The following is a 224,035-nucleotide window of genomic DNA, read 5'->3' as shown; positions in this document are numbered from 1 at the left end:
CAGGCCCAGCAGGTCCATGGCCCGCACCGCCACCAACAGGGCATGGGTGGAGTCCAGCCCGCCCGAGACGCCGATCACCAGCTTGTGGATGCCGCTGGATTCCAGCCGCTGCACCAGCGCCCGCACCTGGATGGAATACACCTCCTCGCAGCGGATGTCGCGCGTGGCCGGGTCGGCGGGCACGTAGGGAAAGCGCGGCACGGTGCGCCGCAGCGTGGCCAGCTCGGGCGTGAGCGCGGGCAGCGGCAGCTCGAAGCGCACCGCCTGCATGCGTGCCACCTGCTCGGCATGCAGGCCGGCCGACTGGCCGAAGCTGGTCTGGCGCATGCGCTCGCGCGACAGCCGCTCCAGGTCCACGTCGGCCAGCGTCAGGTGGCCATCGCCGGCAAAGCGCTGGGATTCGGCCAGCAGGTCGCCCGATTCATAGATGAGCGCCTGGCCGTCCCAGGCCAGGTCGGTGGTGGATTCGCCGACGCCGGCCGAGGTGTAGAGGTAGGCCGCGATGCAGCGCGCGGAATGCAGGCTGGCCAGCTGGTGGCGGTAGCCCGACTTGCCGATGGTGATGTTGGAGGCCGAGAGGTTCACCAGCACCGTGGCGCCGGCCAGCGCGGCATAGGAGCTGGGCGGGATGGGCACCCACACGTCCTCGCAGATCTCCACGTGGAAGCGCAGCAGCGGCTGGTTGGCCGCCTCGAACACCAGCTGCGTGCCGAACGGCACCGCCTGCCCGCCGATGCGCACCTCGTCCACCAGCGCGTGGGCTGCGGGATTGAACTGCCGGGCCTCGTAGAACTCGGCGTAGTTGGGCAGGTAGGTCTTGGGCACGATGCCGAGGATCTGGCCGTCGAACACCACCGCCGCGCAGTTGAACAGGCTGTGGCGCACCCGCAGCGGCAGGCCGACGATGGCCACCGCCGGCACGCCGCGGCTGCCTTCGGCCACGGCCAGCAAGGCGGCCTCGCAGGCGTCCAGCACCGCGCGCTGGTGGAACAGGTCGTCGCAGGTGTAGGCCGACAGGCCCAGCTCGGGAAAGGCCACCAGCGAGGCACCCTGCTCGGCGGCCTCGCGCAGCATGCGCAGGGTTTCGCCGGCATTCCAGGCCGGGTCGGCGATGCGCACGCGGGGCACGGCCACGGCCATGCGCATGAAGCCGTGGGCGGCGGGGTGGAAGAAGTCGGTGGGCTCGGTCATCGGGTTGGGGCCTCGGTCAGGCGGAGGGTTCAGGGGGCTGCGGCCGCAGCTGCAGGCCAGGCGAGGCGGCGGTGTCCACGCCCAGCACCTCGGAGAAGTGGCGGATCGCCGCGGCATTGCGCTCATCGCCCTGGGTGCCGATGCAGTCCTGCGGCACCAGCGCGTCGATGTTGCGCATGCGCGCGTCGGACACGGTGGACAGCACGCACTGGTCGCTGGAGACGCCGGTGACGATGATCTGGCGGATGCCGAGGTCGGCCAGCAGCAGCTCCAGCGGCGTGGCGAAGAAGGCGGAGTGTTTGGGCTTCAACAGGAAGTAGTCGTCGGTGTGGGGCGCCAGTTGCTCCACGATGTGGGCGCCCGGGCCGCCGGCCTGCCGCGCCTTGTCCACCAGCTCGCGGAAGTCGGAGCGCCAGCGGCCGCGATTGTCGTTGGCATAGATCACCGGCACGCCGGCCTCGTGGCAGCGCCGGCGCAGCGCGGCCAGCCGCGGCGCGATGGCCGCCGCCGCGGGCAGCAGCTTGTCGGCATCGGGGAAGTCCCAGAGGCTGATCATGTCGGTGATCAGCAGGGCAAGGCCGCCGGGGCAGCGGTCGGCGGCTTCGTGCGTGGATTCAGGCTGGGTCATGGTGTGTCCGTTGGCAACCACCGCAGCGGGCAACGCTTGTGCCGCCCCCGAGCCGCCCCCAGGTTTGTAAGCGTGTCGGGGAAACCCCTACAAGCGCTTTGTAATGCGGCCGACTGCACGCCGCCGAAGCGGCTTCCTACAGTGCCCGCTGCCTTGGCATGTTGCCTCGGCAGGTGCGCCGTGTTCCGGCTGTTCCAGGATTCCATGTCCACCACCTCCTCCCCCGCCGCCATCGTTCCCGCCTCCCTGGGCGAGTTGTACAGGCATATCTGGCTGCATGCCCGTGGTGCCCGCGGCAAGTTCGCGCTGGCGCTGAGCATGCTGGGCGGCTCCCAGCTGATGAAGCTGGGCATTCCCTGGATGGCCGCGCAGGCCATCAACGGCATCCAGTCCGGCGGCCGCGCGGCCCTCGGCCCGGCAGCGCTGTGGATCGGCGCCATCCTGGCGGCCTACGTGGGCTGCTGGGCGCTGCACGGCCCGGCCCGGGTGATGGAGCGCACCGTGGCACTGCGGGTGCGGCGCAGCGTCGCCGATGCGCTGTACGCCCGGCTGCTGCAGGCGCCGCTGGGCTGGCACGAGCAGCACCATTCCGGCGACCTGCAGCACCGCGTGGGCCAGGCCTCGGGTGCGCTGTTCGGCTTCACCCAAAGCCAGTTCATCTACCTGCAGAACGCCATCAACCTGTGCGGGCCGGTGGTGGCGCTGTGGCTGCTGTCGCCCGGCACCGGCCTGGTGGCGGTGGTGGGCCTGGTGGCCATCTCCAGCGTGATCGTGGCCTTCGACGGTGCGCTGATGAAGCTGGCGGTGTCGGAGAACCATGCTGAGCGGCGCTATGCAGCCCGGCTGCTGGACTTCGTGGGCAACGTGTCCTCGGTGCTCAGCCTGCGGCTGCAGGAAGGCACGCGCCGCCTGCTGGACAGCCGGCTGATGGCGGTGTTCGAGCCGCTGCGCCGCAGCATCGTGCTCAACGAGTGGAAGTGGTGCTCGGTCGACCTGTCGGGCGTGATGCTGTCGTGGGGCCTGGTGGCGGTGTACGTGCTGCTGGCCAGCACCGGGCAGACGACCGCGGCCACCGGCACCGTGATGCTGGGCAGCCTGTTCATGGTGTACCAGTACGCGCAGCAGGCCGCCGGCGTGCTGGGCACCATTGCCTCCCAGTACCAGGCCATCTCCCGCACCCGCACCGACTTCGCCAGCGCCGCCATCGTGATGCAGGCGCCCGAGCGCAAGCAGGCGGCCACGCTGGCCGAGCCCGGCTGGCACCGCATCGACATCCAGGGCCTGCGCTTTTCCCGCGCCGGCGCCGAGTCCGGCCAGCCTGCTGATGAGCGCGGCGGCCTGCACGACGTGGCATTGAGCCTGCACCGCGGCGAGCGCCTGGCGCTGGTGGGTCCCAGCGGCGCCGGCAAGAGCACGCTGCTGCGCGCGCTGGCCGGCCTGTACGAGGCCAGGGCCGCCCACATCGCGGTGGACGGGCAGTTCGTGCCCGACGCCCGCGACCTGGGGCCGGTGGCCACGCTGATTCCGCAGGAAGCCGAGATCTTCGAAGCCTCGGTGCGCGAGAACATCACCTTCGACGAGCCGGTGCCCGAGCACGAGCTGATGCGCGCCATCCATGCCGCCGCCTTCGATCCCGTGCTGGAGACGATGCCGGGCGGCCTCGAGGCCATGCTGGCCGAGCGCGGCACCAACCTCTCGGGCGGCCAGCGGCAGCGCCTGGCGCTGGCCCGCGGCCTGCTGGCGGCACGCCACAGCAGCGTGCTGCTGCTGGACGAGCCCACCAGCGCGCTGGATTCGCTGACCGAGATCCATGTGCACTCGCGCATCCTGGAAGCCTTCCCCGATGCCTGCATCGTGGCCTCGGTGCACCGCCTGGGGCTGCTGGCCCACTTCGACAAGGTGGTGTTCATGGTGGCCGGCCGGGTGGAGGACGTGGGCACGGTGGAGGAGCTGGTCAAGCGCCAGCCTGCCTTCGCGGTGATGATGGCCACGATGGGGCCGGGCGCGCATGGCGCTGCCGCGGCCACCACCGCCGCCGGCTCGCCGGCGCCGGCCGCGGCGCCTCACGCCGGCTGAGTGCCGGTGGCCTGGGCCGCCGGCAGCCGCGGCCCCGGCTTGGGGCTGGGCGGCGTGGGCGGCGATTCGGGCTCGTGCGGCTCGATGGCGGCCGGGGCCACCTGGTCGGCGCGGGCGCCGAACACCATCTCGTTGACCCAGCCCACCAGCACCGAGGTGTAGGCCCGCTGGTCGTGCTCCTTGGTCAGGCCGTGGTCGGCGCCGCGCAGGCAGCGGTAGGTCAGCGAGCGGGCGCTCTTGCCCGCCTCCCGGTAGCTGTGCAGCACCGCCCGCGGCACGATGGTGTCCAGCTCCGACTCCACCAGCAGCAGGTCGCCGTCGAAGTCGTGCGTGGCCTGCAGCGCGCGGTTGTCGGCGAACGGCACCAGGCTGCGGCGGTAGGCCTTCAGGTCCTGGTCCTTGTGCAGCTGCAGCTTGGGCACTTCCCAGCCCGAGTCCATGTACAGCGCCGGCGCGCGCAGCGCCAGCCAGCGCACCGGCCGCATCGTGGTCAGGATGGTGGCCAGGTAGCCGCCGTAGCTGCTGCCCACCACCGCGATGGACGAGCGGTCCACATGGCGGTGGTCGGCCAGCAGGTCGTAGGCGGCCAGCACGTCCTGCAGGTTGCTGGCCCGCGAGACGGTCTCGAACTGTGGCTTGGTCTGCGCATGGCCGCGCAGGTCGAAGGCCAGGCAGATGCAGCCCAGGGCCGCGATCTGCCGCGCCCGCGCCACGTACTGCGACTGGCTGCCGCCCCAGCCATGGATGAACAGCACCCCGGGCAGCTGCGTGCCGGGCGTGACGAAGGTGCCGGCAATGCTGCCGTCGTCGACGGGAATGGCTACGTTGTGCTCAAAGGTCGGCATGCGCCTCCACCTGCGCGTACTTGGTCACCCGGCCCACGTCGGCATCGTCGTCGTCGTAATGCACGCGCGCGCCGGCCGGGACGCTCACCTTGTCGGCATACACCTCGTGGGTGGATGCACGCACCACGCGGCATGCGGGATCGGCCTGGAAGGCCTGCAGCGCCGCCACCTCGGCGCCGCTGGCGCCCCCGATGCGCCAGCTCTGCTCCAGCACGCCGGAACGCCACTGGCCGCGGTCGTCCACGCCCTGGGCCACATCGTAGTTGGCGCGGGTGGCCATCCAGCCGGGATAGTGCTCGGCCGCGGCCCGGTGGTACACCAGCGCCTGCTCCACCGCGGTGGCCAGCTCCGGCGCCAGCGGCAGCTCGCGCAGCGCCTCGAAGTCGCCGCGCACCACGGTGAGGGTGCTGCCGCCGTAGACCTCGTGGCCGCGGTGGTTGCGGGTGAGCTGCTGCGTGCCCACGTAGCTGGCGGTCAGCGGGCCGGCCTGCACCTGGCCGACGCTCAGCGTCTCCACCTGGCGCAGGTTGCGCTCCAGCACCACGCCGTGCTGGCGCAGCTGCTCGGGATCGGTCTCGGCCAGCCAGGCTTCCAGCTCGGCGGCGCTGTGCATCACCTGCTGGCCCAGGCCGCCCACGCCGTCGGGGTTCTTCAGCCGCATGCTGCCGTGGGCCAGCAGCCGCTCGGCGGCCACGCGGGCATCGGCCGGCGTGAAGCAGGAGTAGCCGGGCAGCACCACCTCCTGGATGGCCTGGCCATGGGCGGCCGACCAGCCCGCCGGTGCGGGCGCATCAGGGTGCACCAGGCCGTGCGACACCAGCTTGGTGGCCACGAAGGGATGCGGCACCACGCCGCCGAAGAGCTGGTCGCCGGACTCGATGCCCAGGTGGCGCGCGGCGTCCACGCTGGTGAGGGTGTCGCTGGGCACGAAGAAGAGCGGCCCCTCGGGCCGGGCGTCGGCGCGGTAGATGCCGCCGAAGTTCAATCCCAGCAGGTCGGCCAGCGCATGCGCGACCGAAGCCTTGGTGCGGTGGTCATGGTTGTCGCCACGGGCCTGCGGCTGGGTGCAGTGGAACACCACCGTGGGCCGGCGGCCGGCCACTTCCAGGGTGCGGGCCAGGGCGGCGGTGCTCGGGTCTTGCGCAGTGATCATGGTGGGCTCCCGGAAGGGCGTGGCCGGTGGTCGATGGCCCACTGTGCATGTGGCGCTGCAGCGTGGCTGACGGGAGGCACGCGCATCGGTTGTAGGAGAGGGCCGCATGTCGGGCGGGCTGCGCGCACCGCCGCGGCGCCTTCAGTCCCGCGGGCCCATGTGCAGCCGGCGGTGGATGCGCCGGGTGGCCTGCCATACCGCCCACAGCACCAGCGGGATGGCGGCGCCGGCGGCCATCTCGGGGTGGATGGGCAGGCCGGCCGCCTTGGCCGCCTTGCCGCCGTACAGCAGCAGGCTCACCACGTAGTACGAGATGGCCGCGATGGACAGGCCTTCCACCGTGGACTGCAGCCGCAGCTGCAGTTCCTGCCCGCGCGTGAGCTTGGCCAGCAGCTGCTGGTTCTGCGTCTCGGTGGCGATGTCCACCCGGGTGCGCAGCAGGGCGCTGCTGCGTTCGATGCGCTGCGACAGCGAGCCCAGCCGCTGCGCCGCCGCCGCCACCGTGGCGATGGCCGGCGAGAGCCGCCGCTGCATGAATTCACCGATGGTCTGGGTGCCGGGAATCGGCATCTCGCGCAACTCCGCCAGCCGCTGGCGCACCAGTGCGTCGTAGGCCTCGGTGGCGGAGAAGCGGTACTGGTGCTCGGCGGTGGCGCGCTCCACTCGCGCGGCGACGTGGATCAGCGTGTCCAGCAGCTGCGCCTCGGAGCTTTCGCGGGCTTCCAGCCGCGCCGTCACCGCGGCCAGCGCGGCTTCGGACTCGGCCAGCACCGGCGCCAGCGCCTTGGCCACCGGCAGGCCGCGCAGCGCCATCAGCCGGTAGATCTCGATCTCCAGCAGCCGCTGCGAGATGCGGCCCGCGCGGGTTTCACTGGTGCCCGGCGGCGCCAGCACCAGCAGGCGCTCGAAGCCGTCGGGCCGCAGCCGGAAGTTGGTGACGGCCATCGAATGGCCCTTGCCCATCAGCGAAGCCACCACCGTGCGGCCGCCGAACCAGCGCTGCGCCGCTTCCAGGGCGGCGGCGGGGTCGTCCAGCGGATGTTCCAGCATCACCAGCTGCAGCGCGGCCACGGTGCGGCCGGGCACCGCGCGCAGCCAGGCCTTGTCCAGCACCAGCGCGTCGATCAGCGGCGGGTTGTCCGCCTGCAGGCCGGCGGATTCGGGCAGCGGCTGCACCACCGCATAGCGGGTGAACTCGGTGTGGCGCTCCCATTTCAGCGTGTGGTCGGCAAAGCGCAGCCGCAGGAAGTTGGCCTCCAGGTCCTGCGGCCGCAGCCCGGCCTGGCCGGGCAGGCGCTGCAGGTGGGCACATTCGTCCTCCCGGCTCACGCCGTGGTTGAGCACGGCCACCGTGAACACCAGCGCCGGCAGACGGATGCGGGCCGAGGGGCGGGCATGCACCTCGTTGTGCAGTTCGTCGCGAAGGCTGTCGTCCGGCGGCAAGGCGCCGGCCGGCTGCGCGATTTCGTCGGTAAGAGCTGAAAGAAGTGATGACATGGCGGCCGGCTGCAGCAGATGCGACGGCCGCAGTGTGCCCCGGCGGCGCCTGCGGTGGCCGCCGGCGCGGGAAAGGCGCCTGCGGCGGTGCTGTTCGGCGGATCGGGGCTTTTCGGGGCGCGATACGCTTGCGGCATGCAAGTCGTTGGCATCTCCCTGCGCAAGCCCGCCTTCAATGAAGTGACGGCCTCCACCATCATGGCAAGCGGCCTCTGGGTCGCCCTCGTCGGCCTCATGCAGGCCGGCGGCCATCCGCTCGAACGCCCCGAGGCGGCCACGCTGCTGCTGGTGATGCTCTGGGGTTGCCTGTCGGTGCGGCTGGGCATCGACATGGCCGCCGGCTGGCGACACCGCTTCGTGCACCTGGCCGTGTGCGGCGTGCTGCTGGGCATGCTGCAGGTCGGCCGCAACCTGCTGGCCTGAGTTTCCTGCGCCGGAAACGACAACGCGCCCCGGAGGGCGCGTTGCAGTTGGAGCCGTGCGCTGTTTAACGCACGCTGCCGCGACGCACCAGGTTCACGATCGCCAGCAGGATGATCGCGCCGCCCAGGGACAGCAGCAGGCCCATCACGCTGAAGTCGCCCTGGTTGACGGTGCCGGCGCCCAGCAGCGGCGACAGCAGCCAGCCGCCCAGCATGGCGCCGATGATGCCGACCACCACGTTGAGGATGACGCCTTGTTGCGCATCGGTGCGCATGATCATGCTCGCGACCCATCCGATGAGCCCGCCGACAACCAGCCAGATGATGAGGTTCATAGGTTCACTCCAAAGTTTGATTTGATGAAGGCCGGCTGCATGTGCGCCGGCTTGTTGCGCCTGTGGCTCTAGGGCGGGCCACCGGTGCAGTTAGGTTAGGGACACGGCGGGCCCGGGGGAGTCGGCTGCAACCGGCAACTGCCGTCAGCGTTGGCCTACGCGGGGCGGATAGGGCACCCGCGCACCTGTAACACCCTGGCTGCCCAGCACGCTGCGCAGGCCGTCGCGGCCGCTGGCGGCGCGCGCCAGCAGGGCCAGCCCGGCGGTGGTGGCCAGCAGGGAATGGCGTCGCGCACCCCACAGCAGCATCAGCGCACCGGCGCCCAGCGCCAGCCAGTGTTCCCCCGGGAGGCTGGGGCGCTGGTCGTCGTAGGCCTTGATCTGCCTGAGCACGTCGGGCACTTGCATGGTTCGCTCCTTCACGCGTTGGATGAGGGGGAGGCCGGCGCCATGACCTTGTCGGGCGTCATCGGCAGGCTGAGGATGCGGCGGCCGGTGGCATGGTGGATGGCGTTGCAGATGGCCGCGGCCACGCCCACCAGGCCGATCTCGCCCACGCCCTTGGCCCCCAGCCGGCTGGCGATGCGGTCGTTCTCGTCGACGAAGATGACGTCGATGTCGTGGATGTCCGCATTCACCGGCACGTGGTACTGGGCGAAGTCGTGGTTCATGAAGCGGCCCAGCTGCTGGTCGGCCTGGGTTTCCTCATGCAGGGCCTGGCTGATGCCCCACACCACGCCGCCGATGATCTGGCTGCGCGCGGTCTGCGCATTCATGATGCGGCCGGCCGCGATGGCGCTCACCACCCGGGTGACACGCACGGTGCCCAGTTCCTCGTCCACCTTGACTTCGCAGAACACCGCCGAATGCACGGCGCGGGTGTACTTCTTCTGCTTCAGCACCGCGGGCAGCATCAGGTACTTCTCTTCCAGCTCCTTCAGCCCGGCGGCGGCCAGGATGTCGGTCAGCCGCACCGTCACGTCGCGCTCGAAGCGCAGGTACATGGTGCCCTGGGCAAAGCCCACGTCGTGGAAGCGGCAGGTGGCGAATGGCGAGTTCGGCTGCTTGCGCGCCAGCTCCCACAGCTTGTGCTGCAGGCGCTCGCACACGCCCTGCACCGCCGAGCCGATGGTCGTCACATGCGAGGAGCCGCCTTCGATCGGCGCCACCGGCAGGTTGGAGTCGCCCAGCTCGAAGCGCACGTCCTCCATGGCCATGCCCATGGAAGCCGCGCCGATCTGCGTCATCACCGTCAGCGTGCCGGTGCCGATGTCGCTGGCCGCGCTGCGCAGCACCAGCTGGCCATCGGCCTGCAGCACCGCATGGACGCGGGCGAACATCTGCAGCGCATCCCAGGTGCCGGTGGCCATGCCCCAGCCCACCAGCTCGCGCCCTTCGCGCATCGATCGCGGGGCCTGCGGCCGCGCGTCCCAGCCGAAGCGCTGCGCGCCTTCGTGGTAGCAGGCCCGCAGTTCCTTGCTGGAAAACGGCAGGTCCTCGTTGTAGTCGTGGTCTGCGTAGTTCTTCAGCCGCAGCGCCAGCGGGTCCATGTGCAGGCGGTGGGCCAGCTCGTCCATCGCCACCTCGATAGCATGCACGCCATGGGCGGCGCCGGGGGCGCGCATGTCCATCGGGCTGTAGTGGTCCAGCGCGGCGAGCTTGTAGCCCTGGCGCACGTTGTCGCAGCGGTAGAGCTGGCTGGACCAGTTGACCACCACCTCGACGTAGTCCTCCTTGCGCGAGGTGGCGCCCACCGCGTCGTGCATCAGCGCGGTGAGCTGGCCGTCGGCCTGCGCGCCCAGCTTCACCCGCTGCCAGGTCTCGGGCCGGTGGCCGAAGAAGAACATCTGCTGCCGCGTGAGCACCACGCGCACCGAGCGTTCCAGCTTCAGCGCGGCCATGGTGGCCAGCAGCACCGGATGCTGCGGCCGCAACCCGGCGCCGAAGGCACCGCCGACGAACTGGTTCTTCACCGTCACCCGGCTCTTGGGCAGGCCGAACACCCGCGAGACCACCCAGCGCACGTTCTGCGAGCCCTGGGTCTTGTCGTGGATGGTGAGGTGGCGGTTGCGGCCGTACACCACGGTGGCCGCATGCATCTCCATCGGGTTGTGGTGCTCGGCGCCGTGGTGGAACTCCGCCTCCACCTGCACCGCGGCGGCCGCATAGGCCGCCTCGGCATCGCCGCGCGGCTCGGGCGGCGGCTTGAAGCCGGCGCGCAGTGCGCTGGGGTCGTGTGCCTCGGGCAAGGCGGCCATCAGGTCGGTGTGGTGCGGCTCGGTGGCCACCTCCACCTGCACCAGCGTGGCCGCATGGCGCGCCGCCTCGAAGCTGGTGGCCACCACCAGCGCCACCGGCTGGCCGCTGTAGTGCACCTCGGCATCGTGCAGCGGCTTGAAGGGCGAGCCGGTCACCGGCGCGGTCATGTCCTTGTAGAACATGTCCAGCGAGCGCATGCGCGGCCGGTTCTCGTGGGTGAGGATGTCCACCACGCCCGGCACCGCGGCGGCGCGGCCGGTGTCGATGCGCTGGATGCGGCCGCGCGCGGCGGCGGTGTCCACGATCACGCCGTACAGCAGGTCGCCCGCGGGATGCTCGGCGGCATAGCGGGCGCGGCCGGTCACCTTGTCGGGGCCGTCCAGCCGCGGCAGCGGCATGCCCAGCGCCACCGGGGGTCGCATGGCCAGCAGTTCGGCGAAAGGCCTGGCCAGCTCGGGTACGCGGTCGTTCATGAAGGCTCCCTGCGCACGCTGTCGACCGGCAGGCCGGCCAGCGGCCCGGTGTTGGTGAGTTCACCCGCCACGGCCAGCTCCAGCGCGCGGACCACCGCACGCTCAGCCAGCGGGATCTTGAAGGCGTTGTCGGTTCCCGGCGCGCCATGCGCCTGCGCACCCTGCAGCAGCCGGCGGGCGGCCTCGCCGAAGGCGGCGGGCGTGGCCTCGCGGCCCTGCAGCAGCGCCTCGGCCTCGGGCAGCCGCCAGGGCTTGTGGGCCACGCCGCCCAGCGCGATGCGCGCTTCGGTGATGCGGCCGCGCTCGTCGAGCTGTAGCGCCGCGGCCACCGACACCAGCGCGAAGGCGTACGAGGCCCGCTCGCGCAGCTTCAGGTAGGTGGTGTGGCGGGTGAAGGGCGCGGGCGGCAGGGTGATGTGGGTGATGAGCTCGTCCGGCGCCAGTTCGGTGTCCAGCTCCGGCCGGTCGCCGGGCAGGCGGTGGAACTGCAGCATCGGGATGCGCCGGCTGCCGCGCTGCGAGCGCACGTGCACCGTGGCGTCCAGCGCGGCCAGGCCGACGCAGAAGTCCGACGGATGGGTGGCGATGCACTGCTCGCTGCTGCCCAGGATGGCCAGCTGCTTGGCCAGGCCGTTGCGCGCCGGGCAGCCGCTGCCGGGCTCGCGCTTGTTGCACGGCACCTTGGCGTCGTAGAAATAGCTGCAGCGGGTGCGCTGCAGCAGGTTGCCGCCGTTGGTGGCCATGTTGCGGATCTGCGGCGAGGCGCCAGCCAGGATGGCGGCCGCCAGCAGCGGATGGCGGCTGCGCACCAGCGGATGGGCGGCGGTCTCGGCATTGGTGGCCATGGCCCCCAGCGACAGGCCGCCGTCGGCCGTGGGCTCGATGGCCTTCAGCGGCAGGCGGTGCACGTCCACCAGCCGCGTGGGCCGGGTCAGGTCGGCCTTCATCAGGTCGAGCAGGTTGGTGCCGCCGGCCAGGAAGCGGGCACTGTCGGGCGTGGGCAGCGGCGCGCGGCCGATGTCGGCCAGGGCGGACTCCACCGCATCGGGCATCACATGGTCGAACGGCGTCACGGCTGCACCTCGGGGGCGCCGGCGTCGGCCACCGGGCCGGGCGCGGGATGCAGCGCCAGCGTGGCCACCGCCTGCGCGATCTGCGGATAGGCGCCGCAGCGGCAGAGGTTGCCGCTCATCAGCTCGCGCAGCTGCGGCAGGCTGCTGGCGCCGCCCTCGTTGATCAGGCCCATGGCCGAGCACAGCTGGCCCGGCGTGCAGTAGCCGCACTGGAAGGCGTCGTGGTCGATGAAGGCTTGCTGCAAAGGATGCAGCGCACCGTCCTCGCCGGCCAGGCCCTCCACGGTGGTGACGCTGGCGCCGTCGTGGGAGACGGCCAGGGTCAGGCAGGCGTTGATGCGCTTGCCGTCCAGCAGCACGGTGCAGGCGCCGCACTGGCCGTGGTCGCAGCCCTTCTTGGTACCAGTGAGGCCGGCATGTTCTCGCAGCAGGTCCAGCAGCGTGACCCACGGCGCCGCCAGCAGCGGCGTGGTGGTGCCGTTGATGTGCAGGCGGATGGGGCGCTGCGCGATACCGGCGGGCGAGGGAGGCGGTGCGGTGGGTCGGGTGGCGGTGGCGGCGGGGGGCATGGGCGTCCCTTGATGTGTTTTCGCGTGTAAGCGCGGGTGCGTTTTGCATCGGAAGGGGCAACCGCCGTTCCCGCCGCCCGGGGTGAGTCGATCCGCGACGCGGCACGCGGCTTGCCCCCACGCGCCCATGACCGCGCCCAGACCTTCTGCTTCCCAGCCCTACCAGGCCGCCCAGCCCAGCCGGGCCGAGGTCGATGCGATGCCCGGCCCCACGCTGCTGGAGTTCGGCACCGACTGGTGCGGCTTCTGCATGGCCGCGCAACCCGCGGTTGCGCAGGCGCTGCAGGCCTACCCCGGGGTGCGGCACATCAAGGCCGAGGACGGCCCGGGCCGCCCGCTGGGCCGCAGCTTCCGGGTGAAGCTGTGGCCCACGCTGGTGCTGATGCACGACGGCCGTGAACTGGAACGGCTGGTGCGCCCCAGCCAGCCCGGCCCCATTGCCGAGGCCCTGGCCCGCCAGGCCGCCGCCGCCCACACCGCGCCCGGCAGCTCATGACGCATGCACCCGCCACCGACGAGCGGATGAGTCATCGTCCTACGAAGAGCCCCCGGAGCCCCCCGGACACTTTCTGCAACAGGCGCGTGTAAGGAATGCGAATGCAACAAAGAAAACCCTCGGTCCTCGCCTTCGTCATGGCGGGCGGGGAAGGTTCACGGCTGTTCCCGTTGACCCAGCACCGGTGCAAGCCCTCGGTGCCCTTCAACGGCAAGCACCGGGTCGTCGACTTCGTGCTGAGCAACCTCGTGAACTCCGAGATCTGCTCCGTCTACCTGCTGGTGCAGTACAAGTCGCAGGCGCTCATCGAGCATGTGCGGCAGTCGTGGACGATGGCCCGCTTCATCCCCGACCACTTCATCACCGTGGTGCCGCCGCAGATGCGCGACGGCCCCGAGTGGTTCCGCGGCACGGCCGACTCCGTCTGGCAGAACCTGCACCTGATCGAGACCCACCGGCCCGACTACGTGGCCGTCTTCGGCGCCGACCATGTGTACCGCATGGACGTGCGGCAGATGCTGGATGCGCACATCGCCGCCGATGCGGACGTGAGCGTGGCCACGCTGCCGGTGTCGCTGGAGAAGTGCTCGCAGTTCGGCATCGTAGAGACCGATGCCGAGCTGATGGTGCGCGAGTTCCGCGAGAAGCCCAAGATGGCCGTGCCCATGCCGGGCCGGCCGACGCATGCGCTGGCGTCGATGGGCAACTACATCTTCTCCACCGACGTGCTGCTGGACGAGCTGCGTCGCGCCCACCGCAACGGCGAGCGCGACTTCGGCGGCGACATCCTGCCGCGCATGGCCAAGAGCCATCGCGTGCTGGCCTACGACTTCACCACCAACCACATTCCCGGCCTGGCCGAGTTCGAGGACCCGCACTACTGGCGCGACGTGGGCACCATCGAGGCCTACTTCGAGGCCCACTTCGACACCCTGGGCGCCAAGCCGCGCTTCCGCATGACCAACCCGGCCTGGCCGGTGTACGCCAGCCAGGATCCGTCGGAGTCGGCGCAGATCGAAAGCGGCGTGCTCAACCGATCCGTCGTCGGCTCGGGCTGCGTGGTGAACAACGCGCGGCTGGACCACGCGATGCTGCGCAGCTCCGTCACCGTGTGCGAGGACGCGCAGCTCTCGCACTGCATCGTGATGGAGCGCACCACCATCGGCCGCGGCACGCGCATCACGCGGGCCATCATCGACCAGGACAACGACATCCCGGCCGGCGAGGTGATCGGTGGCGACCGCGAGCGCGACAGCCAGCGCTTCCACGTCAGCGACAGCGGCATCGTGGTGGTGCCCCGCGGCTACTTCCGCCGTGCTGCGGCCGGCCGCACGCCGGTGCTGGCCAGCTCCAACCTCAAGCTGGGCCTGCCCACCGCCGCCGAACCGGCACGCAGCCTGGCCACCACCCCCGCACGCATCGCGCAGGCCAAGGCCGCGGCATGATCCCGCTGCAGGCGGTGTGGCCGGGCCGGCCGTATCCGCGCGGCGCCACCTGGGACGGCCAGGGCGTGAACTTCGCGCTCTTCTCGCAATACGCGGAGCGGGTGCAGCTGGCGCTCTTCGACGAGCGCGGCCGCGAGCGCCAGCGCATCGAGCTGCGCGAGCGCACCGACCATGTCTGGCACTGCTACCTGCCCGAGGCGCGGCCCGGCCAGCTCTACGGCTACTACGTGCACGGGCCCTACAAGCCCGAGGAAGGTCACCGCTTCAATCCGCACAAGCTGGTGCTCGACCCCTATGCCAAGGACTATTCCGGCGAGCTGCGCTGGCATGACGCGCTCTACGGCTACACCATCGGCCACCGCAAGGCCGACCTCTCGTTCGACCGCCGCGAGAGCGCGCAGTACATGCCCAAGTGCCGGGTGCTGGAGCCCGCCTTCAGCTGGGGCGACGACCGCCGGCCCGACATCGCCTGGCACGAGATGGTGGTCTACGAGATGCACGTCAAGGGCTTCACCATGCAGCATCCCGAGGTGCCTGCGCCGCTGCGCGGCACCTACGAGGGCCTGGCCAGCAAGCCCGCCATCGAGCACCTGAAGCGCCTGGGGGTCACCACGGTGGAGCTGATGCCGGTGCACTCCTTCCTCAACGACCGCTACCTGGCCGAGAAGGGGCTGCAGAACTACTGGGGCTACAACACGCTGGGCTTCTTCGCGCCGGAGATGCGCTACTCCGCATCGCAGAAGGTCAAGGAATTCAAGACCATGGTGCGCACGCTGCATGCGGCGGGCATCGAGGTGATCCTGGACGTGGTCTACAACCACACCTGCGAAGGCAACCAGCTCGGCCCCACGCTGTCGATGCGCGGCATCGACAACGCCTCCTACTACGTGCTGGCCGAAGACCGCCGCTACTACAACGACTTCACCGGTTGCGGCAACACCGTCAACATCGAGCAGCCGCGGGTGCTGCAGCTGGTGATGGACAGCCTGCGCTACTGGGTGGAGGAGATGCATGTCGACGGCTTCCGCTTCGACCTGGCCTCCGCCCTGGCGCGCGAGGGAGGCCGGGTGGACCACCTGGGCGGCTTCTTCGACTCGGTGCGGCAGGACCCCACGCTCAACACCGTCAAGCTCATCGCCGAGCCCTGGGACCTGGGCGAGGGCGGCTACCAGACCGGCCGCTTCCCGCTGGGCTGGGCCGAGTGGAACGACCGCTACCGCGACGGCATGCGCGCCTACTGGAAGGGCGACGAAGGCCAGCTGGGCGAGCTGGCGCGCCGGCTCACCGGCTCGTCCGACCTGTACGGCCGCAGCGGCAAGCGGCCCAACGCCAGCATCAACTTCGTGACCGCGCACGACGGCTTCACGCTGCACGACCTGGTCAGCTACAACGACAAGCACAACGAGGCCAACGGCGAGGACAACCGCGACGGCCACAACCACAACCTGTCGTGGAACTGCGGCGCCGAAGGCGAGACCGACGATGCCGAGGTGCTGAAGCTGCGCGAGCGCCAGAAGCGCAACCTGCTGGCCACGCTGCTGCTGAGCCAGGGCGTGCCGATGCTGCTGGCCGGCGACGAGATGGGCCGCACCCAGCGCGGCAACAACAACGCCTATGCGCAGGACAACGCCATCAGCTGGCTCGACTGGCAGGCCACGCCGGCGCGTGAATCGCTCACCCGCTTCGTGGCGGAGCTGATCGCGCTGCGCCGCCAGCATCCCACCTTCCGCCGCCGCGACTTCTTCGCCGGCCCGGCCGGCGAGCGCGGCCACGATGTGCGCTGGCTGCGCCCCGATGGCGTGGAGATGGGCGAGGCCGAATGGAGCGAGGCCTTCGCCCGCTGCCTGGGCATGTACGTGGCCGGCGACGGCCTGGCCGACACCGACCGCTACGGCGTGCTGCTGGTCGACGACGACTTCCTGCTGTTGTTCAACGCGCACCACGAGGACGTGGACTTCGTGGTGCCCCCCTTCGAAGGCGAGGACTGGACGGTGCGCATCGACACCGCCCGGCCCGACGCCGAGCTTCCGACCACCGTGGTCGCCCCCGGCGACCGCTATGCGCTGTGCTGCCGCTCGCTGGCGGTGCTGTCCCGACCTCTTCCCGCGCCCCGCGAATCCGCCGCCCCATGAATCCCTCTCCCGACACCTTCCGCTTCGGCCCGCAGATCGACGGCGACGCCACCCGCTTCAGCCTCTGGGCGCCCAGCCTCCACGGCGTCACCCTGGAGATCGTCAACGGCGACGGCCAGGTGCTGCGCACCGAGCCGCTGCAGCGCGATGCCGACGGCTGGCACCAGGCCCGCGTCGGCGATGCCGGCCACGGCACGCTGTACCGCTTCCGCGTGCGCGAGGACCTGGCCGTGCCCGACCCCGCCTCGCGCAGCAATCCGCAGGGCGTGCACGGCCCCAGCCAGGTGATCGACCCGGACCACTACCCCTGGCGCCATGCCGCCTGGGCCGGACGGCCCTGGCACGAGGCGGTGCTCTACGAGCTGCACGTGGGCACCTTCACGCCCGAAGGCACGCTGGCCGCGGCCGCCGCGCGGCTGCCCACGCTGCAGGCCGCCGGCATCACCGCGGTGGAACTGCTGCCGCTGGCAGCCTTTCCCGGCGATCGCGGCTGGGGCTACGACGGCGTGCTGCCGTTCGCGGTGCATCCGGCCTACGGCACGCCCGACGACCTGCGCGCCTTCGCCGAGGCCGCGCACGAGCTGGGCCTGATGGTGCTGCTGGACGTGGTCTACAACCACTTCGGCCCCGACGGCAACTACATGGCCGCCTACTGCCCCGAGCTGGTCAACCCCGAGCACCACACGCCCTGGGGCTCGGCCATCAACTTCGATGGCGAGCACAACGAGGCGGTGCGCCGCTTCTTCATCGAGAACGCGCTGTACTGGGTGGACACCTGCCGCCTGGACGGCCTGCGGCTGGACGCGGTGCATGCGCTGGTGGACACCTCGGCGCTGCACATCGTGCAGGAGATCGACCAGGCGCTGCTGCAGGGCCCGGGCCGCCAGCGCCAGGTGCACCTGGTGCTGGAGAACGAGCGCAACTCCGCCCGGCTGCTCACCCGCAGCGGCGGCCCCGCCGGCTCCGGCCTGGCCCAGTGGGACGACGACTGGCACCATGCCGCCCATGTGGTGGCCACCGGCGAGACCGACGGCTACTACAGCGACTATGCCGACCAGCCCGTGCGGCAGCTGGCGCTGGCGCTGGCCGAAGGCTTCATCTACCAGGGCCAGCCCAGCGCCTTCGCGCATGGCGAAGTGCGTGGCGAGTCCAGTGCCGGCCTGTCGCCCACTGCCTTCATCACCTTCCTGCAGAACCACGACCAGATCGGCAACCGTGCGCTGGGCGAGCGCATGGATGCGCTGGCACCCACCGCGCGGCTGGAGGCGCTGCTCACGCTGCTGCTGCTGTCGCCGCAGGTGCCGATGCTGTTCATGGGCGAGGAATTCGCCGCCACCACGCCGTTCCTGTACTTCTGCGACCACGCGGGCGAGTTGGCCCAGGCGGTGACCGAGGGCCGGCGCAACGAGTTCGCGCGTTTTGCCGCCTTTTCCCATCCCGAGGCGCGCGAGCGCATCCCCGACCCCAACGCGGCCTCCACCTTCGAGGCCAGCACGCTGCGCTGGGCGGAGGCGCAGCGGGACGCCGGCCAGCAGCGGCTGCAGCTGGTGACGCAGCTGCTGTCGATGCGGCGCGAGCACCTGTGGCCGCTGGTGCCCGGCCTGCAGGGCACCGGCCGGTACGAGGTGCAGGGCGATGCCCTGCATGTGCACTGGCAGGCCGCGGACGGCACACGCTGGCACCTGCGCGCCCACCTGGGCGAAGGCAGCGCCCGCCTGCCCATCGGTGCCTCGGAGCAGCCGCTGCACCTGCAGGCCGCCGCGGTGATGGACGGGGAATGCCGCTTCGACGGCCCTGGTGCCATTGCCTCCCTCGAACCCGCCGTGCGTGCCGCCGGCCAATGAGCACGTACCCACCGATGCCTTCCAACGCCCCTCCCGCGCGCATCCCGCGCGCCACCTACCGCCTGCAGCTGCACAAGGACTTCGGCTTCGAGGCGGCCACCGCGGTGCTGCCCTACCTGCAGCGGCTGGGCGTCAGTCATGTGTACTGCTCGCCCATCTGGCGTGCGCGTCCTGGCAGCCTACATGGCTACGACGTGGTGGCCCACGACGAGATCAATCCCGAGCTGGGCGGCGACGAGGGCTTCGAGCGCTTCTCGCAAGCCGTGAAGGCGCACGGCCTGGGCCTGCTGCTGGACATGGTGCCCAACCACATGGGCGTGTTCGGCGCCGACAACCCCTGGTGGCTGGACCTGCTGGAGAACGGCCAGGCCTCGCGCTACGCCACCTACTTCGACGTGGACTGGTCGCCACCCAACCGCACGCTGCGCGGCAAGGTGCTGGTGCCGGTGCTGGGCGCCGCCTATGGCGACGTGCTGGAACGTGGCGAGCTGCAGCTGGCCTATGCCGACGGCCGGCTGGCCATCCGCTACCACCAGCACCTGTTCCCGCTCGATCCGCGCAGCTATGCCAAGGTGCTGCAGCGGGTGGTGGAGGAGCTGCCCTCCGGCGAGCCGGCACGGCTGGCCATGCAGCGGCTGAGCAAGGAGAGCGCGGCGCTGCCTGCGCATGACGACCCCGACGCCGCCCACCGCGCCGACCGCCAGGCCGCGGTGCCGCGGCTGCAGGCCGCGCTGGCCGAGGCCGCCGCGGAGGAAGAGGTGCGCGAGGCCATCGACACCGTGCTGAAGGCGCTGAACGAAGACCCGGGCCGCGATGCGCTGGATGCGCTGCACGACCGCCAGGCTTACCGGCTGGCCTGGTGGAGGGTGGCCGCCGACGAGATCAACTACCGCCGCTTCTTCGAGGTGAACGAGCTGGCCGCAATGCGGGTGGAGGACGAAGGCGTGTTCGAGGCCACCCATGCCCGCGCGCTGGACATGGCCGCCGCCGGCACGGTGGACGGCCTGCGCATCGACCACCCCGACGGCCTGCTCGACCCCAGGCAGTACTTCGACCGGCTGCAGCAGGGCTACCTGAAGCGCACCCGGCCCGAGGCGGTGGACACGCTGATGGCCGAGGCCGCCGAGTCGCGCCAGTGGCCGCTGTACGTGGCCGCGGAGAAGATCGCCGCCGCCCACGAGGACGTCCCGCACACCTGGGCGCTGCACGGCACCACCGGCTACCGCTTCGCCAACGTCATCAACGGCCTCTACGTGGAGCGCAAGCATGCGCAGCGGCTGGAGCGGCTGTGGCGCGAGTACGCCGACGTGGGCCAGGACTACGAGGAGATCGTGCGCGAGGCCAAGCTGGCGGTGGCGCGCGGCTCGCTGGCCAGCGACCTCACGCTGCTGGCGCAGGCCCTGCACCGCGTGGGCCAGGCCCACCGCAGCACCCGCGACCACGGCTTCAACACGCTGCGCGAGGCCCTGGCCGAGGTGGCCGCCAGCATGCCGGTGTACCGCACCTACGTGATCGACGAACCCAGCGCGCAGGACAAGCGCTTCATCGAATGGGCGGTGGCCGATGCCAAGCGCCACACCGACATCGCCGACGACAGCGTGTTCGAGTTCGTGCGCCGCTGCCTGCTGCTGGACCCGCCGCCCGGCCTGGGCGGCGCCACCACCGAGGCGCTGCTGCGGCGCTTCGTGCACCGCTTCCAGCAGTTCTGCGCGCCGGTGGCGGCCAAGGGCGTGGAGGACACCGCCTTCTACCGCTACCACCGGCTGATCTCGCTCAACGAGGTGGGCGGGGAGCCGGCGGTGTTCGGCCTGTCGGCCGCGGCCTTCCACGGCGCCAGCGTGGACCGTGCGCGCCACTGGCCGCACACCATGCTGGCCAGCTCCACCCACGACAACAAGCGCGCGGAAGATGTGCGCCAGCGCATCAACGTGCTGTCGGAGCAGCCGGCCGCCTGGCGGCTGGGCCTGCGCCGCTGGCGCCAGGGCACCCGCGGCCTGCGCACCGAGGTGCATGGCAAGCCGGCGCCTTCGGCCAGCGACGACTACCTGCTGTACCAGACGCTGCTGGGCAGCCTGCCGCCCGATCCGCTGGACGATGCGCAGCTGGCCGCCTACCGCGAGCGCATCGAGGCCTACATGGTCAAGGCCACCCGCGAAGGCAAGCAGCACACCAGCTGGACCCGGCCCAACGAGGCCTACGAGGCCGCGCTCAAGCGCTTCATCGGCGGCGTGCTGGGCCGGCTGCAGCCCAACCCGGTGCTGACCGAGCTGCGCCAGCGCGCGGCCGAGCTGGCCTGGTTCGGCGCGCTCAACAGCCTGAGCGCCACCGTGGTGAAGATGGTGTCGCCCGGCGTGCCCGACCTGTACCAGGGCTCGGAGTTGATGCCGCTGACGCTGGTGGACCCGGACAACCGCACGCCGGTGGACTATGGCCACCGCGACCGGCTGCTGGCCACCTTCGAAGCCGCGCAGCAGGCCGGCACGCCGGCGCAGGACACCATCGCCGAGCTGAGCGCCGAGCCCGCCGACGGCCGGCTGAAGCTGTGGTGCCTGTGGCGGCTGCTGCAGCTGCGCAGCGAGCTGCCGTCGCTGTTCTTCGAGGGCGACTACCTGCCCGTGCGGGTGCAGGGCGACAAGCGTGCGCATGCCATCGCCTTCGTGCGCAGCACCCGGGAGGCGACGCTGGTCGTCATCGCCGGGCGCAAGTTCGCGCAGGGCTTCGCCCAGGCGGAATGGCCGGTGGGCGAGGCGGCCTGGGCCGGCACGCGCCTGGCCTGGCCGGCAGCGCTGGTGCGCCGGCTGCAGGGCGCGCAGGCCACCGAGGTGCTCGGCGGCCAGGCCGTGCAGCTGCCCGACGGTCCGCTGCCGCTGGGCAGCGTGCTGCAGCAGCTGCCGGCTGCGGTGCTGCTGGTGCGGCATGCCCCGCGTGGCGCTTGATGCAGCGCAAGGCCGCGCGGGCCGTGGTTTCTAGACTTGCCTGCATGCGAACCGCTGCTGCGTTCGAGATGGAGGCGACATGAATGCCCTGACCCGCGTGGATACCTTCAACGACCTGCTGCCCGACATGCTGCGCCGCTTCTCGCGGCCCTTCGGCCTGGCCGAGCACCTGCCGCCCGAGATCAAGCTCGACGTGACCGAGCACGACGCCGACTATGCGGTGCGGGCGGAGATTCCGGGCGCGCGAAAGGAAGACATCAGCGTCACCATCGACGGCAGCTTCGTGTCCATCGTGGCCGAGCTGCGCAGCGAGAGCGAGCAGGCCCGACACGGCCGGGTGATGCTCAAGGAAAGCAGCCTGGGCCGCGTGTCGCGCGGCTTCTCGCTGGCCCACGAGATCGACGCCGGCGGCGTGGTGGCCAGGCTGGAGGATGGCGTGCTCAGGCTCACCCTGCCCAAGCGCGAAAGCAGCCGCAGCCGCACGATCCAGGTGCAGTGAGGCGGGCGGGCCCGGGCGCCCGGCGGGGCCTTGCGGCACCGCCGGCGCACGGCCTTACTTGGCGGCCAGGCCCAGCTTCTCGATCAGCTGCTTGTCTTTGGCAAAGGTCTCGGTGGCCCAGGCGCGGTATTCGTCGCCGGTGCGGTACCACACCTCCTGGTTCAGCTGGGCCATCACCTCGGCATGGCGCGGGTCGTCCATGGCCTTCTTGAAGGCGTCGTGGATGGTCTTGACCACCGCCGGGTCCATGCCCTTGGGGCCCACCAGGCCGTAGGGCGAGGTGGACACCACGCCGTAGCCCAGGTCCTTGGCGGTGGGAACGTCGGGCCAGCGCTTGGTGCGCTTGTCGCCGAAGGTCAGCAGCAGCCGCATCTGGCCGGCGTCGACGAACTTGTCCCAGCCGGTGGCATCGCTGGCGGCCATCACGTGGCCGCCGATCAGCGCCTGCATCTGGTCGGCGTTGCCCTTGAACGGCACGTGGTTCAGCTGGATCTTGGCAGCCTCGGCCACCTCCTCCATCAGCAGGTGCGGGCTGGTGCCGATGCCGGTGGAGCCGTAGTCGATCTTGCCCGGCTCCTTGCGGGCCGCGGCCACGTAGTCCTGGAAGGTCTTGTAGGGCGAATCGCTGCGCACCACGAAGCCGAAGGTGTAGCCCGACACGCCCATGATGAAGGTGAAGTCGTTCAGCGGATGCCACTGCGTCTTCTGCATGTGCGGGATGCGCAGCATGCCCATCGGGAACTGGGCGATGGTGTAGCCGTCGGGCTTGGCGGTGAGCGCCATGCCGCCGGGGCCCAGGGTGCCGCCGGCGCCGGGGCGGTTCTCCACGATCACGTTCTGGCCCAGGTGCTTGCTGGCCAGCTCGGCCAGCAGGCGGTGGTGGCGGTCGGTGGAGCCGCCGGCGGGCCAGGGCACGATCAGCGTGATCGGCCGGCTGGGATAGGCCTGCGCCTGCGCGGCGCCGAACGGCGCCAGGGTGGCGGCCGCGGCCGTGGCGGCCAGCAGGGTGCGGCGGCGGATCGAGCCCGGCGCGGTGCCGTTGGCGGATGTCGGGTGGCGGGTGGGCTTCAAGGTCGCGCTCCTTCAGGTCGGCAAAAACGGGAAAGCCGGCGGCTGCCGGCGGGCCCCCGCCACGCGGGCAGGGGCTTCAGGTGAAGCGGAGGCAGGCTGCGTGGGCTTACCTCTCGCGGGACACGGGCTCGGCCGGCAGCGGCTGGCCGCCGGGGCCGGCGGCAAAGCTCAGCCAGCCGACGGCGGCCTGCTGGCCCACGCCGGGCTTGCTCCAGTCGCACACGCCGGTGGTGAACACCGCCTGCAGGCGGGTCAGCTGCGCGGCGTCGAGCTTGCCCTGGTAGTCGGCGGCATTCACCGGCTTGAGCTGGCACTTCAGCACGTCCTCGGTCAGCGGGCCGCCGGCCACCTGGCGCGGCGACGCGGCCTTGCGCAGGTACGGGTCGGCATCGCAGGCGGCGGCGTCGGTGACCTTCACGCTTTGCGTGGCGTCGGTGCTCAGGAAGCAGTGGTCCGCGGCGCCGGCGGGCTTGGCGGCCACCACCTTCTGCTCGATCGGGTTGGTGCTGGTGTCGGCCTTCAGCTTGGTCAGCCACTCGTCCATGGTCAGGAAGGCGCTGGTGTTCATCGTGGCCGAGGGCGTGAAGCCGTTGCGGCCGAAGCGCCAGATGACCTGGTTGTCGTGATTGCCGTTGGCCTTGTCCAGCCGGTCGCGGATGGAGAAGCTGCGCCATTGGTGGTGGATGCCGACCAGCGCCTGCGGGAAGGCAGTCAAGCCCGGCGGCACGTCGATCAGCGAATCGTCGTAGCCGCGCATGTCGATCACCGGGGTCTTGGCCAGCTGCTTGCCGCTCATGACGATGCCGGTCTTGTAGGCGATGTCCAGCGCGGTGGTGTCGGCCTGCGAGCGGGCGGCCATCAGCTGCGAATCCTTGTCCACGCCGCCGATGGTCTCGTTCAGCGTCACGAATTCCTCGCCGGTGATGGCGCCGTCCAGCAGCGCCTTCAGGCCGTACTGCACACCGGTGTTGTCACGCGTCTCGCGGGCGCGGATGCCGTCGTCCGACTTGCCCCAGATGGAGGCCGCCCAGTCCCAGGCGCTGCAGCGGGCGCCGGTGGGATTGGTGGTCTTGTCGAACACTTGGCTGGTGGGCAGCTGGCAGTTGTTGGTCAGCGCGGTGGCCTGCGCGATGGCGCCGGTGGTGTTGTCCACGACCGTGCGCGCCAGGTAGTTGCCCACCTGCGCATTGGTGCCGAAGCGGTTGAACCAGGCATGGCAGCCGGTCTGGTCGCGGTGGCCGTTGATGGCGGCCTTCTTGGCATTGGCCTGCGCGGGCGTCAGGCCGGCGGTGGCATTCAGCCAGGCGGGCTTCTGGTAGGCCTCCACCAGCAGCACGCAGTCGTTCACCTCCAGCAGCGTCGATTCGGAGTCGGGGTAGGCGCAGGAGATGGTGATGCCGTCCAGCAGCCCGGGGGCGATGGAGGCGTTCATGTTGCTGTTGATCGAGCCGCCCGAGCAGCCGCTGCCCATCGTGTACTTGATGGCGCCGTAGCTGTCGCCGATGTGCTCCTTCATCATCATGACCGTCTCGGACATCATGACGCGGTTGGAGTTCTGCAGCGAGTCGGTCAGGCTGTTGGCCACCACCATGAAGCCGCGCGAGAGCGACTTGTCGTCCGTCCAGGCGGTGGCGGGGCGGAACTGCCGGCGCGGCTGGCCGGTGCTGGCGCCGAACTGGTAAAGGATCTTGCCGTTCCACTGCGCCTGCGGCGCCACCGGCGTCCACGGCTTGGTGGGGTCGAACAGCACCGCGATGTCGTAGATGCCGCGGTTCATCGTGCCGCGCTCCACGCGCACGATGTAGGGCACGGTGGCGCCGGCATCGGTGGTGGTGGTGGCCAGGTCGGCCGGCGTGCTGCCCACGGTGTAGGGCTTGAAGCAGGGATTGGCCGGCGGGTTGGCCGTGGTGGGCGGGGTGGTGCTGTCGAAGGGCACCGACGGGCTGGGGTCGGGCAGCGCAAAGCTGCAGCCCGCCGTGGTGGTCTTGTAGTACAGCTTGAATTCGGTGGCGATGTTGCACTGCGCATCGGTGGCGGCGGTGCCCAGGCCGCTGGCATGCGTGGCCGGCGTGGTGCCGGTGGCCGGCTGCGGCGTGGGCGTGGCGCACACGTAGGGCGTGGTCTGCGGGCCCGAAAGCACCGGGCCGCCGCGCGGCGCATTGGTGATCTTCAGTTCGGCCGCGCTGGTGGTGCCGGTGCGGGCCACCAGCGTGTTCTCGCCACTGGCCAGGCCGGTCACCAGGCCCGTGATGCGGCCGTTGCGCAGTGCGAAGGCGCTGGTCACGTCACGGCCGCCCACCTCCACCTTCAGGCCGTCGGCCTGGCCGCCGGCGGGCAGCACGATCTCCACCATCGCATCGCCACCGCTCACCAGGTCGGCGCGGGTGGACAGAGTCTTGATCTGCACTGCAGGGTCATCGTCGTTGCTGCCGCAGCCTGCCAGCAGCATGATCGCGAGCGCGATCGGCGTGGCGCGCAGCGCCGGCCCGGGGAGGTACTTCATGCCTGTCGTCTCCGTGTGTGCGCCGTGCGGCGCTGTTGTGTGGCACCGGGTGCCCGTCGTATTCCGCACTGCAGAATGGCGCGAAGGTGCCCGAAGACCATCGTAGTTCGGCAGGCTCGCCTGTGTAAACGCGGCACAAACCCGCAGCCTCTGTCACCCGCGGGACAGCAGGCCGAGAGCGTCCCGGCATGCCTTATTCCGCAATGCGGACTAATATGCCGGCATGAGCCGACGCCGCATCACCCCTGAGGACACACCCGCCGAGGAAGACCGCCGCTATGTCACTGCGCTGGCCCGCGGCCTGGAGGTGCTGCGCTGCTTCCGCCCGCAGGACCGCTGGCTGTCACACCAGGAGATCGCCCGCCGCACCGGCCTGCCGCAGGCCACCGTGTCGCGCCTGACCTTCACGCTCACGCACCTGGGCTACCTGCGCCACCAGGCCGATGCCGGCCAATACGCGCTGGCGGGCGGCGTGCTGGCGCTGGGCTTCAGCATGCTGTCCAACTTCGACATCGCCCGCATCGCACGGCCGGTGATGCAGGCCATCGCCGACCGGGTGGAGGCCGCCGTGTCGATGGGCCTGCGGCATGAGCTGCAGATGGTGTACGTGGCCCACTGCCGCGGCGCCGGCCGGCTGACGCTAGGGCTGGACGTGGGCGCCCGCCTGCCGCTGCCCGACACGGCCATGGGCCGGGCCCTGTTGTGCGCGCTGCCCGCCACCGAGCGCGACGCCGTGTGCGCACTGCTGCAGCAGGCCGATGCCGGGCAATGGCCGCGCCAGCGCGTGGCCATCGACACCGCGCTGGCGCAGCATGCGCGGTGGGGCTACGTGCTGTCCGAGCAGGACTGGCAGCGCGAGATCAGCGCGGTGGGCGTGCCGGTGCAGGTGGGCGACGGCCGCCCGCCGCTGGCGCTGACCATCGGCGGGCCCTCCAGCTACCTGACGCACGAGGTGCTGATGCGCATGGGTCCGATGCTGGTGGAGGCGGCCGCGCAGATCAGCATGCAGATTCATGCGGGAGGGGCGTAGCGGCGGCCGTCACCGGCGCTGCGTGGCCTGCCTGTTGCAACGCCTGCTGCAGCCGTGCGCGGTCAGGGAAGCGCCGCGCCCGCCACCGCGGCGGCACATGGCAGGTGGCCTCCAGCAGGTCACCGAAGTGCGCCCGCACCGTCGCCCACGGCAGCACGGCGGTGCACTGCTCGCCTGCCACCAGGTAGGCCATCACCACGTTGTCGCACTGGGGCAGCAGCGCGTCCGAATCTTCGGGCCAGACGGCGTAGTTGATCAGCGTGCCATCCTGCGCCTGGGCTGCAGTGAAGGCGGCGACGAACACCGACTCGCCATGCAGCGCCACCAGGGCATCACGCTGGCTGGCATAGGCCGCCATGCGGTGGCGCATTGACAGCAGCGCCTGCAGCGCCGCGGCGCGTCCCGACAGCGCGTGCGCTGCCCAGCCGTGCCCCTGCAGCGCCAGCGGCTGTTGCGACAATCAGCGACCCGTGCCGTCCAGACCGCCCACGGCCCATGCCAGCATCGCGTCGAGCCCCTGCTCGTCGGCCGCCGACGTCACCAGCAGCGCATCCCGGAACGGCACCATCGCCACCGGCTGGCCGGCCGGCGCGCGCTGGATGAGCTCGGGCAGCAGCAGGCGCGAGCTGTCGTAGCTGTCGCCATACTCGGCGCGCCACAGGCCTGGTGCCAGCGCCACCCAGCGCACCTGCGCCGGCAGGCCGCGCAGGTTGTCCATCGCGTCCTTCAGTGCGTCGTCCCAGCCTTCGCCCCAGCCGTCCAGCTGGCTTTGCTGCACCGGCAGCATCGATTCGGGCGTGTCCACCACCAGCGCGATCACCAGGTCGCCGACCCAGCTGCGGTAGGCCATCGCAAAGTCGGCGCCGTCCGCCAGCCTGGCCACCGACAGCCGTGCAGCCTCGACGTCTTCCAGCGTGCGCACCACCGGCAGCAGGTGTGGCCGCACCGCTGCATAGCCTCGAGGGGCCGTCAGCGCAGGCGACATGAGTTCGCCCAGGAAGCGTTCGAGCCGGCTGTCGCGCTCGCGCCGCGGTGCCACGCGCCATTCGCCCCACAGCCGCGTGAGGTTGGTGGAGATGCGCGTGCCATCGGGGCGTTGCCCTCGCACTTCCATGCGGGTTTCGTCGGCCTCTATCTGCGTCAGGCCATGTCGCTGCAGCCAGCGCGTGGCGTCGCTGACGAGGCGTTGTGGGGTGGCGCGGCGAAGGAGTTGGTCAATGAGTTTCATATTTGCAATTTCGGAATTGCGAGGTCTCAATTCGAATTGCAATTCGTTGACTATTGCTCGGCCTTTGCTGCCATCTCTATTCGCAACGCCACGATCCAGCCCATCACCGGCCGCCGCTGTTCCTCGCGCAGCACCCGCCGCACCAGGTTGACCACCGCAAAGCCGTGCGCCGCGGCCAGCCGGCGCAGGTAGGGCTCGCTGTGGGCATAACGCATGTGGCTGTCCAGCCGGTAGTCGGGCGGTTCGGCGCCGTCCTCCGGGGCCGCGGCGATCTCGGCCGAAAACGCCAGCACGCCGCCCGGCCGAAGCGCATGCCTAACGCCGGCAAACACCGGGCCGAGGTCGCCCAGGTAGATGAAGGTGTCGGCCGCCACCGCGATGTCGAAGTGCCGGGCGCCGGCCTGCAGGTGTTCGGTGATGTCGGCCTGCGCCAGGGTGTCGTACACGCCGCGGCGGCGCGCCGCCTCGACCATGGTGTGCGACAGGTCCACGCCTTCCAGGTGCTGTGCCGGCGGCTTGAGCCGGGCGCCGCACAGGCCGGTGCCGCAGCCCAGGTCGATCACCCAGCCCGGCGCCGCGCCCGCGGGCTGGCCGGCCTGCCAGGCCGCCAGCGCGTCGGCCGCCACGTCCTCGTGCGCGCGGTAGCGCAGCACCTGCACCAGGTGCGGCTCGAAGTCGTCGGCATAACCATCGAACAGCGCCTGCACATAGGCCCTGGGCGCCACCGACGGCGCGGCCTCGACGCCCAGCGCGGCCAGGAAGTAGCGGTTGGTGTCGGCGTCGTCGCCTTCGTCGATGGCGCGGCGCAGCGCGGCGGCGGCCTCGTCGCGCCGGCCCAGGTCCTTCAGCAGCTGGCCCAGGTGGCTCCAGGCCGCGCCCAGCGTGGGGTCGACGGCCACGGCCCGGCGGTAGGAGGGCAGGGCTTCCGCATGGCGCTGCAGCTGCTGCAGTGTCTGGCCGTGCAGCATCCAGGCCGGCGCGCGCTGCGGCTGGTGCTGCAGCAGGCGCTCCAGCGCGGCCAGTGCCTCGGCATGCCGCTGCAGGTGGCCCAGGCACAGCGCCCGGTAGAACTGCGCGACACCGCTGCCGGGGTCCAGGGCCAGGGCCCGCTCGAAGTTGCCCAGTGCCTCGGCATGCCGGCCCAGCTCGCCGGCCGCCAGTCCGCGGTGGGTCCAGCCATCGGCATGCTGCGGCTCGGCGGCCAGGGCCGTGTCCAGCGCCTGAAGGGCGGCTTCGCGCTGGCCCAGCTTCAGCCGTGCCGCGCCCAGGTTGATGAGCACCGACACCCGGCCCGGCGCCAGGGCCAGCGCCGCCTCGAAGCGTTCGGCGGCCTCCGCCGCATGGCCGGCCTCGAACCGGGCCACGCCCTCCAGGAACAGGCCGCGCGCGGCCTCCAGCGCGGCGGGCGTGCCTGCGGCCGGCGTGTTCAACGCAGCCGCAGGTTCAGCTGGTCCACCATCGGCGCCCAGTCGGCGTCCTCGCGCCACTCCTCCTTGAGGAACTGGGATTGCGCCGGCGACCAGAACGGCGCATCGCCCAGCAGCATGTCCGGCGGCAGCGGCCGGTGGGTGGCGATGAACTGCTCGATCTCCTGCGTGCTGCTGGGCAGGCCCAGCTGGCTGAAGAGTTCACCGAGGTCGTGGTTGGGTAGTTCCATGCGTACTCCTTTGGCCGGAACGCTAACAGCGGGCGGGCGTGCCGGCTGTAGGACAAGCGCGGCTGCGCGCCGATGCGGCCCTGCGTGTGCAGCAGGTGCAGGCCGTTGTGCGCCCGCGAGGCGGACAATAGCCTGCAAAGCACAAACATCGCGGGAGCGCCAATGCGGAAGTTCGAGCGTGGCTGAGTGGACGGGTGCTGGGGGCGACGCCGCCGCGACGGCGGGCCCGCGGGCCTGGTCGGTGCGGGCCATGCTGGCCGCCCTGGTGGCTGCCTGCGTGCTGCCCGCGGCCATCGCCGCGGGCGCCCTCCTGTTCGAGGACTACCGGCTGCAGCGCGAGAAGCTGTACCGGGAGGAACTGCTGCTGGCCCAGGGCGCGGCCGGCGAGATCGACCGTGAGCTGGCGCGCATCGGCGCCACGCTGGAGGCCCTGGCCACCTCCAGCGAACTGGCCAGCGGCCACCTGGCCGACTTCCACCAGCGGGCCAGCCAGGCGCTGGCGGTGGGCTTGGTGGACAACTTCGTGCTGGTCGGCCGCGACGGCCGCCAGTTGCTGAACACCCTGCATGCCTTCGGCACGCCACTGCCGGGGGCCGGCCCGCGGCCCGAACTGGCCCGGGTGTTCGACCGCGGCGAGATGACCGTCACCGGCCTGCTGGGCAACGGCCTGTTCAAGGAAAGCACCATCAGCGTGGCGGTGCCCGTCTGGCGCGACGGCAAGGTGGCCCAGGCGCTGGCGGTGGGCCTGTCGCCGGCGCGGGTGGCGGGGCTGCTGCGCCGCCATGCACTGCCGGAGAACTGGGTGGCCGCGGTGGTCGACGGCCAGGGCACCATCATTGCCCGCTCGCTGGACAACGCGCGCTTCGTCGGCACGCCGGCCCAGCCCGCGCTGGTGGAGGCCATCGGCAGCCGCCGCGAAGGTGTGTTCGACACCCGCACCCGCGAAGGCTTCGACGTGGTCACGGCCTTTACCCGCTCCAGCGTGTCCGACTGGAGCGTGGCCGTGGGCGCGCCGCAGTCGGAAGTGATGCGGCAGCTGCACCGCTCGCTGGCCATTGCCGCGCTGGGCGTGGCCGGCGCCATGGCGGTGGGCATGGGCGTGGCGCTGCGCTGGGCGCGGCGGCTGACGCAGTCGGTGCAGGGCCTGATCGGCCCGGCGATGGCGCTGGGCCGAGGCGAGCTGGTGGCCGCGCCGCGCACCGGCCTGAAGGAGGCGGACGCGGTCGGCCAGGTGCTGGAACAGGCGTCGCGCATGCTGGCCCATGCCCAGCATCTGGCCCACACCGATGCCCTGACCGGCCTGAGCAACCGGCTGCTGTTCGAGGCCCTGGCCCACCGCCAGCTGATCGACGACCAGCGCAACGGCCACCGCCGCGTGCTGATGGCACTGGACCTGGACGGCTTCAAGGCGGTGAACGACCACCACGGCCATGCGGTGGGCGACCAGGTGCTGAAGATGGCGGCCCAGCGCATCGTCGCCAGCCTGCGCTCGGCCGACGTGCCGGCCCGCCTGGGCGGCGACGAGTTCGTGGTGCTGCTGAGCGACAGCACGCCCGACGGCGCCGCCATCGTGGCCGAAAAGCTGGTGCGGGCGCTGTCCGACCCCTATCCCGGTGTGCGCCAGCCGGTATCGGCCAGCGTGGGCATCGCGGTGGCGCCGGCCGCGGGCGCCACCGTGGCCGACCTGATGCGGCGGGCCGACGAGGCGCTGTACGAGGCCAAGCGTGCAGGCAAGCGGCGCTGGGCCGCGCGGGCTTGAAATTTGGGCAGGCACGGCGGGTGCTCTTGCCGCGCGTCCTGCCAGTTGCATCGCACGACTCTTGCTTCGCTGCAGCGAGGTGTAACTTGATGCCAGTTACACACCGTTCGCAGCGGTAGACGACCCGCTGCGCAAAGAACCGCCCCCCGCTGTTACCACCCTCGAGATGTTTCCGTGTGCGTTTCGTCACACGAATGGTGATTATTTGCCTTAACGTAGGCACATATTGCCGCAAAACATTCTGACAAGAGGGATTTCCTTTGCTGAACTTCGAACAGCACCTGCCATCCGGCGCCGCCTGCACGGCTGCGCGCGATGGCCGCTTGATGTCGATGGATGGCCTCAGTTCCGCATTGATCGCGCGGAACACCTCCTGGGTGCGCCAGGAAGCCAGCCTGCTGGCCCGCAAGCTGCCTTCCAACGTGGAGCGCGCCGACCTGATCCAGGTGGGCCTGATCGCCGTGGCCCAGTCCGCCCTGGCATTCCGCTATGAAGGCGACCATGACAGCGAGGAGGCCCGCCAGGCCTTCGTGCGCTATGCCCGCGCCCGGGTGCGCGGCGCGATGCTGGACGAGTTGCGTGGCATGGACGTGCTGCCGCGCGCCGAGCGCCGCCGCATCAAGGTGCTGGAGATCGCGCGCGAGCGCTGGTGCACCCTGCACGGCCGCAGCCCCAGCCTGGCCGACCTGAGCCAGGCCTGCGGCATCAGCATCGACGAGGTGGCCGCGCTGGAGCATGCGGCCCACCGCGCGCGCCCCGAGCAGCTGCCCGCGCGCACCGACGACGACGAGGCCGGCCACCTGGCCGCGCGCGAGCCCGCCACGCCGCAGGACGAGGTGGAGGCGCGGGTGGACACCGGCCTGCTGCTGCGCCGGCTGGAGCGCTTCTTCGCCAAGCTGCCCGAGACCGACCGCCAGGTGATCGACGCCTACCTGGGCGTGGGCATGACGCCGGTGCAGCTGGCCGATTCGCTCAGCCTGAGCGTGTCGCGCATTGCGCAGCGCTATGCAGCCGTGTGCCGGCGCATCGCCATGCACATGGGCAACAGCCCGGTGCGGGCGGTGGACCGCGTGGGCGCCGACACCGGCGAGCGCTTCGACCACCTGGTGCAGCAGCGCGAGGCGGCGCTGCGGCGCCAGGCCTGCGGCCAGGCCCATTGGGGCCGGATGCTGGAGGACGTCCTCACCGCACCCGACCGCCGCTTCCACGGCCCGGGCGAGGACGAGCGCATCGTCGTGCGTACCGGCACCCGCTGGGGCTGAAGCCGACCGGGGCTTTGCGACGGCTGTCACGGGCGGTGTAGTCGGTGACCGCTAACATGGTGCGCAAAGGGGGTGGCCGCCCCCATGGGATGGAGCCGTACCCATGCACGACCTGCGCATTCTTCACCTGGAAGACGACCCCTTCGATGCGGACCTGGTGCACCGCGAGGTGACGCGCCTGGGCCGCCATCCCATGTGGTGCCAGGTGGGCAATGCCGAGGAATTCCATGCCGCCATCGACCAGCACCGGTTCGACGCAGTGGTGTCGGACAACTCGGTGCCCGGCATCACCGGCCTGCAGGCGATGGAACTGGCGCGCCAGCGCCAGCCCGGCATTCCGTTCATCTTCGTCAGCGGCCGCACCGATCCTTATTGGAGCGAGCACTGCCTGGCCGCCGGCGCCACCGACTACGTGCCCAAGAACGAGCTGTGGCGCCTGCCCAGCGCGCTGCAGCGGCTGAACGCCGCCCGCGAGACCCAGCGACTGGCCACGCTGACCGAGGCCCGCGCGCTGCTGGTGGACCTGGTCAAGCAGCTGTCGATGGCGCGCAGCGTGGAGGCGGTGGTGCAGGTGGTGCGCCGCGGCGCGCGGCAGCTCACCGGCGCCGACGGCGCCACCTTCGTGCTGCGCGAGGGCGAGCTGTGCCACTACGTGGACGAGGACGCCATCGGCCCGCTGTGGAAGGGCCGGCGCTTCGGCATGGACAGCTGCATCAGCGGCTGGGTCATGCGCCAGGGCCGGGCCGCGGTGGTGCCCGACGTGCGGCTGGACGAGCGCATCCCGCAGGACGCCTACGCACCCACCTTCGTGCGCAGCCTGGTGATGGTGCCCATCCGGGCCGAGGCGCCGATCGGTGCCATCGGCAACTACTGGTCGGTCGAGCATGCAGCCACCGACGACCAGGTGGCGCTGCTGCAGGCGCTGGCCGACAGCACCTCGCTGGCGCTGGAGAACGTGGCGCTGCTGCAGGGCCTGGAGCAGCGGGTGCAGCAGCGCACCGGCGAGCTGCGCGAGGCCAACCGCGAGCTGGAGGCCTTCAGCTATTCGCTCTCGCACGACCTGCGCGCGCCGCTGCGCGCGGTGCAGGGGTATGCCGACCTGCTGCTGATGGACCATGAGCCGCCGCTGCACGGCCAGACCGAGCAGTTCGTGCGCCACATCGCGCTGGCCGCGCGCCGCATGGACACGCTGATCGACGACATGCTGACGCTGGCCAAGGTACAGCGCAGCGACCTGCGGCTGCAGCCGGTGCGCATCGGCGCGCTGGTGCGCGAGATGCTGGCCACGCTGCAGCAGCGCGAGCCACAGCGCCAGGTGCGGCTGGAGATCGACGACACGCTGGTGGCGCAGGCCGATCTGCCGCTGCTGCGGCTGGCGCTGGACAACCTGGTGGCCAATGCCTGGAAGTTCAGCAGCCGCCAGCCCGACGCGGTGATCGGCTTCTCGGCCGCGCCGGCCGCAAACGGCGGCACCGAGTTCTGCCTGTGGGACAACGGTGCCGGCTTCGACATGGCGCAGGCCGGCCAGCTGTTCGAGCCCTTCCGGCGGCTGCACAAGGCCTCGGACTTCCCCGGCACCGGCATCGGCCTGGCCATCGTGCACCGGGTGGTGCAGCGGCACGGTGGCCGCATCCATGCGCAGGCGGCGCCCGGGCAGGGCGCGCGCTTTCACTTCACGCTGGCACCGCAGCTCGTCAGTCCAGCCTGAACACCGTGTCGCCCGGGGCCGCCTGGCAGCCCGGGCCCATCGGCTGCCAGCCGCGGCGCAGCACCGCCTGCGCGCCGTCGTGGCACAGCTCCAGCCGCTGCGCGCCCGGCACCTGCTGGCGCACGAAGGCCTCCAGCGTGGTGGGCAGGCTCACCTTCAGCTGCAGCGACAGCACGTCGTCCTGCGGATGGTCGTCGAAGTGCACCCACGGGATGAAGGGGCCGGCGAACATCAGCGCATGCGAGCCCACGTCCACCGGCTGCGGCGCATAGCCCTGCGCCTGCAGCCAGTGCTGGGCCCGTGCCCGCAGGCCCGCCGAGCGCTCGCCCGCCAGCGGCGCCCAGGCCAACGCCATCAGCTCGGCCACCCACTGGTTGCAGTTCTGGTAGCGCTGGCTGAAGGGATAGGCATTGGCGCTGTAGGTGGCGGCCAGCAGGCTCAGCGCTCGCGGGTTGTCCAGCGCGGCGGCCTGCAGTTGCGCCCCGGCGGCCGCGGGCAGCAGCACCATCGACACATGGCCGGTGTCGGGCCGGTCGTTGCCCATCACGAAGCCGGCGATGCCCTGGTCGTACAGCCGCGGCCGGCTCTCGTCGCAGGCGTAGTAGAGCTGGCGCACCGACCACGGGCCGTTGGCGCTGGCCTTCAGGCTGATGCCGGCATGCGAATAGCGCAGGCCGAAGCGGTCCAGGTCGAGTCCGCTGCGGGCGATCAGGGCCACCTCGTGGCCCGAGGCATCCAGCTGCTGCTTGATGAGGGCCGCGAACTGCAGCAGCTGGTCCTGCTGCGCGGCGCTGAGCTGCGGGCCGCGGCCGCAGAAGGCGGGCGATCCGGCCTGGGCCGCGCCGGCGGCAGCCAGCAGCAGCAGGAGCGCGGCGGCCCGCCGGGCCGCGCGGCGCAGGCTCAAAGCGGGACGGGGCGCGAGGCCAGCTCGCCGTGCCAGGTGTCGGCCAGCACCAGGAAGAAGGGCTGGCGGTTGTCCACCCGCGCGAACTGCACGCCGTAGGGCCGGTGGCGCGCGTGTACCAGGTCGCCTTGAACGAGGCCGGCCGGTTGCACGGCCTGCTGCGGCAGCTCCAGCTGGAAGCGGCCCTGCGGGCCGGGCGTGGCCTCGGCCTGCAGCGTCAGGCGCAGGCGGCCAGGGCGCTCGGCCGCAGCCACCGCCACGATGCGGTAGTCGCCCTCGGCCACGCGGTCGTCGCCGCCCGAGCTGCGGCTGGAACCCTGGATCGAATCGGACACGCTGCCCGAGGAGGCCGAGCCCGCGCTGGAGGCGGAGGAGACCACGCTGTCGGCGCGGGCGGTGGATGCCATCACGGCGATGCTGGCCACCAGGGCGGCGGCCAACGGCTTGCAGGAAACGCTCATCTCAACTCCGTCAGGGAGCCGGCAGGATAACCGTCAGGCCTCTTCTGCTGCGCCCAGCCAGTGGCCCATGCGCAAGGCCTTGGTGAGCAGGTAGCCGCTGTTGTGCGGGTTCTCGCCGGCGCGCAGCGGCAGCCGTTCCTCCACCGCCACGCCCAGCGCACGCAGCGCCTCCACCTTGGCGGGGTTGTTGGTCAGCAGCCGAACCGAGCACACGCCCAGCGTGTGCAGCATCTGCGATGCGACGCGGTAGTCGCGGGCATCGTCGGGCAGGCCGAGGCGGCGGTTGGCTTCCACGGTGTCGGCGCCGGCGTCCTGCAGCGCATAGGCGCGGATCTTGTCCACCAGGCCGATGCCGCGGCCTTCCTGGCGCAGGTACAGCAGCACGCCGCGGCCTTCGGTGGCGATGGCCTGCTGCGCGGCCTGCAGCTGCGGGCCGCAGTCGCACTTGAGGCTGAACAGGGTGTCGCCGGTGAGGCATTCGGAGTGCAGCCGGGTGAGCACCGGCAGGCCGTCGTTGACGGCGCCGATGGTCAGTGCCGCATGCTCGCGGCCGGCGGCATCGCGGAAGCCGTGCAGCGTGAACTCGCCCATCTCGGTCGGCAGCCGGCAACTGCCGCCATAGAACAGGGCCGGTACGTCGGTGGTGGTGTCGGCGGATAGGCCGACGGAAGGCCCGGCCACGTCGGCCGGCCGCAGGGGCGCGTTCATCGAATGGTTTGAGATCTTGGTCTGCCAGCTCAGCTGCGCTCATTGTGGCGCGGAACCCGAGCCCGTCGTTACAGCAGGGGTGGTGCGGCCGCCGGCATGTATGCATGTACAGTGGCCGGGCCGTTCCTGCAGTCCGCGCCCATGTCCGCCGTCGTCACCCGCCCTGATTCCTTTGCGCAGCTCAACCCGCAGCAGCGGGACGCCGTCGAGCATGGCGTGGCCGAGCCCGATGGACGGCCGCTGCTGGTGATCGCCGGGGCGGGCAGCGGCAAGACGATGACGCTGGCGCACCGCGTGGCCCGCCTGGTGATGGCCGGGGCCGATCCGCAGCGGGTGCTGCTGCTCACCTTCTCGCGCCGCGCGGCGCAGGAGATGGTGCGCCGCGTGGGCCGCACGCTGCACCAGGCCCTGGGCCTGCCCGGCGCCACCCGTGCCCCCACGCTGCCCTGGGCAGGCACCTTCCACGGCATCGGCGCGCGGCTGCTGCGCGAATACGCCGCCGCCATCGGCCTGCCCGAGCGCTTCACCATCCTCGACCGCGCCGATGCCGAGGACCTGATGAACCTGGCGCGCCAGGAAGGCGGCTGGGCCGCGGCCCGCAGCCGCTTCCCGCAGAAGGGCACCTGCCTGGCCATCTACTCCCGCGTGGTGAACAGCCAGCGCAGCCTGCCCGAGGTGCTGCGCGATGCCTTCCCCTGGTGCGAAGGCTGGGCTGCGGAGCTGAACACGCTGTTCGCGGCCTACACCGCGGCCAAGCAGCAGCAGCACAGCCTCGACTACGACGACCTGCTGCAGTACTGGGCCGCGATGATGGAGGAGCCTGCGTTGGCTGCGCACATCGCCGCGCGCTTCGACCATGTGCTGGTGGACGAGTACCAGGACACCAACCGGCTGCAGGCGGCGGTGCTTCATGCGCTCAAGCCCGATGGCCGCGGCCTCACGGTGGTGGGCGACGATGCGCAGTCCATCTACGGCTTCCGCGCGGCGGAGGTGCGCAACATCCTCGACTTCCCGCACCAGTTCGGCCAGCCTGCGCGGGTGGTGCCGCTGGAGCGCAACTACCGCAGCACGCAGCCGCTGCTGGATGCGTCGAACGCGGTGATCGCGCTGGCGCCGGAGCGCCATGCCAAGCAGCTGTGGACCGATCGCACCGCCGCCGCGCGGCCGCGGCTGGTGGCCGTGGCCGACGAGGGCGAGCAGGCCCGCTGCGTGGCCGACCGGGTGCTGGCGCTGCGCGAGGAAGGCTTCAAGCTGCGATCGCAGGCGGTGCTGTTCCGCACCTCGCACCACAGCGCCGCGCTGGAGCTGGAACTCACGCGGCGGCAGATCCCGTTCGTGAAGTTCGGTGGCCTCAAGTTCCTGGAATCGGCCCATGTGAAGGACGTGCTGTGCGTGCTGCGCTGGGCCGAGAACCCGCGCAGCCGCATCGCCGGCTTCCGCGTGGCGCAGCTGGTGGCCGGCGTGGGTCCGGCCCATGCCCGCAAGCTGCTGGATGCACTGGAACAGGCCGCCGACCCGGCCGCTGCGCTGCTGGCCTGGCCTATGCCGCCGGCCGCGCAGGAGGATTGGTCGGGCTTCGTCGCGCTGTATGCGCAGCTGCAGCAGGCCGGCAGCTGGCCGGGCGACCTGGACTGGGTGATGCGCTGGTACGAGCCGGTGCTGCAGCGCCTGCACGACGACGCCCCGGCCCGCCAGGCCGACCTGCAGCAACTGGCCCGCATCGCCGCCGGCCATGCCAGCCGCGAGCGCTTCATCACCGAGCTGACGCTGGACCCGCCCGACGCCAGCAGCGACGAGGCCGGCCCGCCGCACCTGGACGAGGACTACCTGGTGCTGTCCACGCTGCATTCGGCCAAGGGCCAGGAATGGGCCGCGGTGCAGATCCTGAACGTGGTGGACGGCTGCATCCCTTCGGAGATGAGCACGCGCGACAGCGCGCAGATCGACGAGGAACGGCGGCTGCTGTACGTGGGCATGACCCGCGCAAAGCAGCACCTGGACCTGCTGGTGCCGCAGCGCTTCTACGTCACCGACCAGGTGAAGCACGGCGACCGACATGTCTATGCAAGCTTGTCGCGCTTCATTCCCGAGGTCCTGGCGCAGAGGTACTTCGAGCGGGTGACGCCGCTGGCCGATGCGGCCGCGCCAGCGGCGCCGCTGGCGCTGGGTCAGCGCTTCGACATCGGCATGCGGCTGAAAGGGCGCTGGGCCTGACGGCGCCGCTACCATCCCCGCCCATGGACAAGCAGGAACCGTTCGCATGGGGTTGGCGGCAGGCCATCGAAGCGGGCGAGCTGTGCGTGTGGGATCTTCGTCCGAACCTGGAGATGGTGGCCCACTCGCCGCAATGGAAGCAGAAGCTGGGTTTTCCGAAGCCGCATGCCGCCGATCGCACGCACTTCTGGCGCTGCCGGGTGCACCCGGAGGACCTGGACGGCATGCTGGGCGCGATGCGCGCGCACATGCGCGGCGACGAGGCCACCTACGAATCCACCTTCCGGCTGCGCAGCAACGGCTCCGGCTACCGCGTGGTGCATTCGCGCGGGCGTGTCGTGGAGCGTTGCGTGCAGCGCGGTGTGCTGCGCATGGTCGGCACCATGATCGACGTGACCCCGCGCCCTTCCACGCCGGGCGGCGGCCTGCCCGGCGACGGCCCGCGCACTTCACCGGATGCGCCGGCCTTCGAGCGGCCGTTCCACCGGCTGCTGACCGCACGCCCGCCGGACGACGGCGGCCCGCCCGGGGCGGCGTGGACCGCACTGGTGGAGGAGCGCGACCGCTTGCTGGGCCAGGTGGAAGACCTGCTGCACAGGGCAGCGGCGGAACTGCAGGCGCGCGGCCTCAACCCGCCGGCTGGGGCTGGATGAGGGCGAGGATGTTGCCCTCGCTGTCCTTGAACCAGGCCGCCTTGGCACCGCCGGCGGTCACCGCCCCGGCCGCGCTGCGCTCGCCGGGCATGTCGGGGTAGTCCTCGAACACCACGCCGCGCGCCTGCAGCGCGACGATTTCGGCATCCACGTCCGCCACCTGCCAGAAGGCCTGGCTGGCCTGCGAGGTGCCGGCGTTGGGCGTGGGATAGAGGAAGCAGGCCGTGCCGCCCGCGAAGCGGTAGACCACACCGCCGCCGGTCTCCTCATCCGGCTTGAAGCCCAGCTGGCCTTCATAGAACGCACGCGCCCGCGGCAGGTCGGCGGCGGGGATGTAGGCGAAGAATGGATGGTCTTGCAGCATGGTGGGCTCCTGGGGGGTGTCTGCCTATGACGAACCGGGCCCTCCGGAATCGACAGGCGGAAGGCGACTGGGCGTGTCGGCATCGCTTGCGGCTGCCACGGTCAGCAGGATCGTCTCGCCCGTGGCCACCAGCTTCTCGTTCCCGCCGGATTCCGCGAACAGCTCGCAGGCGGTGAAGACCTGATGCCTGCCCGGCTTGACGACCCTGGCCCGGGCGATGAAGCGCTCGCCGACCGCCGGCCGAAGGCAGTTGACCGCGTAGTGCGAGGCCAGCACCTTGCCCACCACGGTGGCCGCCGCGAAGCCGCAGGCCGTGTCGATCAAGGCACCCACCAGGCCCGCATGGAGGAAGCCCGCGTACTGCCCCGCCTCCGGGCGCCAGGGCATGGCAATCGTGGCAGTGCCTGGGCCGGCGTCGATGACCTCGATGCCGCACCACCGGTTGAAGGCTGCTGTGGCATTGACGGCCCGCAGCAGGGCAAGCAGGTCGGTCGACTGCGACATGGCACCACCTCGGAGTGACGGATGCGCCCAATCTAGGCGCAAGCTGGCGATGCGCCTGTCCGCCAAGTGACAAGCGGTCACGCCTGCGTGGCGCGGCGCGCGCCTTGTCAACAAAGCTTCACGCCCGCTCCTTAGCCTGCGCAGGCCCTTCACCACCACCGTGGAAAGCCATCGCGCATGCAGTCCAACGACCACCCCGCTTCCACCCGTCGCCGCCTCCTTCAGGGCGGCCTGGCCCTGGCCGGTGCCACGCTGCTGCAGCGCCATGCGGTGGCCGCCGCGGCCATCGTGACCGCCGAGGGCGACCGGCCGCTGATGGCGCAGGGCATCCAGTTCGGCGACATGACGCTGGGCAACACCCTGCTGTGGAGCCGGGCCGACCGGCCAGCGCGGCTGCATGCCGAGTATTCGTTCGACGAGTCCTTCAGCCGCCCGGTGCGCCTGGTCGGCCCGCATGCGCTGGAGACCACCGACTTCACCGCGCGCATGGACCTGGCCGGCCTGCCCGCCGACCGCACGGTGTTCGTGCGCGCGTGGTTCGAGAGCCTGACCAACGCCGGCGCCTCCAGCGAGCCGGTGCTGGGCCGCTTCCGCACGCCCGCGCTGGCGCGCAACATCCGCTTCGTGTGGGGTGGCGACACCGCCGGCCAGGGCTGGGGCATCAACCCGGCCTTCGGCGGCATGCGCATCTATGAGCAGATGCGGCGCGTGCAGCCCGACTTCTTCCTGCACAGCGGCGACACCATCTATGCCGACGGCCCCATCGCCGAGACGGTGACCGCCGAGAACGGCCAGACCTGGAGCAACCTCGTCACGCCCGAGGTGGCCAAGGTGGCCGAGACGCTGGACGAATACCGCGGCCGCTACCGCTACAACCTGCTGGACGAGAACGTGCGCCGCTTCAATGCGGAGGTGCCGCAGATCTGGCAGTGGGACGACCACGAGGTGACCAACAACTGGAGCGCCAGCAAGAGCCTGGCCGCCGACCCGCGCTACACCGTGAAGGACGTGCCCCTGCTCATCGCCCGCGGCAGCCGTGCCTTCATGGAATATGCGCCGATGCGCCCCTACGGCGCGGCCGAGCTGGAGCGGGTGTACCGCCACATCCCCTACGGCCCGCTGCTGGACGTGTTCGTGATCGACATGCGCAGTTACCGCGGCCCCAACGGCACCAACCTGGAAAGCGCCGAAGGCGAGGCCAGCCGGCTGCTGGGCGGCGCGCAGCTGGCCTGGCTGAAGGACGGGCTGCGCCGCTCGCGCGCCACCTGGAAGGTGATCGCCTCCGACATGCCGATCGGCCTGAACGTGGGCGATGGCCGCGATGCCGGAAGCACCGCCCGCTGGGAGGCCGTTGCCAATGGCAACGATGGCCCGGCCCGCGGCCGCGAGCTGGAGATCGCGGGCCTGCTGCGGTCCATCCGCCAGATGGCACTGCGCAACGTGGTGTGGCTGACCGCCGACGTGCACTACTGCGCCGCCCACCACTACGACCCGTCGCGCGCCGCCTTCACCGACTTCGACCCCTTCTGGGAATTCGTCGCCGGCCCGCTGAATGCCGGCACCTTCGGCCCCAACACGCTGGACGCCACTTTCGGCCCGCGCGTGGACTTCCAGAAGACGCCGCCGGCCGGCCGCAGCAACTTCTCGCCCTTCGCCGGCCTGCAGTTCTTCGGCGAGGTGAACATCGATGCCGCCAGCCGCACCTTCAGCGTCGCCTTCAAGGACCTGGACGGCCGGCAGGTCTACAGCCGCACGCTGGTGCCGGCATGAGCGCCGCCGTCCGGCCGCCCGAAGGCGGCGCTCTTCCCGCCCGGCGGGATCCCGCGCAGCGGGAGGGTTCACCAGTGAGCGCGTCGGAGCTGACCATGAACAAGCGAGACCTCCCGGTACATGCCGCCCGCCTGCTGCTGGCCACCGGCCTGCTGGCCGCCGGGCCGGCGGCCCATGCCCTGACGCTGGTGTCCACGCAGCCGGGCGGCAACGACCTGGCGGTGGTGCTGGACGGCTCGCGCATCGGCATCGACCTGTCGCTGCGCACCGCTGGCAGCGCCAGCTTCCAGCTGTCGCTCGAGGCGGCCGACGTGGGCCAGTGGCTGCCCTTCAACGCGGTGATCGCCGTGGCGCCCGGGCAGGCGCTGCAGGCATTGCGCGTGTCGCTGCAGGGCGCCGCCTTCGCCCATGTCGGCACCGTCACGCCGGCCTTCGGCGCGCTGGCGGGCATCGATGGCGACGACACCCGGCAGACGCTTCGCTTCCAGCCGGCCGAAGCCTTCGGCGTGGACCTGGGTGCACCGTTCGCGCAGGCCGGCACGCAGGACTGGCTGCTGGCCCCGGCCAGCGGCCTGCAGGCCGGCGACCGCTTCACCGTCACCATCAGCGCGGTGCCCGAGCCCGCCACCGCGGCCCTGATGCTGGCCGGCCTGGGCGTGGCGGCCTGGGCGGCGCGGCGCCGCTGAACGCGGCGGGTCCCGTCAGGCCATCTCCATCTGCCGCACCTGCTGCGCCACCAGTGCCGCGATGCCGTCGGCCACGGCGCTGCGTATCTGCGGGCTCAGCAATGCGGCGCGGTCGTTGTCGTTGGCGATGAAGCCCAGCTCCAGCAGCACGGCGGGGCCGTCGAACTTGAGCACCGCCAGGTCGTTGCGCTGCTTGATGCCGCGGTCGCGCAGGCCGGTGGCCTGCACCAGCACCTGCTGCATGCGGCGGGCCAGGGCCTCGTCGTCGCGGTAGAGCACCTCGGTGCCATGCGCAGCGTCCGATTCGGCGTCGTTGAGGTGGATCGAGATGAAGGCATCGCAGCCGGCGGCCCGCGCCATGGCCGCCCGGCGCACCACCGGCGCATGGTCCTGCTCGTCGTCGCGCGTCATGAAGACGTCGATCTGGCGGGCCCGCAGCGCGTCCTTCACTGCCAGGGCGTAGCGCAGCGCCATCGCCGACTCATGGAAGCGGAAGCCGTTCTCCATGTGCGTGGCACCAGGGTCGAAGATGCCGGGCTGGCGGTTGCTCATGCCGTGGCCGGGGTCGATGCAGATCTTCATGACACTTTCTCCTGCGGCCTGGATCGGCCTGAACACAGCCTAGGCGCGACCCCGTGATTTGCCTTCCGCCTGATGGGGGAGGCAGCCCGTGTCACCCGCCGGGGCGTGTCGCACCTCGACGCGGCAGCCCGCACCGGCTGCATCTTCCGTGGCTTGCCGGCATCCGTGCCGCGCCCATGAAGCTGATGTGCATCGCCACCTCATGCAGTGGCGTGTTGCGTCCGGTGCTGCAGCCAGGCGGCCAGCCCCGCCGCGGCGGCGACGACTGCTCCGGCCCAGGCCAGGTCCTGCACCGGCGGCACCGCGAAATGCAGCAGCCGGCGCAGCCCCGGCACCGCCAGGGCCAGGCCGATGGCCACCGTGGCTGCGGCCGCCACGCCCCAGAAGGCACGGGCACTGCGGCCGGCCAGCATGCGCCAGCCGATGCCGGCCGACAGGTTCACCGCCACCAGCAGCAGGTTGCCCGCGGTGAGCCCCGCCACCGCCAGCGTGCGGGCCACGTCGGTGCCGCGGCCGGCGCCCAGCGCCATCAAATAGATGCCCAGCGTGGCCACCAGCAGGCACGCGCCCTGGGCCAGGCCCTGGCGCAGCATCGGCCAGCCCACGATGCCGTCGTCGCCGCGGCGCGGCGGACGCTGCATCAGGCGCGGGTCTTCCGGCGCGCCTTCGAAGGCCAGCGAGCACACCGGGTCGATCACCATCTCCGTCAGCACCACATGCGCAGGCAGCATCAGCGGGGGCAGGCCGAACAGCAGCGGCAGCAGCGCCAGGCCCGCGATGGGCACGTGGATGGCGGTGATGTAGACCATCACCTTGCGCAGGTTGTCGAAGATGCGGCGGCCCATGCGCACGCCGCCCACGATGCGGCCGAAGTCCTCGTCCAGCAGCACCAGCCCGGCGGCTTCGCGGGCCACGTCGGTGCCGCGCACGCCCATCGCGATGCCGATGTGCGCGGCCTTCAGCGCCGGTGCGTCGTTCACGCCGTCGCCGGTCATGGCCACCGTCTCGCCATTGCGCCTGAAGGCCTGCACCAGCCGCAGCTTCTGCTGCGGCATCACGCGCGCGAACACACGAACCCGGCGCACGACGTCGGCCAGCGCGTCGTCGTCCAGCTGCTCGATGCGGTCGCCGGCCACCGCACCGGCGGCGGTGTCGATGCCGGCCTGCCGCGCGATGGCCAGTGCCGTCGCTTCATGGTCGCCGGTGATCATCGCCACCGCGATGCCGGCGGTGCGTGCCTGGGCCACCGCGGCTGGCACGCTGGGGCGCAGCGGGTCCTCGAAGCCGACCAGGCCCAGCAGCGTGAAGTGGTGGTCGTGCTGCAGGGCGGGCGCGGGGCCCGGCTGCGCGCGGGCCTCGGCCACCGCCAGCACGCGCAGGCCTTCATCGGCCAGCCGCCGCACCTGCGCCAGCCAGGGTTCGGCGGCGGCGGGCGCCAGGCGGCATAAGCCGAACACCGCCTCGGGCGCGCCCTTGGCCGCGATGCAGCGATGGCCCTCGGTATCCGTCCATTCGTGCGACATCGCCAGCAGCTCGGCGCTCAACGGGTATTCGTGCGTCAGCTGCCAGTCGGGATGCAGATGTTCGCTGCGCGCCAGCGCGCCGTCGCCGTGCTGCAGCAGCGCGCGGTCCATCGGGTCGATGCCGCCGCGGCGCGAGGCCAGCATGGCGTACTCCAGCAGCCGGTGCACCGCCTCCGGCAGCGGCGCGCCGGGCTGCACGCGCACCTCGATGCCAGCAGCCACCAGCCGCCGCAGCTGCATGCGGTTCTCGGTCAGCGTGCCGGTCTTGTCCACGCACAGCACGGTGGCCGCGCCCAGTGCCTCGACCACCGCCGGCCGGCGCGCCAGCACCTGGACGCGGGCCAGCCGCCAGGCACCCAGCGCCAGGAACACGGCCAACGCCATCGGGAACTCCTCCGGCAGCATCGCCATGCCCAGCGCGATGGCCGACAGCAGCCCCTGCATCCAGTCGCCGCGCCACAGGCCATGCACCAGCGCCAGCGCGGCGCTGCACAGCAGGGCCGCGATGCCGAACATGCGGACCAGCCGCCGCAGGTGGCGCTGCAGCGGCGTGGGCGCGGTCTCGATGCCGGCCAGCGAAGCGCCGATGCGGCCCACCTGCGTCAGCCGGCCGGTGCCCGTCACCTGCACCAGGCCGTGGCCGGCCACCGCCAGCGTGCCGGCGAACACCCACGGCGTGTCGTCGCCGCCCGGCGCGCGGGCTTCGGGCGATGCGGCATCGGCCGTGGCACCAGCGGCCTGCTTGCGCACCGGCATCGATTCACCGGTGAGCAGCGATTCGTCCACCGACAGCCCGGCCGCCTCGCGCAGCACGCCATCGGCGGCCAGGCGTTCGCCTTCGCTCACCAGGAACAGGTCGCCCGGCACCAGCTCGCGGGCGGCCATGCGCCGCACCCGGCCGCCGCGCCGCACCCGCACCTGCGGCGCGGCCAGCTCGCGCAGCGCATCGAGCGCATGTTCGCTGCGCCGCTGCTGCAGCACGACCAGCCCCACGGTGAGCACCGCGAAGCCGGCCAGCAGCAGGCCTTCGCCCAGATCGCCCAGCACCAGGTAGATGGCGGCGGCGGCCAGCAGCAGCAGGAACATCGGCTCGGTGGCCACGCTGCGCAGGGTGGCCGGCAGGCCGTGCCGTTCGCGGTCCTGCAGCTCGTTGGCGCCGTGCACCGCCAGCCGGCGCGCCGCTTCGTCTTCGCTGAGGCCGGTGGCCGGCGCAGGCAGGTCCATGGACGGCGAGTGTGCAGCGCCGCTTCATGCAGCGCCGTCGTGCCCGGCGCCAGGATTGATGCACGTCAACCGGCGGCGGATGCGCGCCGTGGGCTGCCCTAGAACATCGCGCCCCGCGCCGACACCGGCCACACCTGCTCCACCACGCCGGCGCGCACGGCCACCATCCAGTCGTGCAGGTTCACCGTCGGGTCGCAGTGGCCGGGCACCAGGCGCAGCTTGTCGCCCACGGCCAGCGGCGCGGCGCCGGGGCTGCCGACGATCACCGTGTGCTCGTCGGAGATGCCGTCCACCCTCCAGCCCTCGTGCAGCACCTGGGGCAGGCCATGGTCGGTGGCGAAGGCCTTGAGGCCGCCGTCCAGCACCGCCTGGCCCGGCCGCAGGCTGATCACGCTGCACCAGCCGTACAGCGCATGGCTCAGCGCCGGCGTGCCTTCATCGGGCGTGTTGGCCGCATAGTCGGTGTCCATCAGCACATAGGAGCCGGGCTGCACCTCGGTGTACACGCCGGAGGTGGCCTCGATGGCATAGGTGCCGGTGCCGCCGCCGGTGAGGGTGGCGCAGGGCAGGCCGGCCGCGGCCAGCGCCTGCGCCGCCTCGCGGGCCCTGGCCACCGCGCCGCCGATGGCGGCCTGCCGCTCGGCCGGGCTGCGCAGGTGCTGGGCGCTGCCATGGTAGGCATGCAGGCCGGCAAAACGCAGGCCGGGCGCCTGTCCGGCGATGGCCTGGGCCAGCGCCACCGCACCGGCCGCGCTGGTCACGCCGCAGCGGCCCTGGCCCACGTCCAGTTCCACCAACACGTCTAGACAAGTGCCGGCCGCCGCGGTGGCCTCGGCCAGCTGCTGCACCTGCAGCGGATGGTCGGCGCACACCGCCAGCCGGATGCGGCCGGCCAGTGCCGCGGCCCGCCGCGCCTTGCCCGCGCCGATGAGCTGGTTGGTCACCAGGATGTCGTCGATGCCCGCGGCCGCGAAGGCCTCGGCCTCGCCCAGCTTCTGGCAGCACAGGCCCTGCGCGCCGGCCGCGATCTGGCGCAGCGCCAGCGCCGGGGTCTTGTGCGCCTTGCCATGCGGCCGCACCCGCACGCCGGCCTGGCGCGCGCGCTGGTGCACCAGGGCCATGTTGGCCTCCATCGCATCCAGGTCGATCAGCAAGGCCGGGGTGTCGATGTGTGCCAGCACATCGCCCACGGCGGCCGGCGGCGGCGTTACAGGTGTGAACGGGACTTCGCGTGTCATGCGGGCATTGTGGGCCTGGAAGTTGCACGCGGGCTGCACAGCGGCCACGCTATGCTGTGCCAGGCCGTTGCCGAGGCCGCCTGCCGTGAACACCCGATTCCTTGAAACGCTTGTCGTGCTGGCCCGCGTGCGCAGCTTCCGCGAAACCGCGCAGGTGCTCAACGCCACGCAGGCCGCGATCTCGCAGCGCATCGCCAGCCTGGAAGACGAACTGGGCACCGAGCTGGTGGACCGCAGCTCGCGCCGGCTGGTGCTCACCCAGGCGGGCGAGCAGGTGGCGCGGCAGGCCCAGCGCATCCTGCAGCTGGAGCGCGAGCTGGTGCTCAGCACCCGGCCCGAGGCACCGCCGGCCGGGCGCGTGCGCATCGGCACCATCGAGTCGGTGGTGCACACCTGGCTCTCGCCGCTGATCCGGCTGCTGGCCGAGCGCCATCCGCAGGTGAACCCCGACATCACCGTGGACACCGCCCGCCACCTGCAGGACCAGTTCCGCCAGCGCAAGCTGGACCTGATGATCCAGAACGACCCTTATGCCGAGGCCGTGGGCACGCTGGACTACACCGTGACGCCGCTGTGCGAGTTCCCGCTGCGCTGGGTGGGCCGGCCCGACCTGGTCCCGGCCTCGGGCATCGTCACCATCGAGGACCTGGAGCGCGTGCCGGTGCTCACCTTCAGCAAGACCTCCAGCCCGCAGGCGCATGTGCGCGCGCTGTTCATCGACCGCGACGTGGAGCCGCGGGTGTGCAGCTTTCCGTCGGTGGAATCCATCATCCAGCTCGCCGGCGATGGCTACGGCATCGCCGCCATCCCGCCGGTGTTCGTGCGCGAGCAGCTGCAGCGGCGCGAGCTGTTCCAGTGCGACGGGCCGCGCCTGCCGCCGATGGTCATCACCGCCATCAGCGAGCGCGGCGCCTGCTCCGCCGTGCGCGCGACGCAGGACGTCGCCTGCGAGGTGGTGACCCGGTTCTGCGCCCGGGTAGGGCCGGAGTGGGCGCGGCGGCTGGGGCCCGCCGACGCCAGCTGACGCCGGCGGCGCGCGCCGCGCATGCCCCATCCCGGATGTGAGCCGCAGCGGCTGGTGATGTTCGGCCGCTGCGCCAAGCTCTACCGACGAAGGCCGCGTGGGGCACCAGGCCCGCGGCGCAGCCCGGCGCCGGCTACTCCGGTTCCTTGATGGAGCAGTTGGCGTCCGAATAGGGCCCCGACACCTTGACCCAGTTGGCGTCGATGGCCTCGGGGTTGCACATCGTCTTGCCGGTGGCCTTGTGCTTCCACACGTAGTAGAGGCTGGGCTGGGCGGTGGCGGTGCCGGCGATGCCGGCCAGGGCCAGCGCGGTGGCCGCGAGGGCGAGCTTGAACGTCATGGGGACTCCTTGCGTTGGGCAACAGTGGTCACTTGTAGATCAGCGAGTTGCCGATCACCGTCAGCAGGGCCTTGCCCTGGGCCACGATGGCGGTGCGGTAGGCCTCGAAGCGGGCGTCGGTCATCGCGTTGTCGTCCCGCACGCCGCCGCCGGTGTCCGGCGTGCCGCGGAAGAAGTTGGTCATCACCGGCACGTGGATGTGGCCCGCCGGGATGTCCAGCCCGAAGGTGTCGCGCAGCAGGGTGTTGCGGTAGGCACTCTCGTTGGACAGGTAGTCGCCGCCGCCGCCCGATCGCGAGCAGGTGGCCAGGTTGGGCGCCACCACGGTGCTCAGGTCGGGCATCAGGTTCATCACGCCGTTGGAAGGCACGCTGACGGTGGCCACGTCGTTGCAGTCCGGGAAGTAGGCGTAGTTGGTGTGCCAGGTGACGTTGAAGCCCTCGGTGCCCTCGCTGGTGGCGCCGGGCGGGCGGGCCACGCCGGCCTGGGTGCGGCCCGTGACCATCGCCGGGATGGGCATGGAGGCGGTGGTGAACTGCGGCGGATAGTCCTTCATCCAGGCCGTGGTGGCGTCGTAGCCCAGCCAGCGCTGCGGCGGGTTGATGTTGCAGCCCGAGCCGGCCAGGGTGATGGGCGCCGCGCCCGCGGTGGTGATGGTGCCGATGGGCAGCACGTAGGCCGGCAGCCGGGTGGCGCCGGGCGGGCAGTAGACGATGCCGTCGTTGCCGGCCGAGCTGCCGTGGAAGCGGCCGTTCCACTGCTCCAGGTTGAACACGTTGGCACTGCCCTGGCTCATGGTGATCGATGCGTCCACGCGCTTGGGGCCGGGCTGGAAGTAGGGCGCCAGCGTGTCTTCCTGCATGCCCTTGTTGAAGGGGTCGTAGCTCACCGGCAGGATGTAGCTCTCCACATGCATCACGCTGCCATCGGCCAGCGTCACCTGCTTGCCGTCCATCTCCAGCGCGGTGGCGCCGGAAGGATTGCCGTTGCGCAGGCCGGTGTTGGGCGTGCCCGGCACGCCGAGGGTGAAGGTGTCGAAGCCGCTGATGATCATGCGGCGGTACTTCTTGCCCGAAGGGGCGTTGCCTTCGGGCAGGTTGATGTCGTACTGCCCGCGCGAGGCGCGCTCCAGCTGCCACTGCAGGTCGTCGATCTCGGCAGCCGTCATCGCGAAGGAGGGCTTCCACTGGCGCAGCGCCTTGGTCATCTGCACGCGCGCCCAGTACAGCATGCGGTCGTCGCTGTTGGGCAGCACGCTGCCGGCGGGCGAGGCGCGGCGGCCCTGCACGCGGTCCACCGCGGCCTTCCACAGGGCCAGGCCCTCGGCCTTGACCAGGTCCACCGCCTGCGCATAGGTGGTGACGGGGGTGGTGCCATCGGCCGCGCACAGCTTGGTGGCGAAGGCGGGCGCGAAGGTGTCGAAGCCGGTGTCCTTCAGGATGCGGTCGGCCAGCGGCGTGGCATCGGTGCCCACCACGTTGGCGCCACTGAAGGGCAGCGGGGTCTGCAGGCGCTGTTCCTCGTAGGCCAGGGCCACGGCGGTGTCCACGCTGCAGGCCACGGTGGGCGCGGGCGGCGTGGGCGCGGGGGCCGGGGCTTCATCGTCGTCGTCGCTGCCACCGCAGGCGGCCAGCAGCACGGCGGCGGCCAGGGCGGTGAGGTGCGCATGCAGGTGGACGCGCTTCGGTTCGGATCGGGATTGCAACATCGTGACTCCTACTGACACTTGCTTTTGGACTGCCGGGCAACGGTGCATGGGGTGGTCATTCGATACGCAGGCCCTCCGTGTTGGCCCGCGGGCCGGCGGGCCGCGGCGCGCGCAGCAGCACGCCATCGGCCTGCAGGGCGGTGCGCAGCGTCTGCGCGAATTCCAGGGCGCCGGGCTGGTCGCCGTGGATGCACAAGGTGTCGGCGCGCAGCGGCACCGTCTTGCCGCTGAGGGCGCGCACCGAGCCGCCCAGCATCTGCCGCACCTGGGCCAGCGCCTGGCCGGCGTCCTCGATCATGGCGCCGGGCGTGCCGCGCGGCGACAGGCTGCCGTCGTCCTGGTAGCTGCGGTCGGCAAACACCTCCGCGGCAGCCTGCAGGCCGGCGGCCTCGGCGGCGCGGATCATCTCGCTGCCGGCCAGGCCGAAGAACACCAGCGTAGGATCCACGTCGCGCACCGCCTGCGCCAGCGCATCGGCCAGCTTGCGGTCCTTCACCGCCATGTTGTAGAGCGCGCCGTGCGGCTTGACGTGGTTCAGGCGGCCGCCCGCGGCCTGCGCGAAGCCCATCAGCGCGCCCACCTGGTAGACCACCATCGCATAGGCATCGGCGGGAGAGACCTGCATCACCCGGCGGCCGAAGCCCTGCAGGTCCGGCAGGCCGGGATGCGCGCCCACCTTCACGCCCTTGGCCAGCGCGGTGGTGACCACGCGGCGCATGGTGGGCGGGTCGCCCGCATGGAAGCCGCAGGCGATGTTGGCCGAGGTCACGTGGTCGAGCAGGTCGACGTCGTTGCCCATGGTGTAGGCGCCGAAGCCTTCGCCCATGTCGCAGTTCAGGTCGAGGGTGGTGGTGCTCATGTCGGGGCTCCTGGTGGGCCGAGCAGCAGCGGCCGCAGGGCCTGCAGCTGCCGCTCGCGTTCAAGGTGCAGCGCCTGCGCCTGCGCCAGCGTGACGGGCACGAAGCGCAACGCCTGCCGCGGCGCCATCTGGGCCAGCAGCGGCAGGTCCACGCTGGCCACGTGGGCGATCTTGGGATAGCCGCCTGCGCTCTGTCGCTCGGCCATCAGCACGATGGGCTGGCCGTCGGGCGGCACCTGCACGGTGCCGAAGCTCACGCCTTCGGAGATCAGCTCGCCGCCGGGCAGCCGCGGCAGCGCCGGGCCTTCCAGCCGGTAGCCCATGCGGTCGGACTGCGGGCTGAGCTGGTAGGTGGCCTGCGCCATCAGTGCATGCACCTCGGGCGCGAACAGCGCCGCATGTTCGCCCGGCACCATGCGCACCGGCGTCACCGCCTGCGCGGCGGCCAGCGGCACCGGCACGCTGATGTCCTCGGGCAGCACCGCCGGAGGCAGCTCGGCGGGCTGGCCGGCGCCGATGGGCAGGACGTCGCCCTTGCGCAGCGCACGGCCCTGGAAGCCGCCGAAGCCGCCGCGCACGAAGGTGCTGCGGCTGCCCATCACCGGCGGCACCGCGAAGCCGCCGCGCACCGCCAGGTAGCAGCGCAGGCCGTTCACGCGCCTGCCGAAGTCCAGCTGCGCGCCGGCCGGCAGCTGGATGCGTTCGTACATGGGCAGCGGCTCGTCGCCCACCTGGGCGGACAGGTCGGCACCGCACAGCGCGATGCAGGCCGCCGCCTCGAAGCGCAGGCTGGGGCCGGTCAGCAGGATCTCCAGCGTTGCCTCGTCGGCCGCATTGCCGGCCAGCAGGTTGGCCACGCGGTGCGACCACAGGTCCATCGCGCCGCCCACCGGCACGCCGAAGCGCTGCCAGCCGTAGCGGCCCTCGTCCTGCAGCTGCGTCTGCGCGCCGGGCTTGAGCACGGTGATGCTGTTCATGCGGCGTGGGCAGGCGCGGCCGCCGCCAGGGCCTGGTAGGCCGCCTGGTCGATCGGCAGGAAGCGGATGGCATCGCCCGGGCCCAGCAGGCAGGGCGGCTCGGCGGTGGCGTCGAACAGCTTCAGCGGCGTGCGGCCGATGATGTTCCAGCCGCCCGGCGTGGCCAGCGGATAGATGCAGGTCTGGTCGCGGGCGATGGCCACCGAGCCCGGCGGCACCGAGGTGCGCGGCGTGGTGCGGCGCGGCATCTGCAGTGCCGGGTCCAGCCCGCCGATGAACGGGAAGCCCGGCGCGAAGCCCAGCATGTACACCACATGCGGCGATGCGCCGTGGCGGCGGATCACCTCGTCGCGCGGCAGGCCGCGCTGGCGGGCCACGTCGTCCAGGTCGGGGCCGGCCTCGCCGCCGTACCACACGGGCACCTCGAACAGCCGCGGCTCGGCGGCCTGCGCATCGAGGTCGATCTCCAGCCGCTGCTGCACCTGCAGCCGCAGCCGCTCGTAGGGCGTGCCGCCGCTGCCGGGCACCTGCTCGGGCCGGTAATGCAGCGTCACGGTGCTGAAGGCGGGCACCACGTCGCGCACCGAGCGCAGCGGATGCGCCAGCAGGTGCGCCACGAAGGCATGCACCCGGTGGCTGATGCGCAGGTCCACGCGGTCGCCGAAGCCGATCAGCAAGGCGCTGTCGCCCACGGGGCGGATGGGCTCGCTTGGCATGCGGCCTCAGCCCATCGCGCCGGGCAGCACCATCACGATCTGCGGAAAGACCGTGATCAGCACCGTGGCCAGCACCAGCAGCAGGAAGAAGGGGAAGGCCATGCGCGCCAGCCGGAACAGCTGCAGCCCGGTGATGCCCTGGATGACGAACAGGTTGAAGCCCACCGGCGGCGTGATCTGCGCCATCTCCACCACCAGGATCAGGTAGATGCCGAACCACAGCGGGTCGATGCCGGCGGCCAGCACCGCGGGCATCAGCACCGCGCTGGTCAGCACCACGATGGAGATGCCGTCCAGGAAGCAGCCCAGCAGCACGAAGAACACCGTGAGCACCGCCAGCAGCCCGTAGGCCGACAGGCCCAGCGACGAGATCCAGGCCGCGACGTTGGCCGGCAGGCCGGTGAAGCTCATCGCGCTGGTGAGGTAGGCCGCGCCGATGAGGATGAAGGTGATCATGCAGCTGGTGCGTGCCGCGCCCATCAGGCTGGCCACGAACGACGCCCTGGTCAGCGAGCCGCCCAGCCCCGCGATCAGCAGCGAGCCGATGACGCCGATGGCCGCGGCCTCGGTGGCCGTGGCCACGCCGGCGTAGATGGAGCCGATCACGCCCGCGATCAGCAGCCCCACCGGCGCCAGCAGCCGCAGCCGCTTGAAGCGCTCGGGCCAGGACACCTGCTGTTCGTCCTTCGGCACCTTGCCCGGATGGCGCAGCGACCACAGCGCGATGTAGCCCGAGAACAGCACCATCATCATGATGCCGGGCAGGATGCCCGCGGTGAACAGCTTGACGATGGACACCTGCGCGGCTACGCCGTAGACGATCATCACGATGGACGGCGGGATCAGCAGGCCCAGCGTGCCCGCACCGGCCAGCGAACCGACGGCGATGCTTTCGTCATAGCCGCGCGCCTTGAGCTCGGGCAGCGAGATCTTGCCGATGGTGGCCGCGGTGGCCGCCGACGAGCCGCTGACCGCGGCGAAGATGCCGCAGCCCAGCACGTTGACATGCAGCAGCCGGCCCGGCAGGTTCTGCACCCAGGGGCCGAGGCCGGAGAACATGTCCTCCGCCAGCCGCGTGCGGTAGAGGATCTCGCCCATCCAGATGAACAGCGGCAGCGCGGTCAGCGCCCAGCTGGCGGTGGAGCCCCAGCCGGTGGTGGCGAACAGCACCCCCGGCGGCGCCGAGGTGAACAGCATCAGCCCGGCCAGGCCGCAGGCGATGAGGGCCAGCGCCACCCACACGCCCAGGCCCAACAGCAGGAACAGCACCGCCATCAGCACGGCGGCTTGCGCAAGATCGCTCACGGCGTGGGCTTTCGCGAGAAGGGAGGGAAGGCGGCGGTCATTCGGTGCGCGCCACGTCGGCGCCGGCATCGGGCAGCGGCCTGCCGCCCAGGCAGCGCAGCAGGCGGTCGGCCAGCATCAGCGCCAGCAGCGCCATGCCGATGGCCATGGCCAGCTGCGGTATCCACAGCGGCACCTTCAACATGCCTTGCGCCACCTCGTCGTACTGCCACGAGTCGAAGACAAACACCGCGGTGTGCCAGGCGGCCCAGGCCGCCAGCGCGAAGCCGATGGCCGAGGCCAGCAGCTCGAAGCCGCGGTGCCAGCCCCGGGGCAGGAACTGCAGCACCAGCGTCACGCGGATGTGGTCGCCGTGGCGCATCGCGTAGGGCAGGGCGAGGAAGGCGGAGGCGGCCATCGCCCAGGCCGCGAAGTCGTCGGCCGCGGGTATCTGCTGGCCGGCCAGGCGGGCGATGATCTGCGCGGTGATCACCAGGCCGATGGCGGCCAGCGCCACGGCGGCCGCGGCCCCGGAGGCCCGCGCCAGGCGGTCGAGCACGGACATGTCTTGCTCCTTGGCGGTGGATGCCGGGCGGCAGGTTCAGCGGCGGTACGCTTCCAGCACCTTGGCGCCGTCGGGGCCGGCCTTCTTCAGCCATTCTTCGGCCATGGTCTGGCCGATCCTGTTCAGCTCGGGCGCCATCGCCGGCGGCACCGGATGCACCGCGATGCCCTTGCCGGCCAGCGTCTGCGTGAGCTTGGCGGTGAGCTCGCGGCCCATCTGCCAGCCGCGGGCCTCGGCCTTCCTGCCGGCGTCCATCACGGCCTGGCGCTGCTCGGCGGGCAGGGCCATCAGGGCGCGCTTGTTGGCGATGACGATGGCCTGCGGGATGAAGGCCTGCACGTCGTAGTAGTGCTTGACGTAGTCCCAGGCCTGGGTGTCCACGCCGGTGGCGGGCGAGGTGATCATCATGTCGATCACGCCGGTGGAAAAGGCCTGCGGCACCTCGGCCGTCTGGATGGTGGTGGGCACCGCGCCCATCAGCGTGACCATGCGGCTGGTGGAGGCGCTGTAGGCGCGGAAGCGTGCGCCCTTGAAGTCGGCCACGGTGGCCACCGGTGTCTTGGTGTAGATGCCCTGCGGCGGCCACGGCGCGCCGTACACCAGCACGATGCCCTGCTTGTCCAGCCGCTGCGCGATCTGCTCGCGGGCGGCCTTCCACAGCTTCTCGGTGGCGTCGAAGGAGTTGGCCAGGAAGGGCACGCTGTCGATCTCGAACATCGGGTCTTCATTGCCCAGCGCCGACATCAGGAACTCGCCGATCGGGACGATGCCCTGCTGCACCCCGCGCTTCACCTCGGGCCGCTTGAGCAGCACGCTGTTGCTCTGCACCTTGAACTCCAGCTCGCCCTTGGTGGCGGCCTTCACCTCGTCGGCGAACTGCCGCACGTTCTGCGTCAGGTAGTTGGCATCCGGCTGCTCGGCCGACAGGTTCCAGCTGGTGGCGGACTGCGCCGCCAGGGAGCACAGCGCGGCGGCGCCGGCGACGATCAGGCGTTTCATCGGTGTCGTCCTCGTCAAGAAAGGGGTCTGGCGAGTGACTGTCGGTGAACGCTCCCGCAGCGTCCAACGAGAAAAGTTTTAGTGCGATGACAAGTTTTGGTGATGCTGGCGCCAACCGAAGACGGCCACTGTTCCAGCTCCTGTAACGGTGACTTGGTCCGCATGAGGCTTCTGTCTGCGGCCACCCGGCGCCACAGTCCGTCCACGCCGCCGCCACTTGCAAGGCGACACACATGGAGCCCGACATGACCCCCACCCGTCCCGCACCCGCCGCCCCCGTCACCCTCTACCGCCACGCCCTGTCCGGCCACTGCCACCGCGTGGAGCTTGCGCTGTCGTTGCTGGGCCTGCCATGCAGGCTGGTGGACGTCGACCTGGTGCAGGGCGAGCACAAGCGCCCCGCCTTCCTGCGCCTGAATCCGTTCGGCCAGGTGCCGGTGATCGACGACGGCGGCACCGTGGTGCACGACTCCAACGCCATCCTGGTGTACCTGGCCACCCGGTACGACCCCGCTCGCCGCTGGTTGCCGGCCACGCCCGAGGGGCAGGCCGCGGTGCAGGTGTGGCTGTCGGCCGCGGCCGGGCCCATTGCGTTCGGCCCGGCGGCGGCGCGGCTGGTCACGGTGTTCGGCGCCACGCTGGATGCACCCGGCGCCATCGGCCGCGCGCACCAGCTGCTGGGCGTGATGGAGCCGGTGCTGGCCGGCCGTGCCTTCCTCACCGGCGACGAGGCCACGCTGGCCGACATCGCGGGCTACAGCTACATCGCCGCCGCGCCCGAAGGCAACGTGGACCTGGCGCCCTATGCCGCGGTGCGGGCCTGGCTGCGGCGCATCGAATCGCTGCCCGGCTTCGTGCCGATGCCGCGCACGGCCGTCGGCCTGTCGGTGAACGCATCATGATCGCCGCACCCTTCCACGAAGGCGAGCAGGCCGTGCAGCGCCTGGTCGGCATGCAGGCGCGCATGGCCGAGATCGGCCCGCGCGTGATCCGCGACCACATGCCCGAGCAGCACCAGCGCTTCTTCGAGCAGCTGCCGATGCTGCTGGCCGGCATGGCCGATGCGCAGGGCCGGCCCTGGGCTTCGGTGCTGGTGGGTCCGCCGGGCTTCATCCAGGCGCCGGATGCGCAGCAGCTGCTTGTGGGCGCGCTGCCGCTGCCCGGCGACCCGATGGCCGGGCACCTGCAGCCGGGCGCCGAGATCGGGCTGCTGGGCATCGAGCCGCAGACCCGCCGGCGCAACCGTGCCAACGGGCAGGTGACCGCGGTGGAGGCCGGCGGCTTCGGCGTGGCCATCACGCAGTCGGTCGGCAACTGCCCGCAGTACATCCAGCGGCGCGAGCCGATGATGAAGGCCGCCGACGGGCCTGCCGCTGCGCCGGCGCAATCCCTGTCGATGCTGGATGCCGCGGCCCAGGCGCTGGTGTCGCGGGCCGACACGCTGTTCATCGCCAGCCGCGCACCGGCCACGGCCGATCGGCCGGCCGGCGGCGCGGACGTGTCGCACCGCGGCGGCCCGCCCGGCTTTGTCAAGATCGAGGACGCGCACACGCTGCTGCTGCCCGACTACTCGGGCAACCAGATGTTCATGACGCTGGGCAACCTGATGGTGGACCCGCGGGCGGGCCTGCTGTTCATCGACTTCGACAGCGGCGACCTGCTCACGCTCACCGGCCGCGCCGAGCTGGTATGGGACGGCCCCGACGTGGCCGCGCTCGACCGTGCGCAGCGCGCGGTGCGCTTCCAGCTGCAGGCCGGGTGGTGGCTGCCGCGGGCCCTGCCGCTGCAGTGGCGGCGGATCAGTTGAGGAACGGATCGGCCCGCAGGCTGGCCACGGCCATGTCGATGAAGCCGCGCACCTTGCCGGTGGCGCGCCGGCCTTCCAGGTGCACCACATGGATGGGCAGCGGCGCGGTCTCGAAGGCTTCCAGCACCGGCACCAGCGTGCCGTCTCGCAGGTGCGGCGCGGCCTGGTAGCTCAGCAGGCGCGCAATGCCCAGGTGCGCCAGCGCGGCGGTGATGACCGAGCCGTTGCTGGTGGTGCGCAGCCGCACCGGCAACGGCAGCACCAGCGACCGTCCACCTTCGTTGAAGCGCCAGTCGGCCACCGGCGTGTTCACCCCGGCGGACAGCAGCGTGTGGCCCGCAGCCAGGTCGGCCGGATGCCGCGGCACGCCGGCCGCGGCCAGGTAGGAAGGTGATGCCACCAGCATGCGGCGCACCCGGCCCACCCGCACCGCCTGCAGCGATGAGTCGGGCAGCTCGCCGATACGCACCGCCACGTCGATGCCTTCTTCCACGATGTTGACCATGCGGTCGAGGAACAGGCATTGCGCCTCCACCTGCGGATGCTGCTGCAGGTAGCGCGCCAGCACCGGCACCACGTAGAGCTGGCCGAACAGCACCGGCGCGGTGATGGTGAGCGTGCCGCGCGGCGCGGCATGGGTGCCGGCGGCCGCCACCTCGGCCTCCTCGATCTCGGCCAGGATGCGCCGGCAGTCCTCGGCATAGCGGGCGCCGGCATCGGTCACCCGCACCACCCGCGTGGTGCGGGTGAGCAGCCGCAGGCCCAGCCGTTCTTCCAGCTCCGCCACCGCCCGCGTGACCACCGGCGGCGACAGATCCAGCTTGCGCGCCGCCGCGGCAAAGCCGCCGGTATCGACGACGGCGACGAAGACGGTCATGGCATGCAGGCGGTCCATCGGGCTGCATTGTGGCGGCTGGCTGCGCGGTCAAAAGTCACCGCTTTGGGGCCCTCGGCCGCGCTTATCGTGGTGCCCCGCCTGCGCAGTCTGGCCAGGCGCGGGGGATCAAGAACAAGCACGGAGGACATTCCTTGAAGATTCTCGAGGCAAGCGCCTGGCGCATCGGCGCGCTGGCGGGGCTGGGCCTGCTGGCCGGCTGTGGCGGCGGCGGTGGTGGCGAGGGCGATGCGGGCACGCCGGCCAGCGCCGCCTTTTCCGCGGAGGGGGTGTATGGCGGCGCGCTCAATGGCAGCAGCGCGCTGTCGCTGCAGATGCTGGTGCTGGACAACGGCCAGCTGTGGGCGCTGTATGGGCAGCAGTCCAACGGGCGCTTGCTGGTGTCGGGCTTCTTCCAGGGCGGCAGCAGTGCGTCGACCAGCGGCATCCGCGCCACCGACCTGCGCGACTTCGGCACCGCGCCGCCCATGGTGCTCAACTTGAGCGCCAGCACCGGCACGGCCGCCGGGACCTTGGCCGGCACGCTGGCCACGTCGCAGGGCTCGGCCAGCTTCAGCGTCGGCCCCGACCCCAGCAGTACCTACCGCTACGAGGCCCGTGCGCTGCCGGCCATGGTGCAAGGCAGCTGGACGCTCACCACGCTGCAAGGAGAAGTGCAGTCGGTGACGGTGGCGGCCAACGGCAACCTCACCGCCAGCGGCTTGAGCGGCTGCAACTTCAGCGGCACGGTGCTGCCGCGCGCCTCCGGCAAGAACGTCTTCGACGTCACCCTGCGCTTCGGCCCCGCCCCCTGCGCCCTGCCCAACCAGACCGCCACCGGCATCGCGCTGGCCTATCCGCTGGACAACGGCAGCACCCAGCTGGTGGTGGCAGTGCATGACGCCGGGCGGACGGCGGGGACGGCGGCGTTTGGGGTGAGGTGAGGGGGGTGGAATGAGTTAGGGGCGGTGCAATTGGCGCATTGCACGGAAGGGAGTAGGGGGTTCGATGGTGCGGACCGGCTCCCCCGATGACCGCTCCGTTCTCCTGACCGGTCAACCGCGCGACGCCGCGGCGTCTATCGCCGCTGAATGACGCTGTGACCGGCCGCGAACTGGCACTACCGACCCTGAACGGACATCCGCTGTCCTAATCTCGCCGCCGCCGGTCGGAGCCGCACACAGGCCCCGTTGATCCCTGAAGGAGCTGGAGCGCTATCAGTCCACCAAGCTAGCGCTTGCCGGTATATGGCTCAACGAGCACCGCCTTCATCCGATAGCCGCTGGCGCCATGCTCGCTGCTCGTGCGTGCAACCCGCAAGACCCCGCTGATCCAGACGGTGCTCATCGCAGTGAACCCCTTGACAGGGCGCTCAGAACGCACGTGCACGATCTGGTTGGCTGCGGGCGGGGGCGAGTGAATGCAAGCCCCGAAGTACGGCACCAGCAAAAACTCGAGCAATCCCTCGCGGCTGGTTTCCAGCGGCACAACGAAGCCAGACATCCTTATAGATCGACCATCCAATGAGGCGATGACCGGTGCGGTATCCAGTACCTGGCGCAGCCGCTCATTCAGCTTTTTGACCCTGGGGTCGGAATCGTCCAGCCCGGCCATCTCATCAAGGTTTTTGAACGATCGCAGCGGGTCCCAGCCTGGCGGGGTGAGGGCATTCCAGCCCACCACCTCATAAGGCGTTGGGCTGTTGGCAAGTGCCACGTCGGCATATGCGGTGATCGCGCAAAGCTGAAGCACTCGGCGGCGAGAAAGGAGTGTCACAGGCAGCACCACCATGTAAGCGCCGGGACGCAACAAGCTTGATTGCGTCCCGGCATGCTGCGAGCCCCGGCCTACTTGACCAGAGTCGCAGCAGAAGAAGCGGGCAGGATCGTGGCGCCCGCGATCGCGGTACCAGAGAATGAGGCGACGATTTCCTCTCCCACCGTCAGCTTGATGCTTGCGTCCCGCGCACAGCGGGCAACGCCGACGTCATTGGTAGTGGCCGTGCAGCTCGCCTTGCTCGAGGTACCGGTGAAGATGATGGCCTGACCGGCCACCGGACCCCAACCGGTGGTCAGCCGCGCCGACACGTCTTTGGCAGTAGGCCCATCGGTGGGCTGCTCCAGCTTGGCAACCTGCCAGACCGGAAGCGGCGTGGCCGGATCGACCTTTGCAGCGTTGGCGGCTGAGCACTGCCGCAAGATCGCAAGGCCTTGCAGGATGCGCTCCTGGCCAATGACCAACGGGCTGGGCTTGGAGAGGCCATTCTGGTTGATCTGTTCCATCAGGCGCAGCGTGCCGTCGAAGACCGGGTGGTTCTGCATGGAGGCGGTCACGTTCTCCGTCCTGGCCAGGTCGTAGGTGCGCTCGACCGAGTACAGGTAGTTGTCAGCCGCAGCCTTGTTGCCAGGCATCGCCGATCCACCGACCAGAACAGCCTTCACCGGCTTGCCGTTGTCCTTGACGGTGACGATGCTGCTCAGCGAGCCGGGCGTGTGGCCAGGCGTGGAGAACAGGATGACATCGCGTCCGCCCAGCGTCAGGCGAACCGGCTCCACCTTCGATGAGTCGATCGTCTCAGGTGCGTACGTTTTGCGCGCCGCATCCGCTGAGCCGGTGAGGATTCGAGGGCTGTACAGGTTCTTGAGCTCTTGTGCGCCGCCGTCGTGGTCGCCGTGACCATGCGTCACGATCAGGTCCTTGAAAGGGAGCGCCGTGCTGACCCCGAGGACCGACAACGCAGGCACCGTGTAGGTTTGGGCTTCCTGGGCGTTGTTGAGGGAGTCGATCACCAAGAACCCCTCGCCGGAGCGAAAGATGTACTGCCCAACGTGGTGGCTGCCGATGTACCAAACATCATCGAAGAGTTGGGTCAGGGGCACCCGGTTGATGGCCCCGTTGCGAACCTCGTTGCGAAGCTCCACGTTCTCTTCGGGGTACATGCAGTAGTAGTTCCGATAGGTGTTCAGCATGAACTCGTCGTTCAGCGTGTTCCTATGCGAAGCCGCAATGTGGCGGTCGTACTCACTGGCGAACGCGGGGTCAGCGGTGTAGGCCGGCAAGGCTGAAAACCGATCGACCACGGGCGTGTCATCGTCGCCATCGCCGTTGCCGCAGCCGCTGAGTGCCGCGATGAGCACCGCCACGCCTGCAGCGATTCCGGTCAAAGTCCTGTTCATCGTCTCCGTCCTTCTTTGGTGGGTGTCTTGTTGACGTAAAACGAGCGCCGGCAGGCGCTCGCGTTCAGGGGAGTCAGTCGGCTTTGGCGCCGGTCTCCTTGATCACGCGCGCCCAGCGGTCACCCTCTTGGCGCATGTAGTCGACGTACTGCTTCTGGGTGCCGCCCAAAAGGATCGAGCCCTGGCTCTCCAGCCGGTCGGTCAGCTCCTTGTTCTGCAGCGTCTTGGTCAGCGTGGTGGCCACCTTGGTGACGATGTCGGCCGGCGTGCCCTTGGGCAGCATCAGCCCTTGCCAAGCACCCATGTCCATGGTGTTTTTGCCGGTCACTTCACGCAGCGTCGGTACCTGAGGCAGCAGCGCAACGCGCTTGTCATGCGTGACCGCCAGCGCCCGCAGCCCGCCGCCCTTGATGTGCGGCATGGCTTCGTTGATGGGCAGGAACATGAACTGCGTGGCACCGGCCAACAGATCGGTGACTGCAGGAGCGCTGCCCTTGTAGGCGATGTGCGTGCCCTCGATCCCCGTCTCCTTGGCGAACAAGGCGCCCCCCAGGTGGAGCAGTGCACCCGTGCCCGATGAGCCGTAGTTCAGCTTGCCCTTCTGGCCCCTGGCCCAGGTGATGAAGTCCGTCGCGTTTTGGGCCGGCACATCCTTGTTGACCACCAGCACCAAGGGAATGGTGGCGGTCAACGAGACGGGCACGAAGTCGCTGTACGGGTCAAAGCCCGGCGAGGAATACAGCGATGGCGCCAGCACGACGGCCGAGGTCGCGTAGAACATCGTGTAGCCATCCGGTGCCGCGCGCTTGGCCTCCTGCGCGCCCAGGTTGCCACCGGCACCACCTTTGTTCTCGACCACGATGGTGGCGCCCAGGTCCTTGCCCAACTGTTGGCTGACCGCTCGTGCGTTGATGTCGGCCGAACCGCCGGGTGCGAAGCCCACCATCATCCGAATAGGCTTGGAGGGGTAGTTCTCCGCGGCGGCCGTGGCCACGGCCGTGGACGCCAACATGGCCGTCACCGTGAGCATCGCGAAAGGTTTGAAAAGCGTGAACATGGACGTCTCCGGTATGCGTAAAGGAATCAGACCAAGCCGAAGCGCTTGAGCGTGTCGGTCAGGTTCAGCAGCTCGGCCGTGGTGGCGCCTTGGTCGATCGCGGCGCGCTGCTTGGCCTCTTTCTCTTCACGAGCAAGGCTGTTGCTGATGGCGAACTCAACTTCGTTGCGAGCGACCACCACCAGCCCGTCGCGGTCGCCAACGATGATGTCGCCCGGGTGGATCTGGACGTCACCCATGACGATGGGCACGTTGACCTTGCCGGGCTGGTTCTTGCCGGTCCCCTTGATCGACAGCCCGCGGCAGAACACGGGGAAGCCCAACTCGATGATGAGGTTGGCGTCACGTACACAGCCACTGATGACCAGGCCAGCGATACCCAGCTTCATCGCCTGCAGCGTCAGCACGTCACCCCAAGGCCCAGCTTCCATGAACCCCTTGGCGTCCACGACCAGCACATCGCCCGGCTTTGCCTTCTGGACGGCGTAATGCAGGATGAGGTTGTCCGCCGGCCGGGCGTCCACAGTCAGCGCCGGACCGGCTAAGCGCACGGTCGGATCGATGGGTTTCATGGCGCTGTCCAGGGCGCCCTTGGCGCCCTGTGCTTCGTAGATGGTGGCGGCGCCGAGGTCGCGCAGTTGTTTCAGTTGCTCAGTGGTGGACATGGAGTTCTCTGACGGGTAGGGGGAGGAAGCGAAGGAGCTGCGATGCCGCAGCGCCGAGGGAATCAGGCGGCTGAAGCTGCGGCTGGGCGATTGGCGAGAAGCCAGTCGAGGGCCTGGTCCACCGAAGGCGCGTCACTGGGCAGCGGCTGAACCTCTAAGGCAGCAGCGGTGTCCAAGAAGCGCTGCTCCACGCCACGGAGCACCACAGAGGGCAGTCCTTGGGCGACAAGCTCAGCTTGTGCGTCATGCACCTCGTGCGCTCGCCGCTTGGCGTGGATCACATGGGTCCGCACCAGCATGTCGATGAACGAGCGGAGCGGGGTGTTGTCGATGTCGCTCAGCTGCTCGTACAGCTTGCCCCGCACCCCTTGCTTTTCAGCGCTCATCAGGAGCTCAACGCACAGCGCTTCCATGCCCTTGGTAAAGACGCTGCGCAGGATCTTGAGGGACATCGCATCCCCCGCACTGCCGCCCTCAATGACCTGAACCTTCCCGCCAGCGTGTTCCAGCGCATCCTTGAGCTTGGAAGTTCCGGTGCCAGCCACGAGCAACGGTGTTCGCACCAAGTTGAGGGAAATGGCACCCATGATGGCGGTGTCCACAAACTCAACGCCTGCAGCTTTCGCCAGTGCGGCGCCTTGCCGTTTGACTGCCGGGCTTGCGGTAGTGAAGTCCGCCACCGTAGCGCCCTTTCTCAGGAAGGGCAGGATCTGTTGCAGCACGGGCAAGGCGGTCGTGCCAGTGACGCACGACAGCACGAGGTCCGCATCAGACAGCCAATCGCCCGCGCGTTCCCGGATCGTCAGGCCCAGCGATTCTGCAAGCCGGCGTGCTGCATCCGAGACGTGTGCTTCGCACAGCAGAAGACGGTGGCCAGCCGCATCAAGCGGGGCGGCGTAACACCTGCCGACCTCACCAAGCCCAACGATTGCAATGTTCATCTCGCGACCTCTCAAGAGCCCATAGAGTACAAACGAAGTACAAAGAGTACAAGGTGAGCCGGGTTTATACCTATCCAATAAGGCCGCGCGCCGTTACGGGAGACATTTCGAGTACAAACATCAGGGGTGAGCGGCTGAGCGGGGGCTGCCGCTGGAGCGCCGCTCTAAAATCGCTGGAAGCGAACACACACCCCATCCATGAGAGTTCAGAACGGGCGAGACAAGGCTTACGAGGTGCTCAGGCAGCGGCTGGTGGGCGGTCAATACGAGCCGGGAGAGCAGCTCAAGGAAGAGCCGCTTGCACGCGAGCTGGGCTTGAGCCGCACCCCAGTCCGCACGGCATTGAAGCGTCTGGTCGAAGACGGCTTGGCCACTGACGCCGCGGGTCAAGGCATCCGTGTCGCCGAGTGGAGCGAGTGGGACGTGGAAGAGACGTTCCAGCTACGAATGCTGTTGGAGCCCTATGCCTCGTTCCTGGCAGCAAGCCGTGGCGGAGCCGACTTGTGCGAACGGCTTGAGGGGAGCAATCGGGCGATGGCGGCGGGCATCGCGGCAGGCACCGGTGGGATTGAACAGGTGCAGCTCGCCAACCGAGACTTCCACCATGCCTTGCTGGAGGCTTCAGGCTCGCCTCGCCTGCGCGCCATCTTGATGACGATGATCGACATGCCCATCATCAAGCGGTCGTTCTATATCTACACCGAGCAGGAGCTTGAGCAAAGCCTGCACCACCACCGTGACCTGACGCTGGCGGTGGCAGCGCAGGACGGCGAGCTGGCGCGTCAAGTGATGCAGCTGCATTTGCGCATGTCCTACCACCGGTTCATGCGGCATCGAGATCACTACCGACGTGAAGGAACAGAAGCGAAGGGCGCTTAAACAGGCTGTTGGCGCTGGCCGATCACCGGACGACAGAGGCACAGCCCACAAAGTGTCGTTCGCTTCGCAGGAGATCCTGCTGCAGCGGCAACTTCGGCGATGGCGGCGAGGTGCCATCCGGCCCCGCGTCATAGTCATCGACGTGAGGCAGCACCAAGCCGCCCGTGGCCTCTTCGACCATGCCCCGCAGCCACATGTCGACAGCCGTGGGGTGCAGGGGCGGCCTGGTAGGTGACCCTCCTGAATCTGCATCAGGTCAGGAGGCGCAACAGGACGCCCTCCTGCGCGAAGTGCTCCACAGCGATCGGGTGAACCTGCCCAAGCGGCTGGGCATCGCCATCAAGCCGGCGCTGGAAAGCGTGGTGCTGGTCAGCAAGAACGCAAGGATCACGCGGCCGCGCACGAAGATCGACGGGCTCGACCGGCTCATCAAGACCGACCAGCTGCGACACCTGATCGAAAAGACGATCAACGAGGCTTCCGCAGCCACCACGCTGCTGGCCGTCTCCAAGGTGGTCAGCCAAGAGACGATGGAGGACGTCGCGCGGCAGCTGGTGCGGCTGCATCAACCCGCGCAGTTCAACTGGACCGCCAAGTTCGGCCTGGCCGCGGCCGCAGCGCCAGCGCCCGTGCAGATGGCGCACGTGCAGAGGGCGGCTGCTGCGGCCGACCCTTTAGTCGACCCGCATGAAGGCCGGCTGTCCACCTCCAGGCTGGCCAGTGCCCGCGGCCTGCGTTCTTCCAAGGAACTGCTGGACCGGCTGGTGTCGGCGGGCTTGCTGGCGGTCACTCCTGAAGGTGGCCATGTGCTCACGCCAGCGGGCCAGCAGGCCGGCGGCGTGTTCATCGCCAAGAGCCGCTTCGGGCCCTACTTTCTCTGGCCCCGGGACCTGCTGAGCGCCTGCGTTACCCTCCGCGCCCATGAAGATGGACGACGTGGACCGCCAGCTCATCGTGCTGCTGCGCCAGGATGCGCGCATGAGCGTGGCCACGCTGGCGGGCAAGCTGGGTGTCTCCCGCGGCACCGTCACCAACCGGCTGCGCAAGCTGGAGGATGAGCAGCTGATCGTCGGCTACACCGTGCGGCTGCGGCCCGATGCGGAGCCCAACCTGATCCGTGCCTGGACCAGCGTGCTGGTGGAAGGCAACCAGACCCGCGCCGTGATCGCCAGCCTGCTGGGCGAGCCCGGCGTGCAGGCCCTGCACGACACCAACGGCCGCTGGGACCTGCTGGTGGAACTGCGCGCCGAGACGATGACCGACCTGTCGCAGGTGCTGGAGCGGGTGCGGCTGATCAAGGGCATCGCCAACACCGAGACCAGCATCCTGCTGGCCACCTACCGCTGACACGGAGCGCCTCGGCCATGCACGTGCTGGATGCCCAAGCCACCCGCCGCGCGCTGCCCTTCGAGGCGCTGATCCCGGCGCTGCGCCGCATGTTCATCGAAGGCTGCGAGGTGCCGCGCCGCCATGTGCATCAGGTGGGCAGCTTCACCTCGCTGCTGATGCCGGCCTGGAACGCGCAGCACTACGGCCTGAAGACCATCAACATCGCGCCCGGCAATGCGGCGCGGGGCCTGCCCGGGCTGCATGCGGTGTACCAGCTGTTCGATGCCACCACCGGCGTGCCGCTGGCGCTGCTGGACGGCGACGAGATCACCGCCCGCCGCACGGCCGCGGCCTCCGCGCTGGCGGCCAGCTTCATCACGCCGGCCCGCCCACGCCGGCTGCTGGTGGTGGGCGCCGGCCGGGTGGCGCGGCTGCTGCCGCCGGCCTATGCGGCGGTGCGGCCGCTGCAGCAGGTGACGGTATGGGCCCGCTCGGCCAAGCAGGCCGAGGCCCTGGCCGCCGAATGGCGGGCGCAGGGCTTCGCGGCGCAGGCCGTGAACGACCTGGAAGCCGCGGTGCGGGCCGCCGACATCGTCAGCTGCGCCACGCTGGCCACTTCACCGCTGGTGCAGGGCGCCTGGCTGGCCGAAGGCAGTCACCTGGACCTGATCGGCAGCTTCACGCCCCAGATGCGCGAGGCCGACGATGCCTGCCTGGCCGGCGCCAGGCTGTATTTGGACACCGAGGAAGCGCTGGAAAAAAGCGGGGACCTGCTGGGCCCGCTGTCCCGCGGCGTCTTCACCGCGGCCGACGTGCGTGGCACGCTGGCGGCGCTGTGCCGCGGTCAAGTCGCCGCTTCAGGCAGCCAGGGCGATGGCCTGCCGGGCGCCGGCCGGGGCCGCACCGTCTTCAAGTCGGTGGGCACTGCCCTGGAAGACCTGGCCGCCGCCGTGCTGGCCTTCCAGGCCGCGAGCGCCTGAGGCTGCGGGCACTGCGCCGGTGGCCAGGCCGAACAGGTTCTTCGGGTCGGCCTGCTGCGGCACCAGGTCCACGGTGCTGCCGATGCCCAGCTCGGCCGTGGCTTCCTGCAGGAAGCACAGCGCCGAGTAGTCCTCCAGCGCAAAGCCCACCGAATCGAACACCGTCACCTGCTGCGGGCTGCAGCGGCCCGGCTGCCGGCCGGCCAGCACCTGCCAGAACTCGGTGACGGGGAAGTCCGCCGGCATCTGCTGGATCTCGCCTTCGATGCGGCTTTGCGGTTCGAACTCGACGAACACCGCCGCCTGTTCCAGCACGCCGCGGTGCAGCTCCGTCTTGCCGGGGCAGTCGCCGCCCACCGCATTGAGGTGCATGCCCGGCGCCAGCATGTCGGGCGTGAGGATGGTGGCCTGGGTCTTGTCGGCCGTCACCGTGGTCACCACGTCGGCGCCGCGCACGGCCTCTGCGGTGCTGGCGCACACCTGCAGCTGCAGGCCCTGGCCGGCGAGGTTGGCCACCAGCTTGGCGGTGGCAAGCGGGTCGGTGTCGAACAGCCGCAGCGTGGTGATGCCCGCCAGGTCGCGGAAGGCCAGCGCCTGGAACTCGCTCTGCGCCCCGTTGCCGATGAGCGCCATCACCCGGCTGCCGGGCCGGGCCAGCACGCGGGCGGCCAGCGCCGACATGGCGGCAGTGCGGATGGCGGTGGTGATGGTGAGCTCCGACAGCAGCCGCGGCGCACCGGTGGCCACGTCGGCCAGCAGGCCGAAGGCCATCACCGTGGGCAGGCCGCTGCGGGTGTTGAGCGGATGGCCATTGACGTACTTGAAGGCGAACTGGGTCGCATCGGCAATGGGCATCAGCTCGATCACGCCGTGGGCCGAATGGGCGGCCACGCGGGCGGTCTTGTCGAATTCGGGCCAGCGCAGGAAGTCGGCCTCGATGCGCCGGGCGATGCCGGCGATGCAGGCCGGCAGGCCCTTGCGCTGCACCAGCTGCACCATGTCCTGCACCGATAGATAGGTAGTGGAAAGCGCCGAAGCGGTGTCCATGGAAGTCTCCGTCGTTGTGTTCCAGGAAGTGTGCGGCGGGCTGCTGTCAGGCGGAAGCGTCAACTTCATGCACAAAAGCGGACGGCGCTGCCGTTTTGACAGCCTAATCTGCCCAAACGGCAACTTTGCAAGTGGCGCGCCGCTTGCCACCTGGCGGTGCAGCGCGGCCCATCCCGGGCCGCCGCGCTCCCAAGGAGAACTGCCATGAGCCAACCCTGGCTGCCCATCTGGCTGCTCGGCGCGCCTTTCGTGCTGGGCATCATCGAGTGGATCCGCACGCCCAAGGTCCGACGCAGCGACCGCTGAGTCGGCCCGCCGCGGGCCACTGCGCGTGAACAATTCACGCGGGTGGCTTGCGATGCGTCAGTTCTGACGCCGTTGCCAGCGCTGCGGGGCAGCGCTTTGGGATGTGCGCGCCGATAAGAAGGCGGTAGTCACCTTCCGATCGGCAGTCCCCATGAGGTTTTCGTCCCTGACCGTGCGCACCCGCCTGCTTGGCGCCTTCGGCATCCTGGCGGCCGGGCTGATGGTGGTGTCGGCCCTGGCGTTGCAGTCGCTGTCGGCTGCCAACCAGCGCTTTTCGCAGTACATCCATGGCGTGAACCTGCGGGCGCAGACCGCCGACCGCATCCACGAGGCGGTGGACCGCCGCGCCATCGCCGCGCGCAACCTGGTGCTGGTGGCGGGTGCCGCCGACATCGCTGCCGAGAAGGCCGCCGTGCTGGCCGCGCACAAGGACGTGCAGGACAACCTCGCGCTGCTCGCCCGCCAGGTGGCCGCCGCGCCTGACAGCACCGAACGCACCGACCGCCTCACGCAGGAGATCGCCCGCATCGAGCAGGCCTACGGCCCGGTGGCGCTGGGCATCGTGGAGCTGGCGCTGGCCCAGCGGCGCGACGAGGCCATCGACCGCATGAACCGCGAATGCCGTCCGCTGCTGGCCGCGCTGCTGAAGGCCTCGGAAGACTTCGCGCGCTACACCGACGACCGGGCCCATGCCATGACCGCGCAGGCCGAGGCCGACTACCTGCATCGGCGCAACCTGCTGCTGGGCCTGGGCCTGATGGCGCTGGCGGCGGCCACCGCCGCCGGCCTGCTGATCGCCCGCAGCCTGGGCCGCGCCCTGGGCGCGGAGCCGGTGGACCTGTGCCGTGCCGCGCAGCAGGTGGCCGGTGGCGACCTGGGCCCCATCCCTGGTGCCGACGCCGCCCCCAGCGGCAGTGCACTGGCTTCGCCGCGGGCGATGCAGGCCAGCCTGGCCGCGATCGTGAGCCAGGTGCGGGATGCCTCGCATGCGATTGCCACCGGCACCGCGCAGATCGCCACCGGCAATGCCGACCTGAGCGAGCGCACCGAGGAGCAGGCCTCCAACCTGCAGCAGACCGCGGCCTCCATGGAAGAGCTGACGGCCACCGTGCGCCTGAACGCCGACACCGCGCGCCAGGCCACGCAGCTGGCCACCGCGGCCAGCGCGGTGGCGGTGGAGGGCGGCGCCGTGGTGGGCCGCGTGGTGGACACCATGGGCGCCATCACTGCCTCCAGCCGGCGCATCGTGGACATCATCGCCACCATCGACGGCATTGCCTTCCAGACCAACATCCTGGCCTTGAATGCGGCCGTGGAAGCGGCCCGCGCCGGCGAGCAGGGCCGCGGCTTCGCGGTGGTGGCGGGCGAGGTGCGGGTGCTGGCGCAGCGCTCGGCCGAGGCTGCGCGCGAGATCAAGGCCCTGATCACCGACAGCGTGCAGAAGGTGGAAACCGGCAGCACCCAGGTGGGCGACGCCGGTCGCACGATGGACGACATCGTGGCCCAGGTGCGCCGCGTGAGCCAGCTGATCGGCGAAATCGAGCTGGCCACCACCGAGCAGACACAGGGCATCGGGCAGGTGGGCCATGCGGTGGCAGAGCTGGACAAGGTCACGCAGCAGAACGCGGCGCTGGTGGACCAGAACGCCGCCGCCGCCGATGGCGTGAGCCGCCAGGCCGCGCGGCTGGTGGACGTGGTGGGCGCCTTCAAGCTGGCGGCCTGAACCCGGCCGCGCCGGGCCCCCCGCCGCCTTCCTGTGGCGGCCGACACTAGGGCTTCCCCTCATCGGGAAGCCCTTTTTCGTGCTTGATTGCACTCAAGTTTTGTATACAAATATCGCATGCGCTGCCGCCGTCGGCAGGCATCGGACCTCACGCCGTCCTTCCAACCGAGGAGCGATCCATGACGACAGCCACCACCGCCTCCGCCGTACCTTCGGCGGCCGAGGCGCCCGCCGAATCCAATGCGTTGATCAAGCCCGGCTACCACCCGCGGCTGACCAACGAGGACCTGGCCCCGCTGAAGAAGCAGACCTGGGGCCAGTACAACATCTTCGCGTTCTGGATGAGCGACGTGCACAGCGTGGGCGGCTACATCACCGCCGGCAGCCTGTTCGCACTCGGCCTGTCCAGCTGGCAGGTGCTGGTGGCGCTGCTGGTGGGCATCGTCATCGTGCAGTTCTTCTGCAACCTGGTGGCCAAGCCCAGCCAGGTGACGGGCACGCCGTATCCGGTCGTGTGCCGCGCTTCGTTCGGCGTGCTGGGCGCCAACATCCCGGCCATCATCCGCGGTCTGATCGCGGTGGCCTGGTACGGCATCCAGACCTACCTGGCCTCCAGCGCCTTCATGATCCTGGCGCTGCACTTCTACCCTGGCCTGGCGCCCTATGCCGATGTGGCGCAGCACGGCTTCGTGGGCCTGTCCACGCTGGGCTGGGTGGCGTTCATGGTGATGTGGGTGCTGCAGGCGCTGGTGTTCTGGCACGGCATGGAAGCCATCCGCCGCTTCATCGACTGGGCCGGCCCGGGCGTGTACGTGGTGATGGCCGTGCTGTGCGGCTGGCTGGTGTGGAAGGCGGGCTGGAGCAACATCGACCTGAACCTGGGCGGCGTGAAGTTCCAGGGCTGGGACGCGCTGCCGGTGATGCTGTCGGCCATCGCGCTGGTGGTCAGCTACTTCAGCGGCCCGATGCTCAACTTCGGCGACTTCTCGCGCTACGGCAAGAGCTTCGACGCGGTGAAGAAGGGCAATTTCTGGGGCCTGCCGGTCAACTTCGTGTTCTTCTCGCTGCTGACGGTGGTGACCACCGCGGCCACGCTGCCGGTGTTCGGCGAGCTGATCACCGACCCGGTGCACACCGTCGGCAAGATCGACAGCACCACCGCCGTGGTGCTGGGCGCGCTCACCTTCATGATCGCCACCATCGGCATCAACATCGTGGCCAACTTCGTGTCGCCGGCCTTCGACTTCAGCAACGTGGCGCCGCAGCACATCAGCTGGCGCACGGGCGGCATGATCGCCGCGGTGGGCAGCATCTTCATCACGCCCTGGAACCTGTACAACAACCCCGAGGTGATCCACTACACGCTGGACGTGCTGGGCTCCTTCATCGGCCCGCTGTTCGGCATTTTGATCGCCGACTACTACCTGGTGCAGCGCCAGCAGATCGACGTCGATGCGCTCTACACCATGAGCGAGCGCGGCCGCTACTGGTACAGCCGCGGCTACAACCCCAAGGCGGTGATCGCGATGGTGCCCTCGGCGCTCATCCCCATCCTGTGCGTGATGGTGCCGGCCTGGCGCGGCGCGGCCAACTATGCGTGGTTCATCGGCATGGGCCTGGGCTTCGTGATCTACGCGCTGATCAACCGCAAGCAGTGAACTGAACGAACGCCCCATGCGCATCAAGATCATCAATCCGAACACCACGCAGCGCATGACCGACAAGATCGGCGCCTGCGCCCGCGCAGTGGCACGGCCGGGCACCGAGATCGTGGCGGTCAGCCCGGCGATGGGCCCGGCGTCCATCGAGAGCCACTACGACGAGGCGCTGGCCGTGCCCGGCCTGCTGCAGGAGATCGCGGCCGGCGAGCGGCAGGGCATCGACGGTTACGTCATCGCCTGCTTCGGCGACCCCGGCCTGCTGGCCGCGCGCGAGCTGGCCGCCGGCCCGGTGCTGGGCATCGCCGAAGCCGCGATGCACCTGGCCAGCATGGTGGGCAGCAGCTTCTCGGTGGTGACCACGCTGGGCCGCACCATCGGCCAGGCGCGGCACCTGGCGCAGGCCTACGGCATGGACCGCTTCTGCGCCAACGTGCGGGCCTGCGAGCTGCCGGTGCTGGCGCTGGAAGACCCGCGCAGCGGTGCGCGCGAACGCATCGTGGCCGAGTGCCGCCGTGCGCTGGAGGAAGACGGCTCCGACGTCATCGTGCTGGGCTGCGCCGGCATGGCCGACCTGTGCGAGCACGTGGCCGACGTGCTGGGCGTGCCGGTGATCGACGGCGTGGCCGCGGCCACGCAGCTGGTGGAGTCGCTGGTGAACCTGCGGCTGCGCACCAGCAAGCGTGGCGAGCTGGCCAGGCCGCTGCCCAAGGCCTACACCGGGGCCTTGCAGGGCTTTGCGCTGGACGGCTGAGGCACGGTGCTGCGCCACAATCGTGGCCATGCCCCGTGCCCGCAAGACTGCCGAAACCGCCACCGCTGAGTCGCCCGCCGCCGCCGACGTGGCCGCGCCGCAGGCCACGGTGGACAGCATTGCGCAGGACCTGGCCCAGGCCATCGTGGAAAAGCGCCTGCCGCCCGGCACCTGGCTGCGCGAGGAGGCCCTGGGCCGCGTGTATGCGGTCAGCCGAACCAAGGTGCGCGCGGCGCTGCTCACGCTCAGCAAGGACAAGCTGATCGAGATCATCCCGGACAAGGGCGCCTTCGTGAGCCGCCCCAGCGTGCAGGAAGCGCGCGAGGTGTTCGGCGTGCGCCGCATCCTGGAAGCGGAGGTGGTGCGGCTGTTCGTGGCCACGGCCCGGCGGGCGCACTACCAGGCGCTGGAGCAGCACATCCGCATGGAACGCAACACGCTGCGCGAGCCGGCCACCACCGGCACCGTGCGAGAGAAGCTGCTGGGCGACTTCCATGTGGTGCTGGCCGAGTGCACCGGCCACAAGGTGCTGACCGAGCTGGTGCGCGAGCTGGTGGCCCGCAGCTCGCTGATCGCGATGCTCTACCACTCCGACAACGATGCCCACTGCTCCAGCGACGAGCATGCGGAGTTCCTGCGCATCTGCCGCCAGGGCGATGCGGATGCCGCGGTGGCGCAGATGACCGGCCACCTGCAGCGCATCGAGAACAGCCTGCGCCTGGACGGCGGCGCGCCCGACCGGCAGACCGACCTGGTCAAGGCGCTGCTGGCGTAGGACGCCACCGGTGCCACGCCGCGCTGCCGGCCGGCAGAGCCGGTGACGTTGGCTGCGCACACTGCGGCATGAGCCAGCGCACCGTTCACCTCTACGTCTTCGAAGGCTTCGCCGACTGGGAAGCCGCCCATGCCATTGCGGCCATCAACCAGCCCGCCTTCCAGCAGCCCACCGACGACAGGCAGCCCTGGCGGGTGATGGCCGTGGGCGTGGCGGGCGACATGGTGCGTTCCATGGGCGGGCTGGCCGTGGTGCCCGACACCCATCTGGACAACGTGCTGCCCGACCACAGCGCCATGCTCATCCTGCCCGGCGGCCCGGGCTGGGAAGACCCCGAGCACCATGCCGAGGCCGAGGCGCTGGCGCGCCGCTTCGCGGACGCCGGCACGCCGGTGGCCGCCATCTGCGGCGCCACCGCCGGGCTGGCGCGTGCCGGCCTGCTGGACGACCGGCTGCACACCAGCAATGCACTGGCCTACCTGAAGGGCACCGGCTATGCGGGCACCGACCGCTATGACGACAGCGCCGCCGTCACCGACCGCGGCGTGATCACCGCCGGCGGCATGGCGCCGGTGGACTTCGCCCGCGAGATCCTGGCGCTGCTGGGCATCTACACGCCCGAAGTGCTGGCGGCCTGGCACGACCTGTACAAGACCGGCGAATCCCGGCATTGGATGCGCATGGCCGAAGCGGCCGGCACGGCGGACTGAAGCGCCAGCCACGGCGGCGCCCCCGGCCGGCACAGCGGCCTCAGCGGGCCGCGGCCACGTCCGGATCGCGCAGCATCACCGGCTCGCGCGAGCCCGCTGCCAGCCTGCGGCGCACCGCCTCGTCGATCTGCCGGGCATGGGCCACATAGGCGGCCACCAGGTCGTCACCGGCGCCCTGGGCCTGGAAGTGGTAGCGCAGCGTGGCCCCGCCGATGCTGGCCGCCACCGGCGGCTGGCCTTCCTGCGTGACCCAGAAGCGCACCGTGGCCGAGGCGGGATCGAAGAACGGCGGGTTGGTGTTCATGGGGTTCTCGGTTCATGGCCAAGCCGCACGATGCGCCGCGGCCGCGGCGCCGTCTGTGCGCTGGCGAACACAGAGAGCGTACGCTCGGCCACCAGGGAGGCCCATGGCCCAGATACCCGCCGGCACCATGCCGCGTGACAACCACTTGATCGCCGCGCTGAGCGACGGCGACCTGCAGCGCTGGTCGGCGCAGCTGGAACGGGTGCGGCTGCCGCTGGGCGCGGTGCTGTACGAGCCCGGCCGGCCGCAGACCCATGTGTTCTTTCCCACCACGGCCGTCGTCTCGCTGCTGTACGGCATGGCCAGCGGTGCCTCGGCCGAGATCGCGGTGGTGGGCCGTGAAGGCGTGGTGGGCATTTCCCTGTTCATGGGCGGCGAGTCCACGCCCAGCCGGGCGGTGGTGCAGAGCGCGGGCGAGGGCTTCCGCGCCCCGGCCCGGGGCATCCAGCAGGAGTTCCATCGCGCCGGCCCCACCATGCACCTGCTGCTGCGCTACACCCAGGCGCTGATCACGCAGATGGCGCAGACCGCCGCCTGCAACCGCCACCATGCGCTGGGCCAGCAGCTGTGCCGGCTGCTGCTGCTGCGGCTGGACCGCGTGCAGGGCGACCGCCTGGCGCTGACGCAGGAGCGCATCTCGCAGATGCTGGGGGTGCGCCGAGAAGGCGTGAGCGAGGCCGCGCTGAAATTGCGCCAGGCCGGCCTGCTGCGCTACAGCCGCGGCCACATCGAGGTGCTGGACCGCGCGGGGCTGGAGGCCCGCTCCTGCGAGTGCTATGCGGTGGTGCGCCGGGAGTACGAGCGGCTGCTGCCCGACCGCCAGGCGGTGTAGCCGACGGGCGATCAGGCCGAAGCCGGCGCCGGCTCCTGCGCCGGCTCCTGCGCCTGCTCCTGCGCCGGATGCTGGCTGGCATAACGCTCCAGCAGCACGTAGATCACGATGCCCGAGGCCAGCGGCAGCAGGTAGTACAGCGCGCGGTAGGCCAGCACCGCGCCCATCAGCTTGCCTTGCGGCACGGTGCCGGACAGCAGGGCGAGGTACACCGCTTCCAGCACGCCCAGGCCAGCCGGGATCGGCGTGACCACGCCCACCACCGCGGCGGCCATCAGCACGCCCAGCGTCATGCCATAGCTCACCTGGTCGCCCAGCAACAGGTACATGGCGCCGCCCATCAGCGCCCAGTTGCAGGCCGACATCACCAGCTGCACCAGGGCCAGCGGCCCCGAGGGCAGGCGCACCTTGCGCCCGCGGAACTGCCAGGTGCGGCCCTTGGAGGCGAAGCACCAGGCCACGTAGGCCGCCGCCAGCAGCACCATGCCCACGCCGATGGCGCGGAAGGTGGTGGCCGTCATGTGCGCCTGCTCGGGCGGCGCGATCAGGCCGGAGGCGAACAGGGTGCCGGCCAGCAGCCCGTAGCCCAGCCAGTTGGTGGCCAGGCTCACGCCCACCACCTGCGCCACCGTGGCTTCGTCCAGGCCGGCCTTGGCATACAGCCGGGCCCGCAGCGCCACCCCGCCCACCAGCGAACCCAGGTTCAGGTTGAAGGCATAGCTGGCCAGGGCGATGCCCCAGGTGCGCAGCAGGCCCAGCTTGTGGCGTGTGTGGTGGCGGCCGATGAGGTCGAAGCAGCCGTACAGCGCATGGCTGGCCAGCGCCAGGCCCAGCACGCCGGCCAGCAGCGAGAGCTTGTACTGCTTGAGCGCATGCCAGGCACCGGCCCAGTCGATCTTGTGCGCATGCGACAGCAGCATCGCCAGCACCAGCAGGCCGAAGGCCGGCACCACCCAGCGCTTGTAGCGCGCCCAGAGGCCGGCAATGCCGCGCTTGCCGGCCGCTGCGGAAGCGGCGGCCGCGCTGTCGTGCGCGGGGGAGGGGATGGTCGCCGAGTCGCTGGACATGGTGCACGCATGATCCGGTCCGGCCTGGCGCGGCGCCAGCCGCCGCGGGCTTCTCGCGCTGTAGGCGCTATCCGACGGTCGCGTGCCCGGCAAGCCGGCCATGCTCGGCCAGCAGCCAGCGGCGGAACTCCTGCATCGCCGGCGTGGGCGGGCGCGAGCGCAGCCGCGTGAGCCAGTAGCCGCCGAGGGTCACGCCGGTGTCGAAGGGCTGCACCAGGCGTTCCTGCCGCAGCGCGTCGGCGAACATCGCCGGCGGCAGCAGGGCCACGCCGGCGCCTTGCTCGGCGGCGGCGGCCATGGTCACCGACGAATCGAACACCGGCCCGCGCAGCAGCGGCAGCGGCTGGCGCGCCGCCTCGAACCACCGCGGCCATTCATCCACCCGGTAAGAGCGCAGCAGCAGCTCCCGACCCAGGTCGGCCGGCGACCGCAGCCGCCGAGCGATGGCCGGCGTGCACACCGGCGACAGCGGCGCCGTCATCAGTGCATCGGCCTCGGTGCCATGCCAGCTGCCGTCGCCGAAGCGGATGGCGCAGTGCAGGCCTTCGCCCGACAGGTCGACCCGGTTGTTGTGCGTCAGCAGCCGCAGGTCGATGAAGGGATGGTCGCGCTCGAAGGCCGGCAGCCGCGGCAGCAGCCAGCCCACCGCATAGGTGCCGACCGCGGCCACCGTCAGCACCTCGCGCAGCCGGCCCTCGCGGAACTGGCCCAGCACCGCGCCGATGCGCTCGAAGGTGTCGCTGAGCATCGGCAGCAGGGCCTGGCCTTCGTCGGTGAGCGCCAGGCCGCGCGGCAGGCGGCGGAACAGCGGCACGCCGATGCGGTCCTCCAGGTTCTTCACCTGGGCCGCCACGGCGTTCTGGGTAACCCGCAGCTCCAGCGCGGCGCGGGTGAAGCTGAGGTGGCGCGCCGCCACTTCAAAGGCGCGCAAGGCATTCAACGGCAACTGCATGCCCCAGATTTTCTGCGGTCTCGGCCACCGAATCCGCGTTTGTGGCCCGCGGCGGGGCTGTTTAACGTGGCGGCCATCCATCCCCCACCGCAGGAGATTCCCGATGCACCGACGCAGCTTCACCACCGGCATGGTGCTGGCCCTGGCCACCGGCTGGCAGGCCGCCGCCGCCAGCAAAACTTCAGGCAGCGCGGCCGATGGCCCGCCCGACTGGGCCGCCATCGAGGCCGGCGTCGGCGGCCGGCTGGGCGTGTCGGTGCTCGACACCGGCAGCGGCCAGGTCACCGGCCACCGGCTGGACGAGCGATTTCCGATGTGCAGCACCTTCAAGTGGCTGGCCGCCGCCCACGTGCTGCAGCGGGTGGACGCCGGGCTGGAGCGGCTGGACCGCCGCATCGTCTACGGGCCGGAGGTGCTGATCGCACATTCGCCGGTGACCCAGCGGCATGCCGACGGCAGTGGCATGACGCTGGCCGCGCTGTGCGAAGCCACCGTCACCGTCAGCGACAACGCCGCGGCCAACCTGATCCTGCAGACCCTGGGCGGGCCGGCCGGGCTCACCGCCTTCGTGCGCACGCTGGGCGATGCGCACACCCGGCTGGACCGCACCGAGCCCGAGCTGAACGAAGCCACGCCCGGCGATCCGCGCGACACCACCACGCCGCGGGCGATGGCCGGTGCGCTGCAGCGCGCGGTGCTGGGCGATGCGCTGTCGCCGGCCGGTCGGCAGCAGCTTGCGGCCTGGCTGGAGGCGGCCTCCACCGGCTTCAAGCGGCTGCGCGCGGCGGTGCCGGCGGGCTGGCGCGCCGGCGACAAGACCGGCACCGGCTCCCGCGGCACCGCCAACGACGTGGCGGTGTTCTGGCCGCCGGCCGCGCCGCCGCTGGTGGTGTGTGCCTACCTGACCGACAGCAGCGCCGCGCCGGCGCAGCGGGACGCCGCCCTGGCCGAAGTGGGCCGGCAGGCGGTGCAGCGGCATGCCGCGGCGGCCGGCGCGAAGCGTTCCTGACAGAGTGATCCTGCAGATCCGGCATGCTGAAGAAACAGGCACCGGGTCAGGGGGGAAAGCCCTGCTTGCGGGCACGCAGGCGGGTACGCAGGATCGCGGCTCCTTTCCACCCCGGAGCCCCGTGATGATGAAGAAGTCAGTCCTCTGCGCGGCCTTGTTCGCCGCGCCGTTCATGGCCACCCCCGCGCTGGCGGCCATCGACACGTACACCGCCTTCCTGTATGGCGCCAACGAAACCGGCGTGGGCGACCCCGACGGCTTCGGCGTGGCCACGGTGCTGATCGACAACCAGGCGCTCACCGTGTCCTGGTCCATCATGGCCAACGCCATCGACTTCCCGCTCACCGGCGCGCACATCCATGCCGCGCCGGCCGGCACCAACGGGCCGGTGATCGTGGACTTCGGCGGCAGCCTCACCGGCTCGCAGATGTACGACGCCGACCTGGCCTCGATCACGCCGGTCAATCCCAGCAGCTTCTACGTCAACCTGCACAATGCGATGTATCCGGCCGGCGCCATCCGCGGCCAGCTGCAGTACGTGGGCACCGCCATGGCGCCGGTGCCCGAGCCCGAGACCTATGCGCTGATGCTCGGTGGCCTGGGCTTGGTGGGCTTCCTGGTGCGCCGTCGCCAGGCCGCGCGGGGCTGAAGCCCCGTCGGGCGCCGCGCCTGCGGCGCCCCTCGCGCCGGACTCAACCCGCGACCGCGGCCCGGCGCGCCGCCGCCCGCGGGGCCAGCCACTGCAGCAGCGTGGCCTGCAGGCCGGCCAGCTGGATCGGCTTGGCCAGGTGCGCATCCATGCCGGCGGCCAGCGCCTGGCGCACTTCCTCCGGCATCACGCTGGCGGTCATCGCGATGAGCGGCAGCCCGGCCAGCGCCGGTTGCTGCCGGATGCGGCGGGCCGCCTCGTAGCCGTCCATGCGCGGCATCAGGCAGTCCATCAGCACGCCGTCCACCGCGGTGTGGGCCAGCAGGTCGAGTGCGGCCTGGCCGTCGCTGGCGGTCAGCAGCTCCACGCCGAAGGTGGAAAGCATCTCGGCGGCCACTTCCAGGTTGATGTCGTTGTCGTCCACCACCAGCACCCGCACGCCCCGCAGCGCCGCGGCGGCCTCGGCCGGGCTGGCAGGATCGCGCGCGCTGGCAGGTGACGCGTTGGTGGCGGTGCCGTCCAGCGCCGCGCGGCAGGCATCGCGCAGGGCCCAGGGTGTCACCGGCTTCTCGATCACCAGGCCGGTCAGGCGCTCGTCGGCTTCGTCCGCGGCGGCCAGCGACGGCGTCATGCGCAGCACCGGCGGCGCGGGCTGCAGCCGGCGCAGCGCGGCCCGCAGCAGCTCGCCGCCCTCGGCCAGCAGCAGCCGGTCGTCGGCCAGCAGGAGCTGGTAGGGCCGGTTGTCGGTGGCGGCCTGCACCACCTGCTGCAGGGCGTCCGGCGCGCCGGCCACCGCCTGCGGCTGCGCGCCCAGCGCGTCCAGCATGCGGCACAGCAGCGCGCGGGCGCCCGCATGCGCCTCGATCACCAGGATGCGCACGCCGTCCAGCACCCGGTCGCCGGCCGGCGCGTCCTGCGGCGTGGCCGGTGCGCAGGGCAGGGCCAGCTGGAAGTGGAAGCGGCTGCCGCGGCCGGGCGTGCTGTCCACGCCGATCACGCCGCCCATCAGGCCCACCAGCCGGGCGCAGATCGACAGCCCCAGGCCGGTGCCGCCATGGGTGCGGCTGATGGAGGCATCGGCCTGCTGGAAGGGTGAGAACAGGCGCTCGCGGGTGGCGGCGTCCAGGCCCGGGCCGGTGTCGTGCACCGAGACCTGCAGCGTCACCCGGCCGCCTTCGGCCGGCTGGTGGCGGATCTGCACCGTCACCTCGCCCTGCGCGGTGAACTTCACCGCGTTGTTGCACAGGTTGAGCAGCACCTGGCTCAGCCGCAGCGGGTCGCCCACCAGCTGGGTGGGCAGGTCCGGCGGCAGGTCGAACAGCAGCTCCAGGCCCTTGGCCTGCGCGGCCAGCGCCACCAGGCTGGCCACGTGCGACAGCCCGTCGCGCAGGTCGAAGGGCACCTCCTCCAGCTCCAGCTTGCCGGCCTCGATCTTCGACAGGTCGAGCACGTCGTTGATGATGCCCAGCAGCAGCACCGCGCTGCGGTGCGCCTTCTCCACGTAGTTGCGCTGGCGGGCGTCCAGCGCGGTGCGCAGCGCCATCGCCGACATGCCGATCACCGCATTCATCGGGGTGCGGATCTCGTGGCTCATCGTGGCCAGGAAGTCGGTCTTGGCGCGGCTGGCGGCCTCGGCGGCGCGCTCGGCGCTGCGGCGCACCTCCACCTCGTGGTGCAGCGCCTGGGTGCGGGCCTCCACCAGGTGCTCCAGGTGCGCATTGATGTGCGCGTTCTCGAAGGCCACCGCGAACTGCTGGCCCACCACCTTGAGCGTGTCGAGCTGGTGCTCGGCCAGCTGCGTGGCCACCTGCCGGTTCTCCAGGTAGAGCATGCCGCGGTGCTCCCCGCGGCTGAAGATGGGCAGCGCCAGCAGGCTCTTGACGCCACGCGCCAGCAGGTCGGCGTCGCGGCCGTAGGCCGGGTGGTCGCGCACCGCGGCCACCTGCACCGGCATCGATTGGGCGGCGAGGCTGCGCACCAGCGCAGGCGGCACCGGCGGTGGCGGATCGGCGTCGTCGACCGCGCGCCATTCATGCGCATCGCTGAACCAGGCGGCGGGCTGCCATTGGTCCTCCTCGCGCCACAGCAGCACGCCGCAGTCGGCCGCGGCATAACGCCGGACCAGGCCGAACAGGATGCGCTGCACCTGCTGCGGTTCGCGGCCGCGGGCCAGGGCTTCGGTGGCGGACAGCACCACGTCCACCTCCAGCGAACTCGACGCGGTGGCCGGCGTGGCGGCGGGCGCGGCCGCTGGCGCGCGGCCGGCGGCCTTGGCGGTGGCGCCCCAGGCCGCATAGCCGCTCGCGGCCATGTCCGCATAGGCCTGGGCGGCGCGCGGCAGGCCGGCCTCGGCATGGCAGGCGGCAGCCAGCTCGCAGGCCAGCGCCTGGTGCCAGCAGCGGCTGGCGACGGCCGCGCCGTCGATGGCGGCGTCGAAGTGCCGGGCCGCGGCCAGCCAGTCTCTCGCGGCCCAGGCGAGCAGCGCCTGCAGCAGCGTGTGCAGGTGCCCGAAGTTCATCGGCGCATGGGCGGCGCAGTCGGCCAGCCAGTCCTGCAGCGGTGCCAGCTCCGCCCGCAGTGCGGCGCCGTCGGCGCCGGGGCGGCGCAGCGCCACCGCCAGCGACAGCGCCCACAGCACGCGCTGCACGCCATGGGCGTAGAAGCTGCCGATGAGCCCCATGGACGGGCTGCCGCGGCGGCTGAGTGCCAGCACCTGCGGCCAGTCGTCGTGCAGCGCGGCGGCCAGCGCCCGGTACACGTAGGCGAAGGGCCCGGCCCAGCCCTTGGCGGTCGCGGGCTCCACCGGCATCGGCGGTCCGCCGCTGCAGGTGCGGTCGGTCAGCGCCCACAGCAGGTCGTCGAACACGATGTAGACCTCGCGCGCGGCCTCGTTGCTGGTGCGGGCCGCGCGGGCCAGCGCGTCGGCGATCTCGGCACGCACCAGGTCCAGGTGCGGCGCGCTGTCCACCAAGGCCGGCAGGGAAGCGAGGTAGCCGTAGCCGGCACATTCCAGGTCGCCGTGCACCAGCGCCTCGGCCGAGCTGGCATGCGCCGCATCGGCGCTGCGCTCGATCGGCTCCTGCCAGGGCATCACGCAGCTGGCCGCTGCCAGGCCCACCCGGTGGCGCTGCCAGCCGCCCTGCGAGGCCTGGGCCAGGCGCAGCGCCGCCAGCGAGAGTTGCTCCACGCCGTAGCGGTCGCGGCCGAGCGTCAGGAACACGGTGGACGCCAGCACCAGCACGAAGGGCAGGCGCTCGGTGCGGCCCTCCTCGCAGGCCAGGCGCACCGCCCGCAGCATCGCCCAGGCGAAGGCGGTCTGGTGGCTGCTCATCGAGGCCACGCCCGCGGCCTGCAGCAGCAGGGAGCTGGTGACCACGCGCGGGTCGGTGGTCAGCGGCAGGGCCTGCAGCCGCTCGGCCTGCAGCAGGTCGCGCCACGTCTGCCAGTGCGCCATCTCGGCGCTGGCCGCGGCTTCCCACTGGCCGTCTTCCGGCACCTCGAAGCCCAGCTGCCGCAGCTGCCACCAGATCATCGCCAGGCTCTCGGCCTGCCTTTGGCGCCCGTTGAGCGACATGGCCTGCAGCGACACCATCTGCGCGGCCTGCTCGGGATGCTGCCGCACGTCGGGCATGGTCCGGGCGAACACCGCATCGGCCGCCGCGAACCGGCCCAGGCTGAACAGCGCCGCATGCTGCACCAGGCCCCGCCGCAGATCGAGCGCCGCGTCGGCCGGCAGGCAGCGCTGCAGCCGGGCGGCGGCGTCGCAGAAGTGCAGCGCATGCGCGAAGGCGGCGCGGCCGCAGGTGCTCTCGGCGGCCAGCAGCAGCACCTGCAGCAGCGGGGCGGCCTCGGCCGGCGACTGCACCCGGTCCACCGCCGCGGCCACGTGCTCCGCCACGGCGAACAGCTGCGCCGGCGTCAGCAGGGCAGGCGCCCGCCCGTCCATCAGCACGCGCGCCATCGCCAGGTGCCAGTGCTGGCGCTGGGCCGTGTCCACCAGCGCCAGGGCGGCCTGCTGCACCTGGTCGTGGCAGAAGTGCAGCTGCCGCACGGCGGTGCCGCCCGGCCGGTTCGCATGCAGCGGGCTGGGCCGGGAGGTGAGCAGCAGGTTCTGCTGCAGCAGCGGCAACAGCTGGTCGTCCAGCGTCTGGCGGTCGATGCCCAGCGTGCTGCCGAGCAGCGCCTCGTCGATGGCGCCGCCCATGCAGGCGCACAGGCCCACCAGCGCCTGCGTCCGGGCATCCAGGCGCTTGAGCTGCTGCGCCAGCACCGCCAGACCGTCCTCGCTGGCCGGCAGCGCGGCCAGGGCCGCCACGTCCCAGTGCCAGCGGCCGTCGGTGCGCCGCAGCTGGCCGGCGTCGAACAGCTGCTGCACCTGCTGCAGCACCTGGAACTGGTCTCCGCCGGCGCGCTGGTGCAGCACGCGGGCCAGGTCGGCCACTTCCTCGGGCGCGGTGTCCAGCATGTCCGCCACCACCTTGCACAGGCTGGCCGCGCTCAGGCCACGCAGCGGCACCGACACCTGCTCCAGGCCGCTGGCGGCGATGTCGGCCAGCGCCTGGCGCAGGCCCGGCGACAGGTCGGCCTCGGTGTCGCGGTAGGCGCCCAGCAGCAGCACGCCGCCATGGCTTTCCTCGGTGGCGATGCGGCGCAGCAGCAGCAGCGAGTCGTCGTCGGCCCATTGCAGGTCGTCGAGGAACAGCAGCAGCGGCGGGCCGAGCTGGCGCGCGGCGCGAAACAGCGCCGCCAGCGCCATCGCGGTGCGCTGGGCCACGGCGTTCAGCTCCTGCGCCTCGCCGCCGGCCGCGGGTGCCGGCGCACGCGACTGGCCGTCGACCTGCAGCAGCGGCCCGAACGCCGGCACCAGCTGCACCAGCGAGCCGGCCTGCGGGCCCAGCGCCGCGCGCAGCAGCTGGCGCGTGGCCACCAGCTGCGCATCGGGCCCGGCCCACCAATGCTCGGCCAGCTGCGACAACGCATCCACCAGGCCGGCGCAGGGCTGGTGGCGGCTGTGCTGGTCGTACTTGCCCGAAACCAGCAGCATGCGCCGCGGCGCCAGCATCGGCATGAGCGACTTCACCAGGGTGGACTTGCCGGTGCCCGAGGCGCCATGCACCCACACCACGCGGCGCTGGCCGGCCGGCGCATCGATCGCGGCGAGGATCTGGCCGAGCTGGTCGTCGCGGTCCACCAGCCGCGACGGCGGCGCGGGCTGGGCTCGGTGGTCGTGGCGGCCCGGCACGAAGCCTTCGCCCGGCAGTGCCAGCAGCTGCTGCAGGTCCCGCCGCAGGCCGGCATGCGACTGGTAGCGGTCCTGCGGCCGCTTGGCCAGCAGCTTGTCGATCAATGCGGCGACGCCACGCGGCAGCGCGGGATTCAGCACGTCGGGTGACTCCGGCTGGCGCGCAAGCAGCGCATGCAGCCGCGTCAGGGGATCGGGCTCGGCGAAGGGCGGCCGGCCGGTGGCCAGCCAGTACAGCGTGGCACCCAGGCCGTAGAGGTCGGCGCGGTAGTCGATGCCGGCACCGACGCGGCCGGTCTGCTCCGGCGCGCTGAAAGGCCGCACTTTCACGGCCTGCGCCGCTGCCGACGGCGGCGCGACCGCGAAGCGCCGCTGGGCCACGGCCTCGCCGAAGTCCATCAGGCCGACCGCTTCGGTGGCCGCGTCCAGCATCACGTTGCCCGGCCGCAGGTCGCCGTGCAGCACGCCGGCGGCGTGCACGTCCTCCAGCACCTGCAGCAGCCCGAGCGCGATGCGCAGCAGCCGGTCCGCCGGCACGGGTCCGGCGCTGCAGGCGGCGGGCAGCGGCAGGCCGGGCAGCCGCGTCTCGGCCAGGGCGCGGCGGCCGGGGTCGAAGTCGATGAGCCGCGGCACGCCCGCCACCGATTGCAGGAGGCGAAGCACCTGCGCCTCGGCACGCAGCCGGTCGAGCAGCGCTTCGTTGCCGGGCCCCGCGTCGGCCTCCTTCAGCAGGCAGGGCTCGGCGGTGATGCTCCACCGACCGGGCGTGATGCGCAGCCCGTTGCGCTCGTAGGGCGTGCCCGGGGACAGAAGGCGCGCGCTGCTGGTGGCGGAGGAAGTGGCCATGGCGGTGGACGGCACCGCCGAGTTCTGCGCAAGGCCACCAGATGTGTCAGCAATGCTGGGTTTCTGATCTGGCGAGAAGGTAACCGGGAAGCGCGCCCGCCGCCACTAGGGGCTTCCGACCTGCACCGCGCGGTAGAGCGCGCGCACCAGGTCCGACTGGGTGATGATGCCCACCAGCCGCTGCTCCGCATCGATGATGGGAATGTGGTGGTGGCCGCCCTCGGAAAACAGCGGCACCAGCTCGATCACGTGGCGCTGCGCGCTGGCCACCCGCACCTGCCGCGTCATGATCTGGCCGACGGCCTCGGGCTTGCTGGTGTGGGTCAGGCCGCTGCGACGCACCAGCGCCCGCAGCCGGTCGCCCAGGCCGTGGTGCCGGGCCAGGTCGGCTTCACGCATGAAGTCGGCCACCGTGACGATGCCCACCACCCGGCGCGCGCGGTCGATCACCGGCAGCGCCTTGATGCGGCGCTGCTGCATCAGCGCCCAGGCCTCTTCCAGCGGCGTGCCGAAGGCCACCGTCAGCGGGTCGGTGGACATGATGTCGGCGCAGCGCAGCTCGCCCAGGTTGCGCCGGTAGGCGGCCAGCTCGGCATGGTGCAGCAGGGCCTGCAGGTCGTCTCGACTCACGTCCAGCACCTGGCCGTAGCGGGCCATCGCGGCGTCGAGGTCGGCCTCGGTGAAGCGGCTGCGCGAGGGCGGCGCGGCGGCGGCGGGCGCACCCGGCCCATGCGGATAACGCCGGCCGGTGAGGTGGTTGTAGGCCATGCCGGCGGCTACCAGCAGCAGCGAGTTCACCAGCATCGGGAACAGCGCGAAGCGCACGCTGCCCACCTGCGCCAGCACGACGAACAGTGCCGTGGCCCCGCCCGGCGGATGCAGGCAGCGCAGCAGGAACATCAGCGCGATGGCCAACCCCACGGCCGCCGCGCCGGCAAAGGCGGGATCCGGGATCAGCAGCACGCAGGCCACGCCCACCAGCGCCGACAAGGTGTTGCCACCCACCACCGCCCAGGGCTGGGCCAGCGGACTGGCCGGCACCGCGAACACCAGCACCGCGCTGGCGCCCAGCGGCGCCACCAGCCAGGGCCCGGCGCCGCCGCCCAGCCAGCGGCTGGCCAGCCCGGTCAGCAGGATGCCGAGCGCCGCGCCCACCCAGGCGCGCAACTGCTCGGTGCGGCCCACATGCACCGGCGCCGGGCGCAGGTCGCCGAGCCAGCGACGCAGGCCGGGCAGGCGGGTGGTGGCATCGGGCACCGCTGGCGCGGCTTCGGGCAGAGAGGTGGCACGGCTGGGGCTCGGGGACTGCATGCGCCGATGGTAGGCAAGCCGGCGCGGCGGCCGGCGCCGGGCTCAGCGGCGGCGCGGCAGCAGCTCGAACAGCGCCATGCCGGCCAGCATCGCCAGCACGAAGAGGCCGGCCTGCGGCAGTGCCATGCCCAGGCCCACCAGCGCCGGGCCCGGGCACAGGCCGGCCAGGCCCCAGCCCATGCCGAACAGCAGGCTGCCGCCCGCCAGCCGGCGGTCGATGCCACGGGCGGTGGGCAGCTGCATCGGCCCGCCCAGCAGCGCATGGCGGCGCCGGGCGGCAAGGGCGAATGCCGGCAGGCCCACCGCGATGGCGCCGCCCATCACGAAGGCGAGCGACGGATTCCAGGCGCCGGCCAGATCGAGGAAGCCCAGCACCCGGGCCGGATCGGCCATGCCGGAGACGATGAGCCCGAGCCCGAACACCAGCCCGGCCAGCAGGGCAGCGACGATCTGCAGCATGCCTGTGCCCCTCAGGCCGCCAGCAGGTGGCGGATGACGAACACGGTGGCGAAGCCGGCGCCCATGAACAGCAGGGTGGCCACCAGCGAGCGCGCCGACAGCCGCGACAGGCCGCACACGCCGTGGCCGCTGGTGCAGCCGCTGCCGTAGCGCGTGCCCAGGCCCACCAGCAGCCCGGCGGCCACCAGCAGGTCGGGGCCGGCATCGATGCGCGGCACCGGCAGCGGCGCGAACAGCCCGTAGGCCAGCGGCGCCAGCACCAGCCCGCCGACGAAGGCGGCGCGCCAACCCAGGTCGCCGCGCCGGGGCCTCAGCAGGCCACCCAGCACGCCGCTGATGCCGGCGATGCGGCCGTTGAGCAGCACGAACATCGCCGCCGCCAGGCCGATGAGCAGCCCGCCGGCGGTGGCCGCGAACGGGGTGAAGGCCGTCCAGTCGATCTGCATGGCGCTCATGCCTGCGGGCAGTACAGGGCGGCCAGCACGGCCAGGATCTGCAGCAGCCGCTCGTCGGCCACGCTGTAGAAGATCTGCTTGCCCTGGCGGCGGGTGGCCACCACGCCTTCGTTGCGCAACACGCCCAGCTGCTGCGACAGCGTGGGCTGGCGGATGCCCAGCGCGGCTTCCAGGTCGCCCACGCACTGCTCGCCCTGCGAGAGCTGGCACAGCAGCAGCAGACGCTCCTCGTTGGCCAGCAGCTTGAGCGCGGCGACGGCCTGGCCGGCGGCCTGGCGCAGGGTGTCGGGATCGGGGGCGACGAGCGGGTTCGGCATGGCTTCAATATATCAATGTATATATTGTGAGTCCATGAAGTGTGGCTTCGGCACAATCGTCCGGTGAACCTCCATCGACTCGACCTGGTGTCGCTTTCGCTCTTCGCGCATGTGGTGCACACCGGCAGCATCAGCCAGGGCGCCGAGCGGGCGCGGCTGGCGGTGGGTGCGGCCAGCAAGCGCATCACCGACCTGGAAGCGGCGCTCGGCACGCAGCTGTTCGAGCGGCATTCACGCGGCGTGAAGCTCACCGTCGCCGGCCAGGCGCTGCACCGGCATGCGCAGCGCATCCTCACCGACGTCGACCAGCTGGAAGCCGACCTGTCCGACTACGCCAGCGGCATCGTGGGCGTGGTGCGGCTGTGGGCCAACACTTCGGCCATCACCCAGTTCCTGCCGGCGGGCATCGCGGGCTTCACCGCGGCCAACCCGGGCATCCGCATCGAGCTGGAGGAACGCAACAGCAGCGAGGCGGTGCTGGCGGTACTGGACGGCCGGGCCGACATCGGCATCTTCGCCGAGCGCACGCCGCCGCTGGGCCTGCGCACCGTGGCCTACCGCAGCGACCGGCTGGTGCTGGTGGTGCCCGAGGGCCATCCGCTGGCCGGCCGCAAGCGCCTGCGCTTCACCGAGGCGCTGGACCATGAGTTCGTCAGCCTGCCCAGCGGCACCTCGCTGGCCGAGCGGCTGCGCGAGGAGGCGGAAGCGCTGGGCCGGCGGCTGAAGCTGCGCATCCAGGTGCGCAGCTTCGATGCGATGTGCCAGATGGTGGCCGCCGGCCTGGGCATCGGCGTGCTGCCCGATGCCGCGGTGAAGCCCTATCTGCGCGCGATGGGCCTGCGGCAGATCGACCTCAGCGATCCCTGGGTGCACCGCCAGCTGCTGATCGGCGCACGCGACTTCGATGCGCTGCCGCGGCCGGTGCGGCTGCTGATGGAACACTTGCTGCGCTGACCTCACCCGCGGAACACCAGCGACTGGTGCACGCCGGCGCCGGCCAGCGCGCCGTCGCCCACCGACAGCGCCACATTGCCCGCAGCCCGTGCGGCATCGCCGCAGGCAAACACGCCGGGCACGGTGGTTTCCTTCGTCGGGCCGGTGCGCACGAAGCGGCCCATCGGGCTGTCCTCCAGCTCGCAGCCCAGCTGCCGGGCGAGCGGGCCGGCCGGCTCGGTGACGGGCTGGGTGAACAGGCCGTCCATCTCATGGCGGCGGCCGTCCTCCATCACCACCGTGGCGCTGCCCGTCACCTCCCGCACCGCGCCGCCCACCACCGCCACGCCGCGGGCCTGCAATGCGGCCGCCTGCTCGTCGTCGGGTTGATGGGCGCCGTTGAGGAACAGGGTGACGGTGCCCCAGTCCGGCAGCAGCAGCGCATGGTGCTGCGCCAGCGGGCTGGCGGCGACGACGCCGATGCGGCCCTGGTTCAGCTCGTAGCCATGGCAGTACGGGCAATGGAACACGCTGCGGCCCCAGCGCTCGGCCAGGCCGGGCACGGGCGGCAGCTTGTCGAGTACGCCGGTGGCCAGCAGCAGCCGACGGGCCGCCAGCGGGCTGCCCGCGTCGGTGTGCAGCAAGAAGCCGCCTTCTGGGGCGACCCGGGCCTGCGTGGCGGTGGCCTGCAGCCACTGCACCGTGGGGTAGCGCGCCAGCTGCTCGCGCGCCTGCGCCAGGATCTCCGCCGGCGGCCGGCCGTCCTGCCCCAGGAAGCCGTGCGAATGGGCGGCGAAGCGGTTGCGCGGCAGGCCGGCGTCCACCACCAGCAGGCGGCGCCGCGCGCGGGCCAGCTGCAGCGCGGCCGACAGGCCCGAGAAGCTGCCGCCCACCACGATGGCGTCGAAGAGCGGCTCGGCAGGGGTGTTTGGTGACTTCATGAGTTGCATGATAGGCAGCCGCCGATTTTCATGCAACTTGCCGGGTTACGATAGCTGGATGAGAAACGACAGCCGACTCTCCCGCATGCTGCATGTGCTGATCCACATGGCGCAGACCGACGAACCCGTCACTTCGGATGTCATCGCCACGATGCTGGGCACCCATGCGGTGGTGGTGCGGCGGGTGATGGCCGGCGCGCGCGACTGCGGCTTCGTGGCCGCGGCGCGCGGGCATGGCGGCGGCTGGAAGCTGGGCTGCTCGCTGGAGCGCATCACGCTGCTGGACGTCTACCAGGCGGTGGGCGAGCCGGCGGTGTTCGCCCTGGGCGCCACCGCCGACCATCCCGACTGCCTGGTGGAGCAGGCGGTGAATGCCTCGGTGGGCCAGGCGCTGCAGGCGGCGCAGGCCCTGTTGCTCAAGCGCTTCGGCCAGGTGACGGTGGCCGACATCGCGCGGCAGGCCACCGCCCGCCACGGCGCCGGGCGGCCCTAGGTGTTTGCGAGCAGCCGCTTTCGCCGTCCGCGAAAGCTCGGCTCGTCGATGGATCATTCCACCGCGGGCCGGGCTTTTCCACAATCGGCCCCTGACCTGCCGCTGGAGCGCCCGCCATGACCGACCGAACCGACCTCCCTCCACCGCCGGCCCTCACGCCCAGCGCGCTGCAAGGCGTGCGCGTGGTGGAGATGGGCCAGCTCATCGCCGGCCCCTTCGCCGGCAAGATCCTGGGCGAATTCGGCGCCGACGTGGTGAAGATCGAGACGCCGGGCGCAGGCGACCCGCTGCGCAACTGGCGGCTGATCAAGGAAGGCACCTCGGTGTGGTGGCAGGTGCAGTCGCGCAACAAGCGCTCCATCGCGCTGGACCTGCGCGGCGCCGAAGGCCAGGACATCGCTCGACGTCTGATCGCCGAGGCCGACGTGCTGATCGAGAATTTCCGCCCCGGCACGCTGGAGGCCTGGGGCCTGGGCTACGACGAGCTGGCGAAGATCAACCCCGGCCTGGTGATGCTGCGCATCAGCGGCTACGGCCAGACCGGCCCCTACCGCGACCTGCCGGGCTTCGGCGCCATCGGCGAGGCGATGGGCGGCCTGCGCCACCTGACCGGCGAGCCCGGCCGCGTGCCGGTGCGCTGCGGCATCTCCATCGGCGACACGCTGGCCGCGCTGCACGGCGTCATCGGCGTGATGATGGCGCTGTATCACCGCAAGGTGAACGGTGGCGCCGGCCAGGCCATCGACGTGGCGCTGCACGAGGCGGTGTTCAACGTGATGGAAAGCCTGATCCCCGAGTACAGCGCCTTCGGTGCGGTGCGCGAGGCGGCCGGCAGTGCGCTGCCCGGCATCGCGCCATCGAACGCCTACCGCTGCAACGACGGCTACGTGCTCGTGGCCGGCAACGGCGACAGCATCTTCAAGCGGCTGATGCAGGCCATCGGCCGCGACGACCTGGGCAACGCCCCCGACCTGGGCAGCAATGCCGGCCGCGTGGCCCGCGTGGCCGAGATCGACGCGGCCATCGAGGCCTGGACGCAGCAGCGCAGCGTGGCCGGCGTGCTGGAGGCGCTGGGCGCGGCGCGTGTGCCGGCGGGCAAGGTCTACACCGCCAAGGACATCGCCGAAGACCCGCATTACCGGGCCCGCGACATGATCCTGCAGCAGCGCACCCGCGACGGCTACGACGTGGCGGTGCCGGGCATCGTGCCCAAGCTGCTGGGCACGCCGGGCACGGTGCGCAGCTCGGCGCCGCACCTTGGCGACGACACCGATGCGGTGCTGCGGGAGATCGGCCTGACCGAGCAACAGATCCAGCAACTGCGTGAACGCAAGGTGGTGGCATGAGCAAGCACACGAACAACGACGCATGGACCGGCGCCGGCCGCCGCGTCTTCATGCAGGAGGTGGGCACCCGCGACGGCCTGCAGGTGGAAGAGGCCTTCGTGCCCACCGAGGACAAGATCGCGCTGGTGAATGCCTTGTCGCACGCCGGCATGGCGAAGATCGAGGTCACCGCCTTCGTCTCGCCGCAGGCCATCCCGGCGCTGCGCGATGCCGAGGTGGTGCTGCGCGAGATCGAGCGCCGGCCCGGCGTGGTCTACACCGCGCTGGTGCCCAATGTGCGCGGCGCCGAGCGGGCGATCGACGCGCAGGCCGACGAGCTCAACCTGGTGATGTCCGCCAGCGAGACCCACAACCTGGCCAACCTGCGCATGACGCGCGAGCAGTCGTATGCCGCGCTGCAGGCGGTGAACGCGATGGCGCGGCAGGCCCAGCGGGCGGTCAACGTGTCGCTGTCGTGCAGCTTCGGCTGCCCGATGGAAGGCGACGTGCCCGAGGCCACGGTGCTGGGCTGGTGCGAGCGCTTCGTCACCGAGCTGGGCGCCCGCGGCGTCACGCTGTGCGACACCACCGGCATGGCGTATCCGGGGCAGGTGGCCGCGCTGGTGCGGGCTTTCCGCGCCCGCTGGCCGGGCACCGAGCTGACGCTGCACTTCCACAACACCCGCGGCATGGGGCTGGCCAATGTGCTGGCTTCCATCGATGCCGGGGCCGACCGCTTCGATGCGTCCCTGGGCGGCATCGGCGGCTGCCCGTATGCACCCGGCGCCACCGGCAACGTGTGCAGCGAGGAGATTGTGCATGCGCTGCAGCTGATGGGCTTCGACACCGGCGTGGACCTGCCCGCGCTGATCGACGCCGCGCGGCGGCTGCCGGCGCTGATCGGCCACGACATCCCCAGCCAGATCGTCAAGGCGGGCCGCCGGCTCGACCTGCACCGCCCGCCGGCCGACTTCGACGCCATCCGTCAGCGTGCGCTGGCGCGTGATGCCTGACACCTCTCGTTCGACAAAGCAATGGAGACAACGACGATGAACACGACACGACGCACCACCTTGGCCCTGGCCCTCGGCCTGGGCTTCAGCGGCGCCACGCTGGCGCAGGCGCCTTACCCCAGCAAGCCGGTCACGCTGATCGTGCCCACCGCGCCCGGCGGCACCACCGACCTGGCCGCGCGCATGCTGGCCGACCCGCTGGGCAAGGCGCTGGGCCAGACCATCGTGGTGGACAACCGCGGCGGCGCCAGCGGTGCCATCGCGGCGGTGGCCGTCAAGCGCGCCGAGGCCGATGGCCACACGCTGCTGATGCAGTACTCGGGCTACCACGTCATCACGCCGCACGTGAGCAAGCAGGCCGCGCAATGGGAGCAGAAGGACCTGCAGCCGGTGGCCAACGTGCTGAATGCACCGCAGGTGATCGTGGTGCGCGAGGGCCTGCCGGTGCGCACCATGGCCGAGCTGATCGCCTATGCCAAGAAGAACCCGGGCAAGCTGACCTATGCCTCGTCGGGCAACGGATCGCTGCAGCATGTGACCGGCGCGATGCTGGAACAGCAGGCCGGCATCCAGCTCACCCATGTGCCCTACAAGGGCACCGGCCCGGCGCTGCAGGACCTGCTGGGCGCCCAGGTGGACATGACCTTCGGCACGCCGCCGCCCTACATGCAGCACATCCAGTCGGGCAAGCTGGTGGCGCTGGCCGTCACCGGCAAGCAGCGCCTGGGCTCGCTGCCCAACGTGCCCACGGCGGCCGAGGCCGGCCTGCCCAAGCTGGACGCCACTTCGTGGTTCGCGGTGTTCGCGCCGGCGGCCACGCCCAGGCCGGTGGTCGACAAGCTCAGCGCCGAGATTGCCAAGCTGATGGCCACCCCGGCCTTCCAGCAGAAGGCCGCCGAGCAGGGCGCCTCGGCCGACTACCTCAACCCGCAGCAGCTGGGCGACTACGTGAAGACCGAGTACACCCGCTGGGGCGCGGTGGTGAAGGCTTCGAAGATCGAGGCGGATTGACCGGGGCACTGATGCAAGAAGGCCGGCCACCTTTCGGTGCCGGCCTTCTTTCGCAGGACCTCAGGCGTCCGGACGCGGGGCCCGGCGCTATGCCTGCTTACTTCGCTGCCGCTGCCTCGCGGTCGGCCTGCGCCTTCAGCGCGCGCTTGCCGCGCGAGCGGATGTTCAGGGCTTCCACGGCCAGCGAGAAGGCCATGGCGGCATAGATGTAGCCCTTGGGCACATGCACGTCGAAGGCTTCGGCGGTCAGGGCCATGCCCACCATCACCAGGAAGGCCAGGGCCAGCACCTTGACCGACGGGTGGCTGTCGACGAAGTCGCCGATGGTCTTGGCGGCGAACAGCATCACGCCCACCGCGGCGATCACGGCGGCCACCATCACCGGCAGCTCGTCCACCATGCCCACGGCGGTGATCACCGAGTCGAGCGAGAAGACGATGTCGATGACGCCGATCTGGCCGATGGTGGCCCAGAAGGCGCGGGCGCCTGCGGCCTTGGCCGCCGCCTCGCTCACCGGCTCGCCGGGCGGGCCGTCCATCTCGTGGGCTTCCACCTCCACGAAGATCTCGTGCGACGCCTTCCACAGCAGGAAGATGCCACCCAGCAGCAGCACCAGGTCGCGGCCGCTGATGCCCTGGCCCAGCACGGTGAACAGGTCCTTGGTCAGGCCCATCACCCAGCTCAGCGAGAACAGCAGCGCCAGGCGCGACACCATCGCGAAGCCCAGGCCCAGGCGGCGTGCCCGGTCGCGCAGCTCGGGCGGCAGCCGGCCGACGAGGATCGAGATGAAGATGATGTTGTCCACGCCGAGAACGATCTCCAGCGCGGTAAGCATCGCGAAGGCGATCCAGACATTGGGGTCGAGAAGGATTTCCATGGTGTCAGTGGCGCGACGCTGCCGCAGGGCAGGTGCGCAGAGTGGTTGTGTGGGAAGGGGGCGGACGGCCGCTGGGCGGCCCGCGGGAGGCGGGGCGTGTTACGCCAGGGCGTTGCGGCAGGGCGGGCGCTGCAGGCCGTCCAGGTAGGGCGGCAGCGGGATGGCGGCGGCACGGCCGCGGCACCAGGCCACGGTGGGCCGAGATGGCGGCCAGGCGGCCGGCACGCCGGGCAGCACGCCCAGCGCATCACCCAGGCCGTCGTGCGTGACATGGCTGCGGCCATCGCCGGTGTCGGCACCGGCCGCGGCATCCACCAGCGCCATGCCGCACACCAGCTCCAGCGACTCGGCGCTGCCGGCCAGCAGCAGCGGCTCGGCATGCGCGAACACGCTGGTGCACAGCAGCACCAGCGCAACGATCATGGCAAAGGGCCGCGGATGCATGGGACCGGGATTCTACGGGCCGCCTGCGAGGCGGCGTCGCGGTTCCTACGTACATGCCCTGACGCACGCACGCCGGGCGCGCGAATGGTCGCGGCCCGGCGTGCGGTTGGGTCAGGGCGAAGAGGACTTACTTCTTCTCGTCGGCCGGGGTCACCTCGACCTTGGGCACTTCGATGGTCTTCTCTTCCTTCTTGATGGTCGGGACCTCGATGGTCTTCTGCTCGGTGGTGACGTTGACGTCAGGCGTCTTCACGTCGTACTTCGGCAGCGTCACGTTGCCTTCCTTTTCCTTCTCCACGCTGTACTTCGGCAGGGAGACGTCGCCTTCCTGCGTCTTGTCCACGTCGCACCCGGCCAGGCCGAGCGAACCGATCAGGGCAGCGGAAATGATTGCAATGCGGACCATGTGGATCTCCTCGTGTGTTGATGGGTTGATTTTTGTGTACCGGCCGATGCACCGCTGTGGGACGGTTCCTGCATCGCCGGTAGGACGCGCCCGCGGGCGCGGGTCGGCTGGTCGGTGGGTCAGTCGACGCCGCTGGTGCCGTCCAGCACCTGGCGCACCTTCTTCGTCAGGTCGGCCTGCGAATAGGGCTTGAAGACCATCTCGTAGTGGTTGCCGCCCCAGCGGTCGGGCGTCGAATCGGCGAAGCCGGTCATCAGCACCACCTTGAGGTCGGGCCGCTTGGCCTGGGCCTCGCGTGCCAGCAGCACGCCGTTCATGCCGCCGGGCATGATGAGGTCGGTGAGCAGCAGGTCGAAGGGCGTGTCGCTGTCCAGCAGGGCCAGCGCTTCCTTCGCCGAGCTGCAGTCCACCGCGGTATAGCCGGCCTCGCGCAGCATCATCGCGGCCATCTCGGCGATCTCGGCGCGGTCGTCCACCACCAGCACATGCTCGGTGCCCTGGGCCGCCCGCGAAGCCTGCGGCGAAGGCAGCTTGGAGATGAAATCGGTGGTGGCCGGGAAGTACAGCCGTACCGTGGTGCCCGTGCCCACCTCGGAGTAGATGGTGGCCACGCCGCCGCTCTGCTTGGCGAAGCCCCACACCATCGACAGGCCCAGGCCGGTGCCCTGGCCTTCTTCCTTGGTGGTGAAGAAGGGATCCATCACCCGCGGCAGCGCCTCCGGTGCAATGCCGCTGCCGTTGTCGGTGACCGAGATGCGCACGAACGGTCCCACCGACGGCACGCCGTGCAGCCGCGCCTCGTCGGGGCCGATCTCCAGGTTCTCGGTGCGGATGGTGAGCAGGCCGCCCTCGGGCATCGCATCACGTGCATTGAGCAGCACGTTCAGCAGCGCCACCTCGGCCTGCGTGGGGTCGATGCGGCAGTTCCACAGCTGCGGCTCCAGGTCCGTGTGCAGCTCCACCGATTCGCCCAGCGTGCGCCGTGCGAGGTCGGCGGTGGCCAGCGTGAGGTCGTTGAGGTTGATGACCCGGCCGCGCAGCTGCTGCTTGCGCGCGAAGGCGAGCAGCTGCTGCGTGAGCACGGCCGACTTGCGGGTGGCCTCGCGGGCATTGTTCAGCGCCTTGTTCAGCGCGGGGTCGGCCACGTCCAGGCTGCGGAAGCGGCGGGTCATCACGTCCAGGTTGCCCAGGATGATCTGCAACAGGTTGTTGAAGTCGTGCGCAATGCCGCCGGTGAGCTGGCCCAGCGCTTCCATCTTCTGCGCCTGGCCGAGGGCCGACTCGGCGTCCTTGCGGCGGCTGACGTCCAGCTGCGACGAGAAGAAATAGATCAGCTCGCCGGCCTGGTTGCGCAGCGGCGTGACGAACAGGGCATTCCAGAAGCTGCTGCCGTCCTTGCGGTAGTTCAGCAGCTCGGTGGCATGTTCGCGCTGGGCGGCAATGTTGCGGCGCACCTCGGCCACCGCATGCGGATCGGTGTCCGGGCCCTGCAGGAAGCGGCAGTTGCGGCCCAGGATCTCGTCCTGCGTGTAGCCGGTCATGTCCAGGAACGCGTTGTTCGCGAACACGATCGGGTTGTCCGGCAGCCGCGGGTCGGTGATCACCATCGGCATGCGCGTGGTCTCGACGGCGGCGAAGAAGATGTCCCGCCCTTGTCCTTCCGACTGGAAGTTCTCGGTGTCGAGCGTCACGGGCGCATGCTTGGGTGCAGCGCGGTTGTTCGGGGTGTTCGCCAAGCGGGCTCCTTTGCCATCGAATTTCGCAACGAAATTTATCGAGGGCGGTCGGTACGCGCTGTCGGCGCCCGCCTATAGCGGGAGTCGCAGGATGCCTTCAGTCGGCCATGGGCATCCGCCTGCCTTCAGGGGGGCGAGCCCACCGGCAGCACCGTGCCCTGGGCATCCAGGCGCCACAGCGCGGTGAGCCCGCCGGGGCCGTCGGCGACGAAGAACAGCTGGCCGCCCACCGCGACGTAGTCGTGCGGAAAGCTCCCTGCCGGCCCGGGGTTCAGGTCGGCCAGCAGCCGCGTGCCCGCAGCGGTGCCGTCGCTGGCATGCAGCTCATGGCCGAGGCCCGGCGACAGGGCGGCGAACAGCAGCCGGCCCTGGTGGGCCTGCAGCCGGCTGGGCGCCGAAGGCTGCGGACCGGGCTGCAGGTCGGCCACCAGCCGGGTGCCCTCGCGGCGGCCGTCGGTGGCCCACAGCTCCGCGCCGTGGAGGCCGTCGTTGGCGCTGAAGTACAGCATGCCGCCCACCGCCGTGAGGTGGCTGGGCACCGCATGCGCCGGGCCGGGCGCGATGTCGGCCACCTGGCGCAGCCTGCGGCCGTCGGCATCCGCCGACCACAGCTCCACGCCCTGGCGGCCATCGTCGGCGGCGAAGTACAGCGCATCGCCCATCGCGGTGAGGTAGCGGGGGCCGGCGCCAGCCGGGCCGGGCCGCAGGTCGCCCACCAGCCGGGTGCCGGCCTCGGTGCCGTCGCTGGTCCACAGCTCGGGCCCGTGGCGGCCATCGTCGGCCACGAAGAAGAGCCGGCCGCCCAGGGCCACCAGCTGCTGCGGCTGCGAAGCCGCGGGCCCGGGGCGGATGTCCTTCACCCGCCGGGTGCCCGCAGCGCTGCCGTCGCTGGTCCACAGCTCGGCGCCATGGCGGCCATCGTCGGCGATGAAGAAGAGCCGTTCGCCCACCACGGTGAAGCCGCGGGGCGCGGAGCCGCCGGCGCCGGGATTCAGGTCGGCCAGCAGGCGGGTGCCGGCCTCGTCGCCGGTGCTGCTCCACAGCTCGAAGCCGTGGCGGCCATCGTCGGCCGAGAAGATGAGACGGTTGCCGAAGGCCACCATCGCATTGGGCAGGCTGTCGGCGGTGCCCGCGTTCAGGTCCGCCACGCGGCGGGTGCCGGCCTCGGTGCCGTCGGTTCGCCACAGCTCCAGGCCGCTGCTGCCGTCGTTGGCGGTGAACAGCAGCGCATCGCCCAGCCGGGTGAAGCCGCTGGGGTAGCTGCCCTCGGTGCCCGGCTGGATGTCCTTCAGCCGGCGCGGGCTGCCGCCGGCCGCGTCGGCGCGCCACAGCTCCAGGCCGCCAGCCGCATCGGCCATGGCGAACAACAGGGCATCGCCCAGCGCGGCCGGCGTGGCCGGTGCGGTGCGTCCCGGGGCGGCGGCGGTGGCCGGCCCGCTGGTGGCCGGTGCAGCGGCCGGCACCTGCGCACCGGCGAAGCTGCCGGGCAGCGCTGTCGCGGCGGCGGCCAGCGCCGCCACCGTGGCAGCCCGCAGCGTGGCCAGCCGCCGCTTCATGCCGCGGCCGCCCGCTGGCGCCGGCGGGCGAAGACGCCCACCACCCCCAGGCCGGCCAGCGTCATCAGCACCGTGGCCGGCTCCGGCACGGCCGCCACGGTGTTGATGCCCGCCACCAGCTGCAGCTGCGGCAGCGAGCCGCGGGTGTTGTAGTCCAGCCCGATCTGCACCTGCGACACCGTGGCGCCCTCGGCCACGCCGAAGAAGCTGAGGTCCACCGTCGTCATGTTGACGTTGTAGTCGTCGATGATGGTGGTGGTCTCGGTGGTGAAGTACAGGCGGGTGATGCCGTTGATGGTCACGTTGAAGCTGTCGAAGCCTTCCTGCGAATACTCGTAGGCCTCATGCCCGCGCTCGAACAGCGCCAGGTCGTTCCCCGCGCCGTTGACCAGCACCCGGTCGGTGAAGCCCAGCACCACCTTGGCACCTGCGGTGGTGGACATGGCCCAGGTCGACAGGCTGCCGTCCGTCAGCGCGTCGGCCAACGTGCCGCTGGAGGTGGTGAACACGCCGGTGGACGACACCAGCGTGTCGGCGAAGCCGGCTTCGTCCAGCGACAGCCCGCCGATGTCCAGCGCCTGGGCCGCGGGCGCGGCCAGCAGTGCCGCACAGGCCGCGGCCACCGCGGCCGCACGATGCACCAGGCCCCTCATGCCGCCACCTCCTGCCGCCCGGCGCGGCGCTGCTGGCGCAGCCGCCAGCCACCCAGCACGCCCAGGCCGGCCAGCATCAGCGCCCATTCCGAAGGCTCGGGCACGGCAGTGACGGCGCTGGCGAAGGCATTGCCGTTGAAGCTGTAGTAGCCCATCTGCTGCGGGCCTTCCATGGCAACGGTGAGCGTGAAGCTGCCGTTGCGCATGCCGCTGCCGCCGGCTTCCTGCACCGAGTCGATGCGGTCGGTGAGCTGGTCGATGGCGTTGGTGTCGTAGTTGCCGGCACCGAACACCAGCTCGGCAAAGCCGTAGCTGTACAGCGGCTGGTTCAGCGGCGAGGTGGCATCCAGCGTGTAGTTCACGGTGAAGGTCACGGTGCCGGCCTGCGACAGCGTGAAGGCGCCGCCGCTGAAGGCACTCGCCTCGCCCTGGTGGGGCTGGGCGAATGCATCCACGAACGAAGGCGTGGCAGTCACCCGGCCGGCCAGCAGGCCGGATGCGGTGCCGCTGGCCTGCGCGCTGGCATGCGCCACTTGTGTAGACAAGCTGGCAGCCTCCATCGCGCTGTCCACGTCGTTGCCGCCGAGGCCGCCGGCCTCCTTGGATTCCACCGCCAGCTCGACGAAGCGGCTGTCGTCGACCCAGCTCAGCGTGCCGCCCGACACCACGTGCGAGAACGAGGTGATCTGGAAACCGGCGCCGACCTGCGCCATCGCGCCAGCCGAGCCGAGGGTGAGCGCGCAGGCCGCGCCCAGAAGCTTGATGTTCATGGGGATCCTCCTAAATTAATAGACGACGACCTTGCCCGTGGCCCGGGGGCTGGTGCAGTCGTTGTAGAAGTACTCGCCCTTCTGGTTGAAGGTGTACGAGAACGACTGTCCCGGGGCCAGCGGGCCGGCGTTGAACAGGCCTTCGAAGAACTGCGTCGCGCAGTGGTTCTTGGCGTTGGTGGCCGGGTTGTGGAAGGTCACGGTGGTGCCCTGCGGCACGCGCAGGTGCTGCGGCGCCATCGCATTGACGGTGTCGCGTTCCTCGCTGCCCACCACGCCGTTGGTGTAGGTGCGGTTGAGCACCACGGTGTTGTTGACCACCGAGCCTTCCACCGCCGGGGCGGTGATCTGGCGGCGGGTGGACGGCGGCACCGGGGCTTCGGCCTGCGGCACCTTGCCGCCCACCTTGAAGGCCCACAGGTAGTCGCCGCGCGGCGCGTCGCTGAAAGGCAGGCCCGAGCCGCCGGCGAACACCGCCATGTACTGCTCACCGTCGATCTGGTAGGTGATGGGGCTGGCGTTGATGCTGGCGCCGGTCTGGAAGCGCCACAGCTCGCGGCCGTTCAGCGCATCCAGGCCCAGCAGGTTGCCGTCGGGCTGGCCGATGAACAGCAGGTTGCTGGCCGTCGTCAGGATGCCGTTGCCGTGCGCCACGGACCAGGGCAGGTCCTTCTTCCACACCACCTGGTTGGTGGAGGGATCGACGGCCACGATGCCACCGGACATGCCGGTGCCCAGCGGGCGCAGGCCGTTGCTGGCTTCGGTCAGCGAGTGGGCCGAGCCCACGTAGCCCACGCCGGTGTACATCCACTTGGTGGTGTGGCTGAAGGACTGGTGGTTCCAGTCGGCACCGCCGCCCTGGCCGGGGAAGGACAGGATGGGCTCGTCCCAGTGCGCCGCGTACAGGCAGCCGGTCTTGAAGTTGGGCACGGCGCGGGCCGGGCCTTCGTTGGTGGGGCAGGTGGGGATGAAGCTGCCGCCGCGCGGCCAGGGCTGCGTGGGCCAGCTCTTCTGGCGCGGGTCCACCGGCACCGGCTTCTCGTCGATGCCCAGCAGCGGCTGGCCGTTGCTGCGGTCCAGGATGTAGTACATGCCGGTCTTGCTGCCGTAGACCACGGCCTTCTTCGTCTGGCCGGCCACGCGGATGTCGGCCAGCACCGGCGCCATCACGTTGTCCATGTCCCAGATGTCGTGGTGGATGGACTGGAAGTGCCACTTGTAGGTGCCGGTCTTGGCATCCATCGCCACGATGGAGTTGGCAAACAGGTTCTGGCCGCCGCGGGTGGAGCCGTTCTGCGACGAGCCCGCGCGGGCATTGCCGAAGGTCCAGTACACCGTGTTCAGCTCGGGGTCGATGGCCGGGTGGATCCACGGCGTGGCCCCGCCGGTGAGGTGGCTGTCACCCTCCCAGGTGTCGCCGCCGATCGTGCCGGGCGCGGCTGCGCCGAAGAAGTGCCACACCAGGTCGCCGTTCTTGGCATTGAGGGCCAGGCCGGCGCCGCGCGGGCCGTCGTTGGTGCCCACGTAGATCATGCCGTCGTGGTACACCACGGCCACCTTGGCGATGTTGCCGTAGCCCTCGTGCTGGCGCTCCCACACCACCTGGCCGGTCTTCTGGTCCAGCGCGATGACGTAGTTGCCGGTGGTGAGCGTGTAGACCTTGCCGTCGCCCACGGCCACGCCACGGCGCGTCTGGCCGCCGCGGCCGGGGTTATAGCTCCACTTCACCGCGCCGGTCTTGCCGTCCACCGCATGCACGCGGCCTTGCGCGGTCTCGATGAACAGCACGCCGTCCACCGCCACCGCGGTGCTCTGCGCATTGCCGGCCTTGGCGCCGCCTTCCAGGCTGGTCATCCACGCTGCGCCCAGCTGGCGCACGTTGCCCTTGTGGATCTTGGCCAGCGACGAGTAGTTCTGGTTGCCCAGGTTGCCGCCCACCTTCGGGAAGTCGGTGGTGGTGGGTACGCAGCAGTTGTCGGCGGCCGAAGCCAGCTGGGCCGCGGCCAGCAGGCCGGCGCCCAGCAGCAGCCGCAGGGTGGAATTGAAGTTCATCGGGGTACTCCTGGAGAACAGTTCATGGGGGCGGCTCTGGCGGCCGCTGGGGCGTACGGACGTGGCGGGGCCCAGCGGCTGCGCGAGATGGGGCGCGCGCCCGCTGCCGGGCCTGGCAGGGTCAGGAAAGGGTCAGTCGGGTCGCGGGCGGCGGTCGCGGCGCTGGCGGCGCGAGGCCACCAGGCCCACCGCTCCGAGGCCGGCCACCAGGGTGGCCCAGGTGGCGGGCTCGGGCACCGGCGCGGCCACGTAGTCGAAGGTCAGGCGGCCGCTGTGCCACTTGCCGTCGGCACCGGCCAGGTCGTTGATGTCGTCGTAGAACTGCAGGCCCAGCCTGCCGTCGCTGCCCAGGCGGAAGGACAGGCCCTGGTTCAGCAGGTCGAGGCTGCCCGTCAGCGTGCGGCGGCCCGACTCGGTGACGTCGGGCACCGGGATGAAGTCGAAGCCTTCACCCGACATGCCGCCCACGCGCAGCGTCAGCTCGCTGAGCCAGCTGTTCGTGAAGGCTTCCACGTCCACCTCGTAGCGCATGCCGGTGATGAACGAGTCGGCGCCCAGGTTGAAGCCCAGGGTCGTGTTGTTCTCCGAGTCCACCTCATCGACGCTGTCGATGTTGTCGAAGCTGAAGGTGAAGGAAGCGGCGCTGGCCGGCAGCGCGGCCGCCAGGCCCAGGGCCATGGCGCCCAGCGCGAGGTACTGCTTCATGGCCTGCCTCACTGCGTGCAGAAGGGCGTCAGGCCCATGGTCGACTTCACGCCCTGCACCACCATCTTCTGGAACTGCGCGGCGCCGGGGCCCGAGCCGGTGAAGGAGGTGGCGTTGTGGCCCAGCGTGGTCAGCCAGGCGCGGCCGCCGTCGTAGTACTGGCACCAGGTCACCGGATGGAAGTCGGGGTGGCCGGGGTGCGGCGCGCCGGTGGTGGGGTTGAGCGTGCTCACGTCCACCTTGGCCAGGAACTTCACGTTGGTGGGGAAGGGCGCGAGGTTGTACCACTCGTCCTGGAACTCGAAGCGAGCAGAGATGCCGGCGGTCGACGGGTCGTTGCCGATCAGCTCCACCGTGCCGGCGCGGTTGGGGCCGTGGTTGTAGAAGTTGGCATTGCCCAGCAGGCCTTCGTAGTAGGGCCAGTTGTATTCGGCACCGAAGGCGTTGTGCAGGGCCACGAAGCCGCCGCCGCGGCGCATGTAGTTGCGCAGCGAGGTGCGGGCCGCGTCGTTGCTGGTGGTGGCGGTGGCGTTCCACAGCGTGTCGCGGTTGCTGCTGGCGAAGATCACCGTCTTGTAGTTGTTGATGCGGCCGCTGAGCACGGTCACGTCCTCGGTCCAGTCGGCCTGGATGCCGGCTTCGGTCAGCATGCGCACCAGGCCCGACTGCATCACGTTGGTCTCGGCCAGCGGCGGGTTCAGGCCGGGTGCCAGCGCAGGGCCCAGGTTGGCATGGCGCGGGCCGGCGGTGCGCGAATAGATCAGCACGCGGTTGGGCGTGTTCTCGAACGCCTTCCAGTCGTTGTAGCACTCGGGGCTGGTGCCCCGGCACACGTTGTAGTACGGGTCGATGTTCTTCGAATTGACCTTCTTGGTGGCCTGGGCCTGCGCACCGAAGCAGCTCAGCACGGCGGCCGCGGCCAGGGTCAGTTGAAGGGTCTTGCCTGTCGTCTTCATCACGGGTCTCCTCTCTGGGTGGGGTCTGGAATCAATAGAACCAACGCGCGGGCACCGTCACCAGCTTGGGGAACAGCACCAGCAGCAACAGCAGCCCGAACTGGGCGATGAGGAAGGGCACCACGCCGCGGGTCACCGCGTCCATGCTCATGCGGCCGACGCCGGCCACGGTGTTGAGCACGGCGCCCACGGGCGGCGTGATGAGGCCGATGGAGTTGTTGATCATGAACAGCACGCCGAAGTACACCGGGTCGATGCCGGCGGCGGCCACCACCGGCATCAGCACCGGCGTCAGGATCAGGATGGTGGGCGTCATGTCCATGGCGGTGCCCACGAACAGCACCAGCGCCATCAGCGCCAGCATCAGCAGCGTGGGCTGGTCGATCAACGGCTCCACCAGGCTGACCACCAGCGCGGGCAGGCCCGCCACCGTCACCAGCCAGGCGCTGACCATGGCCGCAGCCACCAGGAACATCACGATGGCGCTGGTCTTGGCGGCATCCACGAACACCGCGTACAGCCGGCCCAGCGGCAGTTCGCGGTACACCAGCGTGGAGATGAGCAGCGCATACACCGCGGCCACCACGGCGGCCTCGGTGGGCGTGAACACGCCGAACTTCAGGCCCACCACCACGATCACCGGCAGCAGCAGCGCCCAGGAGGCCTCGCGCAGGCTCACCAGCACCTCGGCGCGGGTGCGCCGCGGCGGGGGGGTCAGCGCCTCGCGGCGCGCCATCCACCACCAGGTGAGCCACAGCGCGGCGCCCAGCATCAGCCCCGGCATGATGCCGGCCAGGAAGAGCTTGCTGATCGACACGTTGGCCGCCACGCCGAACACCACGAAGCCGATGGACGGCGGGATCACCGGACCGATCACGCCACAGGCCGCGATGAGGCCGCCGGAGCGGGCCTTGTCGTGGCCGGCGGCCACCATCATCGGCAGCAGCAGTGCGCTGAGCGCGGCCGCGTCGGCCACCGCGGAGCCCGACAAGGCGGACATCAGGCAGGCCGCCACGATGGCCACGTAGCCCAGGCCGCCGCGCACGTGGCCCACGATGGCCAGCGCCAGGTTGACGATGCGGCGCGAGAGCCCGCCGGTGTTCATGATCTCGCCGGCCAGCATGAAGAAGGGCACGGCCAGCAGCGGGAAGCTGTCGGCGCCGCTGATCAGGTTCTGCGCGAGGATCTGCGCATCGAACAGGTCCAGGTGCCACATCAGCGCCACGCCGCACAGCAGCAGCGCGAAGGCGATGGGCACGCCCAGGGCCATGGCGCCCAGCAGCGAGCCGAGGAAGACGGTGATGGTCATGCCTGCTCCTCGGCCGTCATGCCGAAGGGCTGGCCGTCCTCGGTCGCACCGGGGCGCATCAGCGCCAGCATGTCCACCACCAGCATCGGGATGGCCGATGCCGCGAACACCACCGCCGCGCCGTAGACCACGGCCATGGGCGCGCCGCTGGAAGGCGCGGACACGCTCCAGTTGATGCGCATCTGCTCCACCGAGCCCTGCAGCAGCAGGCCGCAGGCGCCCAGCATCAGCAGGTGGCCGGCGACCAGGCAGGCGCGCCGCCCGCCCGGGCCCAGCCGGGCCAGCAGCATGTCGGTGCCCAGGTGCCGGTGCTCATGCAGCGCCACCACCGCGCCCAGGAAGGTGAGCCAGATGAAGAGCCAGCGCGACAGCTCTTCCGACACCGTGATGCCGGAATTGAAGGCATAGCGCAGCACCACGTTGCCGAACACCAGCAGCACCATGGTGGCCAGCGCCAGCACCAGCAGGGCTTCCAGGGCGCGGCAGTACAGGCCGAACAGACGGTTCAACACGACCTACCGCCTTCAGGCCGACTGGCCTTCGCGCACCAGGTCCACCAGCGCCTGCAGGCCGAAGGTGTAGGAGCGCCAGCCCAGGCCCTGGATGGTGGCTTTCACCGCGGGGGAGATGATGGAGTGCGCCCGCCAGGCCTCGCGCGCCGCGATGTTGGACATGTGGATCTCCAGCACCGGGAAGGGCATCGCCTTGATGGCGTCGTGCAGCGGCACGCCGTGCTGGGTGAGGCCGGCCGGGTTCACCAGCGCGCCGTGGGCGCTGTCGATGCGCTCGTGCAGCTTGTCGATCAGCGCACCCTCGTGGTTGCTCTGGAAGGTTTCCAGCGTCACGCCCAGTTCGCGGGCGATGGCCCCCAGGCGTTCGTTGATTTCCGCCAGCGTGGTGGTGCCGTAGATGTGCGGCTCGCGGCGGCCGAACAGGTTGAGGTTGGGGCCGTGAAGGACGAGGATGTTCATGGGCATGCGCAAGGAGTCGGCGTGGCTTGGGCGGGGAAGGGCATTACTTGCGGATGCGGGCCAGCTCGTCGTTGTAGAGCTTGACCGTGGCGGGGTCGTAGGAGGCGGCCAGGCGGTCGGTCACCGGCTTGGCGATGGCGCTCATCGCGTTCTGCGCGGCGGGGGTCAGCTCGTTGTATTGCATGCCCTTGGCCTGCAGCTCGGCCACGGCCTTCTGCGCGGCGGCGCGGCTGGTGGTGCGCTGGTAGCTGCGCGCCTCGTTGGCGGCGTCGTTCATCGCCTTCTTCTCGGCCGGTGACAGCTTGTCCCAGAAGCGCTTGCTGACCAGCACGATGTTGGCCGCGTACACGTGGTTGGTGGCGCTGACGTACTTCTGCACCTCGTACATCTTGTTGGACAGGATCACCGCGAAGGGGTTCTCCTGGCCGTCCACCGCCTTGGCTTCCAGTGCGCCATACAGCTCGGCGAAGGGCATCGGCGTCGGGTTGGCCTTCAGCGCCTTGAAGGTCTCGAGGAACACCGGATTGGGGATCACGCGCAGCTTCAGGCCTTCCAGGTCTTCCGGCTTGGTGATGGGCCGCTTGCTGTTGGTGACGTTGCGGAAGCCCAGGTCCCAGTAGCCCAGGGCCACCAGGCCCTTCTCGGGCAGCTTGGCCAGCAGGGCCTGGCCGAAGGGGCCGTCCAGCAGCGCGTCGGCCTGGCCGAAGTCGCTCACCGCGAACGGGAAGTCGATCAGGCCGAACTCCTTGACGATGCCTGCCAGCGAGGTGGTGGCCGGCGCGCTCATCTCCTGCACGCCGCCCTGCAGCGCCGACTGCTGCTGCATCTCGTTGCCCAGCGTGGAGGCCGGGAACTCCTGCACCTTCATCTTGCCGCCCGTCTTGGCGGCCAGCAGTTCGGCGAACTTCTTGACGCCGGCGCTCACCGGGTGGTCGGCATTGTTGAGGTGGCCGAACTTGATGGTGCGCTCCTGGAAGTCCTGCGCGGTGGCGGTCAGGGCGGGCAGGGCCAGCAAGGCCGACAGGCAGGCGAGGACGAGCGGCCGGCGGTGGAGCGTCATGGGGGTTCTCCTGTATTCAGAAAGGTGAATCTTGGCCGTCAGCATAAGAAAAACGGAAAGTGTTTCCACTAGGGAATACGCTTCCCAGCCGTTGATTCATGGGGTCGGGCGTTAGAGTGCGTGGGCAGCCCCACAAGGCCCCCGGCGGCCTGTTACAGATGAGTTCAAAACTTCAAAGAAGCTTCAACGTGCTGGAGACGCTGGCTGCGCATCCCGGAGGGTGTTCGCTGTCCTTCATCGCCACCGAGTTGGGCATACCGCTCAGCGTCACCCACCGGCTGCTGGCCGAGCTGGCCGAGTACGGTTATGTGCGCCAGGAGCGCGACCATGGCGACTACACCCTGACCGTCAAACTGGTGTCGCTGGGCCTGAGCTTCCTCAGCAATTCCGGCGTGGTGGACGTGGCCCAGCCGCTGCTGGACGGCCTGGCGCATGAGTCGGGCGAGTTGGTGCGCATGGGCGTGGTGGACGGCGAGGACCTGGTGTTCGTGGCCAAGGCGCAGGGCGCCACCCGCGGCCTGCGCTACGACCCCGACATGGGCCTGGCGGTCCAGCTGTCGTGCAGCGCGGCCGGCCATGCGCTGCTGTCCACGCTCAGCGACGAAGAGGCGCTGGAGCGCGTGGCGCGCCAGGGCTTTGGCCAGCCCGAGCAGTTCGGCCCCCGCGCACCCACCACCGTCAAGGCGCTGCTGGCCTGCCTGCGCACCGCGCGCCGGCAGGGCTACAGCACCATCGTGGAGATGTTTGCGCCCGGCATGTCCGCCATGGCCGCACCGGTGCGCGCGCCGGGCGGCCCAGCCATCGGCGTCATCACCATCGCCGGCCCGCTGGTGCGCCTGACCGAAGCCCGCATGGAGGCGCTGGCCCCGGCCCTGCTGGCCACCGCGCAGGACGTGATGGCCGCCAGCAAGGCCTCGCCGATGCTGGCGCGTGCGCAGCGCCGCAGCGCCTGAGCAAATTGCCGGTGCAGGACGTCGCTTCGGCAGTATTTGCCGGGGTGGTGTAACCGAAGCAGGGGCTGCAAGCCCCCGGCTGCGCTCGATGCCACAGGGGCGCCCCTGCACCCTCAATACGCTGCGCCGCGGGCCGATAGCAGCGGGCAATGAACGTCCTCGATCGCCACAACGTCCGCCGGCTGAATGCCGGACATCCCCGTGCCATCGTCTTTGCCCATGGCTACGGCTGCGACCAGCAGGTGTGGCGCCAGGTGGCCCCGGCCCTCGAGGCCGACCACGAGGTGCTGCTGTTCGATTACGCCGGCTCCGGCGGCGCTGATCCGGCGGCCTATGACACGCAGCGCCACGGCACGCTGCTGGGCCATGCGCAGGACCTGATCGGGGTGTGCGAAGCCGCCGGCCTGCACCGGCCGGTGCTGGTGGCACATTCGGTCAGCACCATGATCGGCGTGCTGGCGGCGCGGCTGCGGCCGGAGCTGTTCAGCGCGCTGGCGCTGGTGGCGCCCAATCCCTGCTACCTGAATCACCCGGGCTACCAGGGCGGCTTCGAGGCCGACGACATCGACGAGCTGCTGGACACGCTGGACAGCAACTACTTCTCCTGGGCCCGCATGATGGCGCCGGTGATCATGGGCAACGCGGACCGCCCCGAGCTGGGCCACGCGCTGGCCAACAGCTTCTGCGCCGGCAATCCGGCGGTGGCGCGCCACTTCGCGCGGGTCACCTTCCTGGCCGACCACCGCGCCGACCTGGCCCATGTGCAGCCGCCCTGCCTGGTGCTGCAGTGCGCCGACGATGCGCTGGCCCCGCTGGCGGTGGGCGACTACCTGCTTGAGCAGCTGCCGCGCGGCGAGCTGCTGCGGCTGCGTGCCACCGGCCATTGCCCGCACCTGAGCGCGCCCGAGGAAACCACCGCCGCGCTGCGGGGCTTCGTCGACCGCCTGCCCGCCACCACGGCGGCGCGGTGAGCGCGCCCGCGGCCGAAGCGCTGCTGCCGCTGCTGCCCGACAGCGCGCAGTGCGGCCACCTCTACACCGCCGACAACGGCCTCATCCTGCGTGCCAATGCGCTGGTGGCGCAGTGGTGCGGCCGGCCGCTGGCCGAGATCGAGGGCCGGCTGCGGCTGCAGGACGTGCTCTCGCCGGGCAGCCGCATCTTCCACGAGACGCACTACACGCCGCTGCTGCAGCTGCAGGGCTTCGCGCATGAGATCTCGTTCGACTTCCGCGCGCCGGACGGCCGTGGCATGCCGGTGCTGGCCCATGCCCGCGTGCAGCCTGCCAAGCCCGGGCAGGAGTCCGTCACCAGCATCACGCTGTTCAGTGCCGAGGCCACGCGCCGGCACGAGCGCGCGCTGCGTGCCGCGCCGGCAGGCCGAGGACAGCGCCGCCCAGCTGGCCCTGCGCCACGCACAGCTGCAGGCCCAGACCGAGCGGCTGCGGGTGACGCTGCAGTCGCTCAGCGACGCGGTCATCACCACCGACGCCCAGGGCCGCATCGACAGCATGAACCCGCCTGCGCATGCGCTGCTGGGGGTGGCCGCGGGCAGCCTGTGCGGCTGCCCCTTCGCCGACGCGGTGGCGCTGCTGTCCACCGACGACCGGCTGCCGCTGCCTTCGCCGGTGCTGGCCTGCCTGCAGCAGCGCAGCACATCGGCGGCCGGCGGCCCGGTGCTGCTGCTGCGGGCCGATGGCAGCCTGCGCCGGGTGCAGCACAGTGCCTCGCCCATCCTGGATGCCGGCGGCGGCCTGCTGGGCATGGTGTGGGTGGCCCATGACGTCACCGAGCAGCACCGCCAGGCCGAGCGGGTGGAACGCGAGCTGCGGCAGGACGCGCTCACCGGCCTGATGAACCGACGCGAGTTCGAGCGACTGCTGGCCCCGGGCGGGCGGCCGCCGGCGCAGGCGCCGGGCGACCTGCTGTGCCACCTGGACCTGGACCAGTTCAAGGTGATCAACGACACCGTGGGCCATGCGGCGGGCGATGCGCTGCTGGCCGAGATCGGCCGCCTGCTGCAGGCCGGCACCCGCCACAGCGACGTGGTGGCCCGGCTGGGCGCGGACGAGTTCGGCCTCATCCTCGCCCGGTGCGGTCCGGAGGACGGCATCCAGCGCTGCGAGGCGCTGCGCGAGCGCATTGCGGCACACCGCTTCGTGTGGCTGGGGCTGGAGCACCGGCTCACCGCCAGCATCGGCATCGCGCCGCTGCTGCGCAGCGACGGCAATGCGCTGCGGGCCCTCAGCGATGCCGACGTGGCCTGCCACGCGGCCAAGGAGGCGGGCCGCAACCGCGTGCATTTCGCGGCCGAGGCCGATGCCCAGGTGGAGGGCCGCCGCGGCGAGATGCACTGGGTGGCGGTATTGCGCCGCGCACTGGCCGAGGACCGCTTCGAGCTGCATGGCCAGCCCATCGTCGGCACCGGCGCGGCGCTGCCCGGCACCTCGCATTGCGAGGTGCTGCTGCGCCTGCGCGGCGACGACGGCCGCCTCGTGCCGCCGGCGCTGTTCATCCCCGCGGCCGAGCGCTACCAGCTGATGGGCGAGCTGGACCGCTGGGTGTTCCGCCATGCGCTGGCCTGGATGCAGGCCACGCCGCCGGCGCATTGCGCAATCAACGTGTCGGGCCAGTCGCTGGGCGATGCCACCTTCCTCACCGACGTGCTGGCGCTGTTCGAGGCGCATGACGTGGATCCGCGGCGCGTGTGCTTCGAGATCACCGAGACCGCGGCCATCGGCAACCTGGAGGCGGCCCACCGCTTCATCGCCGCCTGGCGCAAGCGGGGCGCGCGCTTCGCGCTGGACGACTTCGGCGTGGGGCTGTCGTCCTTCTCGTACCTGCGGCAGCTGGCGGTCGACGTGGTGAAGATCGACGGCTCCTTCGTCAAGGACATGCACACCGATGCGCAGAACCGCGCCATCGTCGAATCCATCCACCGCGTGGCGATGGTGTGCGGCCTGCAGACGGTGGCCGAATGGGTGGAGAACGCCGACATCCTCAGCGCGCTGCAGGAGATCGGCGTGCACTATGCGCAGGGCTGGCACACCGGCCGGCCGGCGCTGCTCGACTAGACAGGCCGGCGCGCGCGGGCGCATTCCTACGTGGCCTGCCGGAGCCGTCTGGCGGCCCGCGGCGGGTGTGCGGGCGACCATGCGGTTCAAGCTGAACAGGAGACCCGCATGACCAACGACAACACCAACCACGGCCAGGAACCCGCCCGCATCCGCATGGACGACGAGGCCGACGTAGCCCAGTGGGCCAAGAAGCTCGACAGCACCGAGGAACAGCTGAAGGAAGCCGTCGCCGCCGTCGGCGACAAGGCCGCCGATGTGGAGATGCACCTGAAGGGTACGCGCAGCACCACCAATGCGGAGCGGATCGAGGCGGCTGGGCAGGGCTGACTTGGCTCGCGTGTTTGCGCACGGCGCCTGCGCAAATGTCGGAGCGGTGGTGCTGCGCATGAAGGTGCCCTGGCACGGCGCCCGCCGGGCACCGCCCCCCGCGTGGCGGGCGAACAAAAACAGCACCTACGGCAGCGGCACGAACCTGTCTAGACAAGCCGATGCCATCAGCCATCCACCGACAAACACCGCTCAAAGAACCGCTGCGCCAGCGCGATGGCCGGCGTCGTGCCATGGCCGTGCGGCACGCCCGGCATCACCTCCAGCTCTGCAGTGATGCCGGCGTCGGCGTACGACTGCTGCAGCTTGCGCAGCCGGTCGCCGCGGTGCGACTGCCGGCGTTCCTCTTCGCTGCGCCAGTAGCGACTGGGCGGGGCGGGGCCGATTTCGTCGGTGCGGGTGTCTTCGCTGCCCACCACCAGCTGCACCGGTACGCGGCGCAGCGCTGCCAGGTCCAGCGGCCGTCCGAAGCGTTCGCCGATGTCGCGCACGCCGGCCCACCAGTCGGCCTGGTCGTCCAGCAGCGTCACCTGCCCCGGCGCACCGATGGCCACGGCGCGCAGCCGCTGCGGATGCAGCAGGAAGTAGCGCTGCGCAAACTGGCCGCCGCCGGAATAGCCTTGCAGCAGGAAGCGGCTGCCGTCGCAGCCGGTGTCCGCGGCCACCGCCTGCACCATGCCGTCGAGCAGCAGGTCGTAGCGCAGCGGGCCTTCCACCAGGTACTTGTAGCCATCGGCTTCGCCGTCGCCCAGCACGTTGATCGGGAACAGCGGCGCCAGCACCACCAACCGGTGCCGCTGCGCGAAGTCGCTGAACAGGTCCCGGCATTCGATGAAGTTGCGCAGGCTGTGGTGCACCGTCACCAGCAGGCCCGGCGGCGGCTGTTGCCGGTCGTGTGGCGGCACGTACAGGCTGTAGGCGAAGCGCGGGTCGCCGGTGTACGAGAAGACGCCGGCCCGGCCTTGGAGGCACTGGCGCCAGCGCGCGGGGTCCTTGGGATGCGTGGTCATGCGCTGGGCAGGGCAATCGGCCCGCCCGCTGCCGGCGGCGGGGCTTGGCACAGAATGGGCCGATGCAGTTGACCTTCCCATGTCGTTCATCCCGTCGCCGCGGCTCGGCCCGGCTGGCGGCGCCGATGGCCGCGCTGGCTTGCCTGGCCCTGCTGGCCGGCTGCGCCACGCCGCCTGCGGAGCAGCGCGAAGCCGGCCTGCCGCCCACGCAGGCGCGGCAGCTGGTGGTGCAGCTGCTGCCGGCGCAGCTGGCCGGCGCGCAGGGCTGGGCCACCGACGTGGTGGCCGCACTGGCCGCGCTGGAGCTGCCCGCCACGCCGTCGAACCTGTGCGCGGCCCTGGCCGTGACAGAGCAGGAATCCAGCTACCGCGCCGATCCGCCGGTGGCCGGCCTGTCGGGCATCGCCTGGCGGGAGATCGAGCGCCAGGCCGAGCGCGCCGGCGTGCCGATGCTGCTGGTGCGCGCCGCGCTGCAGGTGGATTCGCCCAACGGCAAGAGCTACGCCGAGCGCATCGACAACGCCCGCACCGAGCGTGAGCTGAGCGAGATCTTCGAGGACCTCATCGGCATGGTGCCGCTCGGCAGGCGCTTCCTGGCCGGGCGCAACCCGGTGCGCACCGGCGGCCCGATGCAGGTGAGCATCGCCTTTGCCGAAGCCCATGCCCAGCAGCGGACCTATCCCTATCCCATGGCCGGCAGCGTCCGGCACGAGGTGTTCAGCCGGCGCGGCGGCCTCTACTTCGGCATCGCCCATCTGCTGGACTACCCGGCCAGTTATCCGCAGCCGCTGTACCGCTTCGCGGACTTCAATGCCGGCCGCCATGCCAGCCGCAATGCCGCCTTCCAGAACGCGGTGAGCAAGGCCTCGGGCATTCCGCTGGCGCTGGATGGCGACCTGGTGCGCCATGGTGCCGATGCCGACGAGCGACCCGGCAGCACCGAGCTGGCCACGCGGGTGCTGGCCGGCCGGCTGGACATGAACCATGCCGCCATCCGCCGCGACCTGGAGCGTGGCGATGCGCCCGACTTCGAGCGCAGCCGGCTGTGGGAGCGGGTGTTCGCCCTGGCCGAGAAGCTGGAAGGCCAGCCGCTGCCGCGCGCGGTGCTGCCGCGCATCGACCTGCAAAGCCCCAAGATCACCCGCAAGCTCACCACCGAATGGTTTGCCCGCCGCGTGGATGAGCGCTACCGCCGCTGCCTGCAGCGCGCCAACGCCGCATCACCTGACTAGACAACCATGAAGATCGCCACCTACAACGTCAACGGCATCCACAGCCGGCTGCCGCGGCTGCTGGAATGGCTGGAGGAATCGAAGCCCGACGTGGCCTGCCTGCAGGAGATCAAGACCTCCGACGCCACCTTCCCCGAAGCGGCCATACGCGACGCCGGCTACGGCGTGCTGTGGCATGGGCAGAAGGGCTTCAACGGCGTGGCGCTGCTGGCGCGTGGCAGCGAGCCGGTGGAGATCCGCCGCGGCCTGCCGGGCGACGAGGCCGACACCCACAGCCGCTACCTGGAAGCGCAGGTGCAGGGCGTGGTGGTGGCTTCGCTGTACCTGCCCAACGGCAATCCGCAGCCCGGCCCCAAGTTCGACTACAAGCTGGCCTGGATGGCCCGCCTGAACGCGCATGCGGCCACGCTGCGCGGCGACGGCATGCCGGTGGTGCTGGCCGGCGACTACAACGTGGTGCCTACCGATGCGGTGGCCGACATCTATTCCACGCGCTCGTGGAAGAAGGATGCGCTGCTGCAGCCCGAGAGCCGGGCCGCCTTCCAGGCGATGCAGTCGGCAGGCTGGACGGATGCGCTGAGGCACCTGCATCCGGACGCGCCGCTCTACACCTTCTGGGACTACCTGCGCCAGCGCTGGCAGCGGGATGCGGGTCTGCGCATCGACCACCTGATGCTCAATGCACCGGCCCTGGCCCGGCTGCGCGCGGCCGGCGTGGACAAGGCGGTGCGCGGCCGCGAGAAGGCCAGCGACCATGCACCGGCCTGGATCGAACTGGCGGACGGCTAGGCGACGCGCAGCGGCCGCATGGCGGCTTCAGGTGGTGCTGAGGTGCTTGCCCACCAGGCCGGTCATCTCGAACATCGTGACCTCGTCCTTGCCCATCACGGCCTTCAGCGCGCCATCGCACAGGATGTTGCGCTTGTTGGCCGGGTTCTGCAGGTTGTTGGCCTTGATGTAGTCCCACACCCGCTTGGTGACCTCGGTGCGGGCCAGCGGTTCGTCGCCGACGATCTTGGCGAGTTCGGGGCTGGGCTTCAGGGGCTTCATGAAAGCGCCAGTCTTCTTTGCGGCGGTGGCCATCGTCTCTTTCTGTGCAGTGAACGGCTGCAGAGAATACCCCGGCTCGGCAGGCGCCTGTTTTGCAAGCTGTACGCGGCGTCAGCGGATGCGCAGGATCTGCCGCTCCGAGGCCGTCACCGTGCGCACGCGGCCTTCGGTGTCGCGGTAGGTCACGCGCAGCATCTTCGGCGTCTCTGGCGCGGGGTCGTAGCCGAAGACGTCGTTGCTCACCGGCAGCTCCAGGAAGCGGCCGTTGACCATGGACTGCAGCCGCTGCGTCACGTCGGCCTGGCGGCTGCCGGCGCCGTAGCTGGCGCTGAGGATCTGCAGCTCCCCGGCCTGGTGGCCGCCGCCGCTGCCGCCGCCCCAGCCACCGTTCCAGCCGCCGTTCCAGCCGCCGTTGCCCCAGCCGCCGCCGCTCCAGCCGGAGAACATCGCACCGTCCACCACGCTGCCCTCGCGGTACTCGAAGGTGCGGGTGCCGCCGCGTTCGGAGCGCGCATGGATGCGCAGCGTCTTCACCTGGCCCGGGTCGGGATCGGTGCCGAAGGTCTTGTTGCCCATCTTGAAGCTGCGGTCCTGGCGTGCCAGTTCGCGCAGCCGGTCGGTCACGTCGATGTTGCGCCGCGCGGTGCCATAGCGGGCCTGCAGGATCTCGTACTCGCCTTCGGCCTGCTGGCCGCCGGAGCCGCCGCCGCTCCAGCCGCCGTTCCAGCCGCCCTGGCCCCAGCCGCCGCCCGACCAGCCGGCGAACCGGCCGCCGTCCACCTGGCTGCCTTCGCGGTATTCGAAGGTGCGGGTGCGGCCATCGCTGCCGCGGGCGTGGATGCGCAGCGTCTTCACGCGGCCGGGGTCGGGGTCGATGCCGAAGGTCTTGTTGGTGAGCTTGAAGCCGCGGTCCTCGCGTGCCAGTTCGCGCAGGCGGTCCGTCACGTCCACATGGCGTTCGGCGGTGCCGTAGCGTGCCTGCAGGATGCGCCAGCCGTCGCCTTCGTCATGGCGCTGGGCCTGCGCCGGCAGGCAGGCCAGCAGCGCCAGCAGCATGGCCAGCAGCGGCAGCGGCCACCGGGCCGCCCACTGGCCGCGGTGAAGCATGGTGGTGTGCATGTGCTCTCTCCTGCAGTGGCGGTCCGGTGCATCCTATCGCCGCCACGGCCCCCCCTGTTGACATGGCGCATGCCGCGGCGGGCAAGCGCTTTGCCGGCAAGACCGCATGGCGGCAGGTGGCGGCCGGCGGGCGGGCGGCATGCATGTGGATTGACGCGGCACAGGGCATCGACATCGACTGGGGCGAGGTCTTCACGCTGGCTGCGCGGCCGGTGGTGGCCGATTGCATCCGCCGCGGCTGGCAGGTGCATTTCGATTGCGACTGCCCGCCCACGCAGCTGCAGGTGAAGGTGCCGGTGCTGCAGGCCACCCTGTACCGCGTGATGCATGGCTTCGCACAGGCGGTGCGGCCGGGTGGCTTCATCGTGGCGGTGTCCTCGGCCGAGGCGCTGCCGCAGGACCCGGGGCTGCTGCAGCTGGACCTGCGGCTGGCCAGCTCGGATGCGCTGCCACCTCCGCAATGGCCGGCCGGCACCGCGGCGCTGGACGCCTTCGTGCACCGGCGCCAGCGGCCCTGGGGCCTGCCCGGGCTGCGCAGCGACAGCACGCGGCTGCTCAACGGCGCGGAGGGCCGGGCCCACCATGTGATGTTCCATGCGCGGCTGGTGGTGCCGGGCCGGCTGCAGCCGGCCGATGCCGATGCGCGCGGCGCCATGGCCTGGCTGGTGGCCGCGCCGCCGCATCCAGGCGCGCCGCTGGCGGCCCGGCTGCAGCGCCTGGGATGGCAGACCCGCCGCTTCGAGTCCTGCACGGCGGCCCTGCAGGCCTTGGGCGATGGCCAGCCCATGCCCGCGCGCGTGGTGGTGCTGGAGTCGCAGGCCGACACCGCCGACGAGGCGCTGCGGCTGTGGCAGGCGCTGCCCGCGGGCACCCAGCGCATGTTCGGCGTGCTGTCGGGCTCCGCCACCATCGTGCGCCAGCAGCACCGGCCCGAGCTGCACCTGCATGTGGTGCCGGTCTCGGCCAACGAGCTGCTGCTGGCCACGCGGGCGTTGCATGGCGACGGTCCGCCGGGCGATCCGCCCACGCTGCTGCCGCAGCTGGCCGTGCCGCAGGTGCTGGTGGTGGACGACGACGAGACCACCCGCATCGTGGCCGGCGCGCTGCTGGCGCATGCCGGCTTCGATGCGGTGCTGGTGCCCGGCGGGCTGGAGGCCATCGCGGCCTGCGAACGCCAGCCGCCGCAGGCGGTGCTGATGGACATCGACATGCATCCGATGGACGGCTTCGAGACGACGCGGCAGCTGCAGGCGCTGCAGCGCGTGGGCCGGCTGGCGCCGTTTCCCATCCTGGCGGCCACCGCCGGCCAGTACGATGACGATCGCGTGGCCGCGGCCGGCATGGCCGGCCTGATCACCAAGCCGCTCAGCCTGCCGTTGCTGCAGCAGGAGCTGGTGCGGGTGCTCAAGGGCTCGCTGGCGCGCCGTTAGCGCAAGGAGGTTTCCATGATCCAGACCCTGCACCGGACCGTCGCCTTCGTGGCGACGGCCTTCGTCCTCGCCACCACCGGAGCTGCGCGGGCGGCGCCGCCCGAGGCACCGCAGCTGTCGCTGCGACTGGTGGCGCCCGAGCGCTTTTCCGATGCCGGCCACGGCCGCCGCCAGCCCGGCGCCGACGAGCTGGAAGCACTGCGCCAGGCGCTGGAGCAGGCGCTGCAGCCCCTGGTGCAGCGCAGCCTGCAGCCCGGCGACCAGCTGACGCTGGAACTGCTGGACGTGGACCTGGCCGGCGAGCTGCAGCCCACGCGCACCGGGCGCGAGCTGCGGGTGCTGCGCGGTGCCACCTGGCCGCGCCTGCAGCTGCGCTACAGCCTGCTGCGCGGCGGCAGCGTGCAGGCCCAGGGCGAGCAGCAGCTGTCCGACCTGGCCTACCTGGACCGCCGCCTGGCCGCCGCCGATGCCAGCCGCTATGCCTTCGAGGCGGCGCTGCTGCGCGACTGGTACCAGCGCACGCTGCAGGACGCACGCCCGCCGCTGTAACAGGCTGTGGTCCGCAGTGGCTTGTGCGCCGGCTTGCGGCCGCCCGCCCGGGTGCACTAGTCTTGCCGGCTTTGCGCACAGCCGGAGGTCTTGGCGGGTGGAAGGGGGCACGTCGTTGGAGCAGCCGCTCGTGGCATCGGTGCTGGCGTCCCTGGACCGGATCGGCGTGGCCGCCTGCCTGCGTGACGACCATGGCACGGTGATGCTGCACAACACGGCCTGGCGGCAGCGCCTGGGCCCCGCCGCCGGTGCGCTGCCGGCGCCCGACACCGAGCTGCCCTGGCCGGGCATGGGCCGGCTGCAGCTGTGGCAGCCGCCCCCGCCCGAGGCGCTGCGCGAGCAGTCCGCCCTGCTGGAAGCCGCGCTGGAGCGCATGCAGCAGGGCGTGATCATGGTCAGCGCCAAGCGCATCGTGGAGGTGTGCAACCGCCGTGCGATCGAGCTGCTGGACCTGCCGCCGGCGCTGATGGCTGCGCGGCCGCCTTTCGAGGAGGTGCTGGCCTACCAGTGGTCGGTGCAGGAGTTCTCGGCCAGCCCGCCCGAGCTGCAGGACTTCGTGCGGCAGGGCGGCATCCTGGACCAGCCGCACAGCTACGACCGGCTGCGACCCGACGGCCGCGTGATCGAGGTGCGCAGCGTGCCCATCGATGGCGGCGGCGTGCTGCGCACCTACACCGACATCACCGAGCGCAAGCGGCAGGAAGCCCTGCTGCGCCATGTGGCCAGCCACGATGCGCTGACCGCGCTGGCCAACCGCGCGGTGCTGATGGAGCGGCTGGCGCAGGCGCTGCAGGCCTGCGCCGACGGCCAGGACGGCCTGGCGGTGATGTACCTGGATCTCGATGGCTTCAAGGCCATCAACGATTCGCTGGGCCATGCGGTGGGCGACCGCATGCTGGCCGCGGTGGCGGCCCGCTTGCGCGACGCCGCCGGCGAAGCCACCCTGGTGGCCCGCATGGGCGGCGACGAGTTCGCGGTGCTGCTGCAGGGCGTGCGCGAGGCGGCCCCGGCCGTGGCCCTGGCGCAGCGGCTGGTGGCCGCGGTGAGCGAGCCGGTGGCCCTGGATGCGCATTGCCTGCAGGTGGGCGTGTCGGTGGGCATCGCCCTGCACGACGGGCAGCCCGGCACGCCGGACCAGCTGCTGCAGCGTGCCGACCGCGCGATGTACCAGGCCAAGGCGGCCGGCCGCGGCTCGGTCCGGGTGGACCTGCCGCCCGCGGTGTGAAGCGCGGCCGCCGCGGCCGTCAGCGGCCCTGCTGCGCCGCGATCCAGGCGTCGATCTTGGCCGTCAGCACCAGCATCGGCAGCGCGCCGGTGCCCAGCACCTGGCGATGGAAGGCCTTCAGGTCGAAGCGCGGTCCCAATGCCTGCTGCGCCCGCTCGCGCAGCTGCGCGATGGTGAGCGCACCCACCTTGTAGGCCAGCGCCTGGCCGGGATTGACGATGTAGCGTTCCACTTCGGCAGTGGCATCGATGCGGGACATGGCCGAGTGGGCCAGCATGTAGTCGATGGCCTGCTCGCGGCTCCAGCCGAAGGCATGCAGGCCGGTGTCCACCACCAGCCGCAGTGCGCGCAGCATCTCGGCGTCGTAGTGGCCAAAGCGCTGGTATGGATCGGTGAACAGGCCCAGCGCCGGGCCCAGGCTCTCCGCATACAGTGCCCAGCCCTCGGCATAGGCGGTGTTGCCTTCGTAGCGCAGCAGCTTGGGCAGCCGCTCGTCCTCCGCCGCCAGCGAGCCCTGGAAGTGGTGGCCGGGGTTGGCCTCGTGCAGGTACAGGGTCTCCATCTCCCAGGTGCGGCGGCTGGGCAGCTCATGGGTGTTGAAGAAGAACACGCCCGGCGTGCCGGTGCTCAGCGATCCTGGCACATAGTGCCCGCCGGCGGCGGTGGCGGCCTGCCAGTCGGGCGTGGGCCGCAGGGCCAGCGGCGTCCGCGGCATCGCATCGAAGAGCCGCGGCAGCGCCGCATCCACCCGCCGGCCGATCCCGGCATAGCCTTGCGCCAGCGCCTCGGCCGATGCCGGCGCGAAGCGGGCATCGGTGCGCAGCCACTCCAGGAACTGCGCCAGCGTGCCGCCGTAGCCCACTTCCTGCATCACCGCCTGCATGCGGCCGCGGATGCGCTCCACCTCCGACAGCCCCAGCTGGTGCACCGTGCGGGCGTCCAGGCCGGTGGTGGTGCGGGAACGGATGAGCTGCGCGTAGTAGTCGGCGCCGCCCGGCAGGGCCCACAGGCCCACGCTGTCGCGGGCGCTGGCCAGGTAGCTGCCCGCCAGGAAGGCCTGCGTGCGCTGCAGCGCGGGCCGCAGCCTGTCCTCGATGGCCTCGGTGTACTGGCGGGTCAGGCGCTCCCGGTCCGCCGCGGAGAAGGCGGCCGGCAGGCTGCGGATGGGGCCGTAGAAGGGCGAGTCGATGGCGCCCTGGCCGGCCAGCAGCTCGAACTGCGTCACCACCCGTTGCGCCACCAGGCGCGGCAGAACGATGCCGTTGCGCTGGCCTTCGCGCATGCGGTCGGCGGCCATGTCCAGCCAGGCGACGAAGCCGTCCAGCCGTGCCAGGCCGTTCTCGTAGTCTTCCACCGTGCGGTAGGGTGCCACGCCCTGGCCGGAGGACAGCTCGGCAAAGGCGAGATGCCAGCCATTGAAGTGGTCCAGCATCAGCAGTGGCCAGAAGCCCGCCGCCGGCATGGAGTGGGCGGCCAGCGCATCCTGCCGCGCCCATTCGAAGGTGTCGTGGATGGCGCGGTCGTCGGCCGTCAGCCGCTCGCGCGGCACGGTGGCCAGCAGGGCCAGGTCGGTCTGCGCGGCCTCGCGCTCGATGGCCACCTCGGTGGCCGATCCGAACAGGCCGTGCTGCGCCGCGCGTCGGGTGTCGCCGCGGTACAGCGCCAGCACCGGCGCGCGGGCCAGGGCCGCCTCGTCGCTGGCGTCCATCAGCAGCCGCAGTCGCCGCCCGGCCTCGGCCGCCTGGGCTGCCGCCTCGGCCGGCGAGGGCGGGGCGGTGGGCTGCAGGCTGGCCGCATCCACGGTGGCGGGCAGCGGGGGCGCGGTGATGTCGGCCGCGGGCCGGGGCGCGCTGGCGCAGCCGGCCAGCCACAGCGCCGCGGCGCTGCACAGGCCGGCCTGCAGCCGGCGGTGGCGCGCCGGCCGGGGCGGAGGAAGGGGCAGGGGGCGGTTCGCGGTCATCGGGGCTCCTGGTGCGGCCCGCGTTATACAAGCTGCGCCCCGGCGCGGCGCCGGTGTCGCCAACAACCCGAAACACCTGCGCCACCCTCGGCGGGCGGCATCACCGGGCCACAATGGCAGGGTCATCCCGTACTGTTCGTTGGAGTTTGCATGTCGCTATCCCGTCGCCAGGCCCTTGCCGCTGCAGCCGCCGCCGGCCTGTTCCTGGCGCTTGCCCACCGCCCGTCGGCCGCGCAGGCCAAGGTGAAGGTGGCGGCCGTGTACACCGTGCCCGTGGGCCAGCTGTGGGTGGGCCGCATCGACAAGGCCCTGAAGGCCGCCGCCGCCCGGGGCGAGATCGACTACGTGTTCAGCGAGAACGTGGCCGCGGCCGACTACGAGCGGGTGCTGTCGGGTTATGCCGAGCAGGGCCATGCGCTGATCGTGGGCGATGCCTTCGCGGTCGAGGAGCTGGCGCGCAAGGTGGCGCGCAAGCATCCCAAGACGGCTTTCCTGATGGGCAGCAGCGCACGGCCGCAGAAGCCCAACTTCGCGGTGTTCGACAACTACATCGTCGAGCCCGCCTTCCTCACCGGCATGATCGCCGCCGGCATGAGCAAGAGCGGCCGCATCGGCCTGGTGGCCGGCCATCCGATCGCCGAGGCCAACCGGCTGATGAATGCCTTCATGGCCGGGGCGCGCGACGTCGATCCGAAGGTGCGCTTCCACGTCACCTTCATCGACAGCTGGTTCGACCCGCCTAAGGCCAAGCAGGCCGCCTTCCAGATGATCGACCAGGGCGTGGACGTGCTGTATGCCGAGCGCTTCGGCGTGGCCGACGCCGCCAAGGAACGCAAGGTGCTGGCCATCGGCAACGTGATCAACACGCAGGACAAGTACCCCGAGACGGTGGTGGCCTCCGCGCTGTGGAACATGGAGCCCGCCATCGACGCCGCGCTGGCCGCGGTGAAGGCCGGCAAGTTCAAGGCCGAGGACTACGCCCGCTATTCGATGATGAAGGTGGGCGGCGGCGAGCTGGCGCCGCTGGGCACCTTCGAGGACAAGGTGCCCGACGCGCTGAAGGCCAAGGTGGCCGCGCGCGAGAAGGCGATGCGCGAGGGCAAGTTCAGGGTGCGCATCAACAACGCCGAGCCGCGCGGCAGCCGCTGAGCGGCGGGCCGCCTCAGGTTCTCAGGCCTGGTCGGGTGCTGGCGGGCACACGCCCAGCGCGGCGAGCAGCCGCACCATGGCCGGCGCGCACAGCACCGGCAGCTCGGTGGGCGCGGCCCAGCGCCAGGCGTCCACCTCGGGCGTCATCGCCCCGGTGCGGTGGTGCGGGAAGAAGCTGGTGCAGGCGCAGCCGGACAGGTCGCACTGGCTGGCCGGCAGCTGCGTGCGGAACAGGTGCAGGCTCTTCTGCGGCCGGTAGGCCAGCAGGCCGATCTCGGTGAGCGAGGCGGGCGCCAGCACCAGGCCGGTTTCCTCCAGCACCTCGCGCACGGCGGCCTGGCGCGGTGTCTCGCCGGGTTCGGCGCCGCCCTTGGGCAGGTCCCACCAGCGGCTGCCGGTGGCATGGGCCAGCAGCACCTGGCCCTGCTCGTCGGAGACGATCACGCCATAGGAAGTGGTGCGGGCCGCCATGCCGGTGCTCAGGGTTCCCACAGCCGGTAGCGGGTGGCGAAGGGATGCAGCACCTGCTCGTCCCAGGTGGTGGCCAGCAGCACGCCGGCCGCGTCGCAGGCGGTCCAGATGTTGTGGGTGAAGTAGGGATCGTCGGCCAGGTGCGGCGCGAAGGCATCGCGCAGCAGCCGGGCCAGCGGGCTGGGTGGGTCCAGCCAGTCGTCCCAGGGCTCGCCGGGGGCGTCGGTGTTGAAGTGCGCGCCATGGTGGCCCTGCATCGCCAGGTCCAGCACGTCCAGGGCCGGCACGCGCGGATGCGTGGCCCGCAGCGCGGTGGCGGTGGCGATCAGCTGGAGCACGACGGCATCGGCCATGGAGGCAGTCTAGCGTCTGCCCGGCGGCGCCCGCGCCCGCCCACAATGCGGCGCATGAAGCAAGCACCGGTTTTCTCGGCCCTGCGCCGTGCGCTGCTGTCGGCCTTTGCCGGCAGCGCGGTGGGCACGCCCGCGCTGGCCGCGGCGGCACCGGCGGTCGCGGCCGTCATCCCCGTCAGCACGCTGGCGCTGCGCAGCCCGGTCGCACGGCGCGCGGCGCCGTTCATGGCGGGCTTCAGCTTCAAGCCGGGCGATCTGCCGGCTGGCGACCACATCGTGGTCGACGGTGCACAGGCCCAGGCCACGGTGAAGAACCGGCATGACGACGGCTCGGTGGACTTCGCCGTCATCGCCGGCCAGGCCGACCTGCAGGCCGGCATGCCCACGGTGCTGCGCATCGGCCGCGGCCGCGGCGCGGCGCCCGCCAGCGCAGCACCGCTGACACCGGCCGACCTGCAGCGCACCGGGCTGCAGCTGAGCATCGAGGCCGAGGGCCTCGGCACGGCGCTGTGGTCGGGCGATGCCTGGTTGCGGCCGCTGGAGACCTGGATCAGCGGGCCGCGCATGTCCTCGTGGATCTATGCCCAGCCGGCCGGCAGCGATGCCCATCTGCAGATGCGGCTGGAGGTGTGCCTGCATGCCGGCGGCGAGGTGGAGGTGTTTCCCTATGTGGAGAACGGCTGGCTGATGGTGGCCGGGCCCGCGCACAAGGCGGCGCGCTTCATCGTGAAGATGGATGGCCGCACCTGCTTCGACCGCCGCCTGGGCATCGGCCATCACACCCGCACGCCGCTGATCGACGGCAGCATGCTGGGCTACTGGAACACCGACGAACCGCGGGTGGCGCCCAAGCAGTCGCGCGCCTACCTGGTGGCCAGCGGCAAGACGGTGCGGCCCGACCCCGGCGTGGACTACCCGCGCTGGACCGGTGCGGCCAACACGGCCTTCCAGCCCTTCCAGCTGGGCCTGTTCCGCAACGGCATGTACGGCGGCGCGCATTACGACGGCATCGGCCCGCAGCCCGGCTGGGAGGTGGCCTACCTGGTGTCCGACGATCCGCTGGCCTATGAATCCATGCTGCGCCAGGCGTGGTCCTGGGGCCGCTACGCCATCCACTACCGCGACGAGAAGACCGGCCGGCCGGTGGCCTTCAGCCAGCATCCCACCACGCAGATCGCCGGGCAGGCCCAGGGCTCGCACCACATCGGCGGGCTGGACACCTTCCACACGCTGACCTACACGCCGGTGCCCAGCGGCGCGATGCCGGCCGGCGACGACTACTACGCCATCAGCCATTCGCCCGCGCCGCCCTATGGCGCCTACCGCGCCAGCGGCCGCCACTACCTGATGGAGCAGTGCCAGTTCCAGGCGACGGCCAACTTCCTGTCGGTGGGCATGTCGCGCAACCGCACCGACGGCCTGTGCCTGTACAGCCACCACCAGCTGCGCGGCATCGCCTGGTACCTGCGCACGCTGTTCATGGCCGCGGTGGTGACGCCCGACGGCCATCCGCTGCAGCGCGAGTTCCGGCGCGCGGTCAAGGCCAACGTGGACTTCTACTGGCAGCGCGTGGTGGCCCAGCCCAACAACCCCTTCGGCACCATCCCGCAGTTCGGCGCGGGCGTGGCGCTGCAGACCTGGCAGCACGACTTCCTGGTGGGCGCCTGGGGCCTGGGCCTGGCCGCACGTGCAGCGGGCGATGCCGCCACCCACCAGCGCATGGCCCAGGTGTTCGCCTACCTGGCCAAGGGCACCATCGGCCGGCTGGGCGGCACCGGCCCGCAGGAGTTCCTGTACGTGCACCAGAGCGGCCAGCAGGCCGACCCCAACGGGCCGGGCGGCTCGGCGCCGGTGATGTCGCCTTCGCCGGCCGACGTGGACCCGCTGAAGGTGGACTTCGAGCGCGGCACCGGCCCCTGGTGCCGGCACTGGGGCGAGGTGTTCCGCAATGCGGTGGGCTTCGACAACCCCGGCGTGGCCGGTCCGCTGGCCTTCGGCGACTACCCCGACCCCACCGGCCTGTGGGGCCAGCTGCACATGGCGCTGGACGAATGCGACCGCCACGGCGCCGATGGCACCGCGGCCGCCCTGGGCCGCCTGCGTGCGGCATCCAACTTCGGCGAACTCGGCGCGGCCATCCGCACGCAGCGGGTGCTGGTGTGCTGCCGCAGCACCCAGGCCACCGCCGCGCCGGCCCGCGCGGTGGCGGCTGCTGCCGCGGTGCCGGCCAGCACCTGGGAGCGCTTCCGCTCGCCGCCCGGGGAGGTGCACATCATCAACCTCAACGGCCTGGAGGACGTGGACCCCGAGCGCCGGCAGGCCAGCGGCCGCTGGTTCAACAGCTACTACAACCAGAACATGATCGACAGCATGACGCAGTCGTGGAGCTTCGGCGCCGCCGCCAAGGACCACCCCGAAGGCTTCGTGCAGCTGTGGCATGGCGGCGGCCATGGCGCCGCGGTGGCGGTGACCGCGCTGCAGTGGAAGGCCCGCACGCGGCGCTACGGCTTCATCGGCTGGCCTGGCAACGTGCCCGAGTACAGCGACTGGACGGGCTTTCGCACGCTGAAGGCCAATGCCGACCGAGACCACGATCCGGCGCGCGACCGCCGCGACCCGGTGTGGTTCGACTACGACCACCAGGGCTCGCGCATCTTCCTGGCCTCGCACACCTACAAGATGGTGGCCTACTGCCCACCGTCGCCCAGCGTGGGGCCTGAAGGCGCGCTGATCATCGGCGCGCTGCAATGGGGCAACGACACCAACAGCCCCACCGGCGGCAACCCGCTGCCGGTGCTGCGCCACCACATGAACCTGGCCACGGGCGTGGTGCAGCGCGGCACCCGCAGCCCACCGGTGGCCATGGGCGCGATGGAGAACAACGCGTTCTGCCGCGACACCCGCCGCAACCGGCTGTGGCACTTCAAGCATGGCCAGCTGGAATGCTGGTACGAGGACCTGGACGAGCCGGTGCCGCGGCTGCTCAAGCCACACCGGATGCGCCGGGAGGAGGGCGCGGCCGCGCTGCCCGCGGTGCGCTACATCGGCCTGCGCTACATCGAGGCGCTGGACATCATCCTGGCGCAGGGCGGCCATGCCAATGCGGCCACGCCCATGGGCTTCTACATGCTGGACATGGCCAGCGGCTTCCCGGTGCTGATGGCGCAGGCCCCGCCGCCGCGGCGCATGCCGCATGGCGGCTACATGGCCGGCTTCGACTACGTGCCGCCGCTGAACGCGGTGTACTTCTACGAAGGCCGGCAGACGACGACGATGGAGGTGCTGCAGCTCAGCACGCGCAACGTGCGCAGCACCGGCTGGCAGTGGCGCACCGAGCGCTGGACCGGTGCCACGCCGCCCGGCCTGAAGCGCCCGCCGCGCATGAGCGATGCCGAGTTCAACGACGTGCTCTACAGCCCCGCCGAGCGCTTCAACTACGACGCCGACAGCGGCATGCTCATCTATGCGCACGGCAGCACCGGCCCGATGCGCTGCGTGGACGGCGTGATGCGACAGGGCGGCGTGGCCGGCTTCGGCCTGCCGGGCAACGTGGTGGCGCAGGCCTGATGCGCTGCCGCCTGTGCCAGCGCCCGCTGGAAGCGCCCGACCGCCTGCGCGGCCTGACCGTGTGCCGCCATGCGGCCTGCCGCGGTCGCACCGAGGCCGGGCGCATCGAGGCCCAGCGCCAGGCCTTCACCCAGGCCGCGATGGACCAGGTGCGGGCGCTGCAGCCGCCGCGCCCGGTGCGCGAGCCGGTATGGCTGCTGCCTTTCGACACCACGCTGGCCGACACGACCGAGGCGCAGCGTCAGGACTTCGCGCAGGCGCTGGCCGACATCGCCCGCCAGCCCGCGCAGCAGCCCGAGCTGCCGGCCATGGAGGCCGACGAAGCCGACGCAGGTTCCGGCCCGATCGCCGCGATGGGCGGCCAGCTGTGCGGCCATTGCGGCGGCCGCTGCTGCACCGCCGGCCGCGACGACCATGCCTTCCTGCACGAAGGTGCGTTGACGGACTGGCTGGCCGAGCATCCCGGTGCGCGGCCCGAGGATGCCGTGGCCTTCTACGTGGCGGCGCTGCCGGCTGCGCATGTGCAGGGTTCCTGCCTGTACCACACGCAGCAGGGTTGCGCCCTGCCGCGCGAGCGGCGCTCGGAGACCTGCAACCGCTTTCGTTGCAGCCCCTTCAGGACCATGGCGGAAGCGGCGCGCCAGCAGCCGCCACAAGGCGTGGCGGTGCTGCGGGCCCGGGGCGGGCAGATGGAATCGGTGGCGTTGATCACGCCGGGCCGCGGCCTGGAACGGCTGCCGCCCTGAACACAAGCGGCCCCGCATCCCGCGGGGCCGGCGGCATCAGAGTGCCGCGTCCTTCAGCTTCTTCAGCGAGCGCACCTTCAGCTTGACCGAAGCGGGCTTGGCGGCGAACACGCGTTCCTGCTTGGTGAAGGGGTCGATGCCGGTGCGCTTCTTCTTGGCCGGCACGGCCACGGCCGAGATCTTCAGCAGGCCGGGCAGCGTGAACTCGCCCACGGCCTTCTTGTTCAGCGAAGCCAGCATCGTGGCTTCCAGCGCGGCCAGCACGGCCTTCACGGCCTTGGGGTCGACCGACGAGGTCTCGGCCAGGTGGGCCAGCAGGCTGGTCTTGTTGAACGCAGCCTTGATCGGCTTCATCGCGCCGCCGGCCGGTGCGGCCTTCTTGGCGGCCGGGGCCTTCTTGGCCGCTGCAGGGGCCGCAGCCTTCTTGGCAACGGGCGCCTTCTTGGCGGGCGCGGTCTTCTGGGCCGGGATCTTCTTGGCGGTAGCCATCGTGAGGTTCTTTCGGAGTTATGGAGAAAAAAGCGCAAGTTGGCGCGGCCGCGATTCTAGGAACTGCGGGCCGCCTTCGCGCGGCCGTTGTTGCGGGCATCCGGCACGCCCGGCGCATGCGCGCAGCGGGAACGTGGCTTGCCGCATGGCCGGGCCGGCGATCGGCCGGTGCCAACGAAGGAGACAGACATGAGCCAGAACAACCATGACGACCTCAGTCGCCAGGGCGGCCAGCAGTCCCAGTCGCAGAGCTCGGGCCAGGGCCAGCAGAGCCAGCAGAACATCGGCGGCGTGCAGCAGGCCAGCCAGTCGGGCAGCAATCCCGGGCAGCAGAGCCAGAGCGGCGGCCAGGGCGGTTCGCAGCAGGGCCAAGGCCAAGGCCAGGGCCAGGGCCAGCGGCCGGGGCAGCAGGACCAGGGCCAGCAGCGAGGCGGCCAGCAAGGCGGCCAGGGCAGCCAGGAAGGCCAGGACATGGGCCGCCGTATGGGCAGCGAAAGCGACCAGAGCGGCAACCGCGGCAGCCAGCAAGGCGGCAGCGGCCAGTCCGGCCAGCGCTGATTCCCGCCCGCCCGTCGGGCGGGCCAGGGGCGCGTCAACCGGCCTTGCGGGGCCGGTGGCGCGCCTTTTTGCCGTCTGCTGGCGCCTGGCCCATCGCGGCCAGCCAGGGCGACACCAGCTGCGCCAGCCATTGCAGCACCGCCTGCATCCGCGGCGCCAGGTGCCGGCGGTGTGGATACAGCAGGCTCACCGGCATCGGCGCGGCGGTGTGCTGGGGCAGCACTTCCACCAGCCGACCGGCCTGCACCAGCGCCCGCGTGCCATGCACCGGCGCCTGGATCAGGCCCAGGCCGGCCAGGCAGGCGGCCTGGTAGGCATCGGTGCCGTTGACCACGATGCTGCTGGCCATGGGCACCAGGCGCGCCACGCCTTGCTCGACATGCTCGAAGCCCGCACCCTGCAGGCCGAGGTTGCCCGCATAGTGCACCAGCCGGTGCTGCGCGAGGTCGGCCAGCGTGCGCGGCAGGCCATGGCGACGCAGGTAGTCGGGGCTGGCCAGGTTCCACATGGCCAGGTGGCCCAGCGGCCGCGCCACCAGCTCGGCATCGTGCAGCGGGCCCACGCGCAGCACGCAGTCGAAGCCTTCCTGCACCGGATCCACCCGGCGGTCGGTGGTGCTCAGCGCCACTTCCAGCAGCGGATGGGCGGCCAGGAATTCCGGCAGCCGGGGGATCACCAGTTCACGCGCCAGCGTGGCCGGCAGGTCGATGCGCAGCCGGCCCTGCAGTCCGCTGGCCGCGGGCTGGAACATCGCATGCAGCTGCTCGGCATCGGCCAGCAGCTCCTGGCAGCGGCCCAGGAAGGCCTCGCCATCGGTGGTGAGCTTCACCTGCCGGGTGGTGCGCTGCAGCAGCCTCGTGCCCACGCTGGCCTCCAGCTGCTGCACCGACGCCGACACGCGGCCCTTGGCCAGACCCAGGTGCTCTGCCGCGCGGGTGAAGCTGCCCAGCACCGCCACCCGCTCGAAGATGCGCAGTTCATCGAATTGCATGCGGTGCATTGTCCGCCTTGCCAGAACAGTGTGGCCCGCAATGCCGGCTTTATTCGCAGGAGGCGGACACCTACAGTGGCTGCATCCCACGCAAGGAGCACCCCATGAACGCAACCACCGACACCTCTTCCCGCATCGCCCTCATCACCGGCGGCAGCCGCGGCCTGGGCCGCAGCAGCGCGCTGGCGCTGGCGGCGCAGGGCATCGACCTCATCCTCACCTACCAGCGCCAGCAGGCCGATGCACAGGCGGTGGTGGCGCAGGCGCAGGCGCTGGGCCGCCGCGCGGTGGCCCTGCAGCTGGACGTGGGCGAGGCCAGCCGCTTCCCGGCCTTCGCCGAACAGGTGCGGCAGGCGCTGCGCGCCACCTGGCAGCGCACGCATTTCGATGCGCTGGTGAACAACGCCGGCATGGGCGTGCATGCGTCCTTCGAAGGCACCACCGAGCAGCAGTTCGACGAGCTGGCGCGGGTGCATCTCAAGGGCCCGTTCTTCCTCACCCAGGCGCTGCTGCCGCTGCTGGCCGATGGCGGCCGCATCGTCAACGTGTCCAGCGGGCTGGCACGCTTCAGCTTCCCGGGCTATGCGGCCTATGCGGTGATGAAGGGCGGCGTGGAGGTGCTCACCCGCTACCTCGCCAGGGAGCTGGGCCCGCGCGGCATCGCGGTGAACACGCTGGCGCCGGGCGCCATCGCCACCGACTTTGGCGGCGGCGCGGTGCGCGACGATGCCGCGCTGAATGCGCAGCTTGCCGCGGCCACGGCCATGGGCCGGGTGGGCCAGCCGGACGACATTGGCGCCGCGGTGGCGGCGCTGCTGGCCGAGGGCAACCGCTGGATGACCGGCCAGCGCATCGAGGTGTCGGGTGGCATGATGCTGTGACCCGGCAGGCACGTGGCTTGCCGTGCCCTGCCTCCAGGGGACGACAAGCATGGTGGAACATCCCGCAGCATCCCGTGGGCCACGGCACCGCTACCTGCGGTCCCGGTTGTGGCTCATCGTGCTGGCGGTGGCCACGCCCTTGCTGGTGCTGCTGGCCTTGTCCATCCGCGACGAGCGCCGGCAGGCCGAGCAGCGCACTTATGCGCTGCTGAAGCAGCGGTCCGACGTGGCCGCCGCGCGGGTGCGCGATGCGCTGGAGAAGGCCGAGCACCTGCTGACCTTCATGGCCAGCCGCCAGCGCCTGCGCCTGCTGGACCCGGAAGCCTGCGAGAGCCTGATGGCCGGCGTGGCCGGCTCCAGCGCCGCCTACACCAACATCGGCCTGTTCGACGCCTCGGGCACCGCGGTCTGCACCTCGGCGGGTCACCGCGGCCGCACGCAGTTCGGCCAGCATCCGTGGTTCATCGCCGGCATGGCCGCCGACCGCGTGTGGTTGAGCGATCCGCTGCGCGGGCCGCTCAGCGGCCTGTGGGTGGTGTACATGACGCTGCCGGTGGTGGACAACGCGGGCATCAAGGTGGGCCTCCTGGCCGTCTCGCTGGACCTGCAGCCGCTGATCGAATCCCTCGCCAGCCTGGCCACGGAGCCGGGCCACTCGGTGGCCATCCGCAAGGACCGTCGGGTGTTCCTGGCCCGCCATCCGGAGCCGGCCCGCTGGGTGGGCCAGCCGGTGCCGCATACCCTGCTCACGCCCGGCGAACTGCCCTCGGCGCCGGTGCAGGTGGCCATCGGCGTGGACGGCAGCCGGCGGGCGTTCGCGCTCACCCGGCTGCCGCGCTTCGGTCTGGAGGCCGCCGCCGGCATGCCGGCCGCCCAGGTCTACCACGAGGCCAACGCCGCCGCGCTGCGTGGCCTCGGAGCGGCAGGCCTGGCCATCGGGCTGGGGCTGGGCGCCGCCTCGCTGGCCGCGCGGCGGCTGACGATGGCGCTCAGCAGCGTGGCCGACACCGCACGCCGCCTGCATGCGGGTGCCACCGACGTGCGGGCCGACGTGCGGCTGCCCGGGGAGTTCGGCGAGGTGGCGCTGGAATTCAACCGGCTGATGGACCGCAACCAGGAGCGCGCGGCGCAGCTGCTGCAATCGCAGCGGCGGGCGGTGCGGGCCCGCCGCTTCTACGAGACGCTGTCGGCCACCGGCCAGGCCATCGCACGCCAGGCGACGGCGCAGGCGCTGTTCGACGAGGTGTGCCGCGCCTGCATGGACAGCGGCCTGGCCAGCTATGCCTGGATCACCGTGAAGGAAGGCGAGCAAGCGCGCGTGGTCACCTCGCGCCATGCGGCCAGCGTGGCCCAGGCCATCGACATCGCCAAGCGCTGGGGCGGCGGCCATGCGCAGGTCACCGAGCAGGTGCTGCGCCAGGGCCGCGTGCTGGCCGAGCGCACGCCCGGCTGGCGGCCGGTGGCCGCGGTGCCGCTGGTGGTGGGGCAGGAACAGCTGGGCGCGCTGACGCTGTTCGGGCCGGAGGAGGATGCCTACGACGACGACATGCTGGCGCTGCTGGCCGAGCTGGGCCGCGAGATCTCGCTGGGCCTGGAGCTGGACCGCCACCGCCAGTCGCGTGCGGCACTCGCCTCGGCGGAGGCGGCCAGCCGGGCCAAGACCACCTTCCTGTCCCACGTGAGCCATGAGCTGCGCACGCCGCTGAATGCAGTGCTGGGTTTCGCCCAGCTGTGCCGCAGCGCGCTGGACGAAGGGCGGCCGGAGCGGCTGCCCGACTACCTGGGCCATGTGCTGTCGGCCGGCCACCAGCTGCGCCGGCTGATCGATGACCTGATGGATGTCTCGCGCATCGAATCCGGCGAGATGACGGTGGAGATGGCCGACGTGGACGTGATGGCCAAGATGGCCAACGTGGCGCAGCTCAGCGAGCCGGCCGCGGCCGAGCGGCACATCGGCTTCCACCTCGACTTCTCGACCGACGAGCGGCTGCTGGTGCGGACCGACCCGGTGCGGCTGCGCCAGGTGCTGCTGAACCTGGTGTCCAACGCCATCAAGTACAACCGGCCGGGCGGGCATGTGGCGCTGTCGGTGCGGCGCGAGGCCGACACCGTGCGGCTGCAGGTCAGCGACAACGGCCAGGGCATGTCGGCCGCGCAGCTGGACAAGCTGTTCCAGGCCTTCAACCGCATGGGCCGCGAGAAGACCTCCATCGAAGGCACCGGCATCGGCCTGTTCATCAGCAAGCGGCTGGTGGAGGCCCTGGGCGGCGAGCTCACGGTGCACAGCCGCGAGGGTGTGGGCACCACCGCGATGGTGCTGCTGCCCTATGTGCCGCCGCTGCAGGCGGAAGCGCCCGCCGCCGGTGCCGCATCCACCGGCCCCGCCCGCGACGGCACGCGCCCGCTGGCCGGCAGCGTGCTGTACGTGGAGGACAACCCGGTCAACGCGATGCTGGTGGAACACTGGTTCGCCCGCCATCCGCAGGTGCAGTTGCGCGTGGCCGAGACCGGCGCGCAGGGCCTGTGCCTGGCCGCGGAGCTGCAGCCCGACGTGGTGCTGCTGGACATGCAGCTGCCCGACCTGACCGGGCTGGAGGTGATCGAACGACTGCGCGGCGATGCCCGCACCGCGCGGTTGCGGGTCATTGCGCTGTCGGCCAATGCGATGCCCGACGACGTGGATGCCGCGCTGCGGGCCGGCGTGGAGGCCTACTGGCCCAAGCCGATCGACTTCCAGCAGCTGGACGCCGGCGTGGCACGGGTGCTGGACGAGCAGCGCCGCCGGGCCGCGCCGGCGGTGTGAGGCGCAGCAAGCGTCAAGTGCGCAGGCACGCAACCTGCCGACAACGGCCTGCCCATGAAAGGAAGCCCGTGCCGCTGCTGCTCACCGCCAATCCCTGCGTCTCCCTGTGCAAGCTCGACGACGACGGCCAGTGCCGGGGCTGCGGCCGCAGCCGTGCCGAGATCAAGGGCTGGAAGCGGCTGCATGACGAGCAGCGGCACGACATCAACATGCGGCTGCTGGCCACCCAGCGCAAGCCGGTGCGCAAGCGGCTGCTGAAGGCGCTGCGCAAGACGGTGGCCGAGCGGCCGCCGACGGCCGCCGGCGCCTAGGCGTCTGCGCGGCAGAAGCCGCACGGCCTCCTGCGGCGGCCTGGATGAAGCCGTTTCGGCGGCCATCGCCGCGCCGCCGGCAGCAGCATCACCGGGTCGGGTTCTTAGGGTCGATGGCTTCCAGCCATGCCACAGCAACGCATGCCTCGTGACATGCGGCACTGGGAACGACCCGGTTCTGCCGCGCAGGGTCCTAGGCGCCTCCCCCCAGCGAGCGGAAGTCCAGCGTCTTCAGCAGCGCCGCCGTCTCGCGCACCAGCCGGATGGCCGGGCGCGCCTTGGGCAGCGCCAGCACCAGGTTGTTGCGGATGGCCGGCGCCACGATGGCCGCGCGCTGCAGCGCGGGAGCGCCACTGCCCGGCGGCGGCAGCGCGCTCTCGGGCAGCACGGTGCAGCCCACGCCCTGCTGCACCAGGCGCACCACCGTCTGCACCGAGCCCACCTCGGCCACCACCTGCAGCGCGATGCGCCGCGGCCGCGCCACCGCGTCCACCAGGCTGCGGATGGCATTCGGCGCGCTGGGCAGCACCAGCGGATGGCCGGCCAGCGCCGCGAAGCGCAGCCGGGGCGGCAGGCGCGGTCCGCCGGCCGGCGCCACCAGCAGCAGCGGTTCGCGCAGCAACGGCTCGCAGGCCAGCAGCGGCGAGGGCGGCGGATCGAACAGCAGCGCCAGGTCCAGCCGGCCGGCGATCAGCCACTCGCGCAGGTGCAGGCTCAGGCCTTCGGACACCGTGATCACCGCGCGCGGAAAGCGCTGGCGGAACTGCGTGACCAGCGCCGCGCTCAGGCCCACCGCCACCCGCGGCGGCAGGCCCACCGTGACGCGTCCGCCAGGGCTGCTGGCCAGCTCGCGCATCGCCTCGCGGGCGCGCTCGGCGGTATCGAGCATCAGCCGTGCATGCAGCAGCAGGGCTTCGCCGGCCTCGGTGGGCGTGGCGCCGCGGCCGGTGCGCTCCAGCAGGCGCTGGCCCAGGTCGGCTTCCAGCAGGCCGATCTGCCGGCTCAGCGTGGGCTGGGCCAGGTTCAGCGCCACCGCGGCGCGGCTGAAGCTGCCGGCGTCCGCCACCGCCACGAAGTAGCCCAGCTGCCTGAGGTCCATCGCCTGCTTCCTCCATAGCGGATCAGCATAACTGGTATAGGCGGCATGCCGTTACGCTCTGGCGGGCGACTGCGCAGAATCGGCAGCATGAGCCCCACCTCCGCCCTGCCTGCCGGTGCCTGCAATGCGCACTGCCATGTGTTCGGCCCGCCCGAGCGCTTTCCCTATGCCGAAGGCGCCTTCGTGCCCGCGGCGCAGGCGCCGAAGGAGGCGCTGCTGGCGCTGAACGACCGCCTGGGCCTGCAGCGCTGCGTGGTGGTGCAGAGCGCCTGCCACGGCTTCGACAACCGCGCCACGGCCGATGCGGTGGCGGCCCGGCCGCACGACTACCGCGGCATCGCGCTGCTGCCGCCGGACGTGGCCGATGCCGAGCTGCAGCGGCTGGACGCGGCCGGCTTCCGGGGCGTGCGCTTCAACTACATGGCCCACCTGGGCGGCGGCACGCCCATCGAGCAGGTGCTGGCGCTGGCCGCCCGGCTGGCGCCGCTGGGCTGGCACCTGCAGATCCATGGCGATCCGGCGCTGCTGACCGACCTGGGCCCGGCGCTGCGCCGCAGCCCGGTGCCGGTGGTCATCGACCACATCGGCCGCATCGACGCCGGCGCCGGGCTGCACCAGCCGGCCTTCCGCGCGCTGCAGTGGCTGCTGGACGACGAACGCTTCTGGGTGAAGGTCAGCGGTTGCGACCGCATCACCCGCACCGGGCCGCCCTATGCCGATGCGCTGCCCTATGCCCGGGCGCTGGTGGCCGCGCATGGCGACCGCGTGCTGTGGGGCAACGACTGGCCCCATCCCAACCATGCCGGCCCGCTGCCGGTGGAGGAAGAACTCGTGTCCCTGATCGAGCAGATGGCGCCGAGCGCGGCGCAGCGACAGGCCTTGCTGGTGGACAACCCGCAGCGGCTGTACCGCTTCGGCGATGCCGGCGTGGCGGTGTCGGCATGAACCGCCGCTTCGAAGGCAAGGTGGCCATCGTCACCGGGGCGGGCTGCGTGGGCCCGGGCTGGGGCAATGGCCGCGCGGTGGCGGTGCAGCTGGCCGAGCAGGGCGCGCAGGTGCTGGCGGTGGACCGCGACGCGGCCCGGCTGGACGAGACGCTGCAGCGCGCCGGCGAGCTGGGCGGCCGCATCCGGCCCTGGACCGGCGACGTGACCGATGCCGCCGGCGTGGCCGCGATGGCCGCCGAATGCCTGCGTGCCTTCGGCCGCATCGACGTGCTGGTGAACAACGTGGGCGGCTCCGCCAAGGGGGGGCCGGTGGAGATGGACGAGGAGGTCTGGGATTCGCAGATCGACCTCAACCTGAAGAGCGTCTTCCTGGCCTGCAAGCAGGTGCTGCCCACGATGGTGGCGCAGCGCAGCGGCGCCATCGTCAACGTCTCGTCCACCTCCGGCCTGCGCTGGACGGGTGCGGCCCAGGTGGCCTATGCGGCCAGCAAGGCCGGCGTCATCCAGCTCAGCCGCGTGGTGGCCGTGCAGCATGCGGGCGATGGCGTGCGGGTGAACTGCGTGGTGCCCGGCCAGCTGCACACGCCGATGGTGGAAGCCCGCCTGGCCGGCCAGCGCGCCGGCGGCGACGTGCAGGCGCTGCTGGCGCAGCGGCAGCAGCGCATTCCCCTGGGCTTCATGGGCGATGGCCGCGACACCGCCGCGGCGGTGCTGTTCCTGGCCAGCGACGAGGCCCGCTTCATCACCGGCACCGAGATCGTGGTGGACGGCGGCATGACCGCGCGCTGCGACTGAGCACCCGTACCGACAACGACAAGGAGACGCCATGACGCTTCACCGACGCGCGGCCAACGCCGCCATCCTCCTCGCGCTGGCCCTGGCCGGCACCGCCCCCGTGCTGGCCCAACCGGGCAAGACCACCCGCATCGTCGTCTCCTTCCCGCCTGGCGGGCCGGTGGACTTCGTGGCCCGCGCGCTGGGCGAGCAGCTGGGCAAGGAGCTGCAGCAGACCGTCATCATCGACAACAAGGGCGGCGCCAACGGCGCCATCGGCGCCAGCGAGGTGATGCGCGCGCCGGCCGACGGCAGCACGCTGTGGATCACCAGCGTGGGCGCGGCGGCGGTCAATCCCTCGCTGTACGAGAAGCTGCCCTACGACATGCAGCGCGACTTCGCGCCCGTCTCGCTGGTGGTCAACAACGTGGAGCTGCTGGTGGTCAACCCGGCCGACCCGGCAAAGACTGCCGCCGAATTCGTGGCCAATGCGAAGAAGGCCAAGCCACCCGTGGCCATGGGCAGCTCGGGCATCGGCAGCATCCCGCACCTGGCCATCGAGCAGCTGATCGACGCCAGCGGCGCGCCCATCACCCACATTCCCTACCGCGGCGCGGCTCCAGCCATCACCGACGTGATGGGCGGCCAGGTGGGCGGCTTCTTCGGCGACATTCCCGGCCTGATCGGCCATGTGAAGGGCGGCAAGCTGAAGCCGCTGGGCATTGCCGCCACCCGGCGCCATCCTGCGCTGCCGGACGTGCCCACGCTGGCCGAGCAGGGCCTGCCGGGGGTGGACACCAACAACTGGTATGCGCTGTTCGTGCCCGCCAGGACGCCGCCCGCCACCGTGGAGGCGCTGAACAAGGCGGTGCGCCGCGCGCTGGCCGACCCGGGCCTGCAGGAGCGGCTGCTGAGCACCGGCGCCGAACCGGCGCCCTCCACGCCGCAGGAGCTGGCCACGCTGCTGAAGGCCGACACCGCCAAGTGGGCCAGGCTGATCCGCGACAAGAAGATCAAGGTGGAATGACGATGCCGCGCATCCCGCTCGTCGAACCCGGCACCCGCCCCGAGCTGGCCGAGACCGAGGCCCGCATCCTGGCCGAACGCGGCCGCATCTCGCTGCTGTACCAGGCGCTGCTGAACAGCCCGCCGATCGCCGCCGGCTGGGAGCGCATGCTCACCGCGGTGCGCAACCAGACCGGCCTGCCGGCCGATCTGCGCGAGCTCATCATCCTGCGGGTGGCGGTGCTCAACCGCGCCAGCTTCGAGTTCCATGCCCATGTGCCGCATGCCCGGCAGGCCGGCGTACCGGAGGCCGCCATCGAGGCCGTGCGGCAGCAGCCGCTGGCCGAGGTGTTCGGCCCGCGCGAGCGCCTGGTGCTGGAGCTCACCGACGCGATGACCCGCGACATCGAGGTGCCCGCGGCGCTGATGGCACGGCTGCAGGCCGAGTGGGATGCCCAGGGCGTGCTGGAGCTGGTGGCCACCGTGGCCGCCTACAACATGGTCTCGCGGCTGCTGGTGGCGCTGGACATCACGCACTGAGGCTCGACCGCCGAGCCCTGCAACCCGACCGCAAGGAAAGCCCGATGCCCGATCCCCACGCTCCCGTGCTGCTGGCCTGGCTGCAGGCGCTGCCCGCCGATGCGCCGTCGCTGGCGCCGGCCACGCTGCAGGCCCTGCACGCGGCCGGCGCCCGCGTGCTGTACCAGGCGGTGCAGGGCGGCGAGGCCCGCCTGTACGCCCCCGCAGATGCCGACATGGCCGCCTTGCGCCGGCTGCTGCCGCAGGCGCGCTGGCTGAGGCTGCAGCCGCTGTGGCACCGTGCCGGCCAGGCCGCCGGGCGGCCTGCGCCCTGGCACTATGTGGTGGCGACCGACGTGCTGCCCGAACACGAGGCCGACTTCAATGCCTGGTACGAGACCGAGCATGCCCCCGGCCTGGCCGCGGTGCCCGGCACCGTGCAGGCCAGCCGCTGGCTGTGCGAGGAGGCCGGGCCCGGGTCGCCGCGCTATCACGCCTGCTACGAGCTGGCCGAGGAGCAGGCCTTCGGCAGCCCGGCCTGGCTTGCGGTGCGTGCCACCGACTGGAGCAGCCGGGTGCGGCCGCACTTCCGCAACACCCGCCGCACGATGTTCCGGCGCGTGGACCTGGTGCCGCCGGCCCCGCCCGCTTGAGCCGCCCCACCGGGCATGCAGCTTGCCCGGCGCGCTGCATGCTCAATCCTGCCTATACAACTTCCTCTTCGCGCGCGGGCTCCCGCGCGCTCGGCTCGCGGGTGGTGGTGCTCACCGGCGCGTCCAGCGGCATCGGCCGCGCCACCGCGCTGGCGCTGGCCGAGCAAGGTGCCACCGTGGTGCTGGCCGCGCGTGACCGCGCCGCGCTGGAAGCGGTGGCCGCCGAATGCGAGCGCCGCGGCGGCGAGGCGCTGGCCGTGCCCACCGACGTGGTGGACGCGGCCGCGGTGCGCGCCCTGGCCGATGCCGCCATCAGCCGCTTCGGCAGCATCGACGTGTGGATCAACAACGCCGGCGTGGGCGTGGTGGGCCGCTTCGACGAGATTCCCATCGCGGTGCACCGGCGCGTGGTGGAGACCAACCTGCTGGGCGAGATGAACGGCGCCCATGCCGCCGTGCAGCACTTCCGGCAGCAGCAGCGCGGCACGCTGATCAACATGGTGTCCATCGGCGCCTGGGCGCCCACGCCCTATGCGGTGGCCTACACCGCCAGCAAGTTCGGCCTGCGCGGCTTTTCCGAGGCCCTGCGGGCCGAGCTGCGCGACCTGCCCGACGTGCACGTGTGCGAGGTCTATCCCACCTTCGTGGACACGCCGGGCTTCCAGAACGGCGGCAACTACACCGGCCGCCGCCTCAAGCCGCCGCCGCCGCTGCTCGATCCGCAGCAGGTGGCGCGGGCGGTGGTGGGGCTGGTCAAGCGACCGCGCGATGCGCTGTCCATCGGCAGCGTGGCCTGGCCTTCCCGGCTGGCGCATGCCCTCGCGCCGGGCCTGCTGGGCCGCGCCACCAAGCGGCTTTTCGACACCGCCTTGCAGCGGGCCGACGCGGCCCCCAGCACCTCGGGCAACCTGTTCGATCCCTCGCGCCGCCATGCGGTGGACGGCGGCTACCGGGCCGCCTCGCCGCTGCCCGCGGCCACCGCGCCGGTGGCCGGTGGCGCCGTGGCACTGGCGCTGGCGGCGCTGGCCTATGCGCTGTGGCGCGGCCGCAGCCGGTAAGGCGCCAGGGCGCGCCGCGTCCTAGACCCGCGCCGCGCTGAAGCGGCGCAGCTGGCTGCGCAGCTCGGCGATGTCCAGCGGCTTGCTCATGAAGCCGTCCATGCCCGAGCGAGCGCAGGCTTCGCGGGCCTCCACCGTGGCATCGGCGGTGGCCGCGATGATCGAGAACGGCGGCATCTCGCCGGTGCGCTGCAGCTCGCGCAGCCGCACCGTGGCCTCCACGCCCTTGAGCACCGGCATGTCCAGGTCCATCAGCACCACCTGCGGGCGGTTGATGCGGCACTGGTCGATGGCGTCCAGGCCGTCGTTGGCGGTCAGCACCTCGTAGCCCAGCGCCTCCACCAGCGCGCGGCCCACCAGGCGGTTGATCTCGTTGTCGTCCACCAGCAGCACCAGCGGCCGGTCGGCCAGGCCCAGCGCACCGGTGAGGGTGGCGCCCGACACCGAGCTGCCGGAGCGGGTGGGCTGGTCCGGCCGGGCGATGCTGGCGAACTCGGCCAGTTCCAGCGGGCTGAAGGGATACACCCGGATGTCGAAGCCCGGCAGCGTCTCCGGCGAGCCCAGCCAGGGCGAGCCGGCCATCACCGCCAGCACCGCCTGCGTGCTGTGCGGCAGCGCCTGCTGCAGCGCCAGCGGCGCGGTCGGGCGCATCAGCGGCGACTCCACCACCACCAGCAGCGACGGCGCCCGCATGCCGGGCTCGGTGGCCTGGCTCACCGCGTCCTCGCAGCGGGCGAAGCGGGTGACCCGCCAGCCCAGGCGCTGCAGCCGGCGGTGCAGCCAGGCGGCGGGCACCTCGTCGCTGTCCACCAGCCAGGCGCGGGCGCCGGTGGCATCGGCGCCGTGGGCCGATTCGTCCTGCTCCGCGCGTGGGAAGCGCAGCTCGGCCCGCAGCAGGATGCCCTCGTGCGGATCGAGGGTGAAGCGCACCGTGGCGCCGGTGTTGGGGCAGCGGCCCACCGCGCTGTGCGGCGGCCCGGCCGCGTCGGCGCCGGTGGCGTCGGGCGTCTCGGGGGCCAGCAGGTGCATGCGGGCGAGCACGTCGGCCAGCCGGGCAGGGCCGTGCAGGGTGCCGGTGCCGGCGGCCTGCACCAGGGTGCTGCAGCCGCCGCCGGGCAGCAGCGTGGTCTCGGCGGTGAAGAGCACGAAGCCGTCGGCCAGCATGTCCACCGCGCCCAGCAGCATGCGGTGCAGGCCGCAGTGCACGTCGATGGATTCGCCCTCCACCACCACGCCGGGGCCGCGGTAGTCGAAGCTGAAGGACAGGTGCCGCGCCACCGGCATCACCTGGCGCGCGGCGCGGGTGAACAGCTCGCCCAGGTTGAAGGGGTGCGGCTGCGGCCGCGCCTCCGGCGGCTGCGGTCGGGCCAGCCGGGCCAGCGCGGCGATCAGCAGGTCGACGTCCAGCGGCTTGGCGAACACCCGGTCGAACTGGCTGTCGATGGCGTCCAGCCGGCCAGCGGCATCGGGCCGGCCGGTGACGGCAATGCAGAACGGCCGGCGCGGCAGCGCCGCCTGGCGCAGCCGGCGCGCCACCTCGATGCCGTCCAGCCCCGGCATGTACAGGTCCAGCAGCACCACGTCGGGCTGCCAGGCCAGCGCACGCTCCAGCGCGGCCACGCCGTCGTACACCGTCTCCACGTCGGCAGGCAGGGCCAGGCGGATCAGCTCCGCCGTGACGTGCGCGAGGTCCTCGCTGTCGTCGGCGATCAGCACCCGCAAGCGGCGCTCACTGTCCATTCCGGTCCTCGCCCATCCGACGTTTGCTCCATGCGGCGGCGCCGCAGCCAGGCTGCTGGGAGGGCAAGGGGCGCGCCTGCGGCGACATCGGGTACTCCGAGAATTGGGCATTGACATTTTCGGCGGCAAAGCGGCCGGCTTCAGGGCTGGGCCGGCCGTCCGGCGCACGCAGCTGTAACAAGCGGTGGCGGCGGCGCGGCCGCTGGCCTCGGTTAGGCTGGTGGTCCTGCAGTACACCCTCCTGGCGCCCATGCCCTTGCACCTCACCACGCCGCTGATCGAATCCGACGCCTATGGCCGCCCGGGCCAGGCCACCTGGCTGAAGATGGAGGCGCTGCAGCCCTGCGGTTCCTTCAAGCTGCGCGGCGTGGGCCATGCGTGCGAGGTGCTGGCCGGCCGCGGTGCCCGTCGGCTGCTGTCGTCCTCCGGCGGCAATGCCGGCCTGGCGGTGGCCTGGGCCGGCCGCCGGCTGGGCCTGCCGGTGACGGTGGTGGTGCCCGAGACCACGCTGGCGCATCCCAAGGCGCTGATCGCGCAGCAGGGCGCCGAGGTCATCGTGCACGGCAGCAGCTGGCAAGAGGCCAACGATCACCTGCAGCAGCTGCGTGGGCCGGACGACGCCTTCGTGCATCCGTTCGACGATCCGCTGCTGTGGCAGGGCCACGCCACGATGATCGACGAGGTGGCCGCGCAGGGCCTGCGGCCCGATGCAGTGGTGCTGTCGGTGGGCGGCGGCGGCCTGCTCAGCGGCGTGGTGCAGGGCCTGCAGGCCCAGGGCTGGCACGACGTGCCGGTGGTGGCGGTGGAGACCACCGGCGCCGCCTCCCTGGCCGCGGCGCTGCAGGCCGGCGAGCTGGTGACGCTGCCGGCGATCACCAGCGTGGCGACCTCGCTGGGCGCGCGCCGGGTGGCGGAGCAGGCGCTCGCCTGCGCCCGCGCCCATCCGGTGCAGGCGGTGCAGGTGAGCGATGCGCAGGCGGTGCAGGCCTGCCTGCGCTTTGCCGACGACCACCGGGTGGTGGTGGAGCCGGCCTGCGGCGCCGCGCTGGCGGTAGCCATGGAGCGGCCGCTGCCCGTGCTGCAGCAGGCGCGGCGGCTGCTGGTGATCGTGTGCGGCGGCGTCTGCACCCCGCATGCCGACCTGCGGCGCCTGGCGGCGGCGCTGGCCGGCGGCTGAGCCTTCAGGCCGCCGCGCCGGCGGGGTCGTAGCGCCCGCGGCAGGCATTCACCAGCACGCACAGCACCCAGGTGCTGCAGGCCGGCACGCCATCGCCGCGGTGGCGGTGCTGTCCGTGGTGATCTTCCGCGAGCCGGTGTACTGGACGACGCTGCTGGGGCTGGCGCTGGTGGTGGCCGGCGTGGGCCTGCTCACCGCGCGCGCGGGCTGATCCTGAGGTGGAGTGCATGAACCAAGACATCGATCCTTCCGTGCGGCAGGGCTGGCGCATGCCAGGCACCGCCGGCGACAGCGCACGCGCCAGCATCGCGGGCAGGAAGTCGAAGGCGCCGTGGATGGTCAGCGGCAGCACGGCGGCCGCATCGCCGCCTCCGAGCGCCCGTTGCGCCAGGCCCACCGTGGCCGCGAAATACTCGCCGCGGTGGAAGGGATCGTCCACCAGCGGCATGCCGGCCAGGGTGGGCAGCAGCAGCGGCGCCGCCACGGCCAGCCAGGCCAGCCGCTGCAGCGCGGGCCACGGCGGACCGCTCGAACAGGATGGGGCGGCCGTCGTCGCCCTCGTTCTTGCACAAAATGGTCTTCACCTCGAACAGCGACTGGCGGTACTGTGCGCCGGCCAGCGCCGGCAGGTAGCGGCTGCTGTCGCGCAGCATGCGGTCGAAGCGGCTGTCGCGCTCGTAGCCGGCCAGCCGCCGGTAGGGGTTGACCGCGGGCGTGTCGTTCCAGTGGGCATGCGGCGTATAGCGCACGTGCGACAAGGTGTGCAGCCGTTGCGAGGGAAACGCCATGCACGAGAAGAAGGGCCCGTCCATCACCGTCACGCCCACCTGGCGCAGCGCCGGCGGCACCTCCACCAACGCCATCTCGGTGAGCTCGTGCTTGAGCTGCGTGAGCGCGCCGGGATGGTCGCCGCCGATGTGGTTGAGCCCGCTGTAGGTGCAGTTGAACACCCGGCGGGCGGCCACCGCCTGCACATCCTGCGGCTGCGGGCCCTGCACCTGCAGCGCCAGGCCGTCGGCGCTGCGGTGCAGGGCGGTCACCGTGTGGCCCAGCCGCATTTGCACGCCGGCGGCCTGCAGGTCGGCCAGGGCCAGCGCGGCCAGGCGCGAGGATACGCCAGTCGGCACGCCTTACCGACTCCAACCCGGTCAGGCCTTGCCAGGACTAGCATCGGCCCATGAAGCGCCCGTCCACCCTTCCATCGCCCCGGCGGCGCGCAGCCTTGCAGCAAGGTATGGAGATGGCCTGGCGTGTCGCCGGCCTGCTGGCCGGCCTCGGGCTGCTGCCGTCCACGGCTCAAGCCGCGGCGCGGCCGGCCTTCGAGGCGCGCAGCCTGCCGGCGCTGATGCAGGTACTGGACGCGGCCGTCCCCGTGGAAAGCGCCGAGGTGCTGCTGGAAGTGCCGGACGTGGCGGAAAACGGCGCGGTGGTGCCGGTGCGTCTGGCCGCCCTGGTGCCGGGCGTGCGGCAGCTGCTCTTGCTGGTGGAGAACAATCCCACGCTGCTGTGCGCGCAGTTCCAGCCGACGGCGGCGGTGGAGCCCGACTTCTCGCTGCGGGTGAAGATGGCCGAATCCACCGGCGTGCTGGCGGTGGCCCTGATGGACGACGGCCGCGTGCTCTACGCACGCCGGCAGGTCACCGTGGTGCTGGGCGGCTGCGCATGAGCGGGACCGCTCCCAGCCTCATCCGGGCTCGCCTGCTGGCCGATGGCCGGGTGGAAGTGCGGGTGCTGATGGCGCACGACATGGAAACCGGCCTGCGCCAGGATGCCGATGGCCGCCTGGTGCCGGCCTGGCACATCGAGCAGGTGGAGGTGGCTTTGAACGGCCAGCCGGTGCTGCAGGCTCATTGGGGCACGGCGGTGTCGCGCAACCCCTACCTGCAGCTGATGCTGCGCGGCGCCCGCGCGGGCGACCGCATCGGTGTGCGCTGGCAGGACAACCGCGGCGGCCAGCGCAGCGACGAGGCGCTGGTGGGTTGACCGCCAGCCATCCGGCGCCGCCCGTTCAATCCTGCGGCGTGCGAAGGCGCACCGCCAGCGCGGCCAGTGCCGCCGCCGTGGCCAGCGCGGTCACGCCCGGCCAGCCCCAGCTGGACAGCGCCAGGCTGCCGAGCGCGGCGCCCACGGCCATGCCCACGAACACGCCGACGAACAGCACCGCATTCAGCCGGCTGCGGGCGCCGGGCTCGATGCCGTAGACGATGGACTGGTGCGCGATCAGCGTGGCCTGGATGCCCAGGTCGAAGCCCACCGCCGCCAGGCCCAGCAGCCACAGGCCCGCGCCGGGCGGCAGCAGCGGCAGCGCCGCCATGCCGGCGAAGGACAGGGTCACCAGGCCCGCGCCCCAGCGGGTCACCCGGCCCGGGCCGCCCCGGTCGGCCATGCGGCCGGCCAGCGGCGCGGCCAGCGCGCCGGCGGCACCGGCCAGGCCGAAGGCACCGGCGGCCGCGCTGCCCAGGTGGAATGGCGCGGCATGCAGCATCACCGCCAGCGTGGACCAGAAGGCGCTGAAGCCCACCGACAGCAGGCCCTGCGCCAGCGTGGCCCGGCGCAGCGCCGCATGGCGCCGCCACAGCTGCGCGAGGGAACCCAGCAGCGCGCCGTAGGCCAGCCGGGTGGTCGGCTGGAAGCGCGGCAGCCCGCGCCAGGCCGCCGCGCCCACCGCCACGATGCTCAGCGCCGCGGCGATGAACACCGCGCGCCAGCCGAAGTGCTCGGCCACGAAGCCGCTGATCACCCGCGACAGCAGGATGCCGCCCAGCAGCCCGGTCATCACGGTGCCCACCACCTTGCCGCGGTGCGCCTCCGGGGCCAGTGTGGCGGCGGCGGGCACCACGTCCTGCGCCAGCGTGGCGGCCAGGCCGATCACCAGGCTGGCCGCCAGCAGCCAGGCCACGCCCGGCGCAGCGCCGGCCACCAGCAGCGCCAGCGCCAGCACCGCCGCCTTGATGACGATGATGCGGCGGCGGTCGTAGCGGTCGCCCAGCGGTGCCAGCAGGCCGATGCCCAGCGCATAGCCCAGCTGCGTCAGCGTGGGCACCAGGCCCACGGTGCGTTCGCTGGCGCCGATGTCCGGGCCCAGCACGCCCAGCATCGGCTGGCTGTAGTACAGCGAGGCCACCGACAGCCCGGCCGCACCGGCCAGCAGCGCCACCAGGGAACGGGGCAGGGCGGCTGGAGCCGGGGTGGCCGGAGCGAGCTGCGTATGCGGAGCGGGAATGGAAGCCATGGGGAACAACCTGGGATGGAACGACAGTGCCGCCAGTGTGACGAGCACAGCGGGCGGCTGGTAGTGGCGGCGGCTGCACAGTGCTCATACGATGGGCGCATGAAGGAAGCCGAACTCACTGCCCCGCTGTCGCTGGACCGCATCGCCCTGATGCAGACCTTCGTGCGCATCGTGGAGGCCGGCAGCCTCTCGGCCGCGGCGGTGCAGCTGGGCACCACCCAGCCCACCGTCAGCCGCCGGCTGCAGGCGCTGGAGCGGGCGCTGGGCCTGCCGCTGCTGATGCGGTCCACCCACACGATGAAGCTCACCGAGGACGGCGAGCGCTGCTACCTGCGCGCGCGCGAACTGCTGGACGGCTGGCAGGCGCTGGAGGCCGACCTGCGCGGTGCGGTGGACGAGCCCGAAGGCACGCTGCGCGTGGTGGTGCCGCATGCCTTTGGCCAGCAGCGGCTGGTGGCGCCGCTGGCGGCCTATCTTCGGCGCTGGCCGCGGGTGAACGTGGAATGGCTGCTGCACGACGGCACGCCCAACTTCGTGGCCGACGGCATCGACTGCGCCATCCATGTGGGCGCCGTCACCGATCCGTCGGTGGTGGCCATCCGCCTGTCACAGGTGCCGCGCATCGTGGTGGCCGCTCCCGGGGTGCTGGGCACGGGCCCGCGGCCCACCCATGCGGCCGAACTGGCCGGGCTGCCCTGGCTGGCGCTGCGCACCTACTACCGCGACGAGATCACCCTGGTGCACGACACCACCGGCGAGCAGGCGGTGCTGCCCCTGCGCCCGCGCATGGCCACCGACAGCCTGTACGCGCTGCGCAGCGCCGCGATGCTGGGCCTGGGCGTGGCCGTGGGCTCGGCCTGGGTGATGGCCGACGCGCTGGCCGAAGGCAGCCTGGTGCAGCTCACGCCCCGCTGGTGCGCCGAGCCGCTGCCGGTGTGGCTGGTCTATCCCCAGGCCCGCTACCACCCGGCGCGCCTGCGGCGCTTCGTGGAGGTGATGCGGGGAGCGATGGAGCGGGTGGTGAATCCGGCTGGATGAGAAGGAGCGGGCTTCAGCGGACCGAGCCCTTCTAGAAGCGATAGACAACCCCGACACCCACCTCGGCCTCATACCTGCTGCGGGCAATCGGGCTGTCCTTGATGTCGCTGCCGAAGCGCTCGTAAAGCGCCTCGCCGAACACCTGCCAATGGTTGTTGATGTTGTGGCGGAAGACGTAGTTGAGCCCCAGCGAGCGGAATCCGCCGCCCAACCGGGTCTGGCTCAAGCCGGAGGCAGCCGACTGCCGTGCGGTGATGCCGAAGTCCTTGTTGGCCCGCTTGCTGTCGTGAAACACCGCGACCACGTTGATCTCGGACCCCGTCCCGTCGAGCCTGTCGCCAAAGCGCCGGCCCACGCCCAGCAGGCCCAGGTTGCCATGGCGTCCGGTCACCACCCGACCGATGGCCCAGTACCGCCAATCGGCATCGAGCGCACGACGCGCCTGCAGCACCAGTTCCACGTTGTCGTCCGTGTCGCCGAGTCCCCGCAAACGACGGTCATCGGAATCGCTTTCCTTGCGGTCCTCGTCGAAGCCCACGGCGGCCTCCAGCAGCCAGGTGTTGGCGCGCAGTCCACGCCAGCCCAGTGCCTGGCCGGCCCAATAGAAGACATCGTCCCCTCGGCGCCATTGCACGGCACCCGCCGGCTCGACCCCGAAGCCGAACTCGTCCGAGCCTTCGTAGGCGGATTCATATTCGAGGCTCAATCCCAGTGCAAAGGCCCATCCATCCTTGCCGCGGGTGAAGTCGTCGACGGAAGGCAAGGGGACCAACGCCGTCCTGCCGTCTTGCGCCGAGGCGGTGTGCAAGCAGCAGGCTTGCATGACCAAGACCAACAGCCAGCCCGTGAGCTTCTTCATCTGACAGCCTTCCTGCAGGAGTTTCCACATGACGCGTGCACTGCGCCGGAACTGCCGGATACTGACTTTGCACGCCTCGGCCATCTTAGGAAGCCCTCCGTGAACCAAACGTCACACGCCCTCGTCGTCGTGGCCGCATCGCCATGCGGGTACTGATCCTCGAAGACAGTCTGGCGCTGGCCGGTGCCTTGTCGGACTACCTGGAGCTGCGGGGCTGCGCGGTCGACCTGGCCTTCCATGGGCAGGCGTTCCTCGATCTGGCGAAGGGTGCGCGATTCGATGTCTACGTGCTCGACGTGGCCGTTCCGGGGATTGACGGGCTGGAGGTGTGCGAGCGACTGCGCAGCGAGATGCGCGACGAGACGCCCGTGATCTTCCTGACCGCACGCGACACGCTGCAGGACAAGAAGGTGGGCTTCGCACGCGGCGCGGACGACTACCTGGTGAAGCCGTTCGAGATGGAGGAGCTCCTTCTTCGCCTGCAGGCGCTCACGGCCCGAGGGCGACGTCCCGAGGTCTCCACGCAGGTGCTGGGCGAAGTGATGCTCGACCACGGTGCAGGCCTCGTGGTGCGCAACGGCCGGCGCATCCGGCTTCACGAGCTGCAATGGCGGGTGCTGAAGATCCTTGCTGCGCGCTCACCGCTGACCGTGGAGCGCGCCGTGCTCGAGCGGGAACTGTGGGGCGACCATGTGCCAGACAGCGATGCGCTGCGCACCCACATCTACCGGCTGCGCAATGCGCTGACCATCACCGGGGAACGCGAATTGATCGAGACGGTCCATGGCAAGGGGTGGCGCCTTGTCCGGTGAGGGCAGCTTCCAGCGGCGCCTGCGCCGGGCGTTCATGCGCTTCGCCGCGGCCACCGCGCTGCTCTACGGCTTGCTGATTTACCTCGTCTCGCTCGGGACCGAAGAGTATCTGCTGCGCCGCTACCTTGGCGCCGTGGTGGAGCACGCGATCGCGCAGATCGAGCGCCCGGGCGGGGACGCCGCCACGCAGGGCATGGTGGAGCGGGTTCGGGCGCTGGCGCCGCCTGCGCATCACGGCGCGCTTCTCGCGCCGGGCCTGGAGGTGGTGCGCTTCTACGTGCGCGCCTCGCCGGACCTGCCGGCCTGGGCGGCCTCGTATGGGCCGGGTACGCACCGCCGGCGCGACGACGGCACCATGCTGCGTGTCGTCTCGATCGGGGGCGGCAGCGATGCGCTCTATGCCGTCATCGATGGCGACGGGATTCTCGACATCGACGACCTGGAGCCCTATGCGCTGCTCACGCTGCTGCTGGTCGGCGCGGCGGTGACGGCCCTGAGCGGCGCCATCGGCGGCATGCTGGCGCGCCAGCTCTCGATGCCGCTGGTCGCCTTGACGCGGGAGGTGAACGGCCATCGCGAAGGACCGGTGGCGTTCTCGGGCGCCCAACGCGGCGACGAGGTGGGCGCGCTCAGCCGCGGCTTCGCGGCGCTCGTGGCCCGGCTCAGCGACTTCCTTCAACGTGAGCGGGAATTCACGCGCTTCGCAAGCCATGAGCTGCGCACGCCGGTGGCGGTCTTCAAGAGCAGTCTTGCCGTGCTGCGTGCAACCGACGAGGCGCCCGTGCGTGAACGGGCGCTGCTGCGCATGGAACAAAGCGCCAACGACATGGCGGATCTCGTGGCCGCGCTGCTGGCGCTGGGCCGCCGCCCGGAAGAGCAGGGCGACCGTGACCTGCAGGAGCTGGACCTCGCGACGATCATCCAGGACCTGCTCGATCGGCTTGCCCCATTGGCCATGCAGAAGGGGCTGCGGATCGAGCGGCAGCTGGATGTGCATGTGCGCGTGCGGGCGGCCCCGGGCCTGGGTCCGGTGCTGATCGACAACCTTCTGCGCAACGCCGTGGCCTACGCCCACAGCTGGATCGTGGTGCGGGCGGACGCCAAAGGGATCGCGATCGAGAACGACGTGCAGGGGCAGCCGCGCAGTGCGGCCTCGACCGGCTATGGGCTTCAGATCGTCTCGCGCATCTGCGAGCGGGAGGGCTGGGTGTTGACGCATGGGCGCCACGGCGGCCGCTTTGCCGTGCATGTGGCGCTTCCGGCAAGCAGCTGAATGGCAGCCCGCCGGGTCGGCCATCGAGCCTCACCCGCCGCCCGCCACCCCGCCCCGGCTCGCCAATGCCGCCGCCGCCGCCCGCGTCTCCACGCCCAGCTTCTCGAACACATGCTCCAGGTGCTTGTTGACCGTGCGCGGGCTCATGCCCAGGATCTCGGCGACGTCGCGGTTGGTCTTGCCCTTGGCCACCCAGCTCAGCACCTCGGCCTCGCGCGGGGTGAGGGCGGCCAGGCTCAGCCGGGTGGGTGGCGCGGCGCTGGCCGCGCGCAGCTGCAGCAGCAGCATCTGCTCGCCCAGGCCGGCCGGGCCCAGCGGCTGCACCGTGAGCACGCGGCCGTCGGGCGCGGTGCATTCGCGGGCCGCGGTGCCCGGTGCCGCCAGCGCGTGCAGCAGCTCGGCCAGGCGGGCCGCGCCGTCATCGGGGAACAGGGCGGCCAGCCAGCTTGCGGCTTGCGGTGATCGCCAGGCCACGCGGCCGTGGCTGTCCAGCACCAGCACGCCGAAGCCGGCCACGTCCACCGCCTCGCGGGCCAGCCGCACGCTGCGCGCATTGCGCACGTGGGTGGCCAGCCGCGCCAGCACCTCCTGCGCCTGCAGCGGCTTGACGACGTAGTCCACGCCGCCGCACTCGAAGCCTTCGACGATGTGCGGCGTCTCGCTCAGCCCGGTCATGAAGATCACCGGGATGTGCGAGAGCGCCGGGTCGGCCTTGACCAGCCGGCAGGTGTCGAAGCCGGACAGCCCCGGCATCACCGCGTCCAGCAGGATGGCGTCGGGCACCACCAGGGCCAGCCGCTCCAGCGCGGAGGTGCCGTCGCGGGCCACCAGCACGGTGTAGCCGTCGTCCTCCAGGGCGGCCACCAGCGGGCCGAGGGACTGCGGCGCGTCGTCCACCACCAGCACGATGCGCGTCAGGTTCATGGCTTCTCGGGCACTCATGTGGATTCCTCTTCCTTCATCTCGTCATCGGCCTGGTCGCGCAGCAGGCCGCCCAGTTCGTCGGCCAGGGCGTCCAGCTCGTAGCGGTCCACCGCCTGGCGCAGGCGGGCGATCTCGGCGGCGCAATCGGGGTGGCTGCGCTTGGCGTTGTCCAGCGTGCGCTGCAGGCCGTGCACATGGCCCAGCCGCGCATCGCGCAGCAGCTCGCCCACCAGGCCCCGGGGCAGCACCGCTGCGCCCGGCGTGACCGGCGCGGCCATGCCGCCGGCCGCCCAGTGCGGCAGCGCCAGCTCGGCCAGCCATTCGATCTGCAGGTGCTTCTGCAGCTGCGCCAGCAGCTCCGACTCCATCACCGGCTTGTCGACGAAGCCCTGGCACTGCGCGGCGGCCAGGCGGTCGGCCTGGTTCTCGAAGGCATTGGCCGAGACGATGATGATGGGCAGCGTGGCGAAGCCCGCGGCCCGCAGCGCCAGCGCGGTCTGCCAGCCATCCATGCCGTCCATCGTCAGGTCCAGCAGCACCGCGTCGGGCAGGTGCTCCTGCACGCTCTCGATGCACTCGCGGCCGCTGGCCGCCTCGCGGATGCGAAAGCCCAGCGGCATCAGCATGCCGGCCAGCATCTGCCGGTGGGTGGGCTGGTCGTCCACCACCAGCAGCGTGCGCCGCGCGCCGAAATAGCCGCTGACCGGCCGGTGCGTGGGCCGGGCCACCGCCGGCTCGCCGATCTCGCGCAGGTACAGCCGCACGGTGAAGGTGCTGCCCTGGCCGGGCGTGCTGCGCAGGGTGAGTTCACCGCCCATCAGCTGGGTGAGCAGGTGGGTGATGGTCAGGCCCAGGCCGGTGCCGGGCTCGCCGGTGCGGCGGCCGGCGCTGCCGCGTTCGAAGGGCATGAAGATGCGTTCCTGGTCTTCGGCGGCGATGCCGATGCCGGTGTCGATCACCTCGAAGCGCACCACCTCGCGCCGGTAGTCCAGCCGCAGCGTGATGCCGCCCTGGTCGGTGAAGCGCACCGCATTGCCCAGCAGGTTGATGAGGATCTGCCGCAGCCGCTTGGCGTCGGCCTTCACGTAGGCCGGCACGCGGCCGCTGGTCTGCACCGCGAAGGCCAGGCCCTTGGCCTCGGCCTGCGGCTGCACCATGCGCACCAGGTCGTCGAGAAATTCGTGCATGGCCATCGGCGCGGGGTCGAGCCGCAGGCGGCCGGCCTCGATGCGGGCCAGGTCCAGCAGGCCTTCGATCAGGCCGCGCAGGTGCTCGCCGCTGCGGTGGATGGTGTCGACCGACGCGCGGTGCGCGCCCTGGATGCGCTCGTCCTTCAGCATGATCTGCGCATAGCCCAGGATGCTGTTGAGCGGCGTGCGCAGCTCATGGGTGATGCCGGCCACGTAGCGGGTCTTGGCCTGGTTGGCGGCCTCGGCCAGGTCCTTGGCGGCCTGCAGCGCGGCATCGGTGCGCTTGTGCGCCTCGATCTCGCGGGTGAGCAGCTGGTTCTGGCGGTTGGATTCGTCCTGCGCCATGCGCCGGCTTTCGCTGGCCAGCACGATCCACCAGGCGGCCACCGCGATCACCAGCGACAGCAGCGCGAACACCTTCAGGAAGGGCGCGCTCAGCAGCTGGGGATCCGCCGCGCCCACCACCGTCTCCTGGTCGTACACCACGCCCAGGATGGTGGCCAGCAGCGCCACCAGCGACAGCGCCACGCCCAGGTACTGCGCCACCCGGCGGTGGCTGTGCACCGCCATCGAGGGCGGCAGCAGCGCCGACAGCGCGCGGCCCACCTGCTCGGACGCACGCGCGCCGGTCTTGCAGCGGTCGTGGCAGCGCGATTCCAGCGTGCAGCACAGGCTGCAGATGGGCGCCTCGTAGGCCGGGCACTGGGCCATGTCCTCGGACTCGAAGGTGTTCTCGCACACCGAGCAGGTGACGATCTGCCCCGGCGCCCACGGCTGCGCGTTGCGCCGGGCCACGTACCAGCGCCCGCGTGTCCACCAGGCCAGCGCGGGCGACACCGCCAGCGCCGTGGCCAGCGCGATGAAAGGGGAGAAGGCAGCAGCCAACGGCCCGAACAGCCCGGCATGCGCGGCCACCGCCAGCAGCGCCGCCACCAGCATCGCGCCCAGGCCCACGGGGTTGATGTCGTAGAGGTAGGCGCGGCGGAACTCGATGCCGCGCGGGCTCCAGCCCATCGGCTTGTTGATCACCAGGTCGGCCACCAGCGCGCCCACCCAGGCGATGGCCACGTTGCCGTACAGGCCCAGCACCCGCTCCAGCGCCTCGAACACGCCCAGCGTCATCAGCAGCACCGCGATGAGCACGTTGAACACCAGCCACACCACGCGGCCGGGGTGGCTGTGCGTCAGCCGCGCGAAGAAGTTGCTCCAGGCCAGTGAGCCGGCATAAGCATTCGTGAGGTTGATCTTCACCTGCGCCACCACCACGAAGACGATGGTGGCCAGCAGCACCCACTGCGGGTTGTCGAACACGTAGCCGAAGCCGGCGATGTACATCTGCGTCGGGTCGCCCGCCTTGTCGGTGGCCACCTGGTGCTGCAGCGCCACGAAGGCCAGGAAGGCACCGCCCAGCATCTTCAGCATGCCGGGCACGATCCAGCCCGGGCCGGCCACCAGCACCGCGGCCCACCAGCGGCGCCGGCTGGCCGGCGTGCGCTTGGGCAGGAAACGCAGGTAGTCCACCTGCTCGCCGATCTGCACCACCAGGCTGAAGGCCACGGTGGTGGCGGCGCCGAACATCACCGGGTCGAAGCCCGCGCTGCCCGACACCCGCCCGGCCAGGCCGCCGAACTGCGCGAAGAGCTGCGGCTCCTTGACCACGATGGCGATGAAGGGCAGCAAGAACAGCACGATCCACACCGGCTGCGTCCACCACTGCAGCCGTGAGATGAGCGTGATGCCGTGCATCACCAGCGGCACGATGAGCAGCGACGACAGCAGGTAGCACAGCAGCAGCGGCCAGCCGAAGTACATCTCCAGCGCATGGGCCAGGATGGCCGCTTCCAGCGCGAAGAAGATGAAGGTGAAGGTGGCGTAGATCAGCGAGGTGATGGTGCTGCCCAGGTAGCCGAAGCCGGCGCCGCGGGTGAGCAGGTCCATGTCCACGCCATAGCGGGCCGCGTAGTAGCTGATGGGCAGGCCGGTGAGGAAGGTGATGAGCCCCACCACCAGGATGGCCCACAGCGCATTCTCGAAGCCGTAGCTCAGCGCGATGGCCGCGCCGATGGCCTCCAGCGCCAGGAACGAGGTGGCGCCGAAGGCCGTGTTGGCCACGCGGAACTCGCTCCACTTGCGGAAGGTGCTGGGCGTGTAGCGCAGCGCGTAGTCCTCCAGCGTCTCGTCGGCCACCCAGCTGTTGTAGTCGCGGCGGATGCGGAAGATCTTCTGCGTGGGCTGCGCCAACTTGGGACTCCTGGCTCGAAGGCGCGGGTACGTTGCAAGAAGCGAACCCAAGGCCGCGGCAGGCCGCTGCACCGGCGCGGGGCGGCTACGTTGAATGACGTATTCGTGCGCAGGGCGGGTGCCCACAACATGCAGCCCAACGGATCTTCCACGCCACCCGACCCCCCCGCCTGCCAGGAGCGACCATGTCTTCCAACGACCGCGACACCCTTGCCGACCAAGCCGACTTCCAGCGCCGCCGCCGGCTGCTGCAGGGCGCCGCCGCCCTGCCGCTGAGCGGCCTGGCCGGCATGGCCTGGGGCCAGCAGTTCCCCACTGCCAAGGTCAACACCACCAAGCTGGCCGTCACCGACACCGAGGTGACGGTGGGCCAGCTGCACTCGGCCACCGGCACGATGGCGATCAGCGAGACCGGCTCCATCCAGGCCGAGCAGCTGGCCATCGACCAGATCAACGCCATGGGCGGCGTGCTGGGCCGCAAGATCAAGGTCATCAAGGAGGACGGCGCCAGCGACTGGCCCACCTTTGCCGAGAAGAGCAAGAAGCTGCTGGTCAACGACCGCGTGGCCGCGGTGTTCGGCTGCTGGACCTCGGCCTCGCGCAAGGCCGTGCTGCCGATCTTCGAGAAGGAGAACGGCATGCTCTATTACCCGACCTTCTACGAAGGCCTGGAGCAGAGCAAGAACGTGATCTACACCGGCCAGGAGGCCACGCAGCAGATCCTGTGGGGCCTGGACTGGGCGCAGAAGACCAAGGGCGCCAAGACCTACTTCCTGGTCGGCTCCGACTACATCTGGCCGCGCACCTCGATGAAGATCGGCCGCAAGCACATCGAGAACGTGCTGAAGACCAAGGTGGTGGGCGAGGAGTACTACCCGCTGGGCCACACCAACTTCAACTCGCTGATCAACAAGATCAAGGTGGCCAAGCCCGACGTGATCTTCGCGGCGGTGGTGGGCGGCTCCAACGTGGCCTTCTACAAGCAGCTGAAGGCCGCGGGCGTCACCGCCGACAAGCAGTTCCTGCTGACCATCTCGGTGACCGAGGACGAGGTGCTGGGCATCGGCGGCGAGAACATGGCCGGCTTCTACTCGTCGATGAAGTACTTCCAGAGCCTGGACAACGAGAACAACAAGAAGTTCGTCGCGGCCTTCAAGGCCAAGTACGGCAAGGACGCGGTGATCGGCGACGTGACGCAGGCCGGCTACCTCGGCCCCTGGCTGTGGAAGGCCACGGTGGAAAAGGCCGGCAGCTTCGACGTGGACAAGGTGGCCGCGGCCTCCGCCGACATCGAGCTGATGACCGCGCCCGAGGGCTACGTGAAGCTGCATCCCAATCACCACCTGTGGAGCAAGACCCGCATCGGCCAGGCCCAGCTCGACGGCCAGTTCAAGGTGGTGGCCGAATCGCCCGCGCTGATCGAGCCGAATCCGTTCCCCGAGGGCTACAAGTGATGCAGCCACGGTGCTGGCAGGCGGGCCGGGCCGAGCGCCGGGCCGCCCCAAGCCGGCCCGCCGTCCCCTCGGGGGACCGGGCGGCGTACCCGACGCACGAGGGGCCGACATGACTCTCAACGACATGTGGAACATCGGGCTGATGCAGGGCTTCGCCGGCCTCAGCCTGTTCTCGGTGCTGCTGCTGATGGGCCTGGGCCTGGCCATCATCTTCGGACAGATGGGCGTGATCAACATGGCGCATGGCGAGTTCATGACCATCGGCGCCTACACCATCTACCTGTTCTCGCACCTGGCCGAATCGCATGCGCCCGGGCTGGTGCAGGCCTACTTCCCGGTGGCCATCGCGGTGGCCTTCGGGCTGGCCTTCGCGGTGGGCTGGGGGGTGGAGTGGGCGGTGATACGCCACCTCTACCGCCGCCCGCTCGACACCTTGCTGGCCACCTGGGGCCTGTCGCTGGCGATGCAGCAGATCTTCCGCTCCACCTTCGGCGCCAAGGAGGTGAGCCCCACGCTGCCCGACTGGCTGATGGGCAGCTGGGCGCCGTCCGAAGGACTGGACATCCCGATCAACGGCCTGTTCGTGATGGCGCTGACGCTGGCCGTGACCTGCGGCGTGCTGCTGGCGCTTTACAAGTCGCGCTGGGGCCTGCGGGTGCGGGCCACGGTGGCCAACCGGCCGATGGCCAATGCCACCGGCATCAACACCCGGCGCACCGACCGGCTGACCTTCGCCATCGGCTGCGGCATCGCCGGCGTGGCCGGTGCGGCCTTCACCACCATCGGCTCCACCGGGCCGACCTCGGGCTCGCTCTACATCGTCGATGCCTTCCTGGTGGTGACCTTCGGCGGCGCGGCCAGCCTGCTGGGCACGGTGGTGTCGGCCTTCGGCATCGCGCAGACGCAGTCGATCAGCGAGTTCTTCATGACGGGTTCGATGGCCAAGGTGCTCACGCTGTCGGCCATCGTCGTCATCCTGATGTTCAGGCCGCAGGGCCTGTTTGCAGCGAAGGTGCGCAAATGAACGGCGCAAGGGTATGGATGGCACGCAGCGGCATGGCCAGCGTGCTGGTGCTGGCGGTGGTGCTGCTGGTGGTATTTCCGCTCACGCTGGACCTGTTCCGCCTGAACCTGGTGGGCAAGTACCTCAGCTATGCCTTCGTGGCGCTGGGCCTGGTGATGCTGTGGGGCTGGGGCGGGGTGCTCAGCCTGGGGCAGGGCGTGTTCTTCGGCCTGGGCGGCTACGGCATGGCGATGTTCCTGAAGCTGGAGGCCAGCGACCCCGTCACCACCAAGATCCAGAGCACGCCCGGCATCCCCGACTTCATGGACTGGAACCAGGTGACCGAGCTGCCGGTGTGGTGGCTGCCCTTCCACAGCTTTCCGCTCACGCTCTTGTTGCTGCTGGGGGTGCCCACGCTGCTGGCCTGGATCATCGGCTTCGCGATGTTCAAGCGGCGTGTGGGCGGGGTGTACTTCGCCATCATCACGCAGGCGGTGGCGCTCATCCTCACCGTGCTGATCATCGGCCAGCAGGGCTATACCGGCGGCGTCAACGGCATGACCGACCTGAAGACGCTGATGGGCTGGGACACCCGCACCGACAGTGCCAAGCTCATCCTGTACTTCACCTGCGTGGCGCTGCTGCTGGCTTCCATCGTGCTGTGCACCTGGGTGCAGAAGAGCAAGCTGGGCACGCTGCTGCTGGCCATGCGCGACAAGGAAGACAGGGTGCGCTTCTCCGGCTACGACGTGGCCAACTTCCGCGTCTTCGTGTTCTGCCTGTCGGCGCTGCTGTCGGCGGTGGGCGGCGCGATGTTCACGCTGCAGGTGGGCTTCATGTCGCCTTCGCTGGTGGGCATCGTGCCGTCGATCGAGATGGTGATCTTCGCGGCGGTGGGCGGGCGCATGTCGCTGGTGGGCGCGGTGTACGGCGCGCTGCTCGTCAACTACGGCAAGACGTACTTCTCCGAGAGCTTCCCGGACCTGTGGCTCTTCATGATGGCCGCGCTGTTCCTGGGCGTGGTGCTGGCCTTTCCTGACGGCCTGGCCGGTGTGTGGAACGACAAGATCGCGCCGCGGTTGAAGCGGCTGGGGCAGGGCAGGGCGAAGCCCGTGGCGCCACCGCCGGTGGTGGCCGAGCCCAAGCCGGCGCGTGAGCGCGGCGCCGCCGAGGGAGCCGCCGCATGAGCGCCGCACGGCCGCCCGAAGGCGCTCGCACCGCAGGCCGCCAGGCCGGAGGTAATTCGCTATGAGCAATACCGACTTCGCGCTGGCAGTCGAAGACCTCACGGTGTCCTTCGACGGCTTCAAGGCCATCAACGACCTGACGCTGTACGTCGACCGCAACGAGCTGCGCGTGATCATCGGCCCCAACGGTGCGGGCAAGACCACGCTGCTGGACCTGATCTGCGGCAAGACCCGCGCCAGCCACGGCAGCATCAAGTTCAAGAACCAGGAGATGACCCGCATGTCGGAGCACCGCATCGTGCGGGCCGGCATCGGGCGCAAGTTCCAGACGCCCTCCATCTACGAGAACCTTTCGGTCTTCAAGAACCTGGAGGTGAGCTTTCCGCGCGGGCGCAGCGTGTTCGGCGCACTGGCCTTCCGCTGCGATGCCGAGGTGCGCGACCGGGTGCAGGCGGTGGCCGACGAGATCGGCCTGGGCACGGTGCTGGAGACCGAGGCCGGGCTGCTGTCGCACGGCCAGAAGCAGTGGCTGGAGATCGGCATGCTGCTGATGCAGGAGCCCGAGCTGCTGATGCTGGACGAGCCCATCGCCGGCATGAGCGTGCGCGAACGCGAGCTCACCGGCGAGCTGCTGCAGCGCATCTGCAAGGGCCGCTCGGTCATCGTCATCGAGCACGACATGGACTTCGTCAAGCGCATCGCCCACAAGGTGACAGTGATGCACCAGGGAAAGATCCTGGCCGAAGGCTCCATGGACCAGGTGCAGAACGATCCGAAGGTGATCGACGTGTACCTCGGCCATTGAACGCAGCCACCCACAGGAGCAGCACGCATGCTGAACGTGAAAGACCTGCACGTCGCCTATGGCCAGAGCGAAGCGCTGCACGGCATCGACCTGCATGCCAAGCGCAACGAGACGGTGGCCATCATGGGCCGCAACGGCATGGGCAAGACCACGCTGTTCAAGAGCCTGATCGGCATCCTGCCGGTGCGCAGCGGCAGCATCGAGGTCGACGGCCAGGAGGTGACCAAGCTGGAGAGCTTCCAGCGCGTGGCCAAGGGCATCGCCTACGTGCCGCAGGGGCGGATGATCTTCCCGACGCTCACCGTCACCGAGAACATCCAGACGGGGCTGGAGAACGCCAGGAGCCAGCGCATCCCCGACGAGATCTATGCGCTGTTCCCGGTGCTGTTCGAGATGCGCCACCGCAAGGGCGGCAACCTCTCGGGCGGGCAGCAGCAGCAGCTGGCCATCGCCCGCGCGCTGGTCACCAATCCCAAGGTGCTGCTGCTGGACGAGCCCACCGAAGGCATCCAGCCGTCCATCATCAAGGACATCGCCCGTGCGCTGAACGAGATCCGCAAGCTGCGCGAGATCACCATCGTGGTGAGCGAGCAGGTGCTGAGCTTTGCGCTGGAGGTGGCCGACCGCCTCTTCGTGATCGAAGGTGGGCGGCTGGTGCACGAGAGCCCGCGCGCCGGCATCGACGCCGAGCGCATCAAGCAGTTTTTGTCGGTTTGAACCACCACACAAGCAGGAGAGCGACGATGCCCGAGACCCTGATCAAGGTAGACCTGAACCAGCCCGCACCCAGCAACGAGATGGTGCACAACCGCTGGCACCCCGACATCCCGATGGCCTGCTGGGTGAACCCCGGCGACGACTTCGTGCTGGAGACCTACGACTGGACCGGCGGCTACATCAAGAACAACGACAGCGCCGACGACGTGCGCGACATCGACCTGACCACGGTGCACTACCTGTCGGGCCCGGTGGGCGTGAAGGGCGCCGAGCCCGGCGACCTGCTGGTGGTGGACCTGCTGGACATCGGCGCCAAGCCCGACAGCCTCTGGGGCTTCAACGGCTTCTTCAGCAAGAACAACGGCGGCGGCTTCCTCACCGAGCACTTTCCGCAGGCGCAGAAGTCGATCTGGGACTTCCACGGCATGTTCACCAGCTCGCGCCACGTGCCGGGCGTCAACTTCGCGGGGCTGATCCACCCGGGGCTGATCGGCTGCCTGCCCGACAAGCCGATGCTGGACCTGTGGAACGAGCGCGAGACCGGCCTGATCGCCACCGACCCGAACCGCGTGCCCGGCCTGGCCAACCCGCCCTTCGCCGGCACCGCGCACCTGGGCAAGCTGACGGGCGATGCCGCGGCCAAGGTGGCGGCCGAAGGCGCGCGCACCGTGCCGCCACGCGAGCATGGCGGCAATTGCGACATCAAGGACCTGTCGCGCGGCAGCAAGGTGTTCTTCCCGGTGTACGTGGAAGGCGCGGGCCTGTCGGTGGGCGACCTGCACTTCAGCCAGGGCGACGGCGAGATCACCTTCTGCGGCGCCATCGAGATGGCCGGCTGGGTGCACATGCGCGTCACGCTGATCAAGGGCGGCATGGCCAAGTACGGCATCAAGAACCCGATCTTCAAGCCCAGCCCGTTCACGCCCAGCTACAACGACTACCTGATCTTCGAAGGCATCTCGGTTGACGAGCAGGGCAAGCAGTACTACCTGGACGTGGCGGTGGCCTACCGCCAGGCCTGCCTGAATGCCATCGAGTACCTGAAGAAGTTCGGCTACTCGGGCGCGCAGGCCTACAGCATCCTGGGTACGGCGCCGGTGCAGGGCCACATCAGCGGCGTGGTGGACGTGCCCAATGCCTGCGCCACCCTGTGGCTGCCCACGCAGATCTTCGACTTCGACATCAACCCGAGCGCCGCCGGGCCGGTGAAGCACATCGACGGCAGCATCGACATGCCGCTGTCGCCCGACCGCTGAAAGCCGACGCAGAGCATGCCCACCTACGACTACCGCTGCGAGGCCTGCGGCCCCTTCGAGGCGCTGCGCCGCATTGCCGACCGCGAGCAGCCGCAGCCCTGCCCGGGCTGCGGCATGGCCGCGCCACGCACCTGGCTGGCCGCGGCCCGCATCGCCGACATGGACGCCGGGCTGCGCACGGCACTGGCGACCAACGAGCGGGCGCGGCATGAGCCGAAGCGCTCGGGCGACTATGCGCGGCTGAAGCATCCGTCGGGCTGCGGCTGTTGCTCGGGCAGCAGCCGCCGCACGGCCACGTTGACGGGCGCCAACGGCAACAAGGCCTTCCCCAGCAAGCGGCCCTGGATGATCAGCCACTGAAGGCGCACGGCGGCCATCGGCCGCCATTGTCTAGACGACCGGTCTAAATTCAAACTATAATTAGACCGACCCGTCTAATTGCGCCTCGTCGATGACCACCGCCCCCGTGTTGCCCCGCCGCCGCGGCCGACCGCCGCGGCTCGGCGCATCGCCTCGACCGGACACCCGCGAGCACCTGCTGCGCACGGGTGTGGCCGTGCTGACCGAGAAGGGTTACTCGGCCGTCGGTATCGATGAGATCCTGCGGCTGGCGCAGGTGCCCAAGGGCTCGTTCTATCACTACTTCGGCAGCAAGGAAGCCTTCGGCCAGGCCTTGATCGCGGCCTACGCCGGCTACTTCGCCAACAAGCTGGACCGCTGTTTTGCGGATGCTTCGGTGCCGCCGTTGCAGCGCCTGCGCCACTTAATCGCGGACGCCCGGGCGGGCATGGCGCGGCATGGCTTCAAGCGCGGTTGCCTGGTCGGCAACCTGGGGCAGGAGATGGGCACGCTGCCCGAATCGTTCCGGGCCCAGCTGCAGGAGGTGTTCATGGACTGGCAGGCGCGCACCGCCGCCTGCCTGGCCGAGGCACAACAGGCCGGCGAGATAGCGCCGCAACTGGATTGCAACACCCTGGCCCAGTTCTTCTGGATCGGCTGGGAAGGTGCCGTGCTGCGCGCCAAGCTGGAACGCTCACCCCAGGCGCTGGAGGTGTATGCGCAGGGCTTTTTCCAACTCATGCGCGCCCAACCCTGACCGCGCAACCCTACCAGGAGGCACCCACCATGTTCCGCGGATTGCTGATCGACAAGACGGACGGACAACAGGCGACTGCCGTGCAGCAGTTGAACGAAGCCGACCTGCCTGCGGGCGACGTCACCGTGCGCGTGGCCTGGTCCACCTTGAACTACAAGGACGCGCTGGCCATCACCGGCCGCTCGCCCGTGGTGCGCCGGTTTCCGATGGTGCCGGGCATCGACTTCGCCGGCACGGTGGAAGCCTCGGCCGACCCGGCCTTTGCCGTCGGCGACGCGGTGGTGCTCAATGGCTGGGGCGTGGGCGAAGTGCATTGGGGCGGCCTGGCGGAGCGGGCACGTGTACCCGGCCAATGGCTGGTGCCGCTGCAGGCACCGTTCACGCTGCGGCAGGCCATGGGCATCGGCACCGCCGGCTACACCGCGGCCTTGTGCGTGCTGGCGCTGGAACGCCACGGCGTGAGGCCCGACCAGGGCCCGGTGGTGGTGACCGGCGCTGCCGGTGGCGTAGGCAGCGTGGCGGTGGCCATGCTCGCCAAACTGGGCTACGAGGTGGCCGCCGTCACCGGCCGGCCGCAGGAGGCCGACTTCCTCAGCGCGCTGGGCGCGCGCCAGGTCATCGACCGGGCCGAGCTTGCCAAGCCCGGCAAGCCGCTGGACAAGGAGCGCTGGGCCGGTGCCGTCGATGTGGCAGGAGGCCAGTTGCTGGCCAATGTCTGCGCGGCCATGCGCTACCGCGGCGTGGTCACGGCCTGCGGCCTGGCTGCCGGCATGTCGTGGCCCGCCAGCGTGGCACCGTTCATCCTGCGGGGCGTCACCCTGGCCGGCATCGACAGCGTCATGGCCCCGGTCGCCGAGCGCCTGCAGGCCTGGCGTCGCCTGGCACAAGACCTCGACGTGGCGCTGCTGGAAAGCCTGATTCGCGACATCGAGCTGGACGAGGCCATCGGCGTTGCCGCCGAGCTGCTGGAAGGCCGCGTTCGCGGCCGCGTTGTTGTGCGTGTCGGCGCCGCGTAGGCCGCTGCCGGAGCCACCGGACGACGTCCGGGACATCGCCGGCATTGCCGCGTTCTTCGGCCCCTGCAACCGCATGGCCAACGTGACCAGCATGCGGCCGAACGACGACTTCTACACGCTGGGGCGTTGAGCGGAACCCGCGCTGGCGGCGCTGTGCCTGCCGCGCCTTCCGGCCAGGCACCCGACCCAGCGCGGTCGCCACGCCAGCAGCAAGGCCACGCCGATGGCGGCCACGGCCAGGGCCATGAACCACACCAGCGCGGCCATGGTCGGGTGATCACCGGCCAGGCACAGCAGCAGCGATGCGGCCAGCGCCGTGGCGCCCAGCGCGCGCAGCAGCCGCACCGTGCCACGCGGCGGTGCCGCCGTGTTGCGGGCCTGCTGCCAGTGCGGCTCCATTGCCAGCGCCAGCCAGGCCAGGCCGACGAAGGCGCACAGCAGCGCGCCGGCCAGCAACACGGGCGCAGGCAGGAAGGCTTCAGGCATGCCCGGCCTCCGGCATCTGCGGCGCCCGACCCGGTTGCGCCGGGGCGCTTGCGGCGGCGTGGCTGCTGGCAAGCCTGCCCGCGTCCCTGCCGGCAGGCGTGCCCGTGCCGTCGACCACGTTGCCCCGCGCCCGCTGGCGCACACGCCGTGCTGCCACCAGCACCAGCGCCGCGGCGCCCAGCAGCACCAGGTCCACGCCGGCCACCGGCCAGTAGCCATCGGCCAGGGTCTTCAGCAGATGGTCGCCGGTGGTCAGCGCATTGAGCAGCACCGCAGCCACCGCCAACACGGCCACGGCCCAGCATTGCTCGGCCCAGGCCGGCGCGACGCGCGCCTGCAGCACCGGCGCCGTGCGCCACCAGGCATGGCAGAAGGCCAGCAGCCAGGCGGCCCAGAAGATGCGCTCCTCCCACACGCCGCGCATCGGCAGCGCCTCGGGCAGCAGGCGGTTGGCCACCAGCATCGTGGCGGTGGCGATCAGCATGCCGGTGACGGTGGTCACGGCCAGCGCATCGACCACGCGGCTGCCGACCTGGCCCTTGGCCGCATGCTGCTTCTTGCGCTTTTCCACGAAGAAGATGAAGCCGGTGGCGATGCAGGCGGAACCCGCCAGTCCGCCTGCGAAGTAGAGCACCCGCAGCAGCCAGTGGCGGAAGTGCTGCAGGTGCAGGCCGGTAATGAAGTTGTTGATGCCGTCCACCATGTTCACCGGCTCGTCCTCGCGGATCACCTCGCCGGTGGGGCCCTTGAAGTGGATGCCTTCGCCGGTGAGCGTCACGCGGTCGGTGCCGGCGCGGAACACACTGACCGTGGCGTTGGCATCGCCCACGTGGTGCACCGTCAGCATGCCCACGTCGCCCGCCATGCCGCGCGCGGCCCAGCGGCGCTGGGCCTCGGCCACCATCGCATCGACCGACGCCAGGCCGGCGGGCACGCCCGCGGCCTCGTGCGGCAGGCCGGTGCGCAGCGATTCCGCATGCTCGTGGGCCTTGGCCAGCGGGCGCAGCATCGTCTCGCCCACCGGGAAGTACATGGCCGCGAAGATCACCAGCCCGGACAGCGCGAACATGAAGTGGAAGGGCAGGGCCACCACGCCGGTGAGGTTGTGCAGGTCGAGCGCGCTGCGCTGGGTGTGCTTGCGCGGCCGGAAGGTGAACAGCTCGCGGAAGATCTTGCGGTGCATCACCACGCCGCTGACCAGCGCGGCCAGCATCACCAGCGCGGCCAGGCCGACGATCCAGGTGCCCAGCTCCTTCCAGTGCAGGTGCAGGCTGTAGTGCATCGGGTAGAAGAACTGGCTGCCCAACTTCAGCCGGTCGTCGGGCAGGGCCTGGCCGGTGCGCGGGTCCAGCGTGGCGATGCCGTACACATGGTCGTTGTCGGGGTCCTTGGGGTCGGGCAGCTCGAAGCCCGACCACACCGTCAGCACCGGGTCGCGGTGGGTGGTGTAGGCGCCCCATTCATGCAGCGGCATCACCGCCGGCAGCGGGCTGTTGCTGCGGCCGCGGGCCTCGTCCAGCGCCGCCTGGTTGGGCACGATGCGGCGGAAGGCCGGCTCCAGCAGCTTGTCGAACGACGGCATCGGCTGCGGCTCGAAGCGCGTGGAGGGAATGGCCCAGCGGTCGATCTCGCGGTCGTACACCGAGAGCGATCCGAAGAAGAACACGGCCATCAGCACGAAGCCCAGCACCAGGCCGAACCAGGTGTGCAGCCAGGCCATCGACAGGCGGAAGGAAGCGAACATGCGCAAGGTCTCCGGAAGGATGGGCGTCAGGCCAGCGTGCGGGCCAGCAGCCAGGCTGCACCGGTCATGGCGGCCCCGCCGCCGCACAGCACCGCCCACACCCGCAGCAGTCCGGCCGCGGCGAAGGCCCAGCAGAACATGCCGAGGAACACCAGGAACGCCAGCAGGTAGACCAGCGTGCGCGCATCGCCAAAGGGCATGCCGGCCTGCATCAGCAGCACGATGCCCAGCGACACGAAGCCCCAGGTGAAGACATAACCACCGCCCAGGCTGGCGGCGATGCGGGAGGCCACGTGGAGCGGGGAGGGGGAGGTACTGGCCATGCTTCAACTGCGAATGATTCGCAATCATAGAGGCATAGCGGTGCCCGCGGCTACCATGCCCCCGCCATGCACTACCTCCGCTTCGACACCAGCGACAGCACCGACGGCATCCACACGCTGGAAGCGCTGGCCTCCACCCGCGCCGACCGGCACGCGGCGGTGATGGCCGAGGTGCGGCAGGTGCTGGATTGGGCCCGTCAGCACCATCCCGACGGTCCCGGCCCGCTGGACGAAGGCCATGGCTGGGACCACGACCTGGCCGTGTCGCACGAGGACGGCGGCTGGGTGGCGGTGTCGCTCACGCTCATTGGCAGCGAGGCCTTCGCGCAGTCGCTGCTGGCGACCTTCGGCGCCGACGACGACGAATGAAAAAGGGCAGGCCCGCGGGCCTGCCCAGTCCCTGTGCAGCGCGTGGCTGCCAGCCTTCTTCAGCGTGGTGTGATGGTGTAGCGAATGGTGGCCGGGGCACCGCCGGTGAGGTCGCCTTCCTTCACGTTGCGGAAGGTGTTCTCGGCCTCCACGCCGGCCTTCACCGCCGCATCCACCTGCGCCGTCATCGCCTGCAGCGCGGCCGCATCGGCTGCGGTGAGCGTCACGGTGTAGCGTGCATCGCTGGCGATGCTGTTGACCGAGTTGCCGCCATTGAGGCCGCTGACGCGGTAGGCCCCCGCCGGCAGGCCCGCGGCCTTCAGCTTGAGCAGGCTGCGGCCGGCCGCATGCACGGCACTCGTGCGGCCGTAGGCGCCGTTGCTGTGGCCGCCCGGTCCCTGGAACTCGACCAGCAGGCTGCCGGTCTGCTGGGCGGCCGCCGGCAGCGCCGCCAGGCCGCAGGCCGCGCTGCACAGCAGGGCCGCAATGGCCCGGGTCATCTTGGTGTTCATCGACTTCGCCATGGCGTGTGTTCCTCGTTTCACTTGACTTCGGCGGTGCGCGCACCGATGGCCGGTGCGGCCGGCGGCACCACCGTGCCATCGGCGGCGTGGTAGCCCGAGGCGATCAGCGCGGCCATCAGCACCCGCTGCATGCGCTGCACTTCCTTGGCGGATTCACCGGGGATGCCCCATTCCCAGAACGCATGGCCGCCGCCGCCGCTGGCGTTGGTCGCGATGTTCAGGTTGATGGTGGGCACGCCAATGGCGGCGGGCACGTTGTCGTTCAGGCTGCTGGCGGCGGTGGAGATCTCGTCGCGCTTGTCGATGCCGACGATCTCGGCCGACTGCCAGGCCGCCTGGATGGACACGTCGCTGAGGTTGGTGCGCTCATGCGGCGGGCGGTCGCCGAACCAGGTGAGCTCCATCTTCACCGCCTGCGCGGTGTTGTCGGGCACGCCATAGCGGCTGTTCTCTTCCGTCACGCCGGCCTGGAACAGCGGCTCGATGCGGCTGCGGATCTGGTTCAGCGGTTCCAGCCGCGGCGAGCGCATGTCCACCTGGATGGTGCAGCTGGGCACCACGTCGCTGCCGGCGGCGGGGTCCTCGCAGCTCACCACGCCCACGGTGTAGGTGGTCTTCAAGGCCTTGTTGTCCTCGTCCCAGGGCGTCTTGATGTCGGCGATGCGCGCGATGGAGGCTGCGGCCGCTTCCAGCGCGGTGGGCTGGTTGGGGCCCGGCGCGGTGGGCGCGGTGTACTTCATCTCGAAGCGGTAGCTGCCGATGAAGTTGATGGTGCCGCCGCCGCCGTCGATGCCGAAGTTGGTGACGAAGTTCAGCGGGTTGGTGCCGGTGCCCAGGTTCTGGTCGTAGCCATACAGCTGCTTCATGCCGGCCAGGTTGCCCTTGCCTTCCTCGCCCGCGGTGCCGCAGAACCACAGGTCGTACACCGGGCGCACGTTGTACTTCTTCATGGCCTTGGCCAGGTTCAGCACGCCCGAGACATTGCCCATCGCGTCGCCGTAGCCCGGCACGTACAGGCGCACCGCGCCGGCGGCCTTGGCGGCGTCCTCGCTGGCGTAGTACTGGCGGGCCTTGATGTAGTTGGCGTCCTGCACGATGCGGCCATTGGCATCGAAGGCGAGCTCGTTGGGAATGGCGGCCAGCTGCGCCGGCGTCGTCACGATGGCGTCGGCGATGGGCTGCAGCTTGATGGGCTCGTACGGGTTGCTGGCCGGCGGCAGCACCTCGGGGTTCACCGTGTCGATATGGCCTTCCACCAGCACCTTGGGGAACTGGCCGCGGTAGGCCTGCGCGCCGGCGCTGCTGGAGTAGCTGCCCTTGATCTCGACGCACACGTTGTGCACCGGCAGGCCGTCCACCAGCTGCACGTCCGAGCCCGGCAGCTGGCCGTCGGCGCGGGTCTTGATCTCGCTGGGCGCAAAGCCCCATTCCTGCAGCATGCGGCGCTCGATCTCGGCGGCGCGGCGCATCTCGGCGCGCGAGGGCGAGGCGATGCGCACCAGCTCCATGTGCTGGTCGAAGCGGGCCTGGGCATTGGCGGGCGTCAGCCACTCCTGCACCATGGCCTGCAGCGTGGCGTCGCTGTTCATCTTCTGCGAAGCGGCCAGCACCTGCGGGGAGATGGTGGGCACGTTGGCGCCGGTGGCCGGCGGCGGTGCCGGCGGGGTCACCGGCGTGTCGTCATCATCGTCGCCACCGCAGGCGGCCAGGGCCAGCGCCACGGAGCAGGTCAGCAATCTCAGGTTCAAGTCTTTTGCCATCAGGCCTCCTGTTGAAGGCCAGGCTTTCCGCAACTCATGTGCCATTCGGGCCCCAGGCCGGCCACCAAGTTGTGACCGAATGAAGGCACCTTGCGAATCAATGCTTTACGCAAGCTTCATGCACTGCCATCGGGGGCCGGCGCTGCAACGTTTGGATGCGCTTCACACGGAATGCCGACGTGCGGCCCAGCGGCCCGCACGGGATTCCGACGCCTGGCCCGCTTGCGCGCCGAGCTGCGCCACCAGGTGGTCGGCTAGCGACTGCAGGTGTCGCTCCATGCTGCCGCCGCGCGCGACGGCACTGCCGCGCACCAGGGCCAGTTCGGTGCCCGGCGGCCGCTCGAAGCCCGGGGCCGGCGGCAGCACCCGGTGGCTGGGCAGCACCGCGGTGGTGGGCAGCAGGCTCACGCCCAGGCCGGCGGCCACCGCGGCCTGGATGCCGGTGAGGCTGTGGCTGCCGAAGGCCTCCCGCCAAGGCCGGCCGGCCCGGTCCATCGCCCGCAGCACCCGCAGCCGGTAGAGGCAGCCCGGGGGAAACAGCACCAGCGGCAGCGGCCCTTCGGCTGGCACGAAGCCGGGCGCGGCCACCCACACCAGCTGCTCGGGCCAGCGGGCCAGGGCCTCGCCGCTGCCGGGCTCGCGCTTGAGCAGGGCCATGTCCAGCTCGCCGGCCGCCAGGCGGCGCTGCAGCTCGCTGCTCATGCCGCTGACCGTGTCCAGCCGCAGGCCGGGCTGCGCCTGGGCGAAGCCGGCCAGCATGGCCGACATGCGCTGCGCATCGAAGTCCTCCGGCACCCCCAGGCGCAGCACCGCCTGGGCGCCGGGCAGGGCCAGGGCCTCCTGTGCTTCCTGGGCGATGGCCAGCAGCCGGCGCGCGTAATGCGTGAGCAGCTCCCCATGCGGCGTGGGCAGCGCCTGCTTGCCGCTGCGGTCGCGCTGCAGCAGCGGCCGGCCCACACGTTCCTCCAGCCTGAGGATCTGCTGGCTCACGGTGGACTGGGTGCGGTGCACACGCTCCGCGCCGCGGGTGAAGCTGCCTTCCTCCACCACGCACACCAGGGTCTTGAGCAGGTCGAGATCGAGCATGCGCTTATTGTGAATGCCACTGAGGTTTGCGCAAAGATTCGATTTCACAATGAGGCCGGAACTGCGCATGCTGTCGGCCTGTTCAACGCAAGGAGAGGCGGTCATGCCCTTGGATTCCACGCCCCGGCCCACGTGGCTCACCTTCGACTGCTACGGCACGCTCATCCAGTGGGATGAAGGCCTGCGGGCCGCGGTGCAGGAACTGCTGTCGCGCAAGGGCGCGGCGGAGCTGCCGCCGGCGCGCCTGATCGAGGTGTACGACCGCCACGAGCATGCGCTGGAGCAGCAGCCGCCGCACCGCAGCTTCCGCGAGGTGGCCGGCGAAGGCCTGCGCCGCGCGCTGCAGGAGCTGGACCTGCCGGCCGAGCCGGACGATGCGGCGCTGCTCACCGGCCGCATCGGCGCCATGCCGCCGTTCGTGGACGTGCTGCCCGCGCTGCGCTGGCTGAAGGCGCGCGGCCACCGCATCGCCATCGTCAGCAACACCGACGACGACATCATCGCGGGCAACGTGGCCCAGCTCGGTGGCCTGGTGGACCGCGTGATCACCGCCCAGCAGGCCGGTGCCTACAAGCCCGACCGCCGTCTGTTCGACCATGCGCATGCCCAGCTGGGCGTCACGCCGGCGCAGGTGGTCCACATCTGCGCCAGCCCGCACCTGGACCATGCCGCGGCCCGCGACATCGGCTTCCGCTGCATCTGGGTGGACCGCGGCAGCGGCCGCCGGCTGCTGCCCGACTACCAGCCCGACGCAATCGTGGCCGACCTGTCGCAGCTGCCGCCGCTGTTCAGCGCGCTGGGCTGGTAGAACAGCCTCCTGCGCCGCACTGGAGTACCCCCGATGGCCCACACGCTGGAATCCACCGCCCCCGCCCCGACCCGCACCTTGGCGCCGCTGCTGGACAGCGACGCCGTGCAGCAGGCCCGCGTCGAGCTGGCCGCCTGCTTCCAGGCGGCCGCCCGCCACGGCCTGGAAGAGGGCATCTGCAACCACTTCTCGGCACTGCTGCCGGGGCATGACGACCTGTTCCTGGTCAATCCGTATGGCCTGGCCTTCCGCGAGGTCACGGCCTCCACGCTGCTGGTGTGCGACCTGGATGGCCACGTGCTGGCCGGCGAGGGCCGGCCCGAGGCCACCGCCTTCTACATCCACGCCCGGCTGCACCGTGCGCGGCCCACGCTGCGCGCGGCCTTCCACACCCACATGCCGAATGCCACCGCCCTGAGCATGCTGGCCGGCCCGCCGCTGCTCTATGCGGGGCAGACGGCGCTGAAGTTCCTCGGCCGCGTGGCCGTGGACGAGCACTACAACGGCCTGGCGCTGGACGTGGCCGAGGGCGACCGCATCGCCGCCACGCTGGGCACGGCCGACGTGCTGTTCCTGAAGAACCATGGCGTGATGGTCACCGGCCCCACCATCGCCGAGGCCTGGGACGACCTGTACTACCTGGAGCGCGCGGCCGAGGTGCAGCTCAAGGCCATGGGCACCGGCCGGCCGCTGCAGCCGGTCGACGCCGAGGTGGCTCGCCGCACCGCCGCCCAGATGCGCGCCGGCGACCCCGAGAGCGCGCGCGCCCACCTGGCCAGCGTGATGCGGGTGCTGCGGGCCGAGGGCCATGCGTTCGACCGGTAACGGCCGTGCCGCCCAGGGCGGCGAGAATGCAGGCGATGCATCCGTACCTGTTGTCCACCGCCTGGCGGGCGGCCCTGGTGGGCGCGGCGCTGGCGGGTTGTGCCACCGCGCCCGGCCTCGCCCCTTCGGCGCCGCCGGCCGCCTCCCCGCCGCCCGCGGCTGAAGCCGCCACCGAGCCCGCCGCCGCCGCGGCCGCCGCGCACCAGGCCGCCTTTGCGCGCTGGGTGGCCGGCTTCCGCGCCAGCGCCGCTACCGCCGGCATCGGCGAAGCCACCCTCGCCGCCGCGCTGGACCCGGTGCAGTACCTGCCGCAGGTGGTGCAGCTGGACCGCGCGCAGCCCGAGTTCAGCCGCCCGGTGTGGACCTACCTGGACAACACCGTCACGCCGCAGCGCATCGCGCAGGGGCGGGAGAAGCTGGCCGCGCTGCAGGCCGAGCTGCAGGCGGCCGAGCGGCGCCATGGCGTGCCGCCATCGGTGGTGGTGGCCATCTGGGGCATGGAGAGCAACTTCGGCGGCAACTACGGCAGCACGCCGACGCTGGACGCGCTGGCCACGCTGGGCTTCGAGGGCCGGCGCCAGGCCTGGGCGCGCGAGCAGCTGCTGGCCGCGCTGCGCATCGTGCAGAACGGCGACATCGACCGCGAGCACATGGTCGGCTCCTGGGCCGGCGCCATGGGCCAGACGCAGTTCCTGCCCACCAGCTTCCTGACCCATGCGGTGGACGCGGACGGCGACGGCCGGCGCGACATCTGGGGCAGCATGGCCGACGTGGTGGCCTCCACCGCGCAGTACCTGGCCCGCTCCGGCTGGCAGGCCGGCCAGCCCTGGGGCGTGGAGGTGCAGCTGCCGCCGGGCTTCGACCTGGCGCGGGCCGATGGCCTGCTGCGCCAGCCTGCCAGCGCCTGGGCGGCCGAAGGCGTGCAGGGCCTGCAGGGGGCGCCGCTGCCCGCGCTGGACGATGCCGCGCTGCTGCTGCCCGCCGGCGCCCGCGGCCCGGCGTTGCTGGTGGGGCCCAACTTCCGCGCCATCCTCCGCTACAACAATGCCACCAGCTATGCGCTGGCCGTGGGCCTGCTGGCCCGGCAGATCGACGGCGGCCCGCCGCTGCAGACGGCCTGGCCGCGCGAGCTGCAGCCGCTGTCGCGCACCGAGCTGCGCCAGCTGCAGGCGGCGCTGGCCGAACGTGGCTTCGATGCCGGCACGCCTGACGGCGTGCTGGGCCCGGCCACCCGCGAGGCCCTGCGCCGCTGGCAGCGCAGCGTGGGCCTGCCGGCCGACGGCTACCCGGACGCCGGGCTGCTGCAGCGGCTGCTGCAGCGCTGAGGCACCGGCCGCCGCATGCCCAACACCCGCATCCTCGGTTTCCGCGGCCCGGCGGCGGCCAGCCGGGCGTTGGGCGCGGTGGCGGCGGCCATCGTCGCCAGCGTGCTGGCGGTGGCCGGCGGCTCCATCTGGCAGCTGCGCCAGCAGGCCGAGCAGGCCGCGCGGCTGAATGCCGACAGCGCGACCGTGGCCGTAGCCGCCCATGCACACCAGGTGTTCTCCTCCGCGCGCCATGTGCTGGAGGGCCTGGCCGCCCGGCTGGAGGCGGCCGACGTGCAGGACGTGCAGGCCTTCAAGCAGCGCTTCGCCGATGGCGCCACCCATGCGCTGCTGCGGGCGCAGGCGGACAACTTCCAGGCGCTGGACGTGCTCTCGGTGGTGGCAGCCGACGGCGACCTGGTGAACTTCTCGCGCGGCTTTCCGGCGCCGGTGATGAACATCCTCGGCCGCGAAGGCGTGGCCGAGAGCCCCCCCGGCGCCGATCCGCAGGCCCTGCTGATCACCGCGCCGCGGGTGGCCATCGTCAACGGCCGCTGGACCTTCTACGTGGTGCGCCAGCTGCACACCGCCGACGGCCGGCTGCTGGGCATCGTGCAGGCCGGCATCCGCACCGACTACTTCGCCGACTTCTACCAGCGGCTGCAGGTGCGCCCCCAGGGCCCGGGCGGCTATCCCACCATGCTCAGCCTGCTGCGCGCCGACGGCGTGGTGCTGGCCACCGCGCCCCATGACGACCAGCGCCTGGCCCGCCCGCTGCAGTTGCAGCCGGGCGCTGCCGATCCGCTGACCGCGGTGCGCGCGGTGGAGGGCTTCCCGGCCCAGGTGGCCGCCACGGTGCATGCCAGGGACTACCTGGCCGCCTGGCGCACCCAGGCGGGCCTGGTGGCCGGCCTGGCGCTGCTGAGCGCGGGGCTGCTCAGCATCACCTTCGCGCTGCTGGTGCGGGTGCTGCGCCGGCGCGAGCATGAGCTGGCCGCCGACCGCCGGCTGCGCATCCAGGCCGAGCAGGCCGACCGCGCCAAGACCGAGTTCCTGTCCACCATCACCCATGAGCTGCGCACGCCGATGAACGGCGTGCTGGGCACCGCCGAGCTGCTGCTGCAGCCGCAGCCGCCGGAGCGCCAGCGCGCGCTGGTGGAAACGCTGCTGGGCTCGGGCCGCCGGCTGCTGGCCATCATCAACGACATCCTCGACCTGACGCAGATCGAGGCCGGCACGGTGCTGGTGCAGGCGGTGGCCTTCGACCCGGCGGCGGTGGCCGAGGAAGTGCGGCGGCTGCTGGCCGCCAGTGCCGAGGCCAAGGGCCTGCGGCTGCTCAGCCACACCGAAGGCCCGCTGCCGCCAGCGGTGCTGGGCGACGCCGGCCATGTGCGCGAGGTGCTGATCCGCCTGGTGGGCAATGCCATCAAGTTCACCGACCAGGGCCAGGTGCTGCTGGTGGTGCAAGCGCGGCCGCCCGCGCCGGGCGCACCCGCCGTGCCCGTGCTGCGCTACCGGGTGGAGGACACCGGCATCGGCATCGCGCCGCAGGCGCGCGAGCGGCTGTTCAAGCCCTTTGCGCAGGGCGATGCCTCGGCCCAGCGCCGCCACGAAGGCGCGGGCCTCGGCCTGGCGCTGGCGCAGCGGCTGGCCTGGCTGCTGGGCAGCCGCATCGACTACGAGGCCCTGCCCGGCGGTGGCACCCGTTTCTGGTTCGACCTGGCGCTGCCGACCGCCGCCGCGCCCGCGTCGGCGCCCGCGCCGGCGGCTGGCAGCCTGCCCGCCGCGCCCGGCCCGCAGGCTGCCGCCGGCGCGCCGCATGTGCTGGTGGTGGAGGACAACCTGGTCAACGCGATGATCGTGCAGGCGCAGCTGGCCAGCCTGCAGTGCACCAGCACGCTGGCCGAGGACGGCGAGGCCGCCCTGCGCTGCCTGCGCGAAGGCGGCTACGACCTGGTGCTGATGGACTGCATGCTGCCGGCGATGTCGGGCTACGACGCCACCACCCTGTGGCGGGCCATCGAGCACACCGAAGGCCTGCCGCACCTGCCCATCGTGGCGCTGACGGCCAACACGCTGGCCAGCAACGTGGCGCTGTGCGCCCAGGCCGGCATGGACGACTTCCTCACCAAGCCGGTGGCGCTGGAGCGGCTTCGCGCCGTGCTGCACGAGCGGCTGGGGCCGCAGCGCTTTGCGCCGCCGGCGCAGTCCGCGGTGGACGAGGCCGGTGCAGCAGCTGCTCGAACGCCGCCACCGGCAGCGGCCGGCTGAACAGGAAGCCCTGGAACTTCTCGCAGCCCAGGGCCGCCAGGAAGGCGCGCTGGGCCTCGGTCTCCACGCCTTCGGCGATCACGTCCAGGCCCAGGCTGGTGCCCAGGCCCACCACCGCCTTGACGATGGCCGCGTCGCGCTCGGCGGCCAGCATGCCGGCCACGAAGCTCTGGTCGATCTTCAGCTGGTGCAGCGGCAGCCGGCGCAGGTAGCTCAGCGACGAGAAACCGGTGCCGAAGTCATCGAGCGACAGCAGCACGCCCTGGCGGCTGAGGAACTGCATCTTGGCCACCACCTCCTCCAGGTTGTGGGCCAGCGTGCTTTCGGTCAGCTCCAGCTTGAGTTGCCGCGGCTCGGCGCCGCTGCGCCGCAGGATGTCCAGCACCCGCTGCTCGAAGCCCGGCTGCGCGAACTGCGAGGCACTGACGTTGACCGCCACGCACAGCGCGGCCGAGCCGGGGTCCTGGCGCCAGGCGGCCAGCTGGCGGCAGGCGGCATCCAGCACCCAGTCGCCCAGCGCCGGCATCAGGCCGCTGCGCTCGGCCAGCGGGATGAACTCGCCCGGCGACACCAGCCCGCGCGCCGGATGCAGCCAGCGCACCAGCGCCTCGGCGCCGATGATGCGGCCGTCGCAGGCCACCTGCGGCTGGTAGTGCAGCAGCAGCTCGCCGCGCAGCAGCGCGTCGCGCAGCTCGGTCTCCAGGCCGTCGCGCTCGGCCACGTCGGTCTGCATCACATGCACCGTCAGGTACAGCATCAGCAGCGCGGCGGCCTGGTCCCACCACAGGGCGGCGGCGCGCACGGGATCGGGAATGGCCAGCACCGTGTGCCAGCGCGGATCGACGCAGGCGAAGAAGGCATAGGTGAACAGGCACAGCAGCGGCGCGCCGTGGCGCAGCCAGGGCGCTTCCTCGCGCATCAGCAGGCTGCACACCACGCCCAGCGCCAGCAGGAACAGGTGCATGGTGCGCGGCAGCTCGGGCGAGGGCACGTCCAGCCAGCCCGCGCTCACCGTCACCACCAGGTACACGGTGGCGCTGGCCAGCAGGCTGGCCGCGCGCAGGCGGTCGCGCTGCACCAGCCATACGGCGGTGGCGGTGGCGGCCACTGCCAGCAGGTCCAGCGCCACGTTCCACCACGCGCCGCTGAAGGCGAAGAACATCGCCCAGCACAGCGCCACGCCGCCCGACACGCCGCTGCCGGCCAGCACGATGAGCCGCACGCGCCGCTGGTGCAGGCTGGTGGCGCGCGGCGCATGCGCCCGGCGCCCGGCGGGTGCGGAAAGTAATCGGGAATGCGGCATGGGGGAAACGGACGTCCCCTGCGTTATCGGCCGCCCGCGGCGCGGGCGTAGGGCGGCCGGCACCGGCTCAGCGCGACTGCACCGCGTCCAGCGCCGCGAACAGCTCCTCCAGCCCGGCCACCACCTCCTTGATGGCGATGGGCTTGCTCCAGTAGCGGAAGAAGCCCAGGTCCAGCGTGGCCTTGACCTGCGGCGGCATCGCGTCGGCACTGACGGCGATGCAGGGGATGTGCCGCGTGCCGGGCTGGGAGCGCAGCTGCTTGAGCACCTCGTAGCCCGACATGTCGGGCAGGTGCAGGTCCAGCAGGATCACGTCGGGATGCTCGCTGGCGGCCAGCGCCAGGCCGGCCTGGCCATTGGGTGCGGTCACCAGCCGCCAGGTGGGCAGGCTCTCGAACACATGCTGCATCAGCAGCGTGTTGACCTCGTCGTCCTCGATGTAGAGCACCACGCGGTGGCGCCGGGCCGGCGTGGCGGGCTGCACCGGCGCGGGGGAGGGCGCGGGCACCGGCGCGGCCGGCAGGGCCGAAGCGGCGACGGACGGCGGCGGGGCCGGGAAGGCCGCGCCGGGCGGCGGCGGCATGTCGCGGGCGGTGGCCGCCAGCCGCGCCGCCGGCGCCGTGCCCGCGGGCAGCCCGTCGGCCAGCGGCAGCAGCACCTCCACCCGGGTGCCGGTGCCCGGCTTGCTGTGCACCCGCAGGTCGCCCTGCATCGCCTGCACCAGCTTGCGGGTGATCACCAGGCCCAGGCCGGTGCCACGCACCTCGGTGCGCTCCGCGCCCAGGCGGTTGAAGGGCTCGAACAGCCGCGCCAGCTGCGCCGGCGTCATGCCGCTGCCGGTGTCCTCCACGGCCAGCACGCCGTGCTCGCCGCCAGCGGCGGTCTCGAACAGCACCTGCACCGTGCCGTGCGGCCGGTTGTACTTGATGGCGTTGGACAGCAGGTTGTCCAGCACCTGGGCCAGCGCGTCGCGGTCGGCCAGCACCGGCGGCGCCTCGGCGGCGATGGCGGTGGTGAGCACGATGCCCTGCGCCCGCGCCTGCGGCAGCAGCGCCACCGCGCAGCGGTCCACCGCGTCGCCCAGGTCGATGGGCTCGGGCTTCATCACCGCACGGCCTTCCTCCACGCGGGAGATGTCCAGCAGCTGGTCGATCAGCGACATCAGCCGCGTGCCGGACTGCTGGATCACCTCCAGCCGGCGCCGCTGCTGCGGCGACAGCGGCGCGCTCTGGTCGGTGGCCATCAGCTCCACGAAGCCCAGCACGCCGTTCAGCGGCGTGCGCAGCTCATGGCTGATGCGCGACATGAATTCGCTCTTGCTCTGGTTGGCCTTCTCGGCGGCCAGCTTGTCGCGGCGCAGCGCCTCCAGGTTCTCCGCCTCGGTGATGTCGCGGCAGGTGCCGATCAGCCGCTGCTCCTCCTCCACGAACTGGAACAGCATCTGCAGCGTGCGCGGGCCGCCGCCGGCCACCGGCAGCCGCACCACCAGCTCCTCGGTGAAGCCCTCCAGCGGCAGCGAGGTCAGGCTCTGGTGCGCCACCAGCCGGTCTTCCGGCGCCAGGCGCTGCAGCCAGGCCTGCAGCGGCAGCCAGGTCTGCTGCTCGCGGATGTCGTGGTGGCCGCAGGCGATGGCGTCCAGGCCCAGCTGCATCGAGGCGGGGTCGAACTCGATGATGCCGATGCCGGCCGCGCGGGCGGCCAGCGTCCAGCGGCGGTGCAGCGTGCGCAGCTCGCGGTTGACGCGCTGCTCCTGCGTCACGTCGATCAGGAAGCCGTGCCATACGGTGCCACCGTTGAACGAGGTCTCGGGCGCGGCCGTCACCTCGTACCAGGCGTCCTCCACCCCCGGCGGGCGGATGCGGATGCGGGTGCGGCAGGTGTGGCCGAATTCGCGCGACTGCACCAGCTGGTGTTTCAGCCGGCCCAGGTCGTCGGGCGGGATGTGGCGGCGCGCCACGGCGGCATCGCGCGCCAGCTGCTCGGCCGGCGTCATCAGGATGCGCTGCAGCTCCTCGCTGGCGAAGGGGAAGGCCCATTCGCCATCGGGCGAACGCTGCAGCTGGAAGGCAGCGCCGGGCAGCTTGTGCAGCGCCGCCACCGCCGATGGCGGCATGGCCGGCGGGCTGTGCTCCGCCGGCGGATGGCTCCCCGCGCTAGCCGGCATGGTGGCGACCGCAGGACGAAACGGAGGCCTGGCGTGGACGAGGTAGCATGTACTGCAAATTGTGAATGCGACTCGTAACTATTTTCTAGGGGCTTGACGCGGCGCACAACGCCTGCTTGCGGGGAGTGGCGCCGACGCCTCAGCTTTGCACCGGCGCCGCCGAAAAACCTGTCATGTTGTGGTTTGCCGCCCCGCCGGTTGCACCGGGCTCGACCGAGGGCACGTTCGAGACGATCGACGTGGCGCGGCTGCGCGTGGGCATGTTCGTCCGGCTTGACGTCGGATGGATGAATCATCCCTTCCCGGTGTCGCAGTTCCGGCTGTCCAGCCCGGCGCAAATCGACGTGCTGCGCTCCACCGGCGTGCAGCAGGTGCGCTGGTCGCCGGCGCTCAGCCATCTGGCGGCCGAAGCCGCGCCGGAGTCACCCGCTGCGCCCACCGCGCCCGAGCCGCCAAAGGCCGACCCGGCGGCCGATGAGCTGTGCCGCCAGCGCGACGCCCTGGCGCGCTGCGAGCAGCAGTTCGCCGAGGTGGCCGATGCGCTGCGCGACATCACCCGGGCGGTGCCCGCCAGCCCGCTGCTGGCCGGCCGCCAGGCCGATGCGCTGGCCCATGCGCTCGTGCGCAAGCTGGGCGATGCCGGCGATACCTGCGTGCAGCTGCTGGCCGACGCCGCCGCCGACGACGGCACCGGCCATGCGGTCAATGTGAGCGTGATGTCGTTGCTGCTGGGCCGGGCGCTGGGCTGCAGCCCGGCCGAGCTGGCCGAGCTGGCGCTGGGCGCGCTGCTGCACGACGTCGGCAAGCTGGAGCTGCCGCCCGAGCGCTGGCATGCGCAACCCGCCAGCGGCGCGCTGCACCAGTCCGCCTACCGCAGCCATGTGGCCCTGGGCGTGGCCCAGGCGCGGCGCATGGCGCTGCCGCGGCGGGCCAAGCTGGTGATCGCGCAGCACCACGAGCGCGACGACGGCCAGGGCTTTCCGATGCGCGCCGCCGGCGGCCGCATCGATCCGCTGGCGCGCGTGGTGGCCATCGCCAACCGCTACGACAACCTGTGCAATGGCCCCTGGCCCGGCCAGGCGCTGACGCCGCACGAGGCGCTGGCCCGCCTGTTCGGCGAGGAGGCGGCCGCCTTCGAGCGCAGCCTGCTGGAGCATTTCGTGCGCGTGGTGGGCGTGTACCCGCCCGGCACGGCGGTGCAGCTGAGCGACGACCGCTATGCGCTGGTGGTGGCGGTGGACCCGGCGCGCCCGCTGCGCCCGCGCCTGCTGCTGCACGAGCCCGGCCGCCCGGCCACCGAGGCCGCGTTCACCGAGCTGGCGACGCAGCCGCGGCTGTCCATCCGCCGCAGCCTGCGGCCCGAGGCGCTGCCGCCCGAGGTGCGGCGCCAGCTGGCCCCGCGCAGCCGCCTGCGCTACTTCTGGGAGGGCGTGCCCGCACCGGCCGACACCACCCCACCTGCGGGCGCCATGTAACCACCCGCAGCCTGTCACCGGGACGGCTGCGCGCAGCACGTATGCTCGCCCCCGTTTGAAGCAGGGGCAGTACAAGGTGGAGACAGGTCTTTTGATCGTGGGCGGGGTGCTGGCCTTGGCCACCGCGCTGGCGTTGTGGCGTCGGCAGAGCTGGTGGGTGCGCATCTTCGATTTCCCCCGGCTGCAGATCGCCGGCGGGCTGCTGCTGGTGCTGCTGGGTCACCTGGCGGTGGCGGGCATGTCGGGGTGGGACATGGCCTTCCGCGCGCTGCTGCTGGGCTGCCTGGCGCTGCAGGTGCGGCGCATCCTGCCCTACACCCGGCTGGCACGGGTGGAGGTGCTGCAGAGCGAGCAGCGGCAACCCCGGGAGCCGTTGCGGCTGATGTTCGCCAACGTGCTGCAGCCGCAGCACCGCAGCGAGAAGCTGCTGGAGCTGATCCGCGAGGCCGACCCCGACGTGGTGCTGGCGCTGGAGACCGACGACTGGTGGGCCCAGCAGCTGGCGCCGCTGGCCGGGCGCTACCCGCATGACGTGCTGCTGCCCCAGGACAACACCTACGGCATGCTGCTGTATTCACGGCTGCCGCTGCATGACGTGGAGGTGTCGTACCTGATCGAGCCCGACATCCCCTCCATCCACTGCACGCTGGAGCTGCCCACCGGCCTCAGGGTGCGGCTGCACTGCCTGCATCCGCGGCCGCCGGCGCCGGCCGAGCATCCGGACTCGGTGCCGCGCGACGCGGAGCTGCTGGTGGTGGGCAAGGCCATCAAGGGCGACCCGATGCCCACGGTGGTGATGGGCGACCTGAACGACGTGGCCTGGTCGCACACCAGCAGCCTGTTCCGGCGCATCAGCGGCCTGCTGGACCCGCGGCGCGGCCGCGGCTTCTACAACACCTTCCATGCGGCGCACTGGCTGGTGCGTTATCCGCTGGACCACTTCTTCCACTCCAACGACTTCAAGCTGGTGGAGTTCAAGCGGCTGCCGGCCTTCGGCTCCGACCACTTCCCGGTGTACATCCACCTGAGCCACGAGCCGCAGGCGCAGGCCGAGCAGCCCGAGGCCCATGCCGATGGCAAGGACCAGCAGGAAGCGCGGGAGAAGATTGACGAGGCGGTGTAGGCGGCCTCAGGCCTTGCCGCTGCCACCGGCCGGCTGCGGCTTGAAGCGCACCACGCGCCACACGTAGGCCGCCAGCGCGAAGCCCAGCACCGCCTTGGCCACCGGGTCCATCCAGCGGGACACCTCCTCGTAGCGGCTTTCCAGCAGCAGGCCCACCGCGGCCAGCGCGCCGGTCCACAGCAGCGTGCCGGCGGCCGACCAAAGGAGGAAGCGCCCGAACGGCATGCCGGTGACGCCGGCCGGGGCCGAGATCACGCTGCGCAGCCCCGGCACCAGCCGGCCGAAGAACACCGCCACATGGCCGCGCTGGTCGAACCAGCGGTCGGCGCGCTCCACGTCGTCGGGCGACAGCGTGAGCCAGCGGCCATGGCGGCCGGCCCACTGCTTCAGGCGCCGGTCGCCCACCCACCGGCCGGCGAAGTACCAGGGCAGGGTGCCGGCCAGCGAGCCCAGCGTGCCCGCCAGCACCACGCCCACGGTGCTCAGCTCCCCCTTGGCGGAGGCATAGCCGGCGAACGGCATGATGAGTTCCGAGGGAATCGGCGGAAACACGTTTTCCAGCAGCATCAGGGCGGCGACCGCCCAGTAGCCGTGCTGTTCGATGAGTTGGATGATCCATTGCGCCATGGCGCGGACCTCAGCCAACGCCGTGCCTGCGGCCGCGGCCCGGCCTGCGCGGCGGGCTTTCCGCCCGGCCGGTGGGGATCTCGCCGCCGTTGACGTGGTCCAGCCACATCAGCGCATCCACCTGCGCGACGAAATGCTGCAGGTAGTCGGGCGACAGCGCCCGCATCAGCGCCAGCGAGCGGTGCACCAGCTGCTGCGAATTCAAGGGCCCGGCGTTGTCCGGCACCTGGGCCAGCGACTGGTTCAGCCGCTGGTCGGCGCTCAGCCGCGACCAGGTGCCGCGGAACCAGCGCAGCGCCTTCAGCTCGGGCGAGGCCTCCGCGCCGGGCAGCGGGCCGGCCGCGGCCGGGGTGGCCCGGGGGGATGCATCCGCCGGGTCGGCCGGGGCCGCGCCGGCGGACTGGCGGGCGGCATGCGCCAGCAGCCCGGCCAGCGGGCCGGGGCCGAGCCGGGCGCCGGGCAGGGCGCCGGTGGCCGCATCAGCGGCCGGCGCGGTGCCGGCCCTGGTGGCGGCCCGCCAATAGGCGGCCATGGCCTGGCGCAGCCGTGCCTGCAGCAAGGTGCGCGCGGCGGGCGGGCGCGTCTGTAGCCGCTCGCACATCGCCTCCAGCAGCCGGAAGCGCACCGGATGGGCGGCCGCCAGGCCGGCGGCACGCCAGTGGGCCAGCACCGCGGCGGCTTCGAAGCCGGCGTCCGCTGCCGGGCTGGCCGGGGCCTCACTCACGGGTCGGGGCCGTGGTGCGCGGGCGCGGCGTGGGCGTCATCTCCACCCGGCGGTTGCGTGCCCGGCCCTGGGCATCGGCATTCGAGGCCACGGCCTGCTGCGAGCCGAAGGCCGCCGCGAACACCGACGACGCCGGCAGGCCTTCCTCGATCAGCGCCCGGGTGACGGTGAGCGCGCGCTGGGCCGACAGCTCCCAGTTGTCCGCGAAATGACGGCTGCGCTCGCGCACCAGGCGGTCGTCGGTGAAGCCGCTGACCATCAGCACCTCGTCGCGCTGCTTCAGGTAGGCGGCCAGCGGGCCGGCCAGGCTGCGCAGCAGCTGGCGGCCCTCGGGCTGCAGTTCGGCCGAGTTGAATTCGAACAGCAGGCTGCCGCTGATGCCGATGCGCCCGTCCACCAGCCACACGCGGCCGGCCGCCAGCGGGCCGGCCAGTGCGGCCTCCAGCGTCTGCAGCCGCTGCACCTGGGCCTGGCGGCGGTCCAGCTCGGCCTGCAGCCGGCTGGACATCTCCAGCTGCAGCCCCAGCGCGCACACCAGGATCAGCACGAAGGCGCCCAGCAGGCCGGCCATCAGGTCGCCGAACACCGCCCACACCGGCACCTGGGTGTCCAGGCCGGCGTCCAGTTCGTCGCGCGCGGTCATGCGGCGCTGCCGGCCGGGGCGCGGCGCTCGGCCATCTGCTGCAGGTCTTCCACGATCTGCTTCTGCGACATGATGCTGAGGTCGATCACCTCCCGCGCCTGGGCCACGTAATAGGCCAGCTGTTCGTCGCTGCGGGCGGTGGCGCGGCCCAGCGCGGCCTCGATGCGCGAGAGCTGCTCCACCAGCTGGTCGCTGCTGCGGCTGAACAGCTCCACGCCGAAGCCAAAGGCCTCGCCCAGCCCGGCCACCTCGGCCGCGCCGGCGCCCAGCTGGCCGGCCGCATCGGCCAGCGCGCCGGCCTGGGCCTGGGCGTTGTGCTCCAGCCGGTGGGCGGCACCTTCCAGCAGCCCGGAGGCATCGGCCACCAGGCGGTCGATGGCGGCGCGCTGCTCGCCGGCGGCATGGTTGACCGCCTCCAGCAGCGTGCCCAGCGTCTGCAGCATGCGGTTGCGCTCGTCCAGCAACGCGTTGTCCTGCACCAGGCTGTCGGACAGCTTCTGGCGCAACTCGGCGATCACCTCGGCGGCCGCGCGCGGCGCTTCCGCCGCGCCCTGCAGCAGGCGCTCGATCTCGGCGACGGTGCGGCGGCTGTGGGCCTCGGCCTCGACGGTGATGCGGCCGGCGGCCTCGGCCAGGCGGTCGCACTGCTGCTGCTGGCGCTCCGCCGCGGCCTGGCTGCTGCTGCGCAATTCGTCCTGCAGCGCCTGGCCGTCGGCCTGCAGGCGGTGGATCAGCGCGCTGGCGGCGGCCTGCGATTCGGCCTGCAGCAAGGCGGCCTGGGCAGCCAGCGCCTGCTGCCAGGCGGCCAGCCGCTCGGCATCGGCAGCGGACTGCGCAGCCAGGCGCCGGGCCTGCGCCTCGTCCACCGACTGCAGCAGCGTGGTGGCCTGGCGGCCCAGGCCGTCGGCGGCGACCGCCAGGGCCGCGCGGGTCTCGTCCAGCAGCTGGCGGCTGCCGTGCTGCTGCTGCGCCAGCGCGCCGCGCCAGTCGGCGGCCACCTGCTGCACCGCGGCTTCCAGCCGGCCGGACACTTCGTCCACCAGCGCGGCCGATCGGCCGTCGAAGCTGCGGCCTACCTCGGCCAGCGTGGCCTGCCAGGTGGCGGCCAGGCCGTCCATCTGCTGCTGCACCGCCTGCTGCAGCGTGTGCTGCAGCTGCCGCGTCTCGGCGGCGATGCCGGCCATGGTGGCCTGCACCACCGGCTGCAGCGTGGCGCCGGCCTGGCGCGCGCTGGCGGCCAGGCTGTCGTTCAGCGCCCGGCCCACCGAGCTGGCCAGGCCGGTGTAGGCAGCCTCGGCCTGGTGGTGGAAGCGCTCCTGGCTGCCCGCCAGGCGCTCATGCAGCGCCTGCTGCTGCTGCGCCATCGCGGCCACCATCTGCTGCAGCTGGTCGACCAGCGCGGGCATGGCCTGGGCCTGCTGCTGCAGCAGGCGGAAGGATTCGTCGCGGCGCCAGGCCTGCGAGAAACCGTGCAGGCTGGTGGCAATGCGCAGATCCAGCCGCTGCACGGCCAGCAGGCGGTCGCGCCGGCACAGCGCGGCCATCAGGCCCAGCATGGCCGAGGCGGCCACGCCGGCCAGCGAGGTGCCGAACGCCAGCCCCAGGCCCTTGACCGGCGCCGACAGCGAGGCGCGCATGCTGGCCAGATCGGTGGCGCCCTGCAGCGCCTGGCCGGTGCCGTCCAGCGTGACCACCATGCCCAGGAAGGTGCCGAGCATGCCCAGCAGCACCAGCAGCCCGGCCAGGAAGGGCGTGAGCGCCGGGCCGGGCAGGCCCACGCGCTCGCCTTCGATGCGCAGCCGCACCGGCTGGCGCAGCGCCGGATGCAGCCGGGCCAGCCAGTCGTCCAGCCGCGCCGGAGGCTGCTCGTCGGCCACGGCCGCGGCCAGGGTGGCGGTGGCCTGGCGGAAGCGGTGCAGCTCCAGCGCGCCGGCACCGAAGAAGGCGGCAATCAGCAGCGTGATGGCCAGCGTCAGCGGCTGGCCGGCGACGCTGCCCGCGGCCACCCAGCCGACGGCGGCCAGGCCCGCGGCCAGGGCCGCATGGAAAAGATGTCTAGTCATGTTCGAAGGCCTGCTTCACGCCCAGGGCTGCCAGCAGGCCGAGGACGGGTTGGAATCGAATGTCCAGCTCGGCGCGCAGCACCGCCTGCAGCTCCTGCCGGAACAGCGGCCGCCAGGCGGCGGGGCCGGCTTCGGCCTGGCTGGCGGCCAGCCGGCGCAGGCGCGGCTCCAGCAGGCCGGGCACGGTGGCCAGCAGCCGCCGCTCCTGCGGCGCCAGCACCTGCGTCATCACCGCATCGACCTCGGCCAGCCGGGCGCCGGCGGCCGACTGCGCGGCCAGCGCCTGGCGCAGCCGCGCGCGCAGCGGGCCGATGGCCGCTTCCATCGCCTGCTGGCGGCTGCGGTAGAGCCGGCGCAGCGGCGCGAAGTCGGGTACCGCAGCCGGCTCGCCGGCGTCGTCGGCCGCGTCGCCCGCGGGCGGCGTGTCGATGGCCTGCCGCAGGCTGGCATGCAGCCGGCGGCTTTCGTCGGCCAGCGCACGGACGACGGGGGAGGGCGCGGCGGGGCCAGGCGTGGCCGCCGCCGGCACCGCGGCACCGCCGAGGGCCGCATGCAGCGAAATGGCATCCGCCCAGCCGAGCCACTGGCTCAGCCGTTCGGGAAACACCTGGTTGGAAGCGGGCGCCCCGGCCTCGGCCAGGCGGCCGAGCAGGCGCACGAGCGCCGAGCCGGTGACATCCGTGCGCCTCGGGGCATGCGCCATGACGCCAGCAGACATTCGGGAAGAAAAACCCGGCAGTCTACCCGGCCGACCCTGTCCGGCCGGGTGGGCGGCGCCCGCTGCCGGATCAGGCCACGGCGGGCAGCTTGTCCAGCAGCTTCTCCAGGGTCACCGGATAGTCGCGCACCCGCACGCCCGTGGCATGGTGCACCGCATTGGCGATGGCGGCACCCACGCCGCACAGGCCCAGCTCGCCCACGCCCTTGGCCTTCATCGGGGAGGACGTCGGATCCGCCTCGTCCAGGAAGATCACGTCCTGGTGCGGGATGTCGGCATGCACCGGCACTTCGTAGCCCGCCAGGTCGTGGTTGACGAAGAAGCCGTGGCGGTGGTCCACCGCCAGTTCCTCCATCAGCGCCGCGCCCACGCCCATGGTCATCGCGCCGATCACCTGGCTGCGCGCCGTCTTCGGGTTGAGGATGCGGCCGGCCGCGCACACCGCCAGCATGCGCCGCACGCGGATCTCACCGGTGGCGGCATCCACCGCCACTTCCACGAAGTGCGCGCCGAAGGTGCTCTGCTGGAAGCGCTTGTCCAGGTCGCCGTACTCGATGCGGTCCTCCGCCACCAGGCCCTGGGCACCGGCCGCCTCGGCCAGCGTCATGCTGCGGCCGCCGCCGCGCACCTGCCCGCCGCTGAACTCCGCGTCGCCCGCCGGCACGCCCAGGCGCGCAGCCACCGCCTCGCGCAGCTTCATGCAGGCCGCGTACACGCCCGCGGTGGCATTGTTGGCGCCCCACTGGCCGCCCGACCCGGCCGAGGCCGGGTAGCTGGAATCGCCCAGCCGCACCGCCACCTTGTCGATGGGCAGGCCCATGGTCTCTGCAGCGGTCTGGGCCACGATGGTGTAGGTGCCGGTGCCGATGTCGGTCATGTCGGTCTCCACCGTCACCATGCCGCGGTCGTCCAGCCGCACCCACGCGCCGGAGGCCTGCTGCATGTTGTTGCGGAAGGCCGCGGCCATGCCGGTGCCCACCAGCCAGCGGCCCTCGCGCCGGCTGGCGGGCTTGGGGTTGCGCTGGTTCCAGCCGAAGCGCTCGGCGCCGATGCGCAGGCAGTCCGCCAGCCGGCGCTGCGAGAAGCGGCGCTCGGGCTTCTCGGGGTCCACCATCGTGTCGTTGAGGATGCGGAACTGCACCGGGTCCATGCCCAGGCGCTCGGCCATCTCGTCGATGGCGATCTCCAGCGCCATCATGCCCGGCGCCTCGCCAGGGGCGCGCATCGCATTGCCCTCGGGCAGGTCCAGCACCGCCAGGCGCATGGCGGTCATGCGGTTGGCGCCGGCATACAGCAGCCGGGTCTGGTTCACCGCCGTCTCCGGCGAGCCTTCGGGCAGGTCGCCCGACCAGCTCTCATGGCCGATGGCGGTGATGCGCCCGTCGCGCCCCGCGCCGATGCGGATGCGCTGCAGCGTGGCCGGCCGGTGGGTGGTGTTGTTGATGATCAGCGGCCGCTGCAGCGCCACCTTCACCGGCCGGCCCACGGCCCTGGCGCCCAGCGCGGCCAGCAATGCATCGGCGCGCAGGAACAGCTTGCCGCCGAAGCCGCCGCCGATGAAGGGCGACACCAGCCGCACCTTCTCCTTCGGGATGCCCAGCGTCTTGGCCAGGTCGCCGGTGGTCCAGTCGATCATCTGGTTGGACGTCCACACGGTCAGCTGGTCGCCCTCCCACGAGGCCATGGAGGCATGCGGCTCCATCATCGCGTGCGACTGGTCGGGCGTGGTGTAGCGCGCGTCCAGCTTCACCGGCGCGGCGGCGAAGGCCGACTCGAAATTGCCGACCGCCGTCTGCGTGGGGCCGCTGTTCTCGTTGGGCTTGGCCAGGGGCGCGCCGTCCTTCACTGCCTCCAGGTCGAAGGCGCCGGGCTGCTTTGCATAACGCACCTTCACCAAGGCGGCCGCGGCGCGGGCCTGCTCGAAGCTGCCGGCCACCACCAGGGCCACGGCCTGGTGGTAGTGCTGCACCTCGGGCCCGGCCAGCAGCCGCGCGGTGTTGAGCTTGCCCTTGTCGAGCTTGCCGGCGTTGTCGGCGGTGATGATGGCCAGCACGCCGGGCGCGGCGCGGGCCGCGCTGGTGTCGATGGACTCGATGCGGCCCTTGGCGATGCCGGCGCCGATCACATGGCCGTAGGCCGGCTGGCGTGCCACGTCGTGCCGCTCGTAGGCATACAGCGCGGTGCCGCTGGTCTTCATCGGCCCGTCGATGCGGGACAGGGGCTGGCCGACGACCTTCATCTGGTCGATCGGATTGGTGGTGGCGGGTGTGTCGAACTTCATGGCGTCAGGCCCTCGTGTCGGCCAGCACGGCGGCGAGCGTGCGCTCCACCAGCGGCAGCTTGAATGCGTTGTGCTCGGTGGTGCGCGCGCCGGCCAGCAACTGCGCGGTGAAGGCCTTGGCCCCCTGCGGCAGCAGCGGCTCGGCCGCCTCCAGGCGCCAGGGCTTGTGCGCCACGCCGCCCACGGCCACGCGGCCGCTGCCGTCGGGCTGGATCACCGCGGCCACCGACACCAGTGCGAAGGCATAGGAGGCGCGGTCGCGCACCTTGCGGTAGACATGCCGCCCGCCCACCGGTGGCGGCAGGCTCACGGCGGTGATCAGCTCGCCGGCTTCCAGCACCGTGTCCACCTGCGGCGTGTCGCCGGGCAGCCGGTGAAAGTCGGCGATGGGGATGGTGCGGGCGCTGCCGTCGGGCCGCACCGTTTCCACCGTGGCGTCCAGCACCCGCATGGCCACCGCCATGTCGCTGGGATGGGTGGCGATGCAGGCGTTGCTGGTGCCCACCACCGCCAGCTGGCGCGAATAACCGCCCTGCGCGGCGCAGCCGCTGCCGGGCTGGCGCTTGTTGCAGGGCTGGTCGGTGTCGTAGAAATAGGGGCAGCGGGTGCGCTGCAGCAGGTTGCCGGCCGTGGTGGCCTTGTTGCGCAGCTGGCCCGAGGCACCCGACAGCAGCGCGCGCGACAGCACCGCATAGTCGCGCCGCACGCGGCTGTCGGCGGCCAGGTCGGTGTTGCGCACCAGCGCGCCCACGCGCAGGCCGCCGCCGGGCTGCGGCTCGATGGCATCCAGGCCGATGCCGTTGACGTCCACCAGGTGGGTGGGCGTCTCGATCTGCAGCTTCATCAGGTCCAGCAGGTTGGTGCCGCCGGCGATGAAGCGGGCGCCCGGCGTGCGGCGCGCCGCAGCGGCCGCCTCGGCCGGCGTGCGCGCGCGTTCGTAGGTGAAGGCCTTCATGCGCGCACCCCCGCCACTTCGTTGATCGCATCAACGATGTTGGAGTAGGCGCCGCAGCGGCAGATGTTGCCGCTCATGCGCTCGCGCAGTTCTTCCGCGCTGAGCAGCGGCTGCGCCTGCAGGTCGGCCGTGACGTGGCTGGGGATGTTGGCCCGCACCTCGTCCAGCACCGCCACCGCCGAGCAGATCTGCCCCGGCGTGCAATAGCCGCACTGGTAGCCGTCGTGCCGCACGAAGGCGGCCTGCATCGGATGCAGCTGCGTGGGCGTGCCCAGGCCTTCGATGGTGGTGATGCGCGAGCCCTCGTGCATGACCGCCAGCGACAGGCAGGCATTGATGCGCCGGCCGTCGGCGATCACGGTGCAGGCACCGCACTGGCCGTGGTCGCAGCCCTTCTTGCTGCCGGTGAGCTGCAGGTGTTCGCGCAGCGCATCCAGCAGCGTGGTGCGGTTGTCCAGCGTCAGCGTCTGGGCCTGGCCGTTGACCTCGAACTTGACGCGGGTGGTGGGCGGCAGCGGCTGGCTGCCGGCCGGCTGGGCCGCGGCCTCGCCGGCCATGCCGCCGGCGGCCACCGACGCGGCGCCGGCCAGCAGCACCTCGCGGCGGTTGAAGGCCGCGCCGGCCGGTTTGCTCGATCGATCAGTGTCCATGGGTGTTGCTCCTGGCCGCCATCGGCCGTTGGGCGCGGGTCGGCAAACACCGAGCCCGCGGACGCGCCGCCGCGCATTGGTAAGCTGGTCGCATCCCATCCCAGCCGTACCGGGAGCCCTCCATGGCCGACCGCCCGCCCGCCGAGCCCGCCGCCGACCCCGTCGCCGATGCACCGTTCACGCCCTACAGCGCGCTGCACGGCCGCCAGGCCCAGATGTTTCCAACGCTTACCGACGAGGAGCTGGAGCGCATCGCCCGCTTCGGCCGGCTGCAGCGGCATGCCGCCGGCAGCCGTCTGTTTGCCGCGGGCGAGCCCGGGCCGGGCATGTTCGTGCTGCTGTCGGGCGAGGTGGCCATCACCCAGCGCGACGGCCTCGGCCGGGTGACGCCGGTGGCCACCCAGGGCCGCGGCCAGTTCCTGGCCGAGGTGGGCCAGCTCTCGGGCCGGCCGGCGCTGGTGGACGGCCACGCGCTGAGCGAGGTGGAGGCGCTGCTGATTCCGCCAGAGCAGCTGCGCGCCCTGATCATCGCGGAGGCCGACCTGGGCGAGCGCCTGGTGCGCGCCCTGATCCTGCGCCGGGTGGCGCTGATCGAGTCGGGTGGCAGCGGCCCGGTGCTCATCGGCTCGCCCGGCGGCCACCTGCTGCTGCAGCTGCAGGGCTTCCTGGCGCGCAACGGCCAGCCCCACCATGCGGTGGACCCGGCGGACGATGCGGTGGCGGCCGCCCTGGTGCGCCAGTACGACGCCGGCCCGGGCGACGTGGTGGTGGTGTGCCCCAACGGCGCGGTGCTGGTGAACCCCGGCGAGGCCGGGCTGGCGCGCTGCCTGGGCATGGTGGGCACGGCCGAGTTCGACGACGACTACGACGTGGCCATCGTCGGCGCCGGCCCGGCCGGCCTGGCCACTGCGGTGTATGCCGCCTCCGAAGGCCTGCGGGTGGCGGTGCTGGACTGCCGCGCCCACGGCGGCCAGGCCGGTGCCAGCGCCCGCATCGAGAACTACCTGGGCTTTCCCACCGGCATCTCCGGCCAGGCACTGGCGGGCCGGGCCTTCGTGCAGGCGCAGAAATTCGGCGCCGAGATGCTGATTCCGGCCGAGGCCGCCGCGCTGGACTGTGCCGGCCCCGGCCACCCCGGCGCACCGCTGGCCATCCGCCTGACCGACGGCCGGCTGCTGCGCAGCCGCACGGTGGTGATCGCCAGCGGCGCGCGCTACCGCCGGCCGGAGGTGCCGGGCCTGGCGCAGTTCGAAGGCCGCGGCGTGTCGTACTGGGCCTCCGCGCTGAAAGCGCGCGGTTGCGCACAGGCCGAGGTGGCACTGGTGGGCGGCGGCAACTCGGCCGGGCAGGCGGCGGTGTTCCTGTCGCAGCATGCCTCCCGGGTGTTCATGCTGGTGCGCGGGCCGGGCCTGGCGGCGACGATGTCGCGCTACCTGATCGACCGCATCGCGGCGTCGCCACGCATCGAGCTGCTGACGCGCACCGAGCTCACCGGCCTGCACGGCGACGAGTCACAGGGCCTGAAGGCCGCCAGCTGGCGCCACCGCGACAGCGGCGAAGCCACCACCCGCGAGGTGCGTGGCGTGTTCCTGTTCGTGGGCGCCGAGCCGGAAACCCGCTGGCTGGCCGGCTGCGGCGTGGCGCTGGATGCGCATGGCTTCGTGCTCACCGGCCAGGGCGGCGCGCCTTCGCCGCTGGCGGCCAGCGTGCCGGGCGTGTTCGCAGTGGGCGACGTGCGGTCCGGCTCGGTCAAGCGGGTGGGCGGCGCCATCGGCGAGGGCGCGGCGGTGGTGGCGGCCATCCACCAGCACCTGGCCGCGACCGCGGCGGCGGCTTGAGGGCACATGCCCGGTCGCCCGGCGTGCCGGGTTACCGTTAACTGTCTTCTAGGTAGTCGCCACAACTTTGCAGCGTGTGATAACGATAACATCGCGCCATCGCAGACCAAGGAGACGATTCATGAAGCGACTGCTGACCTCGATGGCGCTGGGTACCGCCCTCGCGCTGGCTTCCGCTGCGGGCGCCCTGGCACAGCCGGCGACCTGGCCTTCCAAGCCGGTGACGCTGCTGGTGCCGTTCCCGCCCGGCGGCTCCACCGACACCATCGCCCGCGCGCTGGCCGCCTCGCTCGGCAAGAGCCTGAACCAGACCTTCGTGGTGGACAACAAGGCGGGCGCCACCGGCACCATCGGCGCGGGTGGCGTCAAGCGTGCGGCACCGGACGGCAGCACATTCCTCGTCACCTCGCTGGGGCCGCTGGTGATCGCGCCGCACCTCATCAAGAGCATGCCGTACGACGCGCTGAAGGACTTCGATCCCATCACCGTGGCGGTGCAGGCGCCCAATGTGCTGGTGGTGCCGGTGGCTTCGCCGCACAAGACGCTGGCCGACGTGGTGGCGCAGCAGAAGGCGCAGCCTGACAAGATGACCTTCGCCTCCTCGGGCAACGGCTCCAGCGACCACCTGACCGCCGAGCTGTTCTGGCAGGAAACCGGCACCCGCGGCCTGCACATCCCGTACAAGGGCGGCGGCCCGGCCATCTCGGACCTGCTGGGCGGCCAGGTGGATGCCTCGTTCCAGAACGTCAATGCGGTGCTGCAGCACATCCGCGCCGGCAAGCTGCGCGCGCTGGCCGTCACCGGCACCCAGCGCGCCGCGGTGCTGCCCGACGTGCCCACGATGGCCGAGGCCGGCGTTAAGAACGTGGACGTGTATTCCTGGCAGGCGGTGCTGGGCCCCAAGGGCCTGCCGCCCGAGGTGCGCAACCGCATGCACGAGGCAGTGGTGGCCGCGCTGAACGAGCCGCAGACCCGCCAGCAGTTCACCGCGGTGGGCCTGGAGATCGTGGCCAACACGCCGGCGCAGTTCGCCGAATTCCAGCAGCGCGAGTTCGCGCGCTGGAAGAAGGTCATCGAGACCGGCAAGATCACCGCGGATTGAGCCGAAGGCAAACACGATGACGCTCTCTTCCACCCCCACCATCACCGCCCTGCGCGTGATCCCCGTCGCAGGCCGCGACAGCATGCTGCTGAACCTCAGCGGCGCGCACGGCCCGTTCTTCACCCGCAACCTGCTGATCCTCACCGACAGCGCCGGGCGCACCGGCGTGGGCGAGGTGCCCGGCGGCGAGAAGATCCGCCAGACGCTCGAAGACGCCCGCCCGCTGGTGGTGGGCCAGCCGGTGGGCAGCCATGCCGGGCTGCTGCGCACGCTGCAGCAGGCCTTCGCCGACCGCGATGCCGGCGGCCGCGGGCTGCAGACCTTCGACCTGCGCACCACCATCCATGCCGTCACGGCGGTGGAATCGGCCATGCTCGACCTGCTGGGCCAGCACCTGGGCCTGCCGGTGGCGGCCCTGCTCGGCGAAGGCCAGCAGCGCGATGCGGTGGAGATGCTGGGCTACCTCTTCTTCATCGGCGACAAGTCCAGGACCGACCTGCCGTACGACAGCCAGCCCGACGCCGACGACGACTGGCAGCGCCTGCGCCATGAGCCGGCGATGACGCCCGAGGCGGTGGTGAAGCTGGCCGAAGCCGCCTACCAGCGCTACGGCTTCAACGACTTCAAGTTGAAGGGCGGCGCGCTGCGGGCGGAAGAAGAGATCGAGGCCATTCGCGCGCTGCACGAGCGCTTTCCGAACGCCCGCGTGACGCTGGACCCGAACGGCGGCTGGCTGCTGAAGGACGCCATCCGCCTGATGCGCGACATGCGCGGCGTGGTGGCCTATGCCGAGGACCCCTGCGGCGCGGAAGAAGGCTTCTCCGGCCGCGAGGTGATGGCCGAGTTCCGCCGCGCCACCGGCCTGCCCACCGCCACCAACATGATCGCCACCGACTGGCGGCAGCTCAGCCATGCGCTGGCGCTGCAGTCGGTGGACATCCCGCTGGCCGACCCGCATTTCTGGACGATGGCCGGCAGCGTGCGCGTGGCCCAGACCTGCCGCGACTGGGGCCTGACCTGGGGCTCGCATTCCAACAATCACTTCGACGTGTCGCTGGCGATGTTCACCCACGTGGCCGCGGCGGCGCCGGGCAACGTGACGGCCATCGACACCCACTGGATCTGGCAGGACGGCCAGCGCCTGACCACCGACCCGCTCCAGATCCGCGGCGGCCTGGTGCAGGTGCCGAAGCAGCCCGGCCTGGGCGTGACGCTGGACATGGTGGAGGTGGAGAAGGCCCACCAGCTGTACCTGCAGCACGGGCTGGGCGCGCGCGACGACGCAGTGGCGATGCAGTACCTGATCCCCGGCTGGACCTTCAATCCGAAGCGGCCGGCGCTGGACCGTTGAAGGCCGGCGCCCGCCTGGCTACTGCACCCGCACCGTCAGGCGCACGCTGCCCTGCGCGGCAGGTGCCAGCGGGCTGTCCAGCCGCCATTCCACCGCGCCTTCGCCGCCCACCGGCGGCATGGCCACCACGCTGCAGGCCGCCACCGGCTGCGGCCCGCAGTCGGCGCTGACGAAGCGTGTCCAGGCCGGGGTGCGGTCATGCAGCCGCACTGCCTGCAGCGCGGCGCTGCCCTGGTTCACATAGGCGATGCTGTAGGTCAGGGTGTCGCCGCTGGCGGCCAGCGCCTTGTCCACCTGCTTGCTCAGCCGCAGTGCGGCATCGCTGCCGTCGGTCACCAGCGCCAGGTCGGCGCGCAGGTGCTCACCCACCAGGTTGTGCTGCGCATACGCCAGCCGCGCGGTCACGGTGAGCGCATAGCGGCTGCCGGGCACCGCCTGCGCCGGCACCGACAGCCGCGCCACCAGGCACACCGGCTGGCCGGCCACCACCGTCAGCGGCGCGGCCAGCACGGGTTCATCGGCTTCGATGCGCTGGTTGCAGTCCGCATCGGCATGCAGCACCACGCTCGGGCTGGAACCGTCCGCCGGGCCCAGCTGGGTGCTGAAGCTCAGCAGCCCGGCCGTGCCCGCCACGAAGCGGTGCCCGAAGAACATCACCGTGCCGGGCGGCCCGGCCTGCTGGCCTTCGGTGTCGAAGCGGCTGGCCGGCACCATCGCGAAGTCGACGCCCGCATAACGCTGACCGCTGGCGGCCACAAAGGTGGTGGCATCGGCCGGCAGGGCATAGGCGCCGCCGGTGTTGCCGGCCGATCCGCCCACCGGCACCCAGGCCGCACTGCCCACCGAGGCCACCTGCACCGCGCCGGCCGCGGCGGCAGGCAGCCACAGCAGGTAGCTGCCATCGGCGGCGCTGGTGGCGCGGGCGATCTCCGCCGGGCTGCCCGTGTTCAGCAATCGAAGGGTGCGGCCGGGCAGGGCGGTCTCGGTGCCGTCGCGCAGCCCGTTGTGCGGCGTGCCGCCGCCGTCGCCGGTGTCCTGGTGCACCCGGCCTGCCACGGTGCTGCCGTGGAAGGCGCCGAAGTGCTGGTCGGCCAGGTCGGTGGCCAGGGTGAGCGAGCGCACGAACCCGGGCGCCTCGGTGCCCAGCCAGCCCGCCGGCACCGCCGGCGCCACGCTGGCCGCGGCGCTGCTGCCGTTGATCACCACCTGGTAGCTGCCCACGCCGACCGAGCCGAAGCTGTAGCGGCCGGTGGCGGCGTCCACCATCGCCACTGCCTGTGCCGGGCCGGCGGGCCGGGTGGCCGGCACCAGCTTGGCGTACAGCGCCAGCCCGGTGCCGGCCTCTGCCGGGCCGCGACGGGCGTCGTGGTCGGCATCGGCATACACGCTGCCGGCCAGGCTGCATACCCGGAAGGCACCGCCGGCGGTCACGTCCACCTCGCCCAGCCGCAGGCCCAGCAGTTCCAGCAACGGGTCCACCAGGCCGCCCAGCAGCTGGCCCAGCAGCGGCGACACCGCGCCCTGCACTAGGGTGCGCAACACCGGCAGCACCACCGCGTCCAGCAGGCCCAGGCCGGGGCTCACGCCCACGCTGAGCGAGCCCACCAGCGAGCCCACCAGCGCATGGGCGAAGCCGGCGCCGGTGGAGGCGGTGCGGGTCTGCGGATAAGGGCCGCTGAAGGCCAGCGGCGTGGCCGAAGGCGCCTGACCGCGGGCGCTGCCCTTGGCCGTCACCGCCACGTTCAGCGCATTGATCTTCAACGCCCCCACCACGCCCGGCTGCAGGTCGGTGGCTGGGTTGACGGCACGGCTGCGGTTGAAGAAGAGCGCATCCGGGATCACGCCCAGGTACAGGTCGGCGACGCCGGGCGTGGCCTGCACCGTGAGCGCGCCAGCCACCGCGTCCACCGCGGTCAGCAGGCCGTCGGCACGGGCCACTTCCACATACAGGTCGAGGTGGCTCAGCTGCAGGCTGGCCGACGAGACGCCGACCAACGCGGTGAGCATGCCGGTGTGGATGTTGAGTGCCAGCAGGTCGATGCCCAGTTTCACCCGCATGGCCGCGCTGTGGAAGCCGGTGCCGGCCGGCCCGCACACGTAGGTGGGCGGCTCCAGCACCTGGGCCTGCAGCTGCACGCCCTGCACCAGCCCGCCCAGCCCCAGCGCGCTGCCCGACAGGCCCACCGGCACCGGCGTGGTCAACAGGTTGCGGTGGTTGTAGAGCTGCACCGCCCCTGTCACCAGCGCCAGGGCGTTGATGCGTGTCTCGCCCAGGCCGCCATCGGTCACCAGCAGGTCGCCCAGCCGCAGCGTGCCGGCCGCCAGCGCCAGCTGAGGCTGCAGTGCACCGAGTGCCGCGGCCACGCCGGTGTGGCCGCTGGCGGTGGCGGCGCTGGCGGCAGCGGCCAGCACCTGGCCCAGGCCGATGCTGCTGTGCAGGGCGGTGGTGGGCGAGGACACGCCCAGCTGCGCCTGCAGCGCGCCCAGCACTGGCAGCAGGTTCAGCTCGCCGCTGGCCAGGGCCTGCCAGTCGGCCACGCCCAGGTTCACGCTGCTGCCGGCGAGCTGGCCGAGCAGGCCGTTGAGCAGCACCGCGCGCGTGCTGCTGATGCTGGCCAGCCGCGGGCCGGCCGACACGCAGCCGCCATCGGCGCAGGCCTGGGCCGGCGGGGAGAGCAGCGCCAGGCACAGCAGCCAGGGCAGCAGCCACAGCGGCAACGCCAGGCGCAGGCCATGCCGCAAGCGTCGGGAACCGGCGTGTGGAGGGCGGTGAGGGGCCGCGGCCGGCATCAGGATTCCCCTGCGGCCAGCAGCCGCTCGTCGAACTTGAAACGCAGCTTGAGGTAGCTGCCGCGGCGGGTGGTGTCGGCACCCGACAGGTCGCGGTCGTGGAAGCCGCGCAGGTTGTGGCCGACCGACAGCCACAGGTTGTCCTGCAGCTGCCAGCCCAGCTCGCCTCCCACGGCGGTGGCGCGCTGGTTCAGCCGGGCATCGCCCAGCATGCTGCCGGCCAGGCTGGCGTCCCAGCGCGGCGCAAAGCTCCAGCTCACGCGGCCGCCGATGCGCTGGGCGTTCGCCTGCAGCCGCCGGCCGTCCACCTGCTCCTGCGCATGCTTGGCGGCGTAGTGCCCGCTGAGCACCCAATCGCGCGACAGCTGCCGCGCCGCATGCACCGAGAGGCTGTGGGCGCTGCGCTCAGCCGACGCTTGCGCTGCGGGGCCCGCGACGGCGGGGTCGGTGGCTGGCAGGCTGCCGGCGGCCAGGCCCTGCTCGCGCTTGAATTCATAGCGGGCCAGCGCGTCCAGCGGGCGTGCGCCGGTCTGGCGATAGGCGGCCCCCAGCTGCAGGCGCTGCTGAAGCCGCTGCGGCTGCGCGCTGCCCGCCTCGGCGCCGCGTGCGGATTGCGCATGCACCAGGCGGCCCAGCAGCGTCCAGTCCTGCGACAGCTTGCGGGCCAGGCCCAGCGAGCCCAGCAGGCCGTCGCCGCCCGCGGCACGGCGCCACTCCAGCCGCGCGGTGCCCTTCCACAGCGGGCTGGCGGTGTAGGCCACGGCGGCGGTGGCCGCGGTGGCAGCGGTGGAGGCGGGGCTGGCGGCGGCGGGCGTGCCGCCGCCGGCCAGCGGATGCACGCGCTCCAGGCTGGTGTCCAGCCGCAGCCCTTCGGCCAGCGGCCAGCGGTTGCGCAGGCCGATGGCGGCCTCGGCCTCGCGGCCGCTCAGCGCATCCCGCGCGCGGTACTCACCGAAGCCGCGGCCCTCGCCACCGGCCGGCGCGTCGATGCCCAGCAGCGTGCTGTGGCGGCGCTGCGTCGCATCCAGCGCATAGGGCCCGGTGAGGGAGGACACCAGCTCATGCCGGGCATACAGCCTCGCCTGGTGCGGCAGCGCCAGGTCGCCGCCCACGGCCAGCAGGCGGCGGCGGGCGTCGTGCACGTCCTGCTCGGCTTCCAGGAAGGCGGTGGCACCGGCGAGCACCGGCAGCGCGCCGGAGAGCTTGGCGCGCACGGTCTGCGTGCGTGTGTCCTGCGGCGCGGTGCCGTCGCCGGTCATCGCCGCGCCCCGTGCCTCCACATGGCGGGCCCCGACCTCGAGCTTCATCTGGTGGTCCAGGCTGCGCTCGATGCCGGCCAGCATGCCGTGCCGCTGCGCATCGCTGCTCGCATCGGCGGTGTGGAGCAGCTCGGCCAGCAGCCGGGTGCGGGCATCCAGCGCCCAGGCGGCTTTGACGCCGGCCTCGCTGCGGCCGGCGCTCAGCGTGGCGGAGGCATTGTCGAAACCCTGCTGGCTGCGGCCGACATGCGCGCGCAGCTGCAGCTGCGGGCCCTGGTGCTGCAGCTCCAGGCGGGCGGCATCGCCGCTGCGGCGGCCGTCGTCGGCAGTGTCTTGCCCGGTCGGCAGGCCCAGGCCGATGTCGTCGGCCTGGCTGCGGGTGCGGGCCGCCTCGGCCAGCAGCTGAGTGTTCGGGCCCAGCCCCACGCTGCCGTGCAACCCTGCCATCTGGAACGGCGCCAGCGGATTCCAGTCGCGCACCACCGTGCCGCCCACCTGCGCCTGCTCGCCCACTGCCAGCCGCGCTTCCACCCCGGCCACGGTGAAGGCAGGCCCGCCTTGCTCCACCTCCAGCGTCACGCGCAGGAACAGGGGGTTCAGGTCCGCATCCAGGCTGGGCAGCGGCGTGCGCAGCAGCACGGTGGCGCCGAAGGCATCGAAGTCGTAGTCGACGAAGCGCTGCAGCGGCGTGCGGCGCAGCACCAGCGATGGCTGGTGGCGGTCGCGCACCAGCACCTCCAGCTGCTCGCCATTGGCGCGTGGCAGGCCGGCCAGCCGCAGCGCGTAGGGGCCGGAGGTGCCGTTGCCGCGCAGCTCGATCACCTGCTGGCGGGCGTTGTCCCGGCTGGCAAAGGCACTGCCGCGCAGCGCGCCCTGCTCATGCTGCAGCCGCAGGCCGGTGAGGCTGCGCTGGTAGGCGGCCAGCTGGCGCGCCGGCTGCTGCATCGGCTGGCTGTTGAAGTCGCCATAGAGCACCGACGAGCCGCCGCGCTCCAGCTTGACGTACAGCGCGCCGGTGGACTGCGCATCGAAGCCCTTGACCGAGGCATCGCCATACACCGGGTAGAAGGCATCGGGCTGGATGTCGCGGAACAGGCGTTCCTGGCTGCGCTTGTCGCTGTCGTAGGCGAGGGTCAGCAGCGCGTCGCCACGCACCTGTCCTTTAAGGTAGAGGGCAGCGCGGCCGCCGCTGCGTTCGTCGGCGGCCTGCGCCTGCAGCGCCTGGGCGAAGCCGTCGTCGGCGCTGGCCGGCCGCAGCGCACCGGCGCCCAGGCGGCGCAGGTCCAACGTGCCTTCCACCAGGCCCACCGCCAGCAGCGGCCGCAGCGTCGGCACGAACGGCAGCCGCAGCCGTTGCTGCAGCCCGCCAATCTGCACCAGCAGCTCGGCCTCGCCGGCCTCGGCAGGAGCCTGCAGCGCCAGCGTGGCCTGGCCGCCGTCGATGAAGGCCTGCACGCCCGGCGTGGCGGCGTCCAGGTCGGCCAGCGCCCAGTAGCCATGGCTGGCCTGCAGCGTGACGGCATGGCGGCCGCTCACCGGCAGGCCTTCGGCATCCAGCACCGACAACGCCAGCGGCAGCAGCCCGCCATCGGCCCGCAGGGCGCCGGCCGGTGCCTCCAGCTGCAGCCGGGCCGGCGCGCCGGGGGCCCGCACCACGAGGGATTGGCGCGCTCGTTCGTTGCCAAAGGCATCGGTCTCGGTGAGCAGCAGCTCGTTGGTGCCGGGCTGCAGCTGCACGCCCACGTATTCGCGCAGCTCGATGGCGCGGGCCGCATGCAGCACACGCTCGCCGATGCGCTGCTCCGGCACCGGCACGCCATTGACCTGCAGCGCCAGCAAGGCGCCGGCGCGCAGCTTCACCCGCAGCAGCAGCGTGCGGCCGGCCACGGCTTGGCCATCCTGCAGGTCGATGAAGCCGGGTGCGGGGTCCAGGCGCTCGGCCAGGGCTTGCAAGGTGTCGGCATCGGCCTGGGCCGGGATGTCGTCATCGAGCGGCGCCCGGGCAGCCACCGCCGGCTGCGCGGCCGTGACCGGGGCGAGGGCTTCCGGCGCCACGGCGCCCAGGCCCACCACGCCGGCGGCGGGCAGGGCGCGCCGGTCGACCGGTGCACGGGGCTGGCCATCGGGCGTCAGCTCGCTGCGCAGGGCGGCGTCCAGCTCGTCCGCTGCGTTCTGTGCGGCTAAGCGGGTGGCCAGCACTGGCTGCAGCGCCGGGCTGCAGCCGGACAGCGGAAAGTCGGCCCGCTGCAGCTCGCCGGGCCGCGGGTCGAGGAAGCGGCTGCCGCCGTCGCCGGCATGGCGGGCCTCGGTGGCCAGCGGCTGGGTGCCGGCGGGCAGGCTGGTGCGGTCGATCTTCAGCACCTGGGTGCGCGCGCGCAGGCCATAGAGGCTGTAGCGGCCGGCACCATCGGTGCTCACGCGGGTGCCGTCCTGCAGCACCAGGCGCACACCCGGCACGCCCGGCTCGCCGTCGTCGGCCAGGCCGTTGGCATTGCAGTCGGCGAACACGCGGCCCAGCACCATGGCCTGGTCGGTGAACACGCCGGGCTGCACCTCCACCCGCACCCGCGCCGTATTGCTGCGGGTGGGCCCGGGCTGCTCGGCCGTGGCCTGCAGCGCATGGCGGCCGTCACCCTGCAAGGCGAGGGCGCCGATCAAGGCGCGGTAGGTGAAGGTCTGGCTGCTGCCGGGGGCCATGGCGCCGAGCGGCCACTGCAGTAGCGGGCCAGGCCCGGGCTCGGGCGGCGTGGCGCTGACGCCGCTGGCCCGCAGGCTGCCGGGTACGTAGGCAAAGCCGGTGGGCAGACGGGCTTGCAGCCGCACGCCGTCCAGCGGTGCATCGCCCGCATTGCGCACGGTGGCGGTGTACACCACCGATTCGGCCACCTCGGCCACGGCTCGCGAGGCGCTGAGCTGCACCCGCAGCACGCGCGGCAGGGGGTCCAGCGGCACGTCCACCAGCGGCGTCATGCCATCGGCGTGCACCTCGAACACCGCGCCGTAGGAGGCCTGGGCATGCAGCCGGCGGCGGCTGGCCGCAGCCGCATCCGCCTTGGCCGGGTAGCTGTGGGCGGCCGCCTGCAGCTGCAGCGCATACCGCCCGGGCACCACCTGCGGGAAGCTGAAGCGGCCGTCCGGCGCGGTGGTGGTCTCGCTGGGCGCGGGGCTCACGCCGTCGTGCGCCAGCACCTGCGCCGGCGCGCCGGGCTGGCCGCCATTGCCCACGCCATCCACGTCGATCAGCCGCACCCGCACGCCGCCCAGCGGGCTGTCGGCCTCGCTGTCGAACACGATGCCGGCCGGCTCCACCAGCGTGCGGGCCTCGGCCTGCACCCTGCAGCCCTGCAGCGTGGCCGACAGGGTGTCGTCCACCATCACCGCGCTGCCGTCGGTCCAGCCGCGGAACACGCCGGAGCCGCTGGCGGTCTCCATCGCCTCGATCGGCCCGCCCCGCTGCAGGCCTTGCGAGAACAGCTGCAACTGAACCGCATCGGCACCGCTGCTGGTGTTGCAGGAGGGTGCCTCGGCCTGCAGGTAGATGCGCTGGTTCAGGCCCACGCTGCCGGCCACGCGGCTGAAGCTGGCATCGGTGAAAGCGCACCCGCGCACTTGGCGCGGCCAGCATCGCCATCACCCGGTTGGACACCAGCGCGCTGCGGGCCTGGCCCTGGCCGTCGGTGTAGTCGGCATGCGCCGCCGCCTCCACGTGGCGGCCGTGGGCCGGAGCGGTGCCCGCCAGCGCGCACGCCAGCAGGGCCGCCAGCGCCGCGGCCTGGGTCCGGAGCCTCATCAGCCGCCGCCGCTCGCCTGCCGTCAGGGCAGGATGCGCACGCCGAAGCGCAGCACCACCGACTGGCCCGGGGCCAGCGAAGCGACCGCCACCTGCACGAGGCCGGCGCTGCCGTCGGCCGGCGCGGTGATGGTGCCGCTGCTGCCGCTGGCCGCCAGCGTGGCGCTGTAGACGGTGTAGGCCGGCACGGCGTCGCTGAGCACCAGGTCGGTCACGGCCACCGGGCCGGCGTTGGTGGCCGTCACCTCGTAGCGCAGGCACATGCCTGGCTGGGCACCGGCGGTGATGGGGGCCACCGCGTACGGGCCCTCGGGCGTGCCGTCGCAGTTGGCGTCCAGCGCCTGCTGCTTGAGCAGCGTCACGTGGGAGCTGATCACGGTGGTGGCCGAGGTGGCCACCGCCGCGGCGGGCGCCGCCACGCCGGCCAGCGCACCCACCGCCGCCGCGGTGACGGTGGTGGTATTGGCGGTGCCTGCCGCCGCACCGGCCGGCGTGGTCACCTTGACCAGCAGGCGCACGCTCTCGCCGGCGTCCAGGCCGGCGGCGGTGCTGGCGCCGTTGCTGCCGCCGCTGAGTTGCGACAGGTCGGTGACCACCGGGTCGGCGGGATCGAGCACGCCGTTGTTGTTGCGGTCCCAGTGCAGCACGGCGCTGAAGCCGGGGGCGCTGTTGGCCACCGTCAGCGGCACGTTGCCGGCCACGCCGTCGCCTTCCAGCGCACCGCCGGTGTTCACCAGCATGTGGCTGTAGACGATGGTGCCCCCGGCCGTGGCCTGGCCGCTGTGGTCGGGCGTCAAGGCCAGGCCGCGCTGCAGGCCCACCACCACCGCGTCGTGCAGCCGGTCTGCAGCGCCGGTGGTGGGCGAGACCACGCGGAAATACAGCGCGGTGGTGCCGGGCAGGGCACCGGAGGGCAGGGTCACGTCGGCATGCACGGTGGCCTGGCCGCCGCTGGCCACCATGCCGGTGTTGTCCACCACGGCGCCATCGGCCCGCTTGAACACCACGCTCCAGCCCGCGGGCAGCACGCGGGTGGCGAAGCTGGGGTCGGTGCTGGCCTGCAGCTGGTAGCTGTCGGCCACGCTGGCGCCGTTGGCGGCCACCAGCGTGAAGCGCACGGTGGCGCCGGGCGCGGCCGGCAGCAGCAGCACCGGCGCGGGCTCCAGGCCCGGGCCGTGGCCGGGCGCGGTGGGCGCGGTGCTGTTGTTGCTGAGGTCGACGCCGCTGCTGCTCACAGCCTGCAGGGTGTTGGTGGCGGTGGCCTTCACCGCCGTGTCGTTGCCCGAGGTGGCCTGCGCCACCATGGCATAGGGGCCGCCGCTGGCGCCGGGCGGCAGGGTGGCCCGGACCACGATCGCCAGGCTGGCGCCGGGGGTCAGCGGGCCGGTGTCGGGCGACTGGTTGCCGTTGGTGTCCAGCAGCGGCGTCAGGCCGCCGGGCTGGAAGAACTGGAAGGTGGTGCCGGCCGGGAAGTTGCTGCTCAAGGTGGCCAGGTCGAAGCTGTCCACCGCATTGCCGGTGTTGGTGACCAGGTCGGTGAACTGCACCACGCCGCCCTGTGGCACGGCGGTGACGGTGCTGCCGCTGAAGGTGAGCGCGGCGCCGGCCTGCACCCGGTACTGCACCGTGTTGGCGGCGGCCGGCGGCAGCAGCACCGCGCCGTCGTGGTAGCCGTAGCGCACGGTGGCGGCGGTGGCCGGCAGCGCGCCGGCGGGCAGGCCGGGTGCGATGTCCACCCGGAAGCTCAGCGTGCCGGTGGCACCTGCCGGCACCGAGGCGATGGTGGCGGTGACCCGGTTGCCCAGCGTCGCGCCGAAGTCGTAGACGATGCCGGACTGGTTGTCGGCCGCATCCGCATCGGTGAGCACCGTGGCGCCAGTGGAACTCCAGCGTGCGCTGCCGGGCACGTACTGCATGCCGGCGGGCAGGGCCTCGGTCAGCAGCAGGCTGCCTGCGGCGGTGTTGCCGGTGTTGGAGTAGGTGATGGTGATGATGCGGCCGGCCGATGGCGATGGCCCGGCGGTGACGTCCAGCGCCTGCGTGACGCTGAGCACCGCCTGCCCGGTGACGGTGGTGGTGTCGGTCACCGCCGCCTGGGCGCCGGGCGTGAGGCTGCTGCTGGCGGTGATCACCAGCGCATTCACGTTGCCCGAGACGGCCGACGACGGCACGCTGCCCACCGCCACGAAATGCACCGCCTGGCCCATGGTCAGCGTGCCGGTGCTGGTGATGGGCGTGGCGTTGTCGGGCACGCCGTCTCCGTTGGCGTCGGCAAAGAACTGCAGGCTGGCGAAGGCCAGGCTGCCGCTCTGCACGCCGGCCAGGCTGAAGCTGTCGGGCCCGTTGCCAGTGTTGACCAGGGTGTGGGCATACACCACCTGGCCGCCGACCGACACCGTCTTGGCCGCGTTGGCCGCCAAGCTGACGCTGGCCACCTGCTGCACCGTGGTAAGCACGGTGTTGGAGGTGACGGTGCGGGTGACGCTGCCACCGTCGGAGTAGGTGGCCGTGGCCTGGTTGCCGATGGTGATGCCGGCGGGGGCCGCGGCGCCGGCCTCGTGGCCCAGGCACAGGGCCAGCAGGCCCACCAGCCACAGCGCCGCCACGTCGCCCAGCGCGCGGCGCAGGAATTGGATCCAGCTCATCTCGGGTTCCTTCAGCGGGCCATCTGCATGCGGGCCCGCACCGTGCGGGTGGCGCCGGCGGGCACGTCGCCCAGCTGCCAGCGCAGGTAGCGGTAGTCAGCCACCGGCACGGGGCGCAGCACGCGTCGGCCGTCGGGCAGGGTGTGCGGGCGCAGCAGCGGCAGCGGCTCGAAGCGCTCGCCGTCCAGGCTCGCCAGCGTGGGCGCCGGCTCGGCGCTGCTGCCCGGAGCTGGCGGCAGCCAGGCCAGTCCCTGGGCCGGCACCGGGATGGTGAGCTGCACGCCGCGCGCCACGGCGGCGGCGCCGTTCACATAGGTGGCGTGGTATTCCACCCGGTCGCCCGGCTGCACCCGCTGCAGCGGCTCCAGCCGTTCGGCACCGGCGTCGGCGCCCCGGGCCGGCTCCGCCACCACCTGCCACCCGGTCAACCGCACCTCGGCACCGGGCGGTGCCGCGTGGGCCGCCAGCGCCAGCATCCCGGCCATTCCTGCAAAGACAAACCGCTCGAACAACACCGTCTCCCGCGGCGGACACGGTGCCCACCTTCATGGGCCGCCAGTGTTTTGGAAACGGCCTGCCGGGGTTATCCGAAACCGGCTGATGCGGCCGTCACGGCGCGGCTGCAAACCCGCGGAGCAGATGGCCCGCGCAGCCTTGGGAAGTTTTCCCGATGCACCGAACAGGGTTGGAAATACCGGACAGACGCGGCCGTCCAAACCTTGCTCAGCACCGCGAAGTTCTCATGAGCCGCATCAGCATCGGCGGGGTTTCCAACAACTGCATCTGGTAGATATTTGCCAGCGGGGAACTTAGATCGCCGGTCGTCCACCACCCCCAAACTAAATTGGAGACCGATGAATGCGCTGATCGTCGAAGACCTGGCCATCGTCCGAGCGGGCCTGCGCCGCATCATCGAGCTGCGGTGGCATGCCGCCACGGTGTGGGAGGCTGCCAGCCTGGCCGAAGGGCTGGCGCGGCTGGGCGAGCTAAAGCCCGACTTCATCCTGATGGATTCGTCGCTGCCCGACGCACAGGCCGCCGAAGGATTGGAACGGCTGCATGCAGCAGCCGATGGCACGCCCATCCTGATACTCAGCCTGAACAAGGATCTGACTTTCGCCCAGCAGCTGATGCTGCGCGGCGCCGCCGGCCACCTGGGCAAGGACACCACCGGCGAGGAACTGGTGCGCGCCATCGAGCGAATACTCACCGGGCTGAAATACGTCTCACCGGAATTGGCAGAGCGCATGCTGGCGCATTTGGAACAGGGCCGATCATTTTCCACCCAGCCGCATGAGCGGCTGACGGCCCAGGAATTCCGGGTGATGCTGCTGATCTGCGAAGGGCAGAAACCCGGCGAAATTGCCGCGGCGATGCGGCTGTCGCCCAAGACAGTTTCGAACTACCGCACCCGCATCATGGAGAAGACCGGCTGGCGCAGCGATGCGGAGGTGGCGCGTTACTGCCTGCTGCACGGGCTGGTGGCGGGGCCGCGCTGAGCGCGGGCAGCCTCGCGAGGGCCGGCGCGGGTAGGTGCTCAGGGCCGGGGCGCCGGCTGCGGCCCGACGGACGCCTGCTGCAGCGCGGCCAGCAGCGCGTCGATGGCGTAGGGCTTGCGCAGCACCCGCAGCTCGGTGTCCAGCGCCTGCGCGGTGAAGCCGGTGGCCACCAGGGCCGGCAGCCCCGGGCGGGCCTGGCGGGCCCAGCGCACCAGGTCGATGCCGTCCATGCGGCCCGGCATCACCACGTCGGTGAACAGCACGTCGAAGTGCTCCGGGCCCTCCAGCACCGTGCGGGCCAGGTTCGCGTTCTCGCACAGCCGCACCTGGTGGCCGGCCTCGGCCAGCGCCGGCATCACCACCGAGGCGGCCAGCGTGTCGTCCTCCACCATCAGCACCGCCAGGCCGCGCTCGGCCTGGCCGGCAGGCTGCGCCGCGGCGGGTGCGGCCGGCGCTGGCGGCGCCATGCCGCTGCGGGCCTCCGCCTGCGCCACCGGCAGCACCAGCATGGCCTGGGTGCCGGCACCGGGCGCGCTGGCCAGCCGCAGGTCGCCGCCGGACTGCCGTGCGAAGGCGCGCACCTGCGCCAGCCCCAGGCCGCTGCCCTGGCCCACCGGCTTGGTCGTGAAGTAGGGCTCCACTGCCTTGGCCAGCGTGTGCGCGTCCATGCCCTCGCCGGTGTCGGAGACGGTCAGGCTCAGGTACTCGCCGGGCGCCAGGCCCTGGATGTGCGCCGGCTCGGCGCGCTGGGCTGCCAGGGTCAGCTGTCCACCCTGCGGCATCGCGTCGCGTGCGTTGAAGATCAGGTTCAGCAGCGCCAGCTCCAGCTGCGTCGGGTCCACCAGCAGGGCCGGCAGCCCGGGCGGGATCTGCGCCTGCAGCGTGATGCGGTCCTGCAGCGACTTGCGCAGCAGCTCCTGCGCGCCCAGCAGCCAGTCGGCCAGCCGCACCGGCCGCGCCTCGGTGGCGGTCTCGCGGCCGAAGGCCTGCATCTGCCGCACCAGCCCGGCGGCCTTGGCGCTGGCGCCCAGCGCGGCTTCCAGGGCCCGCCGCTGCGGGCCTTCGGGCAGCTTGCGCAGCGTGAGCTGGATGCCGGCGCTGATGGTCTGCAGCAGGTTGTTGAAGTCGTGCGCAATGCCGCCGGTCAGCCGGCCGATGGCCTCGTGCTTCTGTGCATCCAGCAGCTTGCGCTGCGCCTGCTGGGCCTGCTGCACCGCGTCGGCCACGCGGCTGCGCAGCTCCTGCCGCGCCCGCTGCGAATGCACGCCGGCCCGGTGCAGCGCGCTGGCCACCGCATCGGCCTCGCGCACGCCGGTGGACAGCGGCGGCGGAACCGCGTCGTCTTCCAGCTGCCTGGCGGCGTCGCGCAGCTGCTCCATCGGCCGGCTGATGCGCCGGCTGGCCAGCAGCGCCACCGCCAGGCCCACCAGCAGCAGCGCGGCCGACGCGGCGGCGCCCTGCACCGTCAGCCGGTTGGCGGTCTGCGCCAGCATGGCCAGCGGTAGCCCCACGGCGATGGTCCAGCCATGCCGGTTGGGCGGGCTCAGGTAGGTGAGCGAGGCCACGCCGTCCAGCGTCACCGATTCCGCGAAGCCCGACTGGCGCGCCTGCAGCCGCTGCAGCAGGCTGGCGTTGACGGGCATGCCCACCCAGCGCGCCGGATCGCGGTTGCGGGCGGCCACGGTATGGAACTGGTCGATGACCGCGGCCACCGCGCCGGCAGGGGTCTGGCTGCCTTCCAGCAGCGACTGCAGCACCGCCGCCCGGAAGCCCACGCCGATCTCGTAGCGCGGCTGCGGCGACATCTCGGCCGCGAACACGCCCACCACCGGCTCGGTGCTCAGCGGCCCGCGGCGTGCGAAGCGCACCTGCGGCGGGCCCGGCAGCAGCGCGCGGCCCGGATTCAGCCGGGGCACGCCCTCGCTGTCGAACGGGAAGCGGGTGTTGAGCAGCTGGCGGTCGCTGGAATTGAGCAGCACCCAGCTGTCGGTGCCGCGGGTGGCATCGCCCGCCTCGGCATGTAAGGCGCGCAGCGCATCGGCCCGCAGCGCAGCCGAAGCGCTCAGCGTGCGCGCCATCACCACCCGCAGGTCCAGCTCGCGTTCCACCTGCGCATTCAGCCGGTCGGCCTGCTGCTGGATGCGCTGCTGGGCGGCATCGGCCTCGCGCAGGTAGGTGCTGCGCGCCAGCAGGCCGAAGCCGGCGGCGGCCGGCAGCCAGGCGGCAAAGACGAGGAGGAGAAGGCGGGTGCGGATGCTCACGTGGACGACGGCGGGCCGTGGCGAAGCGCGCAGTGTCGCCGCGAGGCTCAGGCCGCCCGGCCGGCGCCGAGCAAGGCCTTGGCCGCCTCGATGCGCAGGGCCAGCGGTGCGGCGCCATCGTCCATCACCGAGCGCAGGAACCGCTCGGCCGCCGCCGGGGCGCCGTCTCCGCAGGCGGCGGGCGCCAGCGCGGGGGCGGAGGCGGAGGCGGGCAGGTCGCGGTTGGCCGGCGCGGGCGACTCGGCGGGCGGTGCCAGCGCCTGCAGCGCGGCCTGCCAGGCCTGCGGCGGCAGGCTGCGCAGGCCGGCCAGCAGGTCGGCCTGGCCTTCCGCGCTGGGCTGCAGGTCCAGCCAGGGGGTGTCTGCGAACACCGCGGCCAGGTCGGGCGCGATGAAGGCAGGCCAGCAGCCCGGCGACTGCGCCTGCTGGGACAGCACCGCGGCCGCGTTGCCCCAGTGCGGCGCTGCCCCGGCCGCGGCGTCGGACGCGCGCGGCAACAGGGCCAGGCGCGGCGCCGCCACTTCGGACAGCCAGCGCCGGCGCAGGCCCTGCAGGAAGGCCTGGGCCTGCTCCACCGGCACCGGCTGCACCAGCGAGAACCACAGCTGCAGGCCTTCGCTGCCGTTGACGGCCACGGCCGGCGCCGGCAGGCCCAGCTCGGCCTGCACGCCCTGCCACACCGCGGCCAGCGCCGGCCAGTCGGCCGGCCGTGCCAGCTCCAGCACCAGCGCGCGCACCCGGCCCTGGTCGTCGGCCAAGGCGGAGGTGTCGAGGGGGCTGCCCGGCGGGCGGGCTTCCGCGACCGGCGCGGCGGGCTGGAAGAGGCGGCGGAACTCGTCGTGCAGGCGGCTCATGTCAGGGCGCCGGAGGGCGCGGCGGCAACGGAGGACGGGCTGCACTGTAGCCAGCCCCGGCGCGCCTTGCCGGCGGCCGGCCGACTACAGCGGCGGATAGGCCGACAGCGGCTCGCCGGCCAGCACCTCGTAGGCGCCATGGTTGGCCAGGCTGAGCACCTGGCGGCGCGTGTACACCTGGTGCGGGCCGGGCACGAACACGCCGGCCGGCACCTCGGGCGCGCCGCCCATCGCCTCACGCGCGCGGAAATCGATCACGTAGCCGGGGTACTGCCAGCCCAGCTCCACCCACCAGTGGTTGGACAGCGTGCCCACGCCCTGCACGGCCAGCTCGCCGCGGCAGGTGCTGTGGGCCAGGCCTTCGCGCTGCAGCAGCGTGGAAGTCACCTGGGCCATGCCGTCGCAGCCCACCCGGAAACGCGAGGCGCGGGCCAGCCAGGCTGTGATTTCTTCGATGGTGGGCATGGGCGGGCATCCTCGGTTGGTAGCCGCCGCACGCAGCAACGGCCATGCCCTGCCACCCCCCTAAATTGCCGGCGTGGCAGGCACGCCAAGTGGGCAGGCCACCTCCGCCAGGCTCACGGCAGGGTGCGCAGCCCTCGGGCGATGGCGGCCGACTGGCTGAGCAGCACGTCCGCCGCCGTGGCGGTGAGGCGGCCGTCGGTGGCGGGCCGCCAGGGCCAGCGCATCGAAGCGCTGCAGCGCCGCCGATGCGAAATTGACGCTGTACGGCGCGGCCGGCCCTGTCTCGGTGCCCGCCTGGGCCACCCGTGAAGGGCACCCACGCACCGATGTTGCCGCACTGCAGGCCATCGGCGCGGGCCACCGGCACGTCCGCCATCGCCAGGCGTCGGAAATGCTCGCCGTCGAAGCCGTCGGTGACGTCCAGCCATTCCACGACCCCGGTGCCATTGAATCTGGCCGGTGGCGACCACGTCGGCATCGGCGGCACGGTGCTGGTCACCGTTGCGTCATAGGTCTTGGCCTGGCCTTCCAGGTTGAACTCGTCCTCCACCTACTTGCGCGAGCGGTTGACGAATCCCATGACCGCCGCCTTGTGCTCTGCCGTCTTGTGGGCCAGCGCCTGCGCGCCGGCCGACAGCTCCAGCACCGTGTCCAGGTTGTGCTGCTGGCCCTCGCGCAGCAGCCGCTTGGTCAGGCGCAGCGTGGGCCCGGGGTTGGCGGCGATGCGCTCGGCCAGCCTCATCGCCTCGGCCCGCAGCGCATCGGGCGCCACCACCCGCGAGACCAGGCCGCATTGCAGCGCCTCGGCCGCGCCGATGGCGTCGCCGGTGAAGCTCATCTCCAGCGCCTTCGACAGGCCCACCACCCGCGGCAGCAACCAGGCCCCGCCGTCGCCGGGCACGATGCCCACCTTGATGAAGCTCTCGGCAAAGCTGGCGGTGTCGCTGGCGATGCGGATGTCGCACATGCAGGCCAGGTCGCAGCCGGCGCCCACCGCCGGGCCGTTGACGGCGGCGATGGTCGGCACCTCCAGGTTGTAGAGCGCCTTGGTCAGCCGCTGGATGCCGAAGCGGTACTCGTCGCGGATCATCGCGGGCGTGATGGCGTCGTCGAAGAAGCGCTGCATGTCCTTCACGTTGCCGCCGGAGGAAAACACCGGCCCGGCGCCGGTGAGCACCACCACCTGGATGCCGGCGTCGCGCGCCACCTGCTCGGCCAGCGCGACGAACTCGGCCACCGCGCTGTTGCCGGTGAGCGCATTGCGCGTCTCGGGCTGGTTCATCGTGACGGTGAGGATGCCGCCGGCTCGTTCGGTGTGCAGGAAGGGTAGGGTCATGTGACTTGTCTAGACAGGTGATTCAGAGGACCGCGGCGCGCGCGGTGATGGCCAGCACGAAGTCGACCGCGGGCGGGCCGCCGGCGGCCTGCCAGTGGCGGGCCACCTGCTGGGCCCAGTGGCCGGGCGAGCCGGCCGCGGTACGCCAGGCCAGCAGCCGTCGGGTGTAGAGCTGCAGGTCGAACTCGGCGGTGACGCCGATGGCGCCGTGCACCGCATGGGCACTGGCGGCCAGCACCGCGGCGGCTTCGCCGGCCACGCTCATCGCCATCGCCGCCAGCGTCCGGTCGGGCCGGATGCCTTCGGCGGCAAACGCCATCTGCGCGGCCATGCGGGCGCTGCAGGCCTGCTCGGCCATCACGGCCAGCTGGTGCTGCACCGCCTGGAAGGTGCCGATCGGCTTGCCGAACTGCACCCGCTGCTGCGCATGGGCGATGGCCATGGCCAGCACCTGGGCGCCGGCACCGGCGATCAGCGCGCTGTGGATCGCCGCCTGCAGCAGCCGGCGTTCGTCGGCGGCCAGCAGGTCCGCCGCAGCGTCGAGGCTCAGCGGGCCGTCGGGCGCGCTGCGGCCGGCCTGGGCGAACAGCGCCCGCACCAGCATCGTCTCGGCAAAGGGCAGCGGCAGCGCATGGCGGCCGCAGGCCTGCACCAGCGGGCCCACGTCGCGCAGGGCCAGGCCGGCGCCGCCCTGGGCCTCGGGCACCAGCGCATCGGCAAAGCCGGAGTCGTGCAGCGCCTGCCACAGCGCGTCGGTGGGCCCGCCCGCGTCGATGCGGCGCACCGCGTCGGGCGTGCACACACCGGCCAGCAAGGTGTCGAAGGCGGCTTCGAATTCGTCGTGCATGGGTTGTCCTTGCAGGCGCTTCAGCGCAGGCCGAGGCCGCGGGCGATCATGCCGCGCAGCACCTCGCGCGTGCCGCCGCGCAGTGAATAGGTGGGTGCGATCTGGGCCACGTAGGCCAGCGTGCGCAGCAGGCCGTCGGGCAGCACCGCGTCGGGCTCGTCGCCCAGCACGTCGGCGATGGCCTCGGGCAGCAGCTGTTCCAGCGTGGTGCCGGCGTCCTTCACCAGCGCAGCCTCGATCACCGGGCTGTGGCCCTGCGCCAGCAGGCCGTTGACCGAAACCGACAGCCCGCGCAGCACCGTCATGGCCGACAGCACCCGGCCGGCCAGCGCCATCGAGCGCTGCGACGGCGTGGGCTGCGTGCGCAGGTGCTTCAGCCATTCGTCGAGCAGCACCACGCTGGAGTAGATGCGCTCCGGGCCGGATCGTTCATAGGCCAGCTCCGAGGTCACCTGCATCCAGCCGTCGCCTTCGTTGCCGATGAGCGCGTCTTCGGCCAGTTCCACGCCGTCGAAGAACACCTCGCAGAAGTGCGCATCGCCGGTCAGGTCGGTGATCGGGCGGATGGTGATGCCCGGCAGCTTCAGGTCCACGATCACCTGTGAAAGGCCCTGGTGCCGGCTGCCGGCATCGCCCGAGGTGCGCACCAGCGCGATCATGTAGTGCGAGTGATGGGCATTGGTGGTCCAGATCTTCTGGCCATCGAGCCGCCAGCCGCTGGCGGTGCGGGTGGCGCGGGTGCGCACGCTGGCCAGGTCGGAGCCGCTGCCCGGCTCGCTCATGCCGATGCAGAAGAAGGCCTCGCCGCGGCAGATGCGCGGCAGGTAGAAGGCGGCCTGTGCGGGCGTGCCGAACTTCAGGATGTGCGGAGCGCTTTGCCGGTCGGCGATCCAGTGTGCGGCCACCGGTGCGCCGGCGCGCAGCAGTTCTTCCACCAGCACGAAGCGGGCGAACAGGCTGCGGCCGGCGCCGCCGTGTTCCTTCGGCAGCGTCAGGCCGATCCAGCCGCGCTCGCCCAGTGCGCGGCTGAAGGCCGCATCGAAGCCGCTCCAGGAGCGCGCGCGGCGCTCCGGCGGCATGCCCGCGGTGGCTTCCTGCAGAAAGGCCCGCACCGGCGCGCGCAGCGCTTCGTCCTCGGCGGGCAGGGCGGTGAGGCCCAGGTTGTCGAACATCATGGTCGGGCGCCCTTCAGATGACTTTGCGCGCGCGCAGCGCGTCGATGCGGTCGGCGTCCAGACCCAGCGTGGCCTGCAGCACCTGGTCGGTGTGCTGGCCCAGCGTGGGCGGCGCCTGCCGGTAGTCCACCGGCGTGGCCGAGAGCTTGATCGGGTTGGCCACCAACGGAATGGCGCCGGCGGTGGCATGCGTCACCTCGACCTTCATGCCACGCTGTTGCACCTGGGGGTCGGCGAACACCTGGGCCATGTTGTTGATCGGGCCGCAGGGCACCTCGGCGGCCTCCAGCGCAGCCACCCAGTCGGCGGTGCTTCGCTTGAGCGTCAGCTCGCGCAGCAGCCGCACCAGCTCCACCCGGTTCGCGACCCGGGCCAGGTTGGTGGCAAAACGTTCGTCCTTCGCCCACTCGGTCCGGCCCAGCACGCCGGCCAGCCGGGCGAACTGCGCGTCGTTGCCCACCGCGATGATCACGTCGCCATCGGCGGTCGGAAAGTCCTGGTACGGCACCACGTTCGGGTGCCCGTTGCCCAGCCGGCGCGGCGGCGTGCCGCCGTACAGGTAGTTCATCGCCTGGTTGGCCATGCAGGCCACCTGCACGTCGAGCAGGGCCAGGTCGATGTGCTGGCCTTCGCCGGTGCGGTCCCGGTGCGCCAGCGCGGCCTGGATGGCATTGGCGGCATACAGGCCGGTGAGGATGTCGGTCACCGCCACCCCCACCTTCAGCGGGCCTGCGCCTTCCTCGGCATCGGCCCGGCCGGTCACGCTCATCAGGCCGCCCATGGCCTGCACCAGGAAGTCGTAACCCGCGCGCGGCGCATAGGGCCCGGTCTGGCCGAAGCCGGTGATCGAGCAGTACACCAGCCTGGGGAACTCGGCTTTCAGCGAGGCGTAGTCCAGCCCGTACTGCGCCAGGCCGCCGAGCTTGTAGTTCTCGATCAGCACGTCGGCCTGCGCCACCAGCGCACGCACCAGCTGCTGGCCTTCGGGCTGGGTGATGTCGATGGTCACCGACTGCTTGTTGCGGTTGGTGCACAGGTAGTAGGCCGCGTCGCGGGTGGCCTGGCCCTGGCTGTCCTGCAGGAAGGGCGGGCCCCAGCTGCGGGTGTCGTCGCCCACGCCGGGGCGTTCCACCTTGATGACTTCCGCGCCCAGGTCGGCCAGCAGCTGGGCCGCCCAGGGGCCGGCCAGCACGCGGGACAGGTCCAGCACCTTGAGATGGGAGAGTGCGCCGGCCATGCGTCAGGCCGCCAGCATGTGCAGGCCGCTGCCCAGATGGGCCGCGCCGTCGATCTGGATGAGCTGGCCGGTCATCAGCTTGCCCGCCGGGCTGGCCAGGAAGGCCACCAGCTCGGCCACCTCGTCCACCTGCGTGGGCCGGCCCATCGGCGTGGCCTTGACCAGTTGGTCGAGCATGGCCTGCGCGGCTTCGCCGGCCAGGCCTTCGGTGATCACCGCGCCGGGGCCGATGCAGTTGAGCGAGATGCGGTCGGACGCCCATTCCAGCGCCAGCGTGCGCATCAGGCCCAGCACGCCGGCCCGCGCGGCGATGGAGTGGGCGATGCCCATCGAGCCGCGGTCCACGCCCGACAGCGAGATGTTGACCACCGCGCCCTGCCGCGCCTTCAGGTACGGATAGGCCGCCTTGGTGACGACGAAGATGGCCGACAGGTTGACGTCGATCACCGCATCCCACCCCCGGCGGCTGATGCCGGTGGCGGGCGCGAAGAACTGGCCGCCCGCGTTGTTGACCAGCAGGTCGATGCCGTGCGCCTCGCCCACCTGGCGCACCAGCGCCTCGATGGCCTCGGTCTCGCGCACGTTGCACGGCGCATGGCGGAAGGTGCCGGGCAGGCCGGCGGCCAGATCGGCCGTCTCGGCCAGCGCCTCGGGCCGGCGGCCGGTGCCGAACACGTCCATGCCCAGGCCCAGCAGCCGCAGCGCGATACCGCGGCCGATGCCGGAGCCGGCGCCGGTGATGAAGGCGCTGCGCCCGGCATGCAGCCCGGGCCGCAGCACGTGGAAGTCGTTCAGGGTCTCGGTCATGGGGTGGTCCTTGAAGCCGGATCAGGCAGCGGCCGGCGCGGGCCGCCGATGGTGGGCGTGGCGCTGCGCGGCAGGCGCAGGCCGTCGAACAGGGCGGGCGCGGCAGGCACGTGCTCGCCGCTGGGCAGCGCCTGGCTCACGGCGCCCGGTCGCATGGCACGGATGAGCTGCAACGCTTCTTCCGGCGGGCGCACGTTGCCGGCCGGAATCTGCAGCGCCTGCATGCGGCGCAGCACGTCCTCGCGCTGTTGCGGCAGTGTCCAGGCTTCCACCAGCGCATCGAACTCGGCGGCACGGGCGATGCGTTCGGCAATCGGGGCGTCAGCCGCATCGGGCGCCACCAGCGGCTTCAGCCGCGCCCAGTAGGCATCCAGCCCGCCCAGGATGTAGACGAAGCCGTCGGCGCAGCGGTAGATGCTGGAAGGTGCCGAGGCGCGGTCGCGGTTGCCCATCGGCGGCGCCAGCGCATCGCCTTCGCTCATGGCCAGCACCATCGGGCCGACCATCATCGCCACCGCGGCTTCCATCATCGACAGGTCGATCAGGCAGCCGCCGCGGGCCGGGTCCAGCATCGCCATCGCGCAGGCGAAGCCGGCATACAGGCCGCTGAACATGTCCACCGGCCAGCCGGTGGCCAGGCGCGGCGTGCCGTCCTCGTCGCCGTTGAGCAAAGCGAAGCCCGATTCGCATTGCGCGATGGTGTCCATGCACACGCGGCTGTCCTGCTGGCCGTAGCCGGAGATCAGCACCACCACCAGGTGCGGAAAACGCGCCCGCAGCGTGGGCCCGTCCAGCCCCAGGCCCTGCAAGGAGCCGGGCGCCAGGTTGCAGACGAAGGCGTCGGCTTCCTGCAGCATCGCATCGAAGGCGGCACGCTCGGCCGGCTCGCGCAGGTTCAGCACCCGGCTCTGCTTGCCGGTGTTGAAGCTGCGGGCGTAGTAGCTGCCGAAGGCATTGCCCGGCAGCGTTCGCGCGCCGTCACCGGCAGCGGATTCCACCTTGGTGACCTCGGCGCCGAAGTCGGCCAGGTACATCGCCGCGGTGGGCCCGGCGATGAACTGCGACAGGTCGACCACCTTGCGGCCGGCCAGGGTGCGGGGCAGCGGCATGCGGCCTACTCGTGGATGACGCGCTTGGCCTTGTGCACCGTGCGCGGCAGCGTGCCGGTCGGCACCACCTCCACATGGAAGCGCACCTGCAGCTTCTCGCGCAGCCGCTGCGACAGGCGTTCGCCCAGCTCCGCGCTGGGCTCGCCGGAAGCGGGCTCCACCCGCAGCTTCACCCCGGTGAGGAAGCCGGTCTTCGGGTCCTTCACGCTGGCGTCGGTCACCAGCAGGTATTCGTTGCTCAAGCCGGGGAAGGCCCGCACGATGTCTTCCACCGCAGTGGGAAACAGGTTCACGCCGCGGATGATCATCATGTCGTCGGCCCGGCCCAGCACGCCGCCCTTCAGCCGCGCATGGGTGCGGCCATCGGGCGCGGTGCTGCTGTCGCGCACCACCATGTCGCCGGTCCACCAGCGCACCAGCGGGCAGGCCTGCTTGTCCAGGTGGGTCAGCACCAGCACGCCGCGTTCGCCGTCGGCCACCGGCTCCTGCGTGTCGGGGTGCAGGATCTCGACGTAGATGAAGTCCTCGGCCAGCGTGGGGCCGAGCTGCAGTGCGGTGTCCCAGCCGATCGGCTGGCATTCCAGCGCGCCGTAGCAGTCGAACATCTTGGCGCCCCATTGGCGCTCGATGCGCTCGCGCGTGCCGGGGATGCTGGCGCCGGGCTCGCCGCCCACGCACACCATCTTCACCTGCGAGGTGGTGAGGTCGCGGCCCAGCTTCTCGGCGGCCTCGGCCATGTGCGCCATGAACGACGGCGTGCCGATCACGCAGCGGCTGCCGTAGTGGAAGATGCTTTCGATCTGCCGCTCGGTGTCGCCGGACGAGGCCGGGATCACCAGCGCGCCCAGGTGCTGCGCGGCCAGCGTGGCGCCCAGGCCGCCCACGAACCACGCGTAATTGAACATGCACTGGAACACGTCGCCGCGGCGCAGGCCCTGGGCATAGAGGTAGCGGGCGTAGAGGTCGGCCCAGCGGTCGATGTCCGCCTGGGTCCACAGCACCGGCGCGGGTGCCGCGGTGGTGCCGGAGCTGAAGTGCACCCGCACCGCCTCGCCGGGTTGGACGGCGGCCAGGTTGCCGAAGGGCGGCTCGGCGGCCAGGCCGGCCACGTAGTCGGACTTGCGGGTGAAGGGCAGCTTGCGCAGGTCGGCAAAGCTCTTGAAGTCGCCGGGCTGGAAGCCGTGGTCGGCGAACACCTTCCTGTAGTGCGTGCTGGTCTGGCCTACACGCTGCAGCTGGTGGCGCAAGGCATCGAGCTGGAAGCTTTCGATGCGGTCGCGCGACCAGGTCTCTCGTTCATCCCAGATCGTGTCGGAGAAGGGGGCTTTGTCGTGCTGCTTCATGGGGTGGCACTTTCAGGAGCCCGCGCAGCGCATAGGCGGCGAGCACATGGGCGATCTCGTCGATGGCTTCGGCGCTTTGCAGCCGGCGCTGGCTGAACCACACGGTGGCCCAGTTCAGCGCCCCGAAGAAGGGCTTGGTGGCCAGCTTGGCCGGCAGGTCGATGAACACGCCTTCGCGGATGCCCGCGTCGATCACCTCGGCGAACAGGGTCTCGTAGTCGTCACGCATCTTCACCACCGAGCGCAGCCGCTTGGTGGCGGCCGAGGCGCCCAGCAGGTGGCGCTCCAGGCCCTGCACGGCCACCTTCTGCATCGGCAGCTCGTTCAGGATGATCTGCGTGTGCCGCAGCGCCATGGCCGACAACCGCTCGATGGCGCCGCCCGCGCTGCGGGCGATCGGCTCCACCTCGTCGTTCAGCCGGGTCATCGCGGCCACCTGCACATCGAAGAACAGGTCGGCCTTGCTGCGGTAGTGGTGGTAGATGCGGCCCTTGGTGGCGCCCAGCTTCTCGGCCACCGCGTCGATGGAGGTGGCGGCGAAGCCGTACTCCATGAAGAGTTCGGCCGCCGCGCGCAGGATCTCCTCGCGCGAATCGTTGCCCGTTGCCTTTTGCAGCGCCTGTTCCGCCATGTTCGCTTCGCCTGTGGTGTCGTGGGTCAGTGGGCCCGTTCTTCGGCCTCCTTGCGCACCGCGCGCGACAGCACGAGCCGCTGGATCTCGGAGGAGCCCTCGTAGATCTCGAGGATGCGCTGGTCGCGGTACAGCCGCTCGGCCACCGTCGGCTTGCAGTACCCCAGCCCACCCCAGATCTGCACCGCATTGTCGGCCGCCCGGTGGGCCACCTCGCTGGTGAAGAGCTTGGCCATCGCGCCCAGGTTGGACACGTCCTCGCCGCGGTCATACGCCCGTGCGGCCTCGTACAGCACCATGCGGGCGGCGGAGATCTCGGTGGCCATGTCGGCCAGCTTGAAGCCGATGCCCTGGTTCTCGCCGATCGGCTGGCCGAAGGTCTTGCGGGCCACGGCGCGGCTCGACGCCTCGCGGTAGGCGGCCAGCGCCAGGCCCAGGCTCTGGGCCGAGACCATGATGCGGCCGACGTTCAGCGTCTGCAGCGCCAGCCGCAGCGCGCGATTGGGCTCGCCGATGCGGGCACTCTCGGGCACCACCAGGTCCACCTTCAGGTTGCTGGTCTGGGTGCCGCGGATGCCCATCTTGTCGTTCAGCTCGTCGATGACGGCGCCGGGCTCTTCCTTGTCGACCATGAAGGCGCTGATGCCCCGGCCGCCCGCGGCCGGGTCGGTCTTGACGAACACCACGTAGTAGCGCGATGCACCGCCGTTGCCGATCCAGTACTTCTCGCCCTTCAGGCGCCAGCCGTCGCCTTCCTGCGTGCCGGTGGCCTCGATGGCCGCGGCGTCGGAGCCGGCGATGCGCTCGGACAGCGCGAAGCTGGTGGCGCGGCCCTGGGTCATCTCGCGCAGGTAGAAGTCCTTCTGCGCATCGGTGCCGGCCAGCAGGATGGGGAAGGCGCCCAGCTGATAGGCGCACATGATGGCGGCGGTGGAGGCGCAGTGCATGCCCAGCGTCTCCACCGCGGCCACGGTGGCCACCAGGCTGGCGCCTTCACCGCCCCACTGCGTGGGCAGGAACAGGCCGGTGAACTTGTGCTCCACCAGCGCCTCGATGGTTTCCCAAGGGTAGCGCTGGTCGCGGTCCAGCTCGGGGGCCAGCGGTGCGAAGCGTTCGCGGCCGAGCTGGTCGGCCAGCGCTTGCCAGCGCGCCGAGGTGTCGTCGAGGGCGGGTTTCCAGATGACGCTCACTTGAGTTCTCCAACGGGGGGTGGGGTGGAGGCCGTGCGGGGTGCCGCGAGGCGCGGGCCGAACAGGCGCTTGAGGGGCCGCGCCAGGCCCATCAGGCCCTGCGGGAAGAAGGCGAGCACGGCGATGAGCACGGTGCCCAGGATGATCTTGTCGACGTAGCCGCCCAGCGAGAAGAACTTCTCCTGCACCAGCACCAGCGCGGTGGCCAGCAGCGGCCCCAGCAGCTGGCGGCGGCCCACCAGCACCACGGCGGTGAGCATCAGGATGAGGAAGTAGTTCTCCAGCACGTCGGCGCTGACGTAGGCGCGCTGGTAGGCATACAACCAGCCGGCCGCGGCGCTGATCGGCGCCGACAGCAGGAACACCTGCAGCCGCACCCGCGCCGGGTCGATGCCGCCCATGGTGGCCAGCCGCGGATTCAGGTGGGTCATGATGGCCGCCGCGCCCAGCCTTGAATGGCGGAAGCGGTCCACCAGGTACACCGTGGCCAGCAGCACCGCGAAGGCATAGGGCCACAGCTCGCGGTCGTTGCGCGCAGTGAGCGTGAGGCCGGCGAAGGAGAGGTCCAGCAGCGGGATGCCGCGCAGACCGTCGGAGCCGCCGAGGAACTGCCAGTTGGCCGCCAGCGACATCGCCACCACCGCCACCGCATAGGTGACCAGCGAGAACACGAACTCGCGCAGCCGCAGCGTCACCAGGCCGATCAGCAGCGCCAGCAGCAGTGCCACCACGATGGTGCCGCCCAGCGTGGCCCAGGCACCGAAGCCGCCGCGCGTGGCCAGCAGTGCGGTGGTGTAGCTGCCCGAGGCGAAGAACACGGTGTGCGCCAGGCTCACCTCGCCCAGGTCGGACACCACGATGTCCAGACCATAGGCCATCACCGCGAAGATGGCGATCAGCACCGCGGCGCTGTAGACAGAGCCACTGCCGCCGAACAGCATCGGCGCGGCCAGCACGAGGGCGGCGGCCAGCGGCAGGCCGACGGTGCGCGCCATGGAGCGCGGGTGTTGTGCGTGCTGCATCAGTGCGCTCCTGCCGGGCCGGCGCTCAGGCCGCGGGGCCGCAGCACCAGCAGCGCGATCAGCACCAGGAAGGCCGCGGCGGTGGTGTAGGCGGGTGACACCAGCGCACCGAACAGCGCGGTGAACAGGCCCAGCGCCACGCCGGCGAAGTAGCTGCCCTTGACGCTGCCGATGCCGCCGAACACCACCACCACGAAGGTCATGATCACTTCCTCGAAGCCCATGGAGGTGAGGATGGGCGTGCGCGGCGCCACCATGCCGGCGGCGAAGGCCACGGCCGCCCCTTCGAAGGCGAACACGCCGTAGTACACCCGCCGCACGTTCACGCCGGCCAGCTGCGCCAGCTTGGGATCCTCGGCCACCATGTGCACCAGGCGGCCGATGCGGGTGCCGTCCAGCAGCCACTTCAGGCCGATAAACACCACGATGGCGGCGATGACGATGGCCGCGTCCTGCCAGGTGAGCCACAGCTCGCCGAAGTTGATCTCGCGGCGCGACAGCGGCGTGTCCAGGATCTGCCCGGTGGAGCCGAAGATGAGCGCCGCCGCGCCGTGCAGCACATGGCCGAAGCCCAGCGTCATGATCATGATCGACACCAGGTTCTGCTCGAAGGTGGCCTTGAGCATCACCCGCTGCATCAGCAGCCCGAACAGCGCGCCGATGACCATGGCCACGGGCACCGCCAGCAGGTAGGGCACGCCGGCCTTGGCCACCGCCCACCAGGTGACGAAGGCGCCCAGCATGTACATCTGGCCGTGGCCGAAGTTGACCAGCCGCGCCACGCCCAGCAGCAGCGTCCAGCCGATGGCCACCAGCGCATAGGCATGGCCCAGCACCAGGCCGTTGATGACTTGTTGCGAGAGGTTCATGCGTGCGCCCCCAGGTAGGCCTGCGCGATGCGCGGGTCGCTGCCCATCGTGGCGGCGGGGCCTTCCAGCACCACGCGGCCGCGTTCCAGCAGCACCAGGCGGTCCACCACCTCGATGGCGGCGCGCACGTTCTGCTCCACCAGCAGGATGGTCAGGCCGGCGGCGGCCAGGGTGCGCAGGGTCTGCAGCACCTGCGCCACCAGCTGCGGCGCCAGGCCGATGGAGGGCTCGTCCAGCAGCAGCAGCTGCGGGCCCATCATCAGCGCACGGCCGATGCCCAGCATCTGCCGCTCGCCGCCCGAGAGCTGCGAGCCGAGGTGGCCACGGCGTTCCTTCAGCCGCGGGAACAGCGTGTAGATCTCGTCGCGGCTGTAGATGCGCCGCCCTTCGGCCGCCACCGGCGCGAAGGCGGTGGACAGGTTGTCCTCCACTGTCATGCGGCTGAACACCAGCCGGCCCTCGGGCACCAGCGCCAGCCCGGCGCGGATGCGCTCGTGCGGCGCCCAGCCATCGATGCGGCGGCCGGCCAGCGACACCTCGCCGCCCACCGTCGGCTCGCCGCGCGACCAGCCGGCCAGCGCGTTCACCAGCGTCGACTTGCCCGCGCCGTTGGCGCCGACCACGCCCACCACCTCGCCGCGCTGCACCCGCAGGCCCGCCACGTCGAGCGCCTGGTTGCCGGCATAGGCCACCTGCAAGCGGTTCACCTCCAGCAGCGGGCCGTTCATGCCGCCACCTCTTCGGCCCGCGGCGTGGCGGCGCCCAGGTAGGCTTCCAGCACGCGAGGGTCGTTGCGCACCTCGGCCGGCGTGCCGTAGGCCAGCTGGCGGCCGAGGTCGAGCACGCAGATGCGGTCGGCCACGGCCATGATCAGCTCCATGTGGTGCTCGATCACGACCAGCGCCACGCCCTCGCGCTTGAGCTCGCCCAGCAGCTTCACCAGCTGCGCCATGTCCTCGCCGCCCAGGCCGGCAGCCGGCTCGTCCAGCAGCAGCACGGCCGCGCCGTCGCCATAGGCGAGCGCGATCGACAGCATGCGCTGCACGCCGTAGGGAATCTCCTTCGGGCTCATCGCGTGATAGGCCTCCGGCACGCCGAAGCGCACCAGCTGCCGGGTGGCGAAGTCGGCCGCGGCCTGCCGGCGGCGCGCCGCCCCGACCGGGTTGAGCACGCTGCCCGCCAGGCCGGCATGGGCGCGCTGGCCCAGCACGGCCACCAGGTTGTCGCGCACGCTCAGGTCGTCGAAGAAGGCGTTCTGCTGGAAGGCGCGCTTCAGTCCCAGCGCGGCCAGGCCATAGGGCGGCACGGCGGTCACGTCCTGCCCGCCCAGCGTCACCCGGCCGACGCGGCGCACCATCGCCGTCACCGCGTCGTAGCAGCTGCTTTTGCCGGCGCCGTTGGGACCGATGATGCCGAGCAGCTCGCCCGGCGCCACCGTCCAGCTCACGCCATCGAGCGCCACCAGCGCGCCGTAGCGCACGCCCAGGCCTTCCACGGCCAGGGCCGTGGTGGAAGGCATGCTCACTTCTGCACCACCATCTTGCCGCCCTGCACCGTGAACAGGTAGTGCTGGGAGCTGAGCTGACCGTTCGGCTCGAAGGTGACGTCGCCCATCACCGTGCCCTTGAAGCTGCCGCCGCGGATGCGCTTGGCGATGGCCTCGCGCTCCAGCGTCTTCAGCTCGTTGGCGGCCATGGCCCACACCTGCAGCGCGGTGGCACCCAGGGCCATGAACTTGTCGGGCGTGTACTTGAACATCTCCTGCGTCTTGGCCACGAAGCGCTGGTTGGCCGGGTTGGAGGCAAAGGGCTCCACCGCGGGGAAGTAGATGTCGGCGCCGATCAGGCCGTTGGCCGCATCGCCGGCCACCTCGATCACGCTGGGCGCCACCGTGCCCACCGCGGCCACCAGCGCGCCGGGCAGCCGGCTCTGGCGGGCCTGGCGGATGATGGCCGGCATGCCCAGGCCCTCGTTGGCATTGATGGCCACCGTCAGGTCCGGGTTGGCCGCGCGCACGTTGGTCATCGCCACGCGGAAGTCGGCCTGCGCGAAGGGAAACTTCTCCTCGGCCACCTTCTCGTAGGCGTGGTTCAGCTTCTTCAGCTCGGCCTCGATGGAGGCCTGCGCACCATTGCCATAGGCATCGTTCTCGGTGAGGAAGGCCACGCGCTTGGCCTTGGCCACGTTGGCGATGTAGTTGGCGATCACCGCGCCGTCCTGGCTGTTGGAGCTGTTCAGCCGCACCGCCAGCGGATTGCCCTCGCCCGACAGGATGGGGTCGGCCTTGCTGATGGCGGTGATGTCGAGGATGCCGGCTCGCGCCAGCACCGGCTGCATCGCCAGCGTGACCGGGCTGTTCCAGCCCTCGATCACCACCGACACGCCGGCGCTGGCCAGCTCGGTGGCGCGCGAGATGCCCACCGCCGGCGTCGATTCGTCGTCGCGCGAGACGATCTCGATCTTGCGGCCCATCACGCCGCCGCTCTCGTTGATCACCGCGGCCATGGCCTGGATGGCCTGGGTGACATGCTGGCCCTGCGGCCCGGCGCCGCCCGACAGCGGAAAGATGGTGCCGACCTTGACGGGCGCGCCGCCAGCTGGCTGGGCCTGCGTGGGCGCGGTGCCGGCCAGGGCCAGGCCCAGGGCGGCGGTGGTGAGGAGCGTGCGGATCAGCTTCATGCGGTGGTCTCCTGCTTGTCTACTTCTGTACGACGATGCGGCCGTCGCGGACCTGGAACACGTGGGTGCGCGACTGCAGCTGGCCATCGGGCGCGAAGCTCACGTCGCCGAACACCGTGCCCTGGAAGCTGCCGCCGCGGATGCGCCGGGCGACCGGCTCGCGCTCCAGCGTCTTCAGTTCGCTGGCGGCCATCGCCCACACCTGCAGCGCCGCGGCGCCCACGGCCATGAACTTGTCCGGCGTGTTGCCGTGCAGCGCTTGCACCTTGGCCACGAAGCGCTTGTTCACCGGGTTGGAGGCAAAGGGCTCGACATCCGGGAAGTAGATGTCCACGCCCATCGCGCCATTGGCTGCGTCGCCCGCCACCGAGATCACGCTGGGCGCCACCGTGCCCAGCGCGGCCAGCAGCTGGCCGGGCACGCGGCCCTGCTTGAACTGCCGCAGGATGGCCGGCATGCCCAGGCCTTCGTTGGCGTTGATGGCCACCGTCACCTCGGGGTTGGCCGCTCGCACGTTGGTCAGCGCCACGCGGAAGTCGGCCTGCGTGAACGGAAACTTCTCCTCGGCCACCTTTTCATAGGCGTAGCCCAGGCGCTTCAGCTCGGCCTCGATCGAGGCCTGCGTGCCGTTGCCGTAGGCATCGTTCTCGGTGAGAAAGGCCACACGCCTGGCCTTGAGGCGGCCTGCGATCACCTGGGCCACCGCGGCACCGCCTTGCGTGTTGCTGGCATTCAGCCGCATGGCCAGCGGATTGCCTTCGCCCGACAGCATCGCGTCGGCACTGGCGAACAGGGTGATGTCGAGCACGCCCGCGCGGTGGATCACCGGCTGCATCGCCAGCGCCACCGGGCTGTTCCAGCCCTCGAGGATGACCGCCACACCCTGGCCCACCAGTTCGGTGGCGCGTGACACGCCCACGGCCGGCGTCGATTCGTCGTCGCGCGCCACGATCTCCAGCGGCCGGCCCAGCACGCCGCCGTCCTCGTTGATCAAGGCGGCCATCGCCTGGATGGCCTGGGTGACGTGCTGGCCCTGTGGCCCGGCACCGCCCGACAGCGGAAGGATCACGCCGACCTTGATCGGGCCGGCAGCCTGTGCGCATGCAGCGCCGGCCGAGGCCCAGGCCAGCGCGGTGGCGCCCAAGGCGGCCAGGCCCAGCTTGCGGCGGTTCGGGTTCATGCGTTGTCCTCTCGGCATGGACCGGAACATACCAGTACGTATGTCGCGTGGTCAACGCGGATCAGACCCGTAGATCGTCAGTGTTTACCCATGGAGTTGCCTCACCAAGGCTGCAACGGGATGCTTTGCCGTTTGCGGAAATACTTATCGGTATGTACGATCGTCCGCAACCTCAAGTGCAACGGAGATGCCTCGAATGAAGACTCAAGGAATCACGGCCCTGGTGACCGGCGGTGCGTCGGGCCTGGGCCTGGCGGCCGCACGCCGGCTGGTGGGCGAGGGCGCTTGCGTAGTCATCGCCGACCTGCCGCAATCGGCCGGCGAGAGCGTGGCGCGCGAGCTGGGCGAGGGCGTGCGCTTCGCCCCGGCCGACGTCACCAGCGAAGCCGACATGGCTGCCGCCTGCGACCTGGCCGCATCGCTGGGCGAGTTCCGCGTGCTGGTGCACTGCGCCGGCCGCGGCGGCCCGGTGCGGCTG

General features: G+C 71.5%; 199 protein-coding genes and 3 pseudogenes (2 of these 202 cut by a window edge). 87 read left to right on the top strand and 115 right to left on the bottom strand.

Annotated elements, in window-relative coordinates:
- Together VO99_RS09795 and VO99_RS09790 are read right to left on the bottom strand one after the other, a co-directional pair.
- On the bottom strand, positions 1-1,191 hold the 5' portion of the coding sequence (locus VO99_RS09795; protein ID WP_046112631.1) for an NAD(+) synthase. Its footprint begins 897 nt before the window's first position; only the first 1,191 of its 2,088 coding nucleotides appear in the window; the start codon lies at positions 1,189-1,191; its stop codon lies off the left edge, out of view.
- Between the two features lie 16 nt (positions 1,192-1,207).
- The gene (locus VO99_RS09790; RefSeq protein ID WP_046112630.1) at positions 1,208-1,819 is read right to left on the bottom strand and encodes a cysteine hydrolase family protein; all 612 of its coding nucleotides are present in this window, start codon (positions 1,817-1,819) and stop codon (positions 1,208-1,210) included.
- A 204-nt stretch (positions 1,820-2,023) separates the two neighbouring features.
- On the opposite strand from VO99_RS09790, the gene VO99_RS09785 reads away from it, so the two are divergent.
- Complete coding sequence (locus tag VO99_RS09785; protein WP_046112693.1) at positions 2,024-3,895, top strand: ATP-binding cassette domain-containing protein; 1,872 nt, start codon at positions 2,024-2,026, stop codon at positions 3,893-3,895.
- Here the strand turns inward: VO99_RS09785 and VO99_RS09780 are convergent.
- The 3 genes from VO99_RS09780 to VO99_RS09770 all read right to left on the bottom strand — a co-directional run bounded on the left by VO99_RS09780 (position 3,883) and on the right by VO99_RS09770 (position 7,390).
- Positions 3,883-4,740, bottom strand: coding sequence for an alpha/beta hydrolase family protein (locus tag VO99_RS09780; protein ID WP_046112629.1), 858 nt, complete (start codon positions 4,738-4,740; stop codon positions 3,883-3,885). The two genes, VO99_RS09785 and VO99_RS09780, sit on opposite strands and share 13 nt — an antisense overlap.
- On the bottom strand, positions 4,727-5,893 hold the full coding sequence (locus VO99_RS09775) for a DUF3182 family protein (RefSeq protein WP_052736226.1): 1,167 nt from the start codon (positions 5,891-5,893) through the stop codon (positions 4,727-4,729). The genes VO99_RS09780 and VO99_RS09775 overlap by 14 nt, the downstream gene beginning before the upstream one ends.
- A gap of 141 nt (positions 5,894-6,034) precedes the next feature.
- Complete coding sequence (locus tag VO99_RS09770; RefSeq protein WP_046112628.1) at positions 6,035-7,390, bottom strand: DUF3422 family protein; 1,356 nt, start codon at positions 7,388-7,390, stop codon at positions 6,035-6,037.
- Between the two features lie 135 nt (positions 7,391-7,525).
- Here VO99_RS09770 and VO99_RS09765 point away from each other — a divergent pair, with 135 nt between their 5' ends.
- A complete protein-coding gene (locus tag VO99_RS09765; RefSeq protein ID WP_046112627.1) occupies positions 7,526-7,813 on the top strand; it encodes a hypothetical protein in 288 nt (95 codons plus the stop codon).
- 64 nt (positions 7,814-7,877) lie between these two features.
- On the opposite strand, the gene VO99_RS09760 is transcribed toward VO99_RS09765, so the two are convergent.
- The 5 genes from VO99_RS09760 to VO99_RS09740 form a co-directional block, all read right to left on the bottom strand.
- Positions 7,878-8,147 (bottom strand): GlsB/YeaQ/YmgE family stress response membrane protein, encoded by a 270-nt coding sequence (locus tag VO99_RS09760; protein ID WP_046112626.1) that lies wholly within the window; start codon positions 8,145-8,147, stop codon positions 7,878-7,880.
- Between the two features lie 144 nt (positions 8,148-8,291).
- Positions 8,292-8,555, bottom strand: a complete 264-nt coding sequence (locus tag VO99_RS09755; RefSeq protein ID WP_046112625.1) for a hypothetical protein — start codon at positions 8,553-8,555, stop codon at positions 8,292-8,294.
- Positions 8,556-8,566: 11 nt separating this feature from the next.
- A complete protein-coding gene (locus VO99_RS09750) occupies positions 8,567-10,879 on the bottom strand; it encodes a xanthine dehydrogenase family protein molybdopterin-binding subunit (protein WP_046112624.1) in 2,313 nt (770 codons plus the stop codon).
- A complete protein-coding gene (locus tag VO99_RS09745; protein WP_232315324.1) occupies positions 10,876-11,952 on the bottom strand; it encodes an FAD binding domain-containing protein in 1,077 nt (358 codons plus the stop codon). The genes VO99_RS09750 and VO99_RS09745 overlap by 4 nt, the downstream gene beginning before the upstream one ends.
- Positions 11,949-12,521 carry a (2Fe-2S)-binding protein gene (locus VO99_RS09740; protein ID WP_046112623.1) on the bottom strand — a complete coding sequence of 191 codons (573 nt, stop codon included), beginning with the start codon at positions 12,519-12,521 and terminating at the stop codon, positions 11,949-11,951. The genes VO99_RS09745 and VO99_RS09740 overlap by 4 nt, the downstream gene beginning before the upstream one ends.
- A 127-nt stretch (positions 12,522-12,648) precedes the next feature.
- On the opposite strand from VO99_RS09740, the gene VO99_RS09735 reads away from it, so the two are divergent.
- From VO99_RS09735 to VO99_RS09710, 6 genes are all read left to right on the top strand, one after another.
- Entirely contained in the window at positions 12,649-13,017 is a 369-nt protein-coding gene (locus VO99_RS09735) for a thioredoxin family protein (protein ID WP_046112622.1), read from the top strand.
- Between the two features lie 101 nt (positions 13,018-13,118).
- Entirely contained in the window at positions 13,119-14,462 is a 1,344-nt protein-coding gene (locus VO99_RS09730; RefSeq protein ID WP_083440483.1) for a glucose-1-phosphate adenylyltransferase, read from the top strand.
- Positions 14,459-16,594 carry a glycogen debranching protein GlgX gene (gene glgX / locus VO99_RS09725; protein WP_046112621.1) on the top strand — a complete coding sequence of 712 codons (2,136 nt, stop codon included), beginning with the start codon at positions 14,459-14,461 and terminating at the stop codon, positions 16,592-16,594. The genes VO99_RS09730 and glgX overlap by 4 nt, the downstream gene beginning before the upstream one ends.
- Complete coding sequence (gene treZ, locus VO99_RS09720) at positions 16,591-18,438, top strand: malto-oligosyltrehalose trehalohydrolase (protein ID WP_046112620.1); 1,848 nt, start codon at positions 16,591-16,593, stop codon at positions 18,436-18,438. Before glgX ends, treZ begins: the two co-directional genes overlap by 4 nt.
- Positions 18,439-18,452: 14 nt before the next feature.
- A complete protein-coding gene (gene treY / locus VO99_RS09715) occupies positions 18,453-21,374 on the top strand; it encodes a malto-oligosyltrehalose synthase (RefSeq protein ID WP_046112619.1) in 2,922 nt (973 codons plus the stop codon).
- Positions 21,375-21,453: 79 nt separating this feature from the next.
- Positions 21,454-21,873 carry an Hsp20/alpha crystallin family protein gene (locus VO99_RS09710; protein WP_046112618.1) on the top strand — a complete coding sequence of 140 codons (420 nt, stop codon included), beginning with the start codon at positions 21,454-21,456 and terminating at the stop codon, positions 21,871-21,873.
- Positions 21,874-21,927: 54 nt separating this feature from the next.
- On the opposite strand, the gene VO99_RS09705 is transcribed toward VO99_RS09710, so the two are convergent.
- Positions 21,928-22,944, bottom strand: coding sequence for a tripartite tricarboxylate transporter substrate binding protein (locus VO99_RS09705; protein WP_083440481.1), 1,017 nt, complete (start codon positions 22,942-22,944; stop codon positions 21,928-21,930).
- Positions 22,945-23,050: 106 nt separating this feature from the next.
- Positions 23,051-25,447, bottom strand: a complete 2,397-nt coding sequence (locus VO99_RS09700) for a DUF6351 family protein (RefSeq protein ID WP_046112617.1) — start codon at positions 25,445-25,447, stop codon at positions 23,051-23,053.
- Between the two features lie 223 nt (positions 25,448-25,670).
- Here VO99_RS09700 and VO99_RS09695 point away from each other — a divergent pair, with 223 nt between their 5' ends.
- Positions 25,671-26,477, top strand: coding sequence for an IclR family transcriptional regulator (locus tag VO99_RS09695; protein ID WP_046112616.1), 807 nt, complete (start codon positions 25,671-25,673; stop codon positions 26,475-26,477).
- On the opposite strand, the gene VO99_RS09690 is transcribed toward VO99_RS09695, so the two are convergent.
- Genes VO99_RS09690 through VO99_RS09675 form a run of 4 tightly spaced genes read right to left on the bottom strand, consistent with a single transcriptional unit; the run spans position 26,446 to position 29,362 of the window.
- The gene (locus VO99_RS09690; protein ID WP_046112615.1) at positions 26,446-26,937 is read right to left on the bottom strand and encodes a hypothetical protein; all 492 of its coding nucleotides are present in this window, start codon (positions 26,935-26,937) and stop codon (positions 26,446-26,448) included. The two genes, VO99_RS09695 and VO99_RS09690, sit on opposite strands and share 32 nt — an antisense overlap.
- Positions 26,938-27,705 carry a DUF1444 domain-containing protein gene (locus VO99_RS09685; RefSeq protein WP_157039509.1) on the bottom strand — a complete coding sequence of 256 codons (768 nt, stop codon included), beginning with the start codon at positions 27,703-27,705 and terminating at the stop codon, positions 26,938-26,940.
- 50 nt (positions 27,706-27,755) lie between these two features.
- Positions 27,756-29,135 (bottom strand): tetratricopeptide repeat protein, encoded by a 1,380-nt coding sequence (locus tag VO99_RS28740; RefSeq protein ID WP_052736225.1) that lies wholly within the window; start codon positions 29,133-29,135, stop codon positions 27,756-27,758.
- Positions 29,132-29,362, bottom strand: a complete 231-nt coding sequence (locus tag VO99_RS09675) for a DUF2789 domain-containing protein (protein ID WP_046112613.1) — start codon at positions 29,360-29,362, stop codon at positions 29,132-29,134. Before VO99_RS09675 ends, VO99_RS28740 begins: the two co-directional genes overlap by 4 nt.
- Before the next feature lie 250 nt (positions 29,363-29,612).
- Here VO99_RS09675 and VO99_RS09670 point away from each other — a divergent pair, with 250 nt between their 5' ends.
- The 3 genes from VO99_RS09670 to VO99_RS09660 all read left to right on the top strand — a co-directional run bounded on the left by VO99_RS09670 (position 29,613) and on the right by VO99_RS09660 (position 34,091).
- A complete protein-coding gene (locus tag VO99_RS09670; RefSeq protein ID WP_046112612.1) occupies positions 29,613-31,121 on the top strand; it encodes a GGDEF domain-containing protein in 1,509 nt (502 codons plus the stop codon).
- Positions 31,122-31,381: 260 nt separating this feature from the next.
- On the top strand, positions 31,382-32,383 hold the full coding sequence (locus VO99_RS09665) for a sigma-70 family RNA polymerase sigma factor (RefSeq protein WP_232315323.1): 1,002 nt from the start codon (positions 31,382-31,384) through the stop codon (positions 32,381-32,383).
- A 103-nt stretch (positions 32,384-32,486) separates the two neighbouring features.
- Entirely contained in the window at positions 32,487-34,091 is a 1,605-nt protein-coding gene (locus VO99_RS09660) for a sensor histidine kinase (RefSeq protein WP_046112611.1), read from the top strand.
- Here VO99_RS09660 and VO99_RS09655 read toward each other — a convergent pair.
- The 3 genes from VO99_RS09655 to ribA are packed head-to-tail and all read right to left on the bottom strand — an operon-like array spanning position 34,078 to position 36,164.
- Positions 34,078-34,995 carry a DUF2145 domain-containing protein gene (locus VO99_RS09655; RefSeq protein WP_046112610.1) on the bottom strand — a complete coding sequence of 306 codons (918 nt, stop codon included), beginning with the start codon at positions 34,993-34,995 and terminating at the stop codon, positions 34,078-34,080. The two genes, VO99_RS09660 and VO99_RS09655, sit on opposite strands and share 14 nt — an antisense overlap.
- Complete coding sequence (locus tag VO99_RS09650) at positions 34,992-35,456, bottom strand: hypothetical protein (protein WP_046112609.1); 465 nt, start codon at positions 35,454-35,456, stop codon at positions 34,992-34,994. The genes VO99_RS09655 and VO99_RS09650 overlap by 4 nt, the downstream gene beginning before the upstream one ends.
- A gap of 33 nt (positions 35,457-35,489) precedes the next feature.
- Positions 35,490-36,164, bottom strand: coding sequence for a GTP cyclohydrolase II (gene ribA / locus VO99_RS09645; protein ID WP_083440479.1), 675 nt, complete (start codon positions 36,162-36,164; stop codon positions 35,490-35,492).
- A gap of 141 nt (positions 36,165-36,305) precedes the next feature.
- Here ribA and VO99_RS09640 point away from each other — a divergent pair, with 141 nt between their 5' ends.
- Entirely contained in the window at positions 36,306-38,378 is a 2,073-nt protein-coding gene (locus VO99_RS09640; RefSeq protein WP_046112685.1) for an ATP-dependent helicase, read from the top strand.
- Positions 38,379-38,401: 23 nt separating this feature from the next.
- Positions 38,402-39,031 carry a PAS domain-containing protein gene (locus tag VO99_RS09635; RefSeq protein ID WP_046112608.1) on the top strand — a complete coding sequence of 210 codons (630 nt, stop codon included), beginning with the start codon at positions 38,402-38,404 and terminating at the stop codon, positions 39,029-39,031.
- On the opposite strand, the gene VO99_RS09630 is transcribed toward VO99_RS09635, so the two are convergent.
- Together VO99_RS09630 and VO99_RS09625 are read right to left on the bottom strand one after the other, a co-directional pair.
- Positions 39,006-39,395, bottom strand: a complete 390-nt coding sequence (locus VO99_RS09630) for a VOC family protein (RefSeq protein WP_046112607.1) — start codon at positions 39,393-39,395, stop codon at positions 39,006-39,008. The genes VO99_RS09635 and VO99_RS09630 overlap by 26 nt on opposite strands.
- Positions 39,396-39,419: 24 nt before the next feature.
- Positions 39,420-39,899: a PaaI family thioesterase gene (locus VO99_RS09625; protein WP_198156905.1), complete on the bottom strand. Its 480-nt coding sequence runs from the start codon at positions 39,897-39,899 to the stop codon at positions 39,420-39,422.
- A gap of 177 nt (positions 39,900-40,076) precedes the next feature.
- Here VO99_RS09625 and VO99_RS09620 point away from each other — a divergent pair, with 177 nt between their 5' ends.
- Positions 40,077-41,669, top strand: a complete 1,593-nt coding sequence (locus tag VO99_RS09620) for an alkaline phosphatase D family protein (protein WP_046112606.1) — start codon at positions 40,077-40,079, stop codon at positions 41,667-41,669.
- Positions 41,670-41,764: 95 nt separating this feature from the next.
- Entirely contained in the window at positions 41,765-42,355 is a 591-nt protein-coding gene (locus VO99_RS28735; protein ID WP_052736224.1) for a PEP-CTERM sorting domain-containing protein, read from the top strand.
- A 15-nt stretch (positions 42,356-42,370) separates the two neighbouring features.
- Here the strand turns inward: VO99_RS28735 and VO99_RS09610 are convergent, their stop codons facing one another.
- From VO99_RS09610 to VO99_RS09600, 3 genes are all read right to left on the bottom strand, one after another.
- Positions 42,371-42,937: an N-acetylmuramoyl-L-alanine amidase gene (locus VO99_RS09610; RefSeq protein WP_052736223.1), complete on the bottom strand. Its 567-nt coding sequence runs from the start codon at positions 42,935-42,937 to the stop codon at positions 42,371-42,373.
- A 200-nt stretch (positions 42,938-43,137) separates the two neighbouring features.
- On the bottom strand, positions 43,138-45,684 hold the full coding sequence (locus VO99_RS09605; RefSeq protein ID WP_046112605.1) for a cation-translocating P-type ATPase: 2,547 nt from the start codon (positions 45,682-45,684) through the stop codon (positions 43,138-43,140).
- A gap of 98 nt (positions 45,685-45,782) precedes the next feature.
- On the bottom strand, positions 45,783-46,922 hold the full coding sequence (locus VO99_RS09600; protein ID WP_046112681.1) for a DSD1 family PLP-dependent enzyme: 1,140 nt from the start codon (positions 46,920-46,922) through the stop codon (positions 45,783-45,785).
- A gap of 85 nt (positions 46,923-47,007) precedes the next feature.
- Between VO99_RS09600 and VO99_RS09595 the strand changes: the two genes are divergently transcribed.
- Positions 47,008-47,946: a LysR family transcriptional regulator gene (locus VO99_RS09595; RefSeq protein ID WP_046112604.1), complete on the top strand. Its 939-nt coding sequence runs from the start codon at positions 47,008-47,010 to the stop codon at positions 47,944-47,946.
- Between the two features lie 133 nt (positions 47,947-48,079).
- On the opposite strand, the gene VO99_RS09590 is transcribed toward VO99_RS09595, so the two are convergent.
- Genes VO99_RS09590 through VO99_RS09555 form a run of 8 tightly spaced genes read right to left on the bottom strand, consistent with a single transcriptional unit; the run spans position 48,080 to position 55,394 of the window.
- Positions 48,080-48,286: a hypothetical protein gene (locus VO99_RS09590; RefSeq protein ID WP_046112603.1), complete on the bottom strand. Its 207-nt coding sequence runs from the start codon at positions 48,284-48,286 to the stop codon at positions 48,080-48,082.
- 28 nt (positions 48,287-48,314) lie between these two features.
- A complete protein-coding gene (locus VO99_RS09585) occupies positions 48,315-49,994 on the bottom strand; it encodes a PA0049 C-terminal domain-containing protein (protein ID WP_232315322.1) in 1,680 nt (559 codons plus the stop codon).
- A 55-nt stretch (positions 49,995-50,049) separates the two neighbouring features.
- Complete coding sequence (locus VO99_RS09580) at positions 50,050-50,853, bottom strand: LamB/YcsF family protein (RefSeq protein WP_046112602.1); 804 nt, start codon at positions 50,851-50,853, stop codon at positions 50,050-50,052.
- Positions 50,850-51,830 carry a 5-oxoprolinase subunit C family protein gene (locus VO99_RS09575; RefSeq protein ID WP_046112601.1) on the bottom strand — a complete coding sequence of 327 codons (981 nt, stop codon included), beginning with the start codon at positions 51,828-51,830 and terminating at the stop codon, positions 50,850-50,852. Before VO99_RS09575 ends, VO99_RS09580 begins: the two co-directional genes overlap by 4 nt.
- Complete coding sequence (gene pxpB, locus VO99_RS09570; protein WP_046112600.1) at positions 51,827-52,546, bottom strand: 5-oxoprolinase subunit PxpB; 720 nt, start codon at positions 52,544-52,546, stop codon at positions 51,827-51,829. Before pxpB ends, VO99_RS09575 begins: the two co-directional genes overlap by 4 nt.
- Before the next feature lie 6 nt (positions 52,547-52,552).
- Positions 52,553-53,851, bottom strand: a complete 1,299-nt coding sequence (locus VO99_RS09565) for a TRAP transporter large permease (protein ID WP_046112599.1) — start codon at positions 53,849-53,851, stop codon at positions 52,553-52,555.
- 37 nt (positions 53,852-53,888) lie between these two features.
- On the bottom strand, positions 53,889-54,395 hold the full coding sequence (locus VO99_RS09560; protein ID WP_046112598.1) for a TRAP transporter small permease: 507 nt from the start codon (positions 54,393-54,395) through the stop codon (positions 53,889-53,891).
- A 36-nt stretch (positions 54,396-54,431) separates the two neighbouring features.
- The gene (locus tag VO99_RS09555) at positions 54,432-55,394 is read right to left on the bottom strand and encodes a TRAP transporter substrate-binding protein (protein WP_046112597.1); all 963 of its coding nucleotides are present in this window, start codon (positions 55,392-55,394) and stop codon (positions 54,432-54,434) included.
- Between the two features lie 245 nt (positions 55,395-55,639).
- Between VO99_RS09555 and VO99_RS09550 the strand changes: the two genes are divergently transcribed.
- Together VO99_RS09550 and VO99_RS09545 are read left to right on the top strand one after the other, a co-directional pair.
- The gene (locus tag VO99_RS09550) at positions 55,640-56,296 is read left to right on the top strand and encodes a glutathione S-transferase family protein (protein ID WP_046112679.1); all 657 of its coding nucleotides are present in this window, start codon (positions 55,640-55,642) and stop codon (positions 56,294-56,296) included.
- A complete protein-coding gene (locus tag VO99_RS09545; protein ID WP_046112596.1) occupies positions 56,293-57,201 on the top strand; it encodes a pyridoxamine 5'-phosphate oxidase family protein in 909 nt (302 codons plus the stop codon). The genes VO99_RS09550 and VO99_RS09545 overlap by 4 nt, the downstream gene beginning before the upstream one ends.
- On the opposite strand, the gene VO99_RS09540 is transcribed toward VO99_RS09545, so the two are convergent.
- A complete protein-coding gene (locus tag VO99_RS09540; RefSeq protein WP_046112595.1) occupies positions 57,194-58,096 on the bottom strand; it encodes a LysR family transcriptional regulator in 903 nt (300 codons plus the stop codon). The genes VO99_RS09545 and VO99_RS09540 overlap by 8 nt on opposite strands.
- Positions 58,097-58,230: 134 nt before the next feature.
- Between VO99_RS09540 and VO99_RS09535 the strand changes: the two genes are divergently transcribed.
- On the top strand, positions 58,231-59,019 hold the full coding sequence (locus tag VO99_RS09535; RefSeq protein WP_046112594.1) for a hypothetical protein: 789 nt from the start codon (positions 58,231-58,233) through the stop codon (positions 59,017-59,019).
- A gap of 286 nt (positions 59,020-59,305) precedes the next feature.
- On the opposite strand, the gene VO99_RS09530 is transcribed toward VO99_RS09535, so the two are convergent.
- The 5 genes from VO99_RS09530 to VO99_RS09510 form a co-directional block, all read right to left on the bottom strand.
- Positions 59,306-59,866, bottom strand: a complete 561-nt coding sequence (locus VO99_RS09530; protein WP_083440478.1) for a DUF3299 domain-containing protein — start codon at positions 59,864-59,866, stop codon at positions 59,306-59,308.
- 56 nt (positions 59,867-59,922) lie between these two features.
- Positions 59,923-61,251 (bottom strand): MBL fold metallo-hydrolase, encoded by a 1,329-nt coding sequence (locus VO99_RS09525; protein WP_083440477.1) that lies wholly within the window; start codon positions 61,249-61,251, stop codon positions 59,923-59,925.
- 73 nt (positions 61,252-61,324) lie between these two features.
- A complete protein-coding gene (locus VO99_RS09520; RefSeq protein ID WP_052736221.1) occupies positions 61,325-62,308 on the bottom strand; it encodes a Bug family tripartite tricarboxylate transporter substrate binding protein in 984 nt (327 codons plus the stop codon).
- A gap of 26 nt (positions 62,309-62,334) precedes the next feature.
- Complete coding sequence (locus VO99_RS09515; RefSeq protein WP_046112591.1) at positions 62,335-62,973, bottom strand: 4-carboxy-4-hydroxy-2-oxoadipate aldolase/oxaloacetate decarboxylase; 639 nt, start codon at positions 62,971-62,973, stop codon at positions 62,335-62,337.
- Positions 62,974-63,035: 62 nt separating this feature from the next.
- Entirely contained in the window at positions 63,036-63,914 is an 879-nt protein-coding gene (locus tag VO99_RS09510; RefSeq protein ID WP_046112590.1) for an NAD(P)-binding domain-containing protein, read from the bottom strand.
- A 198-nt stretch (positions 63,915-64,112) separates the two neighbouring features.
- On the opposite strand from VO99_RS09510, the gene VO99_RS09505 reads away from it, so the two are divergent.
- The 4 genes and pseudogenes from VO99_RS09505 to lhpI form a co-directional block, all read left to right on the top strand.
- Positions 64,113-64,793 carry a GntR family transcriptional regulator gene (locus VO99_RS09505; protein WP_046112589.1) on the top strand — a complete coding sequence of 227 codons (681 nt, stop codon included), beginning with the start codon at positions 64,113-64,115 and terminating at the stop codon, positions 64,791-64,793.
- A 194-nt stretch (positions 64,794-64,987) separates the two neighbouring features.
- The gene (locus tag VO99_RS31255) at positions 64,988-65,851 is read left to right on the top strand and encodes a hypothetical protein (RefSeq protein ID WP_232315321.1); all 864 of its coding nucleotides are present in this window, start codon (positions 64,988-64,990) and stop codon (positions 65,849-65,851) included.
- On the top strand, positions 65,772-66,140 hold the full coding sequence (locus tag VO99_RS09490) for an Lrp/AsnC family transcriptional regulator (protein ID WP_232315320.1): 369 nt from the start codon (positions 65,772-65,774) through the stop codon (positions 66,138-66,140). Before VO99_RS31255 ends, VO99_RS09490 begins: the two co-directional genes overlap by 80 nt.
- Before the next feature lie 17 nt (positions 66,141-66,157).
- Positions 66,158-67,033 (top strand): annotated as a pseudogene (lhpI, locus tag VO99_RS31250) (bifunctional Delta(1)-pyrroline-2-carboxylate/Delta(1)-piperideine-2-carboxylate reductase); the annotation flags it as partial.
- Here lhpI and ocd read toward each other — a convergent pair.
- The gene (ocd, locus tag VO99_RS09480) at positions 66,980-68,149 is read right to left on the bottom strand and encodes an ornithine cyclodeaminase (RefSeq protein WP_157039507.1); all 1,170 of its coding nucleotides are present in this window, start codon (positions 68,147-68,149) and stop codon (positions 66,980-66,982) included. The pseudogene lhpI and the gene ocd sit on opposite strands and share 54 nt — an antisense overlap.
- A 457-nt stretch (positions 68,150-68,606) precedes the next feature.
- Between ocd and VO99_RS31825 the strand changes: the two genes are divergently transcribed.
- The 5 genes from VO99_RS31825 to VO99_RS09455 all read left to right on the top strand — a co-directional run bounded on the left by VO99_RS31825 (position 68,607) and on the right by VO99_RS09455 (position 74,075).
- Positions 68,607-70,178, top strand: a complete 1,572-nt coding sequence (locus tag VO99_RS31825) for a methyl-accepting chemotaxis protein (protein ID WP_046112585.1) — start codon at positions 68,607-68,609, stop codon at positions 70,176-70,178.
- 179 nt (positions 70,179-70,357) lie between these two features.
- Positions 70,358-71,836, top strand: coding sequence for an NCS1 family nucleobase:cation symporter-1 (locus VO99_RS09470; protein ID WP_046112584.1), 1,479 nt, complete (start codon positions 70,358-70,360; stop codon positions 71,834-71,836).
- A gap of 16 nt (positions 71,837-71,852) precedes the next feature.
- The gene (locus VO99_RS09465; protein WP_046112583.1) at positions 71,853-72,590 is read left to right on the top strand and encodes an aspartate/glutamate racemase family protein; all 738 of its coding nucleotides are present in this window, start codon (positions 71,853-71,855) and stop codon (positions 72,588-72,590) included.
- A 28-nt stretch (positions 72,591-72,618) separates the two neighbouring features.
- Entirely contained in the window at positions 72,619-73,365 is a 747-nt protein-coding gene (locus tag VO99_RS09460; RefSeq protein ID WP_046112582.1) for a GntR family transcriptional regulator, read from the top strand.
- 68 nt (positions 73,366-73,433) lie between these two features.
- A complete protein-coding gene (locus VO99_RS09455) occupies positions 73,434-74,075 on the top strand; it encodes a DJ-1/PfpI family protein (RefSeq protein ID WP_046112581.1) in 642 nt (213 codons plus the stop codon).
- A 40-nt stretch (positions 74,076-74,115) separates the two neighbouring features.
- Here the strand turns inward: VO99_RS09455 and VO99_RS09450 are convergent, their stop codons facing one another.
- On the bottom strand, positions 74,116-74,379 hold the full coding sequence (locus VO99_RS09450; protein WP_046112580.1) for a DUF1488 family protein: 264 nt from the start codon (positions 74,377-74,379) through the stop codon (positions 74,116-74,118).
- Positions 74,380-74,482: 103 nt separating this feature from the next.
- On the opposite strand from VO99_RS09450, the gene VO99_RS09445 reads away from it, so the two are divergent.
- Complete coding sequence (locus VO99_RS09445; RefSeq protein ID WP_046112579.1) at positions 74,483-75,211, top strand: Crp/Fnr family transcriptional regulator; 729 nt, start codon at positions 74,483-74,485, stop codon at positions 75,209-75,211.
- An 11-nt stretch (positions 75,212-75,222) separates the two neighbouring features.
- Here the strand turns inward: VO99_RS09445 and VO99_RS09440 are convergent, their stop codons facing one another.
- Positions 75,223-76,278, bottom strand: coding sequence for a lysylphosphatidylglycerol synthase domain-containing protein (locus tag VO99_RS09440; protein WP_083440476.1), 1,056 nt, complete (start codon positions 76,276-76,278; stop codon positions 75,223-75,225).
- A 67-nt stretch (positions 76,279-76,345) separates the two neighbouring features.
- Complete coding sequence (locus tag VO99_RS09435) at positions 76,346-77,230, bottom strand: LysR family transcriptional regulator (RefSeq protein WP_046112578.1); 885 nt, start codon at positions 77,228-77,230, stop codon at positions 76,346-76,348.
- 103 nt (positions 77,231-77,333) lie between these two features.
- On the opposite strand from VO99_RS09435, the gene bla reads away from it, so the two are divergent.
- Together bla and VO99_RS09425 are read left to right on the top strand one after the other, a co-directional pair.
- Entirely contained in the window at positions 77,334-78,239 is a 906-nt protein-coding gene (gene bla, locus VO99_RS09430; protein WP_046112577.1) for a class A beta-lactamase, read from the top strand.
- A 124-nt stretch (positions 78,240-78,363) separates the two neighbouring features.
- Positions 78,364-78,888: a CHRD domain-containing protein gene (locus VO99_RS09425; protein ID WP_198156904.1), complete on the top strand. Its 525-nt coding sequence runs from the start codon at positions 78,364-78,366 to the stop codon at positions 78,886-78,888.
- A 43-nt stretch (positions 78,889-78,931) separates the two neighbouring features.
- On the opposite strand, the gene VO99_RS09420 is transcribed toward VO99_RS09425, so the two are convergent.
- The 5 genes from VO99_RS09420 to VO99_RS09400 all read right to left on the bottom strand — a co-directional run bounded on the left by VO99_RS09420 (position 78,932) and on the right by VO99_RS09400 (position 87,518).
- Positions 78,932-84,976, bottom strand: coding sequence for a response regulator (locus VO99_RS09420; RefSeq protein WP_046112576.1), 6,045 nt, complete (start codon positions 84,974-84,976; stop codon positions 78,932-78,934).
- 105 nt (positions 84,977-85,081) lie between these two features.
- Positions 85,082-86,287, bottom strand: a complete 1,206-nt coding sequence (locus VO99_RS09415; RefSeq protein WP_083440475.1) for an HPP family protein — start codon at positions 86,285-86,287, stop codon at positions 85,082-85,084.
- A gap of 42 nt (positions 86,288-86,329) precedes the next feature.
- Positions 86,330-86,746: a DUF6691 family protein gene (locus VO99_RS09410; RefSeq protein ID WP_046112575.1), complete on the bottom strand. Its 417-nt coding sequence runs from the start codon at positions 86,744-86,746 to the stop codon at positions 86,330-86,332.
- Positions 86,747-86,757: 11 nt separating this feature from the next.
- Entirely contained in the window at positions 86,758-87,192 is a 435-nt protein-coding gene (locus VO99_RS09405; RefSeq protein WP_046112574.1) for a YeeE/YedE family protein, read from the bottom strand.
- Between the two features lie 5 nt (positions 87,193-87,197).
- Entirely contained in the window at positions 87,198-87,518 is a 321-nt protein-coding gene (locus VO99_RS09400) for an ArsR/SmtB family transcription factor (RefSeq protein ID WP_046112573.1), read from the bottom strand.
- Between the two features lie 63 nt (positions 87,519-87,581).
- Between VO99_RS09400 and VO99_RS09395 the strand changes: the two genes are divergently transcribed.
- Positions 87,582-88,472, top strand: a complete 891-nt coding sequence (locus VO99_RS09395; protein WP_046112572.1) for a LysR family transcriptional regulator — start codon at positions 87,582-87,584, stop codon at positions 88,470-88,472.
- Between the two features lie 2 nt (positions 88,473-88,474).
- On the opposite strand, the gene VO99_RS09390 is transcribed toward VO99_RS09395, so the two are convergent.
- Positions 88,475-89,392 carry an NAD(P)/FAD-dependent oxidoreductase gene (locus tag VO99_RS09390; RefSeq protein ID WP_046112571.1) on the bottom strand — a complete coding sequence of 306 codons (918 nt, stop codon included), beginning with the start codon at positions 89,390-89,392 and terminating at the stop codon, positions 88,475-88,477.
- Positions 89,393-89,450: 58 nt separating this feature from the next.
- Between VO99_RS09390 and VO99_RS09385 the strand changes: the two genes are divergently transcribed.
- From VO99_RS09385 to VO99_RS09370, 4 genes are all read left to right on the top strand, one after another.
- A complete protein-coding gene (locus tag VO99_RS09385) occupies positions 89,451-89,885 on the top strand; it encodes an Rrf2 family transcriptional regulator (RefSeq protein ID WP_046112570.1) in 435 nt (144 codons plus the stop codon).
- A gap of 116 nt (positions 89,886-90,001) precedes the next feature.
- Complete coding sequence (locus VO99_RS09380) at positions 90,002-91,231, top strand: CaiB/BaiF CoA transferase family protein (RefSeq protein ID WP_046112569.1); 1,230 nt, start codon at positions 90,002-90,004, stop codon at positions 91,229-91,231.
- Positions 91,228-92,223: a hydroxymethylglutaryl-CoA lyase gene (locus VO99_RS09375; protein ID WP_046112568.1), complete on the top strand. Its 996-nt coding sequence runs from the start codon at positions 91,228-91,230 to the stop codon at positions 92,221-92,223. Before VO99_RS09380 ends, VO99_RS09375 begins: the two co-directional genes overlap by 4 nt.
- A gap of 36 nt (positions 92,224-92,259) precedes the next feature.
- The gene (locus VO99_RS09370) at positions 92,260-93,234 is read left to right on the top strand and encodes a Bug family tripartite tricarboxylate transporter substrate binding protein (RefSeq protein ID WP_046112567.1); all 975 of its coding nucleotides are present in this window, start codon (positions 92,260-92,262) and stop codon (positions 93,232-93,234) included.
- Positions 93,235-93,331: 97 nt separating this feature from the next.
- Here VO99_RS09370 and VO99_RS09365 read toward each other — a convergent pair whose 3' ends face one another.
- From VO99_RS09365 to VO99_RS09300, 14 genes are all read right to left on the bottom strand, one after another.
- The gene (locus VO99_RS09365; RefSeq protein WP_046112566.1) at positions 93,332-94,111 is read right to left on the bottom strand and encodes a TerC family protein; all 780 of its coding nucleotides are present in this window, start codon (positions 94,109-94,111) and stop codon (positions 93,332-93,334) included.
- 99 nt (positions 94,112-94,210) lie between these two features.
- Positions 94,211-94,534: a hypothetical protein gene (locus VO99_RS09360; protein WP_198156903.1), complete on the bottom strand. Its 324-nt coding sequence runs from the start codon at positions 94,532-94,534 to the stop codon at positions 94,211-94,213.
- Positions 94,535-94,682: 148 nt separating this feature from the next.
- Entirely contained in the window at positions 94,683-94,961 is a 279-nt protein-coding gene (locus VO99_RS09355; protein ID WP_046112564.1) for a hypothetical protein, read from the bottom strand.
- 119 nt (positions 94,962-95,080) lie between these two features.
- On the bottom strand, positions 95,081-96,697 hold the full coding sequence (locus tag VO99_RS09350; RefSeq protein ID WP_083440474.1) for a histidine kinase famiy protein: 1,617 nt from the start codon (positions 96,695-96,697) through the stop codon (positions 95,081-95,083).
- Positions 96,698-96,822: 125 nt separating this feature from the next.
- Positions 96,823-98,253 (bottom strand): ELWxxDGT repeat protein, encoded by a 1,431-nt coding sequence (locus tag VO99_RS09345; protein WP_052736218.1) that lies wholly within the window; start codon positions 98,251-98,253, stop codon positions 96,823-96,825.
- Positions 98,250-98,906, bottom strand: a complete 657-nt coding sequence (locus VO99_RS30795) for a PEP-CTERM sorting domain-containing protein (RefSeq protein ID WP_046112563.1) — start codon at positions 98,904-98,906, stop codon at positions 98,250-98,252. The genes VO99_RS09345 and VO99_RS30795 overlap by 4 nt, the downstream gene beginning before the upstream one ends.
- The gene (locus tag VO99_RS09335) at positions 98,903-99,676 is read right to left on the bottom strand and encodes a PEP-CTERM sorting domain-containing protein (protein ID WP_046112562.1); all 774 of its coding nucleotides are present in this window, start codon (positions 99,674-99,676) and stop codon (positions 98,903-98,905) included. Before VO99_RS09335 ends, VO99_RS30795 begins: the two co-directional genes overlap by 4 nt.
- A gap of 15 nt (positions 99,677-99,691) precedes the next feature.
- Positions 99,692-101,728, bottom strand: a complete 2,037-nt coding sequence (locus VO99_RS09330; protein WP_052736217.1) for an outer membrane protein assembly factor BamB family protein — start codon at positions 101,726-101,728, stop codon at positions 99,692-99,694.
- A gap of 132 nt (positions 101,729-101,860) precedes the next feature.
- Positions 101,861-102,433: a PEP-CTERM sorting domain-containing protein gene (locus VO99_RS09325; protein WP_052736216.1), complete on the bottom strand. Its 573-nt coding sequence runs from the start codon at positions 102,431-102,433 to the stop codon at positions 101,861-101,863.
- Between the two features lie 8 nt (positions 102,434-102,441).
- Positions 102,442-103,389 carry a ThuA domain-containing protein gene (locus VO99_RS09320; protein ID WP_046112561.1) on the bottom strand — a complete coding sequence of 316 codons (948 nt, stop codon included), beginning with the start codon at positions 103,387-103,389 and terminating at the stop codon, positions 102,442-102,444.
- Positions 103,390-103,420: 31 nt separating this feature from the next.
- Positions 103,421-104,698 (bottom strand): TRAP transporter large permease subunit, encoded by a 1,278-nt coding sequence (locus VO99_RS09315; protein ID WP_046112560.1) that lies wholly within the window; start codon positions 104,696-104,698, stop codon positions 103,421-103,423.
- A complete protein-coding gene (locus VO99_RS09310; protein WP_232315319.1) occupies positions 104,695-105,210 on the bottom strand; it encodes a TRAP transporter small permease in 516 nt (171 codons plus the stop codon). Before VO99_RS09310 ends, VO99_RS09315 begins: the two co-directional genes overlap by 4 nt.
- Before the next feature lie 12 nt (positions 105,211-105,222).
- Entirely contained in the window at positions 105,223-105,669 is a 447-nt protein-coding gene (locus VO99_RS09305) for a type II 3-dehydroquinate dehydratase (RefSeq protein WP_046112558.1), read from the bottom strand.
- 43 nt (positions 105,670-105,712) lie between these two features.
- Complete coding sequence (locus VO99_RS09300) at positions 105,713-106,729, bottom strand: TRAP transporter substrate-binding protein (protein ID WP_046112557.1); 1,017 nt, start codon at positions 106,727-106,729, stop codon at positions 105,713-105,715.
- A gap of 158 nt (positions 106,730-106,887) precedes the next feature.
- On the opposite strand from VO99_RS09300, the gene VO99_RS09295 reads away from it, so the two are divergent.
- From VO99_RS09295 to VO99_RS09280, 4 genes are all read left to right on the top strand, one after another.
- A complete protein-coding gene (locus VO99_RS09295) occupies positions 106,888-107,682 on the top strand; it encodes an IclR family transcriptional regulator (RefSeq protein ID WP_046112556.1) in 795 nt (264 codons plus the stop codon).
- Positions 107,683-107,831: 149 nt separating this feature from the next.
- A complete protein-coding gene (locus VO99_RS09290) occupies positions 107,832-108,653 on the top strand; it encodes an alpha/beta fold hydrolase (protein ID WP_046112555.1) in 822 nt (273 codons plus the stop codon).
- 390 nt (positions 108,654-109,043) lie between these two features.
- Positions 109,044-110,753, top strand: a complete 1,710-nt coding sequence (locus VO99_RS09285; RefSeq protein ID WP_052736215.1) for an EAL domain-containing protein — start codon at positions 109,044-109,046, stop codon at positions 110,751-110,753.
- Between the two features lie 108 nt (positions 110,754-110,861).
- Complete coding sequence (locus VO99_RS09280; protein ID WP_046112554.1) at positions 110,862-111,083, top strand: DUF3606 domain-containing protein; 222 nt, start codon at positions 110,862-110,864, stop codon at positions 111,081-111,083.
- Between the two features lie 167 nt (positions 111,084-111,250).
- Here VO99_RS09280 and VO99_RS09275 read toward each other — a convergent pair whose 3' ends face one another.
- Positions 111,251-112,093, bottom strand: coding sequence for an alpha/beta hydrolase family protein (locus tag VO99_RS09275; protein ID WP_046112553.1), 843 nt, complete (start codon positions 112,091-112,093; stop codon positions 111,251-111,253).
- A 62-nt stretch (positions 112,094-112,155) separates the two neighbouring features.
- On the opposite strand from VO99_RS09275, the gene VO99_RS09270 reads away from it, so the two are divergent.
- Together VO99_RS09270 and xth are read left to right on the top strand one after the other, a co-directional pair.
- Positions 112,156-113,325: a DUF1615 domain-containing protein gene (locus tag VO99_RS09270; protein WP_083440488.1), complete on the top strand. Its 1,170-nt coding sequence runs from the start codon at positions 112,156-112,158 to the stop codon at positions 113,323-113,325.
- A 6-nt stretch (positions 113,326-113,331) separates the two neighbouring features.
- Positions 113,332-114,114, top strand: a complete 783-nt coding sequence (xth, locus tag VO99_RS09265; protein ID WP_046112551.1) for an exodeoxyribonuclease III — start codon at positions 113,332-113,334, stop codon at positions 114,112-114,114.
- A gap of 27 nt (positions 114,115-114,141) precedes the next feature.
- Here xth and VO99_RS09260 read toward each other — a convergent pair whose 3' ends face one another.
- Positions 114,142-114,408, bottom strand: coding sequence for an SWIB/MDM2 domain-containing protein (locus tag VO99_RS09260; protein ID WP_046112550.1), 267 nt, complete (start codon positions 114,406-114,408; stop codon positions 114,142-114,144).
- A 78-nt stretch (positions 114,409-114,486) separates the two neighbouring features.
- Entirely contained in the window at positions 114,487-115,494 is a 1,008-nt protein-coding gene (locus VO99_RS09255) for a hypothetical protein (RefSeq protein ID WP_046112549.1), read from the bottom strand.
- 62 nt (positions 115,495-115,556) lie between these two features.
- Here VO99_RS09255 and VO99_RS09250 point away from each other — a divergent pair, with 62 nt between their 5' ends.
- The 3 genes from VO99_RS09250 (at position 115,557) to VO99_RS09240 (ending at position 118,698) form a co-directional block, all read left to right on the top strand.
- Positions 115,557-116,924, top strand: coding sequence for a response regulator (locus VO99_RS09250; RefSeq protein WP_046112548.1), 1,368 nt, complete (start codon positions 115,557-115,559; stop codon positions 116,922-116,924).
- Between the two features lie 15 nt (positions 116,925-116,939).
- A complete protein-coding gene (locus VO99_RS09245; protein ID WP_046112547.1) occupies positions 116,940-117,473 on the top strand; it encodes a DUF3016 domain-containing protein in 534 nt (177 codons plus the stop codon).
- A 130-nt stretch (positions 117,474-117,603) separates the two neighbouring features.
- Complete coding sequence (locus VO99_RS09240; RefSeq protein ID WP_198156902.1) at positions 117,604-118,698, top strand: diguanylate cyclase domain-containing protein; 1,095 nt, start codon at positions 117,604-117,606, stop codon at positions 118,696-118,698.
- Positions 118,699-118,717: 19 nt separating this feature from the next.
- On the opposite strand, the gene VO99_RS09235 is transcribed toward VO99_RS09240, so the two are convergent.
- Positions 118,718-120,658: a DUF885 domain-containing protein gene (locus tag VO99_RS09235; RefSeq protein ID WP_083440471.1), complete on the bottom strand. Its 1,941-nt coding sequence runs from the start codon at positions 120,656-120,658 to the stop codon at positions 118,718-118,720.
- Positions 120,659-120,808: 150 nt separating this feature from the next.
- On the opposite strand from VO99_RS09235, the gene VO99_RS09230 reads away from it, so the two are divergent.
- Positions 120,809-121,807, top strand: coding sequence for a BMP family protein (locus tag VO99_RS09230; RefSeq protein WP_046112546.1), 999 nt, complete (start codon positions 120,809-120,811; stop codon positions 121,805-121,807).
- 21 nt (positions 121,808-121,828) lie between these two features.
- On the opposite strand, the gene VO99_RS09225 is transcribed toward VO99_RS09230, so the two are convergent.
- Entirely contained in the window at positions 121,829-122,278 is a 450-nt protein-coding gene (locus VO99_RS09225) for an NUDIX domain-containing protein (RefSeq protein ID WP_046112545.1), read from the bottom strand.
- 8 nt (positions 122,279-122,286) lie between these two features.
- Positions 122,287-122,631: a hypothetical protein gene (locus VO99_RS09220; RefSeq protein ID WP_046112544.1), complete on the bottom strand. Its 345-nt coding sequence runs from the start codon at positions 122,629-122,631 to the stop codon at positions 122,287-122,289.
- A gap of 54 nt (positions 122,632-122,685) precedes the next feature.
- Here VO99_RS09220 and VO99_RS09215 point away from each other — a divergent pair, with 54 nt between their 5' ends.
- Positions 122,686-126,198, top strand: coding sequence for a hypothetical protein (locus tag VO99_RS09215; protein WP_046112543.1), 3,513 nt, complete (start codon positions 122,686-122,688; stop codon positions 126,196-126,198).
- Positions 126,198-126,944, top strand: a complete 747-nt coding sequence (locus VO99_RS09210) for a hypothetical protein (RefSeq protein WP_046112542.1) — start codon at positions 126,198-126,200, stop codon at positions 126,942-126,944. Before VO99_RS09215 ends, VO99_RS09210 begins: the two co-directional genes overlap by 1 nt.
- Positions 126,945-126,980: 36 nt before the next feature.
- Here the strand turns inward: VO99_RS09210 and VO99_RS09205 are convergent, their stop codons facing one another.
- Entirely contained in the window at positions 126,981-127,433 is a 453-nt protein-coding gene (locus tag VO99_RS09205) for an HU family DNA-binding protein (RefSeq protein WP_046112541.1), read from the bottom strand.
- Positions 127,434-127,622: 189 nt separating this feature from the next.
- On the opposite strand from VO99_RS09205, the gene VO99_RS30200 reads away from it, so the two are divergent.
- Entirely contained in the window at positions 127,623-127,991 is a 369-nt protein-coding gene (locus VO99_RS30200; RefSeq protein WP_046112540.1) for a hypothetical protein, read from the top strand.
- A 34-nt stretch (positions 127,992-128,025) separates the two neighbouring features.
- Here the strand turns inward: VO99_RS30200 and VO99_RS09195 are convergent, their stop codons facing one another.
- A complete protein-coding gene (locus tag VO99_RS09195; protein WP_046112665.1) occupies positions 128,026-128,982 on the bottom strand; it encodes a LysR family transcriptional regulator in 957 nt (318 codons plus the stop codon).
- 104 nt (positions 128,983-129,086) lie between these two features.
- Here VO99_RS09195 and VO99_RS09190 point away from each other — a divergent pair, with 104 nt between their 5' ends.
- The 3 genes from VO99_RS09190 to VO99_RS09180 all read left to right on the top strand — a co-directional run bounded on the left by VO99_RS09190 (position 129,087) and on the right by VO99_RS09180 (position 132,977).
- Positions 129,087-129,863 carry an SDR family NAD(P)-dependent oxidoreductase gene (locus tag VO99_RS09190; protein WP_046112539.1) on the top strand — a complete coding sequence of 259 codons (777 nt, stop codon included), beginning with the start codon at positions 129,087-129,089 and terminating at the stop codon, positions 129,861-129,863.
- 49 nt (positions 129,864-129,912) lie between these two features.
- Positions 129,913-132,666 carry an ATP-binding protein gene (locus VO99_RS28730; protein ID WP_083440470.1) on the top strand — a complete coding sequence of 918 codons (2,754 nt, stop codon included), beginning with the start codon at positions 129,913-129,915 and terminating at the stop codon, positions 132,664-132,666.
- 68 nt (positions 132,667-132,734) lie between these two features.
- Positions 132,735-132,977, top strand: a complete 243-nt coding sequence (locus VO99_RS09180; RefSeq protein ID WP_232315317.1) for a DUF1289 domain-containing protein — start codon at positions 132,735-132,737, stop codon at positions 132,975-132,977.
- Positions 132,978-133,170: 193 nt separating this feature from the next.
- Here VO99_RS09180 and VO99_RS09175 read toward each other — a convergent pair whose 3' ends face one another.
- Positions 133,171-134,076: a LysR family transcriptional regulator gene (locus VO99_RS09175; RefSeq protein WP_046112538.1), complete on the bottom strand. Its 906-nt coding sequence runs from the start codon at positions 134,074-134,076 to the stop codon at positions 133,171-133,173.
- Between the two features lie 87 nt (positions 134,077-134,163).
- On the opposite strand from VO99_RS09175, the gene VO99_RS09170 reads away from it, so the two are divergent.
- Genes VO99_RS09170 through VO99_RS09145 form a run of 6 tightly spaced genes read left to right on the top strand, consistent with a single transcriptional unit; the run spans position 134,164 to position 139,032 of the window.
- On the top strand, positions 134,164-135,021 hold the full coding sequence (locus VO99_RS09170) for an amidohydrolase family protein (protein WP_052736212.1): 858 nt from the start codon (positions 134,164-134,166) through the stop codon (positions 135,019-135,021).
- On the top strand, positions 135,018-135,818 hold the full coding sequence (locus tag VO99_RS09165; RefSeq protein ID WP_046112536.1) for an SDR family NAD(P)-dependent oxidoreductase: 801 nt from the start codon (positions 135,018-135,020) through the stop codon (positions 135,816-135,818). Before VO99_RS09170 ends, VO99_RS09165 begins: the two co-directional genes overlap by 4 nt.
- A 31-nt stretch (positions 135,819-135,849) precedes the next feature.
- On the top strand, positions 135,850-136,824 hold the full coding sequence (locus VO99_RS09160) for a Bug family tripartite tricarboxylate transporter substrate binding protein (RefSeq protein ID WP_046112535.1): 975 nt from the start codon (positions 135,850-135,852) through the stop codon (positions 136,822-136,824).
- Entirely contained in the window at positions 136,821-137,342 is a 522-nt protein-coding gene (locus VO99_RS09155; RefSeq protein ID WP_046112534.1) for a carboxymuconolactone decarboxylase family protein, read from the top strand. Before VO99_RS09160 ends, VO99_RS09155 begins: the two co-directional genes overlap by 4 nt.
- A gap of 44 nt (positions 137,343-137,386) precedes the next feature.
- Positions 137,387-137,974 (top strand): DUF4286 family protein, encoded by a 588-nt coding sequence (locus tag VO99_RS30790; protein ID WP_083440469.1) that lies wholly within the window; start codon positions 137,387-137,389, stop codon positions 137,972-137,974.
- A gap of 38 nt (positions 137,975-138,012) precedes the next feature.
- Positions 138,013-139,032 (top strand): SDR family oxidoreductase, encoded by a 1,020-nt coding sequence (locus VO99_RS09145; protein WP_046112533.1) that lies wholly within the window; start codon positions 138,013-138,015, stop codon positions 139,030-139,032.
- 21 nt (positions 139,033-139,053) lie between these two features.
- Here the strand turns inward: VO99_RS09145 and VO99_RS09140 are convergent, their stop codons facing one another.
- Positions 139,054-140,772, bottom strand: coding sequence for a response regulator (locus VO99_RS09140; RefSeq protein ID WP_046112532.1), 1,719 nt, complete (start codon positions 140,770-140,772; stop codon positions 139,054-139,056).
- Positions 140,773-141,022: 250 nt separating this feature from the next.
- On the opposite strand from VO99_RS09140, the gene VO99_RS09135 reads away from it, so the two are divergent.
- Positions 141,023-141,949 carry a pyridoxal-phosphate dependent enzyme gene (locus VO99_RS09135; protein WP_046112661.1) on the top strand — a complete coding sequence of 309 codons (927 nt, stop codon included), beginning with the start codon at positions 141,023-141,025 and terminating at the stop codon, positions 141,947-141,949.
- A 191-nt stretch (positions 141,950-142,140) separates the two neighbouring features.
- Here VO99_RS09135 and VO99_RS28725 read toward each other — a convergent pair whose 3' ends face one another.
- Positions 142,141-143,076, bottom strand: a complete 936-nt coding sequence (locus VO99_RS28725; protein WP_052736211.1) for a hypothetical protein — start codon at positions 143,074-143,076, stop codon at positions 142,141-142,143.
- A 113-nt stretch (positions 143,077-143,189) separates the two neighbouring features.
- Between VO99_RS28725 and VO99_RS09125 the strand changes: the two genes are divergently transcribed.
- The gene (locus tag VO99_RS09125; protein WP_232315316.1) at positions 143,190-143,615 is read left to right on the top strand and encodes a thiosulfate oxidation carrier protein SoxY; all 426 of its coding nucleotides are present in this window, start codon (positions 143,190-143,192) and stop codon (positions 143,613-143,615) included.
- Positions 143,612-143,932, top strand: a complete 321-nt coding sequence (gene soxZ / locus VO99_RS09120) for a thiosulfate oxidation carrier complex protein SoxZ (RefSeq protein ID WP_046112530.1) — start codon at positions 143,612-143,614, stop codon at positions 143,930-143,932. Before VO99_RS09125 ends, soxZ begins: the two co-directional genes overlap by 4 nt.
- 25 nt (positions 143,933-143,957) lie before the next feature.
- On the opposite strand, the gene VO99_RS09115 is transcribed toward soxZ, so the two are convergent.
- The gene (locus VO99_RS09115; protein ID WP_046112529.1) at positions 143,958-145,181 is read right to left on the bottom strand and encodes an MFS transporter; all 1,224 of its coding nucleotides are present in this window, start codon (positions 145,179-145,181) and stop codon (positions 143,958-143,960) included.
- Positions 145,182-145,280: 99 nt separating this feature from the next.
- Here VO99_RS09115 and VO99_RS09110 point away from each other — a divergent pair, with 99 nt between their 5' ends.
- On the top strand, positions 145,281-146,219 hold the full coding sequence (locus VO99_RS09110; protein ID WP_052736210.1) for a LysR family transcriptional regulator: 939 nt from the start codon (positions 145,281-145,283) through the stop codon (positions 146,217-146,219).
- A 31-nt stretch (positions 146,220-146,250) separates the two neighbouring features.
- Here VO99_RS09110 and VO99_RS09105 read toward each other — a convergent pair whose 3' ends face one another.
- Positions 146,251-147,078, bottom strand: coding sequence for a MipA/OmpV family protein (locus VO99_RS09105; protein ID WP_046112527.1), 828 nt, complete (start codon positions 147,076-147,078; stop codon positions 146,251-146,253).
- Between the two features lie 143 nt (positions 147,079-147,221).
- On the opposite strand from VO99_RS09105, the gene VO99_RS09100 reads away from it, so the two are divergent.
- Complete coding sequence (locus VO99_RS09100) at positions 147,222-147,890, top strand: response regulator transcription factor (protein WP_046112526.1); 669 nt, start codon at positions 147,222-147,224, stop codon at positions 147,888-147,890.
- Positions 147,880-149,163 carry a sensor histidine kinase gene (locus VO99_RS09095; protein WP_046112525.1) on the top strand — a complete coding sequence of 428 codons (1,284 nt, stop codon included), beginning with the start codon at positions 147,880-147,882 and terminating at the stop codon, positions 149,161-149,163. Before VO99_RS09100 ends, VO99_RS09095 begins: the two co-directional genes overlap by 11 nt.
- Positions 149,164-149,193: 30 nt before the next feature.
- Here VO99_RS09095 and VO99_RS09090 read toward each other — a convergent pair whose 3' ends face one another.
- Together VO99_RS09090 and VO99_RS09085 are read right to left on the bottom strand one after the other, a co-directional pair.
- The gene (locus tag VO99_RS09090; RefSeq protein ID WP_046112524.1) at positions 149,194-150,105 is read right to left on the bottom strand and encodes a response regulator transcription factor; all 912 of its coding nucleotides are present in this window, start codon (positions 150,103-150,105) and stop codon (positions 149,194-149,196) included.
- Positions 150,102-153,518 carry a hybrid sensor histidine kinase/response regulator gene (locus tag VO99_RS09085; RefSeq protein WP_046112523.1) on the bottom strand — a complete coding sequence of 1,139 codons (3,417 nt, stop codon included), beginning with the start codon at positions 153,516-153,518 and terminating at the stop codon, positions 150,102-150,104. Before VO99_RS09085 ends, VO99_RS09090 begins: the two co-directional genes overlap by 4 nt.
- 185 nt (positions 153,519-153,703) lie before the next feature.
- Between VO99_RS09085 and urtA the strand changes: the two genes are divergently transcribed.
- The 10 genes and pseudogenes from urtA to VO99_RS31235 form a co-directional block, all read left to right on the top strand.
- On the top strand, positions 153,704-154,972 hold the full coding sequence (gene urtA / locus VO99_RS09080) for an urea ABC transporter substrate-binding protein (RefSeq protein WP_046112522.1): 1,269 nt from the start codon (positions 153,704-153,706) through the stop codon (positions 154,970-154,972).
- A 109-nt stretch (positions 154,973-155,081) separates the two neighbouring features.
- Positions 155,082-155,996, top strand: coding sequence for an urea ABC transporter permease subunit UrtB (urtB, locus tag VO99_RS09075; RefSeq protein WP_046112521.1), 915 nt, complete (start codon positions 155,082-155,084; stop codon positions 155,994-155,996).
- Positions 155,993-157,162, top strand: a complete 1,170-nt coding sequence (gene urtC, locus VO99_RS09070; RefSeq protein WP_083440466.1) for an urea ABC transporter permease subunit UrtC — start codon at positions 155,993-155,995, stop codon at positions 157,160-157,162. The genes urtB and urtC overlap by 4 nt, the downstream gene beginning before the upstream one ends.
- 61 nt (positions 157,163-157,223) lie before the next feature.
- Positions 157,224-157,967 (top strand): urea ABC transporter ATP-binding protein UrtD, encoded by a 744-nt coding sequence (gene urtD, locus VO99_RS09065; protein ID WP_046112520.1) that lies wholly within the window; start codon positions 157,224-157,226, stop codon positions 157,965-157,967.
- Positions 157,968-157,994: 27 nt separating this feature from the next.
- The gene (gene urtE / locus VO99_RS09060; RefSeq protein ID WP_046112519.1) at positions 157,995-158,684 is read left to right on the top strand and encodes an urea ABC transporter ATP-binding subunit UrtE; all 690 of its coding nucleotides are present in this window, start codon (positions 157,995-157,997) and stop codon (positions 158,682-158,684) included.
- A 26-nt stretch (positions 158,685-158,710) separates the two neighbouring features.
- Entirely contained in the window at positions 158,711-159,940 is a 1,230-nt protein-coding gene (gene fmdA, locus VO99_RS09055) for a formamidase (protein ID WP_046112518.1), read from the top strand.
- Positions 159,941-159,955: 15 nt separating this feature from the next.
- The gene (locus tag VO99_RS09050) at positions 159,956-160,300 is read left to right on the top strand and encodes an FmdB family zinc ribbon protein (protein ID WP_046112517.1); all 345 of its coding nucleotides are present in this window, start codon (positions 159,956-159,958) and stop codon (positions 160,298-160,300) included.
- Positions 160,301-160,391: 91 nt separating this feature from the next.
- Positions 160,392-161,036 (top strand): acrylate utilization transcriptional regulator AcuR, encoded by a 645-nt coding sequence (gene acuR / locus VO99_RS09045; protein ID WP_046112516.1) that lies wholly within the window; start codon positions 160,392-160,394, stop codon positions 161,034-161,036.
- Positions 161,037-161,065: 29 nt separating this feature from the next.
- Entirely contained in the window at positions 161,066-162,052 is a 987-nt protein-coding gene (gene acuI, locus VO99_RS09040) for an acrylyl-CoA reductase (NADPH) (protein WP_046112515.1), read from the top strand.
- Between the two features lie 19 nt (positions 162,053-162,071).
- Positions 162,072-162,182 (top strand): annotated as a pseudogene (locus VO99_RS31235) (peroxidase-related enzyme); the annotation flags it as partial.
- Here VO99_RS31235 and VO99_RS09035 read toward each other — a convergent pair.
- The 3 genes from VO99_RS09035 to VO99_RS09025 are packed head-to-tail and all read right to left on the bottom strand — an operon-like array spanning position 162,164 to position 164,605.
- Positions 162,164-162,538: a DUF3325 domain-containing protein gene (locus tag VO99_RS09035; protein ID WP_046112514.1), complete on the bottom strand. Its 375-nt coding sequence runs from the start codon at positions 162,536-162,538 to the stop codon at positions 162,164-162,166. The pseudogene VO99_RS31235 and the gene VO99_RS09035 sit on opposite strands and share 19 nt — an antisense overlap.
- Positions 162,531-164,282: a PepSY-associated TM helix domain-containing protein gene (locus VO99_RS09030; protein WP_083440465.1), complete on the bottom strand. Its 1,752-nt coding sequence runs from the start codon at positions 164,280-164,282 to the stop codon at positions 162,531-162,533. Before VO99_RS09030 ends, VO99_RS09035 begins: the two co-directional genes overlap by 8 nt.
- Before the next feature lie 26 nt (positions 164,283-164,308).
- Complete coding sequence (locus tag VO99_RS09025; protein ID WP_046112513.1) at positions 164,309-164,605, bottom strand: hypothetical protein; 297 nt, start codon at positions 164,603-164,605, stop codon at positions 164,309-164,311.
- A 66-nt stretch (positions 164,606-164,671) separates the two neighbouring features.
- Here VO99_RS09025 and VO99_RS09020 point away from each other — a divergent pair, with 66 nt between their 5' ends.
- Positions 164,672-164,974, top strand: coding sequence for a hypothetical protein (locus VO99_RS09020; RefSeq protein ID WP_046112512.1), 303 nt, complete (start codon positions 164,672-164,674; stop codon positions 164,972-164,974).
- A 59-nt stretch (positions 164,975-165,033) separates the two neighbouring features.
- Here VO99_RS09020 and VO99_RS09015 read toward each other — a convergent pair whose 3' ends face one another.
- The 3 genes from VO99_RS09015 to VO99_RS09005 all read right to left on the bottom strand — a co-directional run bounded on the left by VO99_RS09015 (position 165,034) and on the right by VO99_RS09005 (position 168,344).
- On the bottom strand, positions 165,034-165,498 hold the full coding sequence (locus tag VO99_RS09015) for a peptidase dimerization domain-containing protein (RefSeq protein ID WP_052736209.1): 465 nt from the start codon (positions 165,496-165,498) through the stop codon (positions 165,034-165,036).
- A 17-nt stretch (positions 165,499-165,515) separates the two neighbouring features.
- Positions 165,516-167,258, bottom strand: coding sequence for a zinc-binding metallopeptidase family protein (locus VO99_RS09010; RefSeq protein WP_232315315.1), 1,743 nt, complete (start codon positions 167,256-167,258; stop codon positions 165,516-165,518).
- Between the two features lie 162 nt (positions 167,259-167,420).
- Positions 167,421-168,344 carry a LysR substrate-binding domain-containing protein gene (locus VO99_RS09005; RefSeq protein ID WP_046112511.1) on the bottom strand — a complete coding sequence of 308 codons (924 nt, stop codon included), beginning with the start codon at positions 168,342-168,344 and terminating at the stop codon, positions 167,421-167,423.
- Positions 168,345-168,447: 103 nt separating this feature from the next.
- On the opposite strand from VO99_RS09005, the gene VO99_RS09000 reads away from it, so the two are divergent.
- The 4 genes and pseudogenes from VO99_RS09000 to VO99_RS08985 all read left to right on the top strand — a co-directional run.
- Complete coding sequence (locus tag VO99_RS09000; RefSeq protein ID WP_046112510.1) at positions 168,448-169,152, top strand: haloacid dehalogenase type II; 705 nt, start codon at positions 168,448-168,450, stop codon at positions 169,150-169,152.
- A 33-nt stretch (positions 169,153-169,185) separates the two neighbouring features.
- Positions 169,186-169,977, top strand: a complete 792-nt coding sequence (locus VO99_RS08995; protein ID WP_046112509.1) for an aldolase — start codon at positions 169,186-169,188, stop codon at positions 169,975-169,977.
- 35 nt (positions 169,978-170,012) lie between these two features.
- Entirely contained in the window at positions 170,013-171,302 is a 1,290-nt protein-coding gene (locus VO99_RS08990; RefSeq protein ID WP_046112508.1) for a lytic murein transglycosylase, read from the top strand.
- Between the two features lie 15 nt (positions 171,303-171,317).
- A pseudogene (locus tag VO99_RS08985) lies at positions 171,318-173,387 on the top strand (ATP-binding protein); the annotation flags it as partial.
- Between the two features lie 19 nt (positions 173,388-173,406).
- On the opposite strand, the gene VO99_RS31820 reads toward VO99_RS08985, so the two are convergent.
- Both VO99_RS31820 and VO99_RS08975 read right to left on the bottom strand, forming a co-directional pair.
- Positions 173,407-174,855 carry a putative bifunctional diguanylate cyclase/phosphodiesterase gene (locus VO99_RS31820; RefSeq protein ID WP_157039502.1) on the bottom strand — a complete coding sequence of 483 codons (1,449 nt, stop codon included), beginning with the start codon at positions 174,853-174,855 and terminating at the stop codon, positions 173,407-173,409.
- A gap of 67 nt (positions 174,856-174,922) precedes the next feature.
- On the bottom strand, positions 174,923-177,019 hold the full coding sequence (locus tag VO99_RS08975) for a PAS domain-containing hybrid sensor histidine kinase/response regulator (RefSeq protein WP_198156901.1): 2,097 nt from the start codon (positions 177,017-177,019) through the stop codon (positions 174,923-174,925).
- 173 nt (positions 177,020-177,192) lie between these two features.
- On the opposite strand from VO99_RS08975, the gene VO99_RS08970 reads away from it, so the two are divergent.
- Positions 177,193-178,494 carry a cyclic di-GMP phosphodiesterase gene (locus VO99_RS08970; protein ID WP_046112504.1) on the top strand — a complete coding sequence of 434 codons (1,302 nt, stop codon included), beginning with the start codon at positions 177,193-177,195 and terminating at the stop codon, positions 178,492-178,494.
- A 76-nt stretch (positions 178,495-178,570) separates the two neighbouring features.
- Positions 178,571-179,617 carry an endonuclease/exonuclease/phosphatase family protein gene (locus VO99_RS08965; protein WP_046112655.1) on the top strand — a complete coding sequence of 349 codons (1,047 nt, stop codon included), beginning with the start codon at positions 178,571-178,573 and terminating at the stop codon, positions 179,615-179,617.
- A 6-nt stretch (positions 179,618-179,623) separates the two neighbouring features.
- On the opposite strand, the gene VO99_RS08960 is transcribed toward VO99_RS08965, so the two are convergent.
- The 8 genes from VO99_RS08960 to paoA all read right to left on the bottom strand — a co-directional run bounded on the left by VO99_RS08960 (position 179,624) and on the right by paoA (position 188,278).
- The gene (locus tag VO99_RS08960) at positions 179,624-180,244 is read right to left on the bottom strand and encodes a DedA family protein (protein ID WP_046112503.1); all 621 of its coding nucleotides are present in this window, start codon (positions 180,242-180,244) and stop codon (positions 179,624-179,626) included.
- Between the two features lie 10 nt (positions 180,245-180,254).
- Entirely contained in the window at positions 180,255-180,968 is a 714-nt protein-coding gene (locus VO99_RS08955; protein ID WP_052736208.1) for a DUF2894 domain-containing protein, read from the bottom strand.
- On the bottom strand, positions 180,961-181,611 hold the full coding sequence (locus tag VO99_RS08950; RefSeq protein WP_046112502.1) for an OmpA family protein: 651 nt from the start codon (positions 181,609-181,611) through the stop codon (positions 180,961-180,963). The genes VO99_RS08955 and VO99_RS08950 overlap by 8 nt, the downstream gene beginning before the upstream one ends.
- A complete protein-coding gene (locus VO99_RS08945) occupies positions 181,608-183,674 on the bottom strand; it encodes a DUF802 domain-containing protein (protein ID WP_046112501.1) in 2,067 nt (688 codons plus the stop codon). The genes VO99_RS08950 and VO99_RS08945 overlap by 4 nt, the downstream gene beginning before the upstream one ends.
- On the bottom strand, positions 183,667-184,377 hold the full coding sequence (locus VO99_RS08940; protein ID WP_046112500.1) for a DUF3348 family protein: 711 nt from the start codon (positions 184,375-184,377) through the stop codon (positions 183,667-183,669). Before VO99_RS08940 ends, VO99_RS08945 begins: the two co-directional genes overlap by 8 nt.
- A gap of 85 nt (positions 184,378-184,462) precedes the next feature.
- Positions 184,463-186,673 (bottom strand): aldehyde oxidoreductase molybdenum-binding subunit PaoC, encoded by a 2,211-nt coding sequence (paoC, locus tag VO99_RS08935; RefSeq protein ID WP_046112499.1) that lies wholly within the window; start codon positions 186,671-186,673, stop codon positions 184,463-184,465.
- Positions 186,674-186,677: 4 nt separating this feature from the next.
- Complete coding sequence (locus VO99_RS08930) at positions 186,678-187,628, bottom strand: FAD binding domain-containing protein (protein WP_046112498.1); 951 nt, start codon at positions 187,626-187,628, stop codon at positions 186,678-186,680.
- Positions 187,625-188,278 (bottom strand): aldehyde dehydrogenase iron-sulfur subunit PaoA, encoded by a 654-nt coding sequence (gene paoA, locus VO99_RS08925; RefSeq protein ID WP_046112497.1) that lies wholly within the window; start codon positions 188,276-188,278, stop codon positions 187,625-187,627. The genes VO99_RS08930 and paoA overlap by 4 nt, the downstream gene beginning before the upstream one ends.
- Before the next feature lie 122 nt (positions 188,279-188,400).
- Between paoA and VO99_RS08920 the strand changes: the two genes are divergently transcribed.
- From VO99_RS08920 to gudD, 3 genes are all read left to right on the top strand, one after another.
- Entirely contained in the window at positions 188,401-190,116 is a 1,716-nt protein-coding gene (locus tag VO99_RS08920) for an FAD-dependent oxidoreductase (protein WP_083440462.1), read from the top strand.
- Between the two features lie 121 nt (positions 190,117-190,237).
- The gene (locus VO99_RS08915; protein WP_046112496.1) at positions 190,238-191,218 is read left to right on the top strand and encodes a Bug family tripartite tricarboxylate transporter substrate binding protein; all 981 of its coding nucleotides are present in this window, start codon (positions 190,238-190,240) and stop codon (positions 191,216-191,218) included.
- Between the two features lie 16 nt (positions 191,219-191,234).
- Positions 191,235-192,569: a glucarate dehydratase gene (gene gudD, locus VO99_RS08910; RefSeq protein ID WP_046112495.1), complete on the top strand. Its 1,335-nt coding sequence runs from the start codon at positions 191,235-191,237 to the stop codon at positions 192,567-192,569.
- Positions 192,570-192,587: 18 nt separating this feature from the next.
- Here the strand turns inward: gudD and VO99_RS08905 are convergent, their stop codons facing one another.
- The 4 genes from VO99_RS08905 to VO99_RS08890 all read right to left on the bottom strand — a co-directional run bounded on the left by VO99_RS08905 (position 192,588) and on the right by VO99_RS08890 (position 203,529).
- Positions 192,588-195,311, bottom strand: coding sequence for a DUF11 domain-containing protein (locus VO99_RS08905; protein WP_046112494.1), 2,724 nt, complete (start codon positions 195,309-195,311; stop codon positions 192,588-192,590).
- A 47-nt stretch (positions 195,312-195,358) separates the two neighbouring features.
- On the bottom strand, positions 195,359-200,227 hold the full coding sequence (locus VO99_RS08900) for a DUF11 domain-containing protein (protein WP_046112493.1): 4,869 nt from the start codon (positions 200,225-200,227) through the stop codon (positions 195,359-195,361).
- A 204-nt stretch (positions 200,228-200,431) separates the two neighbouring features.
- Positions 200,432-203,053: a DUF11 domain-containing protein gene (locus tag VO99_RS08895; protein WP_046112492.1), complete on the bottom strand. Its 2,622-nt coding sequence runs from the start codon at positions 203,051-203,053 to the stop codon at positions 200,432-200,434.
- An 11-nt stretch (positions 203,054-203,064) separates the two neighbouring features.
- Complete coding sequence (locus VO99_RS08890; RefSeq protein WP_046112491.1) at positions 203,065-203,529, bottom strand: hypothetical protein; 465 nt, start codon at positions 203,527-203,529, stop codon at positions 203,065-203,067.
- A gap of 318 nt (positions 203,530-203,847) precedes the next feature.
- Here VO99_RS08890 and VO99_RS08885 point away from each other — a divergent pair, with 318 nt between their 5' ends.
- A complete protein-coding gene (locus tag VO99_RS08885) occupies positions 203,848-204,552 on the top strand; it encodes a response regulator (protein ID WP_157039501.1) in 705 nt (234 codons plus the stop codon).
- 38 nt (positions 204,553-204,590) lie between these two features.
- Here the strand turns inward: VO99_RS08885 and VO99_RS28720 are convergent, their stop codons facing one another.
- From VO99_RS28720 to VO99_RS08795, 18 genes are all read right to left on the bottom strand, one after another.
- A complete protein-coding gene (locus VO99_RS28720) occupies positions 204,591-206,813 on the bottom strand; it encodes an ATP-binding protein (RefSeq protein WP_052736207.1) in 2,223 nt (740 codons plus the stop codon).
- A gap of 47 nt (positions 206,814-206,860) precedes the next feature.
- Positions 206,861-207,667, bottom strand: a complete 807-nt coding sequence (locus VO99_RS30190) for a hypothetical protein (protein WP_046112489.1) — start codon at positions 207,665-207,667, stop codon at positions 206,861-206,863.
- A gap of 84 nt (positions 207,668-207,751) precedes the next feature.
- The gene (locus tag VO99_RS08870) at positions 207,752-208,132 is read right to left on the bottom strand and encodes a hypothetical protein (RefSeq protein ID WP_052736206.1); all 381 of its coding nucleotides are present in this window, start codon (positions 208,130-208,132) and stop codon (positions 207,752-207,754) included.
- Positions 208,133-208,682: 550 nt separating this feature from the next.
- Positions 208,683-209,468, bottom strand: a complete 786-nt coding sequence (locus tag VO99_RS08865) for a crotonase/enoyl-CoA hydratase family protein (protein WP_046112488.1) — start codon at positions 209,466-209,468, stop codon at positions 208,683-208,685.
- A 22-nt stretch (positions 209,469-209,490) separates the two neighbouring features.
- Positions 209,491-210,315, bottom strand: coding sequence for an acyl-CoA dehydrogenase family protein (locus VO99_RS08860; protein WP_046112487.1), 825 nt, complete (start codon positions 210,313-210,315; stop codon positions 209,491-209,493).
- A 20-nt stretch (positions 210,316-210,335) separates the two neighbouring features.
- Entirely contained in the window at positions 210,336-211,487 is a 1,152-nt protein-coding gene (locus tag VO99_RS08855) for an acyl-CoA dehydrogenase family protein (RefSeq protein ID WP_046112650.1), read from the bottom strand.
- Between the two features lie 16 nt (positions 211,488-211,503).
- Entirely contained in the window at positions 211,504-212,727 is a 1,224-nt protein-coding gene (locus tag VO99_RS08850; protein ID WP_046112486.1) for a CaiB/BaiF CoA transferase family protein, read from the bottom strand.
- Between the two features lie 3 nt (positions 212,728-212,730).
- The gene (locus VO99_RS08845; protein WP_046112485.1) at positions 212,731-213,534 is read right to left on the bottom strand and encodes an SDR family NAD(P)-dependent oxidoreductase; all 804 of its coding nucleotides are present in this window, start codon (positions 213,532-213,534) and stop codon (positions 212,731-212,733) included.
- Complete coding sequence (locus VO99_RS08840; RefSeq protein WP_046112484.1) at positions 213,531-214,643, bottom strand: CoA transferase; 1,113 nt, start codon at positions 214,641-214,643, stop codon at positions 213,531-213,533. Before VO99_RS08840 ends, VO99_RS08845 begins: the two co-directional genes overlap by 4 nt.
- A 5-nt stretch (positions 214,644-214,648) precedes the next feature.
- Positions 214,649-215,986 (bottom strand): phenylacetate--CoA ligase family protein, encoded by a 1,338-nt coding sequence (locus VO99_RS08835; RefSeq protein WP_046112483.1) that lies wholly within the window; start codon positions 215,984-215,986, stop codon positions 214,649-214,651.
- On the bottom strand, positions 215,940-216,617 hold the full coding sequence (locus tag VO99_RS08830; RefSeq protein WP_046112482.1) for a TetR/AcrR family transcriptional regulator: 678 nt from the start codon (positions 216,615-216,617) through the stop codon (positions 215,940-215,942). The genes VO99_RS08835 and VO99_RS08830 overlap by 47 nt, the downstream gene beginning before the upstream one ends.
- Before the next feature lie 26 nt (positions 216,618-216,643).
- On the bottom strand, positions 216,644-217,807 hold the full coding sequence (locus tag VO99_RS08825; protein WP_046112481.1) for an acyl-CoA dehydrogenase family protein: 1,164 nt from the start codon (positions 217,805-217,807) through the stop codon (positions 216,644-216,646).
- Complete coding sequence (locus tag VO99_RS08820) at positions 217,804-218,829, bottom strand: branched-chain amino acid ABC transporter permease (RefSeq protein ID WP_232315314.1); 1,026 nt, start codon at positions 218,827-218,829, stop codon at positions 217,804-217,806. Before VO99_RS08820 ends, VO99_RS08825 begins: the two co-directional genes overlap by 4 nt.
- Positions 218,829-219,698, bottom strand: a complete 870-nt coding sequence (locus tag VO99_RS08815; RefSeq protein WP_046112480.1) for a branched-chain amino acid ABC transporter permease — start codon at positions 219,696-219,698, stop codon at positions 218,829-218,831. The genes VO99_RS08820 and VO99_RS08815 overlap by 1 nt, the downstream gene beginning before the upstream one ends.
- Positions 219,695-220,426, bottom strand: coding sequence for an ABC transporter ATP-binding protein (locus tag VO99_RS08810; RefSeq protein WP_046112479.1), 732 nt, complete (start codon positions 220,424-220,426; stop codon positions 219,695-219,697). Before VO99_RS08810 ends, VO99_RS08815 begins: the two co-directional genes overlap by 4 nt.
- Positions 220,423-221,217, bottom strand: coding sequence for an ABC transporter ATP-binding protein (locus VO99_RS08805; protein ID WP_046112478.1), 795 nt, complete (start codon positions 221,215-221,217; stop codon positions 220,423-220,425). The genes VO99_RS08810 and VO99_RS08805 overlap by 4 nt, the downstream gene beginning before the upstream one ends.
- A 2-nt stretch (positions 221,218-221,219) precedes the next feature.
- Positions 221,220-222,377: an ABC transporter substrate-binding protein gene (locus VO99_RS08800; protein WP_046112477.1), complete on the bottom strand. Its 1,158-nt coding sequence runs from the start codon at positions 222,375-222,377 to the stop codon at positions 221,220-221,222.
- 19 nt (positions 222,378-222,396) lie between these two features.
- Positions 222,397-223,557: an ABC transporter substrate-binding protein gene (locus tag VO99_RS08795; protein ID WP_083440459.1), complete on the bottom strand. Its 1,161-nt coding sequence runs from the start codon at positions 223,555-223,557 to the stop codon at positions 222,397-222,399.
- Positions 223,558-223,753: 196 nt separating this feature from the next.
- Between VO99_RS08795 and VO99_RS08790 the strand changes: the two genes are divergently transcribed.
- Positions 223,754-224,035 carry the 5' portion of an SDR family NAD(P)-dependent oxidoreductase gene (locus tag VO99_RS08790; protein ID WP_046112476.1) on the top strand. The gene runs 486 nt beyond the window's last position, so 282 of the gene's 768 nt are visible here — the first part of the coding sequence; the start codon lies at positions 223,754-223,756; the stop codon falls past the right edge of the window.

The organism is Aquincola tertiaricarbonis (assembly GCF_000969605.1).
In the GTDB taxonomy this organism is placed as follows: Bacteria; Pseudomonadota; Gammaproteobacteria; order Burkholderiales; family Burkholderiaceae_C; genus Aquincola; species Aquincola tertiaricarbonis.
This window is presented reverse-complemented; position numbering and strand designations above follow the sequence as displayed.

Bases quoted from the DNA above. Each gene is read 5' to 3' on its own strand.
- VO99_RS09220 (WP_046112544.1), bottom strand. From the start codon at position 122,631: ATGGCCGATGCCGTCGTGCTCCAGCTGATCGCCACCGCCACCGCGCTG.
- VO99_RS09530 (WP_083440478.1), bottom strand. From the start codon at position 59,866: ATGGTGGTGCTGCCTGTGACACTCCTTTCTCGCCGCCGAGTGCTTCAG.
- VO99_RS09670 (WP_046112612.1), top strand. From the start codon at position 29,613: ATGCTGGCCGCCCTGGTGGCTGCCTGCGTGCTGCCCGCGGCCATCGCC.
- VO99_RS30790 (WP_083440469.1), top strand. From the start codon at position 137,387: ATGCCCGATCCCCACGCTCCCGTGCTGCTGGCCTGGCTGCAGGCGCTG.
- VO99_RS09780 (WP_046112629.1), bottom strand. From the start codon at position 4,740: ATGCCGACCTTTGAGCACAACGTAGCCATTCCCGTCGACGACGGCAGC.
- VO99_RS28735 (WP_052736224.1), top strand. From the start codon at position 41,765: ATGAACAAGCGAGACCTCCCGGTACATGCCGCCCGCCTGCTGCTGGCC.
- VO99_RS09250 (WP_046112548.1), top strand. From the start codon at position 115,557: ATGGCGCATGCCGCGGCGGGCAAGCGCTTTGCCGGCAAGACCGCATGG.
- VO99_RS09160 (WP_046112535.1), top strand. From the start codon at position 135,850: ATGACGCTTCACCGACGCGCGGCCAACGCCGCCATCCTCCTCGCGCTG.
- VO99_RS09755 (WP_046112625.1), bottom strand. From the start codon at position 8,555: ATGCAAGTGCCCGACGTGCTCAGGCAGATCAAGGCCTACGACGACCAG.
- VO99_RS08950 (WP_046112502.1), bottom strand. From the start codon at position 181,611: ATGACCGCGCGCGACGAACTGGACGCCGGCCTGGACACCCAGGTGCCG.
- VO99_RS08855 (WP_046112650.1), bottom strand. From the start codon at position 211,487: ATGTTCGACAACCTGGGCCTCACCGCCCTGCCCGCCGAGGACGAAGCG.
- VO99_RS09345 (WP_052736218.1), bottom strand. From the start codon at position 98,253: ATGAAGCGGCGGCTGGCCACGCTGCGGGCTGCCACGGTGGCGGCGCTG.
- VO99_RS09330 (WP_052736217.1), bottom strand. From the start codon at position 101,728: ATGAACTTCAATTCCACCCTGCGGCTGCTGCTGGGCGCCGGCCTGCTG.
- VO99_RS09035 (WP_046112514.1), bottom strand. From the start codon at position 162,538: ATGCCTGAAGCCTTCCTGCCTGCGCCCGTGTTGCTGGCCGGCGCGCTG.
- VO99_RS08995 (WP_046112509.1), top strand. From the start codon at position 169,186: ATGGCCCACACGCTGGAATCCACCGCCCCCGCCCCGACCCGCACCTTG.
- VO99_RS09295 (WP_046112556.1), top strand. From the start codon at position 106,888: ATGAGTTCAAAACTTCAAAGAAGCTTCAACGTGCTGGAGACGCTGGCT.
- VO99_RS09370 (WP_046112567.1), top strand. From the start codon at position 92,260: ATGAACACGACACGACGCACCACCTTGGCCCTGGCCCTCGGCCTGGGC.
- VO99_RS09390 (WP_046112571.1), bottom strand. From the start codon at position 89,392: ATGAAGTCACCAAACACCCCTGCCGAGCCGCTCTTCGACGCCATCGTG.
- VO99_RS09460 (WP_046112582.1), top strand. From the start codon at position 72,619: ATGCCCCGTGCCCGCAAGACTGCCGAAACCGCCACCGCTGAGTCGCCC.
- VO99_RS08895 (WP_046112492.1), bottom strand. From the start codon at position 203,053: ATGAGCTGGATCCAATTCCTGCGCCGCGCGCTGGGCGACGTGGCGGCG.
- VO99_RS08975 (WP_198156901.1), bottom strand. From the start codon at position 177,019: ATGCCGGCTAGCGCGGGGAGCCATCCGCCGGCGGAGCACAGCCCGCCG.
- VO99_RS09425 (WP_198156904.1), top strand. From the start codon at position 78,364: ATGATGAAGAAGTCAGTCCTCTGCGCGGCCTTGTTCGCCGCGCCGTTC.
- VO99_RS09525 (WP_083440477.1), bottom strand. From the start codon at position 61,251: ATGAACAGGACTTTGACCGGAATCGCTGCAGGCGTGGCGGTGCTCATC.
- VO99_RS09270 (WP_083440488.1), top strand. From the start codon at position 112,156: ATGCAGTTGACCTTCCCATGTCGTTCATCCCGTCGCCGCGGCTCGGCC.
- VO99_RS09585 (WP_232315322.1), bottom strand. From the start codon at position 49,994: ATGTTGCAATCCCGATCCGAACCGAAGCGCGTCCACCTGCATGCGCAC.
- VO99_RS09415 (WP_083440475.1), bottom strand. From the start codon at position 86,287: ATGCAGTCCCCGAGCCCCAGCCGTGCCACCTCTCTGCCCGAAGCCGCG.
- VO99_RS09020 (WP_046112512.1), top strand. From the start codon at position 164,672: ATGCACTACCTCCGCTTCGACACCAGCGACAGCACCGACGGCATCCAC.
- VO99_RS08840 (WP_046112484.1), bottom strand. From the start codon at position 214,643: ATGCCGCTGCCCCGCACCCTGGCCGGCCGCAAGGTGGTCGACCTGTCG.
- pxpB (WP_046112600.1), bottom strand. From the start codon at position 52,546: ATGCCAAGCGAGCCCATCCGCCCCGTGGGCGACAGCGCCTTGCTGATC.
- VO99_RS09560 (WP_046112598.1), bottom strand. From the start codon at position 54,395: ATGTCCGTGCTCGACCGCCTGGCGCGGGCCTCCGGGGCCGCGGCCGCC.
- VO99_RS09365 (WP_046112566.1), bottom strand. From the start codon at position 94,111: ATGGAAATCCTTCTCGACCCCAATGTCTGGATCGCCTTCGCGATGCTT.
- VO99_RS09125 (WP_232315316.1), top strand. From the start codon at position 143,190: ATGGCCTGGCGTGTCGCCGGCCTGCTGGCCGGCCTCGGGCTGCTGCCG.
- VO99_RS09660 (WP_046112611.1), top strand. From the start codon at position 32,487: ATGCACGACCTGCGCATTCTTCACCTGGAAGACGACCCCTTCGATGCG.
- VO99_RS09575 (WP_046112601.1), bottom strand. From the start codon at position 51,830: ATGAACAGCATCACCGTGCTCAAGCCCGGCGCGCAGACGCAGCTGCAG.
- xth (WP_046112551.1), top strand. From the start codon at position 113,332: ATGAAGATCGCCACCTACAACGTCAACGGCATCCACAGCCGGCTGCCG.
- VO99_RS08870 (WP_052736206.1), bottom strand. From the start codon at position 208,132: ATGCCCACCATCGAAGAAATCACAGCCTGGCTGGCCCGCGCCTCGCGT.
- VO99_RS09505 (WP_046112589.1), top strand. From the start codon at position 64,113: ATGAGAGTTCAGAACGGGCGAGACAAGGCTTACGAGGTGCTCAGGCAG.
- VO99_RS09700 (WP_046112617.1), bottom strand. From the start codon at position 25,447: ATGAAGTACCTCCCCGGGCCGGCGCTGCGCGCCACGCCGATCGCGCTC.
- VO99_RS09275 (WP_046112553.1), bottom strand. From the start codon at position 112,093: ATGACCACGCATCCCAAGGACCCCGCGCGCTGGCGCCAGTGCCTCCAA.
- VO99_RS08835 (WP_046112483.1), bottom strand. From the start codon at position 215,986: ATGAAGCAGCACGACAAAGCCCCCTTCTCCGACACGATCTGGGATGAA.
- VO99_RS09305 (WP_046112558.1), bottom strand. From the start codon at position 105,669: ATGAACATCCTCGTCCTTCACGGCCCCAACCTCAACCTGTTCGGCCGC.
- VO99_RS09335 (WP_046112562.1), bottom strand. From the start codon at position 99,676: ATGAACATCAAGCTTCTGGGCGCGGCCTGCGCGCTCACCCTCGGCTCG.
- VO99_RS09470 (WP_046112584.1), top strand. From the start codon at position 70,358: ATGACGACAGCCACCACCGCCTCCGCCGTACCTTCGGCGGCCGAGGCG.
- VO99_RS08815 (WP_046112480.1), bottom strand. From the start codon at position 219,698: ATGAACCTCTCGCAACAAGTCATCAACGGCCTGGTGCTGGGCCATGCC.
- VO99_RS09760 (WP_046112626.1), bottom strand. From the start codon at position 8,147: ATGAACCTCATCATCTGGCTGGTTGTCGGCGGGCTCATCGGATGGGTC.
- VO99_RS09135 (WP_046112661.1), top strand. From the start codon at position 141,023: ATGCCCTTGCACCTCACCACGCCGCTGATCGAATCCGACGCCTATGGC.
- VO99_RS09610 (WP_052736223.1), bottom strand. From the start codon at position 42,937: ATGAAGATCTGCATCGACCCCGGCCACGGCATGAGCAACCGCCAGCCC.
- fmdA (WP_046112518.1), top strand. From the start codon at position 158,711: ATGCCCGAGACCCTGATCAAGGTAGACCTGAACCAGCCCGCACCCAGC.
- VO99_RS09710 (WP_046112618.1), top strand. From the start codon at position 21,454: ATGAATGCCCTGACCCGCGTGGATACCTTCAACGACCTGCTGCCCGAC.
- VO99_RS09730 (WP_083440483.1), top strand. From the start codon at position 13,119: ATGCAACAAAGAAAACCCTCGGTCCTCGCCTTCGTCATGGCGGGCGGG.
- acuI (WP_046112515.1), top strand. From the start codon at position 161,066: ATGTTCCGCGGATTGCTGATCGACAAGACGGACGGACAACAGGCGACT.
- VO99_RS31825 (WP_046112585.1), top strand. From the start codon at position 68,607: ATGAGGTTTTCGTCCCTGACCGTGCGCACCCGCCTGCTTGGCGCCTTC.
- VO99_RS09005 (WP_046112511.1), bottom strand. From the start codon at position 168,344: ATGCTCGATCTCGACCTGCTCAAGACCCTGGTGTGCGTGGTGGAGGAA.
- VO99_RS09550 (WP_046112679.1), top strand. From the start codon at position 55,640: ATGACCCCCACCCGTCCCGCACCCGCCGCCCCCGTCACCCTCTACCGC.
- VO99_RS09650 (WP_046112609.1), bottom strand. From the start codon at position 35,456: ATGAGCGTTTCCTGCAAGCCGTTGGCCGCCGCCCTGGTGGCCAGCATC.
- VO99_RS09105 (WP_046112527.1), bottom strand. From the start codon at position 147,078: ATGAAGAAGCTCACGGGCTGGCTGTTGGTCTTGGTCATGCAAGCCTGC.
- VO99_RS09785 (WP_046112693.1), top strand. From the start codon at position 2,024: ATGTCCACCACCTCCTCCCCCGCCGCCATCGTTCCCGCCTCCCTGGGC.
- VO99_RS08830 (WP_046112482.1), bottom strand. From the start codon at position 216,617: ATGGCGGAACAGGCGCTGCAAAAGGCAACGGGCAACGATTCGCGCGAG.
- VO99_RS09015 (WP_052736209.1), bottom strand. From the start codon at position 165,498: ATGGCGAAGTCGATGAACACCAAGATGACCCGGGCCATTGCGGCCCTG.
- VO99_RS09555 (WP_046112597.1), bottom strand. From the start codon at position 55,394: ATGAAACGCCTGATCGTCGCCGGCGCCGCCGCGCTGTGCTCCCTGGCG.
- VO99_RS08805 (WP_046112478.1), bottom strand. From the start codon at position 221,217: ATGCCTTCCACCACGGCCCTGGCCGTGGAAGGCCTGGGCGTGCGCTAC.
- VO99_RS09765 (WP_046112627.1), top strand. From the start codon at position 7,526: ATGCAAGTCGTTGGCATCTCCCTGCGCAAGCCCGCCTTCAATGAAGTG.
- glgX (WP_046112621.1), top strand. From the start codon at position 14,459: ATGATCCCGCTGCAGGCGGTGTGGCCGGGCCGGCCGTATCCGCGCGGC.
- treY (WP_046112619.1), top strand. From the start codon at position 18,453: ATGCCTTCCAACGCCCCTCCCGCGCGCATCCCGCGCGCCACCTACCGC.
- VO99_RS08960 (WP_046112503.1), bottom strand. From the start codon at position 180,244: ATGGCGCAATGGATCATCCAACTCATCGAACAGCACGGCTACTGGGCG.
- VO99_RS08945 (WP_046112501.1), bottom strand. From the start codon at position 183,674: ATGACTAGACATCTTTTCCATGCGGCCCTGGCCGCGGGCCTGGCCGCC.
- VO99_RS28730 (WP_083440470.1), top strand. From the start codon at position 129,913: ATGGTGGAACATCCCGCAGCATCCCGTGGGCCACGGCACCGCTACCTG.
- VO99_RS09380 (WP_046112569.1), top strand. From the start codon at position 90,002: ATGACCGACCGAACCGACCTCCCTCCACCGCCGGCCCTCACGCCCAGC.
- VO99_RS08940 (WP_046112500.1), bottom strand. From the start codon at position 184,377: ATGGCGCATGCCCCGAGGCGCACGGATGTCACCGGCTCGGCGCTCGTG.
- VO99_RS09190 (WP_046112539.1), top strand. From the start codon at position 129,087: ATGAACGCAACCACCGACACCTCTTCCCGCATCGCCCTCATCACCGGC.
- VO99_RS09245 (WP_046112547.1), top strand. From the start codon at position 116,940: ATGATCCAGACCCTGCACCGGACCGTCGCCTTCGTGGCGACGGCCTTC.
- VO99_RS09290 (WP_046112555.1), top strand. From the start codon at position 107,832: ATGAACGTCCTCGATCGCCACAACGTCCGCCGGCTGAATGCCGGACAT.
- VO99_RS09695 (WP_046112616.1), top strand. From the start codon at position 25,671: ATGAGCCGACGCCGCATCACCCCTGAGGACACACCCGCCGAGGAAGAC.
- VO99_RS09205 (WP_046112541.1), bottom strand. From the start codon at position 127,433: ATGGCTACCGCCAAGAAGATCCCGGCCCAGAAGACCGCGCCCGCCAAG.
- VO99_RS09605 (WP_046112605.1), bottom strand. From the start codon at position 45,684: ATGGACCTGCCTGCGCCGGCCACCGGCCTCAGCGAAGACGAAGCGGCG.
- VO99_RS09375 (WP_046112568.1), top strand. From the start codon at position 91,228: ATGAGCAAGCACACGAACAACGACGCATGGACCGGCGCCGGCCGCCGC.
- VO99_RS09410 (WP_046112575.1), bottom strand. From the start codon at position 86,746: ATGCTGCAGATCGTCGCTGCCCTGCTGGCCGGGCTGGTGTTCGGGCTC.
- VO99_RS09215 (WP_046112543.1), top strand. From the start codon at position 122,686: ATGAAGCAAGCACCGGTTTTCTCGGCCCTGCGCCGTGCGCTGCTGTCG.
- VO99_RS09355 (WP_046112564.1), bottom strand. From the start codon at position 94,961: ATGGTCCGCATTGCAATCATTTCCGCTGCCCTGATCGGTTCGCTCGGC.
- VO99_RS08990 (WP_046112508.1), top strand. From the start codon at position 170,013: ATGCATCCGTACCTGTTGTCCACCGCCTGGCGGGCGGCCCTGGTGGGC.
- VO99_RS09165 (WP_046112536.1), top strand. From the start codon at position 135,018: ATGAACCGCCGCTTCGAAGGCAAGGTGGCCATCGTCACCGGGGCGGGC.
- VO99_RS08800 (WP_046112477.1), bottom strand. From the start codon at position 222,377: ATGAAGCTGATCCGCACGCTCCTCACCACCGCCGCCCTGGGCCTGGCC.
- VO99_RS08820 (WP_232315314.1), bottom strand. From the start codon at position 218,829: ATGCAGCACGCACAACACCCGCGCTCCATGGCGCGCACCGTCGGCCTG.
- VO99_RS09010 (WP_232315315.1), bottom strand. From the start codon at position 167,258: ATGGCAAAAGACTTGAACCTGAGATTGCTGACCTGCTCCGTGGCGCTG.
- VO99_RS09140 (WP_046112532.1), bottom strand. From the start codon at position 140,772: ATGGACAGTGAGCGCCGCTTGCGGGTGCTGATCGCCGACGACAGCGAG.
- VO99_RS09360 (WP_198156903.1), bottom strand. From the start codon at position 94,534: ATGATCGTTGCGCTGGTGCTGCTGTGCACCAGCGTGTTCGCGCATGCC.
- VO99_RS09230 (WP_046112546.1), top strand. From the start codon at position 120,809: ATGTCGCTATCCCGTCGCCAGGCCCTTGCCGCTGCAGCCGCCGCCGGC.
- urtE (WP_046112519.1), top strand. From the start codon at position 157,995: ATGCTGAACGTGAAAGACCTGCACGTCGCCTATGGCCAGAGCGAAGCG.
- VO99_RS09280 (WP_046112554.1), top strand. From the start codon at position 110,862: ATGACCAACGACAACACCAACCACGGCCAGGAACCCGCCCGCATCCGC.
- VO99_RS09255 (WP_046112549.1), bottom strand. From the start codon at position 115,494: ATGCACACCACCATGCTTCACCGCGGCCAGTGGGCGGCCCGGTGGCCG.
- acuR (WP_046112516.1), top strand. From the start codon at position 160,392: ATGACCACCGCCCCCGTGTTGCCCCGCCGCCGCGGCCGACCGCCGCGG.
- VO99_RS09235 (WP_083440471.1), bottom strand. From the start codon at position 120,658: ATGACCGCGAACCGCCCCCTGCCCCTTCCTCCGCCCCGGCCGGCGCGC.
- ribA (WP_083440479.1), bottom strand. From the start codon at position 36,164: ATGAACGCGCCCCTGCGGCCGGCCGACGTGGCCGGGCCTTCCGTCGGC.
- VO99_RS08850 (WP_046112486.1), bottom strand. From the start codon at position 212,727: ATGGCCGGCGCACTCTCCCATCTCAAGGTGCTGGACCTGTCCCGCGTG.
- VO99_RS09400 (WP_046112573.1), bottom strand. From the start codon at position 87,518: ATGCCGAACCCGCTCGTCGCCCCCGATCCCGACACCCTGCGCCAGGCC.
- VO99_RS09320 (WP_046112561.1), bottom strand. From the start codon at position 103,389: ATGAAGACGACAGGCAAGACCCTTCAACTGACCCTGGCCGCGGCCGCC.
- urtA (WP_046112522.1), top strand. From the start codon at position 153,704: ATGTCTTCCAACGACCGCGACACCCTTGCCGACCAAGCCGACTTCCAG.
- VO99_RS09050 (WP_046112517.1), top strand. From the start codon at position 159,956: ATGCCCACCTACGACTACCGCTGCGAGGCCTGCGGCCCCTTCGAGGCG.
- VO99_RS09155 (WP_046112534.1), top strand. From the start codon at position 136,821: ATGACGATGCCGCGCATCCCGCTCGTCGAACCCGGCACCCGCCCCGAG.
- VO99_RS09025 (WP_046112513.1), bottom strand. From the start codon at position 164,605: ATGGCCAGTACCTCCCCCTCCCCGCTCCACGTGGCCTCCCGCATCGCC.
- VO99_RS09515 (WP_046112591.1), bottom strand. From the start codon at position 62,973: ATGTCCACCACTGAGCAACTGAAACAACTGCGCGACCTCGGCGCCGCC.
- VO99_RS30190 (WP_046112489.1), bottom strand. From the start codon at position 207,667: ATGAGCCGCCTGCACGACGAGTTCCGCCGCCTCTTCCAGCCCGCCGCG.
- VO99_RS09490 (WP_232315320.1), top strand. From the start codon at position 65,772: ATGAGCGTGGCCACGCTGGCGGGCAAGCTGGGTGTCTCCCGCGGCACC.
- VO99_RS09545 (WP_046112596.1), top strand. From the start codon at position 56,293: ATGATCGCCGCACCCTTCCACGAAGGCGAGCAGGCCGTGCAGCGCCTG.
- VO99_RS08795 (WP_083440459.1), bottom strand. From the start codon at position 223,557: ATGAACCCGAACCGCCGCAAGCTGGGCCTGGCCGCCTTGGGCGCCACC.
- VO99_RS08920 (WP_083440462.1), top strand. From the start codon at position 188,401: ATGGCCGACCGCCCGCCCGCCGAGCCCGCCGCCGACCCCGTCGCCGAT.
- VO99_RS09315 (WP_046112560.1), bottom strand. From the start codon at position 104,698: ATGACCATCACCGTCTTCCTCGGCTCGCTGCTGGGCGCCATGGCCCTG.
- VO99_RS09675 (WP_046112613.1), bottom strand. From the start codon at position 29,362: ATGGAACTACCCAACCACGACCTCGGTGAACTCTTCAGCCAGCTGGGC.
- VO99_RS09590 (WP_046112603.1), bottom strand. From the start codon at position 48,286: ATGACGTTCAAGCTCGCCCTCGCGGCCACCGCGCTGGCCCTGGCCGGC.
- VO99_RS09405 (WP_046112574.1), bottom strand. From the start codon at position 87,192: ATGCAGATCGACTGGACGGCCTTCACCCCGTTCGCGGCCACCGCCGGC.
- gudD (WP_046112495.1), top strand. From the start codon at position 191,235: ATGACGCTCTCTTCCACCCCCACCATCACCGCCCTGCGCGTGATCCCC.
- VO99_RS09770 (WP_046112628.1), bottom strand. From the start codon at position 7,390: ATGTCATCACTTCTTTCAGCTCTTACCGACGAAATCGCGCAGCCGGCC.
- ocd (WP_157039507.1), bottom strand. From the start codon at position 68,149: ATGGACACCGCTTCGGCGCTTTCCACTACCTATCTATCGGTGCAGGAC.
- VO99_RS30795 (WP_046112563.1), bottom strand. From the start codon at position 98,906: ATGAGGGGCCTGGTGCATCGTGCGGCCGCGGTGGCCGCGGCCTGTGCG.
- VO99_RS08810 (WP_046112479.1), bottom strand. From the start codon at position 220,426: ATGAACGGCCCGCTGCTGGAGGTGAACCGCTTGCAGGTGGCCTATGCC.
- VO99_RS09115 (WP_046112529.1), bottom strand. From the start codon at position 145,181: ATGGCTTCCATTCCCGCTCCGCATACGCAGCTCGCTCCGGCCACCCCG.
- VO99_RS09420 (WP_046112576.1), bottom strand. From the start codon at position 84,976: ATGGCCACTTCCTCCGCCACCAGCAGCGCGCGCCTTCTGTCCCCGGGC.
- VO99_RS08845 (WP_046112485.1), bottom strand. From the start codon at position 213,534: ATGACCGAGACCCTGAACGACTTCCACGTGCTGCGGCCCGGGCTGCAT.
- VO99_RS09630 (WP_046112607.1), bottom strand. From the start codon at position 39,395: ATGCTGCAAGACCATCCATTCTTCGCCTACATCCCCGCCGCCGACCTG.
- soxZ (WP_046112530.1), top strand. From the start codon at position 143,612: ATGAGCGGGACCGCTCCCAGCCTCATCCGGGCTCGCCTGCTGGCCGAT.
- VO99_RS09385 (WP_046112570.1), top strand. From the start codon at position 89,451: ATGAGAAACGACAGCCGACTCTCCCGCATGCTGCATGTGCTGATCCAC.
- VO99_RS30200 (WP_046112540.1), top strand. From the start codon at position 127,623: ATGAGCCAGAACAACCATGACGACCTCAGTCGCCAGGGCGGCCAGCAG.
- VO99_RS08970 (WP_046112504.1), top strand. From the start codon at position 177,193: ATGTTGTGGTTTGCCGCCCCGCCGGTTGCACCGGGCTCGACCGAGGGC.
- VO99_RS09300 (WP_046112557.1), bottom strand. From the start codon at position 106,729: ATGACGCTCCACCGCCGGCCGCTCGTCCTCGCCTGCCTGTCGGCCTTG.
- VO99_RS09750 (WP_046112624.1), bottom strand. From the start codon at position 10,879: ATGAACGACCGCGTACCCGAGCTGGCCAGGCCTTTCGCCGAACTGCTG.
- VO99_RS09735 (WP_046112622.1), top strand. From the start codon at position 12,649: ATGACCGCGCCCAGACCTTCTGCTTCCCAGCCCTACCAGGCCGCCCAG.
- VO99_RS08860 (WP_046112487.1), bottom strand. From the start codon at position 210,315: ATGCACGACGAATTCGAAGCCGCCTTCGACACCTTGCTGGCCGGTGTG.
- VO99_RS09600 (WP_046112681.1), bottom strand. From the start codon at position 46,922: ATGACACGCGAAGTCCCGTTCACACCTGTAACGCCGCCGCCGGCCGCC.
- urtB (WP_046112521.1), top strand. From the start codon at position 155,082: ATGACTCTCAACGACATGTGGAACATCGGGCTGATGCAGGGCTTCGCC.
- treZ (WP_046112620.1), top strand. From the start codon at position 16,591: ATGAATCCCTCTCCCGACACCTTCCGCTTCGGCCCGCAGATCGACGGC.
- VO99_RS08890 (WP_046112491.1), bottom strand. From the start codon at position 203,529: ATGCTGGCGCTGGCGGCCCACGCGGCACCGCCCGGTGCCGAGGTGCGG.
- VO99_RS09225 (WP_046112545.1), bottom strand. From the start codon at position 122,278: ATGGCGGCCCGCACCACTTCCTATGGCGTGATCGTCTCCGACGAGCAG.
- VO99_RS09640 (WP_046112685.1), top strand. From the start codon at position 36,306: ATGTCCGCCGTCGTCACCCGCCCTGATTCCTTTGCGCAGCTCAACCCG.
- VO99_RS09540 (WP_046112595.1), bottom strand. From the start codon at position 58,096: ATGGACCGCCTGCATGCCATGACCGTCTTCGTCGCCGTCGTCGATACC.
- VO99_RS09090 (WP_046112524.1), bottom strand. From the start codon at position 150,105: ATGAGTGCCCGAGAAGCCATGAACCTGACGCGCATCGTGCTGGTGGTG.
- VO99_RS09175 (WP_046112538.1), bottom strand. From the start codon at position 134,076: ATGGACCTCAGGCAGCTGGGCTACTTCGTGGCGGTGGCGGACGCCGGC.
- VO99_RS09740 (WP_046112623.1), bottom strand. From the start codon at position 12,521: ATGCCCCCCGCCGCCACCGCCACCCGACCCACCGCACCGCCTCCCTCG.
- VO99_RS09790 (WP_046112630.1), bottom strand. From the start codon at position 1,819: ATGACCCAGCCTGAATCCACGCACGAAGCCGCCGACCGCTGCCCCGGC.
- VO99_RS08915 (WP_046112496.1), top strand. From the start codon at position 190,238: ATGAAGCGACTGCTGACCTCGATGGCGCTGGGTACCGCCCTCGCGCTG.
- VO99_RS08930 (WP_046112498.1), bottom strand. From the start codon at position 187,628: ATGAAGGCCTTCACCTACGAACGCGCGCGCACGCCGGCCGAGGCGGCC.
- VO99_RS09260 (WP_046112550.1), bottom strand. From the start codon at position 114,408: ATGGCCACCGCCGCAAAGAAGACTGGCGCTTTCATGAAGCCCCTGAAG.
- VO99_RS31255 (WP_232315321.1), top strand. From the start codon at position 64,988: ATGTCGACAGCCGTGGGGTGCAGGGGCGGCCTGGTAGGTGACCCTCCT.
- VO99_RS09520 (WP_052736221.1), bottom strand. From the start codon at position 62,308: ATGTTCACGCTTTTCAAACCTTTCGCGATGCTCACGGTGACGGCCATG.
- VO99_RS09110 (WP_052736210.1), top strand. From the start codon at position 145,281: ATGAAGGAAGCCGAACTCACTGCCCCGCTGTCGCTGGACCGCATCGCC.
- urtD (WP_046112520.1), top strand. From the start codon at position 157,224: ATGAGCAATACCGACTTCGCGCTGGCAGTCGAAGACCTCACGGTGTCC.
- VO99_RS09445 (WP_046112579.1), top strand. From the start codon at position 74,483: ATGGCCCAGATACCCGCCGGCACCATGCCGCGTGACAACCACTTGATC.
- VO99_RS09620 (WP_046112606.1), top strand. From the start codon at position 40,077: ATGCAGTCCAACGACCACCCCGCTTCCACCCGTCGCCGCCTCCTTCAG.
- VO99_RS09450 (WP_046112580.1), bottom strand. From the start codon at position 74,379: ATGAACACCAACCCGCCGTTCTTCGATCCCGCCTCGGCCACGGTGCGC.
- VO99_RS09510 (WP_046112590.1), bottom strand. From the start codon at position 63,914: ATGAACATTGCAATCGTTGGGCTTGGTGAGGTCGGCAGGTGTTACGCC.
- VO99_RS31820 (WP_157039502.1), bottom strand. From the start codon at position 174,855: ATGCCGCATTCCCGATTACTTTCCGCACCCGCCGGGCGCCGGGCGCAT.
- VO99_RS09030 (WP_083440465.1), bottom strand. From the start codon at position 164,282: ATGTTCGCTTCCTTCCGCCTGTCGATGGCCTGGCTGCACACCTGGTTC.
- VO99_RS09440 (WP_083440476.1), bottom strand. From the start codon at position 76,278: ATGTCCAGCGACTCGGCGACCATCCCCTCCCCCGCGCACGACAGCGCG.
- VO99_RS09435 (WP_046112578.1), bottom strand. From the start codon at position 77,230: ATGCAGTTGCCGTTGAATGCCTTGCGCGCCTTTGAAGTGGCGGCGCGC.
- VO99_RS09170 (WP_052736212.1), top strand. From the start codon at position 134,164: ATGAGCCCCACCTCCGCCCTGCCTGCCGGTGCCTGCAATGCGCACTGC.
- VO99_RS09000 (WP_046112510.1), top strand. From the start codon at position 168,448: ATGCCCTTGGATTCCACGCCCCGGCCCACGTGGCTCACCTTCGACTGC.
- paoA (WP_046112497.1), bottom strand. From the start codon at position 188,278: ATGGACACTGATCGATCGAGCAAACCGGCCGGCGCGGCCTTCAACCGC.
- VO99_RS09145 (WP_046112533.1), top strand. From the start codon at position 138,013: ATGCTCAATCCTGCCTATACAACTTCCTCTTCGCGCGCGGGCTCCCGC.
- bla (WP_046112577.1), top strand. From the start codon at position 77,334: ATGCACCGACGCAGCTTCACCACCGGCATGGTGCTGGCCCTGGCCACC.
- VO99_RS09580 (WP_046112602.1), bottom strand. From the start codon at position 50,853: ATGAGCACCACCACCCTCGACCTGAACTGCGACATGGGCGAAGGCTTC.
- VO99_RS09210 (WP_046112542.1), top strand. From the start codon at position 126,198: ATGCGCTGCCGCCTGTGCCAGCGCCCGCTGGAAGCGCCCGACCGCCTG.
- VO99_RS09195 (WP_046112665.1), bottom strand. From the start codon at position 128,982: ATGCAATTCGATGAACTGCGCATCTTCGAGCGGGTGGCGGTGCTGGGC.
- VO99_RS09100 (WP_046112526.1), top strand. From the start codon at position 147,222: ATGCGGGTACTGATCCTCGAAGACAGTCTGGCGCTGGCCGGTGCCTTG.
- urtC (WP_083440466.1), top strand. From the start codon at position 155,993: ATGAACGGCGCAAGGGTATGGATGGCACGCAGCGGCATGGCCAGCGTG.
- VO99_RS09455 (WP_046112581.1), top strand. From the start codon at position 73,434: ATGAGCCAGCGCACCGTTCACCTCTACGTCTTCGAAGGCTTCGCCGAC.
- VO99_RS09775 (WP_052736226.1), bottom strand. From the start codon at position 5,893: ATGATCACTGCGCAAGACCCGAGCACCGCCGCCCTGGCCCGCACCCTG.
- VO99_RS09325 (WP_052736216.1), bottom strand. From the start codon at position 102,433: ATGAAGCAGTACCTCGCGCTGGGCGCCATGGCCCTGGGCCTGGCGGCC.
- paoC (WP_046112499.1), bottom strand. From the start codon at position 186,673: ATGAAGTTCGACACACCCGCCACCACCAATCCGATCGACCAGATGAAG.
- VO99_RS08865 (WP_046112488.1), bottom strand. From the start codon at position 209,468: ATGACCCTACCCTTCCTGCACACCGAACGAGCCGGCGGCATCCTCACC.
- VO99_RS09635 (WP_046112608.1), top strand. From the start codon at position 38,402: ATGGACAAGCAGGAACCGTTCGCATGGGGTTGGCGGCAGGCCATCGAA.
- VO99_RS09685 (WP_157039509.1), bottom strand. From the start codon at position 27,705: ATGAAACTCATTGACCAACTCCTTCGCCGCGCCACCCCACAACGCCTC.
- VO99_RS09465 (WP_046112583.1), top strand. From the start codon at position 71,853: ATGCGCATCAAGATCATCAATCCGAACACCACGCAGCGCATGACCGAC.
- VO99_RS09625 (WP_198156905.1), bottom strand. From the start codon at position 39,899: ATGTCGCAGTCGACCGACCTGCTTGCCCTGCTGCGGGCCGTCAATGCC.